The sequence below is a fragment of the Bosea beijingensis genome (genome assembly GCF_030758975.1).
GTDB lineage: Bacteria > Pseudomonadota > Alphaproteobacteria > Rhizobiales > Beijerinckiaceae > Allobosea > Allobosea beijingensis.
Genome location: NZ_CP132359.1, coordinates 1,626,332 through 1,849,688, shown reverse-complemented (window position 1 = coordinate 1,849,688; position 223,357 = coordinate 1,626,332). Strand labels below are relative to the sequence as shown.

Below are 223,357 nucleotides of genomic sequence, written 5' to 3'. Positions count from 1 at the left end.
CCGAGTATTCGCGCCGCTTCGGCATCTATGACGATCTCCAGCCCGTGCTGTCGATGTCGCTGGGCGCCGGCGAGACGACGGTGATGCGGATGACCGCGGCCTATTCGATGTTGGTCAATGGCGGCAAGCGCATCCGGCCGACTCTGATCGACCGCATCCAGGATCGCTCGGGCTCGACGATCTTCCGGCACGACCAGCGGGTCTGCGAGGGCTGCAACGCCGAGAAATGGGCGAACCAGCCGGAGCCGCGCCTGGTAGACAATCGCGAGCAGGTGCTCGACCCGCTGACCGCCTACCAGATGGTCTCGATCCTCGAAGGCGTGGTCAATGCCGGCACGGCGACGGTGGTCAAGTCCGTCGGCAAGCCGCTCGCCGGCAAGACCGGCACGACCAACGACGCCAAGGACGTCTGGTTCGTCGGCTTCTCGCCGGACCTCGCCGTCGGCGTCTATATGGGCTTCGACAAGCCGAAATCGCTCGGCACCTCCGCGACCGCCGGCCAGTACGCTGCGCCGATCTTCCGCGACTTCATGAGCGTCGCGCTGAAGGAGAAGCCGGCGACGCCGTTCCGCGTTCCGGCCGGCATCAAGCTGATCCGCGTCGATCCCCGCACCGGCATGCGCGCCGGCGGCGAGGGCGGCATCCTCGAAGCCTTCAAGCCGGGCACGGCGCCGCCGGACAGCTATTCGGTGATCGGCGCCGCCGGTGACGGCAGCGCGCCGCTCGGTGTCGGAGCGGGCGGCGGGCGCGCCGTCGGTTCGGGCACGGGCGGGCTCTACTGAGCCGATAGCAGGCGATTCCGCGACGCCCGGAGATATTCTCCGGGCGTCGCCTTTTTCGGGCCAGCCAACCCGTGGCCGGCGTCATGGGACGTGATATCGCCTCCGGCGTTTACAGCCGGGCCTTTCGCCCCTATCTCAGCCCTCACGTTTTGCTCACAAGGACGTCCAGACGGAATCATGCGCCCCGAAATCCAGACGCAGCTCGATAACGCCAAGCAGTCGATCGGACTGCTGAGGAGGCATCTTTGACTGGGATCAAGCCCAGCGCCGCCTAGCGGAACTCAACGCCCTCTCCGAGGGACCCGATTTCTGGAACGATGCCGAAGCCGCGCAGAAGCTGATGCGCGAGCGGACCTCGCTGGAAACCCAGATCGAGGGCATCACCAAGCTCGAGCGCGAACTCGACGACGCGCTGACGCTGATCGAACTCGGCGAGATGGAAGGCGACGACGCCACCGTCACCGAGGGCGAGCAGGCGATCAAGGCCGTGCAGGACGAGGCGGCACGCCTCCAGGTCGAGACCCTGCTCTCGGGCGAGGCCGACATGCTCGACACCTATGTCGAGATCCATCCCGGCGCCGGCGGCACCGAAAGCCAGGACTGGGCCGAAATGCTGCTGCGCATGTACAGGCGTTGGGGCGAGCGGCGGAAATTCAAGGTCGAGACGCTCGAATACCAGGACGGCGACACGGCCGGCATCAAGTCGGCGACGCTGCAGTTCAAGGGCCATAACGCCTATGGCTGGCTGAAGACCGAATCGGGCGTGCATCGCCTCGTGCGCATCTCGCCCTTCGACTCGAATGCCAGGCGGCAGACCTCCTTCGCGTCGATCTGGGTCTATCCGGTCGTCGACGATCGCATTGTCATCGACGTCAAGGAATCGGATTGCCGCATCGACACCTACCGCGCCCAGGGCGCCGGCGGGCAGCACATCAACACGACGGATTCGGCTGTGCGCATCACGCATATCCCGTCCGGCATCGCGGTGGCCTGCCAGCAGGAGCGGTCCCAGCACAAGAACCGGGCCAAGGCCTGGGACATGCTGCGCGCCCGCCTTTACGAGGTCGAGCTGAAGAAGCGCGAAGAGAAGGCCAATGCCGAGCAGGCCTCCAAGACCGATATCGGCTGGGGCCACCAGATCCGTTCCTATGTGCTGCAGCCCTACCAGCTCGTGAAGGATCTGCGCACGGGCGTGAGCTCGACGGCGCCCTCAGAGGTGCTCGACGGCGCTCTCGACCCCTTCATGGAAGCGTCGCTGGCGCAGCGGGTCTACGGTACCGAGGTAGAGGTCGAGGATATCGACTGAGCCCAGCCTGGTAGCCGAACAAAAAAGAAGGCCGCGCCCTGGAGCGCGGCCTTCTTCGTTTCTGGACCGGTGCCTCAGAGGGTGGTCGCGAGCAGCTTGACGCCGGCGCGCAGAAAGCGGGTCGGGTCGATCGGCTCGTCGTTCATGCGGGTTTCGTAGTGCAGGTGCGGGCCAGTCGAGCGGCCGGTCGAGCCGACGCGGCCGACAACCGTGCCGGCCTTGACCATCTGGCCGGCAGTGACCGAGATCGCCGACATATGGGCGAAGCGGGTGGTCAGGCCATTGGCATGCTCGACTTCGACCATATTGCCGTAGCCGCCATTGTACTCGGCGATCAAGACCTTGCCCGGCCCCGTCGCCATGATCGGGGAACCGGTCTCTGCCCGGAAGTCGACACCCGTATGCATCGCGAGACCGCGGGTGAACGGATCGGTGCGGTAGCCGAAATTCGAGGTGAAGTCGTGGTCGCCGGCCATCGGCCGCGCGAGCGGCAACTGATCGATCACGCCGCGCAGGCGCATGACTGCCGCCAGGCGCGGCTGGAGGGCGTTGAGGGTCGCCGGGAAGGCGCCTTCCGAGGGGGCGAGCTTCACCGGCACGAACGGCCCGCCCATACCGCCGGCTGCGACGGTCGGAGCGGCGAGGCGCTCGGGATCGAGGCCCGTTTCGGCGAGCGCGCTGCGCAGGCGCTTCTGCGCGGCTGCGACGCGCTCGTCCATGTCCTTCAAGACCGAGAGCTGCGCGTCGGAGGTTCTTGCGATCGCGCCGTCGAGCCTGGTCAGCGCGGCATCGACACGCTTGGCCGGCGGTTCGGGCGGAGTCTCGCCGGATTGCCAGCCGCCCGCTGCGCTGCCATCGGCGCCGCGCAGCGAAGGCGTCTCGGGCGCCGGGGTGGGCTTGTTCGGCAGGATCGGCGCGAAGCTGGTCACGCCAGAGGCGCGGACCGGTTCGCCGGGCTTGATGACCTCAGAGCGCAGCGGCAGCTTCGCGGCCGGGATCAGGCCACTGGACTGCAACGTGTCGGTGAGGGCGGCGACAAGCGACTGGCGCGATTCGAGCTCGGCCTGGCGGCTGGCGAGCTCGTCGACCCGCGACTCGACACCGTCCTGATCGAGGAGGGCGCGGCTGGCATAGCGATCGATATCGGCCCGCAGCGCCGAGATTCGATCCTCATAGGCATATTGGCGCGATGTCTCGCGAGCGATCATCCTGGCGGCGAGATCGTCGCGGCTGAGGATGTACCAGCCGGCGGCGCCGCTGCAGGCCGTGCTCAGGGCCAGCCAGGCCAGTCCTGCGAGCATGGTGGAGCGGCGCACCGTGTAGGTCTTGTGGGAGACCAGGCCGACGGTCGGGAGGGCGGGAGCTGTCTGGGACTGATGATGCATACGCGGAACCGATAATCACGCTGCCGATACCGCCATCAGACATTGTTAGGGTTAATCTTTTGCAAATTCCGGCCCGCGCAACGCCTCTGCAATGAACTAAAGTGTCAAAGTGCCTGTGCTGCCGCCAGAACCTCCTCAGCATGGCCGGCGACCTTCACCTTGCGCCAGATCCGGGCGAGGCGGCCTTCGGCATCGATCAGGAAGGTCGAGCGCTCGACCCCCATATATTTGCGGCCGTACAGACTCTTCTCGACCCAGATGCCGTAGGCATTCGCCAGGGCCTGCGTCTCGTCGGCGAGGAGCGGGAAATCGAGATCGTACTTGCGCTTGAAATTAACGTGCTTCTTCGCGGAATCCGGTGAAACGCCGATGATTTCGGTGCCGCAGGCCGCAAATTCCTTGCGCAGGCGATTGAACGCGATCGCCTCCTCGGTGCAGGCCGGGGTGTTGTCCTTGGGATAGGCGTAGAGCACGATCTTGCGCCCGCGCAGGGCGGTGAGGCTGATATCGCCCGCGCCGTCGCGGGGCAGCGTGAATTCCGGCGCCAGGTCGCCTTCCTGCAAAGTCATGGTCGCTGCCTTCCTTTCGTCGCCTTCCCACGGCATGGAGCCCGCGATCCGGCCTGGCGAGCCGGCTCGCGGCAGGAACCCAGCGAATCGTTGGACGTTTCCGTTTCCGGATTGCCGAATCGCTTTGCCTGACCGCATCGACATGCATGCTGCCTTCCGGGATTGCGGCAAGGGGCGATCGCGCGCACCCTGACACGAGCCGGCGCAGGCACCGAAGAGGACCACGCGGATTTTGGCGGACCAGGAAGCAAAGGCTGCGGCTAAGGGGCGAGACGATGTCCTGCCTGCCGGTGAAGCTTGCGATGGCGAGACGGTGAAGCGGCGGGCCAAGGCCGGGCTCGCTTTCATTTGTATCGCCGTGACGGTCGCCCTCGTGATCCTGGCGGGCGCGGCGGCGACGCTTCTCGTCACCGGCATCGTTCCGCTATCAGGCTTCGAAGGGCGCATCGCCGCCGCCATCGAGGAGCGGCTCGGTCCCGACTGGAAGGTGACAGCCGCCGCGGCCGAGCTCGGCCGCATCGACGGGCGTTCCCAACTCCGGGTGCGGCAGGTCGCTTTCCAGCATGTCAGCGGCGCCGTGATCCGGGCGCCCGAAGCCGTGCTCGGCTATGCGCCGATGGCGCTGCTGACCGGCGATATCAAACTCGTCTCGGTCGATCTGCGCGGCGTCAATGTCCGCCTCGGCGTCACCAAGGACGGTGCGCTGGTCGTCAATGCCGATTCCGCGCCGGCCGAAGCGCCGCCGCAGCCCAGCGTGCCGGACGCGGCACAGTGGAACGCCTTCACCGGCATCATGGGGGCGATCTCGACGCTGGCGCGCGGCGACGGCCTCCTCGGTGCGCTCGAGGAAGCCGGCATGAACGGCGCGAGGCTTTCGCTCGTCGATCCCGACGGGCGCCAGAAGGCCGGGCTGGAGGATGTCGAGATCAAGCTGACCCGAATCGCCGATCGCGGCACGCGGATGACGATGAAGGGGCGAACCGGCCAGCGGTGGAAGGAATTGGCTGTCGATCTCTCGTCAGAGACCGATGGGACTCAGCGCGCCGATATCGACATCATCCGCTTCGAGCCGGCGGAGGCGGTCGCGCTTGCCTTCGGCACGGCCGGTGTTCTGATCGAAGGCCTGCCGATGCAGGGGCGCGCGACCCTGAGGCAATCCCCGGACGGCAAGAAGTCCATCACGGCCAAGATCGGCGTGCGTTCCGGCACGCTGCGTTTTCCGGAAAGCCCGGTCTCGTCGTTCGCGGTGGATTCCGCCGATCTCGAGGTCGCGAGCGGCGCCGATCTGTCCGAGCTCAATATCGTGCGCAGCGAGATCAAGGCCGGAGCCACGCAGTTCGCGGCGACGGGCTCGCTCCGCGAGGACAATGGCGGCTGGCGCATCGCGCTCGACGCCAAAGGCCAGCTTGCCGGGATCGATGCCGATCCGCCGGTCCAGATCGACAGTCTGAAGGCCGGACTCCGGCTCGATCCGGCGAATAATGCCGTGACCATCGATGCGGTTTCGCTGCGTGGGCCGCTGGCCTCCGTCGACATGACGGCCCTGGTCCAGCGCGTGAACAACTCGCCGCTGCAGCGTTTCGCCGTCAAGGCAACGAATTCCGATGCCCGCGCCCTGCTGGCGATCTGGCCCGGGTTCACCTCGCCAGAGGTGCACGGCACGCTGCGGCGCCAACTCGCGGCCGGGCGCCTCAAATCGCTCTCGGTCGATCTCGACCTGGCGCCGGAGGATCACGCCCGCCTGGTCAAGGGCGAGGGCATGCCCGATTCCTCGCTGTCGGTGATGATCGACGCCGACCGGGTCCGTTACCTTCCCGACCCCGGGCTTCCGCCGCTGACCGATGCGACCGTGACCGGGCGCGTCGGCGGACGCACCGTTCAGCTCGCCATCGGCAAGGCCACGGCCGAGCTCGGCGGCGGCCGCCAGCTCCAGTTGAGCGATGGCAGCTTTGCCATGCCCGACTATCACCAGCACCGCGCGCAGGCCCGGATCGGCTTCCGCGCGCTCGGTTCGATGGATGCCCTGGCGGCGCTGTTCGCCTTCCCGTCCCTGAAGGATTTCACGCCCGGCAAGCTCGATCCGGCGGCGATCAAGGGCACGAGCGACCTGAAGGTCGGCATCACCCTGCCGCTCGCCGATGACCTGAAGCCGGACGAGGTCGCGGTCACCGGCACGGGTACGCTTGCGAATGTCGCCTCCGACACGCTGCTGGGCACGGAGAAGCTCGAAGCCGGCACCTTTGCCGTCAATGTCGATGGAAAGGGTCTGTCGTTGCGCGGCGATGCGCGGGTCGGCGGCGACAAGGCGCAGGTCGAGCTCAAGCAGAGCGGCAAGGGGCAAGGCGAGGCGATCCTGCAGCTCGCGCTCGATGCGGCCGCGCGGCAGCGCCGCGGCTTCGGCGCCGATACGGGCATTTCCGGGACATTGCCGGTGAGGGTGGTCAAGCCGCTCGGCAAGGGCGTGGAACAGCCGCCCCGCGTCGAGGTCGACCTCGCCAAGGTTGCCCTCGACGGCGTCGTGCCGGGCTTGAACAAGCCGTCCGGGCGGCCCGGCAAGGTCAGCTTCGCCTATGTCGCCGATCCCGAAGGGCCCGATCTCGAGGATTTCTCGCTGGAGGCCGGCTCCACTCTGATCAAGGGGCGGATCGAGTTGAACAAGCAGAACGGGCTGGACAGCGCGAGCTTCTCGCAGGTGCGCCTTTCGCCCGGCGACAACCTGAAGATCGACGCGAAGCGGGACGGCAATGTCGTCAAGCTGACGGTGCGCGGCGCGGTCGCAGACCTGCGCCCCTTCATCAAGGACCTGCAGAGTCCGGGATCATCGGGCAAGGGCGACAAGGCCGGAGCCAAGGGCGGGGACTACGACGTCGATCTCGACGTGCCGATCCTGACCGGTTTCAACAATGAGGCGATCACCAGCGGCACGCTGAAATTCGCCAAGCGCGGCGGCGAGATCCGCTCGGCCAATTTCCAGGGGCGGATCGGCAAGGCCGATGTCTCGGCCCGGCAGGGCCGCCCGGGCGAGGGCGGGAAGCTGATCGTGCAGTCGGAAAATGGCGGGTCGCTGCTGCGCTTCCTCGACCTCTACAACAAGGCCCATGGCGGCGATCTCGTGCTGACATTGGGATCGGGCGAGACGCAGGGCGGCGAGCTGCTGTTCCGCAATTTCATGGTCCGGGACGAACCCGCACTGCGCCGCGTGGTCGCCTCGCAGCCCGCGAGCGCCTTTACCGGCGAGGGCACGGCCGAGCCGCGCATCGATGTGAGCGAGGTGGCTTTTACCAAGCTCAAGGCGGAGTTCACGCGCTCCGCCAGCCGGCTCGACGTCTCCGAGATGGTGATCTGGGGCCAGCAGATCGGCTTCACCTTGCAGGGCCACGTCGATTACGGCCGCGACCGCGTCGATATCGGCGGCACTTTCGTGCCGGGCTACGCCTTCAACAACGCCTTCGCGCAGGTGCCGGTGGTCGGCGCACTGCTCGGCGGCGGCAGCCAGTATGGCGGGCTCTTCGCGGTGAATTTCCGGATCTCGGGCGCGGCGAGCGCGCCGACCATGTCGATCAACCCGCTATCGGCACTGGCGCCCGGCATCCTGCGCCGCTTCGTCGATCCGCTCGGCGGCGCGCCGGCGCAAAGGCCGCGGCAGACGCCGCCGCGCTGAGCTGGCCGCCTGTCATTGGAAGGGCGACTGTCATCCCGTGCGCGGTGCAGCGCGCAGCGATGCGCCGCAGATACGGGACGGCGACAGCGCTGTCGCTGCGCCCTTACTCCGGCCGCAGCAGGATATGCTTCTTCTTGCCGAAGGAGAGCTTGATCACGCCTTCCGACGTGAGATCGCCGAGGCCGAGCGCGGCGCGCTCGTCCGTCACGACCGCATCGTTGACACGCAGGCCCCCGGCCTTGACCTGACGACGCGCCTCGCCGGTCGAGGGTACGAGCCCTGCCTTCACGAAAGCGGTGAGCACGCCGATGCCCGGCTCGATCTCGGCCCGCGCGATCGCGACGCTCGGCAGGTCGGCGGCAAGACCGCCTTCCTCGAAGGTCTTGCGTGCCGTTTCGGCTGCCGCCTCGGCTGCCTCGCGGCCATGCACGATCGCGGTGATCTCGGTGGCGAGGATCTTCTTCGCCTCGTTCAGTTCCGCTCCGCCGAGCGCGGCGAGCCGGGCGATCTCGTCCAGCGGCAGGCGCGTGAACACCTTGAGGAAGCGGCCGACATCGGCGTCCTCGGTGTTGCGGAAATACTGCCAGAAATCATAGGGGCTGAAGACATCGGCATTGAGCCAGACCGCGCCGTTGGCGGTCTTGCCCATCTTGGCGCCGGACGAGGTCGTCAGCAGCGGGGTCGTCAGGCAGTAGAGCTGCGGGCCGCCCATCCGGTGCGAGAGGTCGACGCCGTTGATGATGTTGCCCCACTGGTCGGAGCCGCCCATCTGCAGGCGGCAGCCATAGCGGCGGTTGAGCTCCGTGAAGTCGTAGCCCTGCATGATCATGTAGTTGAATTCGAGGAAGGACAGCGACTGTTCGCGGTCGAGCCTCAGCTTCACCGAATCGAAGGAGAGCATGCGGTTGACCGAGAAATGCCGGCCGACATCGCGCAGGAACTCGACATAGTTCAGCTTCAGCAGCCAATCGGCGTTGTTGGCCATCATCGCGTCGGTCGGCCCGTCGCCGTAGCGCAGGATGCGGCCGAAGACCCGCTTGATGCTCTCGATATTGGTCGCGATCTCCTCGACGGTCAGCAGCTTGCGCTGGTCGTCGCGGAACGAGGGATCGCCGACCATGGAGGTGCCGCCGCCCATCAGCGTGATCGGGCGATGGCCGGTCTCCTGGAACCAGTAGAGCATCGTCAACGAGATCAGGTTGCCGATATGGATGCTCGTCGCGGTCGCGTCATAGCCGACATAGGCCGTCTGGGTTCCCTGCCGGCACAGAGCATCGAGGCCCTCCGCATCGGAGACCTGATGGATGAGGCCGCGCTCGTCGAGAACGCGCAGGAAATCGGACTTGTAGGTGGTCATGGCGGCTTGCGATCTGATGGAGGTCGTTGTGCCGTCGTCTAGAGCATCGGGCCGAAAAGTGGAAATCGCTTTTGCGGCAAAGGCGCTGCCGGCCTCAGCCGGGAATACGGCCAAGCCAGATATCGGCGGTGTCACGCGGGCGCGGCGGCTCGACGATGTCGCGAACAAGCCCGAGATCGCAGAGCGCGCGTTCATCCAGCGTCGCGAGATGGTGCTGAGTGCGTTCAGTGGCCAGGTGGCGCTGCCAGAGAGCGATCAGGCCGTGCAGAAGGGACGAGCCGCCGGATGTCTCCAACGGCGCCGCGTGGGAGGCGCAGGTCATGGTGGTATCCTCTTGGAGGCGGGCGCTACCGCCCGCTTTGTGAGGATGAATCTGAGCCAGACGGGGCGCGGCGACAAAGCGGAAGATTGTCACCTGTCATAAACAGGGCTTATGCTTCGGCATGCCCTCGCATCCGCCGCCGCCCAAGCTTCCGCCCCTTGCCGCGGTCCGCGTCTTCGAGGCCGCCGCACGTCACCAGAACTTCACCCGCGCCGCCGAGGAGCTCGGCATGACGCAGGCGGCCGTGAGCTATCAGATCCGTTTGCTGGAGGATCGCGTCGGAGCGCCGCTCTTCCTGCGCCAGCCGCGCCAGGTGGTGCTGACGGCGATCGGCCAGCGCTTGGCCGGCCCTGTGAGCAAGGCGCTCGCCGATATCGGGACGGTCTTCCGTGATATCTGCGAGGAGAACCAGACGGTCCTGACGATCTCGTCATTGCAGACGATGGCGATCACCTGGCTGTCGCCGCGACTGGCGCAGTTCCAGATGGAGAACCCGCAATTCGCGGTTCGCGTCCGGACCTCGCAGCATCTGGTCGACTTCACCACCGAGGCCGTCGATCTGGCGGTGCGCTATGGGCCGGGTTCATGGCCGGGCGTCACGGCGGAGAAGCTGTTCGATTGCCACTATGCGCCGCTGTGCTCGCCGGACCTGCGCGAGCGATTGCAATTGCGTGAGCCGGCGGATTTGTTGCGGGCGCCGATGCTCAGCGCAGAAGAGGGGGCGTGGAAGGACTGGTTCGCCGATCTCGGCCTCGACATGCCCCGGCCGGGCGGGCGGACGATGTCGCTGGAAATGCAGGCGATGAGCGTGCAGGCCGCGATGCGCGGCCATGGCGTCGCGATGGCGGTGCCGGAGCTCTTCGCCTACGACATCGCCGCCGGGCGGCTCGTCTATGCGGTCGAGCACGCGGTCCGGGACGAATGGGCCTATTGGATCGTCTACCCGACGGAGCGCCAGCGCGAGCGCAAGATCAGGCTGTTCCGCGACTGGATCCTGGCGGAGGCGCGGGCAGCGCAGATGACGCTGCCCGTCATGGCATCGAGCCGGGGGCTGACCCACCCGTCTCCTTGAGCAGGCAGGTTCAGGCCTGTTCCTGCTCGGTCTTGAGGATCTCGGGGCCGACCTTGGCGTCGAGATAGGCGCCGACCTGGCTCATCAGCACATCGACCTTGCCGTCGAAGAAGTGGTTGGCGCCGTCCACGACCGTATGCTCGATCTGGATGCCCTTCTGGGTCTTCACCTTCTCGATCACCGCCATCACCTCCTTGACCGGGGCGACGCGATCCTCGGAGCCATGGACGAACAGGCCGGAGGACGGGCAGGGCGCCAGGAACGAGAAGTCGTAGCGGTTGGCCATGGCTGCGATCGAGAGGAAGCCCTCGATCTCCGGGCGGCGCATCAGGAGCTGCATGCCGATCCAGGCGCCGAAGGAGACGCCGGAGATCCAGCAGCTCTTGGCCTCGGGGTTCAGCGCCTGCATCCAGTCCAGCGCTGCGGCAGCGTCCGAAAGCTCGCCCGCGCCATGGTCGAAATGGCCCTGGCTGCGGCCGACGCCGCGGAAATTGAAGCGCAGTGCAGAGAAGCCGCGGTTCACGAAGGTATAGAACAGGTTGTAGACGATCTGGTTGTTCATCGTCCCGCCAAATTGCGGGTGCGGGTGCAGGATGATCGCAAGTGGCGCACCGCGCTTCTTCGCGGGCTGGTAGCGACCCTCGATCCGGCCTGCCGGCCCGTTGAAGATAACCTCTGGCATCGTCTCACCGCTTCTTGCGGCAGTGCCGGCGCGGGCGGGCAGAAAGCGGGCGAATGCCCGCTCGAAACCCGGCCACCCTTGACGGCGCCACCATGCGCGCCCTAGATGAAGGGCGCTTAGAATAGTTCTAACAGCCGTGAACAAGTCGAGAACAAAACGGTGGATCGCCCGAGCGAACCGCGTTTCGACCCTTCCGGCCGGTTCGGATGGGCGGCTATAGCACGGCGCACAGGTGCGATTTCAAGCATTTCGTATCGACGTGCGCCAAGAACGAGGATGGAGCAGGCAGGATCGTGACGGCCGAACGCGCCTATCTCGACCATAATGCCACGACCCCGGTGCGGCCGGAGGTGGTGGAAGCGATCGCGCATGCGCTGACGCTGCCGGGCAACCCGTCCTCCGTTCATGGCGAAGGGCGCGCCGCGCGCGCCGCCATGGAGCGGGCGCGCGAGCAGGTCGCGAAGCTCGTCGGCGCCAAGGCCTCTAACGTCGTCTTCACAAGTGGGGGCACCGAGGCGAATGTCGCGGTGCTCTCGCCCGGACTGATGGATTGCGATGGCGGCCGCGACTGCGTACGGACGCGTGCGACACTTCTGTTGCACAGCGCGACCGAGCACGCCTGCGTGCGTGATGGGCATCGTTTCCCGGCTGCCTCCGTCGAGGCAATTCCCGTTGACGAGAATGGGCTGGTCGATCTCGCCTGGCTGGATGCGCGACTGGCGCGCTTCGTCGCCGAGAAGCCCGGCGCGCGGGCGTTGGTCTCGATCCATCTCGCCAATAACGAGACCGGGGTCATCCAGCCGATCGCCGAGGCGGCCGCGATCGCGCATCGCCATGGCGGCCTCATGCACAGCGACGCCGTGCAGGCGGCCGGCAAGATCGCCATCGATATCGCCGCGCTCGGCGTCGATGTGCTGACGCTTTCTGCCCACAAGATCGGCGGGCCGAAGGGCATCGGAGCGATCGTCTTCCGGACCGGCGCGCTCGAACTCTCCGACAAGCCGATGCGCGGCGGCGGTCAGGAGCGCGGCTGGCGCGCCGGAACCGAAAACCTGCCGGGAATCATCGGCTTCGGTGCTGCGGCCGAGATTGCAGGCAAAGTTCTGGCCGAGGAAGCCGGCCGGCTTGCCGGCCTGCGCGATCGCCTGGAGGCGGGGCTTGCGGCGCTGTCGCCTGAGACGGTGATCTTCGCTCAGGCCGCGCCGCGCCTGCCCAATACCAGCGCTTTCGCGACGCCGGGCCTCAAGGCCGAGACCGTGCTGATCAAGCTCGATCTCGCCGGTGCGGCGCTCTCGTCCGGCTCGGCCTGCTCTTCGGGCAAGGTCAAGCGCTCGCATGTGCTCGATGCGATGAAAATCGACCCCGCCATGAGCGCAGGGGCCTTGCGGGCCTCGCTCGGATGGACCACCTCCGAGGCGGATATCGACCTCTTTCTCGCAGCCTACGAAAAGCTCGTGGCTGCGCAATCCGATCGGAGCGCCAAGGCTGCCGCCTGAAGCGCCCCGCAACACGAAGACCAAACCGGCGGGCCTTGAACCCGCACTGGAGACTGAGAAATGGCAGCGGTCCAGGAGACCATCGATCAGGTCAAGTCGATCGACGTGACCGAGTACAAATACGGCTTCGTCACGGAGCTGGAGGTCGAGAAGCCGGCCAAGGGCCTCACCGAGGACACGGTCCGCTATATCTCGGCGCGCAAGAACGAGCCGGAATGGATGCTGGAATGGCGGCTCGACGCCTTCCGCCGCTGGAAGACCATGACCGAGCCGACCTGGTCGCGCGTCAATTATCCGCCGATCGACTACCAGGACCTGTACTATTACGCCGCGCCGAAGAAGGGCGCCTCGCCGCAGTCGCTCGACGAGGTCGATCCGGCCATTCTCGAGACCTACAAGAAGCTTGGTATCCCCCTGCGCGAGCAGGAAATCCTGGCTGGCGTTGCTCCTGAGAACCGCGTCGCGGTCGATGCTGTGTTCGACTCGGTCTCGGTGGTCACGACCTTCAAGAAGGAGCTGGCTGCGGCCGGCGTGATCTTCTGCTCGATCTCGGAGGCCATCCAGGAGCATCCCGAACTGGTGAAGAAGTATCTCGCGACCGTCGTTCCGGTCACGGACAACTATTTCGCGACGCTGAACAGCGCGGTCTTCACAGACGGTTCCTTCGTCTACATTCCCAAGGGCGTGCGCTGCCCGATGGAGCTGTCGACCTATTTCCGCATCAACGAGCAGAATACCGGCCAGTTCGAGCGCACCCTGATCATCGCCGACGAGGGTGCCTATGTCAGCTATCTCGAAGGCTGCACGGCGCCGAAGCGCGACGAGAACCAGCTCCACGCCGCGGTGGTCGAGCTGATCGCGCTCGACGATGCCGAGATCAAGTACTCGACCGTGCAGAACTGGTTCCCCGGCGATGCCGAGGGCAAGGGCGGCATCTACAACTTCGTGACCAAGCGCGGCGACTGCCGCGGCAAGAACTCGAAGATCTCGTGGACGCAGGTCGAGACCGGTTCGGCGATCACCTGGAAGTATCCGTCCTGCATCCTGCGCGGCGACGGCTCGCGCGGCGAGTTCTACTCGATCGCGGTGTCGAACGGCATGCAGCAGGTCGATAGCGGCACCAAGATGCTGCATCTCGGCAAGAACACGACCTCGAAGATCATCGCCAAGGGCATCGCGGCCGGCAAGTCGGACTCGACCTATCGCGGCATCGTCTCGGCCCATCGCAAGGCGACCGGCGCGCGCAACTTCACCAATTGCGACTCGCTGCTGATCGGCGACCAGTGCGGCGCGCACACCATCCCCTATATCGAGGCCAAGACCGCGACCGCGATCTTCGAGCACGAGGCGACGACGTCGAAGATCGGCGAGGACCAGATGTTCTACTGCCAGCAGCGCGGCCTCTCCGAGGAGGAGGCGGTGGCGCTGATCGTCAACGGCTTCGTCAAGGAGGTGCTGCAGCAGCTTCCGATGGAATTCGCTGTCGAGGCGCAGAAGCTGATCACGATCTCGCTCGAAGGCTCCGTGGGGTGAGCAAGCTCGAAAAGCTCAAGGCCGACCACGCAACCGCTCACAGACGGGCGGGATTGTGGCTCTGTGGGGTCTTGGGCTTCGGAGCGCTGGCTGCTTACGTTCAAGCCGAGTTCGGAAGCGCTTATGGAGTGACGCTGGCGATTGCACTGACTCTGGGCTGTTTGCTTGGAGCCATAGTTTGCGCCGCGCGTGAACATGAAGCGTTCAAAAATCTTTGGCTTGAGGCCGGCTTAACGCCGGCTGAAATCGAAAAAAAATGGCACGAACTTCATCCACCAGGTGGTTAAAATGCTCGAAATTCGCAACCTAGTCGTCAAGATCGCCGACGAGGACAAGCAGATCCTCAACGGCCTGAACCTCACCGTGAACGACGGCGAGGTCGCCGCCATCATGGGGCCGAACGGTTCCGGCAAGTCGACGCTGAGCTATGTCATCGCCGGCAAGGAGGACTATGAGGTCCTCGACGGCGAGATCCTGCTCAATGGCGAGAACGTGCTGGAGATGGAGGCCGATGCCCGCGCCGCCGCCGGCATCTTCCTCGCCTTCCAGTACCCGCTGGAGATCCCCGGCGTCGCCACCATGACCTTCCTGAAGGCCGCGATGAACGCGCAGCGCAAGGCGCGCGGACAGGACGAGCTCCTGACCCCGGACTTCATCAAGCAGGTCAACGCTGCCGCCGACAAGCTCGGCATCGCCAAGGACATGCTGCGCCGGCCGCTCAATGTCGGCTTCTCCGGTGGTGAGAAGAAGCGCATGGAAATCCTTCAGATGGCTCTGCTTTCGCCGTCCATGTGCATCCTCGACGAGACCGATTCGGGCCTCGACATCGATGCGCTGCGGATCGTCGCCGAGGGCGTCAACGCGCTGCGTGACAAGAACCGCGGCTTCCTCGTCATCACCCACTATCAGCGCCTGCTCGACCATATCGTGCCGGACACCGTCCACGTCATGTCGAAGGGCCGGATCGTGAAGACCGGCGGCAAGGAGCTGGCGCTCGAGCTCGAGAAGTCGGGCTACGCGGCCTATGGGGAGGCCGCCTGATGGCCATCGTCACCCCGCTGAAGACGGCTGCCGAACAGCAGCTCGTCCAGCAATATGCCGACAGCAAGGCCGAGCTGCCGGGCGGCCCGGCCGTGCGCAAGCTGCGCGAAGACGCCTTCGCCGGTTTCGAGGCCAAGGGCCTGCCGCATCGCCGGCTCGAATCCTGGCGCTATACCGACCTGCGCACGCTGATGCGCGAGGCGCGCCCGCTCGCTGGTGGCACTGCCGTCACGGCGGCGGTCAAGGCTCGCCTTGCGGCGCTGAAGCTCGACGGCCTGCGCCTCGTGCTGGTCGATGGCATCTTTGCGCCGGAACTCTCGACGCTCGACGCGATCCCCGAGGGCGTTTCGGTGCAGTCGCTCGCCGAGGCGCTGGTGTCGCCGCGCGAGGACCTGACCCGCATCCTTGCCGGTCCCTCGGTCGGCCATGACGACATGGGCCTCGCGCTCAACACCGCGCTGATGCGCGACGGCGTCTTTATCGAGATCGCCGAGGGCGTCGAACTCGGCGAAAGGATCGTGATCGTCTCGCTGGCTTCCGGCGAGGAAGAGCGGGCGGTGTTCCATCGCTCGGTCGTGCTCGCCGGCAATGGCACCAAGGGCACGATCGTCGAGGTCAGCGAGGCGGCCGGTAGCGCCGCGCAGCAGATCAACGGCGCCATCGTCTTCGAGGCCGGCGACGAGAGCGAGATCCAGCATGTCCGCATCGTCACCCGCCAGCAGGCGGCGACGGTCGAGGTGCAGAGCCTGCTCGCGACGGTCGGCGCTCACGCGAAGTTCGATTCCTTCGCGCTGATCTGCAATGCCGGCACGGTGCGCCAGCAGCATTTCGTCCGCTATGCGGGCGAGCACACCGAGATCGGCCTGCGCGGCGTCAACCTGATCAACAAGGCGCAGCATTCCGACGTCACGCTGATCGTCGACCATGAGGTGCCGCACGGCACCAGCCGCGAGCTGTTCAAGACGATCGCGGGCGGCGAGGCGACGGGCGTGTTCCAGGGCAAGGTCATCGTGCGGAAATATGCGCAGAAGACCGATGGCGGCATGAAGAGCAACGCGCTGCTGCTCAACGACGGCGCCTCGATGTACAACAAGCCCGAGCTGGAGATTTTCGCCGACGACGTGGTCTGCGGCCATGGCGCGACGGTGGCGCAGATCGACGGCGATCAGCTCTTCTACCTGATGGCGCGCGGCCTGCCGCGTCCGCAGGCCGAGGCACTGGTGCTGCAGGCCTTCGCCGGCGAGGCGGTCGAGTTCATCGCCGATGAGGATGTGCGCGATCTCGTGATCGGCGAAGTCGAGTCGTGGCTGAAGGCCCGCGAGGCCGCTTCCGAGGTGAGCACCGTCTGATGCCCTACATCAATCTCCAGATCACCAAGGGCGCCTCGCGCCAGCAGAAGGCGCAGATCGTGAAGGAGTTCACGGAGACGCTGGTCAAGGTGCTCGGCAAGAACCCGCAGAACACCCATATCGTGATCCAGGAGATCGAGCGCGAGGATTGGGGCCATGGCGGCGAACTCGTCGCCGACAAGGCGCCAGTCACGTCCGGAAAGGCCTGAACCGATGAACGCGCTGGCGAAGCCCTACGACGTCCAGGCGATCCGCAAGGATTTCGCGATCCTGAGCCGGGAAGTCTATGGCAAGCCGCTGGTCTATCTCGACAACGCCGCCTCGGCCCAGAAGCCGGAAGCGGTGATCGAGGCGATGACGCGGCTGATGCGGGAGGACTATGCCAATGTCCATCGCGGCCTGCACTATCTCGCCAACGCGTCGACGGAAGCCTATGAGGCGGCTCGTGAAAGTGCGCGCCGCTTTCTGAATGCCGCGCATCTGGAGGAGATCGTGTTCACGCGCTCCTCCACCGGTGCGCTCAACACGGTAGCGTCCTCGCTCGGGCGTTACCTGAAGATCCAGGAAGGCGACGAGATCATTCTCTCGATCCTGGAGCACCATTCCAACATCGTGCCCTGGCACTACTGGCGCGAGCGCCATGGCGCCGTGATCAAATGGGCGCCGATCGACGAGGACGGCAATTTCCTTGTCGAGGAATTCGAGAAGCTGATCACGCCGCGCACCAAGGTGGTGTCGCTGACCCAGATGTCGAACGCGATCGGCACGATCATCCCCATCGCCGAGGTCGCCGCGATCTGCCGCTCCTATGGTGTTCCACTGGTGGTCGATGGCAGCCAGGGCGCCGTGCATCTGCCGGTCGACGTGCAGGCGCTGGGCTGCGATTTCTACGCCTTCACCGGCCACAAGACCTATGGGCCGACCGGCTCCGGCATTCTCTGGGGCAAGAAGGAATGGCTCGACAAGCTGCCGCCTTACGAGGGTGGCGGCGAGATGATCGTCACCGTCAGCGAAGACAGTGTGACCTATAACGACCCGCCGCACCGCTTCGAATCCGGCACGCCGGCGATCGTCGAAGCGGTGGGCCTGGGCGCCGCGCTCGACTACATGATGGCGCTGGGCCGCGAGAACATCGCGGCCCACGAGGCCAAGCTCGGCGCCTATGCGATGGAGCGGCTCGGCGAGATGAACTCGATCCGCATCTTCGGCAAAGCGCGGGAGAAGGGCGCGATCGTCGCCTTCGAGATGAAGGGTGCCCATGCCCATGACGTCGCGACCGTGATCGACCGTGCCGGTGTCGCAGTGCGCGCCGGTACCCATTGCGCCATGCCGCTTTTGGCACGATATGGGGTTACATCGACCTGCCGCGCTTCCTTCGGGCTCTACAACACGCTCGAAGAGGTGGACAAGCTGGTCGATGCCCTGCGGAAGGCCGAGAGCCTGTTCGCCTGACCGGGATTTGAAGAGATGACCGACAGCGTCGCCGAAGACATCAAGCCGAACGCCCCTGCCATGGGCACGGGCACCGCGCTGCCGCCGGAAGAGATCGACCGGCTGACCGACGATATCGTGGCCGCCCTCAAGACGGTCTACGATCCCGAGATCCCCTCCGACATCTACGAGCTCGGCCTGATCTACCGCGTCGACATCGCCGACGACCGGCAGATCACGATCGACATGACGCTGACCGCGCCGGGCTGCCCGGTGGCCGGCGAGATGCCGGGCTGGGTCGAGAATGCGGTCGGCGCCGTGCCGGGCGTCGCCGGCGTCACCGTCAACATGACCTTCGACCCGCCCTGGGATCAGTCGCGGATGTCCGACGAGGCCCGCGTCGCGCTCGACATGTGGTGAGTGACTGCGATCCCAGTGATGGATCGCATCTCATCGCTTCATTGGTGCTGAGCCCGCCCGGCTGGCAGGAATAGGCGCGTCATCCGTTGCCGGAGCCTTGCCATGTCCAACTTTCCCTACGAGACCGTCGACGTCTTCACCGACCGCCCCTTCGGCGGCAACCAGCTCGCCGTCTTCACCGATGCGCGCGGGCTCTCGGACGCACAGATGCAGTCGCTCGCGGCCGAGATGAACTATAGCGAGACGACCTTCGTCCTGCCGCCGGACGACCCGGCCAATGACGCGCGTGTCCGGATCTTCACGCGAAGCCATGAGATGCCTTTCGCCGGTCACCCCAATGTCGGCACTGCCTTCGTGCTCGCCCGCCATGGCCGCGACCGCGGCGGAGTCCTGCGCTTCGAGGAGATCGCCGGACTGGTCGAGGTCAAGGTCGCGCGCGATGCCGCCGGCACGGTTATCGGTGCGACGATTGCCGCTCCGCAGGCCCTGACAAAGAGCATCGAGTTGCCTGCCGACGCGATTGCGGCCTGCGCCGGCCTTTCCCCCTCCGATATCTTGGTGACGAACCACCGGCCGGTGCGAGCCTCGGTCGGCGTCTTCTTCGTTCTCGCCGAGGTCACACTGGAAGCGTTGTCGCGCGCCACGCCGGACCTGAGCCGTTTCCGGGCCGTGCGCGACAGCACGCCGGGGCTGGAGGGACGTTTCTCACTGTTTCTCTATGCGCGGGACGGCGCCAGCGATATCCGCGCCCGGATGTTCGCGCCGATCAGCGGCACCTGGGAGGATCCGGCGACCGGCAGCGCCAGCGCCACGGTTGCGGCCCTGCTGCTCTCGCTCGGTGACAAGCAGGACGCGAGCTTCACGCTGACGCAAGGCGTCGAGATGGGCCGGCCCAGCCTGCTGCATCTGACCGCGCGGCGCGGCGAGGACGGCATCCGCGCGACGGTCGGCGGCTCCTGCGCCCAGATGTTCCGCGGCGAAGCGCTGCTATAGCCCCAGCTCTGCCCGCCCCCGCTTCGTCAGCCCGGTGGCGACGAGGCGGTGACTCTCGGCAAGGTAATCCTGCAAGGCATCATCCGGCATGCTCTCGCCGGTGAGCCACTGGATCCATTTCATGCCGCGCGAGGCGAGATAGGGCGCGGGCCTGAGACCGGGCTGCTCGCCGAGGATGTCGAAGGCCATCGGCGAGCATTTGAAGGACACGGCCATCTCGCCGTCTTCCTGCTGCCGGCCGATGGCGAAGACCTTGCCGCCGACCTTCCAGACGTCGGCGCCACCCCATTGCACGACATGGGTGGTGGCGGGCAGCGAGGCGCAGAAGGTGTTGTATCCCGCGGGCGACATGGAGCTCAGTAGCTCTCGGCGTCGATGCCGTGCCGCTTGGCGGCTGCGACGATCTGCGACCAGGTCTCGTCGTCGAGCGGAATACCAGCCGCCTGCCGCTCGATCCTGACCTTGCGCTCCTTGTCGCCGGGCGCCAGCACCGGATTGTCAGGGTCCATCGGCTTGGCGGCCCGGACGAAGGCGAGATAGCTCTCGGTGCGGCTGCGGCGCAGCTCGGCGTCCGGCTCCAGCCGGGCGGGGTCGATGAGCACGCCGAAGAGCGAGTTGATGATCCAGCTCTTCTGCGGCTTCTGGTCGATCCGGGCGCCGCCCATCAAGCCGGCCGACAGCAATTCCGCGATCAGCGCGAGGCCGGCCCCCTTGTGATCGCCGAAGGGCAGCAGCGCACCCAACGGGTGGTCGGGGCTGGCGAAGACATGGGTCGGGTCGGTGGTCGGGCGGCCTTCTCCGTCGATGATATAGCCCGGCGGCACCTGTTCGCCCTTGTTGAGCGCAACGCGAGCCTTGCCATGGGCCATGCGGCTGGTAGCGAAGTCGAGGACGAGCGGATCGCCACCAGGGATGGGGATGCCGATCGCATGGGGATTGGTACCGAAGCGGGCTTCCTTTGCCGCATAGGGCGCGACGATCGGCGGCCGGCCGGCGACATTGACCCAGAAGAACGAAATCAGCCCGGCCTCGGCGGCAATCTCTGCATAATGGCCGATGCGGCCGATATGATGGGAATCGAGCAGGTTGAGGATGGCGACGCCGCCGGCCTGCGCCATCGTGATGGCCCGGTCGACCGCGTTACGAGCGCTGGGTTGGCCGAGCGCCACATTGCCGTCGATGATCAGGAAGGGCGCAGTATCCACGCGCGTTTCCGGGCGCGCCCGAGGATCGAGATGACCGTCCTTCAATGACTGGAAGTACAGCGGCACCGCGCCGACACCGTGACTATCGTGGCCGCTGAGATTGGCGAGCACGAGATGCTCGGCGGTCTCTTGCGCCTCGTCCTCGGTCCAGCCGGCCTTCACGAGCATGTCGCGGACGAGAGCGTGCAGCGATTCGGGGCGATGCAGACGATGCGCCATGGGTTTCCTGCCGTTTGGGAGAGGTCTTGTTGGAAGAGGTCTTAAAGCCTCGGGGTTCTCAAGCGCCAGAGTGCATGAGCGGGGCCGTTCCGCAATGCTTAGGGCGGGCAGGGGGCGGATCGCGGGCGCATGGTATGCCGGCGGCATCTCGACGAAAGCCCTGTCGATCCCTATGTTACCGGGAACAATCTTGCTTCACCGGGCCTTGAACCCGGTCGAGGAGGGAAACCGATGTTTTCGATACCGGGCCTCAAGGTCATTTCGCTGACCGACGCCGCGGCGGCCCGCATCCGCGAGATCATGGCGCAGTCCTCCGGTGGGGACGCCCCGGCGCTCGGCCTTCGGGTTGGCGTCAAGAAGGGCGGCTGCGCCGGCATGGAGTATACATTCGAGATTGCGCGCGCGCTCAGCAAGGGCGACGAGGTGGTGACCGACAAGGACGCGACGGTGGTGGTCGATGCCAAGGCCGTGCTGTTTTTGCTCGGCACCGAGCTCGACTTCAAGACGGACCGGTTCTCCTCGACCTTCGTCTTCAACAATCCCAATCAGGTCTCGGCCTGCGGCTGCGGCGAATCCGTCGAGATCAAGCCGCGCAACGAGAGCGCGCTGACGGCGCCCTGAGCCATGCAGGCGGGGGAGCTCGAAGCCTTCTTCGCACCGGTTCTGGCCGTACGTACGCGCCGCATGTTTGGCGGAATCGGCATTTATGACGGCGATGCCATGTTCGGGCTGTCAGCCGCTGGCCGTGTTTATCTGAAGACGGATGATGTGACACGGCCGCTGTTTGCAGAGGCCGGCAGCGAGCCGTTCCGGATCACGATGCGTGGTGCTGTACGCGAGACCAGCTACTGGAGCTTCCCGGAAAGCGCGCAGGACGACACCGAGGCTCGCGCCAAATGGGTGTCGCTCGCACGGGAGGCCAGCGAGCGGGCAGCCGTGCGCAAGTTCAAGCCACGCGGCTCGCCGTCTCCACGACATCCTCGGTGACGGTGCGGTTGCGGCCGTCGCGCTTGGCCTGCATCAGGGCCTGATCGGCCCGGTCGACCAGGGAACCGGCCGTATCGCCGCGGCGGTAGCTGGAAACGCCAAGCGAGATGGTGATGCGGCCGAGATTTTCGTTGGTCGAGCGCTTGATCAATTCGCGGGTCAGCAGCGCCTGACGGACCGTCTCGGCGCCGAACTTGCCGGCGATCAGGTCGGCCTCCGGGAGGATGATGGCGAATTCCTCGCCGCCGAAGCGGGTGATGATCGCCTTGTCCTTGAACTTGTCTTTCATCGTGCGCGCGACAAGGCGCAGCACCTGGTCGCCGGTCAGGTGGCCATGCGCATCGTTGAAGCGTTTGAAGAAATCGATGTCGGCCATGACCAGCGCGAAGGGCTCGCGCCGCAGCGTCGCCTGATCGATCGACTTCTGCAGCATCTCCTCGAAATGACGGCGATTGGCGAGACCGGTCAGCGGGTCGGTGAGGGCCTCGGCGCGGGTCGATTCCAGCGCCTCGCGCAGGTTGCGGATCTCGTTGGAGCTGTTGCGCAATTCCGCCTCGAGCTGCGCCTTGCGCGTGACTTCCTCGCGGGTCGACATCACCAGCGCCTCGACCCATTCGCGCAGCTTGTGCCGGTCCGTCGACGGCGGCACGTCCTCGGACATGGCGCAGAGACGGCCGTGATAGAGCTCGCTGGAGCCTAGCGCCTTGTCGACCAGCCCCATCATGGCGTCGATCTCGCCGAGCACCTGAAGGCTGGTACGCTCGGCCTGGCGCGAGAAGCGCTCGGTCGAGATGAAACGTTCGTAAAGGCTGTCGATATCGGCGGCGGAGACCTTTCCGTCGCTGCCGGCAAGGATCGCGTTCATCGCGACGCTGACAGCCGGAATCTCGCCGCTGAGATGGGCGTACCAGACCTCGAAGGCGCGGGGATAGCTCGGCGAGCCATGCTCTCGCATCGCCGCGACGACGCGCTCGGCGAGATCATCAGTGCGGGCGGGAACCGAAACAAGGTCGTCCATGCCTTCGCCATCCGGTATGAAGCCGGTTCGCGGCCTTCGGCCACGACAGCTTCGATTGACACAATCGAAGCGGGACATCCTGTCCGTATCTACGGCGGCATGCGCCCGTCCGCCGCGACAGTCAGCCCGTCACGACGAAACGAAATCTAGAGCGATGATGTTAAAAACGGGTTGATGCCGTAACGTTATCCGACGCGTGCCGGGCGGAGCAGGAAGGCCGGGACGTGATCGCCCAGCCCCTTCACCTGCGGACCGTCATCATCGTCGCGGCCATGCGAGCCGCGCCCGCGGCGGGGGGCGTCCTGGTTCCGCGCGGCAGGCGCGGGCGCAGCCGTCTCGGAATCCGGCCGGATCGGCACACGGCGCGGCTTGCGCTGCGTGTCGGCGACATTCTCGTCGGCATCCGGCCGCGAGGCACCGGACTCTGCGCGCGCGCCTCGCTCGGGCCGGCCGCGGCCGCCGCGCGAGGAGGAGCGCTTGTCGTCGCGGCGGCCGCCGCGACGCTCGTCGCGCGGCTCGCCCGGAGGCAGGGCGTCGAGGCCGGGGCCTTCGAAGGCGATGGCCTGGCCGGTCAATTTCTCGACGGCCGAGACGAGCTTGTCGTCATGGCGCGTGACGATGGTGAAGGCGGTGCCGAGGCGGCCGGCGCGGCCGGTGCGGCCGATGCGGTGGACATAGTCCTCGGCATGGGTCGGCACGTCGAAATTGAAGACATGGCTGACGGCCGGGATATCGAGGCCGCGCGCCGCGACGTCCGAGGCGACGAGGATCGGGTTCTCGCCGGTGCGGAAGGATTCCAGCGCCGCCATGCGGGCATACTGGTCCATGTCGCCATGGAGAGCGACAGCCGGGAAGCCATGACGCAGCAGCGATTTGTGCAGCGTCGCGACATCACGCTTGCGGTTGCAGAAGACGATGGCGTTCTGGAGATCCGTCGCGCCCTTGATCAGCTTGCGCAGCGTCTCGCGCTTCTCGAAATCCTGGGCGTTCGAGGCGATCAGGCGCTGGGTGATGGTCGCGGCTGCCGTCGCAGGACGGGAGACTTCGACGCGAACCGGATTATGGAGGAACTGCTCGGAGATGCGGGTGATTTCCGGCGGCATCGTCGCGGTGAAGAACAGCGTCTGCCGGGTGAAGGGCACGAGCTTGCAGATGCGCTCGATATCCGGGATGAAGCCCATGTCGAGCATGCGGTCGGCCTCGTCGATGACGAGGAGCTCGACGCCGGTGAGGAGCAGCTTGCCGCGCTCGACATGGTCGAGCAGGCGGCCGGGCGTCGCGATCAGCACGTCGACGCCGCGAGTGATCTTGGCATCCTGGTCGCCGAAGGAGACGCCGCCGATCAGCAGCGCGACCGAGAGCTTCTGGTTGACGCCGTAGCGGACGAAGTTCTCCTCGACCTGCGCCGCGAGTTCGCGCGTCGGCTCCAGGATCAGCGTGCGCGGCATCCGGGCCCGGGCGCGGCCGGTTTCCAGGATGGTCAGCATCGGCAGCGTGAAGGCCGCGGTCTTGCCCGTGCCGGTCTGGGCGATGCCCAGAACGTCCTTGCGGGCGAGGACATGCGGAATGGCCTGGGCCTGGATGGGGGTCGGCGTGCTATAGCCTGCAGCCGTGACGGCCGTCAGAACCTTTTCGCTCAAGCCGAGTTCGGCAAATGACATCGCGTATGCTGCTTCTTCTGGGTCGGTGAAACGCGGCGGGATGACCTGCTCAACCACCACGTTGGCGCGACGACAGTTCCTGCGCGCCTTCGGACCCGTGTGGAATGCAAAGAAAACGCGGCAAAGTCAATCATCTAGCCCTGGAAGGACCGTTATTACCTCATGAAGGAGCCGCTCGTTCTCGTTCCCGGCCTCAGTTGCAATGCCGAACTCTATGCTCCGCAATGGCCAACACTTGCCGATGGACGCCTGATCCTGGTCGCCGATCACGCCCGCGACGACACGCTGTCAGCCATCGCGAAACGCCTGCTGGCCGCCGCTCCGCCGCGTTTCGCGCTGTGCGGCCTGTCGATGGGCGGCTATGTCGCGTTCGAGATATTGCGGCAGGCGCCGGAGCGCGTGACGCGGCTCGCGCTGCTCGATACCAGCGCCAAGCCGGCGACGCCCGAGACCAATGTGCCGCGCGAGCAGATGATCGCGCTGGCGGAGAAGGGCGCCTTCGACAACGTCACCACGCTGCTCTGGCAGAAGCTGGTCGCGCCGGCACGCCTGACCGACGAGCCCTTGCGCCTGCTGGTACGACGTATGGCGGACGAGGTTGGAGCGGATGGTTTCGTGCGCCAGCAGAAGGCGATCATGAAGCGACCGGATTCACGGCCGGTTCTGAAGGGGCTGCCGATCCCGGTGCTGGTGCTGGTCGGGCAGGAAGACGAGATAACCCCCGTCGCGGAGGCGCAGGAAATGGCCGGTCTCGCCGGCGGCGTCGCGCGGCTCGTGGTCGTGCCCAATTGCGGGCATCTCTCAACGCTCGAAGCGCCCGAAGCGGTGACGGCGGAATTGCTGCGCTGGCTTGGCTGATACGATTGTCATTCCGGGGCGCGTCGCAGGCGCGAACCCGGAAGCCACGACCGGGCGAGGGGTCTGGAATCAGCTATTTGAGGTCTCACCCCGTCGTGGGTTCCGGGTTCTTCGCTACGCGAAGCCCCGGAATGACAAGGTGGTTCTGATCAGCGCGGCAGGGCGCAAGGATCGAGCTTGGTCGCGTTCGCCGTCTGGCCGATCGAGCCGGTGACCATCGGATCGACCAACTGGCGCTGCGAGGCGGCGAGGCTGACCGCGGCCATGCGGTCCTTGTCGAGCGGGGCGGTCTGGCTCGACAGGAAGTTCGCGGCGATCACCGACAGGAAGGCGACGGCCGCGCCGGCCTTGGCGATGTCGGCGGCGATGGTGCCGCGATTGTTCTTCCAGAACATCTCGATCAGGCGCATGGCGCACTCTCCACGGCCCGTGACATCACGAGCTTTGCGGCAGCATGCGCCCACAGCAGTAAAAGGATGGTTAGCCAAGTCTTGCGGGATTACCGACGACTTTAACGATCGCCGGTCTGCTCGACGGCCCGGCCTGCCAGGAGAGCCTGGCGTTCCTTGAACAGTTTGCGCAGGGCGGCGAGCACGGCGGCGACGCCGGGCCTGCGGCGCGAGACCTCGTGCGAGACCAGGAAGATGTCATCGCCTGTCGCCTCGGGCGGGGACTGGAGGCGGCGCAGGCCCGGATCGGCATCGCCCATGAAGCAGGGCGCCATCGACAGCGCCCCGGCCGAACGGATGCTTTCGTAGCGGGCAGCGGAATCGCCGACGCGCGCGGCGATCGGCCGTCCTGCCGCATAGGCCATGATGTAGTCGTCGATCCGCGAGGAGGTTTCGCGATTGACCGAGATGATCGGCGCGGTCGCGGGATCGACGTCGCGACGGACATAGAGCGCCTGCATCAGGCGCCCGACCTTCTGGGCGTAGTGGCCGGGCTCACCCGGGACCCTGGTCATGCGCAACGCGATATCGGCCTCGCCGCGGGTCAGGTCGAGTCGGTTGCGCGTGCTGATGATGACGATCTCGACTCCGCCGGCAGCCTGCGAGATCGCGGTCGCATTCATGGTCAGGAGCAGGCTGATCGAGGTTGTGGCTGTGATGCGGACGGGGGCATCGGCCTGCGGGCGGGCTGCATCGGCACGGATCGCGAAGCGTTTGGCGGCCGCCTCGACGAGGGCGGCCTCTGTCGCCAGCTCCATGCCTATGGAAGTCGGCACGAGCCGGTTGGCCTCGCGCATGAAGAGTTGCAGGCCGAGCTCGGTCTCGAAAGCCTTGAGCCGGCGGGCGATGGTCGCTTCGCTGAGGCCTAGCTGCGCCGCCGCCACGGCCATCGACCCGCCGACGGCGATGGCGTTGAAGATCCGGATGTCGTCCCAGGACGCCTGTCCGGCCGGCGATGCCAGTTCACCGTCGCGTCGAGATGGAGGGGAAGCAGGCTCGCCCATGCCGTCAGCGGCCAGTCCCAGGTGGAGCGGTGTCGGCGGTCATGGCGGTCCGGGAGGTGAGGAGGGTTCGACATGCGCGAACCCTGCCGGGAAACGTTGCGCTAGGCAGCCCGCCGGGCGTGAGCCCCAGCCCTGCAAACATGCAGGGCTCGTTCGTCACAGGTCGATCAGTTCGCCGGCAAAGGCGGCGCGTTCCTGGATGAAGACGAAACGCGCCTCCGGCTTGTTGCCCATCAGGCGCTCGACCGTGTCGGAGGTTTCTTCCTTTGCCTCGTGGTCGACCATGACCTTGAGCAGGATGCGCTTGCTCGGGTCCATGGTGGTTTCCTTGAGCTGGGCCGGCATCATTTCGCCGAGGCCCTTGAAGCGCGAGATCTCCGGCTTCTTGCCCTTGAACACGGTCTCGATCAGCTCGTCCTTATGGGCGTCGTTGCGGGCATAGATGCTCTTACCCCCGTGCTGGAGCCGGTAGAGCGGCGGCACGGCGAGATAGAGATGGCCCTTCTCGATCAGGCGCGGCATCTGGCGCCAGAAGAAGGTGACGAGCAGCGAGGCGATATGGGCGCCGTCGACATCGGCGTCGGTCATCACGATGACCTTCTCGTAGCGTAGGTCGTCCTCGCGGAACTGGGTGCCGATGCCGCAGCCGAGCGCCAGGATGAGATCGGCGAGCTGCTGGTTCTGGTTCAGCTTCTCGCGCGTCGCATTGGCGACGTTGAGGATCTTGCCACGCAGGGGGAGGATCGCCTGATTGGCGCGATTCCGCGCCTGCTTGGCCGAGCCGCCGGCCGAGTCGCCCTCGACGATGAAGAGTTCCGAACCGGCCGCGCCCGCATTCGAGCAATCGGCGAGCTTGCCGGGCAGGCGCAGCTTGCGCGTCGCGGTCTTGCGCGAGACTTCCTTTTCGAGACGGCGGCGCAGGCGCTCCTCGGCGCGGTCGACCGACCAGTCGAGCAGGCGCAGCGCCTGCTGCGGGGCGGCTGCAAGCCAATGGTCGAAGGCGTCGCGGATCGCGTTCTCGACGATGCGATGGGCTTCCTGCGTCGCGAGCTTGTCCTTGGTCTGGCCCTGGAATTCCGGCTCGCGGATGAAGACAGAGAGCATGGCGGCGCAGGTCGCCATGACGTCGTCGGAGGTGACCTGCGCCATGCGCTTCGACTGGCCGATGCGCTCGGCATGGTCGCGCAGGCCGCGCAGCAGGGCGATGCGCAGGCCTTGCTCATGGGTGCCGCCCTCGGGCGTCGGGATCGTGTTGCAATAGGACGACGAGAAGCCGTCCTCACCGGTCGCGAGCCAGGCCACCGCCCATTCGAGCGAGCCGTGGCTGCCTTCCCGCGTGATCTTGCCGGAGAAAATCGGCTCGGCGACGAGGTCCTTGCCCTCGATCTCACGGCCGAGATAGTCGCGCAAGCCGCCGGGGAAGCGGAAGACCGCCTCGGCTGCGACGTCGCCCTCGGGCTTCAGCAATGCGGGCGCGCAGGTCCAGCGGATCTCGACGCCGCCGAAGAGATAGGCCTTCGAGCGCGCCATCCTGAACAGGCGGGCCGGGGAGAAATGCGCACCTTCGCCGAAGATCTGCGCGTCGGGATGGAAGCGCACCCGGGTGCCGCGGCGGTTGGCGACCGCACCGACCGTCTCCAGCGGACCCTGCGGCAGGCCGCGCGAGAATATCTGGCGGTAGAGCGTCTTGCCGCGCGCAACCTCGACCTCGAGCCGGTCCGACAGCGCATTGACCACGGAGACGCCGACGCCATGCAGGCCGCCCGAGGTCTCATAGGCCTTGGAGTCGAACTTTCCGCCGGCATGAAGCGTCGTCATGATGACTTCGAGCGCCGACTTGCCAGGGAATTTCGGGTGCGGATCGACGGGGATGCCGCGGCCATTGTCGGTGACAGCAAGCGAGCCGTCCTCGAACAGCTCGACATCGATGAAGGTGGCGTGGCCGGCCACCGCCTCGTCCATGGCGTTGTCGATCACCTCGGCGAAGAGGTGATGCAGGGCGCGCTCGTCGGTGCCGCCGATATACATGCCGGGCCGGCGACGGACCGGCTCCAGCCCTTCGAGGACCTCGATCGCCGAGGCGTCGTAGCCGGCCTCGGACAGCGTGCCGTTGCGGGCAGGGGCAGCCGATGCCGGCGCTGCCTTGGGGCTCGCGGCGGGGACGCGCGCTTCCGGCCGGGGGCTTGCCGCGTCGGGCCGCTCCGGTTCTCCGCCGAAAAGATCGCCGTTATCCGCCATTGCCAACCGATTCTTCCTGATTCGCGACTGTGAACTCTAGCGCATTGCGGGCCGCCATGCCCTGTCAGGGGCAGCTTATAGACACCTCATCCCTGGATCGGAACCGCCTTGCCGAAGGGGTGTGCATTCCCGTCACATCCTTGTCGCCTGCACGCGCAAGAGCGAGCTGGAACAGACCTGTTCAGGCCACGTTAACCATCCATGCCGAGGATGATCAGCACGGTCAGGCCTATGCGTATTTCTGCAATGCGCTATGATCGGTCTACAGGGGGAGAAGGCCGTGGCGTCGCGTCAGTCAGTGCCGGTTGCGGGTATCGCGGGCTTGCAGCGTGCTGCACGCCTCGCCGGTGAATCCTTCGGTCATGAGGATGTCATCGGCAAGCCCCTGGCGATTGCCGATCCGCATGCCTCGCGCTGGCTATGGTGGCTCGCGGCGGTCGCTGCTTCCGCCGGGCTGGCCGTTCTGCATTTCTCCTGAAAACACCGCTCACGCAGCGCGGAAATGTCAACCTTTTTGCCTTAGGCCTGTGGCCGGAGGGCAATGGGATGCGCCGCATCATCTTCAGGAATTCCAGTTCGGCCGCTCGCGGCGCGAGGTTGCGTGCCGCGCCCGCTCGCGCGCTTTGCGTAGCCTGAGCGGAGCATCGCGCCGGTGGGCCAGATCGCCGCTCTCGGAGCCTATGTCTATCAGGCCGCGCTGGCGCTCGGGCTGCTGCTGCTGGTCTCGCGCATCCTGCCGGCGCAGGATTTCACCCATTACTCGCTCTTCGTCACGATCAGCCAGTTCGGCAGCATAGCCGCCTTCGAGTGGCTGCGCTTCTCCTGCAGCCGGTTCTATCCCGGTACGGACGAGACGGCGCAGCGCTCGGTCATCCTGTCCTCCTTCGTCATCTGCGCGCTGCTCTGCCTGCTGGCCGGGGCCGGCGTTCTGGTGTCCGGGCTGGCCTCGGCCGGGATCGCCATGGGCGGAGCGCTCGCCGCGGTCTGCCAGGGCGGCTCGGAGCTGCATCTGACGATGCTGCGCTTCCGGCAGGATTTCCGGCTGTTCTCGCTGCTGCAGGCCGCCCGTGCCTCGCTCCTGGCCGCCGGGACGATTGGAGGGGCCATCCTCGATCCCTCGCTCGGCGGCGCGGTCGCCGGCCTGCTCGCCGGCTATCTCGTCTACGGCATCGTGGCGCGCCTCGCAGGCGGCCCGCTCGCATCCGGCTTGAAGAGGCCGCGGCGCCCGCTGCTGATGAAGCACCTGACCTATGGCGGCGTCTCGGCCGGCGCGTCCGTCGCCGGCATCCTGGCCCCGCTCGGGCTCAAGGCGCTGCTGACCGCAGTGCTGGGCAGCCAGGGAGCGGCCGGCGCCTTGCTCGCGCTCGATCTGTTGCAGCGACCCTTCGTCATGGTGGTTTCCGCGCTTCAGGCGATCCGCTATCCCGAAATCGTCGCCGCCTACGACCGCGAGCCGGGCTCGCCCATCTTCCGCGAGCGCCTCGGCGACTATTACGGTTTGCTGGCGAGCTGCTCGCTCGCGACGGCTGCCGCGATCCTGTGCCTGCTGGCGCCGGCCGCCTTCTGGCTGGTCAAGGCCGAATTGCGCGAGAGCTTCCTGCTCGCGGCCCCGGCGGTGACCATCCTCGCCTTGCTGCGGGCCTGGGTGCAAACGCTGCTGCCGACGCCAGCGCATCTGATGCAGCGGCTGCGACCTATCATCGGGCTCGCCGTTGTCGATGCCGCCCTGCTCAATCTCGGTTCGCTCGCCGGCTGGAGCCTGTCCGGCGGGTCGCTGACCTGGCTGCTCTATGGCGGCGCGGCCGGGGCGGCCGTGGCGGTGATCATCGGTACGCCGCTGTTCCTGTCGATGTCGTTCCGCTGGCGCGGGTTGCCGCTGGCCAGCGCAGCGGCTGCGCTCGCGGTCGCCGTGCTCGCCAATGGCGGCGTGCCGCAGAGCTCGCTGCCGGTGACGGCAGGAGTCTTCCTGCTGTGCCTTCCGCCGGCCATCGCGACCATCGCTTCGCTGCTCCAGCGCCAGGGCGCTGCACCGGAGGCCTCATGAAGATCATCGTCGGGATCGCCACGGCCGGGCGCCGGGAGGTTCTCTCCGATACGCTGGCCCAGATCGCACGGCAGGAGCGCCGGCCCGAGGCGATCCTGATCTGCCCGGCCGTCGAGGCGGATGTGGACTGGGCCTATGCCGCAAGCCTCGGGATGACGGTGCGCCATATCGAGGCCGAGCGCGGACTCTGCGCCCAGCGCAACGCGATCGTCGACGCCGGTGCCGATGCCGATATCGTCGTGTTCTTCGACGACGATTTCCTGCCGGCCCCGTCCTTCCTGGGTGAGGTCGAGCGCCTCTTCTCGGGTGAGCCCGATATCGTGGTCGCGACCGGCCAGGTCCTCGCAGACGGCATTCACGGCCCAGGTCTCGGCGCGGAGGAATCGCTTGCGATCCTGGCGCACGACCAGCCTCCGGCCGAGGCCAGGATCACGCCGGTCGAGAATGCCTATGGCTGCAACATGGTGCTCGGCATGGCGGCGATCCGGCGAGCCGGCGCCCGCTTCGACGAGAACCTGCCGCTCTACGGCTGGCAGGAGGACACCGATTTCTGCCAGCAACTGGCCGGGCAGGGGCGCATCGTTCACAGCACGGCGTTGCGCGGCGTTCACCGCGGGAGCAAGCGCGGGCGGACGCCGGGGGTGCGCCTGGGCTATTCGCAGATGGCGAACCCCTTCTACCTCGTTCGGAAAGGCACGCTGCGGCCGGCCCGGGCCCTGCGGATGGCGGGAGGAAACCTCGCCGCCAATATGCTCGGCAGCCTGAAGCCGCAGGGGCTTGTCGACCGGCGCGGGCGCCTGAAGGGGAACCTGATCGCGTTCGCCGATCTCCTGCGCGGCCGGCTGAACCCGCGGCGGATCCTGTCGTTCGACTAGGCGTGGTCAGCGTCGCGGTGCGGCCATCTCCGACAAGGTCGCGAGCAGCGTCTCGGCGCTCTTGTCCCATGAGAAGCGAGCGAGATTGGCATGGCCCTTCTCGGGCAGGCCCAGCGCAGCGCCATCGGCATCCATGATCTGGCGCAGCGCCGCTTCGAGGCTGTCGCGATCGCGGGGATCGAAATAGAGCGCCGCCTCGCCGCAGGCTTCGCGGACCGCCGGGATATCCGCAGCCAGTACCGGGCAGCCCTGCGTCATCGCCTCGAGCGGCGGGATGCCGAAGCCCTCATAGAGGCTGGGGAAGACGAAGGCACGGGCGCGGCGCTCCAGCGCGACGATCTCGGCATCCGTCAGCCGTCCGGGGAAGACGAGGTTCTCGGCGCTCGCGGGCGCATCGGCCTTGAACACGCCGCTCTTGTCGAGCCCACCCGCGATGACGAGCTTCCAGCCGTGATCGCCGAGGGCGTCGAAGGCGCGGATGGCGAAGTCGATGTTCTTGTTGGGCTTCAGCGTGCCCAGCATGAAGAAGAAATTCGTGCCTTCGAGGCCGAGGCGCTGCAGCACGGATTCGTCCGGAACCAGTCCCGAAAAATGGTCGGTGGCGTTGTAGATCACCGGGACCTTCTCCGGCGCGACGCCGAAGATCGTGCCGAGCTCGCCGCGTGAGAACCGCGAGACGGTCGCGATGCGCGCGGTGCGCGTCAATCCGAAGCCGAGGAGTTTGTGGGTGGCGCGATAGGCGCGGCTGAACGCTTCCGGATGGCGGAAGATGGTGACGTCATGGATCACGACGAGCTGCCGGCGATGGAGCAGGGGGCCGCTGCCGCCGAAGCCGACGAGGATGTCTCCCGCGGCGCGGCGCGCGAGCGCGGTCTGTTCCCAAAGGTGGCCGGAGAATGGGCCGAAGCGTTCCAGCGCGATGTGCCGGAACTCGCCGGTTTCAGGAGTCTCCTGCGGCGCGAGCAATCGCCAGCGCGCGCCCTTCAGCGCTTCGGGAACGGCTCCTGCGCCGATCCTGCGATCCAGCGCCCTGGTCAATTCGAGAGCGAAGCGCTGCACGCCGGTGAGCGGCTGGCCGAGGAAGCGGCCGTTGATCGAGATCACCTGCAAGGCTTGAGCACCGCCATCCGGAAGTCGTGCGCCGACACTGCCGGATGACGGATGAAGGCGAGGTTACCCCGCATCGCGCAAGCCCGGCCAACGAAAAGGCCGGGGCGTCGCCGCCCCGGCCCAATCATATCCTGTCGGACCAGGCCGCTGCCTGCGCAGCCGGCCGGAAATCCCTCAGTACGAGTAGTACATCGCGAATTCGACCGGGTGCGGCGTCATCTCGAAGCGCGCCACGTCCTGCATCTTGAGCTCGATATAGCTCTCGATGAAGTCGTCGGAGAAGACGCCGCCGGCCTTGAGGAAGGCGTTGTCCTTCTTCAGCGCTTCCAGCGCCTCGCGCAGCGAGCCGCAGACGGTCGGGATCTTCTTCAGCTCGCGCGGCGGCAGGTCGTAGAGATCCTTGTCCATCGCCGGGCCGGGATCGATCTTGTTCACGATGCCGTCGAGGCCGGCCATCATCATGGCCGAGAAGGCGAGATAGGGGTTCGCCATCGGATCGGGGAAGCGGACCTCGACGCGCTTGGCCTTCGGCGAGGTCGTCCACGGAATACGGCAGGAGGCCGAGCGGTTGCGCGCCGAATAGGCGAGCAGCACCGGGGCCTCATAGCCCGGGACGAGGCGCTTGTAGGAGTTGGTCGAGGGGTTGGTGAAGGCGTTCAGCGCCTTGGCGTGCTTGATGATGCCGCCGATGTACCAGAGGCACTCCTGCGACAGGTCGGCGTATTTGTTGCCGGCGAAGAGCGGCTTGCCGTTCTTCCAGATGGACTGGTGGACATGCATGCCCGAGCCGTTGTCGCCATAGACCGGCTTCGGCATGAAGGTCGCCGTCTTGCCATAGCTCTGGGCGACGTTGTGGATGCAGTACTTGTAGGTCTGCAGCAGGTCGGCGGTCTTCACCAGCGTGTCGAACTTCATGCCGAGCTCGTGCTGGGCCGAGGCGACCTCATGGTGGTGCTTCTCGACGGCGACGCCCATCGAGGCCATGGCCGCGAGCATCTCGCCGCGCATGTCCTGAGCCATGTCCTGCGGCGGAACCGGGAAGTAGCCGCCCTTGGTGGCGATGCGGTGGCCGAGGTTGCCGCCCTCGTAATCGGTCATGCCGTTGATCGGCAGCTCGGCGGCGTCGAGCTTGAAGCCCGTGTTGTACGGGTCAGCGGCGATCTTGACGTCGTCGAAGATGAAGAACTCGGCCTCAGGGCCGACATAGACGGTGTCGCCGATGCCGGTCGACTTGAGATAAGCCTCGGCCTTCTTGGCGATGCCACGCGGGTCGCGGCTATAGGGTTCGCCGGTGGCGGGCTCGAGCACGTCGCAGTTGATGACCATGGTCGGAGCCGAGAAGAACGGGTCCATCACGGCGGTCGTCGGGTCCGGCATCAGCAGCATGTCGGACTCGTTGATCGCCTTCCAGCCGGCGATCGAGGAGCCGTCGAACATCGTGCCCTCGGCGAAGATGTCCTCGTCGATGATGCTGACGTCGAAGGTCCAGTGCTGCCACTTGCCGCGCGGGTCGGTGAAGCGGAAGTCGACGTATTTGACGTCGTTGTCCTTGATCGCCTTGAGGACATCCTTGGCGCTTTTCATTTCAGCAATTCCTCTTGCCAGCCATGTTCACATTGACGCTGCCGCACCCGGCTCCAATCCGGCCTGCGGCTCGTTATCCGATGATGGGGAGCGGTTCTCAGATCGCGTCCGCGCCGGTCTCGCCCGTGCGGATGCGGATCACCCCCTCGATGCTCGATACAAAAATCTTGCCATCTCCGATGCGGCCGGTCTGGGCGGCCTTCATGATGGCCTCGATGGCGCGATCCAGCATGTCGTCGGCGAGCACGATCTCGATCTTCACCTTCGGCAGGAAGTCGACCACGTATTCGGCGCCGCGATAGAGTTCGGTATGGCCCTTCTGGCGGCCGAAGCCCTTGGCTTCCAGGACGGTGATGCCCTGCAGCCCGACTTCCTGGAGGGCCTCCTTCACCTCGTCCAGCTTGAAGGGCTTGATGATCGCTTCGATCTTCTTCATGCGCCGACCGGCCTCCCTTGGATCTCGAGGTCCGGCCGGGGCCGGACTGTAGCTGACGGCGCCCTCGGGCGCGGGAAATAGCCCCGCGGCGTCGGACGCATGCAACCCTGCCTCTGCTCATAGCATTGGCGCTGGCGCCCCGCCATGCGGCAGCGCCTGCTGAGGCGCCCGACGAAAAGGCAATAAACAGCACAAAAAATTAGCATCTGCGCATCTGTTGATCATAAGCGGCATTCCGCCGCAACTTGCGGCCTGCCGGGCACCGCCTGAAGATGCGGCATGGACGATGCGGATACCGATATGACGGGCAGGGCGGAGCTCGCCTTGCTGACCACGCGGCAGATGGCGATGGCCGATCGCGTCGCGATTGCGGCGGGCACGCCCGGAATCGAGCTGATGGAACGTGCGGGCCGCGCGGTGGCAGATGCCGTGCTCATGCGAGCAGGGGCAGGAAGCACCGTCACTCTGCTCTGCGGGCCCGGCAATAATGGCGGCGACGGCTTCGTCGCGGCGCGGCTTCTGCGCGAGCAGGGGCTGAATGTCCGGGTGCTGCTGCCGGGTGGCGGCGACGGCTTCAAGGGCGATGCCGCGATCGCGCTGCAGCGCTGGGCCGGCCCGGTCGAGGCGCTGGGCTCGCTGCGCGATGCGCAGAGCGACATCTTCGTCGATGCACTGTTCGGCGCCGGCCTGACGCGCCCGCTCTCCGGGGGCTTCGCTGAAGCGGTGACGCTTCTCAACCGGGCGGGGCGCCCCGTGATTGCCGTCGACATGCCGAGCGGCGTGTCCGGCGATACCGGCAAGGCGGACGGCATCGCCGTCAGGGCAAGCGAGACCGTGACCTTCTTCCGCTTGAAGCCGGGGCATCTGCTCCAGCCGGGGCGGTCGCTCTGTGGCCCGGTGACCGTCGCCGATATCGGCATTCCCGTCCGGGCGGCGCTTGAGGCCGTCGAGGCGACGGCTTTCCGTAACGATCCCGCGCTCTGGCGGCGGGCCTGGCCGAAGCAAGAGGTCGATACGCATAAGTTCCGGCGCGGAGCCGTCGCTGTGCTGGCGGGCGGGATCGCGGGCGTCGGGGCGCCGCGGCTCGGCGCCCGCGCCGCGTTGCGGATCGGCGCCGGGCTTGCGACCCTTCTGTGCGAGCCCGACGCCCTGCCGATCCACGCGGCGCGGGGGCCGGATGCGCTGATGCAGCGAGCGGTGGCCGATCGCGCGACGCTGGAGGCCTTCCTCGGCGATCGGCGGGTCTCGGCCGTCCTCGCAGGACCAGCTTTGGGTCTCGACCGACGCGCGCAGGATCTCGTGCGCGCCGTGACCGAGGGCGACCGACCGGCCGCACTCGATGCCGATGCCCTGACCACGCTGGCGGGCTTTTCGGATGGTGGCGCGTGCCTTCTCCGGAATCGTGGCAGCGAGACCGTGCTGACACCCCATGAGGGCGAGTTTCAGCGGTTGTTCGGGCAGAAGCACTCGATCGCCGCGGAGCCGTCCAAGCTCGAGCGAGGCCGGAAGGCTGCGGCGCTGTCCGGGGCGGTCATCGTCTACAAGGGCGCGGATACGGTGATCGCGGCGCCGGACGGGCGTGCCGCCATCAACGCGACGGGATCGGCGGCGCTGGCGACGGCCGGGTCCGGCGATGTACTGGCCGGGATGATCGCTGGCCTGCTCGCCCAGGGCATGCCCGCCTTCGAGGCGGGCTGCGCGGCCGTCTGGCTGCATGGCCTCGCCGGCGAACGGCTTGGAATGGGGCTCATCGCCGACGATCTGCCGGAGGTCGTCCCATCGCTACTGCGGGAGTTGCTCGCGGCCTGACATATGACCATTGAAAAAGGCCCGCCCCGTTTCCACGGAGCGGACCTGTTCAGCTATTGATCCGCTTTGCGCGGTGTCCGTCAGGTGCCGGAATAGGTCACGCTAGGAGCAGACTTGAGCTGATCCTTGGTCATCGTGATCTTGCCGTGATCCGGATACATGGCCGGTGCCTTCGGCGCTGCCGCAGCCGGCGGGGAAGCCATGCCACCGCCACCCGTGCTGCCAGCACTACCGGCCGGAGCAGGCGCCGGAGCCGGCGGCGCGATCGGCTGGTCGCTCCATGTCACCTGGTCGAACGGGACCGCGACATCCTTCGAGCCGATGCCGAGGAAGCCGCCGACGCCGATCGTGACCATCTCGACCTTGCCGGTCTTGTCGACGATCACCTCGGTCACGTCGCCGACCTTCTTGTCGTCGGGACCATAGACGTCGACGCCGATCAGCTTGCTAGTGCGCCACTTGCCCTGGCCAGCGAGATTGGTCTCGGCCGGAGCGCTGGCGCTCGACTGCGTGGCGGTCGGCGCGGCGGGCGCAGAGGAGGGCGGGGTCGGGGCGCTGGTCTGCGCCATTGCGGCTGTAGCGAGCATCGCGACACCAACGGTGGACAACATGAGATGATGATGCCTGATCATATCTTCCTCCAGAATGTTTCCGCATTTTCGGCGGGTCGGATTGACAACAAACGAGAGGCGGATTTGTTCGGATGGTCGCCCGAGTAATTTCGTTCAAGGGCCGAAATCTTGAAGACGATGGTAGTCTGAGCGGCATATAGAGCCGCTCCGGCAGGATTGACTTGATCCTGTCGGGCGTTTGCTTGCCGGCTGGAGCTGTGCTCCAATGCCCTTCTCCTGCAAACGTCGCAGCCGCGGGCGCTGTTCCGCTTGGGCTCTACGAGGTGCTCCGATGTCGGCGGTTCCTGTCACGCTTTCCATCGACGAGCGCACGCTGGCCGTGCTCGACCGTCATATCGAAATTCATCGGCAAGGGCGTGCGCGTGCCGATGTCATTGCGGAGATTCTCGCCGCCTGGGCGGCAAGCCCGGAACGCGCCCTTGAGCCCGACGAGGGCCTGCGCCCCGAAGAGCTCAATGCGAGCAACGATTCCTGAACCTGCTCGGGGCGCGCGTCAGTCGTCGGCGTCGTCGCGCCGCAATTCGAAGGCGAGCATGGCTTCGGCAAGCGCCTGCAGTTCGCGATCCTTCTCGGCGCCGTCCGGCATCGCATTGAGCTCTTTGACGCGCTGCTGCGCGCGATCGTAGTCTTCGTCGGTATGGATCACGATGGGCAGCTTCACGGTCTCGGTCTCCTGATGGCGAGGCTGGCATGGGCCGGAGGACCGGCACGCCGCCCTCTCGTGACGATCGGATGCTGCCGGCGTCGAACCGAACGCCGGCCTGCGCGTCGTGTTCCTCGCATGGCGCATGGCATGGCGAATGAGGTTCGGCGGATCGGCCCGTTTTCGCAAGGCATCCGAGGTTCGGCCGCATGCTGTCATGATGCGGCTTCCACCATGCGCGGGTTCCTCGACTACGCGGCGGGATCGTCGACTTAAGCCTTCGGCAAGGGCCGAGCCGGCATGATGCGCGCTCCCTGGCTGAATGCAAGGAGCCGAGAGAGAGGGCGATGCGTGGTTTTCTGATTCCGGCCTGCCTGGCGGCGGCGATGGCTGCCGCCGCTACGCCGGCCTCCGCCTTCTGGCAGCGCTCGCAGGTCTCGGCCTGCTCCGACGCCACGACCGATGCGGAGCGTCAGCGCCTGCGCTGCTGGGAGCTCAACGCCTATGCCGATCCCGGCTGGCCAGCCCTTGGCGGGGCCGGTGGCGCCTACATGCTGCCTGCGCCGGCGATCCGCTCGGGTCACGGGCACAAGGGCGGCGGCGTCACGCGACGGCTTGGATGAGGTCGATGCGGAAGCGCGGCCGATGCCGACAGGCCCGGCAGGGCGCAGCGCACGGAGCCCGCTTCTGACGAGAGTCGCGAGGCCGCCGGATATGTCGGCCCCAGACGGCATGGAACTTGGGGTGGTCAGCAATCGTTCAGGTCTCGCGGCGGATCATGTGCGCCAGGAGGACCCTCGATGCGTGTCTCAATCCTTGCTCCTGCCTTGCTGCTCGGGTCATTCGCGACCGGCGCCGAGGCCATGCCGATGGCGCAGATTCCGGCAGCGCAGGACGTCCATCGCGTGCAGATGCAATGCACGCCGGCCAGTTGCATCGATCAGCGCACCGGCGTCTACACCCAGTCGACCTGCAATGCCTACGGGTGCCGGCCTATCGGAAGGGCCGTGGGGCGCTTGCCCGGCTATGGCGGCGGTGGTCCAGGCTACGGCTATGGAGGCGGCCAAGGCTATGGCCGTGGGGGTGGCGCAGGCTATGGGGGTGGCGGATATCGCGGATATCGAGGCGGGCCGTATGGTGGGCCGCCTCCAGCGACCTATTACAATCCCCCCACGTGTAGCGAATGCTAAACCCCGCGCTGCTTTCGATCAACGAGCGCGGCTGATGCCGGCTGAACTGCGGGCGAATCCAGGACATGCTCCGAAGCGCTGCGGAGTTTCGGGGTGGTTGCTGCTTGAGAATACCCGCGATCCCGACCAAGCCGACTGCGATTGTGCCGGCGGCATTCTCCGCCGCTTACCCGATGCGCGCGCTGGTTTCTTGGCGGCGAGACTTGCTGTTCCCCGGTCGCCGCCTTGCCTCGTCCCGGGCAGCAAATTGCTGCTGTCGCGAGGGCGACCGCAGCAGGCGGCCGGGTGATCTTGCGGGGAGCGATGGAAGTTAGGCAGAAGCCTGCGTTTCGATCCGAACACAGCCCGAAGTCACTTTAGCGGCTACGGTCCGGATGGTGAGCGGGGAGGGGATCGAACCCTCGACCACATGATTAAAAGTCACGTGCTCTACCACTGAGCTACCCGCCCTCACGCGGCGCTGACATACGGAGCCGAATGGCGGCGGTCAACTCGTTCCGTGCAGGGCGCGCGATTTTGCGGTGGAGTCGCGCCGGTTCCGGCGGGCGCGTTAACTCATCAGAAACCAAGCCGTCCTAGCGTCTGCGTCATGGTTATTCGCCGCGGTCTCCGGTCTATATTCGTGACGCTGGCCCTCTATCTCGTATCGGGGGCGGCCGTGGCCTATTTCATGTTCCACGCCCAGCACGGGGCCCGCGGCCTTGAGGCACGCGGCGCGATCCGGGAGTCGCTGCGCGACTTGGAGAGCGAACTCGCGGTGCTGACGACCGAGCGCAAATCCTGGGAGCAGAAGCTCGCCCTGGTGCGCAGCGACGCCGTCGATCGCGACCTCCTCGAAGAGAATGCCCGCCAGATCCTCGGCCGGACCCATAAGAACGACGTCGTCATCATGGGGCGGTGAGCTCGGCCGAACGGTCGTCTCCGCACAAGCGCAGCGGCAGCCGGCACGGAATTTCGGCGTCGGTTCCATGGACGGGCGAGTTCCAGCTTTCGATCCGGTTGTTCCAAAAGTCGCAGCGCTTAGTTCCGTACGTATCGATTAACTGAAATCAAGTTCATGCTGTCGACTTATTGTTTTTCAATGAGTTAGCTCATGTTGCATTGCGAGATAGCGTGCTCGCCAAGGTTTTTTTGATCCTCTACAACAATAGTCGGATGACCTTGGAGGACCGCCTATGGCTGTTGCTGCGCGTAAGTCGAAAGCTCCCGCTCAACCCAAAGCTGCCGCGAAACCGGCAAAGGCCCGTGCCGGCAAGGACGGCGCCGGCAAGGTCGAAGGAGCCCTCAGCAACACCCCGACCTTCACCAAGGACGAAGACCTTCACGCCTATCGCGAGATGCTGCTGATCCGGCGCTTCGAGGAGAAGGCCGGCCAGATGTACGGCATGGGCCTGATCGGCGGCTTCTGCCACCTCTATATCGGCCAGGAAGCCGTCGTCATCGGCATGCAGATGGCTTCCAAGGATGGCGACCAGGTCATCACCGGCTATCGCGATCACGGCCATATGCTGGCCTGCGGGATGGAATCGCGCGGTGTGATGGCTGAACTGACCGGCCGGCGCGGCGGCTATTCGCGCGGCAAGGGCGGCTCGATGCACATGTTCAGCCGCGAGAAGAACTTCTATGGCGGCCACGGCATCGTCGGCGGGCAGGTCTCGCTCGGGACGGGCCTCGCCTTCGCCGATTGGTATCGCGACGACAAGACAGTCTCGATGACCTATTTCGGCGATGGCGCTGCCAATCAGGGCCAGGTCTACGAGAGCTTCAACATGGCCCAGCTCTGGAAGCTGCCGGTCGTGTTCGTGATCGAGAACAACCGCTACGCCATGGGCACCTCGGTCAACCGCGCTTCGGCGCAGACCGATTTCTCCCGCCGCGGCGTCTCCTTCGGCATCCCGGGCGAGCAGGTCGACGGCATGGATGTCCGCGCGGTGCGCGAGGCCGGGCTGCGCGCCATCGAGCATGCCCGCTCCGGCAAGGGGCCGTATATCCTGGAGATGCAGACCTATCGCTATCGCGGGCATTCGATGTCCGACCCGGCGAAGTATCGGTCAAAGGACGAAGTCCAGCGCATGCGCGAGGAGCACGACCCGATCGAGCAGGTGCGCGCCCGCCTCGTCCGCGACTTCAAGGTCGGCGAGGACGAGCTAAAGGCGATCGACGCCAAGGTGCGCGAGATCGTCAACGACGCCGCCGAGTTCGCGACCCACGATCCCGAGCCGGATCCGTCGGAGCTCTATACCGACATCCTGCTGGAAGCCCCGCGGAGCTGATCGCTCCGCGCGTGCCGGCCTTCATCCTTTTCCCCGCGTCTTAGAATCCGGGTGCGTTCATGCCGATCGACATTCTCATGCCTGCGCTTTCTCCCACCATGGAGGAAGGAAAACTGGCCAAGTGGCTGAAGAAAGAGGGCGATCAGGTCAAGGCCGGCGATATCATCGCCGAGATCGAGACCGACAAGGCGACCATGGAGGTCGAGGCGGTCGATGAGGGCGTGCTCGCCAAGATCCTCGTCGCCGACGGCACCGAGAACGTCGCGGTGAACACGCTGATCGGCGTGATCGCAGCCGAGGGCGAGGATGTTGCAGCTGCGGCCAGCGGCGGCGGCAAGGCGGCCACTCAGGAGGCCAAAGCCGAGCCCAAGGCTGAACCGAAAGCCGAGGCCAAGAGCGAGGACGTGCCCGCCGCCAGCAAGCTGGACAGCGTTCCGGCCCAGGCCAAGTCATATGATTCCTCCTCGGAGTTCCCGGCCGGCGCCGAGCTGGTCAGCACCACGGTGCGCGAAGCTTTGCGCGACGCGATGGCCGAGGAAATGCGCCGCGACAAGGACGTCTTCGTCATGGGCGAGGAGGTCGCCGAGTACCAGGGCGCCTACAAGGTGACCCAGGGCCTGCTGCAGGAATTCGGGGCCAAGCGCGTGATCGACACGCCGATCACCGAGCATGGCTTCGCCGGCATCGGCGTCGGCGCGGCCCTGTCGGGCCTGAAGCCGATCGTCGAGTTCATGACCTTCAACTTCGCCATGCAGGCGATCGACCACCTCATCAACTCCGCCGCCAAGACGCTCTACATGTCCGGCGGCCAGATGGGTTGCCCGATCGTGTTCCGTGGCCCGAACGGCGCGGCCGCCCGCGTCGGCGCCCAGCACAGCCATGACTATGCGGCGTGGTACTCGAACGTGCCGGGCCTGAAGGTGGTGATGCCTTACAGCGCCTCCGACGCGAAGGGCCTGCTGAAGAGCGCGATCCGCGATCCGAACCCCGTGATCTTCCTCGAGAACGAGATCATGTACGGCAAGTCGTTCGACGTGCCGAAGGGCGACGATTTCCTGATCCCGATCGGCAAGGCGAAGGTGGTGCGTCCCGGCACGGACGTGACGATCGTCTCCTTCGGCATCGGCATGACCTATGCGCTCGGCGCCGCCGAGGCGCTGGCCAAGGAAGGCATCGAGGCCGAGGTCATCGATCTCCGGACGATCCGCCCGATGGATATCGAGACCGTCATCGCCTCGGTGCAGAAGACCAACCGCTGCGTCGCGGTCGAGGAAGGCTTCCCGCAGTCCGGCGTCACCGCCGAGATCGGCATGAAGATCATGGAGGCGGCCTTCGACTATCTCGACGCGCCCGTTGCCCGCGTCACCGGCAAGGACGTGCCGATGCCCTACGCGGCGAACCTCGAAAAGCTCGCGCTTCCGAATATCGGCGAGGTCGTCGCGGCGGCCAAGGCCGTCTGCTATCGCTGAGAGGGGGCTGACCGATGCCGACGAACATCCTGATGCCCGCGCTGTCTCCGACGATGGAGAAGGGCAATCTCGCCAAGTGGCTGAAGAAGGAAGGCGACACCATCAAGTCCGGCGACATCATCGCCGAGATCGAGACCGACAAGGCCACGATGGAGGTCGAGGCGGTCGACGAGGGCGTGCTCGCCAAGATCGTGGTGCCGGAAGGCACCGCCGATGTCGCGGTCAACGAGGTGATCGGCGTGATCGCCGGCGAGGGCGAGGATGCCAAGAGCGTCTCCGCTCCGGCGGCGGGCGCCGCTGCACCCGCCAAGGCCGAGTCGCCCAAGAGCGACGCGCCGAAGGCTGAAGCTCCGGCCGCTGCCGCGGCTCCCGCACCGGCTGCGTCCGCCCCCGCGGCGGCCCCGGCGTCCGCCGGGGGCAGCCGTGCCTTCGCGTCGCCACTGGCGCGCCGCATCGCCAAGGACGCCGGGCTCGACCTCAATGCGATCAAGGGCTCCGGCCCGCATGGCCGCATCGTCGAGAAGGATGTCGAGGCCGCCAAGAAGGGCGGCGGTGCCAAGGCTGCCCCGGCTGCCGCGCCCGCCGGGGCTCCGGCTGCCAAGCCTGCGGCTGCGCCGCTCGCGAGCGGTCCCTCGGACGAGCAGGTCAAGAAGCTGTTCGAGCCGGGCTCCTACGAGGAAGTCCCGCATGACGGCATGCGCAAGACGATCGCGCGCCGCCTGACCGAGGCTAAGCAGACGGTCCCGCATTTCTACGTCACCGTTGATTGCGAGCTCGACGCGCTCTTGAAGCTGCGTGGGGAGCTCAATGCCGCGGCGCCAGAGAAGGACGGCAAGCCGGCCTACAAGCTCTCGGTCAACGACATGGTGATCAAGGCGCTGGCGCTGGCGCTCCGGGCGGTGCCGGATGCCAACGTGTCCTGGACCGACAACACCATGCTCAAGCACAAGCATGCCGATGTCGGCGTCGCCGTCTCGATTCCCGGCGGCCTGATCACGCCGATCATCCGCAATGCCTGCCACAAGAGCCTGTCGCAGATCTCCAACGAGATGAAGGACATGGCAGCTCGCGCCAAGGCCCGCAAGCTGAAGCCCGAGGAGTATCAGGGCGGCACGACGGCGGTCTCCAATCTCGGCATGTTCGGGGTCAAGGACTTCGCTGCGATCGTCAATCCGCCGCATGCGACGATCCTGGCGGTCGGCGCCGGCGAGCAGCGCGTCATCGTCAAGGGCGGCCAGCCGGCCGTGGCGACGGTGATGTCGGTGACGCTCTCGACCGATCACCGCGCCGTCGACGGTGCGCTCGGCGCCGAGCTTCTCGCGGCGTTCAAGGGCTATATCGAGAAGCCCATGGCGATGCTGGTCTGAGGCGGCGGGAGAGAGACCATGGCTGACTACGACATCATCGTCATCGGCTCCGGCCCCGGCGGCTATATCGCCGCCATCCGGGCGGCGCAGCTCGGCTTCAAGACCGCGATCGTCGAGCGCGAGCATCTTGCCGGCATCTGCTCGAACTGGGGCTGCATCCCGACCAAGGCGCTGCTGCGCTCGGCCGAGATCCTGCATTACGGCCAGCACGCCAAGGATTACGGGCTGGTTCTGGAGGGCTCGTTCAAGGCAGACCTGGAAGCGATCGTGAAGCGCTCGCGCGGCATCGCCACGCGGATGAACAACGGCGTCCAGTTCCTGATGAAGAAGAACAAGGTCGACGTGATCTGGGGCGAGGCCAAGCTGACCAAGCCCGGCACGATCACCGTCGCGCCGACCAAAAAGCCGGCGATGCAGCCGCAGACGCCGCCACCCAAGAATGCCAAGGGCGAGGGCACCTATACCGCCGACCATATCATCGTAGCGACCGGCGCCCGGCCGCGCGCGCTGCCCGGTCTCGAGCCGGACGGCAAGCTGATCTGGACCTATTTCGAGTCGATGGTGCCGGCGAAGATGCCGAAATCGCTGCTCGTGATGGGTTCCGGCGCCATCGGCATCGAGTTCGCCTCGTTCTACCGGACGATGGGCGTCGAGGTGACCGTGGTCGAGGTGCTGCCGCAGGTCGTTCCCGTGGAGGATGCCGAGATCGGCGCCTTTGCCCGCAAGGCTTTCGAGAAGCAGGGCATGAAGATCCTGACCGGCGCCAAGGTGACGAAGGTCGAGAAGGGTGCCGATTCCGTCACCGCCCATATCGAGGACGAGAAGGGCGGCAAGCAGACGATCACCGCGGACCGGATGATCTCGGCCGTGGGCGTCGTCGGCAATATCGAGAATCTCGGGCTGGAGACGCTCGGCGTGAAGACGGACCGCGGCTGCATCGTCATCGACGATCTCTGCCGGACCAACGTCAAGGGCGTCTATGCGATCGGCGACGTTGCCGGCCCGCCGATGCTGGCGCACAAGGCCGAGCATGAGGCGGTGATCTGCGTCGAGGCGATCAAGGGCCTGCATCCGCATCCGATGGACAAGCTGATGATCCCGGGCTGCACCTATTGCCACCCGCAGATCGCCAGCGTCGGCCTGACCGAGGCGAAGGCCAAGGCCGCCGGCCACGAGGTCAAGGTCGGCCGCTTCAACTTCGTCGCCAACGGCAAGGCCGTGGCGCTCGGCGAAGACAGCGGCCTGGCCAAGACGATCTTCGACGCCAAGACCGGCAAGCTGCTCGGCGCGCATCTCGTCGGCCCGGAAGTGACCGAGCTGATCCAGGGCTTCGTCGTCGCCATGAACCTGGAGACGACCGAGGAGGAACTGATGCACACGATCTTCCCGCATCCGACCCTGTCGGAAGTGATGAAGGAAAGCGTGCTCGACGCTTACGGCAAGGTCCTGAACGCCTGACGTTTCCTCTTCGGGCTTCGGTTCCGCGCACATGATTGTCATTCCGGGTTCTTCGCTCCGGAAAGCCCCGGAATGACAACGGTTGGTGCGCCGATGCTTGGCGCCGGTCCATCCGCGCGCCATATTGCGCTAATGCCGCCACGAACCCGCAAATCCGCCAAACCCGATCGCGTTGTCCGCGACGAGGAGATCGAGATCCTGCCGCCGCGCCGGACGCTGCCGCTCGACTGGAGCGTCATCGTGCCGACCGTCGCTTTCGGCACCGTCACGGGCTTCGCAGCCAGCCTGGTCGTCGGCGGTGGCGGAGTAATCCGCCATGCGGTCGTCGGCGTGCTCGGCATGCTGGTCGGGCAGGGTATCGTGCGCCTGACCGGCTGGCGGCTGAACACCGGCTACAGCTTTCTGGACGATGCCGGCATGGCGGTCATCGGCGCCATCCTCATTATCCTGCTGGCGCGCTTCATCGCCTGAGATACCATTACCCCGTGGAACCGGCGGCAACCGTGGCCGTTGGCTACGCGCGCATTCGCGTTTGGCTAGGGGAACATCTGCGATGGAAAGCTTTGCCGCCACCATGGCCCAGCCGGGCTATGGCTTCTTCATGACGCTCTTCATCGGCGTCATCGCCGGCTGGATCGCCGAGCGCCTGACCTCGTCCGATCACGGGCTCTTCACCAACATGCTCGTCGGCGTCGCCGGCTCCTTCGTCGGTGCCAAGGTCGCGGAACTCCTTGCGATTCCGGTCTTCGGCTTCTGGCGGACGCTGGTTGCGGCGGTAGCTGGCGCTGTCATCGTGATCGTGATCTGGAACGCGGCCCGGGGGCGCAGGTGAAGCTCCGGTGAAGCTCTCTTGCCGGGGCCGGCAGTTGCGGCAGAGCGCTTTGGGGATTAGCTAGAGGGAGCCGGCTTGGCCGGCTCCTGCTGTTGAAGCCCGGACCCTGTTATGGCGCTTGTTCTCGACCTGCTGAACCGCGATCCGCGGCCCAATGCCGGCAACCCGAAGGCGCAAGCCGCGGAAGTCCGCCATCCCGAGAAGCAGAAGCGCCCGGAGAACCCGGTCCTGCGCAAGCCGGACTGGATTCGCGTCAAGGCACCGGGTTCGCCGAAATGGGCCGAGACCAAGGCGATCGTGAAGGCCGAGAAGCTGGTCACGGTCTGCGAGGAGGCCGGCTGCCCCAATATCGGCGAGTGCTGGGAAAAGAAGCACGCCACCTTCATGATCATGGGCGACACCTGCACGCGGGCCTGCGCCTTCTGCAACGTGAAGACCGGCGTGCCGCAACCGCTCGACCTGGAAGAGCCGCGCAAGGTCGCGGAGGCCGTCGCCAAGCTTGGGCTCGAGCATGTCGTGATCACCTCGGTCGATCGCGACGACCTCAAGGATGGCGGCGCCGAGCATTTCGCCAATGTGATCCATGCCATTCGCAAGGCCTCGCCCGGCACCACGATCGAGATCCTGACGCCCGATTTCCTGCGCAAGCCGGGCGCGCTCGAAGTGGTCGTGGCGGCCCGCCCCGACGTCTTCAACCACAATCTCGAAACCGTACCGGGCAGGTACCTCAAGGTTCGTCCCGGCGCGCGCTATTTCCATTCGCTGCGCCTGCTGCAGCGGGTGAAGGAGCTCGACCCGACCATCTTCACCAAGTCCGGCATCATGGTCGGCCTCGGCGAGGAGCGGAACGAGGTGCTCCAGTTGATGGACGACCTGCGCTCGGCCGAGGTCGACTTTATGACGATCGGCCAGTATCTCGCGCCCTCGCGCAAGCACCACGCCGTGATCCGCTTCGTCACGCCCGACGAGTTCAAGAGCTTCGAGACCATCGCCTATGCCAAGGGCTTCCTGATGGTCTCCTCGACGCCGCTGACCCGCTCCTCGCACCATGCCGGCGAGGATTTCGCCCGTTTGCGTGCGGCGCGCGATGCCCAGATCGGTATCGGCCACAATCGTCGCGGCTGAAGGCACGTCTTCGATGCCAATGTTCAACAGCACCCGCCGGGTGAGGCACTCGCCCGAGCAGATGTTCGCGCTCGTCGCCGATGTCGAGACATACCCGCAGTTTCTGCCGCTCTGCGAAGGCCTGGTCGTGCGCCGGCGTACACCACGCGAGGGCGGCGGCGAGGTGCTGCTCGCCGATATGAGCGTCGGCTACAAGGCGATCCGCGAGACCTTCACCAGCCGCGTCACGCTCGATCCGGCCAATCTCAAGATCCTCGTCGAGTATGTCGACGGGCCGTTCCGCTATCTGGAGAACCGCTGGACCTTCAAGCCGCATGAGGCGGGTTGCGAGGTCGGCTTCTTCATCTCCTACGAATTCGCCAGCCGGATGCTCGGCCTGCTGATGGGCGCGATGTTCGACAAGGCCTTCCGGAAGTTTGCCGAAGCCTTCGAGAAGCGCGCCGAGCTGGTCTATGGGCGGAATGCCCCAACGATAGTGACGGGGCCTTAAGCCCTGCATGGCATGGTTCGGCGCTTGGCCGAGGACATGCTCATGGACGCATCCGCAGCTCAGATTGTCGGTCGCCTTCGGGCCCGCCGCATGGCGGCGACGCTCCCGATCTATGTCGCGACGATCTTCGTTTCGGCCTTCCTGCTCTTCGGCATCCAGCCGATGTTCGCCAAGATGGTGCTGCCGAAGCTGGGCGGCTCGCCCGGCGTCTGGTCGGTCGCCATGGTGTTCTTCCAGGCGGTGCTGCTCGCAGGCTACGGCTATGCACACCTGCTCGTCAGCCGCCTCAGCGTGCGCCGCGCCGCGCTCGTCCATCTGGCGCTGATGTTCGCGGTCCTCGCGATCAGTCTGCCGATCCATATCGCCGCCGGGTTCGAGCGGCCGCCGCAGGAAGGAGAAGTGCTCTGGCTGATCGGCCTGTTCACGGCCTCGGTCGGCTTGCCCTTCTTCGCCGTCGCCGCCAACGGGCCGCTGCTGCAGGCCTGGTTCGCACGGACGGGCCACAGCCATGCCGCCGATCCCTATTTCCTCTATGCCGCCTCCAATATCGGCAGTTTTCTCGCCCTGATCGCCTATCCGTTCGTGGTGGAGCCGCTGCTGCCGCTCGCGATGCAGACCAGAGCCTGGGCCTGGGGCTTTGCTGTGCTGCTCGCCGGAATTGCCGGCTGCGCCGGGCTCGCCATCGGCACAGGCCGGATGGATGCTCCCGCACCCACCACCGCAGCGACGCCCGGCTCCGTCACTCACCTGCAACGCTTCGGCTGGGTCGCGCTTGCCTTCGTGCCGTCCGGGTTGCTGGTCGCCGTCACCGCGCATATCTCCGCCGATGTCGCCGCCGTGCCGCTGCTTTGGGTGGTGCCGCTGGCGCTGTTCCTGCTGACCTTCGTCATCGTCTTCCAGCGCCGCCCGATCCTGCCGCATCGCTGGATGCTGCGTTTGCAGATCGTCCTGCTGCTCGGCCTGCTTCTCGCCATTCCGTTCCAGTCGCCGGCCGGCTGGGGCGTCTCGCTGGCGCTGCATCTCGGCCTGTTCTTCGCGACCGCGATGGTGGCGCATGGCGAGCTGGTGAAGCGCCGCCCCGATGCATCGCGCCTGACCGAATTCTATCTGTGGATGTCGTTCGGCGGCGTGCTCGGCGGGCTGTTCAGCGGCCTGCTGGCGCCGATGCTGTTCAATGCGGTCATCGAATATCCCATCCTGATCGTGGCCGGGTTGCTGTGCCGCCCGGAGATTGCCGCAGGCCGCGCTCCACGGCGGCTGAAGCTCGGCCTGATCGCGGCGGCTGCGAGCGTGACGGCTTTGCTGGTTGTCGGCGATCGGCAGCTCACCGATTCGATCCGCTCCTTCTATGGCATCAACCGGATTTCCGAGACGGAAGACGGGCGTTTCCGCAAGCTCGTGCATGGGACCACCGTCCACGGTGTGCAGCGCCTGCGCAACGATGACGGCAGCGTGGTCACCGGCCGGCCCGAGCCGTTGAGCTACTACTTCACGGGCGGCGCCATCGCGGACGGCATCGACGCCCTGCGGCGCGCACGCGGCGGAACGCTGGGCAAGGTCGCTTCCGTCGGCGTCGGCACGGGTTCGCTCGCCTGCCGGATCCGCCCAGGGGAGGATTGGAGCTTCTACGAGATCGACGCCCGCGTGGTTTCTATCGCGACCGATCCGGCACGCTTCTCCTTCGTCAGCGAGTGTGCTCCGCATGTGCCGTTCGTGATCGGCGACGCCCGGCTGACGCTCGCCGATGCGGCGCCCGGCTCGCTCGACCTGATCGTCATCGATGCGTTCTCATCAGACGCGATTCCGGTTCACCTGCTGACGCGGGAGGCGATCGGGCTCTACCTTTCCAGGCTGGCTCCCGGCGGCGCCATGCTGTTCCACATCTCCAACCGGAACATGGATCTCGCCCCCGTGGTCGCCGCGACGGCACGCGAGCATGGGCTCCTCACCTGGATCAGCCAGTATCGCCAGACACCGGAGATGAAGGATCAGCACAAGTTCCTGTCACAGGTGGCGATGGTCGCGCGTGATCCGGCGGATCTCCGCTTTGCCTCGCAAGAGCAGTGGCGGGTGGAGCAAGGGGACGGCGTGCGGCCCTGGCGCGACGACTATGCCGATGTCGTCGGTGCGATCTGGCGGAAGCTCTCGCGCCGAACGACGTCAGCCGGCGGCATCGCGCAGTAATTCGAGCGCGACGACGACGGAAAGCCGCCGGATGCGATCGCGCGACAGCGGGCCGAACCGCATCTCGCGATGCGTCGTGCCGGCCGGCCCCGCACAGGCGAAATGGACCAGGCCGACGGGCTTGCGCTCCGTGCCGCCGCCGGGGCCAGCGACACCCGTAATGGCGACGGCGAGGTCCGCCGAGAGCCGTGAGCGACCGCCCTCGGCCATCGCACGCGCGACCTCCTCGCTGACCGCGCCGTGAGCCTCGATCAGGCCGGCAGGCACGCCGGCCAGAGCCGCCTTGGCCTCGTTGGAATAGGTCACCAGACCGCCATTGACGACATCGGAGGAGCCGGCGATCGCGGTCAGGGCTCCGGAAACGAGCCCTCCCGTGCAGGATTCCACCGTGGCCACCTTGAGGCCGCGCGCGCGGCAGGCCGCCAGAACCGTCTCGGCCAGCGTCGTGATCTCCGCATCGAACATGGCTAGTCCTCCTCGGGCAGGCGGATCGTCGCCGTCCCAAATGCGACGAGACCCTCACGGCGGCCGGTGAAGCCCATGCGCTCGGAGGTCGTCGCCTTGATCGCGACCTTGCCCGGCGAGATGCCCGCGATGGCCGCGATCTCGGCGCGGATGGCTTCGCGATGCGGGCCGATCTTCGGGGCTTCGCAGACGATTGTCAGGTCGAGGAAGTCGATCCGCCCGCCGCGCTCGCGGACGCGGGCCGCAGCGAAGGCGAGGAACTGCGCCGAAGCGGCGCCGCGCCATTGCGGATCGCTGGGCGGGAAATGCGTGCCGATATCGCCGTCGGCCAGCGCGCCGAGCAAGGCGTCCGTCAGGGCATGCAGAGCGACATCGCCATCGGAATGGGCGATCACGCCCTGGTCGTGGCCGATCCGGACGCCGCCGAGCCAGACATGGTCGCCGGGGCCGAAGGCGTGGACGTCGTAGCCGGTGCCGACGCGCGTCACGAGCGCCTTGCCGGCATGGGTCGCTGCCCGCAGGAAATCCGCGGCATGGGTCAGCTTCACATTGGCCGGGTCGCCCTGGAAGGTCGCGACCGGATGGCCGGCCCATTCCATCAGGGCGGCATCGTCGGTGAAGCCGTGGAGCAAGGCCGCCTCCGCAGCCTCGTGGGCGTCGAGCAGCGGCTTGAAGCGGAAGGCCTGCGGCGTCTGGACGGTGACGAGTTGGTCGCGGGGTGGGGTTTCCGCGACATGGCCATCGGCGCTGGTGCGCTTGACGGTATCGGTCACGGGCAAGGCGGGGATCGCGGCGATGCCGCCGGCACCGAGCCGGTGGATCGCCGCGCTGATCTGGGCCCGCGAGACGAAGGGCCGCGCGGCGTCGTGGACCAGCACGATACCGTCGAAACCCTCGCGGGAGAGCGCGAGCAGGCCGCGCCGCACGGAAGCCTGGCGCGTTGCGCCGCCGAGCGTCGGGGCCGCAAGCCGGGCGCTGTCGATGCCGGTCGTGGCATTGGCATAGCGCGCCTCGTCGCCTTCGCCGATCACGACGGCGATGCGTTCGATCGCGGGTTCCGCGAGGAAGGGCGTCAGCGCATGGGCGAGAACGGGGCGGCCTTCGACCAGCCGATACTGCTTCGGCTCGCCGTCGCCAGCCCGCAGGCCGCGGCCGGCCGCGACGAGCAGGGCTGCAACCGGCGGAAGCGCATCGGATGGGCTGAGCACGGTGCTGGGTCCTGTCTGCAAGCGGGTCATGGGCGCATGCCATAGCGGTTTCCGCCGCGATGGGGCAGGGGGTGCGACGCTGCTGCATTGCAGCACATCCGCATAAGCCCTTGCGCTCCTGCAGCATTGTTCAATAAATATGCATATTGAGAAATGCCTTAAAAGCAGGCTGACACTTTGGACATCGCAGGTATCCCGATCGCGTCCCGCGCCTTCCTGGCGCCGATGTCCGGCGTGACCGACATCGTCATGCGCCGGCTCGCGGCCCGCAGCCATGCCGGAGTCGTGGTGTCGGAGATGGTCGCGTCCGACGAATTCGTCCGCGGCAGCGAGGAAGCGAGAATCCGCGCCGAGGGCGAGGGCGTGTCGCCGCATGTCGTGCAACTCGCCGGCTGCGATCCGTACTGGATGGGGGAAGCAGCGCGGCTGGCCGAGGCCAACGGCGCCGATATCGTCGATATCAACATGGGCTGCCCGGCCAAGAAGGTGACGGGTGGCTGGGCCGGCTCCGCCCTGATGCGCGATCTCGACCATGCCGTCGCGCTGGTCGAGGCTGCGGTGGCCGCCACCAATGTGCCGGTGACGGTCAAGATGCGGCTCGGCTGGGACGATGCCTCCCGCAACGCGCCCGAGCTCGCCCGACGGGCAGTCGACGCGGGCGCGCGGATGATCACGGTCCATGGCCGCACGCGCCAGCAATTCTACAAGGGCACAGCCGATTGGCGGGCGATCGCGGCGGTGCGGGCGGTCGGAGATTTCCCCCTGGTGGCCAATGGCGACATCCATGACGTCATGGATGCGCGCGACTGCCTCGACCAATCCGGCGCCGATTTCGTCATGGTGGGACGTGCCGCGCTCGGCCGGCCCTGGCTGGTCGGCGCGATCGGCGCCGCACTCGACGGACGCGCCTTCCGGCCGTTGGCGCTGGCCGAGAAGCTGGCCCTGGCCTGCGAGCATTACGAAGGGCTGCTCGCCCTGATCGGGGTCGCGCATGGCGTGCGCCATGCCCGCAAGCATCTGGCGGCCTATGCGGATGATGCAGTCGCCGATGGCTGCGAGCCCGATGCGGAACTACGCCGCAGCCTTCTGACCTCAGACGAGCCCAAGCAGGTCCTGGCCGCGCTGGCGGGCCTGTTTTCGACCGATCGCAATCGCGAAGCGGCCTGATGCCGCAAGGAGCAGCCGATGACGGCGATGTTTGCCGACAAGGGGCTTGGAAACCGCAGCACCTACCTGCTCGATCCAATCGAGGTCCAGGCGCTGAACGTGCTGCCGATGCCGGTGCTGGTGATCGGCGAGGGCCATGCCGTGCTCTACGCCAACACGGCGGCAGAGGATTTCTTCCAGTCGAGCGCCGCCCTGCTCAAGCGCCAGCGCATCGATGACCTCATCGCCTTCGGCTCGCCCGTTCTGGGCCTGATCGAGGAGGTGCAGCGCCGTGGCGCCAGCGTCAGCGAGTACCGTCTCGATCTCGGCACGCCGCGCCTCGGAACCGATCACATCGTCGACGTCTTTGCCTCTCCCTTGCCCAGCCAGGGCGACGCGGTCGTGCTGATGCTGCAGGAACGGACAATTGCCGAAAAAATGGACAGGCAATTGACGCATCGAGGGGCAGCGCGCTCAATCACCGCGCTCGGCGCCATGCTGGCCCATGAGATCAAGAACCCGCTGTCGGGCATCCGGGGCGCCGCGCAATTGCTCGAAGGCTCGATCTCAGACGACGATCGGATGCTGACGCAATTGATCTGCGACGAGACCGACCGGATCGTGAAGCTGGTCGAGCGCGTCGAATTGTTCGGCGACGAGCGGCCGAGCGAACGCGATGCTGTGAACGTCCATGACGTGCTCGACCATGTGAAGCGCCTGGCCCAGTCGGGCTTCGCCCGGCATATCCGCTTCACCGAGACCTATGATCCGTCGCTGCCGCCCGTCGCCGGCAATCGCGACCAACTCGTCCAGGTGCTGCTCAACCTCGTCAAGAACGCTGCCGAGGCCATCGGCGAGGGGGCTTTGGATGGCGAGATCACGCTGACCACCGCCTATCGCCCGGGCATCCGCCTGCAGGTGCCGGGATCCACGGAGCGCATCGCGCTGCCGCTCGAGATCGCGGTGCGCGACAACGGGCCGGGCGTGCCGCCCGACCTGGTGCAACACCTGTTCGATCCCTTCGTCACCACCAAGGCTCAGGGAAGTGGCCTTGGACTTGCACTTGTCGCCAAGGTGATCGGCGATCACGGCGGAATCGTCGAGTGCGAATCCGTTCCGCGCCGGACGCATTTCAGGATCCTCCTGCCCCTGCACCAGCTCAGGTCGGGACAGGCAACGTAAAGGCCTCAAGCAACACATGCCGACCGGTCACATCCTCGTCGCCGACGACGACGCCGCGATCCGCACCGTCCTGAACCAGGCGCTGGCCCGGGCGGGCTATGAAGTCAGGACCACGGGCCAGGCCGCCACGCTCTGGACCTGGGCGGCCCAGGGGCTGGGCGACCTGATCATCACCGATGTCGTCATGCCGGACGGGAACGCCTTCGACCTGCTGCCGCGCATCAAGCGGGTACGGCCCGAACTGCCGATCATCGTGATGAGCGCGCAGAACACCTTCATGACGGCGATCAAGGCCTCCGAACGCGGCGCCTACGAATATCTGCCCAAGCCCTTCGACCTGAAGGAGCTCGTCGCCATCGTCGGGCGCGCGATGTCGCGACCGCGCGGCGAGACGGCACGCGGCCACGCGGCCGAGCCCGAGGATATCCCGCTCATCGGCCGCTCGCCGGCGATGCAGGACGTCTATCGCGCGCTGGCGCGACTGATGCCGATCGACCTGACCGTGATGATCAACGGCGAATCCGGAACCGGCAAGGAATTGGTGGCGCGCGCGCTGCACGATTACGGCAAGCGCAAGAACGGCCCCTTCGTCGCGATCAACATGGCGGCTATCCCGAAGGACCTGATCGAATCCGAACTGTTCGGCCATGAGAAGGGCGCCTTCACCGGGGCGCTGACGCGCTCGTCCGGCCGCTTCGAGCAGGCGGAGGGCGGCACGCTCTTCCTCGACGAGATCGGCGACATGCCGATGGAGGCCCAGACTCGCCTGCTGCGCGTGCTTCAGCAGGGCGAGTACACCACGGTCGGCGGGCGGACCCCGATCAAGACCAATGTCCGCATCGTCGCCGCCACCAACAAGGACCTGCGCATCTCGATCGCGCAGGGCCTGTTCCGCGAGGACCTGTTTTTCCGACTGAACGTCGTGCCGATCCGCCTGCCGCCCCTGCGCGAGCGCATCGAGGACATTCCCGATCTCGTCCGCCATTTCTTCACGCTGGTCGAGAAGGAGGGGCTGCCGCGCAAGCAGGTCGATTCGGAAGCCATGGACGTGATGCGGCAGTACCGCTGGCCGGGGAACGTCCGCGAACTGGAGAATCTGGTCCGGCGCCTGGCCGCGCTCTATCCGCAGGAGACGATCACCGCTCCGATCATCGAGGCCGAGCTCCAGCCGGCAGCGGTGGGGCCGGGCTTCACCAGCAGCAGCCCTGTAGCGTCCGAACGCGCGGAGACGCTCTCCGGCTCGGTCGAGCGCCATCTCGGCCAGTATTTCGGCGGATTCGGCGACAATATCCCGCCTCCGGGGCTCTATCACCGCATTCTGCGCGAAATCGAGCCGCCCTTGATCGCGGCGGCGCTTGCCGCGACGCGCGGCAACCAGATTCGCGCCGCGGAGCTGCTCGGGCTCAATCGCAACACGCTGCGCAAGAAGATTCGCGAGCTCGACATGCAGGTGGTGCGCTCGCCGCGCTGAAACGAGGCGCTTCTCGCCTTGTGAATGTCATATTTTGACAACACCGTTGCGGCGGCGCATCAGTGGCGCCCTGCAGGCGTGGTCGGTTCGCGATCCCTGCCATATCGGAGTTGTCGGTAAACGTGTCCGCTTCTGTCAACGAAGCCAGAATGATGCCGCGCGGCGAGGAGAAATCCCGCCGCGTATCCGGCTGGGTCGGCGGGATCGTCGTCGCGCTGGCCTTGATCTCAGCGCTGGTTACCTTCCTGGTGCTGTCGGGCGCCACGCCGATCGTGCCCGTACACGAGGTCGTGGTCGGCGTATTCGTGCTGAATGCGCTGCTGATCCTGGTGCTGATCGTCGTCGTGGCGATCGAGGCCGCCGTGCTGATCCGTGCCCGCAAGGCGGGAGCGGCGGCGGCGGGTCTGCATGTCCGCATCGTCGGCCTGTTCAGCATCATCGCCGCCCTGCCGGCCGTGCTCGTCGCCATCATCGCCACCGTCACGATCGAGCGCGGGCTGGAGCCGTGGTTCTCCGACCGGATGCGCGATGCGGTGTTCAAGTCGGTCGAGGTCGCCGATGCCTATGCCGCCAGCCAGTGCCGCTCGCTCGGCCGCGAAATCCGCGTGCTCGCCGATGACCTGAGCCGGGCGAAGCCGGCCTATGACGTCGACCGCAAATGGTTCGAGAACTTCCTGACGACGCGCGCGACGGCGCTCGGCCTGCCCGTCGCCGCGATCATGCAGCCGCCGGACAAGGTGGTCATTCGCGCCAATATCAACGTGCTGCGCGATCCGCCCATGCCGGATCAGGCGGCCTTCGACGATGCCAAGGCGGCGCCTGAGCCGATCTGCGTCATCCCGCGGACGGGAACCGTCTTCGGCGCCGTGGTGAAGCTGCCGGCCTATGACAACAGCTTCCTGCATGTCGCACGCGAGGTCGATCCGCTCGCCGTCGAATTCCCCTCTGTCGCACGCGGCGCCGCCGTCGAGTATCTTTCGATAGACGCCCGCCGGAAGGGCGTGCAGATCGCCTTCGCCTCGATGTACGGGCTGATCGCGCTGATCCTGCTGCTCTCGGCGATCTGGCTGGGCCTGAGTTTCGCCAACGGGCTGGTCGCGCCGATCCGCCGGATGATCGATGCGACCGACCAGGTCTCGAGCGGAAATTTCTACGTCCAGGTGCCGATCCGACGATCGGAGGGCGATCTTGCCCATCTCGGCGAGACCTTCAACAAGATGACGGCGGAGCTGCGTCGCCAGCGCGACAGCCTGGTGACGGCGAGCGAGGTCATCGACCGGCGCCGGCGCTTCACCGAGACGGTCCTGTCCGGCGTCTCCTCCGGCGTGCTCAGCCTCGACGGCGACGGCCATGTCACCACGATCAATCGCTCGGCCGAGAACCTGCTCGGGACCGGCGGGCGCCTGCTCGGCAAGCCGATCGGCGAGATCGCGCCCGAGGTGGCAGGCTTCGTCACGGAAGCCCTGCAGAACCGGCAGCGCCAGAGCTCCGGCCAGGTCGCCTTCACGCGCGCCGGCCAGGACCGCATGGTCAATATCCGCGCGGTCAGGGAAGGCGAGGGGATCGGGGCCGGGCTCGTGGTGACGCTCGACGATATCACCGACCTGGTTTCCGCCCAGCGCACGGCCGCCTGGGCCGACGTCGCCCGCCGCATCGCGCACGAGATCAAGAACCCGCTAACGCCGATCCAGCTTTCGGCCGAGCGCATCAAGCGCCGCTTCGGCCGCGTCATCACCGAGGGCAAGGACGTCTTCGACCAATGCACCGACACGATCGTGCGGCAGGTCGAGGACATCAGGCGCATGGTCGACGAGTTCTCCTCCTTCGCCCGCATGCCGAAGCCCTCGCTCGCCCGCGAGGACATCGTCGAGACTGTCCGCCAGATCGTCTTCCTTTGGCGCGTCGGCAATCCCGAGACGACGATCGCGGAGACGTTGCCGGCCGAGACGGTCCTGGCGCGCTTCGACCGGCGCCTGATCTCGCAGGCGCTGACCAATGTCATCAAGAATGCGACCGAGGCGATCGAGGCCGTGCCGGCCGACGAACGCGGGCAGGGCCGCATCGACGTCCAGATGGCCCGGCTCGACGACGGCCGGATCGTCATCGACGTCATCGACAACGGCAAGGGCCTGCCGGCCGACCAGCGCCAGAAGCTGCTCGAGCCCTATATGACGACGCGCGAGGGCGGGACGGGCCTCGGGCTCGCCATCGTCGGCAAGATCCTGGAGGACCATGGCGGCGGAATCGAACTGCTCGACCGGCCGGACGCCGCTAGCGGCGCACGGGGGGCGCGCATCCGCCTCTGGTTCCCCGAGACGGGGCCGGCGCAGGACTCAGAGGGTGGCGATGCGGCCGCCCAGCCGGAAAACGGCTCGCGCAACATGGATGATGGGAAGAATGGGATACGCCTATGAGCGCTGACATCCTGGTAGTGGACGACGAAGTCGATATCCGCGATCTGGTCGCCGGCCTGCTGGAGGACGAGGGCTACCGCACCCGCAAGGCCGGCTCCGCCGACGAGGCGCTGGCCGCGATCGCATCGCGCCGGCCGAACCTCGTCTTCCTCGATATCTGGCTGCAGGGCAGCCGGCTCGACGGTCTGCAGGTGCTGGAGCTGATCAAGGAGAACCATCCCGATCTTGCGGTCGTTATGATCTCCGGCCACGGCAACATCGAGACCGCCGTCTCGGCGATCAAGAGCGGTGCCTACGACTTCATCGAGAAGCCGTTCAAGGCCGACCGGCTGGTGCTGGTCGCGGAGCGCGCGCTGGAGGCCTCGCGCCTGCGCCGCGAGGTCCGCGAGCTCAAGACCCGCTCGGTCCAGGCCGACCGCATCGTTGGCCGCACCACGGTCGTCAACCAGCTTCGCCAGACGATCGAGCGCGTCGCGCCGACCAATGCGCGCGTGCTGATCACCGGCGAGCCGGGCTGCGGCAAGGAATTGGCAGCGCGCACGCTGCATGGCGCCTCGACCCGGTCGAGCGGCCCCTTCGTCGTCATCAACGCGGCGACGATCACGCCCGAGACGATGGAGGAGGAGCTGTTCGGCGTCGAGGGCGGCGACGGGCGCGGGCGCCGGATCGGCGCGCTCGAAGAGGCCCATGGCGGCTCGCTCTATATCGACGAGATCGGCGACATGCCGCGCGAGACGCAGAACCGCATCCTGCGCGTGCTGGTGGACCAGAATTTCCAGCGCGTCGGCGGCGCGACGCGCGTCCATGTCGATGTCCGCGTCATCTCCTCGTCTAGTCGCGATCTGGCGCAGCTCATCGCCGACGGGCATTTCCGCGAGGACCTCTATCACCGCCTCAGCGTCGTGCCGATCAAGGTGCCGCCGCTGTCGGAGCGGCGCGAGGACGTGCCGGAGCTGATCGAGTTCTTCATGGACCAGATCTCGGTCGCGAGCGGGCTGCCGAAGCGCCAGATCGGCAGCGACGCCATGGCGGTGCTGCAGTCGCATGAATGGCCCGGCAACATCCGCGAGCTGCGCAACAATGTCGAACGGCTGATGATCCTGACCAAGGGCGACCCCACCGCCGAGGTCACGATCGAGATGCTGCCGGCCGAGGTCGGCGCCATGGTGCCGACGACGCCGTCGGGCTCCGGCGGCGAGCGCCTGATGAGCCTGCCGCTGCGCGACGCACGCGAGATATTCGAGCGCGAATACCTGATCGCGCAGATCGCGCGCTTCTCCGGCAACATCTCGCGCACGGCCGAATTCATCGGCATGGAGCGCTCGGCGCTGCACCGGAAATTGAAGTCGCTCGGCGTCGGCTGACGCCGTCAGGCGCCGCACGCATGACCGTTTGCACGCGACGCAGGCGGCATGCATCTAAAGTCGCCATTGCTGCACTTGCGTTGCGGGCGAAGACGACGATCTAATGGAGCATCGGTGTTCCGACGCTGGTGGAATGCGCCGCCGGCCTGAAACGGAACGAATTGGATCGCTGGATTTAATCCGATCGGCGATCCCAACAACAGGGACTACCCATGGCCGCCGAGCGGGCACAGAACCTCCAGGACACCTTCCTCAACCATGTGCGCAAGCAGAAGATCCCGCTGACGATCTTCCTCGTCAACGGCGTCAAGCTGCAGGGCGTCGTCACCTGGTTCGACAATTTCTGCGTGCTGCTGCGCCGCGACGGCCACTCGCAGCTCGTCTACAAGCACGCGATCTCGACCATCATGCCCGGCCATCCGGTGCAATTGTTCGAGCCCGAGGAAACGGACAAGAACTGATTTGGCTGCAAGCCACAAGGACGACAAGGATCGGGCGGCCACGCGCGTCACTGGCGCGAAGCCGCTCGACGAGATCGAACGCGACATCGCGGCGAATACGCGCGCCTTCGTCGTGGGACCCTATCTTCAGAAGCGCGGCATCGCCGTCGATGCCAACCAGCGTTCCTTCGCGGCGCGGCTGGACGAGGCTGTCGGCCTCGCCGCGGCGATCGACCTCACCGTGGTCGAGCCGGTGCAGGTGCTGCTGACCGCGTTGCGCCCCGCGACCTATCTCGGCAAGGGCAAGGTCGAGGAGCTGGCCGAGCGCATCAAGATCGAGGAGATCGGGCTCGTCGTGATGGACTGCGCCCTGTCGCCGGTCCAGCAGCGCAATCTCGAAAAGGCCTTCGGCTGCAAGGTCATCGACCGCACCGGCCTGATCCTCGAGATCTTCGGCCGGCGGGCGCGCACCAAGGAGGGCGCGCTCCAGGTCGAGCTCGCGCATCTCAACTACCAGAAGAGCCGGTTGGTGCGGTCCTGGACCCACCTTGAACGCCAGCGCGGCGGCTTCGGCTTCCTCGGCGGCCCCGGCGAAACCCAGATCGAGGCCGACCGCCGCATCATCCAGGAGCGGATGACCAAGATCGAGCGCGATCTGGAGAGCGTGAAGCGCACCCGCTCGCTGCATCGCGCCAGCCGGAAACGCGTGCCTTATCCGATCGTTGCGCTGGTCGGCTATACCAATGCCGGCAAGTCGACGCTGTTCAACCGGCTGACCTCGGCCGATGTCCTGGCGCAGGACATGCTCTTCGCCACGCTCGACCCGACGGCGCGCGCGATCAAGCTGCCGCATGGCGCGCGGATCATGCTCTCCGACACGGTCGGCTTCATCTCCGACCTGCCGACGCAGCTCGTCGCCGCTTTCCGCGCAACGCTGGAGGATGCGATCGAAGCCGACGTCTTGCTGCATGTCCGCGACGTCGCGCATGAGGACACACAGGCGCAGGCCGCCGACGTGCAGGCTATCCTGCGCGATCTCGGTATCAACCCGGACGACGGCCAGCGCGTCATCGAGGTCTGGAACAAGGCCGACCTGCTCGATCCCGCAGAGCGCGAACGCCAGCTCGGCATTGCGACGCTCAGGCCGGATGGATCGCGCCCGGTGCTGGTCTCGGCATTGACCGGCGAGGGCATCGAGCGCCTGACGCGTTCGATCGAGACGCGGATCGCGCATAGCCGCCCGGTCTACACGCTGGAACTCGCGCCGGGAGACGGCAAGTCGCTCGCCTGGCTGCATGCCAATGGCGAAATCCTTCGGCGCGAGGATGGTGAGGATGGCGGGCTGAAGCTCGTTGTGCGTCTGCCGCCCGAGCGGGAAGGGGCTTTCACGGCGCGGTTTCCGGAGGCTGCGCGGCAGGGATAAGCCCTGCCGCCGCTATCCGGCCGCTTTCTCCCGCTTCTTCACCGCCTGCCAGAGCGCTTCCATCTCGTCGAGGCTCGCGTCCTTCGCCGTCCGGCCCTCGGCTTCCAGCGCCTCCTCAATCGCCTTGAAGCGGCGCTCGAACTTGGCGTTGGCTGCGGCGAGGCAGCCTTCCGGGTCGGCGTCGGCATGGCGCGCGAGATTGGCGACGACGAAGAGCAGATCGCCGATCTCCTCATGGATCGCGGCCTTGTCGCCGCCGGTCAGCGCCTCGTCGATCTCGGCCGTCTCCTCGCGGATCTTGTCGAGCACGAGGCGGGCATCGTTCCAGTCGAAGCCGACGGTGGAGGCGCGGGCCTGCAATTTCCAGGCGCGGGTCAGCGCCGGCAAGGTGTGCGGCACGCCGGCGAGCACCCCGCGCTCCTCCGCCTGCGGCGGCAGGCCAGCCGCCTCGCGTGCGGCCATCCTGGCGGCCTTCTCCTGCGCTTTGATCCGATGCCAGAGCACTTTCACCTCGGCAGGCGAGAGATTGCGCGCGTCGCCGAAGACATGCGGGTGCCGGCGGATCAATTTGCCGGTGATCGCCTCGACCACGTCGGGGAAGGCGAACGAGCCTTCCTCCTCGGCCATGCGGGCATGGAACACGACCTGCAGCAGCAGGTCGCCGAGTTCGTCCCTGAGGTCGAGCTTGTCGCCGCGGGCGATCGCATCGGCGACCTCATAGGCCTCTTCGACGGTGTAGGGCGAGACCGAGGCGAAATCCTGCTCCAGGTCCCAGGGGCAGCCGCTGCCCGGTGTGCGCAGCGCGGCCATGATCGCGATCAGGCCATCGATCTCGCGAGAAGGCTTCAACGCTTTCATGTCTCCGTGATTGCAGGCGGAGCCTTGCGCGAAGAAGCGGGAGCCGGTTTTTCGCTGAGGCAATGCGCAAAACTTTGATAATCCTCCTCCCATGATTCAAGCCACCCCGTCCATCGCGATCGACGAGAGCGAGATCGAGGAAAGCTTCGTGCGCGCCTCCGGTCCGGGCGGCCAGCACGTCAACAAGGTGTCGAGCGCGGTTCAGATCCGCTTCGACGTGCGCCGTTCGCCGTCGCTGCCGAACGATGTTGCGATCCGCCTGATGAAGCTCGCCGGGAGCAAGCTGACGCAGGAGGGCGTGATCGTCATCGTCGCGCAGGCCCATCGCAGCCAGAAGCGCAATCGCGAGGAGGCAGTGGAGCGCCTGCTGGAATTGATCCGGGCCGCCGCCGTGCGTCCACAGGTTCGCCGCGCGACGAAGCCGACCAAGGCCTCGAAGGAACGCCGACTCGCGTCCAAGGAAAAGCGTTCCGGCGTCAAAGCCGGCCGGCAGAAGCCGGCCTCCGACTAGCATGGCGGGTCAAGACGACAGGCGAGGGCAGGGCGCGAGCCCGGCCCGGGCTCCGCGGCGGATCACGCCCGATTATCTCCAGCGCGCGGCGCTGCATTATCTCGAACGCTATTCCGCGCCGGCCGCGCAGCTACGCAGGGTTCTGGCGCGCAAGGTCGCTTTGAGCTGCCGCCATCATGGCGAGGACCCGGCAGCGCATGCGGCCACGCTCGACGAGGTGGTCTCGCGCTGCATCGCATCGGGGCTGGTCGACGACCAGCGTTTCGCCGAGGCGAGGGCTGCGACGCTCCGGCGCCGTGGCCGCTCGGCGCGCGCCGTGGCTGCCACGCTCGCCGCGAAGGGCGTAGGACGCGAACTTGCGGCACGCGCCAGCAATGTCGGGGACGAGGAGGAACTGGCTGCCGCCCGGAAGGCGGCGCGGCGCAAGCGGCTCGGCCCATGGTCGCGCGGTGACCGGGGAGCGAGCCGCCAGAAGGATCTCGCAGCGCTGGTGCGGGCCGGCTTCACGATCACCGTTGCCCGCGCCGTCATCGACGGCAGGGGAGATGAGGACATGGGCGACGGCACGGAGCCTTGACGGTGTGGTTCCGTGCGGCTCAGGTCGGGATGCAGCGCTGCCGGGTCGCGTCCCACGCCCCATCCTGACAGGGCACGGTCGCGAAGTCGGTGAAGATGCCCACCGCCAACAGCGCAGCAAACGCTGCCAGCGCGATCGCCAGGCCGATCACGACCAGCCTCTTCAGCTCCATCCCTTTCACATCAGGCCCCTGCTGCGGGTCGCTTGAGCAAGGGAGGGCGAGGGAACCGCCGGTCTCACTCCAGTTTGACCTGCGCCTCCTTGACGACCTTGCCCCAGCGCTCGACCTCGGCCGTGACGAACTTGCCGAACTCCTCGCCGGTCAGGCTCGGCATCGGCGAGCCGCTTTTCTTCCAGACGGCCTCGATCGCCGGCGTCTTGAGCGATTTCTGCACTTCTTCGCGCATCCGGGTCACGATCTCCGGCGGCGTACCCTTCGGCGCCCAGAGCGCATACCAGGTCGAGACCTCGAAGCCTTCCAGGCCGGCTTCCTTGGCGGTCGGCACATTCGGCACGGCTTCGGAGCGGGTGGGAGCCGCGACGGCCAATGCCCGCAGCGCGCCGCTCTGGATCTGGGCGGCCGAGGAGCCGAGGCCGTCGAACAGCAGGTCGACCTGCCCGGCGACCGTATCCTGCAAGGCGGGACCGGCGCCGCGATAGGGCACATGGGTCATCTTCGTCTTGGTCGAGATCTGGAAGAGCTCGCCGGCGAGATGATGCGTCGTGCCGTTGCCGGCCGAGGCGTAGTTCAGTTTCTCCGGGTTCTTCCTCGCGAACTCGACCAGCTCGGCCACGGTCTTGGCCTGGACCTTGCCGGGATGCACGACGATGACCTGCGGCGGCTGGGCGATGACTGCGATCGGGATGAAATCGGTCTGGATGTTGTAGTCGAGCTTGGGGTAGAGCGCCGGCGCGATGGCGTGATGCGCCGCTCCGACGAAGAATGTGTAGCCGTCGGGCTTGGCTTTCGCTGCGGCCGAGGCGCCGACCGTGCCGCCGGCGCCGCCGCGATTCTCGATGATGATGCGCTGGCTGAGCTGCTGGTCGAGCTGGGCGGCAAGAGGTCTTGCGAAGGTGTCGGTGCCGCCGCCGGCCGGGAAGGGCACGATGAAGGTGATTGGCCGCTGCGGCCAGGTATCGGCCAGTGCCGGCGCAGCCGCCAGCAGCGCAAAGGCGGCGGTCGCGAGGATCAGATCTCGTTTCGTCGTCATTGTGGATGCTTCTCCCTTGATGCGGCGCTTGTCGTCCCCCGCCTTCGTGGCAGGCGGGGTTCAGGAGCACGGGGAGGGAAGCCGATCATGCCGCTGGGCTGAGCGATGCCGGGCGCGGCCGAGGCAACCCAAATGCAGAAAGGCACTCCTCGGCGAAGATTGGGGCCGAGGGCGGATTTCGAACGGAGGCCGGACGATGATCCGGCCTCCGCACGATCGATGGCGATCAGCTCCGATACCAGCTCGCCAGGTTCCAGGTCGTGACCTCCCAGCCGGAGATGTCGGGCGTCAGGCTGTTGGCGGAGGCGCCAACGACCGTGCGCGACAGGATCGGCAGGATGACGTTGGCCTCACAGAAGATGTCGTTGACCTTGATCAGGAGCGCGGCGCGCTTGGCCGGGTCGAGCTCCTTCTGGGCGGCCTTGTAAGCCTCGTCAGCAGCCGGGTCCGAGTAGCGCGAGACGTTGCGTCCCAGCCATTTGTTCTCCTTGTTGGCGATCTCCCAGGAGACGAGCTGGTTGAGGAAGCGCTCCGGATCGGGCTGCGGCTGCGTCGTGGTGTACATCTCCATGTCGCAGTACAGCTTGGTGTAGGTGTCCGGGTTGGCGACGTCCGACGAGAAATACACCGAGGCCGTGACCGACTTCAGCTCGAGATCGATGCCGGCGCGCTGGCAGGCCTGCTTGATGATCGCCTGGGTCTTCTGGCGCGGGGCATTGATCGAGGTCTGGAAGACGTATTTGAGCTTCTTGCCATCCTTCTCGCGGATGCCGTCGGCGCCCTTCTTCCAGCCGGCATCGTCGAGGATCTTGTTGGCCTTGTCGATGTTGAACTCATACTTGAGCTTGGTCGACTTGAACTGCTTGGGCTCGTTGACGAAGCTCGCGGTGGCGACGCCGCCGCGGCCATAGATGAACTTCTCGATCGAATCGCGGTCGATCAGCAGGTTCATCGCCTGTCGCACGGCCGGATCGCTGAGCGAAGGATGCTTGGTCTTGACGCTGGAGCGCTCGCCGTCGACCTCGGTCCAGGGATCGGTCGTGTTCAGGATGATGAACTCGACGTCGCCGCCCTTCACCGCCACGACCTTGCCGCGGCCGCCGGCCTCCATGCGCTTGAGGACCTCGTCCTCGACCTGCAGGTTCCAGGCATAGTCGTATTCGCCGGTCTGCAGGACGGCACGCGCCGCCGAGACCGCGTCACCGCCGCCCTTGACCTCGAGCGTGTCGAACTGCGGCTTGTTCTTGACGTGGTAATTCTCGTTGCGCGCGCCGAGCACGATATCGCCGGGCTTGAAGTCGACGAACTTGTAGGGGCCGGTGCCGACCGGCTTGAGATTGGCCGGGGCCTCGCGCGACTTGGCGCCCTTGTAGTCGCCGAAATGGTGCTTCGGGATGATCATGCCGGCGACGCCGACGAAGGGATCGGCCCAGAACGGCGTCGCTTCCTTGAAGATCACCTTGATGGTGTGGCTGTCGATCTTCTCGACCTTGATGTTGGCATAGGAGCCGGTGGTGTAGGCGGCGGTCGCCGGGTCGGCGGCATATTCCCAGGTGAAGACGGCGTCATCGGCCGTGAACGGCTTGCCGTCATGCCATTGCACGTCCTTCTTCAGCTTCCAGATCACTTCCTTGCCATCGGCGGAAAGGCCGCCATTGGCCTTGCTCGGGATTTCCGCGGCAAGCTGCGGGATCAGGTTGCCGTCCTTGTCCCAGCCGGCCAGCGGCTCGAAGAAGATGCGCGAGGCGATCTGGTCCTTGGTACCCGAAGCGAAATGCGGGTTCAGCAGCGTCGGGGCCTGCCAGAGCAGGATCTTCAGCGGTCCGCCGCCGCCGGCCTTGGTCGGCTTGTAAGGGTCGGCCGGCTGGGCCATCGCAACGTCGTTCCAGGCCAGGATCTGCGTCGCCATCGGCGCCGTGATTCCGACAGCCGCCATCTTCTGGATGAAGGATCGTCGCGACAGCGAACCGTCCTTCACACCCGCGACCAGGCCGCGGATTTCCTCTTCCTTCATGGGTTCCCTCCACCTTTTTCAGCAATTGCTGCCCCCGGCATTCGATGCCGTGTTTTCGTTGGCGCGCCAGCAATGCATGGCCGGGCGCGGCCGTCCAGTCAGCGAATAGGCCTATAATGTCGGTAATGCCGTCGCTTCGCATCGCCGCAGTCCGGACAACGCTGCCGGCGATGGCCTGGAGCCATGCCCCCTCGGCGAGGACAATCGATCCGCAGCAGAAAAAGCCGGATTGAGCACAATTTTACACTCCGGATTGAAGTCAATTTGAGGGTTCCGGCCCGATGCTCTTCTCGCGAACATGCGCTGGGGAGTTCAATGTTCACGCGATACGCTACGTTCATCTTCCTTGTGGGGTTGAGTGCCTTTTTCTTCACCAGCGGGCGCTTGGCCCCGGCAGGCGGCGAGGCTCGGAAAGAGCCGCTCCGCAGCGTCGCGGCGGCAGAGGGCGATCCCACCTTCGATTCCATCGATCCCGGTAAGGTGGGCGGCGCGCCGCCTGGTGGCTCCGGCCGCGATAGCCGCGTGACGAGCCGGTGACGGCTGTATCCCGCCTCCGCTCCGCGGCCGGGCCGCATCGCGATCTTCCGCTTGCAAATCGGCGCTCCGACCGGCAATGAACGCGCACCGGAAGGGTGGCCGAGTGGTTTAAGGCAGCGGTCTTGAAAACCGCCGTGGGTGCAAGCCCACCGTGGGTTCGAATCCCACCCCTTCCGCCAGAAATTCCACCGTTTAATTAATATCTATAAATCAATGGGTTGGATCGGGCCTATTTCAACGTAGACCCAAGAAGTCTCTAAGAATGTACCCAAGCCTACCCCCAAGAATCGGTGCTTCTCGGGGCTCAAAAAAGCGATTCCTAGAACGGCTCGGCGGTCGTTGGGTCGTCATGCCCGCTCCGGTCTTGTTCATGCGAGCAAAAACGATTCACTCCCGCAGCTCGTAAGGAGGCTGCATCAGCAGCTCCTCGCCGCCCGTCCCGTCTAGCCAAACGTCAAGGTCATAGCGTGCTTGGCCAAGATGGGCATCGCCGGTTGACATGCGCGTTCCAGCAGCACCGACTAGGCACACACACTCAGGGCTCTAGATCATCCTCATCGGGGTCTTCTTGAATGAGGACGCTAGCGGCTCTGACGATGCGCCGTTCGTAAGCTCCCGCAGGAAGATCGAACGTTAAGCAAACATCGCCACCCGGCACAGAGCGTAAGGTCATGTTGGCAGGTGCCTGCATCAGATCCGAGATATTGGCGACGGGCCGCCGGACATAGGTCTCAAGGAACACCGCCATAGTTGGACCAGCCCTCTGTTCGAGGTGTGCCCACGCATCCTGGCCAATATAAACTGACCCGCCAGCCGCAACGAAGGCAGCGGACAAGTCGGTCAGCCTCGGGTTTGGTGTCGGGTCCAAGACGACCAATATTGGGTTGAAGCCCGAAGCCCTGCAATCGACCGGGAAGGCCAACTCTTCCGACCACCGCCCCTGGCCGCTTGCGGCGATGGTAACGCGGATTTTGAATTCATAAGCGTCGCAGCCAACGATGCAATCGACTTGGCGGCCGTCGGTCGGGCGCTCGGCACGCTTGATAGGGCTGCGCCTGGGCGAGAATGGAACTCCCCCCAATGCGGCCGAAAGGATCGGTTCGAATAGGTAGCCGGTCTCCTGGCCAGCACGGTTATCCAGATCAAACAACCACTTGCGCCAGGTCAGCCAGGTCGCGAGGGCCGATGAATCGGAGAGGCCGAACTCCAGCAAGGCTCGGGGGGCGATTTGGTCGCTGGTGGGGAAGGCTTGCTTCGAAAGGATCACGTCATACTTGCGACGGCGCTTATGGATTTCGCACAGGCAACGGAAGTAGGTCGCGAAGTCCTCCACCTCTTGTTGGCACCTCAGGAGAACCTCCCAGAAGTCCCTGGCCCCGAACGGCGATACTTCGAAGGAAGCGAGAGGCCGTTGGAAGTAGCTCCCGCCTACCGCTCCGCCGTCTCCCAACTGCTGTGCTAAGGCGTTCTTTCCGAGGTCAGCCAAGATCAGGCCAATCAAGCTGAGCAGCTCTGCGTCAGGAAGATAGAGCGCGGTTCGGCCCGAACCCAGCGTGCGAGCTGCCGTTACCAGCGTTTGGAGTTCCAGTGGTGGTTTAGCCATTGATGACCCCGGCCAGGGGCAATTCGCGATCTTGATTCATCAGGTCAAGGAGGGGCTGCCCCTTGTTGATGGCTCTCGCTAGGGGCAACTCGTGATCCTGGTCCATCAAGGCCTGGAGCGCAGAAGCGGTTTGCGCAAGTGCAGGGCTCATCGCCCCTGCGTCAGTCAGGTGGAAGCCGAAGAGCCCCGGTGAGACACCATGGCGTAAGCCCGAGCCGCCTCCAGCTCGACCGTCCTCTCGCATCAGCATCTCGGCCAAGACGCGACCCGCCAGCGGGGGAATTGCGTTACCGATTTGCCGAGCCACGCTCACCGCTTTTCCGGCAAATGTGAACTCGTCTGGGAAGGATTGCAGCCGTGCGCACTCCCGTAGTGTCAGGGTTCGGTCGTCTGTGGGGTGGATGAACTCCCTCGGAGCTGCGCTCGTGATAGTAAGCGCGTTCAATTCACCTTTAAGCCGCTTGAAGCCAGCAGGAGCCCCTCCACGCTTCTCGGTAGGCGTTCCATCGCTGACGCGGCGGTTGGCGCGCTTGCGCCAACTCTCGTGCTGCAACTCCTCGGGGAGGTCTTTCATCGTCTGCCCCGGTAGCAGGTGGCGGGCAACTGCCGCAGCGTCGGACCGTTTTGGAACGAAGTGCTGCGATACCATGCCACTGGCTGCCCGGAGAGTGGTGGCGAAAGGCGAGGGAGTGCCATCGTCATACGGCAGTGGGCGATCCAGCGTCCCCGGTGCAGGCAAGTCGCGGATGGAATCGAGAAGGGACGGGGCCGACGGCAAGCGGCTGTAGGACTTCGCCTTGCCGCTATCGAATGAGAATTCCGGCGCAGGCAGTTCGAACCGGTGCCCTAGGCGATTCCCGACCACCAAAACTCTCTTCCGAGTCTGAGGCAGCCCGTATCCGGCGAAATTCACCTTCTCTAGCTGAAAGGCGTAGCCCATTGCCCGCAGTTCCGTCGCCAGACGCACGATGTCCCGCCCACCGTTGGATGTGAGGATGCCCTCGACGTTCTCGAAAAGGAACCAGCGAGGTTGCAGCCGACGTAGGATTTCCAGGTAGTTGAAGATCAACCGGTTGCGTGGGTCGGATGCGTTCCGAGGGCCAGCCGTGCTGAAGCCCTGACAGGGCGGGCCGCCGACAATGGCAAATGGCGCAGTAGGTCCAGCACGACCCATGATGCGCGCAACGGCCGCATCGGAAGAAAGGTCAAGCTCATCGCACTCGACCTCGAGGTTCCTACGATAGGTCTCGCACGCATCAGCGTCGATGTCTGCGGCGACCGTAGGCTTCGCCCCCGCAGCCGCAAAGCCGAGGGAGCAGCCGCCTGCCCCCGAAAAAAGAGAGATCACCCGATCCGACGACAACATGCCCATTGCACCGAACATGTAGACGATTCTCTGCAATGCGGCAGCCGGTTCCGGGCGCCATTTGCACTCTGTACACATCTCCAACGACAGGACCATTGTCGTAAAATGCAAATGCAAAGCCGCAGGGCACAACGCGCCGAGCCGGAACGAGGCGCGAACCAAGAGGCGGTGCCGATGGTGGTCAGCACGCGGGCATAGTCGGTGAGATGAAGGACGGCAGAGGCCCCGGTCTTGGCGAGCTGAACGCGCACCAAAGGGTTCCCGCAGGTGTCCCCTGCGAGTTCGATATGGTTCGTGTCTGAGGTCGTTTGTTTGGCCGGCTGAGCCGGACGGTTGACGGAGGCGCCACTCCACGATCGCCAGAAGAAAGATACCCGCTGGCTGACGAGGCGTGCCTTCGCCAAGAGGGAGGGGTAATCGTCGGCGTCTTGGCGAGGGGCAACACGCGCGCACGGCTTTTCGCATCATGTCGGCGCCCGTCCGGACCGTGTCCTGATCGCCACGCTGCACAGAAAAATGCCGGTCGCGATCGTCCTGGCGTTGACATGCACCGCAATTCCAACATTCCTGTGGCCGCCCAACGGCGCAGGGATGGCCCGATTCAGAGATCTGCTTTTCAGCGGATTTTAGCGGCTTAACGATCCCTTAACGGAATTGGCCGAAAACTCGGCTTCGCTGCCTATGGGCGGCGAAGCCGACAGAATGTTTTTGGCGCAGAAAGCGGAATTGGCGGAATGACTCAAGACGCTCGCTTTTCGGCCAAGGGGACCCATTTCGCGATGTCCGGGCCGATGCCAGCGTCTTCTTCCATGCCGACCGTAGTCCGCATGGGCTGTGTCATTCTCGTCGGGCTGCTCGCGGCGAACTGCGCCAGCAACCAGACCGCCGGTCGTCGCTCCAAGGAAATCGGCGCGTTCCCGCAGTCGAAATACGGTGCTGCCAGCCAACGCGTCGTGGCCGAAGGTGAAGAGGTGCCGAAAGGCGGTGGCCGCCAGCTCGTCGGCAAGGCCTATTCCGTAGCCGGCAAGCGCTATACGCCATTCGAGAAGCCGGTCGGCTTCACGCAGGTCGGCATGGCCTCCTGGTATGGCGAAGCCTTCCATGGCCGCCGCACCGCCAATGGCGAGGTCTATGATCGCTTCAGCGTGTCGGCCGCACATCCGACCATGCCGCTGCCGGCCTATGCCCGCGTGACCAACCTGATGAACAGCCGTTCGATCATCGTGCGCGTCAACGATCGCGGGCCGTTCCATGGCGGCCGCATGATGGATCTCTCGCAGACCACCGCCGATGCGCTCGCCTTCCGCCATCTCGGCACGGCGCGGATCAAGATGGAATATCTCGGCCAGGCCTCGCTCGCCGGCTCCGACGACAAGCTGCTTCTTGCTACCCTGCGGACCGACGGATCGCCGGCGCCGATCCCCGGCACGAGCGCCCGGACCATGGTCGCGAGCGCAGAGCCCGTCGCCACCTCGCGCACGCGCAGCGCCGATGTCGACGCGCAGCCGGCCGTCGAGCCAGAACCCGCGCCGCTGGTCACGCCGCCTATCGTGCAGGCCTATGCGCCGCAGCAGCCGCGCGTAATCACGTCGTCGACCCCGGTCGTCGCGACCTTGGCGTCAGCCGCCTCGACGCCGGTCGAAGTGACGTCTGTGCGCGCTGCGCCTCTCCCGCCAAACCGACCGTTCGATCTCGACACCATTGCCAACGCGGCCAAGCCCGTTGCGGTTCCCGCGACGCTGCGGACCACCTTGCCGCCGATGCGTGCCAGCCTGTTCGCCGCGCCGGAGAAAGGCGCGGGCGAGCGCCTTGCCAAGACCCATCCGCTCAACAAGCTCGCGCCGCAGACCCTGCAGCCGCTCGCGCGGAACTGATCTCTGGCTTGACCTGATGGCGGGCGCTCTGCTTCACATCGAGGCATGAGCGCCTTTCGCCGTTTGTCAGGGACTGCCGCGCCGCCGCAGGCGGTTCGTCGGCTGGCGGCCGGTCTCCTTCTTCTCCTCGGGTTGGTCTTCTGCGGCTCTGCGGCCTTCGCCCAGAGCTTCCAGTCGCAGGCGCCCTTTGCCGTGCTGCTCGATTCAGATACCGGGGCGGTGCTTTACGAGAAGGCGGCCGACGAGTTGATGGTGCCGGCGAGCATGGCCAAGCTCGCGACGGTGCTCGTCGCCTTCCAGGACATCAATGCCGGCCGGCTCTCGCTCGACAGCGAGATCGGCATTTCCGAGAATGCCTGGCGCAAGGGCGGCGCGCCCTCAGGCGGCTCGGCGATGTTCGCGATCATCAACAGCCGGATCAAGCTCGTCGACATCCTGCACGGCATCATCGTCCAGTCCGGCAACGACGCCTCGATCGCGCTGGCCGAGGCCATCGCCGGCGACGAGCCGACCTTCGGGCGGATCATGACCGAGCGGGTGAGGGGGCTCGGCCTGACGAAATCCGTCTTCCGCAACGCGACCGGCATGCCCGACCCGCAGCAGCGGGTGACGGCGCGCGAGCTCGCCCTGCTCGCCGACCACATCATCAAGACCTATCCCGAGCTCTACAAGATCTTCGGCCAGCGCGAATTCACCTGGAACAAGATCCGCCAGCAGAACCGCAACCCGCTGCTGACGATGGATATCGGCGCCGATGGTCTCAAGACCGGCAATATCGACGAGTCGGGCTTCGGGCTCGTGGGCTCCGCCGTGCAGAACGGCCAGCGGCTGATCGTGGTGGTGAACGGCCTGAAGACCGGGCGCGACCGGGCCGCGGAAGCCCGCAAGCTGCTCGAGTGGGGTTTTCGCGCCTTCGAGCGCCGTCAGCTCTTCGCCGCCGGCGAGACGGTGGGCGAGGCCAGCGTCTATGGCGGCGAGAAGGGCCGCGTCGCGCTCCGGAGCAAGAGCGCGGTCAGCCTGTTGCTGCCGCGCGGCGGCACCGAGCGGCTGGCGGCGCGGATCATCTACCGCGGCCCGCTCGCGGTGCCCGTCCAGGAGGGCACGGAGGTGGCGCGGCTCGTGGTGACGCGCGGCGACATCAAGACGCTGGACATTCCGCTCTACGCGGCCGAGAGCGTGCAGGCGGGCACCTTGCAGAGCCGGGCGCTGGATGCGCTGTTCGAAGCCACGACAGGCTGGGTTCGCAAGGCGCTGAGCCGGAGCTGAGCAGGTCGGGTGAGCAAGGGACGTTTCATCACGCTCGAAGGCGGGGAGGGCGCCGGCAAGTCGACGCTGGCGCGCGCGCTGAGCGAACGCCTCGACGCCGCCGGCCTCACTGCGCGGACGACGCGCGAGCCCGGCGGCTCGCCCAAGGCCGAGGCGATCCGCGAGATGATCCTGGCCGGGCAGGCGCGGGATTACGGCCCCTTCGCCGAGGCGCTGATGTTCTCGGCTGCCCGGATCGACCATATCGACAGCCTGATCCGCCCGGCGCTCATGCGCGGCGAGTGGGTGATCTGCGACCGCTTCATCGATTCGACGCGGGTCTATCAAGGCGTGCTCGGCAAGCTCGACAAGGTTGTGCTGGCCGAGCTGGAAACCGTGACGATCTCCGGCCTGATGCCGGAATTGACGCTGATCCTCGATCTCGATCCCGAGATCGGCCTTGCTCGCGCCGCCAAACGCCGCCGGCCGGGCGAGGCGGTCGACCGTTTCGAGGGCGAGACGCTGGCCTTCCATCGCAATCTGCGCCAAGCCTATCTGGATATCGCGAGCGACGAACCGCAGCGCTGCGCCGTGCTCGATGCGACGCTGCCTCCCGAGGCGCTCGCCGAAGCCGCGTGGCATATCCTGCGCGAGCGCCTGCCCCTAGATCATCGCGCGTCCTATCGGACGCTATAACGATGATCTATCACATTGTTATCGCATCGGATTTGTCCGAAAAGTGGATTCCACTTTTCGGTCCGATGCTATAGACCCGGACACCTGATGCTAGCGACCAGCGACGAACCCGACCGGCTGCCGAATGCGCCGCATCCGCGCGAGACGCTGGCGCTCGTCGGCCATGCCGAGCGCGAACGGACTTTCCTCGACGCTCTGCGCTCGGGCCGCATGCACCATGCCTGGCTGCTCGGCGGGCCTGAGGGCATCGGCAAGGCAAGCTTCGCCTATCGCGCCGCGCGCTTCCTGCTCGCCGCGGGCGATCCGCAGACGAGGGCGGCTCGCTGCACCGAACTCGCAATGCCCGAGAACGATCCGGCGACGCGGCGGGTGATGGCGCAGTCCCATCCCGACCTGCATGTGCTGCGCCGCATCCCGAAGCCGGACGGCAAGAGCTACACGAGCAACATCCCGGTCGATTCGATCCGGCGCGTGATCGACCGCTTCGGATCGAGCGCGGCGGAGGGTGGCTGGCGTGTCTGCATCGTAGACTCGGCCGAGGACATGGAGCGTTCGGCCGCCAACGCCCTGCTCAAACTGCTGGAGGAGCCGCCGCCGCGGGCGCTGTTCCTGATCGTCGCGCATGCGCCGGGGCGGATGCTGCCGACGATCCGCTCGCGCTGCCGATTGCTGACCTTCGATCCGCTGGCCGAGGCCGATGTCACGGAGGCCGGCCGGTTGGCGCTGGAGCGCATGGAAATGCCCTTCGACGCCTCGGCTTTACGGCGTGCCGCAAGCCTGTCCGAGGGTTCGGTGCGTCGCGCGCTGACCTATGTCGATCCCGAGACGCTGGCGCTGGTCGAGGCGGTAAGGGCGCGGCTCGATGCCCTCCCGCAGATCGACCTCGCCGCCCTGATGGCGCTGGCCGAGGATGTCGCCGGCAAGGCGGGTGAGCGCGATTTCGCAGTGATGATCGAGACCGTCCAGGGCTGGATCTCCGACCATCTCCACGCGCATGCTGCGGCGCAACCGGCGCGCCTTGCACCGCTGGCGGAGGTATGGGAAAAGCTTGGACAGCAGGCGCGCGAGGTCGAAACCTATAATCTCGACCGCCGCCCGCTGGTGATGACCCTGTTTCATGATCTGTCGTCTGCGGTGTCCCGCTCGCGCGCAGCGTGAAGCGAAGCTTTCGGACAGACGATGGCCACGGCCCCGAAATTCTATCTGACGACCGCGATCCACTACACCAACGGGCCGCCGCATATCGGCCACGCCTATGAGATGGTGGCGTCGGACGCGATCGCGCGCTTCAAGCGGCTCGACGGCTACGACGTCTTCGCCATGACCGGCACCGACGAGCACGGCCAGAAGGTGCAGCGAACGGCGGCGCAGAATAGCCTCTCGCCGAAGGATTTCGTCGACAAGATCGCGGCCCGCTTCGCGGAGATGGAGCAGACCCTCGGCTGTTCATTCGACCGCTTCATCCGCACCACCGATGCCGACCACCTGCCCTCGACCCAGGAACTCTGGCGGCGGATGGAGGCCAATGGCGACATCTATCTCGCCAAGTATTCCGGCTGGTACTCGGTGCGCGACGAGGCCTTCTACGGCGAGGAGGAGACCACCCTCCAGCCCGATGGCACGCGCCTGGGCGGGCAGGGCACCCCGGTCGAATGGGTCGAGGAGGAGAGCTATTTCTTCCGCCTCAAATCCTATCAGGACCGGCTGCTCAAGCTCTACGAGGATGTGCCGGACTTCATCTCGCCGGAGACGCGCAAGAACGAGGTCGTCTCCTTCGTGAAGGGCGGGCTCGAGGACCTATCGATCAGCCGCACGACCTTCGACTGGGGCCTGCCCGTGCCGGGCGACCCGAAGCACGTCATGTATGTCTGGGTCGACGCGCTCAACAACTATGTCACCGGAACGGGCTTCCCCGATCCGGAAAGCCCGCGCGCGCATTACTGGCCGGCCGATGTCCATATCATTGGCAAGGACATCGTGCGCTTCCACGCGGTCTACTGGCCGGCCTTCCTGATGTCGGCAGGGCTGCCGCTGCCGAAGCGCGTCTTCGGCCACGGTTTCCTGCTGAACAAGGGCGCCAAGATGTCGAAATCGGTCGGCAATGTCGTCGATCCCTTCGACCTCGCCGCGCTCTATGGCGTCGACCAGTTGCGCTATTTCTTCCTGCGCGAGGTTTCGTTCGGCCAGGACGGCAATTACAGCCACGACGCCATCGTCGGGCGCATCAATGCCGACCTCGCCAATGATCTCGGCAATCTGGCGCAGCGCTCGCTGTCGATGATCGCCAAGAACTGCGAGGGCAGGGTGCCGCCCCGCGGGACGTTGAACGAAGCCGACGAGGCCATGCTCGCCATGGCCGACGCGGCGCTCGCGAAGGCGCGCGAGGCGATGAAGGACTTCGCCCTTCACACCGTGCTGGCCGATCTCTGGGCGCTCATCGCCGAGGCCAACCGCTATTTCGCCAATAACGAGCCCTGGCGCCTGACCAAGACCGATCCCGCCCGCCGTGACACCATCCTGTATGTCACGATCGAGGTGCTGCGCGAGGTCGCGATCCTGGTGCAGCCGGTGATGCCGGTGGCAGCGGGCAAGCTGCTCGATCTGCTGGCCGTCGCTCAGGAAGACCGCAGCTTCGCGGCGCTCGGCGCGGGGCATCGTCTCGTCAGCGGCACTGCTTTGCCGGCGCCGAGCGCGATCTTCCCGCGCTATGTCGAGCCCGAGGACGGTCAGGCGGCGTGATGGTCATCGATACGCATTGCCATCTCGACTTCCCGGATTTCGCCGAGGAACTGCCGGCCTATGTCGCGCGGGCCGAGGAAGCCGGGGTCAGCCGGATGGTGACGATCTCGACGCGGGTCGCGCGCTACGCCGACTATGCCGCGCTGGCGGAGCGTTTTCCGTCGGTGTGGTTCTCGGTCGGCACGCATCCGCACAACGCCCATGAGGAGCTCGACGTCACGGCCGAGCGCCTCGTGGAGCTGTCGCGTCATCCGCGCTGCGTCGCCATCGGCGAAGCCGGGCTCGACTACCACTACGATTCGAGCCCGCGCGCTGCCCAGGCTCAAGGATTGCGCACGCATATCGCCGCGGCGCGGATCACGCAGTTGCCGCTCGTCATCCATTCGCGCGAAGCGGATGACGACATGATCGCGATCCTGCGGGAGGAAATGGGGAAGGGCGCCTTCCCTGCCATCCTGCACTGCTTCACCGCCGGCGAAGCGCTGGCCATGACCGGCGTCGAGCTCGGGCTCTACGTCTCGTTCTCGGGCATCCTGACCTTCAAGACCTCCGAGAACCTGCGCCGGATCGCCCGGATGGTCCCGCGCGAGCGCCTGCTGGTCGAGACGGATGCGCCTTACCTTGCGCCCGTACCGTTCAGGGGCAAGCGCAACCAGCCGGCCTATGTGGTTGAGACAGCGAAGGTTCTCGGCGAGACGATCGGCGTGTCCTTCGACGAGATCGCGGAGATCACGACGGAAAACGCGCGACGCTGCTACTGGAAGATGGACCACGCCGTGCCGGTCGCGCAGGTGGCCTGACGCCGTGCCATGACGCTTACCGTCACCATCCTCGGCTGCGGATCATCCGGCGGCGTGCCGCGGCCGGGCTCCGGCTGGGGCGCCTGCGATCCGAATGAGCCGAAGAACCGGCGCCGACGCTGCTCGATCCTGGTCGAGCGCATGGGGCCAGACGGCCTGACGCGGGTCCTGGTCGACACCTCGCCGGACCTGCGCGAGCAGCTTCTCTCGGCCGAGGTCCCGGCACTCGACGGCGTCCTGCTGACGCATGACCATGCCGACCATACCCATGGCATCGACGACCTGCGCGCGCTCGTCCTGCATATGCAGCGGCGCATCCGTATCTACGCCGACAAGCCGACCGAGGCCTCGCTGCGCTCGCGCTTCGGCTACCTCTTCGAGACGCCGTCCGGCAGCTACTATCCGCCGATCCTCGATCTCGACCAGATCACGGCCGGTCGGCCGCAGACGGTCGATGGCGCCGGCGGGCCGATCACGGCGTTGCCGTTCCGGGTCGAGCACGGCCCGAACTACGAGGCGCTCGGCTTCCGCTTCGGCGATCTCGGTTATCTGCCGGATGTCAGCCTGATCCCGCCGGCTGCCATGGAAGCCATGGTCGATCTCGACGTGCTGATCCTCGACTGCCTGCGCGAGACGCCGCATGTCAGCCATTTCCATCTGGCGCAGTCGCTGGAAGCGATCGCGCATCTGAAGCCGCGCCGCGCGATCCTGACCAATCTCCATGTTGATCTGGATTATGTCAGCCTGAGCAGGCGCTTGGCCGGTATCGCGGATGTGGCGTTCGACGGGATGACGATCTTGGTCCCAGCCTGAAACGTCAGCACTCCAGGCAAGCGGCGTATCAGAATAAGTTCCATAATATACCTTATGCGAACCAAGGCTGGAAGGATTTCAGCCCTCTTCCTTCGTGCTCGACCGGCATCAGGATCGGCAGCCGATGGGACCGGGCTACCGTCCTGCTTGTTCGCTCCGCTGACCTACTGGCCGGCGCGCCCTTTCAGGCTCAAGGCCTGTTCGGGTCGAAATGCTTGGTCAGCTTGTGGCCGTAGCCGCCATAGTCGCGCTGGAGCGAATCCGAGCCGGCGGCGAAGGCCGTGACCTGCTGCGGAAAACGTGTCTCGAACATGAAGGCTAGCGTGCCCTCTAGCTTGTGCGGCTTCAATTCGACATTGCTCGCCTTCTCGAAGGCATCCATGTCCGGGCCATGCGGCAGCATGCTGTTGTGCAGCGAGATGCCGCCGGGCACGAAGCCGCCGCCGGTCTTGGCGTCGTAGACGCCATAAACCAGCCCCATGAACTCGCTCATCACGTTCATATGGTACCAGGGCGGCCGGAAGGTGTTTTCGGCCACCAGCCAGCGATCCGAGAAGATGACGAAGTCGATATTGGCGGTTCCGGGCGTCTCCGAGGGCGAGGTCAGTACCGTGAATATCGATGGGTCGGCATGGTCGTAGAGGACCGGGCCGACCGGCGAAAAGCGCCTGAGATCATACTTGTACGGGGCGTAGTTGCCATGCCAGGCGACGACGTCGAGCGGCGAATGCGCGATATCGGCCGCCCAGAGATTGCCACCCCACTTCACATACATTCTTGAAGGTGCATCACGGTCCTCGAAGGCCGCGACCGGCGTCAGGAAGTCGCGCGGATTGGCAAGGCAGTTGGCGCCGATCGGCCCGCGCTCGGGCAAGGTGAAGGCGCCGCCATAGTTCTCGCAGATATAGCCGCGCGCCGGCCCGTCCCTGAGCTCGACGCGGATCTTCACGCCACGCGGGATCACGGCGATCTCGCCGGGCTCGATGTCGATGATGCCGAACTCAGTCCAGAGCCGTAAGGCGCCCTGCTGCGGCACGAACAGCATCTCGCCATCGGCATTGTAGAAATATTCGTCCACCATCGAGCGCGTGATCAGGTAGACATGCGCGCCCATGCCGCCCTGGCTGCCGGCATCGCCGGCGGTGGTCATGCTGCGGATGCCCTCGACGAAGGAGATCGGCTCCGACGGGATCGGGATCGGGCTCCAGCGCAAGGGCGCGATCGGCATGTCGACCTCGCGGGCCGGTGCGGTCCGCCAGAACCCGGCATCGACCTTCCGGAATTCGTTCCAATGCGCCACGGTCGGGCGGATGCGGTAGAGCCAGGAGCGCTCGTTGGTGGTGCGCGGCGCGGTGAAGGGCGAGCCGGAGAGCTGTTCGGCATAGAGGCCATAGGCGCATTTCTGCGGCGAGTTGCGCCCGAGCGGCAGGGCGCCCGGCAGCGCCTCGGTCTCGAAGCCGTTGCCGAAGCCGGACATGTAGCCCGTCGCGATGGCGCTTGCGGCCTTGGCGGCACCGGCATTGGCTGTACCAGCATGGGCCGGGTTCTGAACGTTCATGGTGGCGCCCTCTCCTCGCGACGGCCTTGGGCCGGCGGCATGCCCTGTACGGGCCATTCATTCGAGATGGTTGCTTTGGTAACTGTCGATTTTGTAACTAACAAGGCATGTCGAAACTCGCGCTCGAACTCTTTCTGCCCTATCGCCTGAACCGCCTGAGTTCGGCGGTCTCGCAGCAATTCCGGGCGGTCTACGGGCCGCATCACGACCTGACGGTGCCGGAATGGCGGGTGCTGGCCACCCTCGCCCAGTTCGGCACGATGACGGCCAAGGCCATCGGCAAGCATTCCTCGATGCACAAGACCAAGGTCAGCCGGGCCGTGCGGGCGCTGGAGGAGCGGCGCTGGCTTGTCCGGCGGGAGAGCGAGCAGGATCGGCGCGAGGAAAGCCTGTCGCTGACGGCGCCCGGCCTGCAGGCCTATGGCGAGATCGTGCCCCGCGCACTGGCTTTCGAGGCTTCCATCCTCTCCGCGCTCGGCCCCCATGCCGAACCCTTGCTCGAAGCGCTCGCGCTGATGGAGGAACGCTTTCCGGTCGATTAGCGCCTCAGCGTCCCACGCGCTGGGGACAGAGGCGAGGTACCGCTTCCGCCTAGGTTCTCAGCCGAACTGACCGAGTCAGAACGGATTGGATGAGCCTATGCAGGGCAGCACTCTCGACGCGCGGGCGGAAAGCCCGATCCGCGGCCCCTCCTCCGCAGCCGCGCTCGATGCCAGCCATGATCCGGCCCTGCGCAGTTGGGTCGAGTCGGCGCGGGACCACGCGGAATTCCCGATCCAGAACCTGCCCTTTGGCGTGTTCTTGCCGGGCGGCGAACCTGCGCGTGGCGGTTTGGCGATCGGTGACGAAATCCTCGATCTGGCTGCGCTCGCGGCGTCCGGCCTTTGCGCTGACATCGCGGAGACCGTCACGGCCGCAGCCGCGCCGAGCCTCAACGGTTTCCTTGGCTTGGGAACGTCGGCGCGGAAGCGCCTGCGAGCGCGGCTCTCGGCCCTGCTGGCGGAAGGCTCGCCTGCGCAGACCATGCTGAAGCCGATGCTGCATCCGGCGCGGAACTGCACGCTCGGCTTGCCCGCCCGGATCGGCGATTACACGGATTTCTATGCCGGCATCCAGCACGCCATGAATATCGGCTCGCTGTTGCGGCCGGACAATCCGCTCTTACCGAACTACAAGCACATCCCGATCGGCTATAACGGCCGTGCCTCTTCGGTCCGGCCATCCGGCGAGCCCTTCCTACGCCCCAACGGCCAGCGCAAGCGGCCGGACGAGGCGGTGCCCAGCTTCGGCCCCTGCCGCAATCTCGACTACGAGCTGGAACTGGGTATCTGGATCGGCCCCGGCAATGCGCAGGGTTCGCCGGTATCGATCGACGAGGCCGATGACCGGATCGCCGGCTTCTGCGTGCTTAACGACTGGTCGGCACGCGATATCCAGGCCTGGGAATACCAGCCGCTCGGGCCCTTCCTCGCCAAGGGCTTTGCCACGACGATCTCGCCCTGGATCGTGACGCCAGAGGCGCTGGCGCCCTTCCGGAGGGCTCAGGCGCCGCGTCCAGAGGGCGATCCGGAGGCCCTGCCCTATCTGAGCCCTGCCGAAGCAGACGTGCCGCATGGGCTCGACGTCACGCTGGAAGTCTTCATCGAGACCGCAGCGATGCGCGCGAACGGTCTGGCGCTGCACCGGCTCTCGCTCGGAAGCACGCGCGACCTTTACTGGACCCCGGCCCAGTTCGTCGCGCATCACAGCTCGAACGGCTGCAATCTCGAACCCGGCGATCTCTTCGGCTCCGGCACAATCTCCGGGCGCGATCCAGGATCCTTCGGCAGCCTGATGGAGATCACGCGCGGTGGTCGCGAGCCGATCACGCTACCCAATGGCGAAAGCCGAACCTATCTCGTCGACGGCGACGCGATCGTCATGAAAGCCAGCGCCAGGCGCAAGGGTTTTGCCTCGATCGGTTTCGGCGAATGCCGCGCCGAGGTGCTGCGGGCGCGCGGCTGAAGTCGCGTCTGCTGTCCCCTGCTCTGGTGACAGCGGACGCGCTATGGCTTCGGCATCATCGGGTTGTCGCTGCCTTCGGGGATCGCATGCAGAAGCGCTTCACACTTGCTGCTTCGGACCAGCCGCCGGGAGACGCCGAGAAGGGCGCGCTTGGACGGCGTCGCTCCGGCGACGCCTATGAAACCCTGCGCAACGCCATCCTCTCCGGCGAGATGCGTCCCAACGAGCCACTGATCGAGGCCGATATCGCCGCCGCCCTTGCCGTCAGCCGCACGCCGGTGCGCGAGGCCTTGCAGCGGCTCGCCGTCGAGCAATTGATCGTGCCGCGCCGGCGAGGCTGGGCCGTGCGCGAGATCACCGCCGTCGAGGCCAGCGAGAATTCCGAGGTCCGTGCCGCGCTGGAGGGCTATGCCGCCCGGCTCGCCGCCGAGCGAGCGACCGATGACGAGATAGCGGCGGTCGCGGCGGTACATGCGCGCCGCATCGCCAGCGATCCTGCCGACGACAAGGTCCGTGTCGAGACCAATCGCGAGTTCCACGGCATCATCGTCGCCGCTGCCCGCAACGAGAAGCTGCGCGACGCGATCCTGCGCTCGGGCCGGTTCTACTTCAACGGCTCGGTGGCGCGGATGACCTCGCCGGCCGAGTTTCGCCTCAGCAACGAGGATCACGAGATCATCCTGCAGGCCTTGCGGGCGCGCGACGGCGACCGGGCCGAGCAGGCGATGCGCAAACACATCATGCGGACCTTCCATATCTTCCGCGAACTCTCCTACCCCGCGCATGACGCGCCCTCGCTGGCGCCGCTGCATGGCTCGAAGGGCTAGAGCCGCGATGTCCCACGCCGCTGTGACAGATGCCCGCTACCGGCCCGCTAAGATCCCCGCAGGATCGGGCCGCCATGAGCCGACGACCTCAACGACAAGACAAACCGACGACCAGGGAGAGAGACGATGAGCGTGAACAAGACCGCAGCCGGCCTGACGCTGGCCGCCAGCCTGCTGATCGGGGTCGCCGCCGGCGCGCAGGAGCCCGGCATCACCGACAAGGCGATCAAGATCGGTATCTTCGGCCCGCTGTCCGGCCCGAACATGGCCTATGGCTTCGACGTCGTGAACGCGGCCAAGATGTACTACGACAAGATCAACAAGGAAGGCGGCATCCACGGCCGCAAGATCGAGTATGTCGTCGAGGACGACCGCTGCAACGCCAATGACTTGGTTGCCGCGGTGAAGAAGCTGGTCGAGCAGGAAAACGTGTTCATGCTCAATGGCGGCTCGTGCTCGGCCGCAGTCGTCGCCGCCAAGGACTATGTCGTCCGCAACAAGGTGCCCTACCTGATGCTGAACGCATCGGGCGACGGCGCGCTGTTCCCGCCGACCGACTACATCTTCGGAGCCTATTCGATCTCGCAATATGCGGTCGGCGGCGCGATGGTGGAATTCGCCGCCAAGCAGTTCGGCGCCAAGAACGTCGCCTATATCAACCACGACGACGCCTATGGCGCCTGGAACCTCGAAGGCTCGAAGAAGGACGCCGAGGTTAACGGCGTGAAGCTCTCGGTCGAGTCGATCAATCCCGGCATCAACGACGTCACCGCGCCGTTCCTGAAGGTGCGCGCCGCCAATCCGGACGCGATCCTGCTGGTCACCTATGCCCGCCCGGCGGCGCTACTGATCAAGAAGGCGGCAGAGATGGGCTTCAACAAGCCGATCATCCTCTCGGTCACCGGCACGGCCAGCCTCAACCAGCTCGCCGAGAATGTCGGCAAGGATGCGCTGAAGAACTTCTACACCCAGGAGGTGATGATCGACTCCCCCGGCGGCGCCAAGCTCAAGCCGATCTACGACATGTACAAGGCGGCCTATCCGGATCTGGCGGCCAAGCCCGACCATCCGCAGACCTACATGCCCTATGGCATTCCCCCGGCGATGTCGCTGGTCAAGGCGCTGCAGGATGCCGGCCCGAACCCGACCCGTGAGAAGGTGCTCGCCGCGCTGAAGACGCAGGATTTCGACTCGGGCGTCATGGCCGGCCGCATGCAGTTCGGCCCGGAGCAGCGCGCCGCGAACCGCTCCACGATCTTCATCAAATATGACGGCACGACGATGGCTCCGCTGCCAGGCGTCTTCACCAGCCGCTGGACCTACCAGGCGAAGTGATCGCCTCAGGCGGGCCGCTCGGCCTGCCCCGTGAGACCGGGCGGCGGCCTTTGCGCCGCCGCCCTTCCCTGACCTGAGCATCGGGCCGGATATGGACCTGCAACTCGCGCTGATCTTCCTGCAGCAAGGCATCGCCTCGGGCCTCGTCTCGGGCAGCGTCTATGCGCTGCTGGCGCTCGCCATCGTGGTGATCTTCAAGACCTCGGACGTGCCGAACTTCGCCCAGGGCGAGGTCTTCATGGCAGCGGGCTATGTCGCGCTCTACCTCTTCGTCTTCCAGAAGATGCCGATCTGGGTCGTGCTGCCGGCGACGCTGGTCGTCGCCTTCCTCGCCATGGCGCTGTTCCGCCGCTTCGTGCTCGATCAGGTGGCGAAATCGGCCAAGGACCTCGTCTATTTGGTCATCGCGACGCTCGGCCTGTCCTATGTGCTGAAGGGCCTCGTGCGCCGCACCGGCTTCGGCGACACGCCGCGTTCCTTCCCGGCGCTGGTGCCGACCGATTCCATCATGATCGGCCAGGCCTCGGTGACGATGCTCGACCTCGCGATCTTCGGCACCGCCGTCACGGTGATGGCCGCCTTCTTCTGGATGTTCAACTACACGAAGACCGGCCGGGCCATGCGCGCCGTCGGTATGAACCCGAAGGCCGCCCAGCTCGTCGGCGTCGACCTGCGCCGTTGCCATATGCTGATCTGGGGCCTCTCGGGCGTGATCTCCGCCATCGCGGCACTGCTGATCTCGCCGAAGATCCTGATGACCGCTGATATGGGCTCAATCGTGATGCTCGCCTTCGCGGCGGCGATCGTCGGCGGCTTCTCCAGCCTGCCCGGCGCCGTGGTCGGCGGTTTCGTCATCGGCATCGTCGAGAACATGGTCGGGCTGTTCATCTCCTCGCGCGCCATCGTGCTCGCCCCCTTCCTCGCCATCCTGATCGTGCTCGTCTTGCGTCCGCAGGGCCTGTTCGGCGGGAAGCTGACGATCAAGAAGGTCTGAAGCCCGTGTCGTCGCCTCCTGTCGCATCTTCGGCGCCAACAAGGCGCGCCCTTTCCGGCCCGGCCCTGATCGGGCTTGTCGCGGCCGTGATCGTCGCCGTCGCCCTGCCCGTCTTCACCTCGGGCTATGTCGTCTACATCGCCAATCTGCTGCTGGTCTTCGTGGTGCTTTGCCTTGGCCTGCACATCGTCATCGGCGAGACCGGCCAGTTCTCGATGGCCCATGCCGCCTTCTACGGCATCGGTATCTATGCGAGCGCGCTCGCCAATCGCGCGGTCGACCTGCCCTACCCCGTCGCGATGCTGTTCGGCGCAATCGTCGCCGGCGCGGTCGGCCTGTTCATCGGGGTCTTGGCACTCAGGATGCGGGACATCTATCTCGCACTCGCCACCTTCGCCTTCGGTGAGGCCATGCAATGGGTCTTCGCCAACTGGGACAGCGTCACCAACGGCCCCAACGGCCTGCGCATCAGCCCGGCCCGCTTCGGCCCGATCGAGATCCTCAGCGACAAGCAAGCCTATCCCTTCGTGCTGTTCTTCTGCCTCGTGATTATCGGGCTCACGGTCGCGATCTCGCGCTCGCGGCTCGGCCGTTCCTTCCGGGCGGTGCGGGAGTCGGAGGTCGCAGCGATGGCGATGGGCATCGACGTGCGCCGCGCCCGCATCGTTTCCTTCGGGCTCTCGGCCGCGATCGCGGGCTTCGCCGGCGGCATGTTCGGCCTGTTCCAGACCTTCATCCATCCGGACAGCCTCGGCTTCCAGACCACAATCCTTGTGCTCACCATGGTCGTGGTCGGCGGGCTCGGCTCGATCGCAGGCGCCATCGGCGGGGCGATCGTCTTCGGGCTGATCTCCGAGGTGCTGCGCCAGGCGCCACAATACCAGGAGATCATCTACGGCGCGATTTTGATCCTGTTCATGATGTATGCGCCGCGCGGCCTCTTCGCCTTCATCGGCGACCGTATCCGGGAGGCGCGTCATGGCCGCTGAGAGCGCCACCCCCTTCCTGAATGTCGAGGGGCTGACCATCCGCTTTGGCGGCCTCACCGCGGTCGGCGGGCTCGACATGGCTGTCGCCAAGGGCTCGATCCATGCGCTGATCGGCCCGAACGGCGCCGGCAAGTCGACGACCTTCAACTGCATCTCGCGCTTCTACACGCCAAGCGCCGGGCGCATCACCTATGACGGGCGCGACATCACCCGCATGCCGGCCCGCGAGATGGCGGGGCTCGGCATCGCCCGCAGTTTCCAGAACCTCGAACTCTTCGGCGAGCTCACCGTCTTCGAGAACGTGCTGATCGGCGCGCATGTCCATGCAGGCCGTTCCTGGCGCGACGCGATCAGCGCCCGCCCGCGCGGCATCGTCGAGCATGTCGATGAGTTGCTGGAGCGCACGGGCCTGACCTCCCACGCGCAGACCAAGGCGCGCAATCTCGATTTCGGCCACCAGAAGATGGTCGAGATCGCCCGCGCGCTTGCCATCCGCCCCAAGCTCCTGCTGCTCGACGAGCCGGCAGCCGGACTGCGCAATCGCGAGATCGCGGCGCTCGACCGTCTGCTCTGCGAATTGCGCGAGCGTGACGGCCTGACGATCCTGCTGGTCGAGCATGTCATGCAGTTGGTCATGTCGATCTCGGACAAGATCACGGTGCTGAGCTTCGGCACCAAGATCGCCGAGGGCACGGCTGCGGAAGTCCGCGCTCATCCTGCCGTGATCGAAGCCTATCTCGGCCGCGAGGCAGCCCAGGAGTCCGCTCATGGCTGATCTCCTCGAAATCGACGGCATCTCCGCCGCCTATGGCCGCATACAGGCGCTGTCAGAGGTCTCGCTCAAGGTGCCGGAGGGGGCGATCGTCGCCCTGCTCGGCTCGAACGGCGCCGGCAAGAGCACGACGCTGAACACCGTCTCACGGCTCGTGCCGGTGACGAAGGGGCGCATCCGCTTCGCCGGCGAGGAGATCCAGTCCTGGTCCTCGCACAAGATCGTCTCCGCTGGCGTGCTGCAGGTGCCGGAGGGGCGTGAGGTCTTCCGGGACATGAGCGTGCGCGAGAACCTCGACATGGGCGCCTATCGCCGCAGCGACGCCGCCGGCATCAAGCGCGATCTCGATCGGGTCTTCGAATACTTCCCCAAGCTCAAGGAACGGCTCCAGCAGAAGGCAGGCACGCTCTCTGGAGGCGAGCAGCAGATGCTGCTGATCGGCCGGGCTTTGATGGCAGGTCCGCGCCTGCTCCTGCTTGACGAACCCTCGCTCGGCCTCTCGCCGGTGCTGGTGCAGCAGATCTTCGCGATCATCGAGCGGCTCAACAAGGACGGCCTGACCATCCTCCTGGTCGAGCAGAACGCGGCGATCGCGCTGGGCTGCTCGACTTATGCCTACATCCTCGAGAACGGCGAAATGGCCCTCGAGGGCGCATCCGCAAAACTGCGGCAGGACGACAGCGTCCGCCGCACCTATCTCGGCGGCTGAGCCGGGACGCAACGATACAGGAACCGGCACATGGCTACGCCGCAGGACAAACCCATCGCCCTCGTCACGGGCGGCGCTCGCGGGATCGGCCGGGCCATCGTCGAGCGCCTCTGCGCCGACGGCTTTGCGGTCGGCATCCTCGATCGCGAGGCCGAGATCGCAAGTACACTGGTGAGGGAGCTGACGGCGCAAGGCCACAGCGTCTTCTTCGAGGCGGTCGATCTCGCCGATCACGCCGGCCTCTCCGCGCTGGCGGAGCGGCTGCCGGTGGCGCGGGCGCTCATCAACAATGCCGGCATCTTCGAGAACAAGCCGTTCTTCGATCTCGCGGCAAACGATTTCGGCCGGATGATGGATGTCAACGTCACTGCCCTCTTCCTCCTCTCGCAGGCGGTGGCGCGGCGGATGGAGAAGGGCGGGCGCATCGTCAACATCGCCTCGCGCACGTTTCTGGGCGCCCGCAATCACGCCCATTACGTCGCTTCGAAAGCAGCTGTCGTCGGCCTGACCCGGGCGATGGCGATGGAGCTTCTGCCGCGCGGCATCGCCGTCAACGCGGTGGCGCCCGGCGGGGTCGCGACCGAGATGGTGGCGAAGCAATCGGAGGAAGCGCGCGCCGCCCTGCTCGCCCAGCAGCCGACCGGGGCGCTGGCGGCGCCGGAGGACATCGCCAACGCGGTCGCCTTCCTCGCCTCACCGCGCACCAATTTCATCTACGGCCAGGTCCTGCTCGTCGACGGCGGCAAGTCGCTCGGCGGCGGCATGGGCGGCTGAGGATATGGCGATGAGCGAGAGCTTCGACGAAATCCGCGACGTCGTCGTGATCGGCTCCGGCGCCGGCGGGATGTCGGCCGCGATCACCGCCGCCAAGGCCGGGCTCGACGTGCTGCTGATCGAGAAGAGCGAATATGTCGGCGGCAGCACCGCCGTCTCGGGCGGCGCCGTGTGGGTGCCGGAAAATCCGCATGCCGCCAAGGCCGGCCATGCCGATACGCGCGAAGCGGCGATGACCTATCTCGAAGCCGTGCTCGGCAACCGTCTGCGGCCGGATCTGATGCGCGCCTTCCTCGACAACGGGCCGGAGATGGTCCGCTTCTTCGAGCGCGAGACGGCACTGAAATTCGAGGCGCGCGCCTATTCGCCGGACTACCAGCCGGAACAGCCCGGCGCCTCCAAGGGCGGCCGCACGATCGACCCCGCGCCGTATGACGGCAATGAACTCGGCGCCGATTTCGCCTTGCTGCGCCCGCCGCTGAAGGAATTCACCGTGCTCGGCGGCATGATGGTCAATCGCAAGGATATCGACGCGCTGGTCGGCCGCTTCCGCAGCCTCGCAAATTTCAGGCACAGCGCGAAGCTCCTGATCCAGTACGGCCTCGACCGCCTGCGCCATCCGCGCGGCGCGCGGCTTCTGATGGGCAATGCACTGGCCGGACGCCTGCTGAAATCGGCGCGACAGGCGGGTGTCGTCATCCGCACGCAGACACCGGCCGGGGCGCTGATCCTCAAGGACGGCACTGTCGTCGGGGTCACCGTCAAGGGGCCGCAGGGTGAGCGGCGCATCGGAGCGCGGCGCGGCGTGGTGCTGGCAAGCGGCGGTTTCCCGGCCAATGCGGCGATGCGCGGCGAGCACATGCCGCATGCCGAGGTCCACCGCTCGATGGCGCCGAAGACCGATACCGGCGACGGCATCGCTCTCGGCCTCGCGGCGGGCGGCGCCCTGCGCGACGACAATATCGGCGCGGCCTTCTGGACACCGGTCTCGGTGCTAAAAAAGTCCGACGGCAGCGAGGTGCAATTCCCGCATCTGATCCTCGATCGCGCCAAGCCCGGCCTGATCGCGGTCGACGGCAAGGGCCATCGCTTCGTCAACGAGGCGACCTCCTATCACGGCTTCGTCGAGGCGATGCACGCCAGCGGTGCCGTGCCCGCCTTCCTTGTCTGCGACAGTGACTTCCTGCGCAAATACGGTCTCGGCCTCGTCCATCCCGGCCTGAAGACGCCGAAGTCCTTCGTCGAAGCCGGCTATCTATTTGAGGGAGAAAGCGTCGCGGCGCTCGCCGGACGGATCGACGTGCCGGCCGGGGCGCTGGCTGAAGCAGTCGCCGGCATGAACGCTGCGGCGCGCTCGGGCACGGATGCCGCCTTCGGCAAGGGCTCGAGTGAGTACAACCGCTACCTCGGCGACCCCAACCACAAGCCCAATGCCTGCCTCGGGCCGATCGAGACCGCGCCCTTCTATGCCGTGAAGGTCTGGCCCGGCGATATCGGCACCGCGACCGGCCTGACTTGCGATCCCCAGGCGCGCGTCCTTAGCCGCGACGAGCGGCCCGTCGCCGGGCTCTATGCCTGCGGCAACGACATGAACTCGATCATGGCTGGCGCCTATCCGGGCGCCGGCATCACGCTCGGCCCCGCGCTCACCTTCGGCTTCATCGCCGGGCGGGCGCTCGCCGCCGAGACCGACCGCCTGCCGCACTGAGAAAGGCATTCCGATGAAACTCTACCAATCCACCACCTCGCCCTTCGTGCTCAAGGTCCGGATCGCCGCCGCCGAGCTCGGCCTTATCGACCGGATCGAGATGCTCGATGTCTCGCAGGAGTACAAGGCCGGCGGCCCGCTGGCGCGCGAGCAGAACATCATCAAGACCAACCCGCTCGGCCAGGTTCCGACACTGCTGCTCGACGACGGCATGACGATCGCCGACAGCCGCGTCATCTGCGAATATCTCGACGGGCTTGGCGGCGGCTCGCTGTTCCCGGACGAGCCCAAGACGCGCTGGAACGCGCTCAGCGAGCAAAGCTATGGCGACGGGCTGCTCGATGCCGCGCTGGCGGCGCGTTACGAGGGCCTCCTGCGCAGCGAGGAGCAGCGCTGGCAGCGCTGGATCGACGGGCAGCTCGCCAAGGTTCATGCCACGCTCGACCTGATCGAGGGCAAGGCCGCCGGCTTCGGCGAGCGCGTCGATATCGGCACGATCACGTTCTACTGCGCTCTGGCCTATCTCGACCTGCGCTTCGCGGACCTGAACTGGCGCGAGGGCCGGCCGCAGGCCGCTGGCTGGTTCGCCAAGATTGGCGAGCGGCCCGCCTTCGGCGGCCAGAAGCTGGGTTGAGGCCAACGCGAGCGGGAGGCGGCGATGGGCGCAAATCTCGGGCTTGCCGGCCGGACCGTCCTGATCACCGGCGGCGCCTCAGGCATCGGGCGGGAATGTGCGCTGGCTCTGGCGCGTGAGGGGGCGGCCGTTGCCATTGCGGATGCGAACGAGCAAGGCGCTGCCGACACGGTTCGCGAGATCGAGGCGCTCGGCGCCCGTGCGCTCGCGGCCAGCTTCGACGTGCGCAATCCGGCCGCCACCGAGACGGCGGTCGAAGCGATCGAGCGCGATCTCGGCCCGCTCGAAGGGCTGATCACGGCGGCCGGCATCTCCCGCCCTGCCCCGGCGACCGAACTCGCCGCGGAAAGCTGGGAAGCGGTGATCGGCGTCAATCTCTCCGGCACCTTCTATTCGTGCCAGGCAGCGGGCCGGCGCATGGTCGCACGCGGGCGCGGCGCCATCGTCACGATCGGCTCGGTCTCCTCGCTCGGCGGCCAGTCCGGCCGCGCGCATTACTGTGCCTCGAAGGCCGGCGTCGTCGGGCTGACGCGCGACCTTGCGGTCGAATGGGGCTCGCATGGCGTCCGGGTGAACTGCATCGGCCCGAGCGCGACCGATACCCCGATGATCCGCCGCGGCATCCCCGAGAGCTTCGTCTCGGGCGTGATGGAGGATCGCACGCCGCTCGGGCGGCTGGCCCAGCCCTCCGAGGTCGCCTCGGTCTGCCTGTTCCTGCTTTCGGATCTCGCCAGCTACGTCAACGGCGCTTTGATCATGGCCGATGGCGGCGTCTCGGCCGGCTTCTTCACGCGCGGCCATGGCCGCGACTTCTCGTCCAAGGCCCTGCTCGCGCAGGGCGTCTACAGCGAATGAACCGGAGACCGACATGAGCAAGCTCGCCCTCGTCACCGGTGCCGGCCGCGGCATCGGCGCGGCCATCGCCCATAAGCTCGCGGCCGATGGCTGGCGCGTCGCCGTCTGCGACCTGACGCAAGAGCCGGCGGCGGTGGTCGCGGGCGCCCTGCCCGGCTCCGGCCATAGCGGCTGGGCGGTCGATGTCTCTAACGAGGCTTCCGTCGAGGCGCTGTTCGATGCGGTCGAGGCGGCGCATGGGCCGGTGACCGGGCTGGTCTGCAATGCCGGCGTGCTGCTGATGGCGGCCGATGGCGAGCGGCCGACCATCTTCGACATGACGCTCGACGACTGGGAGAAGACCCATGCCGTCAACACGCGCGGCGTCTTCCTGAGCATCCGCGCCTATGCGCGCCGGCGCCGCGCGCTGCCGGTCGAAGGCGGGCGCGTCACCACCACGAGCTCGGTCGCGGCGGAGCTCGGCGGCTATCGTGGCTCGGCCAGCTATATCTCGTCGAAATCCGCGATCCTCGGCTTCACCAAGGCGATGGCGCGCGAACTCTCCTCGCTCGGCATCACCGTGAACTGCGTGGCGCCCGGCGTGATCGACGCGCCGATGCTCACTGCGGCGACGCCGCGCTCGGCCGCGCCGGGCTCGATGGATGCGCTGGCGCAGGCCGTCCCGCTCGGCAGGCTCGGCACGCCGGAGGATATCGCCGGGGCCGTGTCCTTCCTGCTCTCGGAGCAGGCCTCCTACGTCACCGGCGCGACGATCGACGTCAATGGCGGCTACCGGATGGCCTGATTGGGGAGACCGATATGATCCTGCACGGCTATTTCCGCTCCTCGGCCGCCTGGCGGACGCGGATTGCCTTCAACCTCAAGGGCGTGGCACCACAGAGCGTGATCCACAACCTGCGCGACGGTGCCCAGAACGAGCCGGCCTATGCCGCGATCAATCCGCAGAAACTGATCCCGGCGCTTGAACTCGACGACGGCACGGTGCTGACGCAATCGCTGGCGATCATCGGTTGGCTCGACCGCGAGGTGCCGCAGCCGCCGCTCTTCCCCGTGGATAACGCGTTGCGCGCCCGCGTCGAGGCTTTTGCGCTGGTCATCGCCTGCGAGACCCACCCCTTCCAGAACCCGAAGATCCAGAAGCGCTTGCGCGGCAAGGGCTTTTCGGAGGCGGACGTGCAGGATTGGCTCGCGGCTGCGATGAGCGAGGGGCTTGGCGCCTGCGAAAAGCTGATCCGGGACCAGCCCGGCCCGTTCTGTTTCGGGGATGCGCCGACCTTGGCGGATATCTGCCTTGTGCCGCAGATCGGCAGCGCCCGACGCTACGGGATCGACCTTGCGCCTTATCCGAAGCTCGTCGCGATCGACGCGCATTGCGCCACCCTGACCGCCTTCATCGCGGCAATGCCCGACCAGCAGCCGGACGCCGTCTGAGCTGGCTCACATCAGGATGCGCATCAACTCGTTCTGCGAGGAGATGCCGAGCCTTGCATAGGCGCGCTTGCGATAGGTCAGCACGGTGTTGATGCCGACGCCGAGTTCCAGCGCGATGCCCTCGGAGGTCAGGCCGGCGGCAACGAGAGCGCAGACATCGCGTTCGCGCTTCGACAGGCCGGGCGCGGTCGTCTCCAACCGAGTGTGGAAATCCTTCGCGACGCCACGGCCGCCCGCCGGTTTCGTCACCTCGTAATGCCGCCAGAGCGCCGCCATCAATAGCGGCGCGCTCTCGACCAGATTGTCGATCTCCGCCTCGCTGAAGCTCTCCTTGCGGCGGCGATAGATGCTGAGCCGCATCGTGCCGGCCTCGCGGCGCTGCAGCAGCGAGAAGCGCTCCGACAGCCCGACCGAGAGATAGCATTCACTGCGATAGGCCGAGCTCTCGATGTCGCCGGCCTTCATCCGCAGGCCCCAGCAATCGGCCTCGTCGCCGTCGTCGAGCGCGATCGCATTGGCCGGATCGGCGCGCCAGTGCCGGGAGACGTAGCGGCGGGCGATGTCGAGCGCGGGCTGCCCGGAATTGTAATGGTTCTCGGCCAGTAGCGTGTGGACCTCGCCATCGGGGGCCGCGACGAAGGCGGTGACGATCTCGGTGCCGGTGAAACGACGGGCGATATCGAACAGGCCGCTGGAAAAATCGGAGCGGCCGACGCTTTCGATCACGCGCGGCATGGTCGCCAGGATACTGCGCGCCGCCAAGGCCTGCTGGATGGCCACAAGCTGCATTCAAACCTCCCGCCGGCCCCTCTTTCGACCCGGCGAACAGCCGGCGGCGGAGGCCGTTTCAGGCTCATAGCGTTAACAGTATCCAACTTCGCATGCAAACTTTCGGATGAGGCACGGCGGGGTTCGGCCGGGGCTTTCAGTCGACGAGGCCACGCTCCAGCGCCATGTCGATGCAGCCATGGATATGGCCGTGCAGCAGGCGTTGCGCCTCTGCGGCGTCGCGATTGAGCGCGCAGTCGAGCAGCGCCTTGTGGTCCTCGGTCGAGGTCGGTCCCCAGAAGATGAAGAACACCATCTGGTAGCGCAGATAGCGGTCATAGATGCCGGCATGGAGGTCGAGCAGCGCCTTCGAGCCGCAGGCCGAGACCAGCGCCTGATGGAACTCGAAATCGTAGCGCTTCCAGGCCGGCGTGCCGGACTCGTCGCCGGCGAGCAGGCGCTGCTCCATCCGGGCGAGCTTGTGATGGGCGGCGACGACGCGCCCTTCCCATTCGACATCGCCGGCCTCGAAGGATTGCGCCAGCGCGTTGCTCTCGATCAGCAGGCGCAGATCCGCGAGTTCCTTCAGATCCGTTGCCGAACAGGGCGCGACCTGGAAGCCGCGCTGCCCTTCCGCGACCACGAGGCCTTGCGGCGCCAACCGGTTCAGGATCTCGCGCAAGGTGCTGATGCCGACGCCATAGACCGACTTCAAGCGATCGAGCGGCAGGCGCTGGCCCGGCTGAAGCACGCCGAACACGATATCGTGCCGGATGCGCTCATAGGCCTGCTCGCCGGTGGAGAGCGCCGGGATGTCTTCGCCGCCGATCTCGAATGCCGCGTCCGTCATGGTGCTCCGTTCCGCCTCGCCCCGTTCCTGCCAGCCGCTGAGACCGACTGCAAGCCAAACGATCATTCCAACCTAAATCAACTGATGATCTATAAATTATCAGTTGATCTCTATTTCATCCTGTATCACGTTCTCTCCATGAAATGCGAGCGAGGCCACGAGAACCTCGCCCTGGGAGAACGTCATGTCGGACAAGGAAGGGCCTGCCCGCGCGCCAGCGGGAGGCGCGGCCGCATCGCGCCGCCTCTACATCCTGAACGGCCCGAACCTGAACCTGCTCGGACAGCGCGAGCCGCATATCTACGGCTCGACCACGCTGGCCGAGATCAAGGAACGCTGCGGGGCGAAGGCGGATTTGCTCGGGTTTTCGGTCGATTTCCGCCAGACCAATTTCGAGGGCGAGCTGGTCGAGAGCGTGCATCAGGCGCGGCTTGAGGCCTGCGGGATCATCATCAACCCGGCCGGCTACACCTTCACCTCGATCGCGCTGCTCGATGCGCTCAAGATGTTCGACGGGCCGAAGATCGAGTTGCACATCTCGAATGTGCATGCGCGCGAGAGCATCTATCACAACTCGCTGGTCTCGCGGACCGCGACCGGCATCATCATCGGTATGGGTGCCGCCGGCTACGAACTCGCCATCCAGGCGATGACCGGCCTCGTCGCGGCGCGGGGCTGAACGGTGCCTCCGCCTGCCCTGCCTCGTCGGACTTCAGGGGCGCAGCATGCGCAGCACGGTATCGATCGCGGCTGCCCGGCGACGGACCAGCGCTTGGGGCGCGCCCATGTCGTGGCCGAAGACCTGGCGGATGCTGGCGCGGTTGGAGACGTTGTAGAAGGCGAGCGCGCTGATCGTCAGGTGGATGTCGAGCGCCTCGATGCCCGGCCGGAACAGCCCTGCCGCGACGCCGCGCTCATAGGCCTCGCGGATCATGTCGATGGCCGAGAGATTGAGCGTCGCGATCCGGTCCGAGGTCGCGAGATGGCGGGCATGGTGGATGTTCTCGACCATGACGAGCCGCACGAAATCCGGGTTCTCGGCATGATAGTCGAAGGTGAAGCCGGCCAGCAGCGTCATCGCCTCCACTGGCGGCAGGCTGGCGAGGTCGAGGCTGCGCTCGAAGCTGCGGATCCGCTCGTACATCTCCTCGAGGACGGCGCGGTAAAGCCCCTCCTTGTCCCCGTAATAATAATAAATCATCCGCTTGCTGGTCGCGGTCCGTGCCGCGATCTCGTCGACGCGCGCGCCGCTCAGGCCGTTCTCGACGAATTCCTCCTTTGCCACAGCCAGGATGTTGCGACGCACGCCCTCCGGGTCCTGCGTCCAGGACGCCGGCTTTCGGCCCGTTGCCTTCGGCACCGACGCTGCCTTGTTCATGCTTCACCCGCGAGAGAACCAGCCCGGAAACTAGGACGACCGCATCGAAATGGACAAGGCGGTACATTGCGCTTGACCAAATGAACTAGATAGTACATTTAACATGTCGCCGGCATAGCGCAAGCCGGCAAGCCTGAAGACCAAGGCATCCGACGAGAGGTGCCGCGACTGCAGACGGAAGCCGGATCGACCCCTTCGAGAAGGTCGGCCGCCAGGGAGCGCCATGAACTACAAGCTCGATTTCACGCCAGTGATCGATGGGCTGCCCGCCCTGCTGATGGGCTGCCTCGGCACCTTCCTGCTCGCCTTGTGCGGTATGGCGCTGGCCATCGTCATCGGCATCGGCGGCGTGATCCTGCGCGACTCGAGGATCGCGCCGTTGCGCTGGCTGGTGAAGGCCTTCGTCGAGCTGATCCGCAACACGCCCTTCCTGGTCCAGATCTTCTTCATTTATTTCGCTCTGCCGCTGATCGGCGTGAAGCTCGACCCGACGCCGACCGCGATCATCGCGCTGGGCATCAATGGCGGCGCCTATGCGATCGAGATCATCCGCGGCGGCGTGCAATCGATCGGCAAGGGCCAGATCGAGGCGGGCCTCGCGCTCGGATTGCACAAGGCTCAGGTCTTCCGGCTGATCGTGCTGAAGCCGGCGCTCCGGGCGATCTTCCCCTCGCTGACCAGCCAGTTCGTGCTGCTGACGCTGACGACCTCCATCGCCTCGGCGATCTCGGCCTATGAGCTGACCTCGGTGGCGCAGCGGATCGAGTCCGACAGTTTCCGCTCCTTCGAGGTCTACGGCACGATCACGCTGTTCTACCTTGTGATCTCCTGGGTGATGATGCGCTTCTTCGACGCGATCTCGACCCGCTACTTCAGCTATCCGGTGAAGTGAGGGCGCGATGGGATCGAACGAATTCCTCTTCCTGCTCACCGGTCTGAAATGGACCGTGCTGCTCTCGCTGGTCGGCTTCATCGGCGGCGGCGTGTTCGGGCTCGCGATCGCGCTGATGCGCGTCTCCGGCCGGCCACTGATGGAGCGGATCACCTCCGGCTATATCGCCGTCTTCCAGGGCACGCCGCTGCTGATGCAGCTCTTCGTGGTCTATTACGGTCTGGCGCTGGTCGGGCTGAAGCTCGATGCCTGGGTCGCGGTCGCGATCGGCTTCACGCTGCATGCTAGCGCCTATCTCGGCGAGATCTGGCGCGGCTCGATCGAGGCCGTGCCGAAGGGCCAGACCGAGGCCGCCAAGGCGCTGAGCCTGTCCTATGCCTCGCGGATGCGCGACGTCATCCTGCCGCAGGCGATCCGCATCTCGCTGCCGGCGACGATCGGGTTCCTCGTCCAGCTCATCAAGGGCACCTCGCTGGCTGCCATCGTCGGCTTCACCGAGCTGACGCGGGCGGGGAACATCGTCTCGAACCAGATCTTCCAGCCGCTCCTCGTCTTCGGAATCGTCGGGATCCTCTACTTCCTGCTGTGCTGGCCGCTCTCGCTTTACGGCTCGCATCTGGAGCGCCGCATGGCCATCGCCGCGCGCTGACCACCCCGTTCACCGCCTGAACCAACCAAACACAAGAGGGAGAGAAACATGACGCAGTCCAAGACCACCCGCCGCAGCGTTCTCATCACCGGAGCCGCCGCCTTGGCGATGCCGGCCGTGCTCGGCACCCCTGCCCTCGCGGTCACTCCGGCCGAGATCAAGGCCAAGGGCAAGATCGTCGTCGGCATCCAGGGCGACAACCCGCCGTGGGGCTTCGTCACCAGCGCGGGCAAGCAGGACGGCCTCGACGCCGATATCGCGACGCTGTTCGCCAAGGAGCTCGGCGTGCAGGTCGAGTTCGTGCCGCTCGAGGTCAATAACCGCATCCCGGCTCTGACCACAGGCCGCGTCGACGTGCTGTTCGCGACCATGGCGATGCTGCCGGAGCGCGCCAAGGCCGTGCAGTTCTCCAAGCCCTATGTCGCCAACACCATCGTGTTCATCGGCCCGAAGAAGGACAAGATCACCACCAACGAGGACATGGGCCGCTACACGATCGGCGTCGCCAAGGGCGCGGCGCAGGACACGCAGGTGACCAAGAACGCGCCGGCCAGCACCACGATCCGCCGCTATGACGGCGATGCGCCCTCGATCCAGGCGCTGGTCTCCGGCCAGGTCCAGGCGATCGGCGGCAACATCTTCTACATGCAGCGCATCGAGCAGGCCCGCCCCGGCGAGTTCGAGAACAAGCTCGAATTCCAGAACCTCTACAATGGCGCCTGCACCCGTCTCGGTGAGAAGGAGATCAACGCCGCGATCAACACCTTCATCGACAAGATCAAGGCCAATGGCGAGCTGCAGAAGGTCTACGACAAGTGGATGAAGGTGCCGGTACACAAGTTCCCGGACAGCCTCGAAGGCATCACCTTCACCGCGAGCTGAGCGCTCAGGAAAACGGGATCAGGGCCATGAACCAGCCAGCCGTCCAGAGCGCCGCTCCAGCGGAATCCATGATCGCCATGACGCATGTCGAGAAATGGTATGGCGAGTTCAAGGCCCTGACCGACATCAACCTTTCGGTCCGTAAGGGCGAGCGTATCGTTCTTTGCGGGCCGTCGGGCTCCGGCAAGTCGACGCTGATCCGCTGCATCAACCATCTGGAGACCTATCAGAAGGGCGAGATCAAAGTCGGCGGCACCAGACTCGGCGACGATGCGAAGACCATCGACGCGGTGCGCCGCGAGGTCGGCATGGTCTTCCAGCATTTCAACCTGTTCCCGCATATGAGCGTGCTTGAGAATTGCATGCTGGCGCCGATGCGCTCGCTCGGCGCCAGCAAGGCGGAGGCGGAGGAAACCGCCCGCAAGTTCCTTGGCCGGGTCAAGATCCTGGAACAGGCGGAGAAATATCCGGCCCAGCTCTCCGGCGGCCAGCAGCAGCGCGTCGCCATTGCCAGGGCGCTCTGCATGAAGCCAAAGGTCATGCTGTTCGACGAGCCGACCTCCGCGCTCGACCCCGAGATGGTCAAGGAGGTGCTCGACACCATGATCGGCCTCGCCGAGGAGGGCATGACCATGATCTGCGTCACCCATGAGATGGGCTTCGCCCGGCAAGTGGCGAACCGCGTCATCTTCATGGCCTCCGGCGCCATCGTCGAGGAAGCGCCGCCGGAGGAGTTCTTCCACAACCCGCGCCACGAGCGGACGCGCAAGTTCCTCGGCGAAATCCTCAGCAAGCACTGAAGCCTTGCGTCCGGCTCGGCCGGGCGCCTCAACGGAATGCGACCGATGTCACGCCTCGTCTATGTCCTGAACGGCCCGAACCTGAACCTGCTCGGCAAGCGCCAGCCACATATTTACGGGCACGAGACCCTCGCCGATGTCGAGCGCGACTGCCGCAAGCTCGCCGAGGAGCTGAAGCTCGAACTGCGCTTCCACCAGTCCAACCGCGAATACGAATTGATCGACTGGATTCACGAGGCGCGCGAGGACGGCGTCGGCATCGTCATCAACCCCGCCGCCTTCACGCATACTTCGGTCGCGCTGCTCGACGCGCTCAACACCTTCGAGGGGCCGGTGATCGAGTGCCATATCTCGCAGGTGCATAAGCGCGAGGCCTTCCGGCACCATTCGTATGTTTCCATGCGTTCCGACGGCGTCATCGCCGGCTTCGGCACGCAAGGCTACCAGCTCGGCTTGCGGCGCATCGCCAAGCTGATCGACGATCAGGCCGCGTGAGGATTGCTGCGATGGCTCCGGTGAAGATCGCGGTGATGGGCGCGGGCTTGATCGGCAAGCGCCATGCCGCCCATGTCAGGGCCGAGCCCAGCGCCGTCCTGTCAGCGATCATCGATCCCGCGCCCGCCGGAAAGGCTTTCGCGGAGGAGATCGGCGTCGCGTGGTATCCGGGTTTTGACGCCCTCCCCGCCTCGGAGAAGCCGGATGGCGTCATCGTCGCGACGCCGAACCAGCTTCACGTCGCCAACGGGCTGGAGCTGGTCGCGGCCGGAATCCCGACGCTGGTCGAGAAGCCGCTGGCTGACAGCGTCGAGAGCGCTCGCAAGCTGGTTAATGCCGCCGAGGCCGCCAATGTGCCGCTGCTGGTCGGCCATCACCGCCGCCACAATCCGATGATCCGGAAGGCGCGCGAGGCGATCGATGCCGGGAGGCTCGGCCGCATTCTGACGCTCAACGGCCAGTTCTGGCTGGTGAAGCCCGATGAGTATTTCGACGTCGACTGGCGCCGGCAGGAGGGCGCCGGCCCGGTCCTGATCAACCTGATCCACGATATCGACCTGTTCCGCTATCTATGCGGCGAGATCGCCGGGGTTCAGGCGCTGAGCTCCAACGCTGTGCGCGGCCATCCGGCCGAGGAGACTGCGGTCGCCATCCTGCGCTTCGCCAATGGCGCGCTCGGCACGGTCAGTGCCTCCGATACGGTCGTCTCGCCCTGGAGCTGGGAGCTGACCACCGGCGAGAACCCCGCCTACCCACAGCAGGATCAGTCCTGCTACCAGATCGGCGGCACGCATGGATCGCTGACGATCCCGTCCGTTGAACTCTGGAGCCATGCCGACAAGCGCGGCTGGTGGGAGCCGCTACGGCGCGAGCGCATTCCCTTCGTCCCCGAGGACCCGTTGCAGGCGCAGGTCCGGCATTTCTGCGCGGTGATCCGTGGCGAGGAAGCGCCGCTCGTCTCCGGTCGCGAAGGCCTGGCGACGCTCGCCGTCATCGAGGCGGTGAAACGGGCGGCGCGCAGCGGCGCGCCGGTCGAGATCGCTCCTGAGCCTGCCTCCGCGAGGGCCGGCGGATGATCAAGGGCACGACGCGATTGATCGGCCATCTCGGTTACCCCACCGAGAGCTTCAAGGCGCCGATGATCTACAATCCCTATTTCCAGCGCGAAAGGATCGATGCCGTCGTCGTGCCGATGGGCTGCCGCAGCGAGGACTATCCCGATTTCCTGAAGCTGTTCTTCCGCCTGTCCAACGCCCACGGCGCGCTGGTGACGATGCCGCACAAGGTCGCCACGACCGGCCTCGTCGATGTGCTCTCGCCGACGGCCGCGATCGCCGGTGCGTGCAATGCCGTGCGCCTCGAAGCGGATGGCCGGCTCGCTGGCGACATGTTCGACGGCGAGGGTTTCGTGCGCGGCGTGCTGCGCAAGGGGCACAAGCTTGAAGGCGCCCGCGCGCTCGTTGTCGGTGCCGGTGGCGTCGGCTCGGCGATCGCCGCTTCGCTGGCCAAGGCCGGCGTGGCGGAGCTCGGCCTGTTCGACAGACAGGCATCCGCAGCCGAGGAACTCGGTCAGCGGCTCGTCGCGCACTACCCAGCCCTCCGCGTCGCAACCGGCTCGAACGACCCCAATGGTTTCGATCTCGTCGTCAACGCGACCCCGCTCGGCATGAAACCGGGCGACCCGCTGCCGGTCGACATCTCCCGCCTGCCTGCCTCCGCCTTCGTCGGCGAGGTCGTGATGGCGCAGGAGATCACGCCCTTCCTCGCCGCTGCCCGCGCACGCGGCTGCGCCGTGCAGGTCGGCACCGACATGCTGTTCGAGCAGATCCCCGCCTATCTGGAATTCTTCGGCCTGCCCACGACCACGGCCGAGGATCTGCGCGCCGTGGCGCAACTGGCTTGAGAGGAGGCACTCCCGTGATTCCATCGATCGCCACCGTATGCGTTTCCGGCACGCTTCAGGAAAAGCTCGAGGCCATAGCGGCGGCCGGCTTCAAGGCCGTCGAGATTTTCGAGAACGACCTGATCGCCTTCCCCGGCTCGCCCACGGAAGTCCGGCGCATCTGCGCCGATCTCGGCCTGACCATCGTGACCTGCCAGCCTTTCCGCGATTTCGAGGGGATGCCGGATGGCCGCCGCCAGCGCGTCTTCGACCGGGCCGAGCGCAAGTTCGATCTCCTGCAGGAACTCGGCACCGATCTGCTCTTCGTCTGCTCCAGCGTCTCGCCGGAAGCTCTCCCGGGCATCGACAGGCTCGCCGCCGATTTCGCCGAACTCGGCGAGCGGGCCGGACGGCGCGGCCTGCGCGTCGGCTACGAGGCGCTGGCCTGGGGACGGCATGTCTTCGACTATCGCGACGCCTGGGAGATCGTCCGCCGCGCCAATCGGCCAGAGGTCGGAATCATCCTCGATTCCTTTCATATCCTGGCGCGCGGGCTCGACCTTTCGGCTATCGGCACGATTCCGCGCGACAAGATCGAAATGGTGCAGATGGCCGACGCGCCGCTGCTGCAGATGGACCCGCTCTCCTGGAGCCGGCATTGGCGCTGCCTGCCGGGACAGGGCGATCTCAATCTCTCCGGCTTCATGCGCGCGCTGGCCGCGACCGGCTATGACGGCGTGCTCTCGCTGGAGATCTTCAACGACCGCTTCCGCGCCGGCTCGGCCCGCTCCGTCGCGCTCGACGGCCACCGCTCCCTGATCTGGCTGCTCGACGAGACCGCTCGGCAGGTCGGCAAGCCGGTGCCGGGCACGGTGCCGATGCCGCCACCGGCCCCGGTCGAGGCCGTCGAGTTCATCGAGTTCACGGTGTCGGAAGCTGAACGACCGGGTTTCGAGCGCCTGCTGCGGGCGCTCGGCTTCGCGCGTTCTGGCGCGCATCGCTCCAAGGATGTCGATCTCTGGCGGCAGGGCGATATCCGCATCGTCCTGAACAGCGAGGCCGACGGTTTCGCGCACAGCTATCAGATCACCCACGGCACCTCGGTCTGCGCGCTGGCCCTGCGCGTGCCGGACGCGCAGGCCGCGATCGCGCGTGCCAAGGCGCTGCTCGACGTGCCTCATGCCGGTGCGATCGGGCCGGACGAACTCGACATACCCGCCGTGCGCGGCCTCGGTGGCAGCCTGCTCTATTTCCTCGATCAGGCGTCCTCGCTCGGCCGCTGGGCGGAAGTCGATTTCGAGGCGACCGGCGAGGCCTCGGACAATGCCGGGCTCACCGGCGTCGACCATGTCTCGCAGAGCATGCAGTACGAGGAGATGCTGACCTGGCTTCTCTTCTATTCCTCGCTGTTCGAGACGCGGAAGACGCCGAGCCAGGCCGTGCTCGACCCCGGCGGCGTAGTCCAGAGCCAGGTCATCGAGAGCGGTCTCGACGGCCGCAACGGTCATGGCCTCCGGCTCATCCTCAACGGCTCGCAGAGCCACCGCACGCTTTCGGCACGCTTCATCACCGACTTCTTCGGCTCGGGCGTGCAGCATATCGCCTTCGCGACAGACGACATCGCCGCGACCGTCAAGCGGCTGGCTGCCAACGGCGTCGCCATGCTACCCATCCCCGAGAACTATTATGACGACCTCGAAGCCCGCTCCGACCTGACGGGCGAGGAGATCGATGCGATGAAGGCGCTGAACATCCTCCATGACAGCGATGCCGGCGGCTCCTTCCGCCAAGCTTATACCCAGACGCTGGATGGCGGGCTGTTCTTCGAGATCGTCCAGCGCGACGGCTATGCCGGCTATGGCGCGGCCAATGCCGGCATCCGCCTGACCGCGCAATCCAGGCTCGCACGCCCGATCAGCGTGCCCGCGCCGAGCCATGGTTGAGAGCCTCTAAGGAGAGATAAGCCGCATGAGCAGCCTGATCCTTCCCTATGCGGGGCTCGATGCCGGGCAGCCGGCCTCGCTTTCCCCGGATTACCGCTCGACCGTGGCGCGCAGCCCGCGCCTGGCTCCGATCGCGATCCCGCAGACCCTGACCGAGGTGACCGGGCCGACCGACTGGTCGCGCCTGATGGGGCTGGCGATGGCCGATCTCACCGCCCAGCACAAGGCCGAGCCGCAAGGCCAGCGCATCGTCGTCACCGGCCGCGTGCTCGACGAGGACGGGCGGCCCGTGCCCAATACCGTCGTCGAGATCTGGCAGGCCAATGCCGCCGGCCGCTATATCCACGCCAAGGACGACTGGCCGGCGCCACTCGATCCGAATTTCACCGGCGTCGGCCGCGTCGTCACCGACGATGAGGGCCGCTATCGCTATGTCACGATCCGGCCCGGTGCCTATCCCTGGGGCAACCACAAGAACGCCTGGCGCCCGGCCCATATCCATCTCTCGCTGCTCGGCCCGGCCTTCGCGACGCGTCTGGTCACGCAGATGTATTTCCCCGACGACCCGCTGATCGAGATCGACCCGATCGCGAATGCCGTGCCGATGCCCTATCGCCAGCGCATGGTCTCGCGCTTCGATATCGGCACCACCGTGCCGAACTGGGCGCTGGGCTATGTCTTCGACATCGTGCTCAAGGGCCGCGACCAGACGCCGTTCGAGGACGACCATGACGACGACCACTGACTCTTCGAGCGGAGACTTGGAAAGCCGCAACGCCGCGCCGCGGCAGGACAGCCAGGATCCGTCGATCTTCGGCCAGACGCCGTGGCAGACGGTCGGCCCCTATTTCCATTACGGCTTGCCCTGGAAGGGCGGCGCCGATCTCGTGGCCGTGTCCGAGATGGGCGCCCGCCCCGACCTGATGCCGCCCGAGCATTTCCTGCTCTCCGGCTCGAATGTCTCGGGTATGCCCGAAGGGGAGGTCATCGCGCTCGCCGGCTGCGTCTACGATGCCGACGGCAAGCCGATCGAGGACGCGATGATCGAGATCTGGCAGGCGAACGCGAACGGCCGCTATGCCAGCCCGGACGATGATCGCGCCGATGTGGCGCTCGACCGGCATTTCGTCGGGTTCGGCCGCGCCTCGACCGACAAGGCAGGCGTCTACCGCTTCCGCACCATCCGCCCCGGACGCGTGCCCGGCCCCGGCAACAGCCTGCAGGCGCCGCACATCGCGCTATCGGTCTTCGGCCGCGGCTTGCTGAAGCGCCTGCCGACCCGGCTCTATTTCGCCGACGGCGAGGGCAACGAGACCGACCCTATCCTTGCACTCGTGCCCGAGCCGCGCCGCCACACCCTTGTCGCCCAGCGCAAGCCGGATGGGGTATGGTGGCTCGACATCAATCTCGCCGGTGAGAACGAGACGGTCTTCTTCGATATGTAAGGTGAACGGCGGCCGTTCAGGCCGCCTTCTTCCGTTCCGCGATCCGCGCGAGATCGGTCAGCAGCCGGCGCGTCGCCTTCAGTCGCTGCTCGACATTGTCGAAATCGTCGATGAAGACGACGCGCATGTCCGGGCGCACCTTGGCCAGCGTGCCCTGCTTGGCGACGAAGCCGACCAACCCTTCCGGGTTGGCGAACTCGTTGTTGCGGAAGGCGACGATGATGCCCTTCGGCCCGGCCTCGACCTTCTCGACATTGGCGCGCTTGCAGAGCGCCTTGATCGCGACGATTTCCAGGAGCTGATTGACCTCCTCCGGCAGCGGGCCGAAGCGGTCGACCAGCTCGGCGCCGAAGGACTGCAATTCGGCATCGTCGTCCATGGTCGAGAGGCGCTTGTAGAGCGTCAGCCTCAGCGTCAGGTCGGCGACATAGTGCTCGGGGATCATGACCGGCGCGCCGACCTGGATCGCCGGCGACCATTGCGTCTCGGTCTCGAACTCGATGCCGGCCTTGAGCGCCGCGACAGCCTCCTCCAGCATCTGCTGGTAGAGTTCGTAGCCGACTTCCTTGATATGGCCGGACTGCTCGTCGCCGAGCAGGTTGCCCGCACCGCGGATGTCGAGATCGTGGCTGGCGAGCTGGAAGCCGGCGCCGAGCGTGTCGAGCGATTGCAGCACCTTGAGCCGCTTGTCGGCCTGCTCGGTCAGCTTGCGGTTGGCGGGCACGGTGAAGAGCGCATAGGCGCGCGTCTTCGAGCGGCCGACGCGGCCCCTGAGCTGATAGAGCTGGGCGAGGCCGAACATGTCGGCGCGATGGACGATCAGCGTGTTCGCGGTCGGGATGTCGAGGCCCGATTCCACGATCGTGGTCGAGAGCAGGATATCGTACTGGCCCTCGTAGAAGGCCGTCATCACGTCCTCCAGCGTGCCCGCCGCCATCTGGCCATGGGCGATGCCGACCTTGCATTCCGGCACCTGCTTGTCGAGGAAGTCCTTGACGTCGGCGATGTCCTCGATGCGCGGCACGACATAGAAGCTGCGCCCGCCGCGATAGCGCTCGCGCAGCAGCGCCTCGCGCACGATCAGCGGGTCGAACGGCGTGACGAAGGTGCGGACTGCCAGGCGGTCGACGGGCGGGGTCGCGATGATCGAGAGCTCGCGCACGCCGGTCATGGCGAGCTGGAGCGTGCGCGGGATCGGCGTCGCCGAGAGGGTGAGCATATGCACCTCGGCGCGCAGCTCCTTCAGCTTCTCCTTATGGGCGACGCCGAAATGCTGCTCCTCGTCGACGATGACGAGGCCGAGATCCTTGAAGTCTACGCCCTTGCCGAGCAGCGCATGGGTGCCGACGACGATGTCCATCGTGCCGTCGCGGGCGCCCTGCTTCACCGCCTTGAGATCGGCCGAACCGACGAAGCGCGAGGCCTGCCCGACATGGACCGGCAAGCCGGCAAAGCGATCGGCGAAGTTGCGGTAATGCTGGCGGGCGAGCAGAGTCGTCGGCACGACGACCGCGACCTGCTTGCCGTTGAGCGCGGCGGCAAAGGCGGCGCGCAGCGCGACCTCCGTCTTGCCGAAGCCGACATCGCCGCAGACGAGGCGATCCATCGGCCGACCGGCGGCGAGATCGTCCAGCACCGCGTCGATCGTGTTCTGCTGGTCCTCGGTCTCCTCATAGGGGAAACGGGCACAGAACTCGTCATAGACGCCAGCCGGCGGAATGAGGCGCGGTGCGTCCTTGAGCGCGCGGGCGGCCGCGATCTGGATGAGCTTGCCGGCCATCTCGCGGATGCGCTGCTTGAGCTTGGCCTTGCGCGCCTGCCAGCCGCCGCCACCGAGCCGGTCGAGCTGGACTTCCGTGTCCTCGGAGCCGTAGCGCGACAGAAGCTCGATATTCTCCACGGGGAGGAAGAGCTTGGAATCGCCGGCATAATGGATTTCGAGGCAGTCATGCGGCGCGCCGGCCGCCGTGATGGTCTGCAGGCCGATGAAGCGGCCGATGCCGTGGTCGACATGGACGACGAGATCGCCCGGCGCGAGCGAGGAGAGCTCGGCGATGAAGTCCTGCGGGCGCTTGGTCTTCCGGCGCGGGCGGACGAGGCGGTCGCCCAGAATGTCCTGCTCGCCGATGACCGCGAGGCGCCCGGCCTCGAAGCCGGTCTCGAAGCCCCAGACCGCGAGCGCGATCGTGCCGGGCTTGAGATCGAAGGCGGCCCGCAGCGAGCCCGTCAATTGCGTGCTCTTCAGGCCATGATCGGCTAGCACATGCGCCAGACGCTCGCGCGAACCCTCCGACCAGGCGGCGAGGATGACGCGCTTGCCGTCGGCTTCCAGTGTCTTCACATGCGCCACGGCGGCATCGAAGACGCCGCCGGCATCGGCTGTGCGCTCGGCCGCGAAGCTGCGGCCCTGCTTGCCGCCGAGATCGAGGATCAGCTTGCCCTCACTCTCGGGCAGTTGGAACGGCGTCAGGCTGGCGACACCGGAGATATCCATCACCCCGCGCCAATCGGCCGGCGAGAGATAGAGCGCATCCGGCGGCAGCGGCTTGTAGGGAATGCCGCCGCCCCCGCCCTGCTCCAGCGCGGCCTTGCGGGCGTCGTAATAATCCTTGATCAGGCTGATGCGTTCGCCGACCGCGTCTTCGGCCTGATGGTCGAGCACCAGCGGCACGTCGGGCAGATAGGTGAAGAGCGTGTCGAGCTTTTCCGCCAGCAGCGGAAGCCAGTGCTCCAGGCCGGCCGGGCGGCGGCCCTCGCTGACCGCTTCGTAGAGCGTGTCGTCGCGGCCGGGCGTGCCGAAGGTGGAGATATAGGACTGGCGGAAGCGGCGGATGCTTTCGCTCGTCATCTGCGCCTCGGACATTGGCACGAGATCGAGCCCGCGCAATTGCCCGGTGGTGCGCTGCGTCTCCGGATCGAAGGTGCGGATCGATTCCAGCGTGTCGCCGAAGAAATCGAGCCGGATCGGCGCCGGCATGCCCGGCGGGAACAGGTCGACGATGCCGCCACGCACGGCGAACTCGCCGGTCTCGCGCACGGTCGAGGTGCGCAGATAGCCGTTGATGTCGAGCCAGCGCGCCAGCTCTTCGGTATCCACCATGTTGCCGGGCGCGGCCGAGAAACTCTCCGTCGCGACCTTGCCGAAAGCCGGCACGCGCTGGAGCGCGGCATTGACGGTGGTGAGCAGCAGGCGCGGCCGGTCACCCGACTTGGTCTTGGCGAGGCGCGACAGCGTCGTCATCCGGTGCGCGACGATGGCCGGCGCCGGCGAGACGCGGTCATAAGGCTGGCAGTCCCAGGCCGGGAAGCTCATCACCTCGAGATCGGGCGCGACGAATTGCAGCGCGTTGTCAAGCACCTGCAGGCGCTGGCCATCACGCGCGATGAAGACGAGCAGTGCCGGCCCCTCGGCCTTCTTGGCGCGGGCGCGGGTCAGGTCGGCGAGAACCACGGCATCGAAGCCATCTGGCACGCCGGCCAGCGTCGGCTTGTCGCCACGGTTCAGTGCATCGAGCAGCCGGTCGAGCTGCGGTTTGGCGATCTGGCTGGGAGGAGGAATGCTCATCGGTACGCTTCAGTTCGAGCTATCGCTTGTCATTCCGGGGCGTGCCGCAGGCGCGAACCCGGAACCCACGACTGGGTGAGCCTGCGGTATTCGGTTGCAAGGGGATCGCCCGGTCGTGGGTTCCGGGTTCTTCGCTGCGCGAAGCCCCGGAATGACAACGGTGGGAGCCGGACAGGCCCTCACACATGAATCGGCTTGTCGTGGGTGTGAAAAGCCTTGAGCTTGCGGAACAGGTCCGTGTCGTAGTTTTCCGGCACGGGAGCCTCCCCGGTCACCCAGCTCAGCAGGTCCCGGTCCAGCACCTCGATCAGGCGCTCGAATTCGTCGAGTTCGGCGTCGCTGAATCCGGCGATGGCGTCATCTGCGAAGCGACCCATGATCAGGTCCATCTCGCGCATGCCACGATGCCAGGCGCGGAACAGGATCTTGCGGCGGCGCGGGTCGAGATCGGCGCTGGAGCGGGTCGAGCCGGACATGGGAACCTCGCAAGAAAACGTAAGGTCCGAAAACCTGGGGGATGGCGCAATGAGTGCGGGGCCGGCCCCGTCGCGGAGCCTGCCTGAGCAGGCTATATAGCGATGCAACCCGGCGAAGTCAGCGGCGAAGCGGCTGCGATCTTCGCGCTCCTGACAATTGCCGAGACGTCTTGCGCCCTTCGATCCTCGATCCGCTCTTCGCTCCCGTCACGACGCTCTCCGGCGTCGGGCCCAAGCTCGGCAAGGTGCTGGACAAGTTTCTCGGCGACGAGATGCGGCCGGCGCGCGTCATCGACCTGATGTTCCAGCTCCCGACGGGCGCCGTCGACCGCCGGCCGAGCCCCTCGATCGCGGATACGCCGATCGGCGATGTCGCGACCTTCACCGCCCGCGTCAGCGAGCATCGCCCGGCGCCGGCCGGCAAGAAGGCGCCCTATCGCATCATCGTCGAGGACGAGACCGGCGACGTCACGCTCGTCTTCTTCCATGCCGATTCCCGGCATCTCGCACAGACCCTGCCCATCGGCGCCTATCGCCTGATCTCGGGCAAGCTCGAGCTCTGGGAGGGCATGCGCCAGATTGTGCATCCCGAGCGCGTCCTCGATCCCAAGCTCGCAGCAACATTGCCGGCCTTCGAGCCGGTCTATCCGCTGACCGAGGGCATCGGCCAGCGCATGATGATGCGGACCGCGCAGGCCGCGGCAGAGCGCTGCCCGGAGATGCCGGAATGGCAAGACCCGGCCTTTCTCGCCAAGGGCGATTTCCCATCGTTCCATGCAGCGATCGAGGCCCTGCACCACCCGGTCGACCGCAAGGCGGCCGAAGGCGACACGGTCGCGCGCCGCCGCATCGGCTATGACGAGTTGCTGGCGAGCCAGATCGCGCTCGCGCTGGTGCGCCGCCAGCAGAAGAAGATCGCCGGCCGCGCCACCACCGGCGATGGCGGCATACGCTTCCGCATTCAATCCGCCCTGCCCTTCGAATTGACCGAGGGCCAGCGCAAGGCCATCGCCGATATCCATTCCGACATGGCCAAGCCGGAGAAGATGCTGCGCCTGCTCCAGGGCGATGTCGGCTCCGGCAAGACAGTGGTCGCGCTGATGTCCATGGCCGCCGCCGCCGAGGCCGGACGGCAATCGGTCCTGATGGCACCGACGGAAATCCTCGCGCGCCAGCACGCGGAGAGACTGGCGCCGTTGGCCGAGAAGGCCGGGCTGAAGCTCGCTTTGCTCACCGGGCGCGAAAAAGGCGCCGGGCGCAAGCAGGTACTCGCCGGGCTGGCCGACGGCTCGATCGACATCGCCGTCGGCACACACGCGCTGTTCCAGGATGGCGTCGCCTTCCATGATCTCGCGCTCGCCGTGGTCGACGAGCAGCATCGCTTCGGCGTCCACCAGCGCCTGCTGCTCGGCTCCAAGGGCGAAGCCGTCGACGTGCTGGTGATGACCGCGACGCCGATCCCGCGCACGCTCTCGCTGACGTGGTTCGGCGACATGGACATCTCGATCCTCTCCGAGAAACCGGCGGGCCGGAAGCCGATCGTCACCCGCGCGATCTCCTCCGAACGCTATGACGAGGTCGTCGGCGCCATAGGCCGGGCGATCGAGACCGGAGCGCAGGCCTACTGGGTCTGCCCGCTCGTGCAGGAATCCGACACGCTCGACGTCGCCGCCGCGCAGGAGCGTTATGACGCCCTGCGCGAAATCTTCGGCGACAAGGTCGGGCTGTTGCACGGCCAGATGCCCGGCCGCGACAAGGACGCCGCCATGGCGGCCTTCGTTGCCGGCGAGACGCGCATTCTCGTCTCGACCACCGTGATCGAGGTCGGCGTCGACGTGCCCAATGCCAGCGTCATGGTGATCGAGCATGCCGAGCGCTTCGGCCTCGCCCAGCTTCATCAATTGCGCGGGCGCATCGGGCGTGGGCAAGCCGCCTCGACCTGCCTGCTGCTCTACAAAGGGCCGCTCGGGCCGGTCGCCGAGGCGCGGCTGACCATCATGCGCGAGACCGAGGATGGCTTCCGCATCGCCGAGGAGGATCTGCGCCTGCGCGGCGAAGGCGAGGTGCTCGGCACCAAGCAATCGGGCTCGCCGGACTGGCGCATCGCCCGCCCCGAGATCGACGGCGACCTGGTGGCGGCGGCGCGCGACGATGCGCGGCTCCTGATCGAGCGCGACCCGGATCTGGAGACGCCGCGCGGCCAGGCGATCCGGGTGCTGCTCTACCTGTTCGAGCGCGACGTCGCGATCCGGCTGCTCAGGGCGGGATAGTCCGGTTCCTGTCACCGCTTCGCCGCCCGGCGCCGAGCAATGACGCCCTGACGCTGCCAGGAGCAATCCCGATCAAGCGAGCCCTCGCCTGCTCGTCCAATGTCGCGCCACTTCGTGGAGAGAACATGGACCCGGTCAAGGCAGCCATCTGGTGCATCGAGAGCCGCTTCACCGCCGAGCTGACGCTCGACGAGATCGCGGAGGTCAGCGGCGTCTCGCGTTTCCATCTCAGCCGCGCCTTCGGCGTGGCGACCGGCCGCTCGGTGATGCGCTATGTGCGCGAGCGCCGGCTGTCGGAGGCGGCGCGGCAGCTCGCGAACGGTGCGCCAGACATCCTCTCGGTCGCGCTCGACTGGGGCTATGGCTCCCACGAAGCCTTCACCCGCGCCTTTCGCGAGCAGTTCGGCATCACGCCGGAAGAGCTGCGCGCCCGGCGCGACCTCTCATCGCTCGCCCTCGTGGAGCCTCTCAACATGCATGACATCACCCCCGCCCCCATCGCCGAGCCCCGCATCGTCACCGGCAAGCCCAGCTGATCGCCGGGTTCAGCGGCCATTTCTCGATGGACAAGACGCAAGGCATCCCGCTGCTCTGGCAGAAGATCGTCCCGCATTTCGGGCATATCCCCGGCCAGCGCGGCTATGTCGCCTATGGCGCGAGCTATAATTGCTACGACACTGGCGCCTTCGACTATATCGCCGGGGCCGAGGTCTCCTCCTTCAGCGACCTCACCGACGAGTTCGCGCGACTGAGCGTGCCCGAGCAGCTCTATGCCGTATTCGAGCATACAGGCCACATCACCGGCATCGCCCAGACCTACAAGGCGATCTGGCAGGACTGGTTCCCGAAATCGGGGCGCGAGCCGGAGATGGGCGTCACGCTGGAGCGCATGGACGAGCGCTTCGACGGCGCGACCGGCAACGGCATCGTCGATATCTGGGTGCCGCTCAAGCGCTGACCGGGGACTTGCCGTCGAGCTTCGGCTTGCCGTTCTGTTCGCCGGGCTGGATCAGCCCGGCCGACATGATGAGCTTGGCGCCATCCTCGACCGAGATCGAGAGTTCGACGACCTCGCGCCGCGGCAGGTAGAAGAAGAAGCCTGTGGTCGGGTTCGGCGTGCAGGGCAGGAAGACGCCGATCTGCTCGTCACCCGGTTCCTGGCCGGCCGGCAGGCGCCCGGCGATCTCGGGCGCCGCCTCCTGCGCGATGAAGACGATCGACCACATGCCCGGCTGCGGGAACTGCACCATCCCGACCGTGCGGAACGAGGTGCCGGACTGCGAGAAGATCGTCTCGAAGACCTGCTTCACGCCCTTGTAGAGGCTGCGCACCACCGGCATGCGGTCGAGAATCGCCTCGCCCGCATTGAGGAGCGAGCGCCCGACGAGATTGGCGGTTAGGAAGCCGAGCAGCGTCAGCCCGACCAGCGCGATGACGAGGCCGAATCCCGGTATCGGATAAGGCAGATAGGAATCGGGCAGATAGGAATTCGGGATGAGCGGCTTCACCAGCCCGTCGATGAAATTGATGAACCACCAGGTCACCGAGGCCGTGATCGCGAGCGGCGCGGCGATGACCAATCCCGTCAGGAAATAGCGGCGCAGACGCGCACCCCAGGTCGGGCGCAGGATTTCCGTGGGCAGGATGAGCCGCGGATCGGGCGGGCCGGCTGTCATCGTTTCTCCCAAAACACCGGCGCGACGTCCCGCTTGCTTGCAGCAGCCGGCGCAGGCCGCGATATGACACGATAAGCGAGGCGGCGCCATCCGCCAGCCCCTATAGCGTCGGCCCGAAAAGTGGATTCCACTTTTCGGAACAATTCGATGCGATACCAATAGGATAGATCATCGCCGCCGCGTGCGTTAAGACGCAGAGACGATGATCCAGGGGCGGATGCAAGCAAGGATGAGGCCGTGACCGAGCCCGATCAGCCGCGACGCCGATGGTCGCGGCCGCTGCTCTTCGCTATGGGCTGGGTGTTCACGGCGCTCGGGGTCATCGGGCTGATCCTGCCCTTGATGCCCGGCACGATCTTCCTGATCGCCGCGGCCTGGAGCTTCTCGCAGTCCTCGCCGCGATTCGAGGCCTGGCTGATCGGCCATCCGCGGCTTGGGCCGCATGTCCTGCGCTGGCGGAAGACCGGCGCGATCGCCCGGCGCGCGAAAATTCTCGCCTGCGGTTCGATGGCGCTGAGCTTTGTCCTTCTGACACAAACGAGCGCGCCGCCGGTCGCTCTCGCGACGGCGGCGCTGTGTCTGGTCGGTGCAGCTCTTTACGTCTCGACCCGGCCCGAGGCCTGAGCCGCCCTCACTCCACCGTGACGGATTTTGCCAAATTGCGCGGCTGGTCGACGTCCTTGCCCATGAAAACCGCCGTCTGATAGGCGATCATCTGGATCGGCAGGGCATAGACGATCGGCGCGAAGGTCGGGTCCATGTCGGGCATGATGATCGTCGCCTCCGGCTCGATGCCGCATTCGGCGGCGCCCTTCGCATCGGTGACGAGGATGATCCGGCCGCCACGCGCCGCGACCTCCTGCATGTTGGAGGCGGTCTTCTCGAACAGTGCGTCATAAGGCGCGACCACGATGACCGGCATATCCTCGTCGATCAGCGCGATCGGCCCGTGCTTCAATTCGCCAGCCGGATAACCTTCGGCATGGATGTAGCTGATTTCCTTGAGCTTCAGCGCGCCTTCGAGCGCGAGCGGGAAGCTCGTTCCACGGCCGAGATAGAGCACGTCCTTGGCGCGCGAGAGCTTGTGCGAGAGCTGCTCGATCTGCGGTTCGAGCTGCAGCGCGCGGGCCATCAGCCCCGGCAGCGAGATCAGATGCTGCACATGGTTGGCCTCGTCCTGCGCCGAGAGCGTGCCGCGGGCGCGAGCCGCGGCGAGTGCGAGCGAGGCGAAGACCGCGAGCTGGCAGACGAAGGCCTTGGTCGAGGCGACGCCGATCTCGGGGCCGGCGAGCGTCTGCGCGACGGCATCGCTCTCCCGGGCGATCGTCGAGGTCGGCACGTTGACGACCGAGAGGATGACCTGCCCGTTCTGGCGGGCATAGCGCAACCCGGCCAGCGTGTCGGCGGTTTCGCCGGACTGCGAGACGAAGAGCGCCAGGCCCTGGTCCGGCAGCGGCGCCTCGCGATAGCGGAACTCGGAGGCGACATCGATCTCGACCGGCAGGCGCGCCAGCTTCTCGAACCAGTATTTCGCGATGAGGCCGGCATAATAGGAGGTGCCGCAGGCGCTGATTGTCAGACGCGACAGGCCCTTCCAATCGATCTGTTCACCGAAGGGCAGGCGCACCTTGCCATTGGCCATGTCGAGATACTGCGTCAGCGTGTGGCCGACGACCTCGGGCTGCTCGTAGATCTCCTTGGCCATGAAGTGGCGGTGATTGCCCTTCTCGACCAGGAAGGCGCCGGCGGCGACGCGCTGGGCGCGGCGTTCCACCTGCTTGTTGGTCTTGTCGTAGAAGGTCGCGCCACGGCGGTGGAGCACGACCCAGTCGCCCTCCTCCAGATAGGCGATGAGATTGGTGAAGGGCGCGAGCGCCAGCGCGTCCGAGCCGAGATACATCTCGCCCTCGCCGACGCCGACTGCCAGGGGCGAGCCCTTGCGGGCGCCGATCAGCAGGTCTTCCTCGCCCTGAAACAGGAAAGCGAGCGCGAAAGCGCCGTGCAGGCGCGGCAGGCTGGCGGCGACCGCATCCGTCGGGGACTTGCCGCGGTCGAGCTCGCGGGTGACGAGATGGGCGACGATCTCGGTATCAGTCTCCGTCTCGAAGACGTAACCGTCGGCCTGAAGCTCGGCGCGCAGGTCGCGGAAATTCTCGATGATGCCGTTATGCACGACCGCGAGCTTCGGCGTCGCGTGCGGATGGGCATTGGTCTCGTTGGGCTTGCCGTGGGTTGCCCAGCGGGTGTGGCCGATGCCGACCAGGCCTTCGAGCGGCTCGTTCGACAGGCGGATCTCGAGATTCTTGAGCTTGCCCTCGGCGCGGCGTCGAGTGAGCTTTCCGGCTTCCAGGGTCGCGACGCCGGCGGAATCGTATCCGCGATATTCAAGCCGCCGCAGCGCCTCGACGACTTGCGTCGCGACTGCTTCCTTGCCCAGAATCCCGACGATGCCGCACATGGGCATACCCCTCAAGCCGTTGCTGTCGGCAAAGCGCATAGCCGCGATCGGCGTGCGTGCCCAATCAATCTACATGACGAACTGTGAACGACGGATTGCCCGATCCGCCGCGATTCCCGGCTATTCGGCCGCCTTCTTGGCGGCTTTCTTGGCCGCGGCGACGGCGCGGAAGGTCGGCGCCCAGCCTTCCTTCTCGACCTGCCGGCCGCGGCCGATGGCGAGCGCGTCCGGCGCGACATCGCTGGTGATGACCGAGCCGGAGCCGACATAGGCGCCCTCGCCGATCGTCACCGGCGCAACCAGCGACGAGTTCGATCCGACGAAGGCATGGGCGCCGATCGTCGTCTTCGCCTTGTTGAAGCCGTCATAGTTGCAGGTGACCGTGCCGGCGCCGATATTCGCGGCCGCGCCGACCGAGGCATCGCCGATATAGGTCAGGTGGTTGATCTTGGCGCCGGGGCCGATATCGGCCGCCTTCACCTCGACGAAATTGCCGACCTTCGCCTTCTCGGCGAGCTTCGCGCCGGGGCGCAGGCGGCCAAAGGGGCCGACGCTGGCGTCAGCGCCGACGGTCGCGCCTTCGAGGTGCGAGAAGGCGTGGATCACCGCTCCGTCATCGACGCGCACGCCGGGCCCGAAGACCACGTTCGGCTCGATCACGACATCGCAGCCGATCTGCGTGTCATAGCTGAAGAAGACCGTATCGGGCGCGACCAGCGTCGCGCCGCCGAGCATGACGGCCAGCCGCTTGCGCCGCTGGAAATCCGCTTCCACGGCGGCGAGCTGGGTGCGGTCGTTGACGCCCTGGACCTCGCTCTCCGGCGCCCGCAGCGCGATGGCGTCGAGCCCGCGCTTGCGCGCCACCTCGACCGCGTCGGTGAGATAGAATTCGCCCTGGGCGTTGTTGCTGCCGATCGCCTCCAGGATCGAGAGCGCATGCTCGCCGGAGAGCGCCATCAGCCCGGCATTGCAGAGCGTGATCGCGCGCTGCTCCGGGGTGGCATCCTTGTGCTCGACGATCGCCTCGAGACGGCCGTCCCTTTCGACGAAGCGTCCGTAGCCAGTCGGGTCCTTGGCCTCGAAGCCGAGCGCGACGACGGCAGCGCCCTCGCTCAAGCCGCGGCGAAGGGCGGCGAAGGTCTCCGGACGCACGAGCGGCGTGTCGCCGAAGGCGATGATGACGTCGTCATGGCCGGCCGCGATGGCGGCTGTCGCTGCGAGCGCCGCATGGGCAGTGCCCCGGCGCTCGTGCTGAATCGCGATCTCAGCATGCGGAAGCTGCTTGCGCGCGGCGTCACCGACCTCCGGACGCTCCGAGGAAATCACGACGGCGACCGCATCCGCACCGGCCTCCGAGACCGCCGCGAGCGCATGCCCGAGCAGCGACCGGCCGGCCACGGCGTGGAGCACTTTCGGTCCCCGCGATTTCATGCGGGTGCCCTCTCCGGCGGCCAGGACGATCGCGAGGCAGGATCGGGCCGGCTGCATTTCGGTCATGTTTCTCGTTTCCCTTGCAGGCATGGTTGAACCACCGCCCACGCATCAGAGTCGACTTCACGCATGCTGGCGTTGCTGGCGCCGTGGATAGCCGATCCGCTCGCCTTTTGCCAAAGTTCAATCGCAGCGAAAGGTGCCTTCCGATGACCGCCATCGTGCCCGGCTCGCCATGGCCCGGTTTCTAAGAAGCCTGACATCCGAAAGGCGTGCATCTTCCCGATCGGAAAGGCTTTTCAGGCGAACTGGAAATGCTCTAGAAGCGCGAGGGGCGAGGGCGTCGCCCGCGTAGTTTGGATCCCATGTCGAAACCCTTGAATCGTAGGCAGTTTCTGGAAGGCGCCGCTGGCGGCGCAGCGCTGCTCTCGCTGGCCGGCCCGGCCGCGGCGCAGGCCCCGACGGGTGCGGCTTCCTTCAATATCCCCTCCCTCGTCGACGGGCAGCGCTTCGACCCGGGTTTGGTGGTCGATGCGGCAAGGGCCCTGGCTCAGCGCCCGCTGATTCCGCTGGCTGCCAACGACCTGCCAGAGGGCTACACCACCCTGCCCGCGGACCAGTATGCGGGCATCCGCATGCAGCAGGGCGGCACGGTCTGGGCCGGCGAGAATCGCGGCTTCACGGTCGAACCGCTTCATCGCGGCTATGTCTTCTCGAATCCGGTGAGCCTGTTCACGATCGAAGAGGGCACGATCCGTCGCATCGGCTTCGACCGCAGCAAGTTCGATTATGGCCGCGTCGCGCCGCCGCCGGCCAATGCCGATCTGCAGTTCTCCGGCATGCGGATCGCGGCCGGGCTGGAGCGCCCCTTCGAGGTCGCGGTCTTCCAGGGCGGCACCTTCTTCCGCGCCCTGGCGCGGGGCCAGAATTTCGGGGCGATGGCGCGTGCGCTGATCCTGCGTCCGGGCGAGACACGCGGCGAGGAACTGCCGTTCTTCCGGGCGTTCTGGATCGAGCGGCCGAGCCCGGCCGTGGGCTCGCTGGTGATTCACGGCTTGCTCGATTCGGAAAGCGTCGCGGGTGCCGTACGGATGACGCTGCGCCCGGGCGACGTCACCTTCGTCGATGTCGAGATGACGCTGTTCGCGCGCCAGGCGCTGGACCATGTCGGCTTCGGCTGCACGAGCGCGACCTTCCTCTCCGGCCCGCAGAGCCGGCGCGTCTTCGACGACATCCGCCCCTCGATCGGCGAGGTCTCGGGCGTCCAGATGCAGTCGGGCGGTGGCGAGTGGATCTACCGGCCTGTCAACAACCCGGCGACCCTGCAGGTCTCGTCCTTCGTCGACGAGAATCCGAAGGGCTTCGGTCTGGTCCAGCGTGAGCGAGACCCCGCCGCCTTCCAGGACGACGACCAGCGCTTCGAACTTAGGCCAAGCGTCTGGATGGAGCCGCTCGGCGATTGGGGGGGCGGCTCGGTCCAGCTCATCGAGATCCCCAACGATCACGAGCCGAACAAGAACATCATCATGTACTGGCGGCCGAAGCAGCCGCTCGCGGCCGGCAGCGAGCTATCGCTGAGCTACCGCCAGGCCTGGTGCTGGCAGCCGCCTGAGCGTCCGCCCCTGGCGCTCGCCACCCGCTCGCGCCAGGGCAAGGGCTCGCAGGGGCGCCGGCGGCGTTTCATCGTCGAGTTCACCGGCGACAGGCTCGCCGATGCGGCGCTGATCGCCTCGACGCGGGCGACGATCACGGCCCAGCCCGGCGCTGTGCAAAATGTCCGCCTGTGGCCCTACCCGGAGCGCAAGCTGATGCGCGTCGGCTTCGAGGTCGACCCCGGCAACGACAATCTGTCAGAGCTCCGGCTCGTCCTGCAATCGGGCGGTCAGCCCGTCTCTGAGACCTGGTTGAATCGATGGACCTGGTAACGGCAGCCCGCCGCGACGCCCTGGAAGCGGAACAGCGCGGCTACAGCGCGGCCCGCGAGCCTGCGACGCCGCCCGAAGAGCCGCTCGTCATGCCGGTGCAGTCGTTCCGGAGCTGGAAGGCGTCGGATCGCCGCGCGCCGGCCGCTCCAGCGAACTGGACCACGCCCTGGCTGAAGCGCCTTTTCGTCTTCGGCGGCGGGCTTGCGCTCACCGCCTTCGGCGCCTGGGAAATGTACAATGTCGTGTCGGTCAGCCGCACGACCTCGCTGCAGTACGCCTTGCTGGTGCTGTTCACGATCAACTTCTCGTGGATCGCGCTCGCCTTCACCAGCGCGCTGCTCGGCTTCTTCGGCGTGCTGTTCGGCGCCGGCCGCGCGGACCGGGCGGAGAGCCTGAAGCACCGCACCGTCGTGGTGATGCCGATCTACAACGAGTCCTCGGCGCGCATCTTCGCGGCGGTGGCGGCGATCCGTGAATCGGTCGAGGCGACGGGGCTCGGCGACCATTTCGACTATTTCATCGTCTCCGACACCACCAACCCGGATGTCTGGGTGGCGGAGGAGCGCGCCTTCCTGGCGCTGCGCGAGCGGCTCGGGCCGAACAGCCGCGTCTATTACCGGCACCGGCCGAAGAACCATCATCGCAAGGCCGGCAATATCGCCGATTTCGTCACGCGCTGGGGCGGGCTCTACGAGCACATGGTGGTGCTCGACGCCGACAGCCTGATGACCGGCACCTGCATCGTGCGCCTCGCCGCCGCGATGGAGAACGATCCCGATGCCGGCATCATCCAGTCGCTGCCGCTGATCATCAACCGCAACACCTTCTTCGCGCGGCTCCAGCAATTCGCAGCGCGAGTCTATGGGCCGGTCATCGCCACCGGGCTGGCCATGTGGTCCGGCCGCGACGGCAATTACTGGGGCCATAACGCGATCATCCGCACCAAGGCCTTCGCCGACCATTGCGGCCTGCCGGACCTGAAGGGCAAGCCGCCTTTCGGCGGCCATGTGCTGAGCCACGATTTCGTAGAGGCCGCGCTGATCCGCCGCGCCGGCTGGTCGGTCTACATGCTGCCGGACCTGACGGGCTCCTATGAGGAAAGCCCGCCCTCACTGATCGACATCTCCGTGCGCGACCGGCGCTGGTGCCAGGGCAATCTCCAGCATTCGCGGATCATGGGCGGCAAGGGCTTCGTCATGCCGACGCGCCAGCATTTCGCCACCGGTATCATGGGCTATCTCGCCTCGCCGCTCTGGCTGATGCAGCTCGTGGTCGGCATCCTGATCGTGCTGCAGGTCAACTACGCGCGGCCCGAATATTTCACGCAGGAGTTCACGCTCTTCCCGGTCTGGCCGCGCTTCGACCCCGAGCGTGCCTTGCGCCTGTTCGCGATCACCATGGGAATCCTCCTGGCGCCGAAGCTGTTCGGCCTGCTGCTGACCCTGTTCAACAGCAGGCTTCGGCAGGCCGGCGGCGGAGCGATCCGCCTCATCGTCTCCGCCCTGATCGAGGTGCTGTTCTCGGCCTTCTTCGCGCCGATCATGATGCTGATCCAGTCCGGCTCGGTCTTCCAGATCCTGCTCGGCCGCGACACCGGCTGGAACCCGCAGCGGCGCGACGACGGCTCGATCCCGTTCAAGGACATCGTGCGCCGGCACCGCACCCATACCGTGCTCGGCGTCGTGACCGGCCTCTCGGCCTTCATGATCGCGACCTCGCTCTTCGCCTGGATGTCGCCGACGATCGTCGGCCTCGTGCTGGCGATCCCGCTGTCATGGGCTTCGGGCCAGCTCGCGATCGGCCTTTGGCTCAAGCGCCACAAGCTCCTGCTGACGCCGGAGGAAGGCGCCCCGCCCGCGATCGCGACCCGCGCCAACGAATTGCAGGCCGAGTTCGAAAAGGCCGGATACGACGATGCCGATGGCATCAAGGCGCTGCATGGCGACGCGGAACTCCGCCACGCCCACGAATTGATGCTGCCCTATGGCCAATCGCGCCGGCGCGGCGAGATCGAACCCGACCGCGCCGTGGCGCAGGCCAAGCTCGTCGATGCCGAGACGGTCGACGACGCCGCGATCTGGCTCAAGCCGAAGGAGCGCATGGTCGTGCTGCACGACCGGGCCTTGATCGGGCTGCTCGCCTCGCTGCCGCCGGTCGAGGCGAAGGGCTGAGGCCGGTCGGTTAGGCCCGGCACAACCGTTGTCATTCCGGGGCTTCGCAAAGCGAAGAACCCCGAACCGACGACCGGATGAGCCGCTCGCAACCGAAGACCTGATGTCTTAGCCGGTCGTGGGTTCCGGGTTCGCGCCTGCGGCGCGCCCCGGAATGACATAGGCGATGCTACTTCACCCCCGCTCGAACGCGACCATGCAGCCGAAGGCCTCCTCGGCCGGCACGAAGAGCCGCTCTTCGCCGCGCTGGAACGACACTTCGTTCTCGGTCAGGCGCTCGGCCACCGCTTCGAGATCGGGCACCGACACGCAGAAGCCGAGGAAGCGGGCCGGCGTCGTATCCGGCTCGACGAGATAGGCGCCCTGCGCGGCCTCGGGATCGAGCACGTCGATGCGCCCTCGCGGCAGGGCGAGCACATAGTCCTCGTTGCCCTCGAGCACCTCGGCGCCGCCGCTGAAAGCCGAGAGGAAGGCGCGGTGGAAAGCAGGCTCCTCAGCCAGCATCACGACCGCCGAGAGCGCGGTGGCCCCGTTCGGATGATGCTGGAACTCCGGGTTCCAGAAATTCTGCGGCTCGAACTGCTGGCAGACGAAGAAACCGCATTCCGGCGCGCGTGGATCGGCGGCGAAGGCGAGTTCGAAGGCGACGCGGACGTCGCTGCCATCCGGGCGTCGGGCACGGCGCTCGAAGAAGAACGGCTCGAAATCGCCGATGCCCTGCTCCTTGAACGCGGCGGCGTCGGCCTTGGCGTCGGTGCTCTCCAGCACCAGCATGGAGAGCCCCTCACCCTGCTCCGCCAGCGCCTCGCGCACGAAGGCGCCGAAGGAGAAGCTGCGCGCGCCATGGGGCGTGATGGCGGCATCGTCGGCGATCGTCACCAGCTCGAGGAAGGAGCCCGGGAACTGCACGATCCGGTTCTCGGTGCCCCAGGGATGGCGGTTGCGGGCGCCGACGCGGAAGCCGAGCTTCTCGTAGAAATGCCAGGCGGCATCGAGATCGCGGACACCGATGACGAGATGGTCGAGACCGCGGGGCGTTGAGGCTGTTGCAGGCATGGCAGGCTCCGTCGACAGGCGTATCGGAGCCCAAGGCTAGCACAGATCACGGCGCGGTCATGTCGTACCGCGTTCAGGGCTCGATATAATGCGGCAGGAAGCGCGAGGTGTTCTTGGTGATCGGCGAGGCATCCTCGCGCAGACAAAGGCCGCAGGCCTGCGAAGCGACGAGCCAGGAGCCGAGCACGGCGTATTTGCCCTCGACGGAGAAAAGGTTGGTCGCGGCATCCTGCAGGACATGGCCCTCGGCGCCATAGGGGCCGTCGTCGCTGTCGAGCACGCGGCCGCGCTCCATCAGCGTGACATTGGCGCCTTCGCGCGAATAGAGCGGCTTGCGCACATGCCGGGCCGAGAGCGAGGCGCAGCGCGGATCGCCCTCGAAGAAGGCCGGCAGCAGGTTGGGATGGCCCGGCTCCATCTCCCAGAGACAGGCGAGCAGGCCCTTGTTGGAGAGCACGGCCTTCCAGGGCGGCTCGACGAACTGGCAGCCCGAGCTCGCGAGCGCCTTGCCGTAGCTCTCGCGGAACATCCACTCCCAGGGATAGAGCTTGAACAGCGTCTCGATCGGCTGGTTGGCGCCGTCGCAGAAGCGCCCGTCGGAGAGCAGGCCGAGCTCATCGATGTAGGTGAAGCGGGCATCGAGCCCGGCCTGCACCGCGCAATCGGCGAGATAATCGACCGTGCCCTTGTCCTCGGGGCTGCCCTGCACACAGGTCAGGTGCAGGCGGTAGGGCGAAGGCTCGCGCAAGCCCTGGAAGGCCGCGATCAGGCGCTCATGCAGCGAATTGAACTGGTCGCAGCCCTTCGGGATCGCGCCGCGCGCCATCGCCTGCTCCAGCCAGTCCCATTGCACGACGCTCGATTCGAACAGGGCGGTCGGGGTATCGGCGTTGTATTCCAGCAGCTTCGCCGGTCCGCGCCCGTCATAGGCGAGGTCGAGCCGGCCGTAGAGATTGCGCTCGCCGCGCTGCCAGCTACTCCGGATATAGTCCCAGTGCTCGGCGGGAATCGCGAGCTTGGTCAGGATCTCTTCGCTGCCCAGCGCCCTCTCGATGAAGGCGAAGCAGAGCTGCTCGATCGCCTCGGTCGGTGCCTCGATATCGCGCTCGACCTCCTCCAGCGTGAAGGCGAAAGCGGCGCTCTCGTCCCAATAGGTCTCGCCGTCGATCGTGTGGAAGGCGAAGCCCAGGCGTTCGACCTGTTCGACCCAGTCCGCGCGTGGCGGCAATGTGACGCGGCGCATCTCAGGACGAGGAATGCGAGGAGAAGGAGCGCGCGATCGAGCCGAAGCCGCCGCGCGAGGACGCGCTGGTCGCAGCCGTGCTGCCGCCGCGGGCACCCGGCGAGAAGGCTGCCGTGATGGCGCGCCCGCTCGTGGTGGAATAGGCACGCGAGCGGCTGCTGCTGCTCCCGCCATAGGAGCCGCCCGACGAACTGGAGGACGAGCGCGCCTGCTGGCATTCGGGCTGCGTCGACCCCGGCGGGCAACTGGCCGTGGTCGGCGGCATCAGAGGCTGGGCCTGCTGCGCCTGCCCGCCGGACAGGCCGCGGGCAAGCATGAAGCCTGCCAGCGCCGGAATGAAATATTGCGCGCCACCGATCGTGGCGGAGCTGCAGCTATTGGCGCCGTATTGGACCTCACAGCCGACCTGGCTCTGGAATTTCGGCGCGTCCTTGAGTCGCGCGGCGGTCGCTTCCGAAAAGGCCGTCTCGCATTGCTGCGCCGAAACCTGCCCGGCCGCCCGGCAATCGCTCAGGCTGTCATAGACGAGGTTCTCCTGTGGCTCCTCGCCGGTCATCGACCAGACGGTGGCGACGAGGAGCACGCCGGCGGCCGCGAGCCCGATCTGCGAGGAGCGCTTCATGGCCGCCTCATTCCGTCATGCTGGCAGCGGCCAGCGTTCCCGACACGACGGCGATGACCGCGAGCATCACCGCCGAAGGCAAGCTGTCCTGCTCGATCTTGCGCGACAATTCCGGGATCAGGAAACGCGCCAGCCCGTAGGCTATGAACTGGATGATCATCGCCGCCAGGGCCCAGAGCACGCAGTCGAGGATGCTGCTGGCCTGCGAGATCGCCTGTTCCAGCGGCAGGGAGAAGCCGACGATATTGCCGCCCATGGCGACGGCCGCCGAGAGGTTGCCGCCACGGATCAGGGCGATCTCGTCATGGGCGGTCATGCGCAGGTAGATCGCCGCGAATGCGGCGATCAGGGCCGCACCAACGACGAAATAGAGAAGGAATGCGGGCAGGCCCGCCATCGAGATCGTCATGCGCCTGCCCCCGTGCCGATGCGAAGACTCTCAGTCAACGATGCCACATAGTCAGGTTAACGCGGAAACTGCACAAGCCGTCATCTAAAAGGAGGATGCGCCCCATGAAGACCCGGGAAGCCCGCTGTGCCTGCGGGCAATTGCGCATCGCCTGCTCGGGCGAGCCCGCGAGCGTCTCGCTCTGCCATTGCCGGGATTGCCAGAGGCGGACGGGCAGCGCCTATGGCGTGGCCGTGTTCTTCGCGCGCGGCGATATCGCCGTGTCCGGGCAGTACAGCGATTACGAACGGCCGGCCGATAGCGGCTATCGGGTGCTGCACCATTTCTGCCCGGCTTGCGGCAGCACGGTGTTCTGGGAGCCGTCGCGCAAGGCGGAGATGGTCGCGGTCGCGATCGGCGCCTTCGCCGACCCGGATTTCCCCGGGCCAAGCAAGGCGGTGTTCGAGCAGCACCGCCTGCCCTGGGCGACGGTGCTGCTCGACAAGTCGTAGATCAGACCAGACGGCTCTGGGCCTTCGCGGCCTCGATGAAGCTGGCGAAGAGCGGGTGCGGCTCGAAGGGCCGCGACTTCAGCTCGGGATGGTACTGCACGCCGATGAACCAGGGATGGTCGGGATATTCGACCGTCTCGGGCAGCAGGCCGTCGGGCGAGAGGCCGGCGAAGCGCAGGCCCTTGGCTTCAAGCTGCTCGCGATAGCCCATGTTCACCTCGTAGCGGTGACGATGGCGCTCGGAGATCTCGGTCGAGCCGTAGATCTCGGCGATCTTCGAGCCAGCCGCCAGCGTCGAGGCATAGGCGCCGAGCCGCATCGTGCCGCCGAGATTGCCGCCGGCCGCGCGCTCTTCCAGCTCGTTGCCGCGCATCCATTCGGTCATCAAGCCGACGACGGGCTCCTGCGTCGGGCCGAACTCGGTCGAATTGGCGTTCTCGATGCCGGCGAGCGAACGCGCCGCCTCGATCACCGCCATCTGCATGCCGAAGCAGATGCCGAAATACGGCACCTTGCGGTTGCGCGCGAAGGTCGCCGCCTTGATCTTGCCCTCGGCGCCGCGATGGCCGAAGCCGCCGGGCACGAGGATGCCATGGACATGCTCGAGGAAGGGCGCCGGGTCCTCCTTCTCGAAGACCTCCGACTCGATCCAGTCGAGATTGACCTTCACATTGTTGGCGATGCCGCCATGGGTCAGCGCCTCGATGAGGGACTTATAGGCGTCCTTCATGCCGGTGTATTTGCCGACGACGGCGATGGTGACCTCGCCCTCGGGGTTCTTCACCCGCTCGGAGATGCGCTTCCAGCCGGTGACGTCCGGCTCGGCCTTGGCATCCATGCCGAAAGCGGCGAGCACCTCGGTGTCGAGCCCCTCGGCGTGGTAGGACAGCGGCACGTCATAGATCGAGGCGACGTCGCGGGCCTCGATCACGGCGGTCTCGCGGACATTGCAGAACAGGGCGAGCTTGCGGCGCTCCTCGCGCGGAATCTCGCGGTCGGTGCGGCAGAGCAGGATGTCGGGCTGGATGCCGATCGAACGCAGTTCGGCGACCGAATGCTGGGTCGGCTTGGTCTTCAATTCGCCGGCGGTCGGGATATAGGGCAGCAGCGTCAGGTGGACGAAGATGCACTGGCCGCGCGGGAGCTGCTGGTTGGTCTGGCGGATGGCTTCCAGGAACGGCAGGCTCTCGATGTCGCCGACCGTGCCGCCGATCTCGACCAGCGTGAAGTCGTAGCCCTCGTTGCCGGTGAGGATGAAGTCCTTGATGGCATTGGTGACATGCGGGACGACCTGGATGGTCGCGCCAAGATAGTCGCCACGGCGCTCCTTGGTCAGGATGTCCATGTAGATGCGGCCGGTGGTGATGTTGTCGCCCTTGTTGCAGGGCCGGCCGGTGAAGCGCTCGTAGTGGCCGAGATCGAGATCGGTCTCGGCGCCGTCGTCGGTGACGAAGACCTCACCGTGCTGATACGGGCTCATCGTGCCCGGATCGACGTTCAGGTAGGGGTCGAGCTTGCGCAGGCGGACCGTATGGCCGCGCGCCTGGAGAAGGGCCGCGAGAGCCGCCGCCGCCAGGCCTTTGCCAAGCGAGGACACCACGCCGCCGGTGATGAAAACATACCGCGTCATGGGAGGTCACCTCTATCGCCACGGGTTCGATTCGCTAAGCGCGTTCTGAGCAGTCCCGCCTTGCCCTGCGCGCTTGTCCACAAAAGAGAAGGCCGGTCGCCCGGCCCCTCCACACTCAAAAGAGAAGGGCCGGTTTCCCGGCCCCTGCCCTATGTCACTGCTGCGGCGCCGCTGGCGGCGTCGGCGGCTGGGCGCCGCCCTGATTCTGGTTCTGCATCTGGCGGAGCTGGTCGAGCACGCCGCCGGCATTCGGGGCGCTCGGAGCCGCCGGCGCGCCGGGCGTGGCCGGGGCCGAGGTCGCAGGCGCTCCGTCGATGATCGAACGCTGCGTGCGGCCGGTATTGGCCATCACCGCGAGCACGATCGAGGTCAGGAAGAACAGGCCGGCGAGAATCGCGGTCGCGCGGGTCAGGGCATTGGCCTGGCCGCGGCCGGTCATGAAGCCGCCGACGCCGCCTCCGCCGCCCGAGCCCATGCCGAGGCCGCCGCCTTCGGAGCGCTGCAGCAGCACGACGCCGACGAGCGCGACCACGATGATCAGATGGATGACGATGAGAACGTTCTGCATGGTCTCACGAAATGGGCATGGCGCGGGTCGCCGCCAAGGGCCATCCGCTCCTCCTCGAAGATCGAGGCGAATTCGGCGGGGCACATAACATGCGTGGGCCGGCAGCGCCACCCCCGCGCGCCGGCCTATTCACGCGAAGAGCGTTCAGCCGGCGCAGGCCCGGGCGATCGCCAGGAATTCCTCGGCCTTGAGACTGGCGCCGCCGACGAGCGCGCCGTCGACATTGGCGACATTCATCAGTTCGGCGGCGTTCGAGGGCTTCACCGAGCCGCCATAGAGCAGACGCACGCCAGCCGCGGCCTGCTTGCCGAGCAGGCGGCCGAGCTCGGCGCGGATGGCCGCATGCATCTCGGCAACGTCGGCAGCCGTCGGCGTCAGGCCGGTGCCGATCGCCCAGACCGGCTCATAGGCGACGACAAGCGTGGCGGCGGTGGCACCATCCGGCACCGAGCCGCGCAATTGCTTCTTGACGACGGCGAGCGCCTTGCCGGCCTCGCGCTCGTCCTTCGTCTCTCCGACGCAGACGATCGGCACCAACAGCGCCTTCTGCGCGGCCTCGGCCTTGGCCTTCACCGTGGCATTGGTCTCGCCATGGAGCGTGCGGCGCTCGGAATGGCCGACGATACAGACGCTCGCACCGGCGTCGGCGAGCATCGCGGCGGAGACCTCGCCGGTGAAAGCGCCGGAGGCTTGCGTGCTGCAATCCTGCCCGCCGGTCGCGATGCGCGAGCCGATCAGCGCGGCCGTGGCGGCGAAGAGCAGGCTGGCGGGCGGGCAGATCGCGAGGTCGACATGCGGCTTCAGCGCCGCGTCGTAACCCTTCGCCACCTCCGCCGCGATGGCGAGGTCGGCCTTCAGCCCGTTCATCTTCCAGTTGCCTGCCACCAGCGGCTTGATGCTGCGCGTCACGTCGATCCTCCTGAAATCAGCTCTTTCGGCTCTAGCAACGCCCGGCCGTCGCCGCAATCGCGTGCGAAGCGGCATCGTGACCGCGACGGCGATTGCGGCTTTCGCCATCGGTTCCTATAAGCAGCGCCGACAAATACGCGCGCGGGCTCTTTTCCGCGCCACGCACAGGTTCAGGAAAGACAGCTTTCATGATGATGCAGGGCATCCGCAAGGCGGGTCAGGGTCTCTTCGGGAAGATCGTGATCGCCATCATGTTCAGCTTCCTCATCATCTCCTTCGCGATCTGGGGCGTGGGCGACATCTTCCGCGGCTATGGCCGCAACGAGGTGGCCAAGGTCGGCAAGAGCGAGATCGGCATCGAGCAGATGCGCACTGCCTATCAGAACGAGATCCAGAACCTGATCCGCCAGCAGCGCCGGCAGATCTCGCCGGAGATGGCGCGCGCGCTCGGGCTCGACCGGCAGGTGCTGTCGCGCCTGCTCACCGAGGCGACGCTCGACCAGACGGCACAGGGCATGCGGCTCGCCGTTTCCGACGAGACGATCCGCAACCTGATCTTCGACGATCAGGTCTTCCGCGACGGCTCGGGCCAGTTCTCCGCGGCGCGCTTCAACGAGCTGCTGCGCACCAACGGCTATACCGAGCAGAGCTATGTGGCGCTCCAGCGCTCGACGGTCCTGCGCCAGCAGCTCTCCGAGATGGTCGTCGGCAGCCTCTCCGCCCCGCTCGCCCTGCAGGAAGTCGGCAACCGCCTGCGCAACGAGAAGCGCGGCATCACCTTCGCCCGGATGCCCGCGAGCGTGGCCGGCGAGATCGCAGCCCCGACGGAAGACCAGCTCAAGAGCTTCTTCAACGACCGCAAGGCCGCCTTCCGCGCTCCCGAGTTCCGTACGGCCGCCATCCTCTCGATCACAGCCGAGACGCTGGCGGACCCGGCCAAGGTCACCGACGAGGAGGCCAAGGCTCGTTACGAGGCGACCAAGGCCCAGCGCTTCACCACCGCCGAGACGCGCACCGTCCAGCAGATCCCATTCCCGAACGCCGAGGAGGCGCAGGCCGCCAAGGCCAAGATCGACGGCGGCGACACCTTCGACGAGATCGCGACCGAGCGGAACGTCGCCTTCAACAACCTGACGCTGGGCACCTTCACCCGCGAGCAGATGATCGACCCCGCCGTGCGCGATGCCGCCTTCGCACTTGAGGAAGGCGCCGTCAGTGCCCCGGTCGCCGGTACCTTCGGCACGGTGCTGCTGCGCGTGACCAAGGTCGACACCGCACATGAGCGGCCCTTCGAGGAGGTCGCCGCCGAGGTGAAGCAGGAGCTGGCGACGAGCCGCGCCGCCAATCTCGTCACCGAGTTGCACGACAAGATCGAGGACCAGCGCGCCTCCGCCAGGCCGCTCGCCGAGATCGCCAAGGAGCTCAACCTCACGCTGCGCATGGCTGGCCCGATCAGTGCCAGCCTCGGCAAGCCCGATGGCGCGCGCGAGGAAGCGCTGCCGGGCGGCGATTCGACGCTGCAGGCGATCTTCCGCTCCGATATCGGCGTCGACAACGAGGCGATCCGCCTGCCCCGCAACACCGGCTATGTCTGGTTCGACGTCACCAAGATCGACCCGGCGCGTGAGCGCAACTTCGACGAGGTCAAGGCCGAGGTCGAGAAGCAGTGGCGCACCGACGAGATCGCGACGAAGCTCTCCGCCAAGGCGCGCGAGCTCACCGAGCGTCTCGACAAGGGCGAGAATTTCGACGCGGTCGCGGCCTCGGCCGGGCTGACCATCGAGACCGCCGCCGATCTCGGCCGGCAGGACCAGCGCCCGGAGCTGCCGGCCACGGTCGTCGCGCAGGTCTTCGGCACCGCCGCCGGCAAGAGCAACTCGGCCTCCGGCGCTGATGGCGGGCGCGTCCTGTTCAAGGTCGATTCGGCGACGGTCGCTCCTTACGTCCGCACGACGCAGGAGGCCGGCAATTTCGAGCGCCTGCTGTCGTCCAGCGTCAGCGAGGACATCATGCTGCAATATGTCGCCAAGCGGCAGGCCGAGCTCGGCGTCAGCATCAACGAGGCTGCCTTCCGCAATGCGACGGGCGGGGCGCAGAACTGACGATGCAGCCGCTCCAGGAGTTCGAGCGTTTCGCGCAGACCTATGAGACCGGCGCCCCGCAATTGCTGCGGCAGGTGCTGGTCGGCGATTGCGAGACGCCGGTCGCCGCCTTCCTGAAGCTGCGCCACGCCACGAGCGGCCCGGCTTTCCTGCTCGAATCGGTCGAGGGCGGCGCCGTGCGCGGCCGCTACTCGATGATCGGGCTGGAGCCGGATCTGATCTGGCGCTGCCATCATGGCCAGGCCTCGCTCTGCCGCACGGCTCTGGGCGAGAGCTTCCTCGACGATCCGCGCCCGGCCTTCGAGAGCCTGCGTGCGCTGCTCGAAGAGAGCGCCATCCCGGAGGCGGAAGGACTGCCGCCGATGGCGTCCGGCGTGTTCGGCTATCTCGGCTACGACATGGTGCGCCTGATGGAGCGCTTGCCCGAGCCGAAGGAGACCGGCACCGGCGTGCCCGACGCCATCCTGACGCGGCCGACATTGATGGTGGTGTTCGACGCAGTGCGCGACGAGATCCATGTCGTCACTCCGGTCCGGCACATGCCCGGCGTCGGCGCGCGCCATGCCTATGAGCGGGCGCAGGAGCGGCTGGAGGCGGTCGTGCGCGCCCTGGAAGGTGCCCTCCCCGCCGAGGCCGAGATCGACATCGCCAACCTGCCGGTTCCGGCGACCACCTCGAACACCAGCGAGGCCGAATATCTGGAGATGGTCGACAAGGCGAAAGAGTACATCCGCGCCGGCGACATCTTCCAGGTCGTGCTGTCGCAGCGTTTCGAGGCGCCCTTCGCGCTGCCGCCCTTCGCGCTCTACCGGGCGCTGCGGCGGGTCAATCCGGCGCCCTTCCTCTGCTATCTCGATTTCGGCGATTTCCAGATCGTCTGCTCGAGCCCCGAGATCCTGGTGCGCCTGCGCGACGACACGGTTACGATTCGGCCGATCGCCGGCACGCGGCGACGTGGCGCCACCCCGGCCGAAGACGATGCCCTGGCCGAAGAGCTGCTGGCCGACCCGAAGGAGCGGGCCGAGCATCTGATGCTGCTCGATCTCGGGCGCAACGATGTCGGCCGCGTCGCCGAGATCGGCACGGTCAAGGTCACCGATTCGTTCTTCATCGAGCGCTACAGCCAGGTGATGCACATCGTCTCGAACGTCGAGGGCAAGATCGACCCGAAGCACGATTCGCTCAGCGCCCTGATCGCCGGCTTCCCGGCCGGAACGGTCTCGGGCGCGCCGAAGGTCCGGGCGATGGAGATCATCGACGAGCTGGAGCGCGATGCGCGCGGCGCCTATGCCGGCTGCATCGGCTATTTCGGCGCCAATGGCGAGATGGATACCTGCATCGTTCTGCGCACCGCAGTGGTCAAGGACGGGCGCATGCATGTCCAGGCCGGCGCCGGCATCGTCTACGATTCGAACCCGGCCTCCGAGCAGGACGAGTGCATCAACAAGGCCAAGGCGCTGTTCCGCGCCGCCGAGGAGGCGATCCGCTTCGCCGCCCGCAGCGGGCGCGGGCAGTAAGGCAACGGCCGGCCGGGAACGCGGCCAGCTTTTCTCGGAAACGGGACGTCATCCCGGGCTTGACCCGGGATCCATCGGAGGCTTCCGGAGCTCTACGATGGATCCCGGATCGGCGCTGCTCCGCAGCTTGTCCGGGATGACGGCACCGTTCTGCCAAGGAACAGCGAGCCCAAAACGCAAAACGCCGCGCCGGATCGGCGGGGCGTTTTCTGTTTCAGAGCGCCTCGATCAGTGCGCCTTGCCGGGCGTTGCCGTCATCTTGTCGACCCAGGCGATGCCGATCGCGGAGAGGATGAAGACGACATGGATCAGCGTCTGCAGCAGCACGCCGGATTCGGTGTAGTTCGCCGTCTTGCCGGCGATGCCGATATTGCCGGCCTCGATGAAGGTCCTCAGCAAATGGATCGACGAGATGCCGATGATTGCCATGGCGAGCTTGATCTTGAGCACGCTGGCATTGACGTGGCTCAGCCATTCCGGCTGGTCGGGATGGCCTTGGAGCCGCAGGCGCGAGACGAAGGTCTCGTAGCCGCCGACGATCACCATGATCAGCAGGTTCGAGATCATCACCACGTCGATCAGCCCGAGCACGACCAGCATGATCTGCTGCTCGCTGAAGTCGAAGGCGTGGGTGACGAGGTGCCAGAGCTCCTTGAGGAACAGGAAGACATAGACGCACTGCGCCACGATGAGGCCGATATAGAGCGGCAATTGCAACCAGCGCGAGCTGAAGATGAGGGCCGGAAGCGGCCTCAGGGGGCCAAGCGCGGCGGGCTGGGCGGACGGGTCGAACGATTGCGCCATGGTCGGCTCGATCCTTTGTGAAATCATGTCGATCTGTGGATGCAACGCTAGATGGCGGGGAAATTCCGTCCGCGCAAGCGGCCCCGCGTTGCTTTCGCGAGCAAAAGCGACGGCAGCGCGACGGCCCATTTATGCCCGGATTGACTGCTAGCTTTCCCTCCGGTCACCGGACCGCTACACTCGAATCCAAACGGGGGAACATGCGGAGTTCCGCTCGCCAGGTATTGCAGAGGAGTTTCGTCATGATCAGGACGCTCGCCGTCGCCGCCGCCCTTGCCGGTGGCACCCTACTTGCCCTGCCGGCCTCGGCTGCCCCGCTCGCGCCCGCCACCGCCGTCGTCGCGATGACGCAACCCGGCAGCGATCTCGTCCAGACCGTGCAGTACTACCGCCGCTACGGCTACGGCCCGCGCTATTACGGCTATCGCCGCGGCCCGGCGATCGGCGCCGGCATCGCGGCCGGCGTTATCGGCGGTGCGCTCGCTGCCGGCGCCCTGGCCGCCCCGCCGCCGGCTGTCTATTACGAGCCCGCCCCGGTCTATGTCGCGCCGCCGGTGGTCTATGCCCCGCCGGTGCCGCGCGCCTATGGCTACAGCCTCGAGGATACCGACGCGGTCGCCTACTGCTCGCGTCGCTTCAAGAGCTACAACCCGGAGACCGGGACCTATATCGCCTCGGGCGGCGTCGTTCGCGCCTGCCCCTGACAGCAGGCGACAGCGCGATCGCAGACAAGGACTCCCCGCAGCGATGCGGGGAGTTTTTCGTTTCGGCCGGAAACGGCTTGTCATCGCGGCGGCCGTCCCGCTTTATCCTGCCGGCAGCCTGAATCGGAGTATCGCGTGCGGATCGCCACCTGGAACGTCAACTCGGTCAGGCAGCGCCTCGGCCATCTCCTCGACTTCCTGAAGGAAGCGGAGCCCGATGCGCTCTGCCTGCAGGAGATCAAGTGCGTGGATGCCGACTTCCCGCGCGCCGAGATTGAAGCCGCCGGCTGGCAGGTCGAGACCCATGGGCAGAAGACCTTCAACGGCGTCGCGATCCTGAGCCGCTCGCGGTTGGAGGATGTCCGCCGCGGCCTGCCGGGCGACGATGGCGACGAGCAGGCGCGCTATCTCGAAGGCGTGCTGCCGTTCGGCAAGGGCGTGGTTCGCGTCGCCTCGATCTACCTGCCCAACGGCAACCCGCCGAACACCGAGAAATATCCCTACAAGCTCGGCTGGATGCAGCGCCTCACCGCTCATGCCCGGATGCTCATGGAACATGAGGAACCGCTGGTTCTGGCCGGCGACTACAATGTCATTCCCGAGCCGCGCGACGCCCGCGATCCGGCTGCCTGGGTCAGCGACGCGCTGTTCCTGCCGCAGACGCGGACCGCCTTCCGTGGTCTCGTCAATCTCGGCCTGACCGAGGCCTTGCGCAGCACCACCGATGCGCCCGGGTTCTATACGTTCTGGGATTATCAGGCCGGCGCCTGGCAGCGGAACAACGGCATCCGCATCGACCACCTGCTGCTCTCGCCGCAGGCGGCGGATCGGCTCGCGGGCGTCAAGATCGCCAAGCATGTCCGCGGCTGGGACAAGCCCTCGGACCATGTGCCGGTGATGATCGATTTGCACTGAGCACAGCCATCCGCCGCCATGCTCGGGCTCGGGCTTGACCCGAGCATCCCGGAAATCAGCGCGCTCCTGTCATGAGATTCTCGGGTCAAGCCCGAGAATGACGGTGCCTCAGTTCTGAGGCGCGCCGCCGTTGCGCGAGCTCACCAGATTCTGGCGCTCGATCAGGGCCAGAGCCGCCGAACGATCGTTGGCCGAGGCGGCCGCGAAGGCCACGTCATGGCGCTCGATGATCCAGGCCTCGCGGGCGGGATCGGCGCCCTCTCGGGCCATTGCGAGCCACATCAGGCCCAGCACCGGCTGGCGCGGCACACCCTCGCCGCCGCGGATCAGCATCTCGCCGAAGGCGGCGCGGGCCGGCGCATGGCCCTTCTCGGCTGCGAGCTTCATCCAGCGGGCCGCCTGGCGCGGATCGCGATTGGCGCCCTGCCCGGTCATGTAGAGACGGGCGAGATTGTACTGGCCGTCCGGGTCGCCGAAATAGGAGGCGGCGTAATGGAACATGTCGAAGGCCCGGTCCGGATTGGGCTTCACATAGCTGCCCCTGATGCCGTCCGAGAAATAATTGCCGAGCGCGACGAAGGCGCTGCCGACGAGGCGCGCATCGGCCGTGCCGGGAATCACATCAGCGTTTTCGTCCGCGATCTTCGAGAAATACTCGAAGGCCTTGAGATCGTTGGTCGGGACGCCCTCGCCACCGGCATACATCCGGCCGAGCTTGTACTGCGCCGTGAGATGGCCCTGCGAGGCCGCGTATTCGAGCGCGCGCACGGCGCCGACCTTATTGCCGGCAGTCGAGTCGCGCATCCAGGCCTTCAGCGCGTCGCGCGCGCTGGTGAAGGGCACGAGCGGCAGCGCCGTATGGGCGGTCGGAGTATCGGGGCCGGGCGCAACGGCAGCCGCGCCATGGCCACCGGGCACGGAATCGTCCGGCTCCGGCAGCGCCGCGCCCGGGATGGCGCGCGGCGGCAGCAGCTTGGTGCCTGAAATCTCCTGCGCCAGCACGGCCTGGTGGCCGCCCAGCAACAGGAACAGGCATGCTATGGTCGAGCTAGATATCCGCATAGCAATGGGTTTCGGCCGCCCCTCCTGGGTGGGTGACGGCGCCGCCTTTGGCGGAGCCGACGGTTTGCGCGTATTTCCACAGCGCGCCGGAATTGTAGTCGGTCTTGCGTGGCTTCCAGTCCTTACGACGCGACTCAAGTTCGGCATCAGAAAGGCGGACTGCGAGCTTTCCTGTGATGGCGTCGAGTTCGATGATGTCGCCGTCGCGGATCAGGCCGATCGGGCCGCCGACGGCGGCTTCAGGCCCGACATGGCCGACGCAGAAGCCGCGGGTCGCGCCCGAGAATCGGCCATCGGTGATGAGCGCGACCTTGTCGCCCATGCCCTGGCCGTAGAGCGCCGCGGTGGTCGCCAGCATCTCGCGCATGCCGGGGCCGCCCTTGGGGCCCTCGTAGCGGATGACAAGCACGTCGCCTTCCTTGTAGGTGCGGTTCTTGACCGCCTCGAAGGCGTCCTCCTCGCGGTCGAAGCAGCGGGCCGGGCCGGTGAAGACGAGCTGGTCCTCGGGCATGCCGGCGATCTTCACGATCGCGCCCTCCGGCGCCAGATTGCCCTGCAGGCCGACGACGCCGCCGGTGACCGTGATCGGCTTGTCGGCGCGATAAACGACGTCCTGCTGGTCGTTCCACTTCACCGAGGCCATGTTCTCGGCGATGGTACGGCCGGTGACGGTCATGCAGTCGCCGTGGAGGTAGCCGGCATCGAGCAGGCTCTTCATCACCAGCGGGATGCCGCCGACCTCGAACATATCCTTGGCGACGTATTTCCCGCCCGGCTTCAGGTCGGCGATATAGGGCGTCTTCTTGAAGATCTCGGCGACCTCGAACAGGTCGAAATCGATGCCGCATTCATGCGCGATCGCCGGCAGGTGCAGCGCGCCATTGGTCGAGCCTCCGGTCGCGGCGACGACCATCGCGGCATTCTCCAGCGCCTTGCGGGTGACGATGTCGCGCGGGCGGATGTTCCGCGCGATCAGCTCCATCACCATCTCGCCGGCGGTGTAGCAGAAGGTGTCGCGGACATCGTAGGGCGCCGGCGCGCCGCAGCTATAGGGCAGTGCCAGGCCGATCGCCTCGGCAACGGTCGCCATGGTGTTGGCGGTGAACTGGGCCCCGCAGGAGCCGGAGGACGGGCAAGCGACCTCCTCTAGCTCCTTCAGGTCCTCGTCCGACATGGCGCCGACCGAATGCTTGCCGACAGCCTCGAACACGTCCTGCACGGTGACCGGGCGGCCCTTGAAATTGCCGGGCAGGATCGAGCCGCCATAGATGAAGATCGAAGGCACGTTGAGGCGCACCATCGCCATCATCATGCCGGGCAGCGACTTGTCGCAGCCGGCGAGGCCGACCAGCGCATCGTAGCAATGGCCGCGCATGGTCAGTTCGACCGAGTCGGCGATGACCTCGCGCGAGGCCAGCGACGACTTCATGCCCTGGTGGCCCATGGCGATGCCGTCGGTGACGGTGATCGTGCAGAACTCGCGTGGCGTGCCGCTGGCGGAGGCGACGCCCTTCTTCACGGCCTGGGCCTGGCGCATCAGCGAGATGTTGCAGGGGGCGGCCTCGTTCCAGCAGGAGGCGACGCCGACGAAGGGCTGCGCGATCTGCTTCGCGGTCATGCCCATCGCGTAATAATAGGAACGGTGCGGGGCCTTGGCCGGGCCGACGCTCACATGGCGGCTCGGCAGCCTCGACTTGTCGTACACACGCCCGTCCATCGCCACTCGTCCTGTCCCCCGATCAGCACGGCGCGAAGATGTGCCACGCCCTGCCTGTCGGGAGCAATCGCGCCCCTGGAACCCCGAAAAATATCCGGAACCTCTGGAGATCCCGCGCGTTACCCCCGATTTCGGTATATCTCAGGCACTTAACGCAGCGTTTTGCTGGGCTTCGTTTGTGGCGGCTTCTTGGCGATTGGGGCGGACGGGCCGGTGCCGGACACCGTTCCCGACGCAGTGTTGCGCCGATGTCACAAAGTTTCAGGCGCCATACTGACCCAGCGGCAGCTCAGAGCACCATCGGCAGCACGAAGAAGCCGCCGACGATGACCAGGACGAGCGCGAGCGCCGTCATCGGCAGATGCTTCTCGATGAAGATGCGGATGTCGTCGCCATAGAAGCGCAGCGCCACCGCGATCATCAGGAAGAAGGTCGCGCGCGAGACCACCATGCCGATGGTGAACTTCCACAGGTCGAAATGCAGGAAGCCGGACATGATCGTGACGATCTTGAACGGGATCGGCGTCAGGCCCTTGGTCACCAGCACCCAGAACCAGTAGTCCTGCGAGGTCGCGATCAGGCTGGCCGCCTTGTCCTGCAGCCCGTAGATGCCGATCAGCCAGGCGCCGACCGATTCATAGAGCAGCGCGCCGATGGCATAGCCGAGATAGCCGCCGAGCACGGCGCCGAGCGAGCAAATGCCGGCATAGAACCAGGCTCGGTCTGGCCGGGCGATGCACATCGGAATCAGCAGCGGAATCGGCGGCAGCGGGCTGAACGAGCTTTCGATGAAGGTGATGCCGAAAAGCAGCCACGGGGCCGCGGGATGGGAGGCGTATGAAACGCACCAGTCATAGGCTCGCTTGAGCATGGGTTCTGAACAGCCGGTCCTTGAGCCGCCACGCATTCTGCATGGCGGGTTTGCATCGGGCGCATCTAAGCGGGGTCCGCGAGAGAATGCGAGTCCTCTCTTGGATCAACGTCAATTTGACGACACAGGCGTGACCGGAATGCGATACCTGGTCAGGCGAGGCGCGCCAGAGCCTCCGCGACCTTGAGCTTGCGGGCCTCGGCGGCGGCCTTGCGCTCGCGGTTCTCCTCGACGATCTCCTCGGGCGCGCGGGCCATGAAATCGGGATTGCCGAGCTTCTTCTCGACGACCGCGATGTCCTGGTCGAGCTTGGCCAGTTCCTTGGTAAGGCGCGAGCGCTCGGCGTCGAGATCGATCAGACCGGCGAGCGGCAGGGCCGCGACCTCGCCACGCACGATGATCTGGGCCGACTGCGCCGGCGCCGCCGTCTCGAATCCGATGTCGGAGACGCGGGCAAGCCGTTCGATCATCGGCCGCCAGCTCTCGATCGTCGCCCGTGTCGCCGCCGAGGCATTGACGAGGACGAGCGGCGCCTGCGTGCCGGCCGGCACGTTCACCTCCGAGCGGACCGAGCGGATGTCCGAGATCAGGTCGACGACGAAACCGATTTCGGCCTCGGCAGCGGCGTCCTTGAGCGCCGAAAGATCCTGCCAGCGGGTCAGGCAGACCAATGAGGCGTCGCCTTCCGCGAGCTTGCGCGGCGCGCCGGCCTCGGCCTTCTGCGCCCAGAGTTCCTCGGTGAGGAACGGCATGAACGGATGCAGGAGCTGGCAGATCAGATCGATGACATAGGCGACCGTCGCCTGCGTCTCGGCGCGCGCGGCGGCATCGACGCCCTCGCCCTGCAGCACGGGCTTGGCCAGTTCGAGATACCAGTCGCAGAACTGGTTCCAGACGAAGCGATAGGCACCGCCCGCCGCCTCGTTGAACCTGAAGCTCGGGATGCCTGCCGCGATCTCTTCGGCGGCCTGCGCCGCCTCGCTCAGGATCCAGCGGTTGAGCGGCTGCTTGACGCTTGCCGGGTCGAAACCTTCGGCGCGGGCGCAGCCATTGAGCTCGGCAAAGCGCGCGGCGTTCCAGATCTTGGTCGCGAAGTTGCGATAGCCCTCGACGCGCTGCGTGCTGAGCTTGATGTCGCGCCCCTGCGCGGCCATGGCCGACAGCGTGAAGCGCAGCGCGTCGGCGCCGTATTTGTCGACGAGCGTCAGCGGATCGATGACGTTGCCCTTCGACTTCGACATCTTCGCGCCCTTCTCGTCGCGAACGATGGCGTGGATATAGACGTCCTTGAACGGCACCTCGTCCATGAAGTTGAGGCCCATCATCATCATCCGGGCGACCCAGAAGAAGATGATGTCGAAGGCGGTGACCAGCGTCGCCGTCGGGTAATAATGCTTCAGCTCGGCTGTCTGCTCGGGCCAGCCCAGGGTCGAGAACGGCCAGAGCGCCGAGGAGAACCAGGTGTCGAGCACGTCCTCGTCGCGCGTCAGCGCGACGGTGTCGCCGTAATGCGCCATGGCGAGCGTCTGCGCCTCGGCCTCCGACTCGGCGACGAAGACCTCGCCGTCCGGCCCGTACCAGGCCGGAATCTGGTGGCCCCACCAGAGCTGGCGCGAGACGCACCAGGGCTCGATATTCTCCAGCCAGTCATAATAGACCTTGGTCCAGTTCTCGGGCGTGAACCTGGTCCGGCCGTCCTGGACCGCCTTGATCGAGCGCTGCGCCAGCGGCTTAACGTCGACATACCACTGATCGGTCAGCCAGGGCTCGATCACGACGTCGGAACGGTCGCCATGCGGGACGGTATGGGTGTTCGGCTCGACCTTCACGAGCAGGCCGCGCGCGGCCATCAGCTCGACGACGCGGCGGCGCGCGACGAAGCGATCGGCGCCGTCGAGCGCCAGCGTCTCGGCCTCCGGCTTGGCGCCGGCAAGGAACTCCTCGTTATCGGCGAGCAGGATGCGCGCCTCGCCGTCGAGGATGTTGACGACATCGAGCTGGTGGCGCTTGCCGACCTCGAAATCGTTGAAGTCATGGGCCGGCGTGATCTTGACCGCGCCAGTGCCCTTCTCGGGATCGGCATAGTCGTCGCCGAAGACCGGGATGACGCGGCCGACCAGCGGCAGCACGGCGTTGCGGCCGATCAGGTGGCCGATCGTCTCGTTTTCGGGATGAACCGCGACGCCGGTATCTCCCAGCATCGTCTCCGGGCGCGTCGTCGCGACCGTGATGAAGGTCGAGGCGTCGTCGGCGTCATAGGTCGCGCCTTCGAGCGGGTAGTTGAAATAGTAGAGATGGCCGTTCGGGTCGCGGCTCAGTGCCTTGTCGAGCTTGGCCGCGTCGAATTCCTCCTCGCCGCCGCGCTGCCATTTGAACGTGCCGGTCTTCTCGACCTGCAACACCTCGAGATCCGAGATCGCGGTCTGGAATTTCGGGTCCCAGTTCACCAGCCGCTTGGCGCGGTAGACCAGCCCCTGCTTGTGCAGGCCGACGAAGACCTTGAGGACGGCGGCGGAGAGCCCCTCGTCCATGGTGAAGCGCTCGCGCGACCAGTCGCAGGATGCGCCGAGGCGGCGGAGCTGGTTGAAGATCGTCCCGCCGGACTCCTCCTTCCACTTCCAGACTTCGGCAAGGAAGGCCTCGCGACCCATCGTGCGACGGTCGGTCTTGTTCTCGGCGGCGAGCCGGCGCTCGACGACCATCTGCGTCGCGATGCCGGCATGGTCGGTGCCGGGCTGCCAAAGCACATCCTTGCCGCGCAGGCGCTCGAAACGGCAGAGCACGTCCTGCAGCGTGTTGTTGAGCGCGTGGCCCATGTGCAGCGAGCCGGTGACATTCGGCGGCGGGATCACGATGCAATAGGGCTCGGCGCCGGGGGCAGCGCCCCTGCCCGCCTTGAAGGCCTGCGCCTCGTCCCAGGCCTTGCTGATCCGGGCCTCGACGGCGGCCGGTTCGAAAGTCTTGTCCATCATCGCATCGCTCGAACGCAGAAAGGCCGGGGAACCTGCCCCGGCCGGAAAAATCACGGGCCAAAAAGGTCTCGGCCCTTAAGAGCCCATGCACAGGCCGCGCGTCAACGTTTTCGATGATGCGCAGCTTCGCGCCACCCTTGTCATTCCGGGGCTTCGCGCAGCGAAGAACCCGGAACCCACGACTGGGTAGCTCGCCGGCAACCGAACATTCCCTGTCTCACCCGGTCGTGGGTTCCGGGTTCGCGCCTGCGGCGCGCCCCGGAATGACAAGACGGTACTCGCGTCAGGCGAGGTTCGACTGGAGGAACCAGAGCGACTTGTCGAGCATCCGGGAATAGGCGGTAAGCAGGTCGGCGGTGTCGGCGTCGCCGGCCTCGTCGCAAGCGTCGATCGCCTCACGCACCTTGTTGGCCGTGTCGGCATAGCGCTCGATCAGCGCGGCCAGATGATCCTGAACCGAGACGATCTCGGTCGGATAGGGCTTGAGCGAAGTGGATTGAGCTGTCGTCTGCGTCGTGCCGAAAGCGATGCCGCCAAGTTGCGCGATCCTTTCCGCTACGGTGTCGACATGGGTATCGAGCTCATCGCGAAAATTGTCGAGCATCAGGTGGATGCCGATGAAGCCCGGCCCCTTCAGGTTCCAATGTGCCTGCTTGGTGACGAGCGAGAGATCGATGCCGTCGGCAAGGCGTTCGTTCAGCAGGCCGATGACCTTGGTCTTGGTGTTCGAGGCCAGGTCGACCCGGCTGGATTTGACCACCTTGGCCGTGGTCGAGCTCTTCGGTGCGCTGCGCGGTGTGGTCTTGGCTACGGTCTTGGCCATGGCAAACCTCGGATCGGAAGGACTGCGGGAGCGATATTGCCGCCAACGCCGGGCAATCCGGCGCATCATTTCTGATACGCACGAATCCGGGCGCGGTTCCGGCTGGACTGCTTTCTCGCGCGGCGGAACCAGCCGGCGTTCATCCCGTTGGAATCACACAACCCATGACAGCCAGCAGGAGAGCGACATGCCTCGGCAAGACGACCAAACACGCGTCTGGGACCTGATCGATTCCATCAAGTTCGCGATGCTCGTGACCCATGACGGCCAGGGTGACGAGTTGCGCGCCCGCCCGATGCATGCCCATGGCGAGCGTGAGGACGATGCGATCTATTTCCTGACCGATCGCCGCCACCACAAGGACGACGAGATCCAGGTCAACGACAATGTCTGCGTCGCCTTCTCCGACACGGGCAGCCAGCGCTATCTTTCGGTGACGGGCACCGCGACAGTCCTCGACGACCGGCAGCGGGTTCACGACCTCTGGGATGCGAGCAACCGCGCTTTCTGGAACGACGAGAACGATCCGAACATCCGCGTACTGCGCGTTCGGCCGAGCATGGCAGAGTTTTGGGACAGCCCCGGCAAGATCGTCACCAGCGTCAAGATGGCCGCGGCCGCCCTCACCGGCGCCAAGCCAGATCTCGGCGAGAACCGCAAGGTCCGCCTCTGACCCCCGAAGCGACGAGCAGGATGCGATGATGAAACTCTTGGTCCACGCCCTCGGGGCCTGGTTCGCAGTCGAAGCGGCGTCTGGTCGCTATCCCCGCCCGGTCGCCGTGGGGCTGACCATGCTGGTCTCGCGGCTCGGTACTCCGGCGACGGCTTTCGCCATGGTGGGTTACGGCCTGATGCGCCTCAGGGAGGCCGGAGCGTTCGAGAGGCAACGCGCGCCTGCGCGACGCCGCCGCGTCGTCAGCTCGAACTAGAGACCGGCTTCGCTGTTGGAAGCGGCCCTGGCGTCGCAGGCCGGGGCCGCCTTAGCTACGGCCGCCGCGCGCGACACGCTCGATCTCGGCGCGCACCAGCCGCTCGACCATGGTCGGCAGATTGTCGTCGAGCCAGGTCTTGAGCATCGGCTTCAGCATGTCCTTGACCAGGTCCTCCAGCGTGCGCGCATTGTTGCTGAGCACGGTGGAGGCGAGCTGGCCGAAGGCATTGGTGACGACAGAACTCGCCTGATCCGACAACAGGCTCGCCATGTCTGGCATAGCGGCGAAAGTCGGCTGTGGCTGAGGCTGAGGCGGTTCGGGCTGAAATGCGACCGGCTGCGGCTCGGGCGGAGGGGCTGGCGGTTCCGGAGGCAGAGCCGCGACGGGCTCTTCCTCGAGGAACGCGACGTCGGATTCGTCGGGGAACGCCTCTGGCGGGGCCGGTGCGGGTTCAGGCGCGGCGACCAGAGCGGCTTCGGCCCCGAGGTCGAGCACGTCGTCGTCGATCGTGGCAGCCGGCTCGGGTTGCGGTTGCGGATCAGGCTCGGCCAGCGGCGCCGCGGCTTCTTCGGCCGGCTTCGCCTCATCGTCCGAGATGATCCGGCGGATGGAGGCGAGGATCTCCTCCATCGACGGTTCGCTGGGCTTGGCTTGCGCGCTCATGAGTCTAACCGTTGGACACCGGGCGCGCCGACGGAATCAACGCTGCTCCAAGAGCGCAGTATTCCACGGCACCGATGCCAGACAAGGCGCCAGGCGGCTCTCCCACAGGAGAAATCCGCGCTGTTGCCCTATGGCATCGCGCCGAAATGCCGCGTGTGCCGTCGGGAAGAGCCGATGCGACGGGAATGGCCGTCAGGTCGTTTGCGCCGGACGCGTGGCGATCCGGCGCGAAACGGCCCGGGCCGATGCTCAGCGGCCGTCGGGAGTCTGGGTGCCCCAGAGCTTGCCCTGGACCTGCTCGTAGTGCTGGCGGGCGTCGTAGATATCGGCCTTGAGCTTGAGCGACTGGGCGGAGAGCTTGCCGACCGCGGAGAGGACCGCATAGGAGGCGACGACGCGATCGCGCTGAGCGACCACGAGGCTCGAGCGGGCGCTCACCAGTTCCTGCTGGGCGTTGAGGACGTCGAGCGTCGTGCGCTGGCCGACCTTCGCCTCTTCACGCACGCCGGAGAGCGCGGTGGACGCGGCTTCGACCTGCGCCTGGGCGGCGATGATCTGGGCCTTGGCGGCTTCCAGCCCGCCCCAGGCGGAGACGACGGCGGCGCGGACGGCGTCGCGCTGGGTGTCGACCTCGATCCGGCGCTGGCCGGCGGTTTCCTTGGCCTGACGGGTGCGGGCATAGACCTGGCCGCCCTCGTAGATCGGGATGGTCAGCGTGCCGACGAGGCTGGCCGAGAAGCGGTTGTCGCCGGAGAACTGGCTGTCATAGCGCTGCTGGACCACGCCGCGGACACCGACGACGGGATAGAGATCGGCCTCGGTGACCTTGACCTGAAGCTCGGCGGCATCGACGCCGTGCAGCGAGGCGATGATCGCCGGGTGGTTCGACAGGGCCTGGGTCAGCGCGGTCGGCAGCGATTTCGGCAGCAGCCCCTCGACCGGCCGGCCCGGTGCGAGCGAACGCGGCTCGGTGCCGACATTCTGGCGGAAGCGGGCGACCGAAGTCTTCAGGTTCGATTCGGCGAGAATCGCCTGGGAGCGGGCCGAGGACAGGCGGGCTTCCGCCTGCGCCACGTCGGTGCGCGTCACTTCGCCGACCTGGAAGCGGTCGCGGGTCTGGCGCAACTGCTCCTCGAGCACCTCGACGTTGTTGCGGTTGAGGTTGAGGATCGCCGTATCGCGCAGCACGTTCATGTAGGACGTCGCGGCGTCGAGCAGCACGTTCTGCTCGGTGTTGCGCAGGGTGGCGCGGGCGCCGAGCACCTGCGATTCGGACTGGCCCACGGCGCTGCGGGTCTTGCCGGAGTCGAAGATGTTCTGATCGACCTGCACGCCGGCGCCGCGCGGCCCCAGGCGGGACACCGTGTTGTTGTGAAAGGGCGAGTTGCTGGCGAAGGCCGGAATGCCCGCTTCGGTGATGCTGGCGCCGATATCGGCCGAGGCCGTGATTCGCGGGCGGTAGCCCGCCTTCGCCTGCGGCACGTTCTCGTCGGTCGCGCGGACCGAGGCGCGCTGCGCATTGAGAGTCGGATTGGCTGAGTAGGCCCGCGCGAGCGCGGCATCCATGGTCTGGGCCGAAACCGGCCCGGCCCAGCCACCCGCCAACGCCAAGGCGAAGACGGCGGAGAGCCCAAACCCGGAAGTCTTTTCGTCGCGTTTATGCACTGGACGCCTCATGTGCGCACTGAAAGTCGCGCCCAGGCATCGCCCCAGCCTCGGCAGAGTTGCAATTCATACCCGCTCCGGCACCATCCGCCAACGCATGGGGCGGCTCCAGAGTGGTTTCGATCGTGCAGTGCCGCAAAAATGCGACACTGCCGATCTCAGAAAACAAACGCCGCCGGGCGGCGGAACTCGGACACGACGGGCGCGGCCGCGTCGAAGACCGGCCGGCCGGAGACGACGTCGCTGGACTTGAGGTAGAGCTTGACCCGCGCGGCGCGACCGATGCCCTCGACCACGATGAGCCGGCCCTCCGGCCGCAGCAGCGGGAAAAGCGATTCGGGCGCGATCTCGCAGGAGCCGCCGATGAGGATTGCGTCGAAGCTGGCAGCGGCCGGCTGCTGGGCGGTGACCGTCACGCCCTGCGCGCCGGCCCGGCCCAGAGCCGCCTCGGCCAGGGGCCGCGCGGCTGCGTCCGGCTCCCAGAGCGTGGCTTTCGCGCCCATGTGGTGCATCAGCGCCGCGCCGTAGCCGGAACCGCCGGCATATTCGAGCACGTCCTCGCCCGGCTGCGGATCGAGCTCCTGAATCATCCGCACCGCGACCATCGGGGTCATCAGCGCGCGCCCGGTGCCCGGCAGCGGGATCGACTGGTCGAGATAGGCGAGATGCGACAGGTTCTCGGGAACGAAGGCTTCGCGCGGCACCGAATCCGCCGCCGCCAGCGCCGCCCGGTCGGTGATGTCATAGGTGCGCAACTGGCAATCGACCATATTGCGCCGCAGCGAGGTGAAATCGTCCATGACCGAACTCTCCGTCCACGACATCGCCGCTGCAGGTTGCGGCCGAGGCTCTGGAGGCCGCGAACCGGTGCAGCGATCGCGCCGTTCTTCGGCAGCTTTCTGTTCGACGCCCACGCAAAAGGCAAGCGCCGCCTGACCGCAGGCATAAACCAGCTATGGTTAATGCAATCTAACGATGTGAGGGGGAAAGCTGGCTCCCGGAGCAGGATTCGAACCTGCGACCAATCGATTAACAGTCGATTGCTCTACCGCTGAGCTATCCGGGAACAACGTGGCGGCGTCTTAGCGGCGCTGTCCGGATAGTGCAAGCCCCTTGCGAGCCGACCAAGCAGATTTGTCGCCGTCGCTGTGGAAGATGCGATCCCGGGTTGCGGCGCGGCGCGGCTTGTGGTTATTGCGCTCTCGCTGAAGCGGCCGCGGCCGTTTTGGCCGGAAGGCCTCGTGGCGGAGTGGTTACGCAGAGGACTGCAAATCCTTGCACCCCGGTTCGATTCCGGGCGAGGCCTCCAAAAATCCCATTGCGCTGATATCGTTGCGCTTTCTCAAAATTCTGTCGAGACCGCGTCCCTGCCGCTTGCCGACAGGACCGGAGGTTCGCATGCGCCTGCGGAACCTGCCGCCTCGTGCGATGTTCTCCCTGCGGATTTTCCAGTGGTGCCAGGCGGGCGGCAGCCGGCCCGGCGAGGGCTCAAGGCCCAGACGAGCCCCATCGGCGCAGCCGGTGGGGCTCTCTCTCTTTCGGCGTCGGCCCTTGGGGCCGGCCCGCATGTCAAAGCGAGTCAACGGGTTGCAGCGCGTGGCTGAAACACCTCCGGCGCGACGCGTTCGGGGAATGTCAGGGACGACACGGCGACAATCACCGTGAGGCCGATGACGGCGAGCCAGAGCCAGAAATCCAGGGGCGGCTTTTTCCGATTTGTCATCCTGAAAAGGACGCCCAAGTCGCCTCGGAGTTCCCATCCGTCAGCCTTCAAGGTTCCGACCCGCGCCGTTTCCGGGTGTATTCAGCCCTTTCGGGCGTCCGCGGCAGTTGGCGCCGGAGCGGCCTGTCGCGCGCCCTCCCCCCTGCCGGGGCCGGCGCCATGCTTGATCGCAAGAGAGAGAATCGTGCGCCCGACCGCCTCGGGCAGATCCGCGTCCAGCATGACGCGCAGACGGCCGGTGCCGGCTTCGATGGCCGAAACCTCGAAGCCTGCGGCCCTGACTCGTTGCGGGGCTCGCGGGCGGCGCACGCTGAACAGATTGTCCAGCTTCCGGCCCATCTCTCCGAGTTCGAGATCGAGGCCTGCTTCCTCCAATGCATCCATCTTTCAACAGCCGCCCATCTGGAGCGATCGTTCAGGCTGTGATTCGCCTTAAGATCTTCGTTTACAAAACGTTAAAATTTTAGTTAGTGACGCTTGCCCGTTCAGGGCGGAGTAGCGTCATGGTCGAAGCCATTCTGATAGCGGTCCTCATGGCCGGGACGGCGGGCGTGTCCTGGCTGATCGCCGATTTTCTGCACGAGCCTCTCGAGATCTGAGCCAGCGATCGCGGATTCGCAAGTGCCGCTGCTGAGCAGGGTCTGACGGCCCGCGTCTTCGGAAAATCTTTTCTCCTGCCGGCGACCGATTCCACCCGGCCGCGTTGATCGGGATTGCGGGCCGCGGGAGCGCGGCTGGGGAGAGACGATGACCGAACGCGCCCTGCACTGGTTTCGCAACGATCTCAGGCTTGCGGACAACCCTGCGCTCGCCGAGGCGGTGGCGGCCGGGCCGAGCTTATGTCTCTACATCCTCGATACGGGTCCCGATCGCCGGCCGATCGGCAGTGCCTCGCGCTGGTGGCTGTCGCGCTCGCTCGACGCGCTGGGGGCGGCGCTCGCGGCCAAGGGCGGGCGGCTCGTGCTGATGCGCGGCGATCCGGCCGTGCTGCTGCCTCGCGTCGTGGCCGAAGCCGGGATCGGGCTCGTCACCTGGAATCGCCGCTATGAGGCAGAGGAGATCGCGCTCGACCGCCAGCTCAAGGAGGAGCTGTCCGGACGTGAAATCACGGTCCGCAGCTTCAACAGCCAGCTTCTCAACGAGCCCTGGCAGCTCACCACGACGACCGGACAGCCGATGAAGGTGTTCACGCCCTATTGGCGTGCGGCGCGGCTGAAGGGCGATCCGGCGGCTCCGATTCCGGCTCCCAAGCGCATCTCCGCGATTCCCCTGCCCGATTCGATCGCGGCATTGGCGCTCACCCTGCCCGATCTCGAGCTTGAGCCCCGGAAGCCGGACTGGGCCGGCGGCATGCGGGCTGCGTGGACACCGGGAGAGGCGGGTGCGGCGGAGCGTCTCGACGATTTTCTGGGCGACGGCCTTCATGGCTATGCCGGGGATCGAGACCGGCCAGACCGGGCCGCGACGTCGCGCCTCTCGCCCCATCTGCATTTCGGCGAGATCGGCCCGCGGCAGGTCTGGCATGCGCTCCAGCATGCCCGCGCCGCCGGAGAAGCCGCCGGATCGGAGCGCGACGCCGAGAAATTCCTCGCCGAGATCGGCTGGCGCGAGTTTTCGCACCATCTGCTCTTCCACAATCCGGAGCTTGCGACCCGCAACTACGATTCGCGATTCGACGCCTTCCCCTGGCGGCCGGACGAAACGGCGCTCAAACGCTGGCAGCGCGGGCAGACCGGAATACCGCTCGTGGATGCCGGAATGCGCGAGCTCTGGACGACCGGCTGGATGCATAATCGCGTGCGGATGGTCGTCGCCTCCTTCCTGATCAAGCACCTCTTGCAGGACTGGCGGGCCGGCGAGGCCTGGTTCTGGGACACGCTGGTCGATGCCGATGCCGCCAACAATGCCGCGAGCTGGCAATGGGTCGCCGGCTCCGGCGCCGATGCCTCGCCCTATTTCCGCATCTTCAACCCGGTGACGCAGGGCGAAACCCACGATCCCACGGGCGCTTACGTCCGCCAATGGGTGCCGGAACTGGCCGGGCTTTCCGACAAGGACATCCACCAGCCTTGGAATGCCCCGGAGAAAGCCTTGCGCGAGGCGGGCGTTCGAATCGGCGAGAGCTACCCTGCCCCATTGGTCGATCTCGCCTTGGGGCGCCAGCGCGCGCTCGACGCCTTCGCCACCATCCGGGGCGGCTGAACCGGCCTCAGCCGCTGCGCTCGGCGAAGCGGGACATCAGCGCGAAATAGACCGGATAAGGCAGAAGGCGCGCGACCTTCAGGATCCAGGCAAGGCGGCGCGGCACGGTGATCTCGAACCCGCCTCGCTCGAACCCGTCGACGATTCGCCGCGCGCCATCCTCAACCGTCAGCAGGAACGGCATCGGGAAGCGGCGGCCTTCCGTCATAGGTGTCTCGATGAAGCCGGGATTGACCAGTTGCAGGCGGATGCCGGCGACCTCGCAGTCGAAACGCATCGATTCGCAGAAATAGATCGCGCCCGCCTTGGCCGCGCCATAGGCGGCTGCGCCGGGCAGGCCGCGATAGCCGACGAGCGAGGCGTTGACCGCGATCTGCCCTGCGCCGCGGGCTGCCATGCGCGATTGCACGGCGAAAAAGCTCTTGGCGACGCCGAGCAGATTGACCCCGACGACCCTCTCGACCGTCTCGACATCGATCGCCCGACCCTGCCCGGAAGCGATGCCCGCATTGAGGAAGGCGAGCGCGACCGGCCCGTGAATGCTTTCGATGGCGTCAGTGACGTCGCGCATGCCCTGCGCGTCGGTGACGTCTCCGGCATGGGCGACGATGCGGCCAGGCAGCTTCTCGGCGCTGCGGGCGAGACGCTCCAGCGCCTCCAGCCGCCGGGCCGTGACCGCAACCGTCCAGCCCCGCGCGGCCAGTTCGAGCGCAACCGCGGCCCCGATGCCGGAGCTGGCCCCGGTGATCCAGGCGACGCCGTCCTGCGGCTTCATGCGGGGCAAGGCCATGGCGGCTCCGGGTTGGCGGTACAGTCATCTAGGCATGAAAGCCCGCGCCCGGAAGCCATGCATCGCAAATCATCCCCGCTATCCCGCCAAGGAGGTGGCACCCCGGCGGCAATCGGTGCAGTCTGCCGGGCGAAGGCGTTCCCGCGCCACCATGAGACACGAGACGATGCCGACCGAACTTCTCTTCCGCCAGGATGCCTATCTCGAGGAAACGCCGGCGACGGTCGAGGCCGTGAACGAGCGCGGCGGCATCATCCTCGACCGCACGAATTTCTACGCGACCGGCGGCGGCCAGCCGGGCGATGCCGGTCATCTGCGCCGCGCCGACGGCAGCGAGATCGCCATCGCCACCACGATCTACGATCCCGAGGACAAGAGCAGGGTCATCCATGTTCCCGCAGAAGGCCAGGCCCTACCCACGCCCGGCGAGGCGGTGACGGCCGTGCTCGACTGGGAGCGCCGCTTCAAGCGCATGCGCATCCATACCGCGCTGCATCTGCTCAGCGTCGTGCTCGCCTTCCCCGTCACTGGCGGCTCGATCGGCGATGGCGACGGTCGACTCGACTTCGACATTCCCGAGGGCGGGCTCGACAAGGCAGAGATCTCCGAGAAGCTCAATGCGCTGGTCGCCCGCAACGCCGATGTCGGCGAGCGCTGGATCACCGACGAGGAGCTCGACGCCAATCCCGGCCTGGTCAAGACGATGTCGGTGAAGCCGCCGCGCGGCTCGGGCCGCGTCCGACTCGTCGCGATCGGCGATATCGACCTGCAGCCCTGCGGCGGCACCCATGTCCGCAACACCGCCGAGATCGGCGCGGTCGCGGTCACCGATATCGAGAAGAAGGGCAAGCAGAACCGGCGCGTCCGGATCGCGCTGGCCTGAGAACACCAGAGTTGATGCCCAGAGGATATGCCTATGGCCCGTGAAGACGTCTTCGTTTCGACCGAGTGGCTGGCCGAGCGCCTGAACGCGCCCGATGTCATCGTCGTCGATGCCTCCTGGTACCTGCCGGCCCATGGCCGCGATCCGCATGCCGAATTCGCCGATCGGCGCATTCCCGGCGCCGTGCATTTCGACATCGACGCGGTGAAGGACACGGGTTCCGACCTGCCGCATATGCTGCCGCGGCCGGATGCCTTTGCCGCCGCCGTCGGTGCCCTGGGCATCGGCGACGGCATGCGAATCGTCGTTTATGACGGGCTCGGCCTGTTCTCCGCGCCGCGCGTGCGCTGGACCTTCCGCACCTTCGGCGCCAAGGACGTCGTCATCCTCGAAGGCGGCTTCCCGAAATGGGAGCGCGAGGGCCGCCCGATCGAGCATGGCCCGCCGCGCGCCCGCGCCAACCGCAGCTTCACCGCCCGGCTCGACCATTCCGCCGTCGCCAGCGCCGACGATGTCGCCAAGGCGCTCTCCGCCGGCAATGCCCAGGTGGTCGATGCCCGCCCGGCCGATCGCTTCCGCGGCGAGGCGGCGGAACCCCGCCCCGGCGTGCGCTCCGGCCATATGCCCGGCGCCCTCAACGTGCCGGCGACCGCGCTCGTCGCCGATGGCAGCCTGAAGGATTCGGCCGCCATCGCCGCCGCCTTCGCCGCGGCGGGCGCCGATCTCGACCGGCCACTGATCACGAGTTGCGGTTCCGGCGTCACCGCCGCGATCCTCGCGACCGCGCTGGAGACGATCGGGAAGCCGGCGCGTGCGCTCTATGACGGGTCTTGGGCCGAATGGGGCGCCAGCGACCGGCCGATCGCGACCGGACCGGCGAAGACGGGCTGAGCCTGCGCAGCAAGCAAGCGAGGAGGACGCCATGAGCCACGATCATTCCCACGATCACGACCATCCGCACGATCACAGCCATGATGGCGAGCCGCGCTGGAAGCATGACGGAGTGCGCGTCATCTCCGGCGAAAAGCTCGACCCCAACACCGCGCAGACGCCGGGCATGTTCCGGCAGGCCGCGATCAACCACGCCCGCGTCGGCGCCCAGAAGATCTGGGCCGGTACGGTCGCGATCGAGCCCAACGCCAAGACCGGCGTGCATCACCATGGCGAGCTCGAAAGCGTGATCTATGTGGTGAGCGGCAAGGCGCGGATGCGCTGGGGCGAGCGGCTTGAATTCGTCGCGGAGGCCGGGCCGGGCGACTTCATCTACGTCCCGCCCTTCGTGCCGCACCAGGAGATCAACGCCGACCCCGACAACCCGCTGCAATGCGTGCTGGTGCGCTCCGACAACGAGGCGGTGGTGGTCAACATCACCGATGTCGACCCGGTCGAGAAGCCGGAAGAGGTCTATTGGGTCGATCCGATCCACAAACACCCGCACGGGTGAGCGTGCTTTGCCTCAGCCTGTCTCGAAATCGCCGGGCTGCGGCGGGGCAATCGGTGTGAACAACGTGCGGTCGGGCTTGATGTCGAGAAGCGGCGTCTCGTCGAGACAGTCGAGCCCGCGCACAAGCAGCACCCGCCCTTCCCGCGCGACCAGCGTCGCGATCGAGGTGCCGATCGGGTTGGGCCGGACCGGCGTGCGCAGGGCGAAGGTGCCGTGGGTCTCGCCATTATTGGCCGGGCTCTGGCGAACGAGATCGCGGCGCGACTGGTGCAGCCAGTAGAGCACCTCCAAGCGCTCGAAGCGCTCGATCCCCTCCAGCGCCTCGTCCCAGGGCGGGAAAAGCTCGATGCGGCAGATCGGGCCGTCCGCCCTGCCCTGGCGCGGGCAGACAAGCCGCGAGGTCCAGGGCGTGCGGATGGTGCCGATGAAGACGAGGCCGGCATCGGTCGCCTGCGGCGGCGCGACGGCGACCTCCTTCTCGCGGATCTCGTTTTCGCGGACCATAGTTGTCAGTCGATCGCGATCATCACGTCGGAGGCCTTCACCACGGCATAGGCCTCCTTGCCGACGGTGAGCCCGAGATCGTCCACCGCCGCATTGGTGATCGAGGAGGTCACGATCGCGCCGCCGATATCGATGCGGACATGGGCCGTCGTCGCGCCCTTGGTGATCTCGACGATCTTACCCTTGAGCTGGTTGCGGGCGCTGATCTTCATGGCTCTGCATCTCCTTGCGACAACACGGCCGCCGCCGCGCCTTGACTTGGGTCCGGGCGCGCGGCAACCATCGTTATATCCGTCGATATACAACGAGAAATTCGAGCGAGGAACAACATGTTGAAGCGCCGCACCCTGCTGGGCATGGGCCTGGCCCTTGCCGTGAGTTTCACGCCTGCCTTCAATGCCGCGCAGGCCCAGACGAAGGATCTCGTCATCTTCGCCGCCGCCAGCATGAAGAACGCGCTGGACGAGGCTGCCGCCAACTGGGTCAAGGAGAGCGGCAAGCCCGCGCCGAAGATCTCCTACGCCGCCAGCAACACGCTGGCGAAGCAGCTCGAGAACGGCGCCCCGGCCGACCTCTTCGTCTCGGCCGATCTCGACTGGATGGACTATGCGGCGAACAAGGGCCTGATCAAGCCGGATACCCGCGTCAGCCTGCTCGCCAACCGCATCGTGCTGGTCGCCGGCAAGGATTCGACCGCCAAGCTCGACCTCAAGCCCGGCGTCGATGTCGCGGGCGCGGTCGGGGCCGGCCGCCTCGCCATGGGCAATGTCGATTCCGTCCCGGCCGGCAAATACGGCAAGGCCGCGCTGGAGAAGCTCGGCGCTTGGGACAAGATCAAGGACAAGATCGCGCAGGCCGACAATGTCCGCGCTGCGCTGCTGCTGGTCTCGCGCGGCGAGGCCCCGCTCGGCATCGTCTATGCGACCGACGCCGCCGCCGACCCGCAGGTCAAGGTCGTCGCGACCTTCCCGGAGGATTCGCATCCACCGATCGTCTATCCGGTCGCTGTCACCAAGGACTCGGCCAATCCCGATGCGCAGGCCTTCCTGACCTATCTGCGCAGCCCGGCCGCCAAGCCGGTCTTCGAGAAGCAGGGATTCACGGTGCTCAACAAGGCTGCCAGCTCTTCGTGATCGCCGCTTCGTGACCGACTGGCTTACGCTTTCGCCTGAAGAATGGACGGCGGTGAGGCTCAGCCTCATCGTCGCAACGACCGCCATGATCGCGAGCCTCCCGCTGGGGCTCGCAGTTGGCTTGCTGCTGGCGCGCGGGCGTTTCTGGGGCAAGTCCCTGCTCGACGCCATCGTCCATATGCCGCTGATCCTGCCGCCGGTGGTGACGGGCTATCTGCTGCTGGTCGGCTTCGGCCGGCGCGGGCCGATCGGCGAATTCCTCTATGACTGGTTCGGGATCGTGCTCTCGTTCCGCTGGACCGGCGCGGCGCTCGCCTGCGCGGTGATGGGCTTCCCCTTGATGGTTCGTGCCATCCGGCTCTCGATCGAGGCGGTCGACCGCAAGCTCGAATCCGCTGCCGGCACGCTGGGTGCAAGCCCGATCTGGGTCTTCCTGACCGTCACCTTGCCGCTATGCCTGCCCGGCATCATCGCCGGCATGATCCTGTGCTTCGCCAAGGCGATGGGCGAATTCGGCGCGACGATCACCTTCGTCTCCAACATCCCCGGTGAGACGCAGACCTTGCCCTCGGCGATCTATACATTCACGCAGGTTCCGGGCGGCGATGCCGGCGCGATGCGCCTGACGCTGATCTCGATCGTGATTTCCGTCGCCGCGCTCTTTCTCTCCGAGTTGATGGCCCGCATCGTCGGCCGCCGGATCGCCGTCGAATGACTGATGTCCTCGACATCGCCGTCCGCCACAGGCTCGGCGAGTTCACGCTCGATTCGAGCTTCACCTCGGACGGACGCCTGACCGCCCTGTTCGGCAGCTCTGGTTCCGGAAAGACCTCGCTGGTCAATGTCATCGGCGGGCTGATCCGCCCCGATTCCGGCCATGTCCGCGTCGATGGCGAAACGCTGGTCGACACCAGACGCGGCGTCTTCCTGCCGAAGCATCGCCGGCGCATCGGCTATGTCTTTCAGGAGGCGCGGCTGTTTCCGCATCTGACCGTGCGGCAGAACCTGCTCTACGGGCACTGGTTCGTGCCGCGCGCGCAGCGCAAGCCGGCCGAGCTCGACAAGGTGCTGGAACTGCTCGGCATCGGCCATCTGCTGCACCGGAGACCGGGCGGCCTTTCCGGCGGCGAGAAGCAGCGCGTCGCCATCGGCCGCGCCCTGCTGGCACAGCCGCGCCTGCTCTTGATGGACGAACCGCTGGCAGCGCTCGACGACGCCCGCAAGGCCGAGATACTCCCGCATATCGAGCGTCTGCGCGACGAGGTGGGCATCCCGATCGTCTATGTCTCGCATGCGCTGGCGGAGGTCGCGCGCCTCGCCACCACCGTCGCCATGGTCGAGAACGGGCGCGTCGCGGCTTGTGGCCCCACCGCGGACATTCTGTCCCGGCCCGATCTGGCGGCCCGCCCCGGAGCGCCGGAAGCGAGTACGCTGCTATCCGCCGAGGTCGCCGGCTTCGAGGAAGCCTTCGGATTGGCGCGGCTCTCGACGCCAGTCGGCCCCCTGACAATTGCACGCGGCACGCTGCGGCAAGGTCAACGCATCAAGATCCGCATACTCGCCAGCGACGTGATGCTCAGCCTCGGCCAGCCAGCGGAGATCAGCGCGCTCAACGTACTCTCGGGAACAGTCTCCGAGATCGGCGAACGCAGCGGTGCCGGCGGCAGCACGGTGCATCTGCTCGTCGCCTGCGGCGAGGCGAAGCTAGCGGCGCGCCTGACGGCAAAATCCGTCGCCCTGCTCGGATTGGCGCCCGGCAAGCCGATCCATGCGGTGATCAAGAGCGTCTCGGTCGAGATGCCCTGAACCGGCCGCTGCACAACCTTCCAAAAAAGTCATAGAGCAAACCTTGACCTTCCCATGATGGGAAACCTTATATCGCCTGTCATCACCATGAAGGAGACGGCGATGACGGTCATCGACAGGAGCAGGAACGACCTCGAAACCCTCGATCTGGGCGTCGAGGGCATGACCTGCGCGAGCTGCGTCGCCCATGTCGAGCGCGCCATCGCGGCGGTGCCGGGCGTCGATGCGGTCTCGGTCAATCTCGCGACCGAGCGGGCGCATGTCAGCTTCGCCAAGGGCGGCACCGACCTCGGCCAGATCGGTGCGGCGGTGCGCCAGAGCGGCTACACTCCGGTCGAGAACACGATCGAGTTGTCGGTCTCGGGCATGACCTGCGCCTCCTGCGTCGGCCATGTCGAGAAGGCGCTTCGCGCCGTGCCGGGCGTGGTCGAGGCGACCGTGAACCTCGCGACCGAGCGCGCCAGTGTGAAGACGCTCGCCGGCAACGAGATCATCCCGGCCCTGACGAAGGCCGTGGCCGGCGCCGGCTACGAAGCGAGCCCGATCGTCGCGGCCGATGGCGAGGCCGACATACGCCGGCAGGCTGCCAAAGACGAGGAGCAGGGCAAGCTGCTGCGCTCGGTGCTCGTCGCCGGCCTGCTGACGCTGCCGCTGCTCGTCGTCGAGATGGGCAGCCACATGTTTCCCTCCCTGCACCACTGGCTCGCCGGCACTTTCGGCGAGTGGAATGTGCGCGTCTTCTCCTTCGCGCTGGCGACCATCGTCCAGTTCGGGCCCGGCCTCGTCTTCCTGCGCAAGGGCTTCCCGGCGCTGCTGCGGCTGGCACCCGACATGAACTCGCTGGTCATGCTCGGCACTGGCGCGGCCTATCTCTATTCGAGCGTCGCGACCTTCCTGCCGGACCTGATGCCGGCGGGCACGGAGGGCACCTATTTCGAATCCGGCGCGGTGATCGTGACGCTGATCCTGCTCGGGCGCTGGTTCGAGACCCGCGCCAAGGGCCGGACCGGCGCCGCCATCCGCAGCCTGATCGCGCTCCAGCCCAAGACCGCCCGCGTGCTGCGTGACGGCACTGAGAGCGACATCGCCGTCGACAGCGTCCGCCCCGGCGACATCGTCATCCTCAGGCCCGGCGAGCGCGTCCCGGTCGATGGCGAGGTCACCGACGGCACCTCCTTCGTCGATGAATCGATGATCACCGGCGAGCCTGCTCCCGTCCGCAAGGAGACCGGCAGCACCGTCACCGGCGGCACCGTCAACGGCTCCGGGGCGCTGCGCTTCACCGCGCGGAAGGTCGGCGCCGACACGCTGCTCGCCCAGATCGTGCGGACCGTGCAGGCCGCCCAAGGCGCCAAGCTGCCGATCCAGGCACTGGTCGACCGCGTCACGCTCTGGTTCGTCCCGGTCGTGATCGTGCTGGCGTTGCTGACCTTCGCCGTCTGGCTGATCTTCGGCCCCAGCCCGGCCCTGTCGCATGCGCTGGTCAATGCCGTCGCGCTGCTGATCATCGCCTGCCCCTGCGCCATGGGCCTGGCCACCCCCACCTCGATCATGGTCGGCACTGGCAGGGGCGCCGAGCTCGGCATCCTGTTCCGTCAGGGCGACGCCTTGCAAGCGCTCAAGGACGTCCAGATCGTCGCGCTCGACAAGACGGGCACGCTGACCAAGGGCAAGCCCGAGCTCACCGATATCGAGCCGGCGAACGGCTTCGCGGCTGACGACGTGCTGCGCCTCGTCGGCTCAGCCGAGAACCGCTCCGAACATCCACTGGCACTGGCGCTGGTCGCGGCCGCCAAGGCGCGGAACCTCGCCCTCGCCGAGCCGGCCGAATTCGCCAGCGATCCCGGCCGCGGCGTCACCGCGACGGTCGATGGGCGCAAGGTCGCGATCGGCGGCCATCGGCTGATGGAAGAAGCGAAGCTCGACATCGCGCCCTTCGCCGCCCGCGCCAGGACGCTGGCCGAGGCCGGAAAGACCCCTCTGTATGCCGCAATCGACGGGAAAATCGCCGCTGTCATCGCTGTCGCCGACGCGGTAAAACAGACCACGCCTGCGGCCATCGCAGCCCTGCACAAGCTCGGCCTCAAGGTCGCGATGGTGACCGGCGACGACCGGCGCACGGCGGAAGCGGTCGCGCGGGGCCTCGGCATCGACGAGGTCTGGGCCGAGGTGCTGCCGACCGACAAGGCCGAGGTGGTGAAGCGCCTGCAGGGCCGCGGCGCCAAGGTCGCCTTCGTCGGCGACGGCATCAACGATGCGCCGGCGCTGGCTCAGGCCGATGTCGGCATCGCCATCGGCACCGGCACGGATATCGCGATCGAAAGCGCCGATGTCGTGCTGATGTCCGGCGATGTGATGGGCGTGCCCCGCGCCATCGCGCTGTCGCAGGCGGTGATCGCCAATATCCGCCAGAATCTCGCCTGGGCCTTCGGCTACAACGCCTTGCTGATCCCGGTGGCGGCCGGCGTGCTCTATCCGACTTTCGGCATCCTGCTCTCGCCGGTCTTCGCCGGGCTCGCCATGGCGCTGTCGAGCGTCAGCGTCGTCAGCAATGCGCTCAGGTTGAAGCGCTTCCAGGTTCCGGCTTCGCATGGACAGGAGGTCTGAGATGAATATCGGCGAAGCCGCAACCCGCTCCGGCGTCAGCGCCAAGATGATCCGCTATTACGAGAGCATCGGCCTGATCACTGCGCCGGCCCGCACGGCCGCGCAATACCGGGTCTATGCCGATGACGACGTGCATACGCTGCGCTTCGTGCGCCGCTCGCGCGATCTCGGCTTCTCCTTGGAGGAAACCCGCGAATTGCTGGCGCTCTGGCGCGACAAGAGCCGGGCCAGCGCCGATGTGAAGAACCTCGCCATGGCGCATGTGCGCGAACTCGAGGAAAAGGCGGCCGAACTCAAGGCCATGGCCGACACGCTGCGGCATCTGGCGACGCATTGCCATGGCGACCACCGGCCGGATTGCCCGATCCTTGCCGATTTCGCCGCTACGCCGACAGCGCGGGCCAAAGCCTGAGACGCTGCTCCGCCATGCGCTGAATGTCTGGACGGGGCCGGCCGAGATTGCTCATATGCCACCGCCCACCAGAGGCGGGTCCGGCCCGGCTGCATCGGCCCTGCCGGAGAATCCGCCTCTCAACAAAAGACGGGGAGCGCCCAGGCGTTCTCCAGGCGGAACGACAATGGACAATCGAAACGATCTCTGGCGGCATGTCGATGCGAACAAGGAGCGCCTGATCGCGCTCTCCGACCGGGTCTGGGGCATGCCGGAGGTGTGCTACACCGAGAAGCGCTCGGTCGCCGAGCATATCGCAGAGCTGAAGCACCAGGGCTTCAAGATCACCGAGAATGTCGCCGATATCCCGACCGCGGTGATCGGCGAGGCCGGCGAAGGCGGCCCGGTCATCGCCTTCCTCGGCGAATATGACGCCCTGCCCGGCCTGTCGCAGGAAGCCGGCGCCTCCGAGCACAAGGAAATCGAGAGCAACGGCCACGGCCATGGCTGCGGCCATAACCTGCTCGGCTCGGCCGCCATGCTCGCTGCGGTGGCGATGAAGGAGTGGCTCGCCGAGAACAAGATTCCCGGTCGCGTGCGCTACTATGGCTGCCCGGCCGAGGAAGGCGGCGCCGCCAAGGCCTTCATGGTCCGCGCCGGCGCCTTCGACGACGCCGATGTCGCGATCTCGTGGCACCCGTCGAGCTTCTGGGAGGTCGCTCCCGCCCTGGCGCTGGCCAATACCCGCGCCGATTTCGTCTTCACCGGCCGCGCCTCGCATGCCGCTGCGGCGCCCCATCTCGGCCGCTCGGCGCTCGATGCCGTCGAATTGATGAATGTCGGCGTCAACTACATGCGCGAGCACATGCCGTCCGACGCGCGCGTCCATTATGCGCTGCTCGATACCGGCGGCATCGCGCCGAACGTCGTACAGGCCCACGCGCGCGTCCGTTATTCCATCCGTGCGCGTGACCTGCGCGGCATGCTGGAACTCGTCCAGCGCGTGAAGAAGATCGCTGAAGGCGCCGCGCTGATGACGGAAACCAAGATGGAGATGCGCATCGTCAGCGCCGTCTCCGATCTCGTCGCCAACACACCGCTCGAAGAGGCCCTGCACAAGGTGATGGCCGAACTCGGCGCGCCGCATTTCGACGATGCCGACAAGGCTTACGCCGAGAAGATCCGCGGCACGCTCTCGCCGCAGGAGATCGCCTCGATCTGGCGCACCATCGGCATGCCCGACACCGGCGCGCCGCTCGCCGACTTCCTCGTGCCGCGCGACGCCAAGCGCAACCCAGCGATCGGCTCGACCGATATCGGCGACGTGAGCTGGGCGGTGCCGACCGTGCAGGCCCATGCGCCGACGGTCGCGATGGGCACGCCGTTCCACACCTGGCAGGTCGTGGCGCAGGGCAAGTCCCCCGCCGCGCACAAGGCGATGGTCCATGTCGCCAAGGCGATGGCCGCGACCGGCGCCGCCGTGCTGAGCGACCCGGCCCTGATGGCGGCCGCCAAGGCCGACCACAAGGCCCGCCTCGGCAAGGAGGGCTACACCTCGCCGCTGCCGCCCGAAGTGAAGCCGCCGCTGACGATGTCGCTGGGCTGAGCGCCCTCGCGCTCCAGAACTGACGCAGACGCATCCCGGGTGGCCAGACGGTCACTCGGGATGTTTCGTTTTCAGCGCTGTATCGCGATTGAACGAACACATATGATCTAGAGTGACATCGCTGCCGCCAGCCGGCAGAATCGCCACCCGGAGCCAGCATGGATCGCGCAGAGGAATCGGAAGACGGGCTCGGCCGGCATCGCCGCACGGCCAGCGGCCAGGCCGATTCCGCGATTCCCGAACCCGTCGACCTCGCCGGCTATGTCCTGGACGAGCAGTTCGGCTTCCTGCTCAGGCAGATGCAGCAGCGCTATGTTGCGATGTTCCTGGAGATGATGGGCGAGGATGGGCCGACGCCGCCGCAATTCGCGGTTCTCTGCCGTCTCGCCGTCGACGGGCGGATTTCGCAGAACCAGCTCGGCCGCATGACGGCAATGGACCCGGCCACGATCCGGGGCGTGGTGACGCGCCTTGCCGAGCGCGGGCTGGTCGAGCGCCTGCACGATCCCGACGACAAGCGCCGCGTGCTGGTGCAGCTCGGCGCGCGCGGCCGCGACATGCTCCCGATCTATGTCGAACGCGCCAAGGCGATCACCGTGGCCGCGCTGGAGCCGATGGCCGACAGGGAGGTCGAGCCGCTGCTCGGGGTGATGCGGCGCCTGCTCTCGGGCTTCAGACCGCCAGATACTGGCTCCGCGCCGCCTCGTCAGCCTTGAGCGCCGCCATCGTATCGTCGAAGCGGATCAGGCCCTTCTCGATGATGACGGCGCGGTCGGCGATGCTGCCGGCGAAATGCAGATTCTGCTCGGAAAGCAGGACCGAAAGCCCCTCGCCTTTCAGCACACGGATCGTCTCGGCCATCGCCTCGACGATGACCGGCGCCAACCCTTCCGAAGGCTCGTCGAGCAGCAACAGGCGCGGATTGCCCATCAGCGTGCGGGCGATCGTGAGCATCTGCTGCTCGCCGCCGGACATGGCGCCGCCCGGCCGGTCGCGCATGCGCCCGAGATTGGGGAAGAGATCGAACAGCCGTTCCGGCGTCCAGTGCGGCGCGCCCGTCCGGGGCGGCTGGCGGCCGACTTCTAGGTTGTCCATCACCGTAAGCTCGGAGAAGACGCGCCGATCCTCCGGGACATAGCCGATGCCAAGCCGTGCGATCTGGAAAGGCTCGCGGCCGGCGATCTCCTTGCCCTCGAAGCGGATCGAGCCTTGCGGCTCAGGCACCAGCCCCATCACCGTCTTCATAGTCGTGGACTTGCCGGCGCCGTTGCGGCCCATCAGCGCGACGACCTCGCCATGCCCGACCGAAAAGCCGACGCCGTGCAGGATCTTGGCGCGGCCATACCAGGCCTCGACGCCCGACGATTCAAGGAGCGCCGTCATCAATGCCCTCCCGAGGTCGCGCCGGAGCCGAGATAGACCGCGCGCACCTGCGGGTCGTTGCGGACCTCGGCGCTGGTACCTGATGCGATCAACCGACCACGGTCGAGCACCAGCACGCGATCGGCATGGGCGAAGACGACATCCATGTCGTGCTCGGTGAAGAGCACGGCGATGCCGCGTTCCCTGGCGATGCGCGCGGTCAATGCCATCAGGGCGATGCGCTCCTGCGGCGCCATGCCGGCGGTGGGCTCGTCCATCAGCAGGAGCTTCGGCTCGTTGGCGAGCGCGATGGCAAGCTCGACGCGCTTCAGGTCGCCATAGGCGAGCACACCGCAAGCGCGCTCGGCCTGCCCGGTCATTCCGACTTGAGCGAGCAGCGCATCTGCCGCCTCCCGATGGCGCGCGTCGGCACGGCCGAACAGGCGCCAAGTCTCCCCTTCATGCGAGATCAGCGCCATCTGGACGTTCTCGCACACGGTCATCGAGGCGAAGGTCGCGGTGATCTGGAAGGTGCGGCCGACGCCGAGGCGCCAGACCTTGCGCGGTTCGAGCCCGGTGATCGGCTTGCCCGCCAGCAGCACCTCGCCGCGATCGGGCTTGAGCTGCCCGTTCAGCATGTTGAAGCAGGTCGTCTTGCCAGCGCCGTTCGGGCCGATCAGGGCGACCAGCTTGCCGGCCTCGACCGAGAAGGAGACGCCATCGACCGCCTTCACGCCGCCGAAGGAGCGGGCGAGGTCGCGGGTTTCCAAGACGGGGGGCATGGGCGCGTTCATGCCGTAGCCGCCGTTTGGGCTGCGCTCTCGCGCCGGGCGCGCCAGTACAGCCAGGTTCCGACGAGGCCGCGCGGGAACAGCACGACCAGCAGCACGATCGAGAGGCCGAGAACGAAGCGCCAATAGACCGTCAGCTTCATGAGTTGCTCGTTGAGGCCCATATAGGCGAAGGCGCCGACGATCGGCCCGGCAACGGTCTGAACGCCGCCGAGCAGCACCATCAGAAGCGCATCGACCGAGCGCGGGATCGCCATATAGGTCGGGAAGACCGAGCCCTTCGAGAAGGCGAAGAGCCCGCCGGCAATGCCGGCCGCGATCGCCGCGATGGTAAATGCCGCCCATTGCAGGCGCCCGACATCGAGGCCGATCGCCTCGGCCCGCAAGGGGCTGTCGCGACCGGCACGCAGGGCATAGCCGAAGGGGGCGAAGATGATGACGCGCAGCGCGACGATGACCAGCACGGCAATGGTGAGCGCGAGATAGTAGAACACCGTCTTGGGCACCGCCCAGGCCGAGGGCCAGACGCCAAGGATGCCGTTATCGCCGCCGGTGAGGTCAACCCATTGGAACGCGGTCGCCCAGGCGATCTGGGCGAAGGCCAGCGTCAGCATGGCCAGGTAGACGCCCGAGAGCCGTACGCAGAACCAGCCGAAGATCGCGCCTGCGATGCCGGCCATCAATGGCGCCAGCATCAGCGCCTCCTCCATCGGGCTGCCCAGCCATTTCACCGCCAGCGCCGCGCCATAGGCACCGAGCCCGAAATAGGCGGCATGGCCGAAGGAGGTGATGCCGCCCGGCCCCATCAGCAGATGCAGCGACGCCGCGAAGACCGCGAAGATGACGAGATCGGTCAGGGTCAGGATGAGATGATCCGGCACGACGAGCGGCGCGAGAGCCAGCAGACCGAGTGCCACGGCCCCGAACAGCTTTGCCGCGCCATCGGCCGGGTTGAGCAGGAAGAGCTGGCCGGCATGGCCGCGCGGCTCGCTCGCCGCCTTGCCGAGCAAGCCATGCGGCCGGACGATCAGCACCGCCGCCATCACCAGGAAGACCAGCACCAGCGTGATCTTGGGCAGGATCAGGATACCGAAGGCATGGAGCACGCCGATCAGCACGGCGGCGAGATAGGCGCCGGTGACGCTGCCGAGCCCGCCGACGACCACGACCACGAAGGCCTCGGCGATCATCGACAGGTCCATGTGGAGGTTGATCGCCTCGCGCGGGAGCTGGAGCGCGCCGCCGAGCCCTGCCAAAGCCGCGCCGAAGGCAAAGACCGAGGTGAAGAGCAGGCGCTGGTTGACGCCGAGCGCGCTGACCATCTCGCGATCCTGCGTCGCGGCGCGGATCAGCACGCCCCAGCGAGTCCGGTGGAACAGCAGCCAGATCACGCCGAGCACGACCGGCCCGACCGCGATCAGGAAGAGTTCGTAGCTCGGGAAACGGTTGTCGAACAGAATGACGAAGCTGCGGAAGCCCGGCGCGCGCGGGCCGAGCTTGTCCTCCGGCCCCCAGGTCGCCAGCGCGATATCCTGCAGCATCAGCACGACGCCGAAGGTCGCGAGCAACTGGAACAGCTCCGGTGCCTGGTAGATCCGCCGGAGGATCAGGACCTCGATGAGCACGCCGGCGAGGCCGGTCAGCAGCACGGCGAGGATGACGCCGCCCCAGAAACCGAGCGGATCGGCCGGGCCGAGCCAGGTCACCAGCGTGAAGGCCAGATAGCCGCCCAGCATATAGAGCGAGCCATGGGCGAAGTTCACGATGCGCGTGACGCCGAAGATGATCGACAGCCCGCACGCCACCAGGAACAGCGACGACGCCGAGGCCAGGCCATTCAGGGTCTGGGTGAGGACGAGATCAAGCATGTCGTCTCGGCCGCAACGCTACAGCCCTCAGGCGGTAGCGCCGCGCTCCATGTCAGGCAAGTTCAGACGGCCGGGCGCAGCTTGCGGACCTCGTCGTCGCTGGGAAGGTACTTCGCACCATCCCGATAGCTCCAGTCGACCATCACGCCCTTGCCGTTCTTCAGCGCGCTCCTGCCGACATAGGCGCCGAGCGTCGACTGGTGATCGATCTTGCGGAACTCGATGGGGCCGAAGGCCGAGCCGAATTTCAGCCCCTCGAAGGCATCGACGAGCTTCTCGTTGTCGGGGGAGCCGGCCTTGGCCAGCGCTGCCGCGATGGCCTGCACCGTCTCGTAGCCGACGACCGAACCCAGCCGGGGATAGTCGTTGTATTTCGCCTTGTAGGCGTCGCGGAACTTGACGTGCTCCGGCGTCTGCAGGTCGGCGTGCGGATAGCCGGTGATGATCCAGCCTTCCGGCGTCTCGGCGCCGAGCGTGTCGAGATATTCCGGCTCGCCCGTCAACATCGAGACGACCTGGCGCCCCTCGAACAGGCCGCGTGTGTTGCCGGCGCGGACGAAATTGGCGAGGTCGACCGCGAAGGTGACGTTGAAGATCGCCTCGGGCTTGGCCGTCTCCAGCGCCTGGACGGTGGCGCCGGCATCGATGCGGCCGAGCGCCGGAAACTGCTCGGCGACGAAGGTCACGTCGGGGCGCGCCTTGACCAGCAGCTCCTTGAACCATTTCACCGCCGACTGCCCGTATTCGTAGTTCGGCGCGACGATCGCCCATTTCTTGGCCGGGAGCTTCGCGGCTTCCTCGACCAGCATCGCGGCCTGCATGTAGGTCGAGGGCCGCAGGCGGAAGGTGTAGCGATTGCCCTTCGACCAGACGAGCGCATCGGCCAGCGGCTCGGAGGCGACATAGAGCCGCTTGTTCTGGTTGGCGTAGTCGGCGAGCGCCAGCCCGACATTGGAGAGGAAACCGCCGGCGATGATGTCGACCTTCTCGGCCGTGGCGAGATCAGCAGCGTGACGCACCGCGTCTTCCGGCTTGCCGGCATCGTCGCGGAAGACGGTCTCGAGCTTGCGGCCGAGCACGCCGCCGGCCGCGTTGATCTGCTCCTGCGCCAGCTCCCAGGCCTGCCGATAGGGTTTCAGGAAGGCCGGCTGGGCGGTATAGGAGTTGATCTCACCGATGCGGATCGGCCCCGCGCCCTGGGCGCGCGCCAACGTGGGAACGCCGAGGGCAAGCGTGCCCGCGACGAAGCTGCGACGATCGATCTGCATGAGGGTTTAAGTCCTTCGCCTCGCTGCGGCTGCAATCCGCGCCGATACCGCTCGCACCGGATCGGGCGACGCGGAATTCATTTGCATGCATATGAATTAGCAAATCCGGACGCTTGTCAATCTGCGATTCTTGCAATGCAGCAGATGCGCGCGGGATTGACGGCAGCTAGCGCGGTTTTACGAAAAGCACCGTAAAGCCTCTGATTTCATTCAAAAAACAAGTCGCCCAAAAATAAGTCAGCGACGCTGCCCTTTTGGCCTTGCAGGCGCGGCTCGGGCTCCCTATCTAGAGTGCAGCGCAGCAGAGATGTTGCGCCGCCCTCCTTGGGCGTTTCCTCCCTAGACTTGGGCTGCGCTTCCGGCGTGGCCCTTTTTTCTTGTCGGGAGTTCGGCGCTCACCAGCGCCGGCCATAGCCCCATGGCCCGCCAAAGGAGGCATCGAAGCGGTCGAAGCGATAGCGCCGCTCGGCCGCCCGATCGAGATCGAGCTGCAGCAGGCAGTTCGAGAAGGCCTCCCCCGGCGCGCGGAACCCGAAGGAGCGGCAGCGCTGCTCGTCCATGGCCCGGTATTCGGCTTCTGTGGTGACGCAGCCGCCCAATGCGAGGGCCAGCATCGCGCCGGCTGCAAGCTTGACGATCGTCATCGCGCTTCTCCTCTCGCAATCCTCTCCGTCCTACGCGCGGACGGCTCTGCGGTTCCGCATTCCGCCGAAGGGAACGGACACTTGACCATCGTGGGACAGAACGACCTGATTGTCATTCCGGGGCTTCGCGCAGCGAAGAACCCGGAACCCACGACTGGGTGAGCGGCTTACAGCGCGGCACAGAATGCTCCACCCAGTCGTGGGTTCCGGGTTCACGCCTTCGGCGCGCCCCGGAATGACAAAGGTGGCGCGACGCCGCCATGGCCGAGTGTCCTCAGCTACCGCGAGAACTTGATCGGCACAGTCAGCGATATCGCGCCGCCGCCCAGACCCTCCGGCGGGGCCGGAACCGGATTGGCACGACGGATCATCGCGACCGCCTCCTCGTCCAGCGACGCATCGCCCGAGCCGCGGACCAGCCGGGCCGAGAGCACGCGGCCGCCGCGATCGATGCTGAAGGCGACCTGGACCGTGCCGGGGCTGGCTCCACCGGGGAAGCGCTTGTAGCGGTTGAGATGCGCCATCAGCGAGCCGCGCCAGCTCGCCGTTGCCGCGGGAGACGGCGAGGACGCTCCCGAATTGGGAGCGGCGGCGCGGGGCGCAACCTGATCCTGCGCCACCGGCGCCGAGGTCTGCTCGGCCTTGGGCTTGTCCGGCCGGATCGGCTTCTTCTTCTCGACGATCTTGGGTTTCGGCTTCGGCTTGGGCTTCTCCGGCGGAGGCGGCTTCGGCTGCTCCTTCGGCGGCGGCGTCAGGATCGCTGCTGCATCCGGCAAGGGCGGCAGTTCGGGAATCCTGATCTCGGGTTCGGGAATCGCAACGGGCTCCGGCTCCGGAGGCGGCGGCTCGATCTCCTTGGGCTGCTCGACCGGCTCGGGCGGCGGCGGTTCGGGCTCGGGCTGCGCCTCGGCCATCTCGGGGCCAGGCGCGACCTCCTGCGGCGGCGCCTCGGGCGCGACGGCCAGCGGCGCGAGCTCGATCATCACGGCTGCGGGCGGCGCGCCCATCGCCGCCTCGGCGCGCTGCCAGTTGGCGATGACCCAGCCGGCCGTGCCGTGGGCACTCGCAATGACGAACGCCGCCAGGCTCCAGCGCAGGGCGGCCGGGGCGAAGCGGGAGAGAGACGGGCGCTCCATGCTCATGGCTTCGGCCCCGCAGGCGCGCCCTGCCCGGTATCCTCCAGACCGACCAGCGCGATCTTGAGGTAGCCGGCATTGCGCAGCAGGTTCATGACGTTCATCAGCTCGCTATAGGCGACGCTGCCATCGGCGCGCAGGAAGACCCGCTGCTCGCGGTCGCGATTCGTCTTCTGGTCGAGCGCCGTCTGCAGGGCCTCGCGCGGCACGGGATCATTGCCGAGCGCGAGCGAGAGATCGCCCTTCACGGTCAGGAACATCGGCGTGTCCGGCCGCGGCTGCGGCTGCGCGTTCGAAACCGGCAGGTCGACGGCGACATCGACGGTCGAGAGCGGCGCCGCGACCATGAAGATGATCAGCAGGACGAGAATGACGTCGATGAACGGCGTCACGTTGATGTCGCTGACCTCGCCGAGGTCGCCGTCCTGCGGGTCCTTGAGGGAGACGCCCATGGTTCACTCCGCCGGGACGAGCGGCGCAGAGGCCACGCTCGCCGCCGAAGCCGAGGACGACGCAGCCGAACGCGGGACAGGCGCGACGGCGCGCTGGCGGCGCTCCAGATCGCGCGAGAGATGGCGCAGGATCTCACCCGAAGCATCGGAGAGCGTGGCCCGGTAGCCGGTGATCGCGCGGGCGAAGACGTTGTAGATGATGACGGCGGGGATGGCGGCGACGAGGCCGATCGCAGTGGCCAGCAGCGCCTCGGCGATACCCGGCGCGACGACGGCGAGATTGGTGGTCTTGGCCTGGCTGATGCCGATGAAGGAATTCATGATGCCCCAGACCGTGCCGAACAGGCCGACGAAGGGCGCAGTCGAGCCGATCGTGGCGAGCAGGCCGGTGCCGCGCGCCATGGAGCGGCCGGCGCGTGCCTCGATCCGCGAGAGCGCAATGGCGACGCGCTCCTTGATGCCATCCTCGCCGAGATCGGCGGAGCGGCGCGTCTCCGCGAGCGCTGCCGAGAGCAACTGACCGACGGCGCCGCGCAGCTTGCCATTCTTGCCGGCGGCGGCGCCAGCCGCCGCGCTCAGGTTGTCGGCGGCTTCGATGCGGCGCAGCGCCCGGCCGGCGGAGCGCTTGGCCGCTGCAAGCTCCATCGCCTTGGCGAGCCAGATCGTCCAGGTCACCAGCGAGGCGAAGGCGAGCCCGAGCATCACGCCCTTCACGACGATATCCGCCGCCATGAACATGCCCCAGGGCGACAGGTCATGCGGCAGGGTCGCCGCCGCGGCCGGTGCCGGAGCCACCACAGGCGTCGCCGGGGTGCCGGACGTCAGCGGCGGATGGGCGGTGCTCGGCGGGTTGATGCCGAGCTGGGGCAGAGCGGGCGGCAGCGGATTGGTCGGCGTCGTCGGCTGGGTCGGAGAAGCCTGCTGACCCGGGGCGGGTTGCTGGATCTGCGGCGCCGGCTGGCTGGGGGCCGCGGGCTGAGCCTGCGCTGCGGGCGGGGCCACATCGACCGGCGCCGGGGACGTCGGCTGCCCCGAGGTCTGGGCCTGGGCCGCCACCACGGACAGGCTCATCGCGACAAGAGCCAGACGGAACGCACGCATCATCACAAATCAGCCTTCTCTGGAGGAGCGCTGCTCCGGCCTTTGCCGGCTTCGCAGCCTTGCCGCCGCGCCCCTGGGGTCGGCAGCTTCCTCATTGGAATCATTACAAAAAAAGACTTGCAGCGCCGATGCTGCATATGCGATACGCCTGTTCGAATCGGGCCGGCATGTCAAGGAAAAGCGGCTCGCCCGCCATGGCCCCGACCGAGCCCTAGCCACGCGAAATCAGGCCTGACCGCGCTCCTGGACGGTCGTCACATATCCGCTATTCGATGAATGCAAGGCGCCGTCGTTGCGACGCGCCTGACGACTCGTCAGCCGCGCTCGGGCCGGTCGATCTCGGCTTGCAAGGCGGCCAGATGGTCGGCAGCGGCTTCGGCAGCGACCTGCTCGACCGCCCGGAAGCGCAGGATCAAAGCTTCGCCCAGTGCGGTCAGTTGCGCGCCGCCGCCATTGCGCCCGCCGACCTGGCGCTCGACCACGGGCTTGCCGAAGAGCACGTTCATCTCCTCGACCAGCTCCCAGGCGCGCCGGTATGACATCTCCATCGCCCGGCCGGCGGCCGAGATCGAGCCATGCCTCGCGATGTTCTCGAGCAGCGCGATCTTGCCGGGGCCGATCCGGCCCTCGGGGTCGAGCTGGATCTTGAGATTCAGCGAGGGCACCGCCGCCTCAGGAGGCTTTGGCGAGGGCCGCCTGCGCGCCTTCGCCGCAGGCGGCGAGCCAGATCGTCGCGATGCGCTCGATGCCAGCCTGATCATCGGCGTCGAATCGCGCCGGCGACGGGCTGTCGAGATCGATCACGCCGATGACGCCGTCGCGACCATGCAGCGGCACCACCAATTCGGAGCGCGAAGCCGCATCGCAGGCGATATGGCCGGGGAAGGCATGGACGTCTTCCACCAGCATCGTTTTTTGCTGGGCGACCGCCGCGCCGCAGACGCCCTTGCCGACGGGAATGCGGACACAGGCCGGCTTGCCCTGGAACGGGCCGAGCACCAGCTCGCCTGACCGCATGATGTAGAAGCCGGCCCAGTTCAGATCCGGCATCATCTGGAACAGCAGGGCGGAGGTGTTGGCGGCGTTGGCGATGGGATCGCTTTCGCCCGCGAGCAGGGCCTCGAGCTGCCCGGCGAGCTCGCGATAGAACTCCGGCTTGTTGCCGGCGGCGATGCTGCGTGCCTCGAACATGATCCTGACGCCTCGCTTGCGTTCGCTCTCGAAATCCAGCGCCGCTTCCTACCACCATCCTCCGGGCCGCGCCATCGAAGTGGCCCCTTCCCCGTCCCCTGCGGATCGTGCCAAACGTCGCGTACGCCTCATTGGATTTGGGTAGGGAATCGATCTTGAGCGAGGTATCCGGCGAATCCAAGCTGACGGAGACATCCCGATGAACGACCTGACTTCGAGCCCGCGCCGCGCCGATGGCAGCGCCGGCGATGCCGATTACGGCCGGATCGGACAGGGCTATGCCTCCTATCGCCAGCCCGAGCCCGCGATCGCCGCGCTGATCGAGACGGCGCTCGGTCCGGCCCGGCGCATCCTCAATGTCGGTGCCGGTGCCGGCTCCTACGAGCCGCGCGGCCGCGACATGACAGCGGTCGAGCCATCCGCCTCGATGCGGGCGCAGCGCCCGGCCGATATCGTCGCGGCGATCGATGCGACGGCGGAGGCCCTGCCCTTTCTGGACGGATATTTCGACGCGAGCATGGCGACCTTCACCGTGCATCAATGGGCAAACCTCGATGCGGGCCTGCGCGAAATGCGTCGTGTGACGCGCGGCCCGGTTGCCATCCTCTCCTGCGATCCCGATCTGGTGCAGGCCTTCTGGCTCAACCATTACGCGCCGGATGTGCTGGCGACCGAGGCGCGGCGCTATCCCTCGCTCGGCCATATCGGCACGGTGCTCGGCGGCGAGGTCGAGATCGTCGCGGTGCCGATCCCCCTCTCCTGCCGTGACGGCTTCAACGAAGCCTATTACGGCCGGCCGGAACTCTTCCTCGATCCGGGCGCGCGATCGGCCTGCTCGGCCTGGAGCTTCGTCGGCGCGGAACAGAACGCCGCCTCGATCGAGAAGCTGCGACAGGACCTGGAAACCGGAGCCTGGGACGCCTGCTACGGCGTCCTGCGCCAGCAGCCAAGCTTCGACGGCTCGTTGAGGCTCGTCATCGCGCGGCCCTGAGTCAAAAACAGCAGGGCCGGCTCCTTGCGAGAACCGGCCCTTCTGAAAACATCGATAGCCATTCCGGCCTGAAGCCGGGCTCAAGCCCTAGAACGGGATGTCGTCGTCGAGATGGCTGGAGGACGAGCGTCCGCCGCCACCGCCGCCGCCCGACATGGCCGGCTGGCGCGAACCGCCGCCGCCACCGCTGCCCATCGCGCTGGAACGGCCGAAGGAGCCGCCACCGCCGCCGCCCGAGCGGTCGTCCATGTAGCCGCCGCTGCTGCCGCCGCCCTCACCATACTCGTCCGAGCCGCCCTGGCGGCTGTCGAGGATGGTAAGTTCGCCGCGGAAGCGCTGCAGCACGATCTCGGTGGTGTATTTCTCGACGCCGGACTGGTCCTGCCACTTCCGGGTCTGAAGCTGGCCCTCGATATAGATCTTCGAGCCCTTCTTCAGGTACTGCTCGGCCACCTTCGCCAGATTCTCGTTGAAGATTACGACCGAGTGCCACTCGGTGCGCTCCTTGCGCTCGCCGCTCTGCTTGTCGCGCCAGGTCTCGGAGGTGGCGATACGCAGATTGACGACAGGCTCGCCGCTGCCGAGGCGGCGCACTTCGGGATCGCGCCCGAGATTGCCGACCAGAATGACCTTGTTGACGCTACCAGCCATGACAGGCTCCATTTCCTGCGCACTTCACACAAACCGGCCTCTTGACCGGAGCCGAACCCTATCGGCCGATTGAGGCATTATCAATGATGTTCCTGTTTTGTTCAAGTGCCTCAAGCCCGGTTTTCCCCCGCTGATTCGGTTGCTGTTCACCGCGGCGGCTGGCGCGCGCCGAGGATCGCCTGCGCCAACCGGTCGAGCAGCACCGCGAGCAGGACGATGCCGAGCCCGCCGACGAAGCCGAGGCCGGGATCGGCCCGTTGCAGGCCGAGCAGGACGACTTCGCCCAATCCCTTGGCACCGATCATCGAGGCGACGACGACCATGGCCAGCGCCATCATGATCGCCTGGTTCAGCCCCTGCAGGATGGTCGGCCGGGCGAGCGGCAATTCGACCAGCCAGAAGGCCTGGCGCGGCTGCAGGCCCAAAGCCCGCGACGCCTCGACCAGTCCGGCATCGACGCCGCGCAGGCCCAGTTCGGTCAGGCGGGCGAAAGGCGGCAGCGCATAGACCAGCGTCGCGACGAGCGCCGGCGCCCGGCCGAGCCCAAGCAGCATCGCGACCGGGATGAGGTAGACGAAGCTCGGGATTGTCTGCATCAGGTCATAGAGCGGCGCGAGCGCCCTCCCCAGCCGCGGCAGGCGCGCTGCGGCAACGCCGAGCGGCAGGCCCAGCAGCACGACGAGCACCACGGCAACAGCGACCAGAGCGAGCGATTGCATCGCCTCGTTCCAGATTCCGAGGCCCGCCAGAGCCAGCGGCAGGGCCGCCATCGCGAGCGTGAAGCCGATCCGCCGCGTCGCGAGCCACGCCGCCGCCGCGACGGCAAGCACGAAGACCGACACCGGAACATGCTGAAGCAGCGTCTCTACAAGGCGCACCGGCGCCGTCAGCACCGCACCCAAGCCGTCGAGCCTGTCGCCATAGCCGGTGACGAGGGCATCGACGGCCCGATTGACGGCGCCTTGCAGCGCCTTGCCGAGATCCGGCACCAAGGCTGTCGTCACAGGCTCGCGGCAACCTTGCCGGCGACGTCAGCGGGCAGCCATTTCTTCCAGGTCTCGCCCTGCGTCTTCAGGAAGACGAGCGCCTGTTGCTCCGGCGTGACGCCCTTCTCGCGCGCCTCGGCCAGCATCTTCGAGGTCACGTCGCTGGTCGTGCCGTAGCTCTTGAAGAAACTCGCGAGTTGCGGCGCCTTCTTCGCGAGATCGACATTGGCGCCGATCACGACCTTGCTGGTCGGATAGGCGGTGGCGCGCTTGGGAGCGTCGCTTGCCTTGAGTTCGGCCCAGACTCCCGCATCGAAGGGCGCCTCCTCCAGCTTGACGAGATCATAGGCGCCGAGCAGCCAGCTCGGCCCCCAGTAGTAGAACACGACCGGGCGCTTGCGCTTGAGCGCGGCCTCGATCGCGGCGACCAGCGCCTCGCCCGAGCCGCCGCGCGTATTGGTGAAATCCTCCGCGAGCCCGTAGACCGCGAGCTTCTTGGTGTTGATGCCCTCGCAGACCCAGCCCGCGACGCAATTGTAGAAGCGCCCCTTCCCCGGCTCCTCTGGATCGGCGAACAGCGCCTTGTAGCGCTTGAGGTCCTCAGGCTTCTTCAGGTCAGGCGCCTTGGCATCCGGTCCGGAGACGAGATAGCGCGGCACGAACCAGCCCTCGCTCGCATCCGGGAACGTGGTGCCGAGCGGCTCGACCTTGCCGGCCTCGGCCGCCTTCACCCAGGCATCGACCGGGTTGGCCATCCAGATCTCCATGACGATGTCGACATCGCCGCGCGCCATGCCATTGACCAGCGGCGCGATCACTCCCGGCACCCGCTCGACCTTGCAGCCGAAGCCGCGCTCGGCGATCGCGCTGGCAAGGGCCGTGTGGAAAGAGGCGGAATCATAGTCGAGCCCGGCCATCTTCAAAGGGCGACTGAGCTCGCAGGCCATGCTCGACGTACCGAGACCAAGGCCGAGCGCGAGGGTTGCTGCTCCAAGAAGGGCTTTCATCATCGTCACTCCCCCGATCGCTCATGGCTGGTGCCGCCGGCCGGTCGTGCGGGCCGCTCGCGCTGAAACGCAGGACCGGGTGAATTGATCCGCCCGGCCTGCTCGTTGGGAACAGCATCGCGCATTCGGGCCAGTGAAGCGATGCCTGCCCCTGTCAGCACCCGTCAGGACCCGACAGCGCCGCGACACCGTCGATCTCACCTGGCGTCAGGGGGCGCGATAAGGCACGCCGCCATCCCAGCGCGACTGCCAGTGCGACAGGAATTTCGCGGCGACCTCCGGCATCTCGCGGATGATGACGACATTCTCCGAGTTTTTCGTCTCCGCCGACGGCGCGTAATTGAAAGATCCTGTCTGGACCGTGCTGCCGTCGACGATGATCGTCTTGTCGTGCTGGAGATGGAAGCGCGCGTTCGTGCGCAAAGAAACGCCGTTACGCACCACGAAATCCATGGCGGCCTTGCTGGTCTTGCCCGCGTTGCGCTCCTTGTCGACGACCACGCGGACCTCGACCCCGCGCTTCCTGGCCGCGACCAGCGCCTCGGCGATGTCGGGCGCCTGGAAGGCATAGGCCAGAACCTGGATGCTGCGCTGCGCCCCGCCGATCACCTTCAGCACCAGCGCCCGTGCCGAACCTTCCGGCGAAAAGCCGACCTCGACACCGGGTGCTGCGTGAGTGGTCGAGGAGACGGCCAGCATCGCCGCCAGGCCGATCATGCGGATCGTGCTCATCAAGGCCTCGCTTTTCGATTGCCCTGCCATGGAAGGCAAAACATATCGGCGATACAAGACAGGTCCGCTCAGACGGGATCAAGTCGCCGACACCGCCAAACAGGACCGACACCGCCGTGACCGCCCAGAACCGCCTCGTCCTCTCCAGCGACCATGCCGCCATCCCGCTCCGGCAGGCGATCGCGAAGCATGTGGCCGCGCTGGGCTGGGACGTGGTCGATATCGGCCCGACGACGCCGGAGAGCACGCCCTATCCGAAGCATGGCGAGGCGGCGGCGCGGCTCGTCGCCTCCGGCGATTGCCGGCTCGGCATCATCCTGTGCGGCACCGGCCAGGGCATCATGATGGCGGCGAACAAGGTCAAGGGCATCCGCTGCGGCGTCTGCTCGGACACGTTCTCGGCCCGGATGATCCGGGAGCATAACGACGCCAACATGCTCTCGCTCGGCGCCCGCGTGGTCGGTGAAGGGCTGGCGCTGGCGATCGTGGACGCGTTCCTCGGCGCCACGTTCGAAGGCGGCCGGCATGCGACGCGGGTGGAGATGATTTCGGCGCTGGAAGAGTAGCGCGGATCGGAGACATGTCGGAGCGAAGGCAGGACAGACCCTAGCTCCTTGGCGCCGACCAAGGCCCCGGATATTCGGCGGCAACCTCCTTCGCGGTGCGGGACCGCGCTTCCTGCGCGATCTCGGCCAGATGCTGCAACGCCTCTTCCAGATCGGCCTTCAACCGCTGCGCCGACTGGATGTCGAAATTGACGAAGCCAGTCTGGCTTCCCTCTCCGCCATAGCTGTAGTCCGGTCGCATCTTCACCCCGATATAGTGCTGCCCGCGACCATCCACCTTGATGCGCAAGGAGAGTTCTCCAACGGATGTACGGCCCCTTATCGGCGCAGTCTCGAACAGGACATCGCCGACGGCGGCCTGCAAGGCCGGAAATCTCGAGAGGAAGCGCTTGATGAAAGCGAACATGTGACCCTCGCTTGGAAAGGCTTCAGGCCGGGCGCCGCGTTCTCGTTATCCCGGTATCTTGCCGCGAACCCGCGCCGCTTCGCTCGTAGGCGCCTCACTTCAACGCCTGCGCTTGGCATCGCGCCGCGCGATTTCAGCGGCCACGTTCAGCCAGAGCTGGGTCGCTTCGGCATCGCCGCGCTGCCTGGCGAGCTCGGCGACCTGCTGCGCCGCCGCAAATGCTTCCGGGCCGGATTGCTCGATCAGGCTGGCAGCCTCCTGCCTGGCGAGGCGCCGTCTCTCGATGCGCGCCAGGATCACATCGGACGCCACCCATTCGATCAGGTCGAACGAAAATCGGGAGAAGGAAAACATGCGCGGCAGCCATGGCGGATGCCCATCTTGGGCATGCCGCTGCCGCTCGGGCAAGCGTAAAGCGGAGATGTCCGGACCAGCCCCCTAGCCGCTTCTGGAATTTGATAATGGAGCTTCCCATGCTGAGACGATGCGCCGCCCTGGCATTCATCCTTCTCGGACCGGTGGGCTGCGTCACGCAGGATAGCGTTCCCCGGGCGCGAGCCGACGGGCCGGCTTATATGCAACCCGGCATCGGCGCCCCGGGCCGCCAGACGGATTCGTTCGGAAGCACGCTTCGCTAGGTGCCTTCCGGCCAACCGAGCATAGAGACCGGAAAGCGCCGGCTCGCGAAGCCCAACAAAAAACCCAGCAGGCCTCGGCCCACCGGGTCATTGATCGCAATTCGCGGATAGCTCAGCCGCGCGGCGCGAAGGCCTTGAGCGTGGCAGCGGCCAGGGCCGACTTCAGGACAGCGCCGAGGATGAAAGGCACTGCGCCCAGCATGATCGCCTTGGACAGGCCGATCAGCACGGCGAGCCAGGCCACGCCGATCATGAGGCAGAGCACATTGCCGGCGAGCATCGAGGCGAAGGCGAGGCCGACGCGGCTGCCGTTCCAGCCCTGCTGCGCCAGCCAGCCGGTCAGGGCCGCGGCGAAAGGGAAGGCCAGCAGGTAGCCGCCGGTCGGGCCGGCGAAATAGGCAGCGCCGCCGACGGCACCGGCGAAGACCGGCAGGCCCATCGCGCCTTGCGCCAGCCAGGCGATGACGGTGACCGCGCCGAGGCGCCAGCCATAGAGCGCGCCGATCAGCGTCACCGCGAAGGTCTGCATGGTCATCGGCACCGGATACATCGGCACCTTGATCTGCGAGGACAGCGCCAGCAGCAGGCTGCCGACGATCACGGCGCCGGCCTGCCAGGCGAGCGAGCGGCTCTCCAGCCGCAGCGGGCTGAACGGGCGGCTGAGGGCAAGATCGGTCATGGTCACTCCTTGGTCGCGATCAAAATTATCTATAATTTCGATCTTTGATCTATGAGGAAGTCCATATCTCGTCGCAAAAGGCAAGTGCGCCCTTTGTGCGAAACCGCCTACGCCTGGGACCAACTATGCTCAGCCGACGATCGCAAAGGCCCCGCGCGTCGCGCCCGATGCGGTGCGGACCGGGCGCTCGCCGATCCACTGGGCATGCCGCGCCAGCGTCGCCACCGCGGTTTCCAGATCGCCATTGCGCAGCGCGTTGAGGATGGCGCGGTGGTCATGGTCGGTGCGGGCCTCCCATTCCGAGCGCCAGGCCGAGAACAGGAAGCGCGCGCTCGCAGCATGCAGATCGTCGATGGTCGCGAGCAGGCGCTTCATGCCGCAAGGCGCGACCAGTGTGCGGTGAAACCGGCGATTCGCCTCCTCCCAGGCGCGGACGTCGGTGGCTGCATCGCAATCGCGCCGCGCCTGCTCGGCCTTGTCGAGGATGGCCGTGGTGAGATGCGGCGCGGCATGGCGCAAGGCCAGCACCTCCAGCGCCGCACGCATCGCCGCGACCTCCTTCACCTCCGAGAGGTCAAAGGAGGCGACGCGGACGCCACGGCGCGGCTCGCTGATCGCCAGCCCCTGCGCCTCCAGCCGGCGGAAGGCCTCGCGCACCGGGACATGGCTGGTCTCGAATTCCTCGGCGATATGATCCTGCCTGAGGCGCGAGCCGGGTTCGATCGCTCCGGCGATGATCCGCTCGGCCAGGGCCCTGGCGATGCGGACGGCGATGGTGTCTTCGGCAGGCTTCGTCATGATTTATAGATAATTCGGGCGCGCAGCGGAGTCGATTGCGATCGGCACGATCATCCCCATATCGGGGCCTCGCCGATCCTGACGCTTCCTGTCAGGAAGACGGCAGCAGCCGGGACGGCTGCGTGCTATTCATGCCGGGCAGATCGCCGCGAGGCTGGAAAGGCCCGGCATTTGCCCTACATCTAGCGCTTCACCGCAACGGACGCCCCGATGGCCCGCAAGACCGAATCCGCCGCTGCCCAGGCCGCTGCGCTGGAAGACATGTTCGACCGCAACCGCGCGGCCGATCCGAATAGCCGCGCCATCACGGTGCGCGGTGCGCGCGAGCACAATCTCAAGAATGTCGACCTCGCGATCCCGCGCGACAAGCTCGTGGTCTTCACCGGGCTGTCCGGCTCGGGCAAGTCCTCGCTCGCCTTCGACACGATCTATGCGGAGGGCCAGCGCCGCTATGTCGAGTCGCTCTCGGCCTATGCCCGCCAGTTCCTCGAGATGATGCAGAAGCCCGATGTCGACCAGATCGACGGGCTCTCGCCGGCGATCTCGATCGAGCAGAAGACGACCTCGAAGAACCCGCGCTCGACCGTCGGCACGGTCACCGAGATCCACGACTACATGCGCCTGTTGTGGGCACGCGCCGGCACCCCCTATTCGCCCGCGACCGGCCTGCCGATCGAGAGCCAGACCGTCCAGCAGATGGTCGACCGCATGGTCGAGCTGCCGGAGAAGACGCGCGGCTACCTGCTCGCGCCGGTGGTGCGCGGCCGCAAGGGCGAGTTCAGGAAGGAGATGGCCGACTGGCTGAAGCGCGGCTTCCAGCGCGTCAAGGTCAATGGCGAGTTCTACGAGATCCCCGACGCCCCGGCGCTGGACAAGAAGTTCAAGCACGACATCGACGTCGTGGTGGACCGCATCGTGATCCGGCCGGATCTCGGCGCGCGCCTTGCCGACTCGCTGGAGCAGGCGCTGGAGCTGACCGACGGCATCGCCGTCTTCGAATATGCCGACGAGAAGGAGGAGAATGGCGAGGCCAGGCGCGTCACCTTCTCGTCCAAGTTCGCCTGCCCGGTCTCCGGCTTCACCATTCCCGAGATCGAGCCCCGGCTGTTCTCGTTCAACAATCCGTTCGGCGCCTGCCCGGTCTGCGACGGCCTCGGCCACGAGATGCGGATCGATCCGGACATGATCGTGCCGGATCACTCCCTCACCTTGAAGAAGGGCGCGATCGCGCCCTGGGCCAAGTCGACCTCGCCCTATTACGGCCAGACGCTGGAAGCGCTCGCCAAGCATTTCGGCTTCTCGATGACCAAGCCGTGGTCGGAATTGCCGGAGAGCGCGCAGAAGGCGATCCTGTTCGGTACGGGCACAGAGCCCGTGCGCATGGCCTATAACGACGGCCTGCGCTCCTGCGAGGTGAAGAAGCCCTTCGAGGGCGTCATCACCAATATGGAGCGGCGCTGGAAGGAGACGGAATCGGACTGGGCGCGCGAGGAGATCGGCCGCTTCATGTCCGAAACGCCCTGCGCCGCCTGCAACGGCTATCGCCTGAAGCCCGAGGCTCTCGCCGTCAAAATCGACATGCGCCATATCGGCGAGGTCTCGAAGCTCTCGGTCAAGGACGCGCTGGACTGGGTCACCGCCCTGCCCGCCCGGCTTTCGAAGAAGCAGAACGAGATCGCCCCGCGCATCCTCAAGGAAATCCGCGACCGCCTGACCTTCCTGCTCGATGTCGGCCTGGAATACCTGACGCTCGCGCGCGCCTCCGGCACGCTCTCGGGCGGCGAGAGCCAGCGCATCCGCCTCGCCAGCCAGATCGGCTCGGGGCTCACCGGCGTGCTCTATGTGCTGGACGAGCCCTCGATCGGCCTGCACCAGCGTGACAACGAGCGCCTGCTCGGCACATTGCGCCGGCTACGCGACCTCGGCAACACGGTGATCGTGGTCGAGCATGACGAGGACGCGATCCTGACGGCGGACTACGTCGTCGATGTCGGCCCCGGCGCCGGCATCCATGGCGGCGAGATCGTCGCCAAGGGCACGCCGCAGGACATTCTCGACGATCCCAATTCGCTCACCGGCAAATACCTCACCGGCGAGATGTCGGTGCCGGTGCCGCCGAAGCGCCGCAAGGCGCAGAAGGGGCGCAGCCTCAAGATCGTCGGCGCGCGCGGCAACAACCTGCGCAATGTCGATGTCGAGATCCCCCTGGGGATGTTCACTTGCATCACCGGCGTCTCCGGCGGCGGCAAGTCGACGCTGGTGATCGACACGCTCTACAAGGCGGTGGCGCGCAAGCTGAACGGCTCGATCGACCATCCGGCCCCGCATGACCGCATCGAGGGCATCGAGCATCTCGACAAGGTCATCGACATCGACCAGTCGCCGATCGGCCGCACGCCGCGCTCGAACCCGGCGACCTATACCGGCGCCTTCACGCCGATCCGCGAATGGTTCGCCGGCCTGCCGGAGGCGAAGGCCCGCGGCTATCAGGCCGGGCGCTTCTCGTTCAACGTCAAGGGCGGGCGCTGCGAGGCCTGCCAGGGCGACGGCCTCATCAAGATCGAGATGCACTTCCTGCCGGATGTCTACGTCACCTGCGACGTCTGCAAGGGCAAGCGCTACGACCGCGAGACGCTCGAAGTGAAATACCGCGACAAGTCGATCGCCGACGTGCTCGACATGTCGGTCGAGGAGGCGAAGGGCCTGTTCAAGGCGGTGCCCTCGATCCGCGACAAGATGGAGACGCTGGCGCGCGTCGGGCTCGACTATGTCAAGGTCGGCCAGCAGGCGACGACGCTCTCGGGCGGCGAGGCGCAGCGCGTCAAGCTCTCCAAGGAACTGTCGAAGCGCGCCACCGGCCGCACCCTCTACATCCTCGACGAGCCGACGACGGGCCTGCATTTCCACGACGTCGCCAAGCTCATGGAGGTGCTGCACGAGCTGGTCGACCAGGGCAATTCGGTGGTGGTGATCGAGCACAATCTCGAGGTGGTGAAGACCGCCGACTGGGTGATCGACATGGGCCCCGAAGGCGGCGACGGCGGCGGCCAGGTGGTGGCCGAGGGCACGCCGGAGGACATCGTCCGCATCGGCAAGGGCCACACCGCGCGCTTCCTGAAGGAGGTGCTGGACCGCCGGCCGATCAAGAAGGGGAAGACGGTCGCGAGGCAGGCGGCGGAGTGAGAGGACGGGACGCATGACACATCCCCTTCCCCGCTTGCGGCGGGGAAGGGCTAAGGATGGGCCGTGAAGCCTGAGCACCGTCCTTTGAGGTCTGAGCGATACGGGCTGATGTTGGGTGAAAATTCAAGTGCGAGCCTAATCAGTCACCCGTTCGATGCTCGAGAAGCCGCATCGCTTCGCGTGTCGTCTGATAATCTCGGATGATCTTACGCGCTTCTTGGATTTCAGCAGCGGCAGCATCTCCACTCTGCTTTTCATCCTCGTCATCAATTTCTGCGATCTCTTCGTCCGGCGGGGAAACGAAATCAAGGTCTCCACCATCCTCGCCAAATTTGAGTAACTTTTCTATGGATTTCTCCAACGCATTCCGAGCATCTCCGGGTGCATTCTTAGGCATTAGCTTCAATAAATCTTTATTTATAGCGGAGATTCCCTCCGATTTTGATGCATTTATTTTTTTATTTAACTCGGCTTCAATAGTTTTATTGGAAAGCTTTTTCTTACGAAGATCTTCAATAGCATTTTGAACATCAATTATATCCATCGCAATACTCTTAGCGTGTTTGGCGATCATTGCTAAAATCTTAGTAACCGTAACTGTCGTAGCTAATATAATTATTATAGAACCTTTAGATGCTCCAACAATCTTAGTGTTCTCCGGCGCCTCTCCCGCAACGAGCGCAACCCCCCTGATAATATGATGCCAATCTTCAGAAGAATCTTTCCAATCCACGATGTTCTCGATTGCAGCTTCATTCTTGAAGCCGACTCGAACGATTATTCTTCCTGAAACACTCGGGGTTTCATGATGATTAATTTCCAAATTTGAGATTGAATTGTAATATTCGTCCATTTTTTGGCGAGCTAAATTCAGTCTCTCAATCGCTTCCTGCACTCTCTTTTCAGTAGAAGCTGGATCATACGAGGCCGTTTTCACCGTTCTTTCAATAAAATCAGCACCTAAAGGGCCTAATAAATGCCCTACTTTCAGGTGATCCAAAACACCTACCTGCTGAAGTGATAATTCACCAAGATCCATTTCTTTTAAGAATTCAACTAATTTATCAAGTTGATCTTCGATGGGTTGCTGTGTCGGCTGAGAAGCATTTTGGCTCAGAATAGAATGAAGTGCGCTATATAGTGAATTTAAGTTCTTGTTATAACGACGATACCACGCTGCCAAATCATATAACTCTAAGACGTCCATTGCCTCCCCCTTTTCCGGTTATTTGTATACTGAGATACAGAATCAGAATTATCTGAATTTTATCGACGTCATAATACAGTCTAGCATGCGGAAATATTTCCAAATTTTGGCGATGCCGTCAAATTTTTGAACTCAAACTTTATCCCCTAGTCGAGCACGAGCAAGCGTCGGAAGTCCTACGTGTCCGAAACCCGAGTGGAGCGCGGCGTCCGCATCGTCCATGGCGATGTCGAACTGCAAGAAAAGCTCGGCCGAAACGATCTCTGCATCTGCGGCTCCGGGGCGCAGATTTGAAGAAATGCTGTATGCTGAGCGGCCGTTTCGACGGCTCCGACCGGGATGACTACTTTCAGGGAGTGATGCAGCAACCTCCTCGTCATGCTCGGGCTTGCCCCGAGCATCCACGTCTTGCGACGCTGGTGGCGAGTGCCGACTAACGGCGAAGCGCTCGCGCCGTCGATCACGCGTGAAGACGTGGATGGCCGCCACAAGGGCGACCATGACGGCGGAGGATAGACGCGAGGGCGGGAGCTTTTAGCCGATCAGGCCAATTCCTTGTAGAGGTCGTTCCAGTTGGGATTGCGGGCCATGATCGTGCGCGTCTTGTAGGCGCGATACCAGCGCTTCATCGAGGTCTCGCGTTGGATCGCGGCTTCGATCTCGTCGTGCCATTCGTACCAGACGAGGCGCTTCAGGCCGTATGCCTTAGTGAAGCCGGCGATCAGGCCCTCGCGATGTTCGTGAACGCGGCGGCCGAGATCGCTGGTCACGCCGATATAGAGCGTGCCGTTGGGCCGGTTCGTCATGATGTAAACCCAGCCGCCCTTCTCTTTCATCCCATGAGAATGCGATCGCGCCGAGGCGGCGGCAAGGGCTCCTTCGTCATGGTCGGGCTTGTCCCGACCATCCACGTCTCGCAGCGCTGATGGCGGGCGCCGGCCAACGATTAATGCACGCCCCGGTCGCTCTCTCGTAAAGACGTGGATGGTCGCCACAAGGGCGACCATGACGGCGGCGGGCGACGGCGCGGGAGTCGCCACCAAACTTATCCCCGCCCCTCATCACCCGCCCTATCCTGCCCTCGCCCATCACCCAAACGGGGCGGCCGTCCGGAGGTATGCTGGAGGTTGGGTGAGGGTCGGCGCCTGCGGGCGGGGGTTACGCCCTGCTCCCGGGAGGCTTCGGGAACCGCCCTGGGGACACTACGGTCCCTGTGCGAGGAGCTCGCTGGGAACGGTCGGCCGTTGACGATGGGTACGGCGACGACACGACGACCCGCTGAGGGGAGCTGGCGTCGAAACCCGCCCATCCTGAACCGCTTAGGCCCGATAAGCGCGGCCCGGAGTCCAAAATCGCCGGAGGCGGAGCGCCACGGGGCGTGCGACGGGTGGCTCAATCCCGCCGCGCCGCAGCCTGGCTCAACGGTTGCGGATGTCCCTCGCGCCTCGCGGCGCTCCGCCAGCCCTGCCCAGCCAGCCTTGCGAACCCGCCGCGCATCCGCGCGGGCGGATGATCCTGCGTGCCTGACCCCAGGGAGACCCGCCATGCCGAAACGCCAGAACACCCAAGCCGAAATCCCGCCGATCACCGATTTCGAGAGCTGCCAGAGGGCGCGGGCCGCCCTGTTTCGCCGGCTGACCGACCAGCTCGAAATCTTCCGCGTCTGCCCGAACAGGACCTGCAAGCGGATGCGCGCCTGCCAGGATGAACGCGGCGCCTGCTTCCGTGCCGTCTTGCGGGCGATGCCGGACGATACCCGCAGGTCGTTCGCCTACGCCATGGAGAACCGCGCCAACGGGCTCGACCCCGACGAGGCGTTCGCGCAGGCCGAGACCCGCGTCGCCAGGGAGAGCGCCCGGAACGGAGCGTGACATCCTCGAGCCCCTCGGAACCGGAGCCGGGAAACGACTGTCCCGGATGGCGAGGAACAGGGGCGGCGCGCTAGCGGCCGAAGGCCTTGCGCAGCACGGCCTCGTTCTCCTCCTGCAGCCGCTTGTCCTCGGCGGCGCGCTGCTTCGCCTCCTCCTGCATGCGCAGGCGCGCGTTCTCCCGGCTGCGGCGCTCCTCGACGGCCTTCGCGCGGGCCGCCCGGGCCTCGCCCTGCCCGTAGAGCTGCCAGAGCCCGGCGACATTGGCCAGGCAGGCCGCGATGCCGAGCGAGAGCGCCACGATCTGGACCTTCTGCCATGGCGACAGTTTTCGGGGATCGTCGCCTGTGGCCGCGACGCCCGCCTCGCGCGTGCGGGACGGTGTGGCAGGGACGGTTTCCACCCCCTGCCCCGTCGCCGACCGGTTGCGGAAAGCGAGCCAGCGGGATTGCACGGCGCGGCGAAGCTGCTGCCTGTCGGCCGCGACGAGGCCGTGGAGCAGCGCCACCTGTACGGCGTGGCTGCCGCGAGGGGTGAAGCTCCCCTTCCAGCCGGGGCCGCGAAGCCAGAACAGCCTGGCACGGAGCGCGCTGTCGTAGAAGCGCTTTGACACCACGACCACGGTGACGTCGTCATGCAGCGAGGAGACGGACAGCCGGGTCGGCGCGGAGGCGAAGATCCAGAACGGGTTCCACATCGTCGTGGCGATGTCGGCGGCCTCGACGGCCAGCACCTCGTGCCAGGGGATGAGCACCCGCCTCACCCAGGGAATCCGGTAGTCGATGCCGGCGGGCGTGAGCGTGAAGAGCGGCTCGTGCGGGTTGTTGCGCGCCCATAGCGCGGCGGCGACGGTGCCGATGCCCAGCGTCACGGCAAAGGCGATGAAGACATAGCGGCCCCAGGACACCGCCTTGTCGGTGGCGTCGGAGAGAATGAAAACGGCGAGCCCGATGAAGATCAGCAGCAGGCCGACTGGCAGCAGCCGGGCGATGCTGGTGCGAGGGCGGTAGTCCAGCACCTCGTGAAGATCGCGGCCTTCGTCGTCCACGGCTCGCCCCCCGGCCTTGACGCTGAGCGCATGCCGCTCCCTGCCGGTGGAGCAGCCTTGCCAAAGTGTCCGAACGCGCCGGCTCCGACAAGGCGGGAGGCGGTCAGAACCGGTCGATGATCGTCACGCCCGTGCCCTCGAAGCGGTCCATCGCCATCAGGGCGGGGATCGATTCGGCGAGGTCGATGCGGCGGCCGACGAGCAGCTGGGGGGTGAGCTTGCCGGCGCTGATCATGTCGAGCATCGCGCCATAGCGATGCGCCTGCATGCCGTGGCTGCCGAGGATTTCGAGCTCGTGGGCGATGACCTGCGCCATCGGGATCGGCGGCGTCGCCTGCTCCGCCAGCAGAAGCCCGACCTGGATATGCTTGCCGCGCTTGCGCAGGTTCGCCACCGAGTTGAAGCAGGTCTGGGGAGAGCCGAGCGCATCGAGCGAGACATGGGCGCCGCCGCCTGTCGCGTCGCGCACGGCGGCGACGACGTCGGGCTGCGTCTTGGCGTTGATCGTCACCGCGGCGCCGACCTCGCGGGCGAGCTTGAGCTTGTCGTCGGAGATGTCGACGGCGACCACGTTCGCGCCGAGCGCATTGGCGATCATGATCGCGGAGAGGCCGACGCCGCCGCAGCCATGGACGGCGACCCATTGCCCGGCGGAGACCTTGCCCTGGTCGACCACGGCGCGGAACGAGGTCACGAAGCGGCAGCCGAGGCTGGCGGCGGTGGCGAAATCGATCTCGTCCGGCAGGCGCACGAGGTTGAAATCGGCCCGGTCGATCCGGACGTACTCCGCGAACGAGCCCCAATGGGTGAAGCCGGGCTGGAACTGGTCGTCGCAGACCTGCTGGTTGCCGGAATGGCATTGCGGGCAGGAGCCGCAGCCCGAGACGAAGGGCACGGTGACGCGGTCGCCCTCGCGGAAGCGCACGACGCTGCGGCCGACCGCGGCGATGACGCCGGCGAGTTCATGGCCCGGCACATGCGGCAGGCGGATATCGGGATCGTGGCCGACCCAGCCATGCCAGTCGCTGCGGCACAGGCCGGTCGCCTCGACCTTGATGATGACGCTGTGCGGCTCAGGCGTCGGGTCCGGCAGGACGCGCAATTCGGGGGCCTGCCCGAAGGCTTCGTAGACGACGGCTTTCATGGGGCGGGCCTCCTTGGTCGAGGCCCGTGTCATGCGGCAGCGCCGCGGGAAGCGTCAACCGCGCGAGCTGGCAGAGGCCCTTGCCTTCAGCTCATGCGAACTGGACGTCGATCTCGCTGCCGGCCTTGCGGGCGATGGCGCAGGTCTTCGAGAAGCCGTCCGCGGCGATGGCGAGCTTGAAGCGCTCGGGAACGCCGGCGGTGCTCAGCACGGCGAGGCTGGCGCCGTCCTCGGAGAGGCGTTTCACCGTGCAATCGATCGCCGAGCGGCCACCGTTGAACACGATCTGCCCGGCCTTGAGCACGCGCCGGCCAACGCTGGCGCTGTCGGTCGCGGGAGCGGCGATGCAGCGGTTCCGTCCCTCGCTCTTGGCGCGGTATAGGGCGGCATCGGCCAGCGCGAGCAGGGAATCGAGATCGGAGACACCCGGCGTGACTGTCGCGACGCCGAAGCTCGCGGAGACCTTGAAAGGGCCCTCGCTGCCGTCAAAGCTCTCGGCCGCGATCCCGGAGCGGAGCTTCTCGGCGACGCCGAGCGCGGCCTGCCGGTCGGTATAGGGCAGCAGCACGGCGAATTCCTCGCCGCCGACGCGCCCGATCAGGTCGGTCTGGCGCAGCAGGCGGCGGCAGGCGGCGACGGTGCCGAACAGCACTGCGTCGCCCGCGGCATGGCCGTGCGTGTCGTTGACCGACTTGAAATGATCGAGATCGAGCGCGATGCAGCTCGCCTCATGGCGATGTCGCTGGGCGAGCGCGAGGGTGCGCGCGCCCTCGTCGCGGAAGGCGCGTCGCGAGAGCGCGCCGGTCAGGCCGTCCGTGGTGGCAAGGAGGCGCAATTCCAGCGCCTCCATCACGATACCGGCAAGATCGGAGAGAATCGCGATCTCCTCGGCACTGATGGCGCGTGGTTCAGGCCCCATCGCGCAGAGCGTGCCGATATTCTGCCCCTCGGCACTGCGCAGCGGGATGCCGGCATAGAAGCGCAGGAAGGGCGGGCCAAGCACAAGCGGATTTCCGGCGAAGCGGCCGTCCTGATGCGTGTCCGTCACGATCAGCGGCTCGCTCTGGCGGATGGTGAGGTTACAGAAGGCCGGACCGCGGTCACCCTCGCAATCGGCGACGCCCTGGCGCGACTTGAACCATTGCCGGTGCGCGTCGAGGAAAGTCACCGTCGCCATCGGCACCGCGAAGATGCGGCAGACGAGGCTGGTGATGCGATCGAAGACGCTTTCGTTCGGCGTATCGAGGATATCGTAGCGCGCAAGCGCGTCGAGGCGGGCCTGTTCGCTCGCGGCGGAAAGGGCTGTCATTCCTGACGCTCCCGGACTTGGCATTCGGATGCGAGAGTTGAGTTCATCCCGCCGAGTATGAAAGACGCGTAAACGGCCGGGGCAGTCGCTGCGGCAGTGGTTAGTACGCCTTAAGATTCCGGGCCTATGCTGTCGCGCGCCCGGACCTTTTTCTGCCGGGCCGATTACGGATGATCGTGTCAGTTTCATGAGCGAGAGCAGCTCGACGATCAGCGACCGCCACCCATCCGCCGCGGCCTTGCGCGCGGATGGTACCAGTCATGCCGGCATGCTCGGCAGCACCCTGGCCGGCTTCGGGCTTTTCATCCTGATGCTGTCGCTGCAGCCCTTCGCCGGCGTGCCGCAGCAGACGGCGCCGGGCGAATCGACCGGCAATATCGTCAACCAGGTCGGCTGGTTCGGGCTCGGCCTCGTCTTCCTCGCCGCCATGCTGGGGCTGGCGCAGCGCGACGTGCTGGCGCGACTCGGGTTCGGGCGCTGGGCCGTCGTGTTCGGCGTCGCCGCGCTCTCGATCGCGCAGTCGCTCGATCCGACAGCTTCGTGGCGCGGTCTGCTGCTCACCGCGATCGTGATGATCGTCGTCGCGGGCGTGCTCGTCCTGCCCCGCGACGAGCGCAGTTTTGCCGTCGCGGCGCTCAATGCCTGCCTCGTGCTGCTGATGCTGGTCTACGCCATGCTGATCGTGGCGCCGCATCTGGTCGTCCACAGTTCGGAAGGCGCCGAGGGCGTGCATGTCGGCGACTGGCGCGGGCATCTCGCGCACAAGAACTTCGCCGCCCCGGTCTTCTCGATCGTGGCGATGATCGGGATCTATGGCTGGCGCAGCGGCCTGCGCTGGCGCGGCGCGCTCGTCGTGGCGCTCGGGCTGATCTTCGTCCTCAACAGCGGCTCGAAGACGACGATGGGCTTCCTGCCACTCGCCATCGGCGTGGTCATGCTGGCGCGCATTACCGGGCGGCCGGGGCTCGCGGTCATGGTCCATGTCGTGCTGGTCGCGCTGATCGCGGCGCTGACGGTCGGCTCGGTGATGTCGCCCGCACTCAACGCCATGCTCAAGGCGGTGATCTCGGACCCGACCTTCACCGGCCGCGACGAGATCTGGAAATTCGCCCTGCAGCGCATCGCCGAGAAGCCCTGGTTCGGCTACGGCTATGCCAGCTTCTGGCAGACGCCGGTCGTGACCGGCTTCGAGGAGAATTACGAGGCGAGCTGGGACATTCGCGGCATCGGCTCCGGCCATAACAGCTATATGGACGCGGCGCTGACCTTCGGCCTGCCCGGCGCGGCGCTGGTGATCTGGCTGCTGATGGGCCGGCCGCTGATCGACTACATGCGCGGCTGGCGGATTCCGGAAAACCGCAATCTCGTCGACCTCTTCGCGATGATCCTGATCCTCATGACCTATGTCGGGATGCTCGAGACTTTTCCGCTCAATCGCGCCGATCCGCTCTGGGTGCTATTCGCCATGGCGGTGATGGGGCTCGGCCTCGCCGCGCGGATGCGGGCAAAAACGTCCTGACGGCTGCGCGCTATTCCGCCGGAGCGAGCGTCGACGCCTTGTCCTTGCGCCATTGCTTCTGGCCGAGCACGTAGGGCTTCACCTTGAGGAATGGCTTCTCGATCCAGAGCCACGACACCAGCGCGAAGGCGATGACGATCGGCGCCGAGACGGCGAAGAGCAGCGGCCCGTTGCCCTGGGCGAAATCGGTCTGGCTGACGATCGCCTGCTGGATCGGGAAGCCGTAGAGATAGATGCCGTAGGAGACGTCGAGCTTCTTGATCCGCGCCGGCAGATGCAGCGGCAACAGGCCGAGATAGACCACGCAATAGGTCAGGAAGGGCGGCACGAAGAAGGCATATTCGCGCGGCGCGGCCATCAGGGCGACCGAAGCCAGGAGCGCCGCAACGAAGAGCAGCCAGTGCATCTTCACATGTTCGCGCCACTGGAAATACAGGCAGCCGACGAGGAAATAGAAGACCACCACCGTCCAGTGGTAGTTGCCCTTGGTGACGCCGAACCCGATCTTGAACGCGGCGACGGTGGCGCCGAGGATCACGGCCAGCGTCAGCGCGGCGAAGAGCAGCCGGCGGTGCAGGATGCCGACCGCGATCATGATCGCCATCAGGATATAGCAGTAGAATTCCGGCTTGAGCGTCCAGAGGTTCTGGTTGACCACGCCGGCGACGGGGTTGCCCTCGAACACACCCGGCAGTTCGAAGCGAATGCGGCCGACGATATTGCCGAAATACTCCCAGAAGCGGATATCGGCGACATAGTCGCGCAATAGCCAGGTCGTCAGCAGCGGGCCGAGCACCAGCGCCGACAACGTGATCTCGACGAAGAGCGCCGGCAAGATGCGGATGGCGCGCAATGTGATGAAGGGCCGGACCGCATCCGTGCGCAGGGCGCTGCCGGTGACCAGGAAGCCGCTGAGCGCGAAGAAGGCCGGCACCAGGCTCATCAGGAAGATGCCGTGCAATCCTTCCCAGTCGCGGCTCGTATCGGCGCCTGCGACCCAGCCGGAATGCACTGCCAGGATGGTCAGCGACAGGATCAGGCGCATCGCATTGAAGCCGGGGCCTTCACCGCCGTTGCGGTTCAGGATATCGGCAGCGCTGGGAAGGGAACGGTAGAGCCGGATCATGCCTCACCTGGATGCGAGACTGCATCATGAGCAGGCGAGGATATGGACCGGCGGCCGCGCCGCTTTCAACACATGCCGGCAGTTAGGATTAATCCGAGACTGACCGGATATTCGAAAGGGTCAGCGCAAGCGGCCCGGTTTCTGAGGAGCGAGGCACCGATGAGCGCAACCCCGATTTCCCTTGGCCTCATCGGGGCCGGCATCATGGGCGAGCGCATGCTGCGCGCCTCGCTCGACCAGCCTGCGACGGCGCTGCGCGTCTCCGGCATCTGGGACCCTTCGGCCGAGGCGATGGAGCGGATCGGTGCTGCATTGCCAGCGGTGACGCATCAGCCGGACGCACCTGCCCTGATCGCGGCGAGCGATTGCGTCTATATCGCTTCGCCGCCCTCCTCTCACCTTGGTCATGCGCGCGCGGCGCTCGCCGCCAGCAAGGCTGTGTTCTGCGAGAAGCCGCTGGCGGTCGATGTCGAGGATGCGCGCGCCTTCGTGAATGAAGCCGGCGCGCGTGGTGCGGTGAACTTCCCCTTCGCTTCCTCGCCCGCCGTCGCGCGGTTGCGCGAGTGGATCGATTCCGGCGTGATCGGCACGCCGCAGCGCGTTACGATCGAGGTCGCCTTCGCGAACTGGCCGCGCTCCTGGCAGGTCGACGCCGCCGGCTGGCTCGACCGCACGACCCAAGGTGGCTTCACGCGTGAGGTGGTCTCGCATTTCCTGTTCCTGACCCGCCGCATCGCCGGTCCTTTCGCCGGGCTTACTGCCAAGGCGACCTATCCCGAGGCCGGCAAGAGCGAGCGCCAGATCGAGGCGGCGCTGACCGCGGGCGCCCTCCCCGTCACGGTGAGCGGCAGCGTAGGCACGACCGCGAAGGATGACCATAACGTCTGGACGCTCGAAGGGGATAAGGGGGCCGTCAGGCTCTGCGACTGGTCGCGCGCGGAGCGCCGCCTCCCCGATGGAAGCTGGGAGGCCGATCCGGAGGCGCTCTCCCAGAACGAGGCGCGCCCGCTGGCGCTGCGACGCCAGCTCGAAGGCGTGGCGAAGCTCACCCGCGGCGAGCCGCACCACCTCGCGACCCTACGCGAAGCGTTCGACGTGCAGGACGTCGTCGAGACGATCCTGAAAAGCGCCTGAGGCGCGGACCTGCACCGGGCAGCGCCTCGCCTATCGGCGCGGAAGCTGCCCGCGGCACAAATTTGCAGCAAATCGGCGAGGAATCCGCTCTCTGGGATAATTCTACTCTGCTGCCGAGATAATTCGAAAAAACCGCCTACCCGATGTGAATTGAGCCATACCCCGCCCATAGCGTAAAACTCCTGTTCGAAAGACCGAACGGGGATGGGCGTTATCGTGGCAGTTCTGAACGTCATCGATCGACAGGGCCGGAGCCATGAACTCGAAGCCGTGGAAGGCTGGCGGGTCATGGAGATCCTGCGCGACTACAAGGTCGGCATCGAGGGCGTCTGCGGAGGTTCCTGCGATTGCGGCACCTGCCATGTCATCGTCGCCCGGGAATGGGCAGAAAAGCTGCCCGAGCCGCGCGACGAGGAAATCGACGCGCTCGACGAACTGCCATTGATCGAGGCGACCTCGCGCCTGTCCTGCCAGATCATCTGGGCTGACGATCTCGACGGGCTCACGCTGACGCTTGCGGAGGCCGCGTGATGGCCGCCCCAGCGAAACGCGTTCCCCTCCCGGCAATCCTCCTCGCCAACGACCTGCTCGACGGCGATGTCGTCTTCGCCTTCGTCGATGGCGCCAGCCCGCTGGCCTGGACGCGCGACCCGGCGCTGGCGCTGGTCGCCGCCGACGATGCGGCGGCCGAACGGCTCGAAGCCTTCGCCGCCACTGAGCTGCGCGGCAACAGGGTCGTCGACGCCTATCTCGTCGATGTCGCCATCGAGAGCGGCAGCCCGGTGCCGCGCCATTTCCGCGAGCGCTTCAAGACGCTCGGCCCCAGCAATCGTCCCGATCTCGGCAAGCAGGCCGGAGACGGTATCGCCTCGGCGCCAAAGGGCTGATTTCATGTATCGTTACGACGAATTCGACGAGCGTTTCGTCCGGGAGCGGGTGGCACAGTTCACCGACCAGGTGGCGCGCCGTCTCGACGGCTCGCTGACTGAGGACGAGTTCAAGCCGCTGCGCCTCAAGAACGGCGTCTATCTCCAGCTCCACGCCTATATGCTGCGCATCGCCGTGCCCTATGGCACGCTGAATTCGCGGCAACTACGCCAGCTCGCGCTGATCGGCGAGCGCTATGACCGCGGCTACGGCCATTTCACCACGCGCCAGAACCTGCAATTCAACTGGCCGAAGCTGCGCGACGTGCCCGCCATCCTCGGCCTGCTCGCCGATGTCGAGATGCATTGCATCCAGACCTCCGGCAACTGCATCCGCAACGTCACGGCCGATCATTTCGCCGGCGTCGCGCAGGACGAGATCGAGGACCCGCGCCCGACCGCCGAATTGATCCGGCAATGGTCCTCGGCCCATCCCGAGTTCAGCTACCTGCCGCGCAAGTTCAAGATCGCGGTGACCGGTGCCGAGGCCGACCGCGCCGTGATCAAGGCCCACGATATCGGCCTGCGCCTGCGCCGCCATCCCGACACGCATGAGACCTGCTACGAGATCAGCGTCGGCGGCGGGCTCGGCCGCACGCCGATGATCGGCAAGGTCGTGCGCGACTACCTGCCGAAGAAGGACCTGCTCGCCTATCTCGAGGCGGTGATGCGGGTCTATAATCTCGAGGGCCGGCGCGACAACAAGTACAAGGCGCGCGTCAAGATCCTCGTCCACGAGATCGGCGCCGAGGAATTCACGCGTCGCGTCGAGGCCGAGTTCGCCCTGCTCGACGGCCCCTCGATCAATGCCGATCCGGAAGAGGTCGCGCGCATCGCCGCCTATTTCGCGCCGCCGCGCTATGACGTGCTGCCGGCCGTCAGCAACACGCTGGAAGCCGCGAAAGCGGCGAACCCGGCCTTCGCCCGCTGGGTCGAGGTCAACACCGTCCCGCACAAGGCGCCGGGCTATACGGCGCTGACGATCTCGCTGAAGCCTGCCGGACAGGCGCCGGGTGACGCGACCAGCGAGCAGATGCGCGCCGTCGCCGATCTGGCCGAGCGCTACTCCTTCGACGAGTTGCGCGTCACCCATGCGCAGAACCTCGTGCTGCCACATGTGCGCCAGCGCGACCTCTACGCGATCTGGCAGGCCCTTGGCGAAGCCGGACTCGCCACCGCCAATGTCGGGCTCGTCACCGACATCATCTCCTGCCCCGGCCTCGATTATTGCGCGCTGGCGACGGCGCGCTCGATCCCGATCGCACAGGCGATCCAGAGCCGCTTCGCCGATGAAGCGCGCCAGCGCGAGATCGGGCCGCTCGGCATCAAGATCTCCGGCTGCATCAATGCCTGCGGCCACCACCATGTCGGCCATATCGGCATTCTCGGCCTGGAGAAGCGCGGCATCGAATCCTACCAGATCACGCTCGGCGGCGACGCCACCGAGAATGCCGCGATCGGCGAGATCCTCGGGCCAGGCCTTGCTGCGGAAGAGGTGCCGGACGCGATCGAGCGGATCGTTTCCGTCTATCTCGCCGCCCGCAGCGAGGGCGAGAGCTTCATCGACAATGTCCGGCGCATCGGGCTTGCGCCCTTCAAGGCCGCTTTTCAGGAGACCGCCCGTGCCGCTGCTTGACCGGAACGGAAGCCGCGAGGATCGCTGGACCCGCAGCGAGGGCGCGGCAATCGGCAATATCCCTGCTGCGCTCGTGCCCTGGGACGTGCTCGTCGAGGCGCTCGATGCACAGGAGCCCGGACAGGTGATCGGCGTGCTGATCCCCAACAGCGTGCCCTTCGCGGAATTCGCGCCTTTCCTGCCGCGATTGGCGCTCGTCGCCGTAACCTTCCCCGCCTATGCGGACGGACGCGGTTTCAGCCTTGCCCGTCAGATCCGGCGCGCCGGCTTCGCGGGCGAAGTCCGCGCCAGCGGACCGCTGATCGCCGACCAGTTCGCCTATGCGCTCTCCTGCGGCTTCGACACGATCGAACTGCCGGAAGCAAGCGCGGCCCGCCAGCCGTTGCCGCAATGGCTTCACGCAAAGGATTCGTTCAGCTCGACCTATCAGCGCGGCTATGGCGAGAGCGGCCGCAACGTCCTCGACCAGCGCCGGGCGGCGAGGGCCGCTGCCCTCATCGCAGCGGAGTGAGCATGACGATCTCGACCGCGACGCATGGTTCCATCGAGCGCTCCCGCCCCTCCGCGGGCATCGATGAAGATGGTCCGGACGCCGCTTTCGAGGTTCCGCCAGCGAGCGAGGCACGCGGACGCTGGTTCGATCTCGGCTTTCGCCTTATCATCCTGGCACTGGCCGCGCTGTGGCTGCTGATGCCGCCGGCCGGCGGCGGGCAAAACGCGGCAGACGAGAAGACCGTAGCGACGACCCGATGACCGACAGACAGCCCGAATCCACCGCGGCCCGCATCGAGCCGCTGGCAACGCTGCCGCTCTTCCACAAGCTGGACGGGCGCAAGGTCGTGCTCGCCGGCGGGACCGAAGGCGCGCTGTGGAAGGCCGAGCTGCTCGCGGCGACCGGAGCCGAGCTGCATGTCTTCGCCGCTGGCGAGGCGGCGCTGTTCGCAGGATTGGCGCAGAGCGAGGTTGGCGGCCGCGTGCATGTGCATGGCCGAGCCTGGCAGGCCGACGACCTGACCGATGCCGCAATCGCCGTCGCCGATCTCGACGATGCCGATGCGGTGAGGGCCTTCGTCGCGGCGGCGCGGCAGGCCGGCGTGCCGGTCAACATCGTCGACAAGCCGGAGCATTGCGATTTCGCCTTCGGCGCGCTGGTCAACCGCTCGCCGCTGATCGTGGCGGTCTCGACCGATGGCGCCGCGCCCGTCTTCGGACAGGCGATCCGCACCAAGATCGAGGCGCTGCTGCCGGCCGGGCTGAAGAACTGGGCACAGGCCGCGGCCGATTGGCGCCCGGCGGTGCAGGCGCGCGAACTGCCCTTCGCGCTCAGGCGCAGCTTCTGGGAGCTCTTTGCCGGCAAGGCCATGGCCGAGCCGGAGCGCACGCCGAATCTCGACGACGAGGCCGAGCTTTTCGCGAAGCTCTCCCGGATCGAGGCCGCCCATGACGGCAAGGGCCGCGTCACGCTGGTCGGTGCCGGCCCCGGCGACCCTGAACTGCTGACGCTGAAGGCGATCCGCGCCCTGCAGAGCGCCGACATCATCCTCTATGACGACCTCGTCTCGCCCGGTGTGCTGGAGCTTGCGCGACGCGAGGCCAAGCGCATGCTGGTCGGCAAGACCGGCTATGGCCCCTCGGTGAAGCAGGGAGATATCAACGCGCTGATCGTCTCGCTGGCTGCCCAGGGCAAGCATGTCGTGCGGCTAAAGGGTGGCGATCCCGGCATCTTCGGCCGCGCCGGCGAGGAGATCGAGGCCTGCCAGGCGGTTGGCGTGCCCGTAGCGATCGTGCCGGGCATCTCGGCGGCGCAGGGAGCTGCAGCCTCACTCGGCCTGTCGCTGACCCACCGCGACCATGCAAGGCGCCTGCAATTCGTCACCGGCCATTCGCGCAAGGGCGAATTGCCCGATGATCTCGACTGGCGCGCCATGGCGGACCCCGCCGCCTCGACCGTGATCTACATGGCTCGGGCGACCCTGCCCGGCTTCCGCGAGCGCGCTATCGCCGCCGGGCTCGACCCGCAGACGCCAGCCGTCGCCGTGCTCGCGGCCACGCGGCCGGACGAGCAGCGCGTCGCCGCGACCATCGCCGATCTGCCGGAACGGCTCGGCGAATTGCCGACGAGCGGCCCGGTTCTGGTGCTGCTTGGCCATGCCTTCGGCCCGGCCCTGTCCGCCGCGAATCCGGCGGAAGACCGCCGCCGGGCCTGAGCACGACCCGGCTTCGTCGCCGGGTGGAACGCGATCACCGGAGATGCGTTTTCTCCTCCGGTGCCCCAATTTGGAAGGCGCGCATTGCGCCAGGTCATTGAGGCAAAGCCGATAATTCAGTACGTTTCGTTTGTTATTCAGAACGGATCGAGGCCTCACCAAGCCTTGCCGTGAACCAACGGAGCCCTGACATGATGCGACCCGTTTACAGCCGCCTCCTTCGGGCCGGACTGGTTCTGGGAGCCTTCAGCCTCTGCTTCGGCGTCGTCGCCGGGGCCCGCGCCCAGACCGAGCTCCTCAACGTCTCCTACGACCCCACGCGCGAGCTCTACCGCGAGATCAACGCGGCCTTCATCGCCGAGTGGAACGCGAAGAATCCGGACAAGAAGATTTCGACGATCCGCCAGTCGCATGGCGGCTCCGGCGCGCAGGCCCGCACCGTAATCGACGGGCTCAATGCCGATGTCGTGACGCTGGCGCTGGCCGGCGACATCGACGCGGTGGCCGAGCGCTCGAAGAAGCTGCCGCTCGACTGGCAGAAGCGCCTGCCGCACAATTCCTCGCCCTATACCTCGACGATCGTCTTCCTCGTCCGCAAGGGCAATCCCAAGGCGATCAAGGACTGGGGCGACCTCGTGAAACCGGGCGTCCAGATCATCACGCCGAACCCGAAGACCTCGGGCGGGGCGCGCTGGAACTATCTCGCCGCCTGGGCCTATGCCGAGAAGGCCTTCAACAAGGACGAGGCGAAGGTCCGCGACTATATCGGCAAGCTGCTCGCCAATGTCCCGGTGCTCGACACCGGCGCACGCGGCGCGACCACGACCTTCACCCAGCGCGGCATCGGCGACGTCTTCCTGTCCTGGGAGAACGAGGCCTTCCTCGCGCTGAAGGAGTTCGGCGCCGACAAGTTCGACATCGTCGTGCCGAGCCTGTCGATCCTGGCCGAGCCGCCGGTCGCGCTGGTCGATGGCAATGTCGATGCCAAGAAGACCCGCGAGCAGGCGCAAGCCTATCTCGAGTTCCTCTACACGCCGAAGGGACAGGCGATCATCGCCAGAAACTTCTACCGCCCGCGCAATCCGGAAGCGGCCGAAGCCAAGGACATCGCCAATTTCCCGAAGGTCGAACTGGTGACGATCGACGACGTCTTCGGCGGCTGGAAGAAGGCGCAGCCGACCCATTTCGGCGATGGCGGCACCTTCGACCAGCTCTACAAGCCGGCACGCTGAGGGCCTGTCCATGACGGCGGCGACGACGACCTTCCGCTGGCGCGAGCCGAGCATCCTGCCCGGCTTCGGGCTGTCGCTTGGCATCACCGTGACGGCGTTGTCGCTGATCGTGCTGATCCCGCTGGCGGCTCTCTTCCTGAAGGCAGCCAGTGCCGGCCCCGCCGATATCTGGGCGGTGGCGACCTCGCCGCGCACCTTGGCCGCGCTGAAGCTCTCCTTCACCGCCGCCTTGTTCGCTGCACTGGTCAACGCCGTGTTCGGCCTGATCCTGGCCTGGGTGCTGGTGCGCTACGAGTTTCCCGGTCGACGCCTGATCGATGCCGCCGTCGACCTGCCTTTCGCCTTGCCGACGGCGGTCGCCGGCATCTCGCTCGCGGCGATCTATGCGCCGAACGGCTGGGTCGGCTCCCTGCTGGCGCCGCTCGCATTCAAGCTGACCATCCCCTTCACCGGTCTCTCCTTCGGCTTCGACGGCAAGGTCGCCTATACCCCGCTCGGCGTGATGGTGGCGCTGATCTTCATCGGCCTGCCCTTCGTGGTGCGCACCGTCCAGCCTGTGCTCGAAGAGTTGCAGAGCGATGTCGAGGAAGCCGCAGCGCTGCTCGGCGCCAGCCGCCTGCGGACGATCTTCCGGGTGATCCTGCCGCCGGTCCTGCCGGCGCTGATGACCGGCTTCGTGCTCGCCTTCGCAAGGGCCGTCGGCGAATACGGCTCGGTGATCTTCATCGCCGGCAATGTGCCGATGATCTCCGAGATCGCCCCGCTGCTGATCGTGATTCGACTCGAGCAGTTCGACTATGCCGGCGCTGCCGTGGTCGCGACGATGATGCTGTTGATCTCCTTTGCCCTGATCCTCGCCGGCAACCTCATCCAGGCCCGCGCCCGCCGGAGGTTCGGCGATGTCTGACGCGATCCTGACTTCCGCTGTCGCAACCGCGCCGACACGCAGCCCCGGACGGACGCGCGGCGAGAGCCCCGTCGTTCAATTCGTGCTGATCGCAGTCTCGCTCGCCTTCCTGCTGCTCTTCCTGCTGCTGCCGCTCGTCACCGTCTTCGTCGAGGCCGCCGCCAAGGGCTGGGAGGCCTATCGCGCCGCGATCACCGAGCCCGATGCGCTGGCGGCGATCCGCTTGACTCTGCTGGTTGCGGCGATCGCGGTGCCTTTCAACGTCGTCGTCGGCATCGCCGCGGCCTGGGCGGTCGCCAAGTTCGAATTCCGCGGCAAGAACCTGCTGATCAGCCTGATCGACCTGCCCTTCTCGGTCTCGCCGGTGATCTCGGGCCTCGTCTTCGTGCTGCTCTTCGGCGCGCAGGGCTATTTCGGGCCATGGCTGCAGGCCAACGACCTGAAGATCGTCTTCGCCCTGCCCGGCCTGATCCTCGCCACGGTCTTCGTCACCTTCCCCTTCGTGGCGCGCGAACTGATCCCGCATATGCAGTCGCTGGGATCATCCGACGAGGAAGCGGCGCTGACGCTCGGCGCCTCGCCCTGGCGCGTCTTCTTCTGCGTGACGCTGCCGAACGTGAAATGGAGCCTGTTCTACGGCGTGCTGCTCTGCAACGCCCGCGCGATGGGCGAGTTCGGCGCGGTCGCCGTGGTCTCGGGCAAGATCCGCGGCCTGACCAACACCATGCCGCTGCATATCGAGATTCTCTACAACGAGTACATGGGTGCGGCCGCCTTCGCGGTGGCCTCGCTGCTGGCGGGGCTGGCGCTGGTTACCCTCGTGCTCAAGACCCTGCTCGAATGGCACTACGGCGATGTGATCGCCGCCAGCCGCCGTCACTGACCCACAGACGAAGGATTGCTCGCCATGTCGGTCGCCGTCACCATCGAGACCATCGAAAAGCGCTTCGACAACTTCCCGGCGCTGCGCGGCGTCTCGCTCGATATCCAGCCGGGCGAACTCGTCGCCCTGCTCGGACCGTCGGGCTCGGGCAAGACCACGCTGCTGCGCCTGATCGCCGGGCTGGAAGAGGCCGATCGCGGCCGTGTGCTGTTCGGCGAGACCGATACGCGCAACCTCTCGTTGCGCGACCGGCGCATCGGCTTCGTCTTCCAGCAATACGCGCTGTTCAAGACCATGAACGTCGCCGAGAATATCGGCTTCGGGCTCAAATCCCGGCCGCGCCACGAGCGTCCGAGCCAGGACGAAATCCGCAAGCGTGTCAGCGACTTGCTGGAGCTCGTTCAGTTGCCGGGGCTGGAGAAGCGCTATCCGAGCCAGCTCTCCGGCGGCCAGCGCCAGCGCGTCGCGCTCGCCCGCGCGCTTGCCATCGAGCCGCGCGTGCTGCTGCTCGACGAGCCCTTCGGCGCGCTCGACGCCAAGGTCCGCAAGGACCTGCGGGCGTGGCTGCGCGAACTGCACGGACGGACCGGCCACACCACCGTCTTCGTCACGCATGACCAGGAAGAGGCGCTGGAGCTGGCCGACAGGGTCGCCATCCTCAACGAAGGCCGCATCGAGCAGGTCGGCTCGGCCGACGATGTCTACGACCATCCGGCGACGCCCTTCATCTGCGAATTCCTGGGCGAGGTGAACAAGCTGCCGGTCAAGGTCGTCGGCAGCCAGGCCTTCTTCGGCGACCGGCCAGTGCTGGGCGGATTGTCGCAGAACCAGGGCGGCCCGGCCTCGCTCTATGTCCGGCCGCAGCATCTGCGCATCGTCGACGAGACGCCGCTGGGCCTGCCCGGCACAGTCGAGCACCTGCGCCGCAACGGCCCGATCCGCCGGGCAGAGGTCGCGGTCGAGGGGCTGAAGAAGCGGCTCGAGGTCGATCTCGCCAGCCAGGTCGCCCCGGCGATCGGCGAGCGGATCAGGCTGCGCATCGCCCATGGCAACCTGTTCGCTGCCGCCTGATCCTCCATTTCGCGCATCGGGCGACCGCGAAAACCGGATTCCCCTTTTCGGCCCGATGCCATAGCCTCCCAGGCGAATCCGGCAGCCATCTCGGCCCCGGCTCTCGGTCTGGACAGGAGATCGCGATGAAAGCACGCGCGAAATGGGTTGATGGCATGGCCTTCATGGGCGAGTCCGGCAGCGGGCACGCCATGATCATGGACGGCGCGCCGGAATATGGCGGGCGCAATCTCGGCATCCGGCCGATGGAAATGCTGCTGATCGGGCTCGCCGGCTGCACGGCCTTCGATGTCGTCGGGATGATCAAGAAGGGCCGCGAGAACATCACCGGCTGCGAGGTCGATGTCGAGGCCGAGCGCGCCACGACCGATCCCAAGGTCTTCACCAAGATCCACCTCGCCTATCGGATCACCGGCAAGGGCCTGTCGCAGGCCAAGGCTGAGCGGGCCGTCACATTGTCGAAGGAAAAATACTGTTCGGCTTCGATCATGCTCGGGGCGACCGCCGAGATGAGCTACAGCCTCGAAGTGATCGACGAATTGCACAAGGAGGCCGCTGAATGAGCAGGGCTGAATTCGCAGGGCTGATTACGCCCGACGCGCTGGCCGCGCGTCTCGGCGACGAGAACCTCGTCATCATCGATATTCGCACCGCCGCCGATGGTTCGCGGGAGGCGTTCGAGGCCGGGCATATTCCCGGTGCCGTTCATTCCGACTATGCCGTCGATGGCTGGCGCGCCAAGATCGGCAATGCGCCGGGCATGCTGCCGCCGCTGGGCGATCTCGCGGCGCTCGCGGGCAAGCTCGGGATCAAGCCGCATGACGACGTGGTCATCGTGCCCGCTGGCACCGCAGCCACGGATTTCGCCGCGGCGGCGCGTGTCTACTGGACGCTGAAATTCATAGGCCATGGCCAGCAGGCGATCCTCGATGGCGGCTTCAAGGCCTGGACGGCCGATGCGAAGCGTCCGGTCGCGACCGGCGCCTCCGCTCCGAAAAGCACGGCAGCCTATCCCGTCGTCGCAAAGCAGAGCCTGCGCAGCACGGCGGATTCCACGCTCGTCGCCTCCAGAAGCAAGCAGGCGAATCTCGTCGATGCCCGCGGCCCGAGCTATTTCGAGGGTCGCGAGAAATCGGCCGAGGCCGCGCGAGCCGGGCATATCCCCGGCGCGATCCAGCGCGACTATGCCGGCGCCTTTGACGGCGGCAAGCTCAAGGCGCAGGGAGAATTGCAGCAACTCTTCTCTGCGGTGCCGCAGGGGCCGGTGATCTCCTACTGCAATACCGGCCATTCCGCCGCGGCGAACTGGTTCGTGCTGTCCGAGGTTCTGGGTCGTGACGAGGTCGCGCTCTACGATGGCTCGATGACCGACTGGACGCAGGACCCGGACCGTCCGGTCGCGACCGGCAAGGCGGCCTGATCGCGCTTTCGATTGCAAATCAGGTTGAAAAGGTTCAAAGGAAGCGCCGATCGCGTGCCGTGACGCGCGGCGCTTCCTGACATTCTGAACCGAGCCATCAGCCGATGAACGCCGTCGCGCCGAAAATCTCCTTCGTCTCGCTGGGCTGCCCCAAGGCACTGGTCGATTCCGAGCGGATCATCACCTCGCTGCGCTCCGAGGGCTACGAGCTCTCGAAGAGCCATGCCGGGGCCGACCTCGTCATCGTCAATACCTGCGGCTTCCTCGACAGCGCCAAGGCGGAGTCGCTGGAGGCGATCGGCTCGGCCATGGCCGAGAACGGCAAGGTCATCGTTACCGGCTGCATGGGCGCCGAGCCCGAGCAGATCCGCGACGTCTTCCCGAACGTGCTCGCGATCACCGGCCCGCAGGCCTACGAGAGCGTCGTCTCGGCCGTGCATCAGGCGGTGCCGCCGAAGCACGACCCGTTCGTCGATCTCGTGCCCGATCAGGGCGTGAAGCTGACGCCGCGGCACTACGCCTATCTCAAGATTTCAGAGGGCTGCAACAATCGCTGCACCTTCTGCATCATCCCGAAGCTGCGCGGCGACCTGGTCTCGCGGCCGATCGGCGACGTGCTGCGCGAGGCCGAGAAGCTGGCCAAGGCCGGCGTCAAGGAGCTGCTGGTGATCTCGCAGGACACCAGCGCCTATGGGCTCGACATCAAGTACGCGCCCTCGATGTTCAAGGATCGCGAGATCCGCACCCGGTTCTTCGAACTCGCCCGCGAGCTCGGCCAGATGGGGATGTGGGTGCGCCTGCACTATGTCTACCCCTATCCGCATGTCGACGAGGTGATCCCGCTGATGCAGGAAGGGCTGGTGCTGCCCTATCTCGACATCCCGTTCCAGCACGCCTCGCCGAACGTCCTGAAAGCGATGAAGCGCCCGGCCCACCAGGACCGGACGCTCGACCGCATCCGGAAATGGCGCGATATCTGCCCGGACCTCGCCATCCGCTCGACCTTCATCGTCGGCTTCCCCGGCGAGACCGAGGAGGACATGGACATCCTCGTCGACTGGTTGAAGGAAGCGAAGCTGGAGCGCGTCGGCGCCTTCAAATACGAGCCGGTCAAGGGCGCGACCGCCAATGATCTCGGGCTCGACCTCATCCCCGAAGAGGTCAAGGAGGCCCGCTGGCACCGCTTCATGAAGGCGCAGGCCGAGATTTCGACCCGCCTCGTCAAGCGCCGCGTCGGCAAGCGCATCCAGGTCATCATCGACGAGGCTGGGCCGACCGTCGCCAAAGGCCGCTCGAAATGGGATGCGCCGGAGATCGACGGCAATGTCTATGTGGCGAGCCGCCGCCCCTTGCGGGCCGGCGATATCGTCACCGTGAAGATCGAGCGCGCCGACGCCTACGATCTTCACGGCATCGCGGTCTGAGCGAGACGCCCGTCAGTTCCTGAACTCGCAGATCCGGCGGATGATGCGGCCGTTGCGGTCGCGTACGCTCTGGAAACTGTCGCCGCAGTTTTCGGCGGTCACGACCGGCGGGGGCGGCTCCCGGCGAGGCGGTTCGTTGCAGGCGTAGGTGAGGCAGTTGGCTCCAGCAGCCCGCGTCTTCACTGCACCAGGAACCCGCAAGCGCTCGTGATCCTGCTGGCGGATGGCGAAGATGGAGTTGTCGTTCTGCCCACCGGAGCTGTCGCTGCCCCCGCCACCGCCGTTGCCTCCGCCCTGCTGAGCCAGAGCGACGCCTGAGATGGTAAGTGTCGCGAAGAGAAAACCGACGATCTGAAACCTGCTGGCCATGACGTCACCTTGAAGGGTTGTCAGCACCGCGTGCTGATACCGATTCGTCGCGGCGCCTGCCCTGCGGGTTCATGGCTCACGAAAAAAATGCGCCCGGTTGCCCGGGCGCACTGCAGGATTCGCATCGTTTCCAAGCTGGATCAGGGGATCAGGACGGTCGAGCCCGTGGTGCCGCGCGATTCCAGCAGACGGTGCGCGTCGGCTGCATCCTTCAACGGGAAGGTCGCGTTGACCGGCACCTTGACCTTGCCGCTGGCCACGGCTCCGAACAGGTTCTTCGCCATCGCGATCATGGTCTCGCGCTTGGCCGTGTGGGTGTTCAGCGTCGGGCGCGTGACATAGAGCGAGCCCTTGGCCGCGAGAATGCCGAGATTGAAGGCTTCGACCGCGCCCGAGGCATTGCCGAAGCTCGCCAGCAGGCCGAAGGGCTTCAGCGTGTCCAGCGACTTCATGAAGGTGTCCTTGCCGACGCCGTCATAGACCACGTCGCAAAGCGCGCCGCCGGTGATCTCCTTCACCCGCGCCGCGAAATCCTCCTCGCGGTAATTGATGACATGGTCGGCGCCATGCGCCTTCGCCAGCTCGGCCTTCTCCTTCGAGCCGACGGTGCCGATCACGGTCGCGCCCAAAGCCTTGCCCCATTGGCAGAGGATGAGGCCGGTGGCGCCGGCCGCGGCATGGACGAGGATCGTGTCGCCCGGCTTCACCTTGTAGGTCCGGTGCAGCAGGTATTCGGCCGTCAGCCCCTTGAGCAGCATGCTGGCGGCGGCCTCGTAGGAAATGGCCTCGGGCAGCGCCACGACCGACGCCGCCGGCACGATGCGCTCCTCGGCATAGGCGCCGAGTCCCGCGACCACAGCGACGCGGTCGCCCGGCTTGAATTCGGTGACGTTGGGACCGACGGCGAGCACGTCGCCGGCGCTCTCGTTGCCAAGCGTGAAGGGCATCTGCGGCGCCGGGTAGAGGCCCGAGCGAAAATAGGTGTCGATGAAATTCAGGCCGATCGCCCGGTTGCGGATCAGGATTTCGCCGGGGCCGGGCTGCGGCAGGGTGACGTCCTCGAACTGCAAGACCTCGGGGCCGCCGGTCTTGTGGGCGCGAATGGCTTTGACCATGAAAGGCATCTCCTACGGATGGATGCCCGACCATAGTTCATCGGGCGGGAAAGGCATCCGTGCCCGACGCAGAACGCACCTTGCGACTTTGCGGCCCGTGGCCAAGACGCGATGCATCGGCTAGCCAAGAGCGATGAGCACGCAGACTGCCGATCAGGTCGATATCGCCATCGTGGGCGCCGGCGCCGTCGGCCTCGCGGCCGCGTTGGCGCTGAGCCGCGAGGGGCGCAGCGTCGCCCTGCTCGGCCCCGTCGCGACGCCGCGCGACGGGCGCACCGTCGCCCTGCTCGATGGATCCTGGCGGATGCTGGCCGAACTCGGCGTGCAGGATGCCTTGCTGGAGAAGGCTGCGCCGCTCGAGGTGATGCGCCTCGTCGATGACAGCGGCAGCCTGTTCCGCCAGCCGCCCGTCGAGTTCCGGGCCTCCGAGATCGGGCTGGAGGCCTTCGGCTGGAATATCGAGAATGCCGACCTGACCGGGATTCTGGCCGAGAAAGCGGGTGCATTGTCCGGCCTGCGCATGATACCCGGATTCGTCCGGGCCATCGAGCCGGAGGCGGACGGCGTGCGCCTTTCCGGCGAGGGTTTTGCACCGCTGAAGGCCCGCCTCGTCGTCGGCGCGGATGGACGCAATTCGCAGGTGCGTGCGGCGGCGGGCATCGAAAGCCGCGACTGGCGCTATCCGCAGGTCGCGCTCACTGCGATCTTCGAGCACCGCCGCGACCATCAGGAAACCTCGACCGAGTTCCATACGCGCCAAGGCCCCTGCACGATCGTGCCCCTGCCCGGCCGGCGCTCCTCGCTGGTCTGGCTCGTCGATCCGGAGGAGGCGCCGGCGCTGACCGCGCTCGACGACGCCGCCTTCGCCCTGCGCGTCGAGCGGCAGGTGCAGTCGCTGCTCGGCGCGATGACCGTCTCGGGGCCGCGCGGCAAGGTGCCGATGGGCGGGCTCTCGGTCGAGCGCTTCGGTGCCGGCCGAATGGCGCTGATCGGCGAGGCTGCGCATGTCTTCCCGCCGATCGGCGCGCAAGGGCTCAATCTCGGCCTGCGCGATGTCGCGGCGCTTAGCGAGGCGCTTGCGGGCGCCGCGGATCCCGGCGTGCCAAGCGTCATCGCCGATTACGACCGGGCGCGGCAGGCCGATGTCCGCCTGCGCACGGGCGCGGTCGACATGCTCAACCGCACGCTGCTGACCGATCTGCTGCCGGCCGATCTGATGCGTGGTGCCGGGCTGCTCGCGCTGTCGCGGATCGGGCCGCTGCGGCGGCTGGTGATGCGGCAGGGTCTGGCCGGCGGCGCTCGCGCCTGAGCGAGTTACTCGCCTAGCACCTTGCGGGTATCCGCCCCGCTCGCCACGACCTTTCGCAAGCCAGCCGCCTGCTCACGAAACACCGGCGCCAGCGGCAGAGGCGTCGAGACGAGGCGTCGACCCCCAGGTTCCTCGACCTGCGCATCGAGCAGGCCGCGTGCCGACATCTGCGGATCGGAGACCGCCTCCTCCAGCGTTCGCACCACCGTGCAGCAGCAATCCAGCGGTTCGACCAGCGCGCGCCAATAGGCGGCGCTCTCGCTGGCGATGATCGCGGCAATCCCCGCTCGTGTCGCTTCCGGGTCGCGACGGTCGTCGCGCAGCCGCTCGTCAAGGCCGATGCCCTCGCAGAAACTCTCCCAGAACTTGGGTTCGATCGCGCCAACCGCGAGGAACCAGCCATCGGCGGTGGCATAGAGCCCGTAGCGCGGGCTCAGCCCCGTCAGGAGGCCTTCGCCGCCATCGGGAAAGGAGCCGGTCACCTGCCCCTGCGCCAACCCGTACCAGGCGAAGGTCGGCATCGCATCGGCCATGGCGATGTCGAGATGGCAGCCCTGCCCGGTCCGATCGCGCTGTCGCAAGGCCAGCAGGATGTTGAGCACGGCCGGCATCGTGCCGCCGGCGATATCGGCGACGAGCGGCGGCGGCAGAGGCGGCGCCTCGCCGCGCTTCAGGGACTGGCCGAGCAGGCCGCCGAGCGCCTGGTAATTGATGTCGTGCCCGGCCTCCTGCGCGCGCGGGCCGTGCTGGCCATAGCCGCTGATCGAGCAATAGATCAAGCGCGGATTGAGCGCTTTCAGCGCCTCATGGCCGAAGCCGAGCCGTTCCATCACGCCCGGCCGGAACTGCTCGATCAGGATATCGGCCTTCGCAATCAGCGGGGTCAGGCGGGCCAGCGCGTCCGGCGCTTTCAAGTCGAGCTCGACCGAATCCTTACCCCGGTTGAGCACCGCGAAGGGCGCCGCCGTCTCGCCGAAGCGTGGCGGGAAGCCGCGCATGTCCTCGCCGCCCGGCCGCTCGATCTTGATGACGCGCGCGCCGGCCTCCGACAGAAAGAGGCTCGCCAGCGGCCCGGGCAGGAGCGTCGAGAAATCGAGGACCAGCAGGTCGTCCAGCGGCAGCATCCGGCACCTTATTGCGCGGGGCGTGTTTGGAAAGTTCCTCAGCCCTCATCCTGAGGAGCCATGTCGCGAGACATGGCGTCTCGAAGGATGATCCAGGAGGCTCCGGAATCGTCTGGAGCATCCTTCGAGACGGCCCTTCGGGCCTCCTCAGGATGAGGGCTTGCTTTTCCAAACAGGCTCTCAGTGAAACAGATCGGCCGCTATCCTGCCCGTCTTCACCAGCCACAGGAAGCCCGACAGCGTGACCATCGAGACGATGGTCCCGACGAGGATGCAGGCTGAGGCGCGCTCGACGCCGACCTTGTACTGCGTCGAGATGACGAAGATGTTCAGGGCCGGCGGCAGTGCCGCCATGATGATCGCGGCATAGATCCAGTTGGTCGGGATGCCGCCGAGCGCCGAGAGCAGCACCCAGACCAGGAGCGGATGCAGCAGGAGCTTGATGAAGACCAGCGCCGGCACACCAGCGGGCATCGTCTTCATCGGCCTCAGCGCTACGGTGACGCCGAGCAGGAAGAGTGCGCAGGGAGCGGCCGCCTGCGACAGCCACAAAACCATCCGATCGAGCGCCACGGGCAATTCGAACTTGAGATAGCTCGCCAGCACGCCCGCCAGCGTCGCGACGTTGAACGGATGGGTGACGACCCGCCAGGCCACCTCGCCGGCGGTCGCCAGCAGGCTCTTCTTCTCGACGCCGGCGACCGCCATCAGCAGCGGGACGAGCGAGAACAGCAGCACGCTGTCGAAGACGAAAATCAGCACGACCGGCGCGCTCGCCTCCGGGCCGAGCGCCGCCAGGATCAAGGGCGGACCCATATAGCCGATATTGGAATAGGCCCCGGCGACGCCCTGCATCACCGCCTGCGGCAGGTCGCCCTTGGCAGCCTTGAGCCCGATCGCCAGCGACAGGCTGAAGGCGCAGAAGGTGGCGAAGGTCGTGCCGGCGATGAACTTCCAGTTGGCGAGTTCGCTCAGCGGCTTGTCGGCGATCAGGCGGTAGAACAGCGGCGGCAGCGCGACATAGATCAGGAAGAACTGCAGCCAGGCCAGCCCCTCCTCCGGCAACTGCTTGTAGCGGCCGATGGCGAAGCCGAGCAGGATCAGCCCGAAGAACGGCGCGACCAGATTGAAGATGCTGAGAAGGTCGGCCATCGGGAAGCGAGCGATCCTGGCGTCAGGGCGGCCCTTTGAGGCCATGCGATCCGCGAACGGCCAGATTTCCGTAGCAAGAAACAATCCAACCGATCGGCCCGAGCCTAAATCCCGATCGCGATCAGTTGGCAATCCCTTCCTTCCGCCTTGCGCCATGCCCTGACAGCAAGGCGAGCGGGCGGATCAGGAGCGACGTCAGCGCCGCTTTCGTCCAGCTCTGCGCCGCGCGCTCGAAGAAGCGCCAGATCAGCCAGGAGAGGGCGATCAGCCCCAGCGTCACGAGGATGACCAGCGCCAGCGGCTGCAACGCCTGTCCGGCATGATTGAAGGCGACGTAGCCGATATGCTGGTGGAGCAGGTAGAGCGGATAGGTCAGGCCGCCGATCGCCAGCATCAGCCCAGAGGGCAAGGGCAGGCGCGGAAAGCGGATGGCGGCGGCAACGGTCGCGATGATCGCGATGCAGGAGGCCGCCACGACGAGATCGCTATAGGCGACGTGATAATTCTCGCGGTTCCACTGGGCGAGCTGCAGCGACTGGACAATCGCCACCGCCGCGCAGAGAGCGAGCAATACAAGCGTCTTGCGATCGTAACCATCGCGGAAGGCGGCATAGAGCACGAGCCCAACGCAGAAGAAGGCGCTCTGGTCGGTCAGGAGCAGATAGCGCATCACGCCACTGGAGATCGTGGCGCGGTCGATGACCGAGATCAGCAGCCAGCCGATGACGATCGCGGGGTAGTTCGCGCGCTTGAACCAGCCCGCCGCCATGAAGGCGAAGACCCAGGCATAGAAGACGACCTCGTAGAAGATCGACCAGTAGGAGCCGTCGAGCGACGGCTTTCCGATCAGCTCGGGCTTGATCAGGAGGTTCGCGGCCCATTGGCCGGGCGTCGCTTGCAGGCGCGGAGCGCCGAAGGTCACCACGACGAGGAAGGTGATCGTCATGCACAGCACGAAGGTCGGATAGATCCGCGCGAAGCGGGCTATGCCGAATTGCAGTGGCGTGCGGCCCTCGGCCGAATAGGCGATGACGAAGCCGCTGATCACGAAGAACAATTGCACGCCGAGATAGCCGTATTTCAGCACGGGCTCATAGGCCGGCAGCGAAACGTCGGTCAGGCCGAGCGTCAGGCCGCGGAAACCGAAATGGAAGAGCACCACGGTCAAAGCCGCCAGCAGGCGCAGCGCATCGAGGGTTTCGAGCCGCAGGCTGGGGGCGGCGGTTTCCGGCTTGGTCATGAAACCCGCGTGTCGCTCGTGACTGAGGCGGCGCCGGGCTCCTCCGGCGTCGAGCTCCCGGCACTATAGCGGATCAGCACCATCCCCGCGGGACAATGGCCGGCGATGGTTACTCATCTCAGGTGTTTCCCGGCCTTCGCGGTATTGATCCGGCTCGTCGCAAAGCCCCAAAGCAAGACGAGACAGAATTCCTGGGAATTTTAACCCATACAAGCGCAGAGGAATAATAACCTAGGTACATTATCCCGCCCGCCTTCAAAAGCATCATGGACGGGCCGCTGCGATCTGGTTCACAATGCTGCAACGCAATACGGAGCCGCCGATGACGACCAGGACGCCGCGCCAGTTCTTCCGCCCGCTCGCGATCGGCGCGCCGGAGCCCTTCCGCGAATTGCCGATGCGGCTCGAACGGATGATCCATTTCGTGCCGCCGCATCTGGAGAAGGTCCGCGCCAAGGTCGGCGAACTCGCGCCCCAAGTCGATATCGTGCTCGGCAATCTTGAGGATGCCATCCCGGTCGAGGCCAAGCAGGCAGCGCGCGACGGCTTCATCACCATGGGCAAGGCGGTCGATTTCGGCAGGACCGGCCTGTGGACCCGCGTCAATGCGTTGAATTCGCCGTGGTTCCTCGACGACATCACCGCGATCATGGGCGAGATCGGCGGCAAGCTCGACGTCGTGATGGTGCCGAAAGTCGAGGGCCCCTGGGACATCCATTATGTCGACCAGTTGTTGGCACAGTTCGAGGCGCGCCATCTGCTGCGCAAGCCGATCATGATCCACGCCATCCTGGAGACGGCGGAGAGCGTGAAGAATGTCGAGGCGATCGCCACCGCTTCGCCACGCATGCACGGGATGAGCCTCGGCCCCGCCGACCTCGCAGCGTCGCGCGCCATGAAGACGACGCGTGTCGGCGGCGGCCACCCCGAATACAAGGTGATCGCGGACCCCTGCCCCGATGGCGGCGTTCGTGCCGTTGCGCAGCAGGATCTCTGGCACTATACGCTCGCCAAGATGGTCGATGCGTGCGCCTCGGCCGGGATCAAGCCATTCTACGGCCCGTTCGGCGATTTCAGTGACGAAGCCGCCTGCGAGGCGCAGTTCCGCAATGCCTTCCTGCTCGGCTGCGCCGGCGCCTGGACGCTGCATCCTTCGCAGATCGCCATCGCCAAGCGGGTCTTCAGCCCCGACCCGGCGGAGGTCGCCTTTGCGAGGCGGATTCTGGAGGCGATGCCAGATGGGTCCGGCGCCGTGATGATCGACGGCAAGATGCAGGACGACGCCACCTGGAAACAGGCTAAGGTGATCGTCGACCTCGCCGTTCAGGTGGCCGCGCGCGACCCCGATCTCGCCGAGCGCTACGGAATGTGATGGGACAGCCGATCCCGATCGATTGATTTCGACGCATTTACGACGCATTGCTTGAGCAAGGCGGCAAGAACGTAAGCTGGCGGCGTATCAGCCAGCGCAAGATGGATCTGTCATGGAAGCGCGTTCGGCCAAGTTCAGGATCGGGCAGGTGGTCAAGCACCGCATCTACCCGTTCCGCGGCGTGATCTTCGACGTCGACCCGGTCTTCTCGAATACCGAGGAGTGGTGGATGGCGATCCCGGAAGCCATGCGGCCGTCAAAGGACCAGCCCTTCTACCACCTCTTCGCCGAGAACGAGGAGGCGGAGTACGTCGCCTATGTCTCCGAGCAGAACCTCGTCGACGACGATTCCGGCGAGCCCGTGCGCCATCCGCGCGCCAAGGAATTCTTCCGGCGCGACCGCAAGGGCCGCTACAAGCTCGACCGCGCCGATCTCAACTGAGGTTTATAGTTCTCAGTATCCTGTCGGCTGGCCGCCGATCCAGAAAGCCCGGACATCTCTCAAAATCTCGCCGTCATCCCGGGCTTGCCCCGGGATCCATCGGAGGCTCCAGCGCTCTACGATGGATCCCGGATCGGCGCTGCTTCGCAGCTTGTCCGGGATGACGCCGTGGTTCATCAGGAAATCGACATACGAACTAAAAAGGCCGGTCCCGAGAGGGACCGGCCTTTTTCGTATCAGGTGAAAGCCGCGCCGCTCAGGGCTTCGGCGGAGTCGCAGGAGCGGCAGGAGCGGCCGGCGCGGCGCCGGGGGCCGGAGCGGCAGCACCGCCGGCACCGAGGCGCTGGCGCAGCTCTTCCTGGCGCTTGGCGAGCTCGTCCTGAAGCTGCTTCTGCTGGTCCTCGAGCACCTTCGGGTCGATCGCGGCGCCATCGAAGCCCTTGGCGAAATCGGCCAGCGGGATGGTGAAGGTCAATTCGCGAGCGCCCTGGTTCTGGACGCTGACGTTCAGGTTGGTGCCCTTCTTCATCGAATTGATGAAGTCGTCCTTGACCTGCGCCTCGGCAAAGCAGCCGTTCGGGAAGCAGATCGCATAGCGGCCGCCGGTGGGCTGCGCATTGTCGACGGCGAAGCGGATGCCGGGCTGCAGCAGCAGGCCGAGCGGCATCAGGAAGCGCACGATCTTGTTGGCGTCACCCTTGACGTCATAGACCGCGACGGCGAGCACCGGCTGGCCCTGGTCCGAGACGAAGTCACGGGTGGTGTAGCAGATTTCCTTGTTGGCACCCTGGTCCTTGCCGCAGACCTTGGTCCAGCTCGTCTGCGAGGGCTCGGGCTTGACCTGCACGACGGTCGGGCCCGTGGCAGCGGCAGCGCCGGGCTGCGCGGGAGCCGCGGGCTGCTGGGCGGGGGCGGCCGGACGGGCCGGGGCCGGGCGCTGCGCCGGAGCCTGGGCGAAGGCCGCAACCGGCGCGAACCCGATGGCCGTGCTGAGCACGAGGCCGAGCGCACGAGATGACAGGCGATACGAAGCGGACATTCCTTGTCTTTCCTTATCAAGCGAATTCGGGATCACGACTTCGCAAGCCGCGCGCGTCACCGCTGATGGCCCAATCGCATGGGGCGCAGGCCATCGCAAGCCGTGCACATCAAGGCTGATTGAGGCGTTTGAATGACACCCTGCCCTCGCCTTTAGCGAGTTCGCAGCGAGGATTCCAGCCCGAATAGCTGCGTGACCATGCTGCACCCATGCTATTCTTGCGCAGGGAATCAGGTCGTACGATGGAATTTCTTCGATTGCCCCAGGCGGTCAGCCGCCGCAGGGTCAACCTCTTGCTGGCTTTGGCCCCGTTCGCCGTTCTGGCGCGCGGCCGTTCCGCATTGGCTGATTCGGCCCCGCTGCGGCATGCCATCGCGATGCATGGCCAGCCGGTGCTGCCGCCCGGTTTTCCGCATCTGCCCTATGCCGACCCCAAGGCGCCCAAGGGCGGACGCATCGTCATGGGCATCCAGGGCACGTTCGACAGCCTCAATCCCCTCGTCGTGCTCGGCGTCGCGCCCGATGCCGTGCCGAAATACGTGCAGCAGAGCCTGCTCTACCGCTCGGCGGACGAGCCGTTCACGGCCTACGGCCTGCTCGCCTCCGGAATCTCGCTCGATGCCGACCGCAAGCAGCTCGCCTTCGAGATCGACGAGCGTGCAAAATTCTCGGACGGCAGGCCGGTGACGGCCGAGGACGTGATCTTCACCTTCGAGATGCTGAAGGCGAAGGGCAAGCCGTTCCATCGCTCCAGCCTGGGCCGTGTCACCAAGGTTGCGGCGCCCTCGCCCCGGCGCGTCGAATTCGAGCTCGGCGACGGCTCCAACCGCGAATTGCCGCTGGTGATCGGGGCGATGCCGATCTTCGCGAAGCATGCGACCAATGCGGAGACCTTCGGCGAGACCAGCTTCAAGCCGGCGCTCGGTTCCGGCCCCTATGCCGTCGAGGAGGTCCGTCCGGGCGAATCGCTCACGCTGAAGCGGCGGAAGGATTTCTGGGCCGATGACCATCCGCTGACGCGCGGGCTCTATAACGCCGACGAGATCCGCTACGATTTCTACCGGGATTCGAACGCGCTGTTCGAAGCGTTCAAGGCCGGGCTCTACGATGTCCGCATCGAGGGCGACCCGACACGCTGGATGACCGGCTACGACGTGCCAGCCGTTCAGGATGGGCGCATCCGGCAGGAAACCCTGCATTTCAACACGCCCAAGGGCATGACCGGCCTCGTCTTCAACACGCGACGGCCGATCTTCGCCGATGTCCGGGTCCGCGAGGCGCTTGGGCTGCTGTTCGATTTCGAATGGGTCAACCGCAACCTGTTCCACGGCGTCTACCGCCGGGCCGGCAGCTTCTTCTCAGATTCGGACCTTTCGGCGCTCGGCGCTCCGGCCGACGCCCGCGAGAAGACCCTGCTCTCCGGTTTTCCAGGCGCCGTGCGCGAGGACATCCTCTCCGGCAGTTGGCGACCATCCGAGACCGACGGCTCGGGCCGCGACCGTGAGCAGGCGCGGCGGGCGCTCGATCTGCTCAAGTCGGCCGGCTACATGCTGCGCGAGGGCGTGCTCCGCAACGGCAAGGACGAGCCCTTCGCCTTCGAGATCACCGTGACCAGCCGGCCGCAGGAGCGGCTCGCGCTCAACTATTCCCAGTCGCTGTCCCGGCTCGGCATTGCCGTGTCGGTGCGCCTGATCGACGACGTGCAGTACTGGCGGAGGCTCTCCGCCTTCGATTTCGACATGATCCAGTGGACCTGGCCGGCCTCGGCCTCGCCCGGCAACGAGCAGATCGGGCGCTGGGGCTCGGCCAATGCCGCCCGCAACGGCGCGCTGAACTATGCCGGCGTGAAATCTCCGGCCGTGGACGCCGTATTGCAGGCCCTGCTCGGCGCCCGCGAGCGCGAGGATTTCGTTGCGGCGGTGCGTGCGCTCGACCGCTTGCTGATCTCCGGATTCTACGTCGTGCCGCTGTATTACCTGCCCGATACCTGGATCGCGCTGGCGCGCGGCGTGGTTCTGGCGGGGCGGCAGCCGGCCTATTTCCTCTCCAACGAACTGCTGGCACGCCTCCCGGCGACAGCGCCGGCCAACTAGGGTCTGTCGATGCGGGCAGAACAGGACGAAGCCTCAGCCTTGCTCGACGGTCTCGATCTCGACACGCTGCTCGCGGCGCTGACCCGCAACCGCGGGTATGACGCGGCCTTGCGCGACCCGCCGGGCCGGCGCGGCTGGAGCGATGTCACGCCGGGTTCGGTCAATTTCCTCGACCTCGACGAGCGTATCGACCGGCTGGCCCGTCTGCTCGCCATCAACAAGGGCACGCCGGGCGCAAGCGTCGCGATCCTGGCGCCGCTCGGGCCGGAGGCGATCGTCTCGATTCTGGCCAGCCTGCGCGCGGGCCTGTCACCGCTGATGCTGCCGCTGCACGGCAACGAGCTTGAACTGCTCAGGCTGATCGAGGCGTCCGGCGCGGTGATGGCGCTCGGTGTGAGCCGCGTCGGGCCATTGCGGCCGCTCCTGACGCTGCGCAATCTGGCGATGCGGGCCTTCGGGACGCGCTTCGTCGGCGGCTTCGGGCCGGATGTGCCGGATGGCGTCGCCCCGCTCGACACGCTGATGGCCAATCCGACGCTGCATCCGCTGCCGCAGCTCACGGAGCGGCCGGTGTTGCAGATCGCCGACGGCGTGTCGCTGCAGGGGCCGATCGCGCTGCCGGAGCGGGAACTGCTCGGCAAGGCGCTCGATATCTCGCGAGCGCTGAAGCCAACGATCTCCTCGCGCATCGTGACGACGCTGGTCGGCGGCGATCTCGCCGCGCTGGCCACCGGGCCGGGCGTGGCGATGCTGAGCGGGCTCGAACTCCTGCCGCTCGGCCTGTTCAATCTCGGTGATCTCCAGGCCTGCATCGAAGGCGGGCGCAGCGTCCATCTGGTCATGCCAGGCGCGATGGAGCCGGCCCTGGCGCATTCGCGGCTGGCCGGGAATCCGGCCCTCGCGAGCCTCGTCTTCGTGCATAGGGCCAGCGAGGCACGCAGCCTCCCGGCGATCGACCGGCCGGATGTGGCTATCGTCGACATCGAGGCGCACTCAGCCGCGGAGATCACCGTCAGCAAGCGCCAGGGGCCTGCGGCCGTCTGACGGGGCTCTCACCCGGAACCTTCGGAGCCGCCCGGCGTTCAGAGACGGGGCGTCTTCCTTGGAGTGGCAGCCATGCTTGCCGCCGGTCTCGTTCTTCTGTCTCTCTCCTCCGCTCCCGTCTCTCAATCCGTCATACATGTCGCGGATTCGCCGCCGCGCTTCGATATCGCCGCGTCATGTCGCGATGTCGGCAAATCAGGCATCGACATCGGCCGTCCGGCGAGTGCATGCCAGGGCGACGAGGAGCGCGCCCGTGACACGCTGACCGCACGTTGGGCCCAATTCCAGCCGGGCGCCCGGACAGCTTGCGTCGAAGGTGCGACCTATGGTGGGCCACCGAGCTATGTCGAAGTGCTTACCTGCCTGGAGATGAAGAAGCCGTGACGGCCGGGCGCTCGCCGGTCGCGGCAGCGCGCAGGAGCAGGTAGAGCACCAGAGCATTGAGCACATGCCAGAACCAATGCGTGCCGAGCTGCAGGCTGCCGCAGAGCGCGTTGTCGACGCTGCGCATCGTCAGGGAAATGGCGAAGGTGCCTGCGGCAAGCGCCAATAGCCGACTCTGACTTCGCAGCGCCGGCATCCGCGACATCGCGAGCGCGACGCCGATCAGCCCGAGCAGGAACGCGGCATAGCCGGCCGAGCCCGCCATTCCAGCGGGCAGGGCCGCGCGCCCGGCCGCAGACAGCCCCAGCGCGAGGCCGAAGAAGACCAGCGTGCCAATAGCCGTGAACATCCCGGACAAGCCGAGGAAGCGCTTCAGCGCGAAGGCGAAATAGCCGAAGGCAAAGAGCTGGATCGGCACGACATCGGCCAGAAGCGTCCAGCGATTCGGGATGGTATGGAACAGGAACGAGCCAATGCCGATGGCGAAGACCAGCCCTGTCAGGACGAGCGTGACGAATTCTCTGCCGGTTTGGCGGCGCCACAGCCAGAACGCAGCCACGGCCGCCGCGAGAAATGCGGCATTGGTCACCGCATTCAGCGGCTCGGCCCAGAAGCTGCCATCCAGTCTTTCGCAATAGCCGAACTGCATCGCCCTCCCCATCAGCCTTCCGCTTAAGCGAAGCCGCCTGTTGCGACGGCATCATGTCCTTGGTGTTGCCTTCGCTGGCCCGGTCCGCAAAGCTTCAGACTCGCTAGCAGGAGATATCCCGATGCGCAGCCTTTGCCTTCCGCTTCTTGCGGCCGTCCTGCTTGCCGGCGGCGTGGCGACGCCTGCTTTCGCCAACCCGCAGGCTTGCGCCGATCTCTGGACCCAGCGCAACGAGATCTACAAGGCGCAGGGCTATTGCTTCCGGACGAAGCGCGCGATCGCAGCCTTCGGCAATGCCGGCTGCCAGTACGACAATGTCGAGGACCTGCCGCTTTCCGCCAATGACCACCGGGTGATCGCCGACATCCTGCGGCAGGAGCGCGCCCTGCGCTGCCCGCGCTGATCCCGATTGCCTGTGGAAGGCAGGGCTTCCTCACGTCCAGCGAGGGGAAGGCCGTGCTAGAAGCGCCGGCCGCAATTCCGCGCCTGATCCAACCCGACGATTCATCGCCCGCATGACCACCGCAATCGAGATGGGAACGACGAGGACCGGCGAGCCCGGTCTGATCGATCTCGCCGAATTGCTGGCGACGCGCCTGCTCGTCCAGGGCAATTCCGGCTCGGGCAAGTCGCATCTGCTGCGCCGCCTGCTGGAGCAGAGCGCCCCCCTGGTGCAGCAAGCCATCATCGACCCCGAGGGCGATTTCGTCTCGCTCGCCGACCAGTTCGGGCATGTCGTGGTCGATGCCGAATGCGGCGAGGCCGAACTGCAGCGCGTCGCGCTGCGCGTGCGCCAGCACCGCGTCTCGGTGGTGCTCAACCTCGAAAACCTCGAAGCCGACGAGCAGTTGCGTGCCACTGCCGCGTTCCTCGGCGGGCTCTTCGATGTCGACCGCTCGCTCTGGTTCCCGATGCTGATCGTGGTCGACGAAGCCCAGCTCTTCGCGCCGGTGATGGCGGGCGAGGCCTCCGACGAAGCGCGTCGCCTTTCATTGGGCGCCATGACCAACCTGATGTGCCGCGGCCGCAAGCGTGGGCTTGCCGGCGTGATCGCGACGCAGCGCCTCGCCAAGCTCGCCAAGAACGTCGCGGCGGAAGCCTCGAACTTCCTGATGGGCCGCACCTTCCTCGATATCGACATGCAGCGCGCCGCCGACCTGCTCGGCATGGACCGGCGCCAGGCCGAGATGTTCCGCGATCTCGAACGCGGCCAGTTCGTCGCGCTCGGCCCCGCCCTGTCGAAGCGCCCGCTGCCGATCCGGATCGGCACCGTCTCCTCGGTAGACCGCGGCAGCGCGCCGGGATTGATGCCGCTGCCGGAACAGGCGCCTGAAGAAGCCGGAAAGCTGATCTTCACGCGCGGCGAGGACGAGCCGCTGCCGATGGCCCGGCCGGTGCGCCCGGCGCCGCGTCCCAAGCCCGATCCGACGGAGGTGCTGCGCCGGATCGAGAACTACCGCCCTGCCCCGCAGCCGGAGCCTGAGCCCGAGATCGAGCTGGAACCGGCCGAGCGCGAGGCGATCATGGTCGAGATCCTCCGCGAACTGATGAGCGATCCCGAGGCCCGTTCGCGGCAGGTCGCCGTGCTCTACCAGGACTTCACCGTGCGCTGCCGGATGCGCCGGCTCGGCCGTACCCATTTGAGCCTGGAGGAGTTCCGGCGCCGGCTTGCGGTGGCGCGCGCCGGTGTCAGCGACAGCATCGCGACGAGCGAGGGCTGGCAGGCGGCCGTCGAAGCCTCCGGCTCGCTGCCGGAGGATCTGCAGAGCCTCTTCCTCTACATCGCCCGCACCGCGATCGAAGGCCGCCCCTGCCCCAGCGATGCCGAGCTCGCCGAAGTCTATGGCAGCGCCTCGCCGAGCCGAGCGCGGCGCGTGCTCAGCTACATCGAAGAACGCGGGCTGATCGTCTGCCATATCGATTTCCGGGGACAGCGCACGCTCGCGCTCCCGACGCTCGGCGTCGAGACCGCGCCGGGACTGGCCCAGCCGCGCACGGCCGGCATGCCGCGCAGCGCGCGGGGGTGAGCGCCGGTCGCCGCGCGAGGCCGCCATTCGCCAGCGAAACTTGACCACCCCGCCCCCGAACGTGCATGACCTCAAGCCGCATTCACGGGTTCGGCCATGCGCGTTCTGTTGATCGACAACTACGACAGCTTCACCTGGAACCTCGTCCATCTCATCGGTGGGCTGGGCGCCGAGGTCGATGTCTGGCGTAACGATGCGCTCACCGTCGACGAGGCACTCGCCGGCGATCACGACGCGATCGTGCTCTCGCCCGGCCCCTGCACGCCCAACGAGGCCGGAATCTGCCTGAACCTGATCCGCGAAGGCGCGGGCAAGAAGCCGATCTTCGGCGTCTGCCTCGGCCTGCAGGCGATGGGCCAGGCCTTCGGCGGCCAAGTCGTGCGCGCGCCATTGCCGATGCATGGCAAGGTCTCGCCGATCCGCCACCGGGCGCGCGGCCTGTTCCGCGGCATCAACGGCCCGCTGCAGGCGACGCGCTATCACTCGCTCGTGGTCGAGCGCGCCTCCTGCCCCGATGTCTTCGAGATCGAGGCGGAGAGTGATGACGGCCTGATCATGGCGCTCTCGCACCGGGAGCTGCCGGTCCACGGCGTCCAGTTCCATCCGGAGAGCATCGCCTCCGAGCATGGCGCGACGATCCTGCGGAATTTCCTCGACCTCGCGGAGCGATGGCAGAGCGAACGCGAAGCCTCCGCCCTGACCCTTTCAGCCTGATTCCGCAGAGTTCCCATGGACGATTTCAAACCCTTCATCGCCAAGGTCGCGACCGGCGCGACGCTCTCCCGCGAGGAAGCGCGCGACGCCTTCGATACGATCCTCTCCGGCGAGGTCACCAATGCACAGTCGGCCGCCTTCCTGATGGCGCTGCGCGTGCGCGGCGAGACGATCGACGAGATCGCCGGTGCCGTCGGCGCCATGCGCGGCAAGATGCTGCCCGTGAAGGCGCCGCCCGAGGCGATCGACATCGTCGGCACCGGCGGCGATTCGTCGGGCTCCTACAATGTCTCGACGCTGGCTTCGATCATCACCGCCGCCTGCGGCGTGCCGGTCGCCAAGCATGGCAACCGCGCGGCGTCCTCGCGCTCGGGTGCTGCCGACGTTTTGACCGCGCTCGGCGTCAAGGTCGGGCTCGATCCGGCCGCGACCGAGCATTGCATCCGCGAGGCCGGCGTCGGCTTCATGTTCGCGCCGACGCACCACGCCTCGATGCGCCATGTCGCGCCGGTGCGCACCGAGCTCGGCACGCGCACGATCTTCAACCTGCTCGGCCCGCTCTCCAACCCGGCCGGCGCCAAGCGCCAGCTCATCGGCGCCTTCTCCGAGACCTGGCTGGAGCCGATGGTCAAGGTGCTGGCCTCGCTCGGCTCGACCCGTGTCTGGGCCGTGCACGGCTCGGACGGGCTCGACGAGATCACCACGACCGGCCCGACCCGCGTCGTCTCGCTGGAGAACGGCAAGATCGAGAGCTTCTCGATCAGCCCGGCCGATGTCGGCCTCGAACCGGCCAAACCCGAGGTGCTGCGCGGCGGCACGCCCGAGGAGAACGCGGCGGCGCTCAATGCCGTGCTCGCCGGTGACAAGACCGGTTTCCGCGATATCGCCGCCTTCAATGCGGCCGCCGCGCTGCTCGTCGCCGGCAAGGCCGGGGATTTGAAGGACGGCTTCGCCCAGGCGACGGCCGCGCTCGATTCCGGCAAGGCCAAGGCCGTGCTCGCAGCGCTCATCAAAGCCTCGAACGCGTGAGGCCGGCATGACCGATATCCTCGCGAAGATCGAAGCCTATAAGCGCCAGGAAATCGCGGCTGCCAAAGCGGCCGTTCCGCAGGCCGAGATCGAGCGCCGCGCCCGTGCGGCCTCGAAGCCGCGCGGCTTTGCCGATGCATTGGCCGGCAAGCTCGCGCAGGGTACGCCGGCCTTGATCGCCGAGATCAAGAAGGCGAGCCCGTCCAAGGGCTTGATCCGCGCCGATTTCGACCCGCCCTCGCTCGCCCGCGCCTATGCGGCTGGCGGGGCGGCCTGCCTCTCGGTGCTGACCGATTCCCCTTCTTTCCAGGGCCAGCCTGAATTCCTGACCGAAGCGCGCGAGGCTGCCGGCCTGCCGGCTCTGCGCAAGGATTTCCTCTACGAGCCCTATCAGGTCTACGAGGCCCGCGCCTGGGGCGCCGATTGCATCCTGATCATCATGGCCGGCGTCGACGACGCCACCGCCAGGGCCTTGAACAAGACCGCGCGCGAACTCGGCATGGACGTTCTCGTCGAGGTCCATGACGATGCCGAGCTCGACCGGGCGCTGAAGCTCGAAAGCAGGATGCTCGGCATCAACAACCGCGACCTGCGCAGCTTCAATGTCGATCTCGCGGCAACCGAACGTCTGGCGCCGCGTGTCCCGGCTGACCGGATCGTGATCAGCGAGAGCGGCATCTTCACCCATGCCGACATCGCCCGGCTCAACCGCAGCGGCGTCAACAGCTTCCTCGTCGGCGAGAGCCTGATGCGGCAGGCCGACGTCACCGCCGCGACGCAGGCGCTGCTCACCGGCAAGGCCGTCGCGGCGTGAGCCGGCTCAGCCATCTCGACGCGCAAGGTCAGGCGCATATGGTCGATGTCGGCGGCAAGGCCGAGACGACCCGCATGGCGATCGCCGAAGGCCAGATCGTCATGGCGCCGGAGACGATCGCGATCGTGCGCGACGGCAACGCCAAGAAGGGCGATGTGCTCGGGACCGCGCGCCTCGCCGGCATCATGGCGGCGAAGCGCACCCATGAACTGATCCCGCTCTGCCACCCGCTGCTCCTGAGCAAGATCGCCGTCGATCTCGATATCGACGAGGCTTTGCCGGGCGTGCGCGTGCGTGCAGAGGTCAAGATGAAGGGCCAGACCGGCGTCGAGATGGAGGCGCTGACCGCCGTCTCCGTCGCCTGTCTCACCGTCTACGACATGGTCAAGGCCGTCGACCGGGCGATGCGGATCGAGAATATCCGCCTGCTGCACAAATCCGGCGGCCAGTCCGGCGACTACGAGGCGAAGCAAGGCTAATGGCACTCACCCCGGTCCCCGTCGCACGCAAGGCACTGCTCGACAGCATTCCGGGGCCGACCGGTGCGGAAACCCTGCCGCTCGCGCAATGCGCCTGGCGGGTGCTGGCGGGCGAGGTCAAGGCGCTGAGGACGCAACCGCCCTTCGCCAATTCGGCCATGGACGGCTACGCCGTGCGCGGCGACGAGATGTCGGAAGGCGTCTCGCTCTCGGTCATCGGCGAATCCGCCGCCGGACGGGCCTATGAGGGCGCCGTCGGGCCAGGTCAGACCGTGCGCATCTTCACCGGCGCGCCGGTGCCTGAGGGCGCGGACACCATCCTGATGCAGGAAGACGCCGATGGCGTCGGCAGCCCGGTGATCCGTGTCCGGATACCACCGGCGAAAGGGAAATTCCTGCGCGCCGCCGGGCTCGATTTCCACGAAGGCGACGTGCTGCTGCAGGCCGGGCGCGTGCTCGACAGCGCCGCGCTCGGGCTTGCCGCCGCGATGGCGCATCCGACTCTGCCCGTTCGGCGCAAGCCACGGGTCGCGATTCTCGCTACGGGCGACGAGCTGGTCGCTCCGGGCGAGCCGGTCGGCCGCGCCCAGATCGTCGCCTCGAACTCGTTCTCGCTGGCCGCTCTGGTTGAAAAGGCCGGCGGGACCGTGCTCGATCTCGGCATCGCCCGCGACGACCATGCCGATCTCGCTGCGAAGATCGCAAGGGCGAGCGAGGCCGATGCCGATGCGCTGATCACGCTGGGCGGTGCCTCGGTCGGGGCGCACGATCTCGTACAGGAGGCGTTGACACGCGCCGGCATGGCTCTCGGCTTCTGGAAGATCGCGATGCGGCCGGGCAAGCCGATGATGACCGGGCGGCTTGGCCGGATGGTCGTGGTCGGCCTGCCGGGCAATCCCGTCTCCTCGATCGTCTGCGGCCACCTCTTCGTGCTGCCCTTGATCGAGGCGTTGCTCGGCATCGCCGATGTCGATCGCGACCGCAGCATTCCTGCCATTCTCGGCCGCGACATGCCCGGCAATGACGAGCGCGAGGACTACCTGCGCTCGGAGCTTGCGCTGACGTCTGAGGGCTGGGTCGCGACGCCTTTCGACCGGCAGGATTCCTCGATGCTCGGCACGCTGGCGCGGGCGCAGGCCCTGACGATCCGACCGGCCCATGCCGCTCCGGCGAAGAAGGGCGATGTCTGCCGGATCCTGCCCTTGCGGTAGCGGCTTGCGGAACACAAGCAGAACGCGTATAGTGTTCGTGCTTTGTTTCGATTCTGCGCTTTGAGGGGCTGGCGGCGACCATGCTGACACGCAAGCAACATGAACTCCTGCGCTTCATCCAGGAACGCTTGCGCGAAAGTGGCGTGCCGCCCTCCTTCGACGAGATGAAGGACGCACTCGACCTGCGCTCGAAATCCGGCATCCACCGCCTGATCATGGCGCTGGAGGAGCGTGGCTTCATCCGCCGCCTGCCGAACCGGGCGCGCGCGCTCGAAGTCATCAAGATGCCGGACGGGCTCGGCGCCCCGCAGCCGCGGCCCCGCTTCAGCCCCGCCGTCGTGCAAGGCGGCCTCGGTGCTCAGCCGAGCGTCGCCAAGCCTCGGCCCGCCGAGGACGATAGCCGGCATTCCATCGCCATTCCCGTCATGGGACGAATTGCGGCCGGCACGCCGATCTCCGCGATCCAGAGCCGCAGCCACACCGTCTCGCTGCCGCCGGACATGCTCGGCTCCGGCGAGCATTACGCGCTGGAAGTGCGCGGCGATTCGATGGTCGAGGCCGGCATTCTCGACGGCGACACCGTCGTCATCCGCCGGCAGGACACCGCCAATACCGGCGACATCGTCGTGGCGCTGATCGACGATGAGGAAGCAACGCTGAAGCGCTTGCGCAAGCGCGGCTCCTCGATCGCGCTCGAAGCCGCGAACCCGGCCTACGAGACCCGCGTACTCGGCCCCGACCGGGTCAAGATCCAGGGCCGCCTCGTCAACCTGATGCGGCGCTACTGAAGGCGCTCGGTATCGACCTCGGCTTCGGTGTCGGAGGCTGATGCAGGCTGCGCCGTTGCGGGTTGACTGGTCGGCGGGCTTGCCGACACAGCCGGACGCGGCTCGCGCCGGCGGGACCACGGACGATCGGCCGTGGTCGGTTCCGAAGTTCGGCTGCTCCATCCCGATGCCGTCCGGTAGAGCGAGGTCGCGCCATCGCGCGTGAGTGCCATACGTTCGACGAGCCTGGCCTTGCAGGCCCCGTTCCAGGGGATGGCGGTAACGACGAGATCGGCGCGCAGGCAGTCCTCGATGATGGCGAGGCGCTCGCGCGTGTAGGAGACGGTGCGCTTCTCGGCCGTCTGCGCGATGCAGGCCAGACGATCGCAGGCGATGCCGGCGCGCAAGCTGGGATCGTCGGGTGAACGGCTGTCGCCATCGGCGGCGAGCCATTGCTGCAGGACGAAGCGGCTGGGTTTGCCCGCTATCGCGAGGCGCCCGTCCGGGCCGCGCACGGCCAACCCGGAGCCGTCACGCTCGATCAGGATCTCCGGCCGCTCCGGCTTGCCGGCAATGGCCACGCCGAAGACCAGCGGCAGAGCCGCGAGCCAGCGCCAGGGCGTGGTCCAGAGCGTCAGCCAAAGCAG

General features: G+C 66.6%; 217 protein-coding genes and 4 tRNA genes (2 of these 221 cut by a window edge). 134 read left to right on the top strand and 87 right to left on the bottom strand.

Translation table 11 applies throughout. From position 1 onward, the window contains the following. Nucleotides 1–782 carry the end of a penicillin-binding protein 1A gene (locus tag Q9235_RS08980; protein ID WP_306226480.1) on the top strand. It extends 1,666 nt beyond the left edge of the window, so the window shows 782 of its 2,448 coding nt (coding positions 1,667–2,448); its start codon lies off the left edge, out of view; it ends in the stop codon at nt 780–782. A gap of 177 nt (nt 783–959) precedes the next feature. Next, nucleotides 960–2,088, top strand: a protein-coding gene (gene prfB / locus Q9235_RS08975; RefSeq protein WP_257734804.1) for a peptide chain release factor 2 whose coding sequence is annotated in 2 segments (ribosomal slippage) — nt 960–1,028 and nt 1,030–2,088 — 1,128 coding nt in all. Because the reading frame shifts where the segments join, the coding sequence is not laid out codon by codon here. Between the two features lie 74 nt (nt 2,089–2,162). Here the strand turns inward: prfB and Q9235_RS08970 are convergent. Together Q9235_RS08970 and Q9235_RS08965 are read right to left on the bottom strand one after the other, a co-directional pair. Next, nucleotides 2,163–3,473, bottom strand: coding sequence for a M23 family metallopeptidase (locus Q9235_RS08970; RefSeq protein WP_306226479.1), 1,311 nt, complete (start codon nt 3,471–3,473; stop codon nt 2,163–2,165). Nucleotides 3,474–3,577: 104 nt separating this feature from the next. After that, nucleotides 3,578–4,042, bottom strand: a complete 465-nt coding sequence (locus Q9235_RS08965) for a peroxiredoxin (protein WP_306226478.1) — start codon at nt 4,040–4,042, stop codon at nt 3,578–3,580. A gap of 232 nt (nt 4,043–4,274) precedes the next feature. Between Q9235_RS08965 and Q9235_RS08960 the strand changes: the two genes are divergently transcribed. Next, nucleotides 4,275–7,703 (top strand): YhdP family protein, encoded by a 3,429-nt coding sequence (locus Q9235_RS08960; protein ID WP_306226477.1) that lies wholly within the window; start codon nt 4,275–4,277, stop codon nt 7,701–7,703. 103 nt (nt 7,704–7,806) lie between these two features. Here Q9235_RS08960 and tyrS read toward each other — a convergent pair whose 3' ends face one another. Next, nucleotides 7,807–9,060 (bottom strand): tyrosine--tRNA ligase, encoded by a 1,254-nt coding sequence (gene tyrS / locus Q9235_RS08955; RefSeq protein WP_306226476.1) that lies wholly within the window; start codon nt 9,058–9,060, stop codon nt 7,807–7,809. Nucleotides 9,061–9,154: 94 nt separating this feature from the next. After that, nucleotides 9,155–9,382 carry a YjiS-like domain-containing protein gene (locus Q9235_RS08950; RefSeq protein ID WP_306226475.1) on the bottom strand — a complete coding sequence of 76 codons (228 nt, stop codon included), beginning with the start codon at nt 9,380–9,382 and terminating at the stop codon, nt 9,155–9,157. A gap of 121 nt (nt 9,383–9,503) precedes the next feature. Between Q9235_RS08950 and gcvA the strand changes: the two genes are divergently transcribed. After that, a complete protein-coding gene (gcvA, locus tag Q9235_RS08945; RefSeq protein ID WP_306226474.1) occupies nt 9,504–10,454 on the top strand; it encodes a transcriptional regulator GcvA in 951 nt (316 codons plus the stop codon). 10 nt (nt 10,455–10,464) lie between these two features. Here gcvA and Q9235_RS08940 read toward each other — a convergent pair whose 3' ends face one another. Next, a complete protein-coding gene (locus Q9235_RS08940; protein WP_047577045.1) occupies nt 10,465–11,136 on the bottom strand; it encodes an alpha/beta hydrolase in 672 nt (223 codons plus the stop codon). Nucleotides 11,137–11,426: 290 nt separating this feature from the next. On the opposite strand from Q9235_RS08940, the gene Q9235_RS08935 reads away from it, so the two are divergent. The 9 genes from Q9235_RS08935 to Q9235_RS08895 all read left to right on the top strand — a co-directional run bounded on the left by Q9235_RS08935 (nt 11,427) and on the right by Q9235_RS08895 (nt 19,399). Then, a complete protein-coding gene (locus Q9235_RS08935) occupies nt 11,427–12,632 on the top strand; it encodes a cysteine desulfurase family protein (protein ID WP_306228174.1) in 1,206 nt (401 codons plus the stop codon). A 60-nt stretch (nt 12,633–12,692) separates the two neighbouring features. Next, complete coding sequence (gene sufB, locus Q9235_RS08930; RefSeq protein WP_306226473.1) at nt 12,693–14,165, top strand: Fe-S cluster assembly protein SufB; 1,473 nt, start codon at nt 12,693–12,695, stop codon at nt 14,163–14,165. Continuing rightward, the gene (locus Q9235_RS08925) at nt 14,162–14,452 is read left to right on the top strand and encodes a hypothetical protein (protein ID WP_306226472.1); all 291 of its coding nucleotides are present in this window, start codon (nt 14,162–14,164) and stop codon (nt 14,450–14,452) included. Before sufB ends, Q9235_RS08925 begins: the two co-directional genes overlap by 4 nt. Before the next feature lies 1 nt (nt 14,453). Then, nucleotides 14,454–15,206: a Fe-S cluster assembly ATPase SufC gene (sufC, locus tag Q9235_RS08920; protein ID WP_061967769.1), complete on the top strand. Its 753-nt coding sequence runs from the start codon at nt 14,454–14,456 to the stop codon at nt 15,204–15,206. Beyond that, nucleotides 15,206–16,555 (top strand): Fe-S cluster assembly protein SufD, encoded by a 1,350-nt coding sequence (gene sufD, locus Q9235_RS08915; protein ID WP_306226470.1) that lies wholly within the window; start codon nt 15,206–15,208, stop codon nt 16,553–16,555. The genes sufC and sufD overlap by 1 nt, the downstream gene beginning before the upstream one ends. Further along, complete coding sequence (locus Q9235_RS08910) at nt 16,555–16,764, top strand: tautomerase family protein (protein WP_306226468.1); 210 nt, start codon at nt 16,555–16,557, stop codon at nt 16,762–16,764. The genes sufD and Q9235_RS08910 overlap by 1 nt, the downstream gene beginning before the upstream one ends. A 4-nt stretch (nt 16,765–16,768) precedes the next feature. Next, on the top strand, nt 16,769–18,007 hold the full coding sequence (locus Q9235_RS08905) for a cysteine desulfurase (protein ID WP_306226467.1): 1,239 nt from the start codon (nt 16,769–16,771) through the stop codon (nt 18,005–18,007). 15 nt (nt 18,008–18,022) lie between these two features. Further along, nucleotides 18,023–18,406 carry an SUF system Fe-S cluster assembly protein gene (locus Q9235_RS08900; RefSeq protein ID WP_257734816.1) on the top strand — a complete coding sequence of 128 codons (384 nt, stop codon included), beginning with the start codon at nt 18,023–18,025 and terminating at the stop codon, nt 18,404–18,406. Nucleotides 18,407–18,508: 102 nt separating this feature from the next. Then, a complete protein-coding gene (locus tag Q9235_RS08895; RefSeq protein ID WP_306226466.1) occupies nt 18,509–19,399 on the top strand; it encodes a PhzF family phenazine biosynthesis protein in 891 nt (296 codons plus the stop codon). Here the strand turns inward: Q9235_RS08895 and Q9235_RS08890 are convergent. Both Q9235_RS08890 and Q9235_RS08885 read right to left on the bottom strand, forming a co-directional pair. After that, nucleotides 19,394–19,750, bottom strand: a complete 357-nt coding sequence (locus tag Q9235_RS08890) for an MmcQ/YjbR family DNA-binding protein (RefSeq protein WP_306226464.1) — start codon at nt 19,748–19,750, stop codon at nt 19,394–19,396. The two genes, Q9235_RS08895 and Q9235_RS08890, sit on opposite strands and share 6 nt — an antisense overlap. Nucleotides 19,751–19,755: 5 nt before the next feature. After that, nucleotides 19,756–20,823, bottom strand: a complete 1,068-nt coding sequence (locus tag Q9235_RS08885) for a malate/lactate/ureidoglycolate dehydrogenase (RefSeq protein ID WP_306226463.1) — start codon at nt 20,821–20,823, stop codon at nt 19,756–19,758. Between the two features lie 231 nt (nt 20,824–21,054). Here Q9235_RS08885 and Q9235_RS08880 point away from each other — a divergent pair, with 231 nt between their 5' ends. Together Q9235_RS08880 and Q9235_RS08875 are read left to right on the top strand one after the other, a co-directional pair. Next, the gene (locus tag Q9235_RS08880; RefSeq protein ID WP_306226462.1) at nt 21,055–21,444 is read left to right on the top strand and encodes a HesB/IscA family protein; all 390 of its coding nucleotides are present in this window, start codon (nt 21,055–21,057) and stop codon (nt 21,442–21,444) included. A 3-nt stretch (nt 21,445–21,447) separates the two neighbouring features. Further along, nucleotides 21,448–21,810: a TfoX/Sxy family protein gene (locus Q9235_RS08875; RefSeq protein ID WP_306226461.1), complete on the top strand. Its 363-nt coding sequence runs from the start codon at nt 21,448–21,450 to the stop codon at nt 21,808–21,810. Here Q9235_RS08875 and Q9235_RS08870 read toward each other — a convergent pair. Further along, nucleotides 21,770–22,828, bottom strand: coding sequence for a GGDEF domain-containing protein (locus Q9235_RS08870; RefSeq protein ID WP_306226460.1), 1,059 nt, complete (start codon nt 22,826–22,828; stop codon nt 21,770–21,772). The two genes, Q9235_RS08875 and Q9235_RS08870, sit on opposite strands and share 41 nt — an antisense overlap. Before the next feature lie 185 nt (nt 22,829–23,013). Continuing rightward, nucleotides 23,014–24,489, bottom strand: a complete 1,476-nt coding sequence (locus tag Q9235_RS08865; RefSeq protein WP_306226459.1) for a DEAD/DEAH box helicase — start codon at nt 24,487–24,489, stop codon at nt 23,014–23,016. Between the two features lie 162 nt (nt 24,490–24,651). Between Q9235_RS08865 and Q9235_RS08860 the strand changes: the two genes are divergently transcribed. Continuing rightward, nucleotides 24,652–25,347, top strand: coding sequence for an alpha/beta fold hydrolase (locus Q9235_RS08860; RefSeq protein WP_306226458.1), 696 nt, complete (start codon nt 24,652–24,654; stop codon nt 25,345–25,347). A 149-nt stretch (nt 25,348–25,496) separates the two neighbouring features. Here Q9235_RS08860 and Q9235_RS08855 read toward each other — a convergent pair whose 3' ends face one another. The 3 genes from Q9235_RS08855 to parE all read right to left on the bottom strand — a co-directional run bounded on the left by Q9235_RS08855 (nt 25,497) and on the right by parE (nt 29,038). Further along, nucleotides 25,497–25,757 (bottom strand): hypothetical protein, encoded by a 261-nt coding sequence (locus tag Q9235_RS08855; protein ID WP_306226457.1) that lies wholly within the window; start codon nt 25,755–25,757, stop codon nt 25,497–25,499. Nucleotides 25,758–25,858: 101 nt separating this feature from the next. After that, nucleotides 25,859–26,800 carry a LysR family transcriptional regulator gene (locus tag Q9235_RS08850; RefSeq protein ID WP_306226456.1) on the bottom strand — a complete coding sequence of 314 codons (942 nt, stop codon included), beginning with the start codon at nt 26,798–26,800 and terminating at the stop codon, nt 25,859–25,861. Nucleotides 26,801–26,956: 156 nt separating this feature from the next. Beyond that, nucleotides 26,957–29,038 carry a DNA topoisomerase IV subunit B gene (gene parE, locus Q9235_RS08845; RefSeq protein WP_306228172.1) on the bottom strand — a complete coding sequence of 694 codons (2,082 nt, stop codon included), beginning with the start codon at nt 29,036–29,038 and terminating at the stop codon, nt 26,957–26,959. Nucleotides 29,039–29,318: 280 nt separating this feature from the next. Here parE and Q9235_RS08840 point away from each other — a divergent pair, with 280 nt between their 5' ends. The 3 genes from Q9235_RS08840 (at nt 29,319) to Q9235_RS08830 (ending at nt 31,957) form a co-directional block, all read left to right on the top strand. Next, complete coding sequence (locus Q9235_RS08840; RefSeq protein ID WP_306226455.1) at nt 29,319–29,516, top strand: hypothetical protein; 198 nt, start codon at nt 29,319–29,321, stop codon at nt 29,514–29,516. 174 nt (nt 29,517–29,690) lie between these two features. Continuing rightward, complete coding sequence (locus tag Q9235_RS08835) at nt 29,691–31,082, top strand: polysaccharide biosynthesis protein (RefSeq protein ID WP_306226454.1); 1,392 nt, start codon at nt 29,691–29,693, stop codon at nt 31,080–31,082. After that, complete coding sequence (locus Q9235_RS08830; RefSeq protein WP_306226453.1) at nt 31,079–31,957, top strand: glycosyltransferase family 2 protein; 879 nt, start codon at nt 31,079–31,081, stop codon at nt 31,955–31,957. The genes Q9235_RS08835 and Q9235_RS08830 overlap by 4 nt, the downstream gene beginning before the upstream one ends. A 6-nt stretch (nt 31,958–31,963) precedes the next feature. Here Q9235_RS08830 and Q9235_RS08825 read toward each other — a convergent pair whose 3' ends face one another. The 3 genes from Q9235_RS08825 to Q9235_RS08815 form a co-directional block, all read right to left on the bottom strand. Beyond that, entirely contained in the window at nt 31,964–33,061 is a 1,098-nt protein-coding gene (locus tag Q9235_RS08825; protein ID WP_306228170.1) for a glycosyltransferase family 4 protein, read from the bottom strand. A gap of 180 nt (nt 33,062–33,241) precedes the next feature. Then, the gene (glnA, locus tag Q9235_RS08820; RefSeq protein ID WP_306226451.1) at nt 33,242–34,651 is read right to left on the bottom strand and encodes a type I glutamate--ammonia ligase; all 1,410 of its coding nucleotides are present in this window, start codon (nt 34,649–34,651) and stop codon (nt 33,242–33,244) included. Nucleotides 34,652–34,748: 97 nt separating this feature from the next. Continuing rightward, on the bottom strand, nt 34,749–35,087 hold the full coding sequence (locus Q9235_RS08815) for a P-II family nitrogen regulator (RefSeq protein WP_047578144.1): 339 nt from the start codon (nt 35,085–35,087) through the stop codon (nt 34,749–34,751). A gap of 300 nt (nt 35,088–35,387) precedes the next feature. Between Q9235_RS08815 and Q9235_RS08810 the strand changes: the two genes are divergently transcribed. Further along, the gene (locus tag Q9235_RS08810; RefSeq protein WP_306226450.1) at nt 35,388–36,896 is read left to right on the top strand and encodes an NAD(P)H-hydrate dehydratase; all 1,509 of its coding nucleotides are present in this window, start codon (nt 35,388–35,390) and stop codon (nt 36,894–36,896) included. An 80-nt stretch (nt 36,897–36,976) separates the two neighbouring features. On the opposite strand, the gene Q9235_RS08805 is transcribed toward Q9235_RS08810, so the two are convergent. Further along, on the bottom strand, nt 36,977–37,507 hold the full coding sequence (locus Q9235_RS08805; RefSeq protein ID WP_306226449.1) for a PRC-barrel domain-containing protein: 531 nt from the start codon (nt 37,505–37,507) through the stop codon (nt 36,977–36,979). A 292-nt stretch (nt 37,508–37,799) separates the two neighbouring features. Here Q9235_RS08805 and Q9235_RS08800 point away from each other — a divergent pair, with 292 nt between their 5' ends. Beyond that, the gene (locus Q9235_RS08800) at nt 37,800–38,003 is read left to right on the top strand and encodes a hypothetical protein (protein ID WP_306226447.1); all 204 of its coding nucleotides are present in this window, start codon (nt 37,800–37,802) and stop codon (nt 38,001–38,003) included. Between the two features lie 18 nt (nt 38,004–38,021). On the opposite strand, the gene Q9235_RS08795 is transcribed toward Q9235_RS08800, so the two are convergent. Continuing rightward, nucleotides 38,022–38,189: a hypothetical protein gene (locus tag Q9235_RS08795; protein WP_306226446.1), complete on the bottom strand. Its 168-nt coding sequence runs from the start codon at nt 38,187–38,189 to the stop codon at nt 38,022–38,024. 329 nt (nt 38,190–38,518) lie between these two features. Between Q9235_RS08795 and Q9235_RS08790 the strand changes: the two genes are divergently transcribed. Further along, nucleotides 38,519–38,794: a hypothetical protein gene (locus Q9235_RS08790; RefSeq protein ID WP_306226444.1), complete on the top strand. Its 276-nt coding sequence runs from the start codon at nt 38,519–38,521 to the stop codon at nt 38,792–38,794. 942 nt (nt 38,795–39,736) lie between these two features. On the opposite strand, the gene Q9235_RS08785 is transcribed toward Q9235_RS08790, so the two are convergent. After that, a tRNA-Lys gene (locus tag Q9235_RS08785) sits at nt 39,737–39,811 on the bottom strand. A 172-nt stretch (nt 39,812–39,983) separates the two neighbouring features. Between Q9235_RS08785 and Q9235_RS08780 the strand changes: the two genes are divergently transcribed. The 10 genes from Q9235_RS08780 to Q9235_RS08735 all read left to right on the top strand — a co-directional run bounded on the left by Q9235_RS08780 (nt 39,984) and on the right by Q9235_RS08735 (nt 50,559). Continuing rightward, nucleotides 39,984–40,262, top strand: coding sequence for an FtsB family cell division protein (locus tag Q9235_RS08780; protein WP_306226443.1), 279 nt, complete (start codon nt 39,984–39,986; stop codon nt 40,260–40,262). Nucleotides 40,263–40,536: 274 nt separating this feature from the next. After that, a complete protein-coding gene (pdhA, locus tag Q9235_RS08775; RefSeq protein WP_306226442.1) occupies nt 40,537–41,634 on the top strand; it encodes a pyruvate dehydrogenase (acetyl-transferring) E1 component subunit alpha in 1,098 nt (365 codons plus the stop codon). 59 nt (nt 41,635–41,693) lie between these two features. Beyond that, nucleotides 41,694–43,103 (top strand): pyruvate dehydrogenase complex E1 component subunit beta, encoded by a 1,410-nt coding sequence (locus Q9235_RS08770; RefSeq protein WP_306226440.1) that lies wholly within the window; start codon nt 41,694–41,696, stop codon nt 43,101–43,103. A gap of 14 nt (nt 43,104–43,117) precedes the next feature. Next, the gene (locus Q9235_RS08765) at nt 43,118–44,470 is read left to right on the top strand and encodes a pyruvate dehydrogenase complex dihydrolipoamide acetyltransferase (protein WP_306226438.1); all 1,353 of its coding nucleotides are present in this window, start codon (nt 43,118–43,120) and stop codon (nt 44,468–44,470) included. 18 nt (nt 44,471–44,488) lie between these two features. Continuing rightward, nucleotides 44,489–45,928: a dihydrolipoyl dehydrogenase gene (gene lpdA, locus Q9235_RS08760; protein WP_306226436.1), complete on the top strand. Its 1,440-nt coding sequence runs from the start codon at nt 44,489–44,491 to the stop codon at nt 45,926–45,928. 72 nt (nt 45,929–46,000) lie between these two features. Then, nucleotides 46,001–46,399 carry a GlsB/YeaQ/YmgE family stress response membrane protein gene (locus Q9235_RS08755; RefSeq protein WP_306226434.1) on the top strand — a complete coding sequence of 133 codons (399 nt, stop codon included), beginning with the start codon at nt 46,001–46,003 and terminating at the stop codon, nt 46,397–46,399. A gap of 82 nt (nt 46,400–46,481) precedes the next feature. Continuing rightward, a complete protein-coding gene (locus tag Q9235_RS08750) occupies nt 46,482–46,760 on the top strand; it encodes a GlsB/YeaQ/YmgE family stress response membrane protein (protein WP_306226433.1) in 279 nt (92 codons plus the stop codon). A gap of 111 nt (nt 46,761–46,871) precedes the next feature. Then, a complete protein-coding gene (gene lipA, locus Q9235_RS08745) occupies nt 46,872–47,885 on the top strand; it encodes a lipoyl synthase (RefSeq protein ID WP_306226432.1) in 1,014 nt (337 codons plus the stop codon). Between the two features lie 13 nt (nt 47,886–47,898). Further along, the gene (locus Q9235_RS08740; RefSeq protein ID WP_306226431.1) at nt 47,899–48,375 is read left to right on the top strand and encodes a type II toxin-antitoxin system RatA family toxin; all 477 of its coding nucleotides are present in this window, start codon (nt 47,899–47,901) and stop codon (nt 48,373–48,375) included. 90 nt (nt 48,376–48,465) lie between these two features. Next, nucleotides 48,466–50,559, top strand: coding sequence for a fused MFS/spermidine synthase (locus Q9235_RS08735; protein ID WP_306226429.1), 2,094 nt, complete (start codon nt 48,466–48,468; stop codon nt 50,557–50,559). Here the strand turns inward: Q9235_RS08735 and Q9235_RS08730 are convergent. Together Q9235_RS08730 and Q9235_RS08725 are read right to left on the bottom strand one after the other, a co-directional pair. After that, nucleotides 50,536–51,024 (bottom strand): CinA family protein, encoded by a 489-nt coding sequence (locus Q9235_RS08730; RefSeq protein ID WP_306226428.1) that lies wholly within the window; start codon nt 51,022–51,024, stop codon nt 50,536–50,538. The genes Q9235_RS08735 and Q9235_RS08730 overlap by 24 nt on opposite strands. 2 nt (nt 51,025–51,026) lie before the next feature. Further along, complete coding sequence (locus Q9235_RS08725; RefSeq protein WP_306226427.1) at nt 51,027–52,232, bottom strand: bifunctional 2-C-methyl-D-erythritol 4-phosphate cytidylyltransferase/2-C-methyl-D-erythritol 2,4-cyclodiphosphate synthase; 1,206 nt, start codon at nt 52,230–52,232, stop codon at nt 51,027–51,029. Nucleotides 52,233–52,457: 225 nt separating this feature from the next. Here Q9235_RS08725 and dusB point away from each other — a divergent pair, with 225 nt between their 5' ends. The 7 genes from dusB (at nt 52,458) to hflX (ending at nt 61,672) form a co-directional block, all read left to right on the top strand. Beyond that, complete coding sequence (gene dusB, locus Q9235_RS08720) at nt 52,458–53,399, top strand: tRNA dihydrouridine synthase DusB (protein ID WP_306228167.1); 942 nt, start codon at nt 52,458–52,460, stop codon at nt 53,397–53,399. Between the two features lie 108 nt (nt 53,400–53,507). Further along, entirely contained in the window at nt 53,508–54,560 is a 1,053-nt protein-coding gene (locus Q9235_RS08715; protein WP_306228166.1) for a two-component system sensor histidine kinase NtrB, read from the top strand. Between the two features lie 16 nt (nt 54,561–54,576). Continuing rightward, a complete protein-coding gene (gene ntrC / locus Q9235_RS08710) occupies nt 54,577–56,031 on the top strand; it encodes a nitrogen regulation protein NR(I) (RefSeq protein WP_306226426.1) in 1,455 nt (484 codons plus the stop codon). A gap of 149 nt (nt 56,032–56,180) precedes the next feature. Further along, the gene (locus Q9235_RS08705; RefSeq protein WP_306226425.1) at nt 56,181–58,445 is read left to right on the top strand and encodes a sensor histidine kinase NtrY-like; all 2,265 of its coding nucleotides are present in this window, start codon (nt 56,181–56,183) and stop codon (nt 58,443–58,445) included. Continuing rightward, the gene (gene ntrX / locus Q9235_RS08700) at nt 58,442–59,809 is read left to right on the top strand and encodes a nitrogen assimilation response regulator NtrX (protein ID WP_306226423.1); all 1,368 of its coding nucleotides are present in this window, start codon (nt 58,442–58,444) and stop codon (nt 59,807–59,809) included. The genes Q9235_RS08705 and ntrX overlap by 4 nt, the downstream gene beginning before the upstream one ends. 212 nt (nt 59,810–60,021) lie before the next feature. After that, a complete protein-coding gene (gene hfq / locus Q9235_RS08695; RefSeq protein ID WP_038365847.1) occupies nt 60,022–60,270 on the top strand; it encodes an RNA chaperone Hfq in 249 nt (82 codons plus the stop codon). Nucleotides 60,271–60,343: 73 nt separating this feature from the next. Continuing rightward, the gene (hflX, locus tag Q9235_RS08690) at nt 60,344–61,672 is read left to right on the top strand and encodes a GTPase HflX (protein ID WP_306228165.1); all 1,329 of its coding nucleotides are present in this window, start codon (nt 60,344–60,346) and stop codon (nt 61,670–61,672) included. A 12-nt stretch (nt 61,673–61,684) separates the two neighbouring features. Here hflX and mazG read toward each other — a convergent pair whose 3' ends face one another. After that, nucleotides 61,685–62,521, bottom strand: coding sequence for a nucleoside triphosphate pyrophosphohydrolase (mazG, locus tag Q9235_RS08685; RefSeq protein ID WP_306226420.1), 837 nt, complete (start codon nt 62,519–62,521; stop codon nt 61,685–61,687). Between the two features lie 100 nt (nt 62,522–62,621). On the opposite strand from mazG, the gene arfB reads away from it, so the two are divergent. Further along, a complete protein-coding gene (gene arfB / locus Q9235_RS08680) occupies nt 62,622–63,041 on the top strand; it encodes an alternative ribosome rescue aminoacyl-tRNA hydrolase ArfB (RefSeq protein WP_306226419.1) in 420 nt (139 codons plus the stop codon). A 1-nt stretch (nt 63,042) separates the two neighbouring features. Further along, entirely contained in the window at nt 63,043–63,618 is a 576-nt protein-coding gene (locus Q9235_RS08675; RefSeq protein WP_306226418.1) for a regulatory protein RecX, read from the top strand. A 19-nt stretch (nt 63,619–63,637) separates the two neighbouring features. Here the strand turns inward: Q9235_RS08675 and Q9235_RS08670 are convergent, their stop codons facing one another. The 3 genes from Q9235_RS08670 to Q9235_RS08660 all read right to left on the bottom strand — a co-directional run bounded on the left by Q9235_RS08670 (nt 63,638) and on the right by Q9235_RS08660 (nt 66,843). Beyond that, nucleotides 63,638–63,790 (bottom strand): hypothetical protein, encoded by a 153-nt coding sequence (locus Q9235_RS08670; protein ID WP_306226417.1) that lies wholly within the window; start codon nt 63,788–63,790, stop codon nt 63,638–63,640. Between the two features lie 64 nt (nt 63,791–63,854). Then, the gene (locus Q9235_RS08665; protein ID WP_306226416.1) at nt 63,855–64,829 is read right to left on the bottom strand and encodes a Bug family tripartite tricarboxylate transporter substrate binding protein; all 975 of its coding nucleotides are present in this window, start codon (nt 64,827–64,829) and stop codon (nt 63,855–63,857) included. Between the two features lie 226 nt (nt 64,830–65,055). Beyond that, nucleotides 65,056–66,843: a peptide ABC transporter substrate-binding protein gene (locus tag Q9235_RS08660; RefSeq protein WP_306226415.1), complete on the bottom strand. Its 1,788-nt coding sequence runs from the start codon at nt 66,841–66,843 to the stop codon at nt 65,056–65,058. A gap of 626 nt (nt 66,844–67,469) precedes the next feature. Between Q9235_RS08660 and Q9235_RS08655 the strand changes: the two genes are divergently transcribed. Continuing rightward, a tRNA-Ser gene (locus Q9235_RS08655) sits at nt 67,470–67,559 on the top strand. Between the two features lie 356 nt (nt 67,560–67,915). Here Q9235_RS08655 and Q9235_RS08650 read toward each other — a convergent pair. Together Q9235_RS08650 and Q9235_RS08645 are read right to left on the bottom strand one after the other, a co-directional pair. Next, nucleotides 67,916–68,983: a hypothetical protein gene (locus Q9235_RS08650; RefSeq protein WP_306226414.1), complete on the bottom strand. Its 1,068-nt coding sequence runs from the start codon at nt 68,981–68,983 to the stop codon at nt 67,916–67,918. Continuing rightward, complete coding sequence (locus Q9235_RS08645; RefSeq protein WP_306226413.1) at nt 68,976–70,460, bottom strand: DNA cytosine methyltransferase; 1,485 nt, start codon at nt 70,458–70,460, stop codon at nt 68,976–68,978. The genes Q9235_RS08650 and Q9235_RS08645 overlap by 8 nt, the downstream gene beginning before the upstream one ends. A gap of 698 nt (nt 70,461–71,158) precedes the next feature. On the opposite strand from Q9235_RS08645, the gene Q9235_RS08640 reads away from it, so the two are divergent. The 7 genes from Q9235_RS08640 to Q9235_RS08610 all read left to right on the top strand — a co-directional run bounded on the left by Q9235_RS08640 (nt 71,159) and on the right by Q9235_RS08610 (nt 78,516). Continuing rightward, nucleotides 71,159–72,223 (top strand): septal ring lytic transglycosylase RlpA family protein, encoded by a 1,065-nt coding sequence (locus Q9235_RS08640; protein ID WP_306226412.1) that lies wholly within the window; start codon nt 71,159–71,161, stop codon nt 72,221–72,223. A gap of 45 nt (nt 72,224–72,268) precedes the next feature. Next, nucleotides 72,269–73,489: a D-alanyl-D-alanine carboxypeptidase family protein gene (locus Q9235_RS08635; protein WP_306226411.1), complete on the top strand. Its 1,221-nt coding sequence runs from the start codon at nt 72,269–72,271 to the stop codon at nt 73,487–73,489. A 9-nt stretch (nt 73,490–73,498) separates the two neighbouring features. Beyond that, a complete protein-coding gene (tmk, locus tag Q9235_RS08630) occupies nt 73,499–74,164 on the top strand; it encodes a dTMP kinase (RefSeq protein ID WP_306226409.1) in 666 nt (221 codons plus the stop codon). A gap of 87 nt (nt 74,165–74,251) precedes the next feature. After that, a complete protein-coding gene (locus tag Q9235_RS08625) occupies nt 74,252–75,322 on the top strand; it encodes a DNA polymerase III subunit delta' (RefSeq protein WP_306226407.1) in 1,071 nt (356 codons plus the stop codon). Between the two features lie 21 nt (nt 75,323–75,343). Beyond that, a complete protein-coding gene (gene metG / locus Q9235_RS08620; protein WP_306226405.1) occupies nt 75,344–76,903 on the top strand; it encodes a methionine--tRNA ligase in 1,560 nt (519 codons plus the stop codon). After that, nucleotides 76,903–77,703, top strand: coding sequence for a TatD family hydrolase (locus Q9235_RS08615; protein WP_306226403.1), 801 nt, complete (start codon nt 76,903–76,905; stop codon nt 77,701–77,703). Before metG ends, Q9235_RS08615 begins: the two co-directional genes overlap by 1 nt. A 9-nt stretch (nt 77,704–77,712) precedes the next feature. Next, nucleotides 77,713–78,516, top strand: coding sequence for an MBL fold metallo-hydrolase (locus tag Q9235_RS08610; protein WP_306226402.1), 804 nt, complete (start codon nt 77,713–77,715; stop codon nt 78,514–78,516). Nucleotides 78,517–78,706: 190 nt separating this feature from the next. On the opposite strand, the gene hmgA is transcribed toward Q9235_RS08610, so the two are convergent. Beyond that, complete coding sequence (hmgA, locus tag Q9235_RS08605; RefSeq protein WP_306226400.1) at nt 78,707–80,074, bottom strand: homogentisate 1,2-dioxygenase; 1,368 nt, start codon at nt 80,072–80,074, stop codon at nt 78,707–78,709. Nucleotides 80,075–80,181: 107 nt separating this feature from the next. Between hmgA and Q9235_RS08600 the strand changes: the two genes are divergently transcribed. The 14 genes from Q9235_RS08600 (at nt 80,182) to maiA (ending at nt 93,106) form a co-directional block, all read left to right on the top strand. Further along, on the top strand, nt 80,182–80,616 hold the full coding sequence (locus tag Q9235_RS08600) for a MarR family winged helix-turn-helix transcriptional regulator (protein ID WP_306226399.1): 435 nt from the start codon (nt 80,182–80,184) through the stop codon (nt 80,614–80,616). Nucleotides 80,617–80,713: 97 nt separating this feature from the next. Further along, nucleotides 80,714–82,078, top strand: a complete 1,365-nt coding sequence (fahA, locus tag Q9235_RS08595) for a fumarylacetoacetase (RefSeq protein WP_306226398.1) — start codon at nt 80,714–80,716, stop codon at nt 82,076–82,078. Nucleotides 82,079–82,164: 86 nt separating this feature from the next. Then, the gene (locus tag Q9235_RS08590) at nt 82,165–82,905 is read left to right on the top strand and encodes a GntR family transcriptional regulator (protein ID WP_306226397.1); all 741 of its coding nucleotides are present in this window, start codon (nt 82,165–82,167) and stop codon (nt 82,903–82,905) included. Between the two features lie 126 nt (nt 82,906–83,031). Further along, on the top strand, nt 83,032–84,240 hold the full coding sequence (locus tag Q9235_RS08585) for an ABC transporter substrate-binding protein (RefSeq protein ID WP_306226396.1): 1,209 nt from the start codon (nt 83,032–83,034) through the stop codon (nt 84,238–84,240). Between the two features lie 91 nt (nt 84,241–84,331). After that, the gene (locus Q9235_RS08580; protein WP_257732842.1) at nt 84,332–85,234 is read left to right on the top strand and encodes a branched-chain amino acid ABC transporter permease; all 903 of its coding nucleotides are present in this window, start codon (nt 84,332–84,334) and stop codon (nt 85,232–85,234) included. A 5-nt stretch (nt 85,235–85,239) separates the two neighbouring features. Beyond that, the gene (locus Q9235_RS08575) at nt 85,240–86,223 is read left to right on the top strand and encodes a branched-chain amino acid ABC transporter permease (protein ID WP_306226395.1); all 984 of its coding nucleotides are present in this window, start codon (nt 85,240–85,242) and stop codon (nt 86,221–86,223) included. Beyond that, entirely contained in the window at nt 86,213–86,998 is a 786-nt protein-coding gene (locus Q9235_RS08570) for an ABC transporter ATP-binding protein (RefSeq protein WP_306226393.1), read from the top strand. Before Q9235_RS08575 ends, Q9235_RS08570 begins: the two co-directional genes overlap by 11 nt. Next, nucleotides 86,991–87,704: an ABC transporter ATP-binding protein gene (locus tag Q9235_RS08565; protein ID WP_306226391.1), complete on the top strand. Its 714-nt coding sequence runs from the start codon at nt 86,991–86,993 to the stop codon at nt 87,702–87,704. The genes Q9235_RS08570 and Q9235_RS08565 overlap by 8 nt, the downstream gene beginning before the upstream one ends. A 30-nt stretch (nt 87,705–87,734) precedes the next feature. Then, complete coding sequence (locus Q9235_RS08560) at nt 87,735–88,478, top strand: SDR family NAD(P)-dependent oxidoreductase (RefSeq protein ID WP_306226389.1); 744 nt, start codon at nt 87,735–87,737, stop codon at nt 88,476–88,478. Between the two features lie 10 nt (nt 88,479–88,488). Beyond that, nucleotides 88,489–90,186, top strand: a complete 1,698-nt coding sequence (locus Q9235_RS08555) for an FAD-dependent oxidoreductase (protein WP_306226387.1) — start codon at nt 88,489–88,491, stop codon at nt 90,184–90,186. 13 nt (nt 90,187–90,199) lie between these two features. Next, entirely contained in the window at nt 90,200–90,820 is a 621-nt protein-coding gene (locus Q9235_RS08550; RefSeq protein WP_306226386.1) for a glutathione S-transferase family protein, read from the top strand. A gap of 24 nt (nt 90,821–90,844) precedes the next feature. Continuing rightward, a complete protein-coding gene (locus Q9235_RS08545) occupies nt 90,845–91,675 on the top strand; it encodes an SDR family NAD(P)-dependent oxidoreductase (RefSeq protein ID WP_306226385.1) in 831 nt (276 codons plus the stop codon). 13 nt (nt 91,676–91,688) lie between these two features. After that, entirely contained in the window at nt 91,689–92,459 is a 771-nt protein-coding gene (locus Q9235_RS08540; RefSeq protein ID WP_306226384.1) for an SDR family NAD(P)-dependent oxidoreductase, read from the top strand. 14 nt (nt 92,460–92,473) lie between these two features. Next, the gene (gene maiA / locus Q9235_RS08535) at nt 92,474–93,106 is read left to right on the top strand and encodes a maleylacetoacetate isomerase (protein WP_306226383.1); all 633 of its coding nucleotides are present in this window, start codon (nt 92,474–92,476) and stop codon (nt 93,104–93,106) included. 6 nt (nt 93,107–93,112) lie between these two features. On the opposite strand, the gene Q9235_RS08530 is transcribed toward maiA, so the two are convergent. Together Q9235_RS08530 and Q9235_RS08525 are read right to left on the bottom strand one after the other, a co-directional pair. After that, the gene (locus Q9235_RS08530; RefSeq protein WP_306226381.1) at nt 93,113–93,895 is read right to left on the bottom strand and encodes a helix-turn-helix transcriptional regulator; all 783 of its coding nucleotides are present in this window, start codon (nt 93,893–93,895) and stop codon (nt 93,113–93,115) included. 136 nt (nt 93,896–94,031) lie between these two features. After that, the gene (locus Q9235_RS08525; protein ID WP_306226380.1) at nt 94,032–94,724 is read right to left on the bottom strand and encodes a GntR family transcriptional regulator; all 693 of its coding nucleotides are present in this window, start codon (nt 94,722–94,724) and stop codon (nt 94,032–94,034) included. A gap of 184 nt (nt 94,725–94,908) precedes the next feature. On the opposite strand from Q9235_RS08525, the gene Q9235_RS08520 reads away from it, so the two are divergent. Next, nucleotides 94,909–95,403: a type II 3-dehydroquinate dehydratase gene (locus Q9235_RS08520; RefSeq protein ID WP_306226379.1), complete on the top strand. Its 495-nt coding sequence runs from the start codon at nt 94,909–94,911 to the stop codon at nt 95,401–95,403. 33 nt (nt 95,404–95,436) lie between these two features. Here the strand turns inward: Q9235_RS08520 and Q9235_RS08515 are convergent, their stop codons facing one another. Continuing rightward, complete coding sequence (locus Q9235_RS08515; protein ID WP_306226378.1) at nt 95,437–96,102, bottom strand: TetR/AcrR family transcriptional regulator; 666 nt, start codon at nt 96,100–96,102, stop codon at nt 95,437–95,439. Between the two features lie 223 nt (nt 96,103–96,325). Here Q9235_RS08515 and Q9235_RS08510 point away from each other — a divergent pair, with 223 nt between their 5' ends. From Q9235_RS08510 to pcaG, 10 genes are all read left to right on the top strand, one after another. Continuing rightward, nucleotides 96,326–96,994: an amino acid ABC transporter permease gene (locus Q9235_RS08510; RefSeq protein WP_306226376.1), complete on the top strand. Its 669-nt coding sequence runs from the start codon at nt 96,326–96,328 to the stop codon at nt 96,992–96,994. 7 nt (nt 96,995–97,001) lie between these two features. Continuing rightward, nucleotides 97,002–97,643 carry an amino acid ABC transporter permease gene (locus Q9235_RS08505; protein WP_306226374.1) on the top strand — a complete coding sequence of 214 codons (642 nt, stop codon included), beginning with the start codon at nt 97,002–97,004 and terminating at the stop codon, nt 97,641–97,643. Nucleotides 97,644–97,691: 48 nt separating this feature from the next. Then, nucleotides 97,692–98,525 (top strand): transporter substrate-binding domain-containing protein, encoded by an 834-nt coding sequence (locus tag Q9235_RS08500; RefSeq protein ID WP_306226373.1) that lies wholly within the window; start codon nt 97,692–97,694, stop codon nt 98,523–98,525. 68 nt (nt 98,526–98,593) lie between these two features. Then, nucleotides 98,594–99,325: an amino acid ABC transporter ATP-binding protein gene (locus Q9235_RS08495; protein ID WP_306228163.1), complete on the top strand. Its 732-nt coding sequence runs from the start codon at nt 98,594–98,596 to the stop codon at nt 99,323–99,325. A 45-nt stretch (nt 99,326–99,370) separates the two neighbouring features. Further along, nucleotides 99,371–99,820 (top strand): type II 3-dehydroquinate dehydratase, encoded by a 450-nt coding sequence (gene aroQ, locus Q9235_RS08490; RefSeq protein ID WP_306226372.1) that lies wholly within the window; start codon nt 99,371–99,373, stop codon nt 99,818–99,820. Between the two features lie 11 nt (nt 99,821–99,831). After that, nucleotides 99,832–100,896 (top strand): Gfo/Idh/MocA family protein, encoded by a 1,065-nt coding sequence (locus Q9235_RS08485; RefSeq protein WP_306226370.1) that lies wholly within the window; start codon nt 99,832–99,834, stop codon nt 100,894–100,896. Further along, nucleotides 100,893–101,723, top strand: a complete 831-nt coding sequence (locus Q9235_RS08480; RefSeq protein WP_306226369.1) for a shikimate dehydrogenase family protein — start codon at nt 100,893–100,895, stop codon at nt 101,721–101,723. The genes Q9235_RS08485 and Q9235_RS08480 overlap by 4 nt, the downstream gene beginning before the upstream one ends. A 14-nt stretch (nt 101,724–101,737) precedes the next feature. Beyond that, nucleotides 101,738–103,645 carry a bifunctional sugar phosphate isomerase/epimerase/4-hydroxyphenylpyruvate dioxygenase family protein gene (locus Q9235_RS08475; RefSeq protein WP_306226368.1) on the top strand — a complete coding sequence of 636 codons (1,908 nt, stop codon included), beginning with the start codon at nt 101,738–101,740 and terminating at the stop codon, nt 103,643–103,645. A gap of 25 nt (nt 103,646–103,670) precedes the next feature. Beyond that, entirely contained in the window at nt 103,671–104,390 is a 720-nt protein-coding gene (gene pcaH / locus Q9235_RS08470) for a protocatechuate 3,4-dioxygenase subunit beta (protein WP_306226366.1), read from the top strand. Further along, on the top strand, nt 104,374–105,090 hold the full coding sequence (gene pcaG, locus Q9235_RS08465) for a protocatechuate 3,4-dioxygenase subunit alpha (protein ID WP_306226365.1): 717 nt from the start codon (nt 104,374–104,376) through the stop codon (nt 105,088–105,090). Before pcaH ends, pcaG begins: the two co-directional genes overlap by 17 nt. A 16-nt stretch (nt 105,091–105,106) precedes the next feature. On the opposite strand, the gene mfd is transcribed toward pcaG, so the two are convergent. Then, entirely contained in the window at nt 105,107–108,655 is a 3,549-nt protein-coding gene (gene mfd, locus Q9235_RS08460) for a transcription-repair coupling factor (protein WP_306226364.1), read from the bottom strand. A gap of 179 nt (nt 108,656–108,834) precedes the next feature. After that, nucleotides 108,835–109,131: an FAD assembly factor SdhE gene (locus Q9235_RS08455; RefSeq protein ID WP_306226363.1), complete on the bottom strand. Its 297-nt coding sequence runs from the start codon at nt 109,129–109,131 to the stop codon at nt 108,835–108,837. A 170-nt stretch (nt 109,132–109,301) separates the two neighbouring features. On the opposite strand from Q9235_RS08455, the gene recG reads away from it, so the two are divergent. The 3 genes from recG (at nt 109,302) to Q9235_RS08440 (ending at nt 112,359) form a co-directional block, all read left to right on the top strand. Next, nucleotides 109,302–111,401, top strand: a complete 2,100-nt coding sequence (gene recG / locus Q9235_RS08450; RefSeq protein WP_306226362.1) for an ATP-dependent DNA helicase RecG — start codon at nt 109,302–109,304, stop codon at nt 111,399–111,401. Between the two features lie 125 nt (nt 111,402–111,526). Beyond that, nucleotides 111,527–111,937 (top strand): helix-turn-helix transcriptional regulator, encoded by a 411-nt coding sequence (locus Q9235_RS08445; protein WP_306226359.1) that lies wholly within the window; start codon nt 111,527–111,529, stop codon nt 111,935–111,937. 26 nt (nt 111,938–111,963) lie between these two features. Beyond that, nucleotides 111,964–112,359 carry a GyrI-like domain-containing protein gene (locus tag Q9235_RS08440; RefSeq protein ID WP_306226358.1) on the top strand — a complete coding sequence of 132 codons (396 nt, stop codon included), beginning with the start codon at nt 111,964–111,966 and terminating at the stop codon, nt 112,357–112,359. On the opposite strand, the gene Q9235_RS08435 is transcribed toward Q9235_RS08440, so the two are convergent. Beyond that, entirely contained in the window at nt 112,349–113,077 is a 729-nt protein-coding gene (locus Q9235_RS08435; RefSeq protein WP_306226357.1) for a DUF502 domain-containing protein, read from the bottom strand. The genes Q9235_RS08440 and Q9235_RS08435 overlap by 11 nt on opposite strands. A 237-nt stretch (nt 113,078–113,314) precedes the next feature. On the opposite strand from Q9235_RS08435, the gene Q9235_RS08430 reads away from it, so the two are divergent. Further along, entirely contained in the window at nt 113,315–113,701 is a 387-nt protein-coding gene (locus tag Q9235_RS08430) for a YbaN family protein (protein WP_306226356.1), read from the top strand. 7 nt (nt 113,702–113,708) lie between these two features. On the opposite strand, the gene glmS is transcribed toward Q9235_RS08430, so the two are convergent. Together glmS and glmU are read right to left on the bottom strand one after the other, a co-directional pair. Beyond that, complete coding sequence (gene glmS, locus Q9235_RS08425; RefSeq protein WP_306226355.1) at nt 113,709–115,535, bottom strand: glutamine--fructose-6-phosphate transaminase (isomerizing); 1,827 nt, start codon at nt 115,533–115,535, stop codon at nt 113,709–113,711. Between the two features lie 120 nt (nt 115,536–115,655). Further along, the gene (glmU, locus tag Q9235_RS08420; protein ID WP_306228161.1) at nt 115,656–117,023 is read right to left on the bottom strand and encodes a bifunctional UDP-N-acetylglucosamine diphosphorylase/glucosamine-1-phosphate N-acetyltransferase GlmU; all 1,368 of its coding nucleotides are present in this window, start codon (nt 117,021–117,023) and stop codon (nt 115,656–115,658) included. A 308-nt stretch (nt 117,024–117,331) separates the two neighbouring features. On the opposite strand from glmU, the gene Q9235_RS08415 reads away from it, so the two are divergent. Beyond that, the gene (locus tag Q9235_RS08415; protein ID WP_306226354.1) at nt 117,332–118,891 is read left to right on the top strand and encodes an OpgD/OpgG family glucan biosynthesis protein; all 1,560 of its coding nucleotides are present in this window, start codon (nt 117,332–117,334) and stop codon (nt 118,889–118,891) included. Next, nucleotides 118,879–121,062, top strand: a complete 2,184-nt coding sequence (gene mdoH, locus Q9235_RS08410) for a glucans biosynthesis glucosyltransferase MdoH (RefSeq protein WP_306226353.1) — start codon at nt 118,879–118,881, stop codon at nt 121,060–121,062. The genes Q9235_RS08415 and mdoH overlap by 13 nt, the downstream gene beginning before the upstream one ends. A 174-nt stretch (nt 121,063–121,236) precedes the next feature. Here mdoH and Q9235_RS08405 read toward each other — a convergent pair whose 3' ends face one another. From Q9235_RS08405 to Q9235_RS08390, 4 genes are all read right to left on the bottom strand, one after another. Beyond that, nucleotides 121,237–122,118 (bottom strand): VOC family protein, encoded by an 882-nt coding sequence (locus Q9235_RS08405; protein ID WP_306226352.1) that lies wholly within the window; start codon nt 122,116–122,118, stop codon nt 121,237–121,239. Between the two features lie 73 nt (nt 122,119–122,191). Next, nucleotides 122,192–123,361, bottom strand: a complete 1,170-nt coding sequence (locus Q9235_RS08400) for a glutathionylspermidine synthase family protein (RefSeq protein ID WP_306226351.1) — start codon at nt 123,359–123,361, stop codon at nt 122,192–122,194. Between the two features lies 1 nt (nt 123,362). Then, a complete protein-coding gene (locus Q9235_RS08395; RefSeq protein WP_306226350.1) occupies nt 123,363–123,983 on the bottom strand; it encodes a DUF1190 domain-containing protein in 621 nt (206 codons plus the stop codon). 7 nt (nt 123,984–123,990) lie between these two features. Continuing rightward, the gene (locus Q9235_RS08390; protein ID WP_306226349.1) at nt 123,991–124,392 is read right to left on the bottom strand and encodes a DUF350 domain-containing protein; all 402 of its coding nucleotides are present in this window, start codon (nt 124,390–124,392) and stop codon (nt 123,991–123,993) included. Between the two features lie 104 nt (nt 124,393–124,496). On the opposite strand from Q9235_RS08390, the gene Q9235_RS08385 reads away from it, so the two are divergent. Next, nucleotides 124,497–124,883: a GFA family protein gene (locus tag Q9235_RS08385; protein WP_306226348.1), complete on the top strand. Its 387-nt coding sequence runs from the start codon at nt 124,497–124,499 to the stop codon at nt 124,881–124,883. A gap of 1 nt (nt 124,884) precedes the next feature. Here Q9235_RS08385 and Q9235_RS08380 read toward each other — a convergent pair whose 3' ends face one another. The 3 genes from Q9235_RS08380 to tpiA form a co-directional block, all read right to left on the bottom strand. Further along, entirely contained in the window at nt 124,885–126,513 is a 1,629-nt protein-coding gene (locus Q9235_RS08380; protein ID WP_306226347.1) for a CTP synthase, read from the bottom strand. A 154-nt stretch (nt 126,514–126,667) separates the two neighbouring features. Further along, a complete protein-coding gene (secG, locus tag Q9235_RS08375; protein WP_306226346.1) occupies nt 126,668–127,081 on the bottom strand; it encodes a preprotein translocase subunit SecG in 414 nt (137 codons plus the stop codon). 144 nt (nt 127,082–127,225) lie between these two features. Then, complete coding sequence (gene tpiA, locus Q9235_RS08370) at nt 127,226–127,990, bottom strand: triose-phosphate isomerase (RefSeq protein WP_306226345.1); 765 nt, start codon at nt 127,988–127,990, stop codon at nt 127,226–127,228. Nucleotides 127,991–128,178: 188 nt separating this feature from the next. Between tpiA and Q9235_RS08365 the strand changes: the two genes are divergently transcribed. Next, nucleotides 128,179–130,092: a peptidylprolyl isomerase gene (locus Q9235_RS08365; protein ID WP_306226344.1), complete on the top strand. Its 1,914-nt coding sequence runs from the start codon at nt 128,179–128,181 to the stop codon at nt 130,090–130,092. Nucleotides 130,093–130,094: 2 nt separating this feature from the next. Further along, entirely contained in the window at nt 130,095–131,609 is a 1,515-nt protein-coding gene (gene trpE / locus Q9235_RS08360; protein ID WP_306226343.1) for an anthranilate synthase component I, read from the top strand. A gap of 228 nt (nt 131,610–131,837) precedes the next feature. Here trpE and Q9235_RS08355 read toward each other — a convergent pair whose 3' ends face one another. After that, nucleotides 131,838–132,413 carry a TIGR00645 family protein gene (locus Q9235_RS08355; protein ID WP_306226342.1) on the bottom strand — a complete coding sequence of 192 codons (576 nt, stop codon included), beginning with the start codon at nt 132,411–132,413 and terminating at the stop codon, nt 131,838–131,840. A 242-nt stretch (nt 132,414–132,655) separates the two neighbouring features. On the opposite strand from Q9235_RS08355, the gene Q9235_RS08350 reads away from it, so the two are divergent. Then, on the top strand, nt 132,656–133,117 hold the full coding sequence (locus Q9235_RS08350; RefSeq protein ID WP_306226341.1) for a BA14K family protein: 462 nt from the start codon (nt 132,656–132,658) through the stop codon (nt 133,115–133,117). 135 nt (nt 133,118–133,252) lie between these two features. Next, nucleotides 133,253–134,032, top strand: coding sequence for an exodeoxyribonuclease III (gene xth, locus Q9235_RS08345; protein WP_306226340.1), 780 nt, complete (start codon nt 133,253–133,255; stop codon nt 134,030–134,032). Nucleotides 134,033–134,140: 108 nt separating this feature from the next. Here the strand turns inward: xth and Q9235_RS08340 are convergent, their stop codons facing one another. From Q9235_RS08340 to dps, 5 genes are all read right to left on the bottom strand, one after another. After that, nucleotides 134,141–135,055 (bottom strand): tetratricopeptide repeat protein, encoded by a 915-nt coding sequence (locus tag Q9235_RS08340; protein ID WP_306226339.1) that lies wholly within the window; start codon nt 135,053–135,055, stop codon nt 134,141–134,143. 25 nt (nt 135,056–135,080) lie between these two features. Further along, complete coding sequence (gene ilvD / locus Q9235_RS08335; protein WP_306226338.1) at nt 135,081–136,811, bottom strand: dihydroxy-acid dehydratase; 1,731 nt, start codon at nt 136,809–136,811, stop codon at nt 135,081–135,083. Nucleotides 136,812–137,100: 289 nt separating this feature from the next. Next, nucleotides 137,101–137,682: a YqaA family protein gene (locus Q9235_RS08330; RefSeq protein WP_306226337.1), complete on the bottom strand. Its 582-nt coding sequence runs from the start codon at nt 137,680–137,682 to the stop codon at nt 137,101–137,103. Nucleotides 137,683–137,834: 152 nt separating this feature from the next. Next, nucleotides 137,835–140,654: a valine--tRNA ligase gene (locus Q9235_RS08325; RefSeq protein WP_306226336.1), complete on the bottom strand. Its 2,820-nt coding sequence runs from the start codon at nt 140,652–140,654 to the stop codon at nt 137,835–137,837. A 283-nt stretch (nt 140,655–140,937) separates the two neighbouring features. Next, entirely contained in the window at nt 140,938–141,477 is a 540-nt protein-coding gene (dps, locus tag Q9235_RS08320; protein ID WP_306226335.1) for a DNA starvation/stationary phase protection protein Dps, read from the bottom strand. Nucleotides 141,478–141,664: 187 nt separating this feature from the next. Between dps and Q9235_RS08315 the strand changes: the two genes are divergently transcribed. Beyond that, nucleotides 141,665–142,150, top strand: a complete 486-nt coding sequence (locus tag Q9235_RS08315) for a pyridoxamine 5'-phosphate oxidase family protein (RefSeq protein ID WP_306226334.1) — start codon at nt 141,665–141,667, stop codon at nt 142,148–142,150. A 25-nt stretch (nt 142,151–142,175) separates the two neighbouring features. After that, the gene (locus Q9235_RS08310) at nt 142,176–142,406 is read left to right on the top strand and encodes a hypothetical protein (protein ID WP_306226333.1); all 231 of its coding nucleotides are present in this window, start codon (nt 142,176–142,178) and stop codon (nt 142,404–142,406) included. Nucleotides 142,407–142,457: 51 nt separating this feature from the next. Here Q9235_RS08310 and Q9235_RS08305 read toward each other — a convergent pair whose 3' ends face one another. From Q9235_RS08305 to Q9235_RS08290, 4 genes are all read right to left on the bottom strand, one after another. Further along, nucleotides 142,458–143,072, bottom strand: a complete 615-nt coding sequence (locus Q9235_RS08305) for a PopZ family protein (protein ID WP_306226332.1) — start codon at nt 143,070–143,072, stop codon at nt 142,458–142,460. A 249-nt stretch (nt 143,073–143,321) separates the two neighbouring features. Continuing rightward, complete coding sequence (locus tag Q9235_RS08300) at nt 143,322–144,737, bottom strand: TolC family outer membrane protein (protein WP_306226331.1); 1,416 nt, start codon at nt 144,735–144,737, stop codon at nt 143,322–143,324. A gap of 158 nt (nt 144,738–144,895) precedes the next feature. Then, entirely contained in the window at nt 144,896–145,537 is a 642-nt protein-coding gene (locus Q9235_RS08295; RefSeq protein ID WP_306226330.1) for a protein-L-isoaspartate O-methyltransferase family protein, read from the bottom strand. A 191-nt stretch (nt 145,538–145,728) separates the two neighbouring features. Next, nucleotides 145,729–145,803, bottom strand: a tRNA-Asn gene (locus Q9235_RS08290). Between the two features lie 169 nt (nt 145,804–145,972). On the opposite strand from Q9235_RS08290, the gene Q9235_RS08285 reads away from it, so the two are divergent. From Q9235_RS08285 to Q9235_RS08275, 3 genes are all read left to right on the top strand, one after another. Then, nucleotides 145,973–146,046, top strand: a tRNA-Cys gene (locus Q9235_RS08285). Nucleotides 146,047–146,619: 573 nt separating this feature from the next. Next, complete coding sequence (locus tag Q9235_RS08280) at nt 146,620–146,886, top strand: hypothetical protein (protein ID WP_306226329.1); 267 nt, start codon at nt 146,620–146,622, stop codon at nt 146,884–146,886. A 321-nt stretch (nt 146,887–147,207) separates the two neighbouring features. Further along, a complete protein-coding gene (locus tag Q9235_RS08275) occupies nt 147,208–148,662 on the top strand; it encodes a cryptochrome/photolyase family protein (protein WP_306226328.1) in 1,455 nt (484 codons plus the stop codon). A 7-nt stretch (nt 148,663–148,669) separates the two neighbouring features. Here Q9235_RS08275 and Q9235_RS08270 read toward each other — a convergent pair whose 3' ends face one another. Further along, on the bottom strand, nt 148,670–149,452 hold the full coding sequence (locus Q9235_RS08270) for an SDR family NAD(P)-dependent oxidoreductase (RefSeq protein ID WP_306226327.1): 783 nt from the start codon (nt 149,450–149,452) through the stop codon (nt 148,670–148,672). A gap of 166 nt (nt 149,453–149,618) precedes the next feature. Here Q9235_RS08270 and Q9235_RS08265 point away from each other — a divergent pair, with 166 nt between their 5' ends. The 3 genes from Q9235_RS08265 to Q9235_RS08255 are packed head-to-tail and all read left to right on the top strand — an operon-like array spanning nt 149,619 to nt 151,779. Next, complete coding sequence (locus Q9235_RS08265; protein ID WP_306226326.1) at nt 149,619–150,335, top strand: alanyl-tRNA editing protein; 717 nt, start codon at nt 149,619–149,621, stop codon at nt 150,333–150,335. 33 nt (nt 150,336–150,368) lie between these two features. After that, a complete protein-coding gene (gene sseA / locus Q9235_RS08260; protein WP_306226325.1) occupies nt 150,369–151,226 on the top strand; it encodes a 3-mercaptopyruvate sulfurtransferase in 858 nt (285 codons plus the stop codon). A 31-nt stretch (nt 151,227–151,257) separates the two neighbouring features. Then, the gene (locus Q9235_RS08255; protein WP_306226324.1) at nt 151,258–151,779 is read left to right on the top strand and encodes a cupin domain-containing protein; all 522 of its coding nucleotides are present in this window, start codon (nt 151,258–151,260) and stop codon (nt 151,777–151,779) included. 12 nt (nt 151,780–151,791) lie between these two features. On the opposite strand, the gene tsaA is transcribed toward Q9235_RS08255, so the two are convergent. Both tsaA and Q9235_RS08245 read right to left on the bottom strand, forming a co-directional pair. Continuing rightward, nucleotides 151,792–152,283 (bottom strand): tRNA (N6-threonylcarbamoyladenosine(37)-N6)-methyltransferase TrmO, encoded by a 492-nt coding sequence (gene tsaA, locus Q9235_RS08250; protein WP_306226323.1) that lies wholly within the window; start codon nt 152,281–152,283, stop codon nt 151,792–151,794. Between the two features lie 5 nt (nt 152,284–152,288). Next, a complete protein-coding gene (locus tag Q9235_RS08245) occupies nt 152,289–152,495 on the bottom strand; it encodes a TOBE domain-containing protein (protein ID WP_265059377.1) in 207 nt (68 codons plus the stop codon). Nucleotides 152,496–152,612: 117 nt separating this feature from the next. Between Q9235_RS08245 and modA the strand changes: the two genes are divergently transcribed. From modA to Q9235_RS08210, 7 genes are all read left to right on the top strand, one after another. Continuing rightward, nucleotides 152,613–153,416 (top strand): molybdate ABC transporter substrate-binding protein, encoded by an 804-nt coding sequence (modA, locus tag Q9235_RS08240; protein WP_306226322.1) that lies wholly within the window; start codon nt 152,613–152,615, stop codon nt 153,414–153,416. A 10-nt stretch (nt 153,417–153,426) separates the two neighbouring features. Beyond that, nucleotides 153,427–154,131, top strand: coding sequence for a molybdate ABC transporter permease subunit (modB, locus tag Q9235_RS08235; RefSeq protein WP_306226321.1), 705 nt, complete (start codon nt 153,427–153,429; stop codon nt 154,129–154,131). Next, nucleotides 154,128–155,222: a molybdenum ABC transporter ATP-binding protein gene (gene modC, locus Q9235_RS08230; RefSeq protein WP_306226320.1), complete on the top strand. Its 1,095-nt coding sequence runs from the start codon at nt 154,128–154,130 to the stop codon at nt 155,220–155,222. The genes modB and modC overlap by 4 nt, the downstream gene beginning before the upstream one ends. A gap of 102 nt (nt 155,223–155,324) precedes the next feature. Further along, complete coding sequence (locus Q9235_RS08225) at nt 155,325–157,829, top strand: heavy metal translocating P-type ATPase (RefSeq protein ID WP_306226319.1); 2,505 nt, start codon at nt 155,325–155,327, stop codon at nt 157,827–157,829. Nucleotide 157,830: 1 nt separating this feature from the next. Continuing rightward, entirely contained in the window at nt 157,831–158,241 is a 411-nt protein-coding gene (cueR, locus tag Q9235_RS08220; protein WP_306226318.1) for a Cu(I)-responsive transcriptional regulator, read from the top strand. A gap of 166 nt (nt 158,242–158,407) precedes the next feature. After that, nucleotides 158,408–159,826 carry a M20 family metallopeptidase gene (locus Q9235_RS08215; RefSeq protein WP_306226317.1) on the top strand — a complete coding sequence of 473 codons (1,419 nt, stop codon included), beginning with the start codon at nt 158,408–158,410 and terminating at the stop codon, nt 159,824–159,826. A gap of 158 nt (nt 159,827–159,984) precedes the next feature. Next, complete coding sequence (locus Q9235_RS08210) at nt 159,985–160,542, top strand: MarR family winged helix-turn-helix transcriptional regulator (protein WP_306226316.1); 558 nt, start codon at nt 159,985–159,987, stop codon at nt 160,540–160,542. On the opposite strand, the gene Q9235_RS08205 is transcribed toward Q9235_RS08210, so the two are convergent. From Q9235_RS08205 to Q9235_RS08160, 10 genes are all read right to left on the bottom strand, one after another. After that, nucleotides 160,499–161,209: an ABC transporter ATP-binding protein gene (locus tag Q9235_RS08205; protein WP_306226315.1), complete on the bottom strand. Its 711-nt coding sequence runs from the start codon at nt 161,207–161,209 to the stop codon at nt 160,499–160,501. The genes Q9235_RS08210 and Q9235_RS08205 overlap by 44 nt on opposite strands. Then, a complete protein-coding gene (locus tag Q9235_RS08200) occupies nt 161,209–161,970 on the bottom strand; it encodes an ABC transporter ATP-binding protein (protein WP_306226314.1) in 762 nt (253 codons plus the stop codon). The genes Q9235_RS08205 and Q9235_RS08200 overlap by 1 nt, the downstream gene beginning before the upstream one ends. An 8-nt stretch (nt 161,971–161,978) precedes the next feature. Further along, nucleotides 161,979–163,847 (bottom strand): ABC transporter permease, encoded by a 1,869-nt coding sequence (locus Q9235_RS08195; protein WP_306226313.1) that lies wholly within the window; start codon nt 163,845–163,847, stop codon nt 161,979–161,981. A 62-nt stretch (nt 163,848–163,909) separates the two neighbouring features. Next, nucleotides 163,910–165,115 carry an ABC transporter substrate-binding protein gene (locus Q9235_RS08190; protein WP_306226312.1) on the bottom strand — a complete coding sequence of 402 codons (1,206 nt, stop codon included), beginning with the start codon at nt 165,113–165,115 and terminating at the stop codon, nt 163,910–163,912. Nucleotides 165,116–165,510: 395 nt separating this feature from the next. Next, nucleotides 165,511–165,759, bottom strand: a complete 249-nt coding sequence (locus Q9235_RS08185; protein ID WP_306226311.1) for a hypothetical protein — start codon at nt 165,757–165,759, stop codon at nt 165,511–165,513. 278 nt (nt 165,760–166,037) lie between these two features. After that, the gene (locus Q9235_RS08180; protein ID WP_306226310.1) at nt 166,038–166,901 is read right to left on the bottom strand and encodes an energy transducer TonB family protein; all 864 of its coding nucleotides are present in this window, start codon (nt 166,899–166,901) and stop codon (nt 166,038–166,040) included. After that, complete coding sequence (gene exbD, locus Q9235_RS08175) at nt 166,898–167,347, bottom strand: TonB system transport protein ExbD (protein ID WP_306226309.1); 450 nt, start codon at nt 167,345–167,347, stop codon at nt 166,898–166,900. Before exbD ends, Q9235_RS08180 begins: the two co-directional genes overlap by 4 nt. Nucleotides 167,348–167,350: 3 nt before the next feature. Continuing rightward, the gene (exbB, locus tag Q9235_RS08170) at nt 167,351–168,451 is read right to left on the bottom strand and encodes a tonB-system energizer ExbB (protein ID WP_306226308.1); all 1,101 of its coding nucleotides are present in this window, start codon (nt 168,449–168,451) and stop codon (nt 167,351–167,353) included. 311 nt (nt 168,452–168,762) lie between these two features. Next, on the bottom strand, nt 168,763–169,113 hold the full coding sequence (locus tag Q9235_RS08165; protein ID WP_306226307.1) for a winged helix-turn-helix domain-containing protein: 351 nt from the start codon (nt 169,111–169,113) through the stop codon (nt 168,763–168,765). A 7-nt stretch (nt 169,114–169,120) separates the two neighbouring features. Beyond that, complete coding sequence (locus tag Q9235_RS08160) at nt 169,121–169,639, bottom strand: GAF domain-containing protein (protein WP_306226306.1); 519 nt, start codon at nt 169,637–169,639, stop codon at nt 169,121–169,123. A gap of 199 nt (nt 169,640–169,838) precedes the next feature. Between Q9235_RS08160 and Q9235_RS08155 the strand changes: the two genes are divergently transcribed. After that, nucleotides 169,839–170,630 (top strand): class I SAM-dependent methyltransferase, encoded by a 792-nt coding sequence (locus Q9235_RS08155; RefSeq protein WP_306226305.1) that lies wholly within the window; start codon nt 169,839–169,841, stop codon nt 170,628–170,630. Between the two features lie 87 nt (nt 170,631–170,717). Here the strand turns inward: Q9235_RS08155 and ssb are convergent, their stop codons facing one another. From ssb to Q9235_RS08135, 4 genes are all read right to left on the bottom strand, one after another. Next, nucleotides 170,718–171,281: a single-stranded DNA-binding protein gene (gene ssb, locus Q9235_RS08150; RefSeq protein WP_306226304.1), complete on the bottom strand. Its 564-nt coding sequence runs from the start codon at nt 171,279–171,281 to the stop codon at nt 170,718–170,720. A gap of 146 nt (nt 171,282–171,427) precedes the next feature. Then, nucleotides 171,428–172,285, bottom strand: a complete 858-nt coding sequence (locus Q9235_RS08145) for an ABC transporter permease (RefSeq protein ID WP_306226303.1) — start codon at nt 172,283–172,285, stop codon at nt 171,428–171,430. Next, nucleotides 172,282–173,277 (bottom strand): ABC transporter substrate-binding protein, encoded by a 996-nt coding sequence (locus Q9235_RS08140; protein WP_306226302.1) that lies wholly within the window; start codon nt 173,275–173,277, stop codon nt 172,282–172,284. Before Q9235_RS08140 ends, Q9235_RS08145 begins: the two co-directional genes overlap by 4 nt. A 204-nt stretch (nt 173,278–173,481) precedes the next feature. Beyond that, nucleotides 173,482–174,006, bottom strand: a complete 525-nt coding sequence (locus Q9235_RS08135) for a phospholipase D family nuclease (protein ID WP_306226301.1) — start codon at nt 174,004–174,006, stop codon at nt 173,482–173,484. Between the two features lie 116 nt (nt 174,007–174,122). Between Q9235_RS08135 and rpiB the strand changes: the two genes are divergently transcribed. Beyond that, complete coding sequence (rpiB, locus tag Q9235_RS08130) at nt 174,123–174,572, top strand: ribose 5-phosphate isomerase B (protein ID WP_306226300.1); 450 nt, start codon at nt 174,123–174,125, stop codon at nt 174,570–174,572. A 40-nt stretch (nt 174,573–174,612) separates the two neighbouring features. On the opposite strand, the gene Q9235_RS08125 is transcribed toward rpiB, so the two are convergent. The 4 genes from Q9235_RS08125 to Q9235_RS08110 all read right to left on the bottom strand — a co-directional run bounded on the left by Q9235_RS08125 (nt 174,613) and on the right by Q9235_RS08110 (nt 177,093). Beyond that, nucleotides 174,613–174,861 carry a hypothetical protein gene (locus Q9235_RS08125; protein WP_306226299.1) on the bottom strand — a complete coding sequence of 83 codons (249 nt, stop codon included), beginning with the start codon at nt 174,859–174,861 and terminating at the stop codon, nt 174,613–174,615. Between the two features lie 216 nt (nt 174,862–175,077). Next, on the bottom strand, nt 175,078–175,386 hold the full coding sequence (locus Q9235_RS08120) for a hypothetical protein (protein ID WP_306226298.1): 309 nt from the start codon (nt 175,384–175,386) through the stop codon (nt 175,078–175,080). Between the two features lie 342 nt (nt 175,387–175,728). Continuing rightward, complete coding sequence (locus Q9235_RS08115) at nt 175,729–176,295, bottom strand: biotin transporter BioY (RefSeq protein ID WP_306226297.1); 567 nt, start codon at nt 176,293–176,295, stop codon at nt 175,729–175,731. Between the two features lie 129 nt (nt 176,296–176,424). After that, a complete protein-coding gene (locus tag Q9235_RS08110) occupies nt 176,425–177,093 on the bottom strand; it encodes a GntR family transcriptional regulator (protein WP_306226296.1) in 669 nt (222 codons plus the stop codon). Between the two features lie 210 nt (nt 177,094–177,303). On the opposite strand from Q9235_RS08110, the gene uvrA reads away from it, so the two are divergent. Further along, the gene (uvrA, locus tag Q9235_RS08105; RefSeq protein WP_422678293.1) at nt 177,304–180,276 is read left to right on the top strand and encodes an excinuclease ABC subunit UvrA; all 2,973 of its coding nucleotides are present in this window, start codon (nt 177,304–177,306) and stop codon (nt 180,274–180,276) included. A gap of 139 nt (nt 180,277–180,415) precedes the next feature. On the opposite strand, the gene Q9235_RS08100 is transcribed toward uvrA, so the two are convergent. Then, nucleotides 180,416–181,483: a hypothetical protein gene (locus Q9235_RS08100; RefSeq protein WP_306226295.1), complete on the bottom strand. Its 1,068-nt coding sequence runs from the start codon at nt 181,481–181,483 to the stop codon at nt 180,416–180,418. A gap of 180 nt (nt 181,484–181,663) precedes the next feature. Here Q9235_RS08100 and Q9235_RS08095 point away from each other — a divergent pair, with 180 nt between their 5' ends. Continuing rightward, nucleotides 181,664–181,777, top strand: coding sequence for an SEC-C metal-binding domain-containing protein (locus Q9235_RS08095; RefSeq protein ID WP_306226294.1), 114 nt, complete (start codon nt 181,664–181,666; stop codon nt 181,775–181,777). A 248-nt stretch (nt 181,778–182,025) separates the two neighbouring features. Here the strand turns inward: Q9235_RS08095 and Q9235_RS08090 are convergent, their stop codons facing one another. After that, the gene (locus tag Q9235_RS08090) at nt 182,026–182,289 is read right to left on the bottom strand and encodes a GIY-YIG nuclease family protein (RefSeq protein ID WP_422678292.1); all 264 of its coding nucleotides are present in this window, start codon (nt 182,287–182,289) and stop codon (nt 182,026–182,028) included. A gap of 738 nt (nt 182,290–183,027) precedes the next feature. Between Q9235_RS08090 and Q9235_RS08085 the strand changes: the two genes are divergently transcribed. Next, on the top strand, nt 183,028–183,354 hold the full coding sequence (locus Q9235_RS08085) for a hypothetical protein (protein WP_306226292.1): 327 nt from the start codon (nt 183,028–183,030) through the stop codon (nt 183,352–183,354). A gap of 70 nt (nt 183,355–183,424) precedes the next feature. Here the strand turns inward: Q9235_RS08085 and Q9235_RS08080 are convergent, their stop codons facing one another. From Q9235_RS08080 to Q9235_RS08070, 3 genes are all read right to left on the bottom strand, one after another. Beyond that, on the bottom strand, nt 183,425–184,399 hold the full coding sequence (locus Q9235_RS08080; RefSeq protein WP_306226291.1) for a hypothetical protein: 975 nt from the start codon (nt 184,397–184,399) through the stop codon (nt 183,425–183,427). Between the two features lie 103 nt (nt 184,400–184,502). Next, nucleotides 184,503–185,543 (bottom strand): zinc-dependent alcohol dehydrogenase family protein, encoded by a 1,041-nt coding sequence (locus Q9235_RS08075; RefSeq protein WP_306226290.1) that lies wholly within the window; start codon nt 185,541–185,543, stop codon nt 184,503–184,505. Between the two features lie 91 nt (nt 185,544–185,634). Further along, nucleotides 185,635–186,852, bottom strand: coding sequence for a sensor domain-containing diguanylate cyclase (locus Q9235_RS08070; protein WP_306226289.1), 1,218 nt, complete (start codon nt 186,850–186,852; stop codon nt 185,635–185,637). A 187-nt stretch (nt 186,853–187,039) separates the two neighbouring features. Here Q9235_RS08070 and Q9235_RS08065 point away from each other — a divergent pair, with 187 nt between their 5' ends. Next, entirely contained in the window at nt 187,040–188,371 is a 1,332-nt protein-coding gene (locus Q9235_RS08065; protein WP_306226288.1) for an O-antigen ligase family protein, read from the top strand. 10 nt (nt 188,372–188,381) lie between these two features. On the opposite strand, the gene Q9235_RS08060 is transcribed toward Q9235_RS08065, so the two are convergent. Then, the gene (locus tag Q9235_RS08060; protein ID WP_306226287.1) at nt 188,382–189,497 is read right to left on the bottom strand and encodes an acyltransferase family protein; all 1,116 of its coding nucleotides are present in this window, start codon (nt 189,495–189,497) and stop codon (nt 188,382–188,384) included. Between the two features lie 159 nt (nt 189,498–189,656). Here Q9235_RS08060 and Q9235_RS08055 point away from each other — a divergent pair, with 159 nt between their 5' ends. From Q9235_RS08055 to rimO, 14 genes are all read left to right on the top strand, one after another. After that, on the top strand, nt 189,657–190,631 hold the full coding sequence (locus Q9235_RS08055; RefSeq protein WP_306226286.1) for a Gfo/Idh/MocA family protein: 975 nt from the start codon (nt 189,657–189,659) through the stop codon (nt 190,629–190,631). Nucleotides 190,632–190,847: 216 nt separating this feature from the next. Next, nucleotides 190,848–191,162: a 2Fe-2S iron-sulfur cluster-binding protein gene (locus Q9235_RS08050; protein WP_306226285.1), complete on the top strand. Its 315-nt coding sequence runs from the start codon at nt 190,848–190,850 to the stop codon at nt 191,160–191,162. Next, on the top strand, nt 191,162–191,518 hold the full coding sequence (locus Q9235_RS08045; protein ID WP_306226284.1) for a DUF2849 domain-containing protein: 357 nt from the start codon (nt 191,162–191,164) through the stop codon (nt 191,516–191,518). The genes Q9235_RS08050 and Q9235_RS08045 overlap by 1 nt, the downstream gene beginning before the upstream one ends. Nucleotides 191,519–191,522: 4 nt before the next feature. Next, entirely contained in the window at nt 191,523–193,193 is a 1,671-nt protein-coding gene (locus tag Q9235_RS08040; RefSeq protein ID WP_306226283.1) for a nitrite/sulfite reductase, read from the top strand. Further along, nucleotides 193,180–193,704, top strand: a complete 525-nt coding sequence (locus Q9235_RS08035) for a DUF934 domain-containing protein (RefSeq protein WP_306226282.1) — start codon at nt 193,180–193,182, stop codon at nt 193,702–193,704. Before Q9235_RS08040 ends, Q9235_RS08035 begins: the two co-directional genes overlap by 14 nt. 2 nt (nt 193,705–193,706) lie before the next feature. Further along, nucleotides 193,707–193,946: a hypothetical protein gene (locus Q9235_RS08030; RefSeq protein WP_306226281.1), complete on the top strand. Its 240-nt coding sequence runs from the start codon at nt 193,707–193,709 to the stop codon at nt 193,944–193,946. Continuing rightward, on the top strand, nt 193,943–195,400 hold the full coding sequence (gene cysG / locus Q9235_RS08025; RefSeq protein WP_306226280.1) for a siroheme synthase CysG: 1,458 nt from the start codon (nt 193,943–193,945) through the stop codon (nt 195,398–195,400). Before Q9235_RS08030 ends, cysG begins: the two co-directional genes overlap by 4 nt. A 191-nt stretch (nt 195,401–195,591) precedes the next feature. Further along, nucleotides 195,592–196,632 (top strand): sulfate ABC transporter substrate-binding protein, encoded by a 1,041-nt coding sequence (locus tag Q9235_RS08020; RefSeq protein ID WP_306226279.1) that lies wholly within the window; start codon nt 195,592–195,594, stop codon nt 196,630–196,632. A 10-nt stretch (nt 196,633–196,642) separates the two neighbouring features. Beyond that, nucleotides 196,643–197,539, top strand: a complete 897-nt coding sequence (cysT, locus tag Q9235_RS08015; protein ID WP_306226278.1) for a sulfate ABC transporter permease subunit CysT — start codon at nt 196,643–196,645, stop codon at nt 197,537–197,539. Beyond that, nucleotides 197,532–198,422 (top strand): sulfate ABC transporter permease subunit CysW, encoded by an 891-nt coding sequence (gene cysW, locus Q9235_RS08010; RefSeq protein ID WP_306226277.1) that lies wholly within the window; start codon nt 197,532–197,534, stop codon nt 198,420–198,422. Before cysT ends, cysW begins: the two co-directional genes overlap by 8 nt. Nucleotides 198,423–198,446: 24 nt before the next feature. Next, nucleotides 198,447–199,493: a sulfate/molybdate ABC transporter ATP-binding protein gene (locus Q9235_RS08005; RefSeq protein WP_306226276.1), complete on the top strand. Its 1,047-nt coding sequence runs from the start codon at nt 198,447–198,449 to the stop codon at nt 199,491–199,493. A 125-nt stretch (nt 199,494–199,618) separates the two neighbouring features. Next, on the top strand, nt 199,619–200,056 hold the full coding sequence (locus tag Q9235_RS08000) for an OsmC family protein (protein WP_061968013.1): 438 nt from the start codon (nt 199,619–199,621) through the stop codon (nt 200,054–200,056). Beyond that, nucleotides 200,053–200,913: a sulfurtransferase gene (locus Q9235_RS07995; RefSeq protein ID WP_306226275.1), complete on the top strand. Its 861-nt coding sequence runs from the start codon at nt 200,053–200,055 to the stop codon at nt 200,911–200,913. The genes Q9235_RS08000 and Q9235_RS07995 overlap by 4 nt, the downstream gene beginning before the upstream one ends. 104 nt (nt 200,914–201,017) lie before the next feature. Then, nucleotides 201,018–202,337 (top strand): 30S ribosomal protein S12 methylthiotransferase RimO, encoded by a 1,320-nt coding sequence (rimO, locus tag Q9235_RS07990; RefSeq protein ID WP_306226274.1) that lies wholly within the window; start codon nt 201,018–201,020, stop codon nt 202,335–202,337. A 12-nt stretch (nt 202,338–202,349) separates the two neighbouring features. On the opposite strand, the gene Q9235_RS07985 is transcribed toward rimO, so the two are convergent. Next, nucleotides 202,350–202,706, bottom strand: coding sequence for a hypothetical protein (locus Q9235_RS07985; RefSeq protein WP_306226273.1), 357 nt, complete (start codon nt 202,704–202,706; stop codon nt 202,350–202,352). 140 nt (nt 202,707–202,846) lie between these two features. Beyond that, complete coding sequence (locus tag Q9235_RS07980; protein ID WP_306226272.1) at nt 202,847–203,821, bottom strand: quinone oxidoreductase family protein; 975 nt, start codon at nt 203,819–203,821, stop codon at nt 202,847–202,849. Nucleotides 203,822–203,954: 133 nt separating this feature from the next. Between Q9235_RS07980 and Q9235_RS07975 the strand changes: the two genes are divergently transcribed. Then, nucleotides 203,955–205,130 (top strand): UbiH/UbiF family hydroxylase, encoded by a 1,176-nt coding sequence (locus Q9235_RS07975; protein WP_306226271.1) that lies wholly within the window; start codon nt 203,955–203,957, stop codon nt 205,128–205,130. 5 nt (nt 205,131–205,135) lie between these two features. Here the strand turns inward: Q9235_RS07975 and Q9235_RS07970 are convergent, their stop codons facing one another. The 3 genes from Q9235_RS07970 to Q9235_RS07960 form a co-directional block, all read right to left on the bottom strand. Beyond that, nucleotides 205,136–206,254 (bottom strand): CaiB/BaiF CoA transferase family protein, encoded by a 1,119-nt coding sequence (locus Q9235_RS07970; protein WP_306226270.1) that lies wholly within the window; start codon nt 206,252–206,254, stop codon nt 205,136–205,138. A gap of 180 nt (nt 206,255–206,434) precedes the next feature. Continuing rightward, nucleotides 206,435–207,406 (bottom strand): AEC family transporter, encoded by a 972-nt coding sequence (locus Q9235_RS07965; protein ID WP_306226269.1) that lies wholly within the window; start codon nt 207,404–207,406, stop codon nt 206,435–206,437. Nucleotides 207,407–207,527: 121 nt separating this feature from the next. Continuing rightward, nucleotides 207,528–208,646, bottom strand: coding sequence for an acyltransferase family protein (locus tag Q9235_RS07960; protein WP_306226268.1), 1,119 nt, complete (start codon nt 208,644–208,646; stop codon nt 207,528–207,530). Between the two features lie 322 nt (nt 208,647–208,968). Here Q9235_RS07960 and Q9235_RS07955 point away from each other — a divergent pair, with 322 nt between their 5' ends. Next, entirely contained in the window at nt 208,969–210,018 is a 1,050-nt protein-coding gene (locus tag Q9235_RS07955) for an HpcH/HpaI aldolase/citrate lyase family protein (protein WP_306226267.1), read from the top strand. A gap of 112 nt (nt 210,019–210,130) precedes the next feature. Next, the gene (gene hspQ, locus Q9235_RS07950; protein ID WP_047578680.1) at nt 210,131–210,460 is read left to right on the top strand and encodes a heat shock protein HspQ; all 330 of its coding nucleotides are present in this window, start codon (nt 210,131–210,133) and stop codon (nt 210,458–210,460) included. 256 nt (nt 210,461–210,716) lie between these two features. Here hspQ and Q9235_RS07945 read toward each other — a convergent pair whose 3' ends face one another. Further along, nucleotides 210,717–211,499 (bottom strand): invasion associated locus B family protein, encoded by a 783-nt coding sequence (locus Q9235_RS07945; RefSeq protein WP_306226266.1) that lies wholly within the window; start codon nt 211,497–211,499, stop codon nt 210,717–210,719. A 242-nt stretch (nt 211,500–211,741) separates the two neighbouring features. Between Q9235_RS07945 and Q9235_RS07940 the strand changes: the two genes are divergently transcribed. The 3 genes from Q9235_RS07940 (at nt 211,742) to Q9235_RS07930 (ending at nt 215,020) form a co-directional block, all read left to right on the top strand. Then, nucleotides 211,742–213,592, top strand: a complete 1,851-nt coding sequence (locus tag Q9235_RS07940; protein ID WP_306226265.1) for an extracellular solute-binding protein — start codon at nt 211,742–211,744, stop codon at nt 213,590–213,592. Between the two features lie 9 nt (nt 213,593–213,601). After that, nucleotides 213,602–214,636: an AMP-binding protein gene (locus tag Q9235_RS07935; protein WP_306226264.1), complete on the top strand. Its 1,035-nt coding sequence runs from the start codon at nt 213,602–213,604 to the stop codon at nt 214,634–214,636. A 72-nt stretch (nt 214,637–214,708) separates the two neighbouring features. Further along, entirely contained in the window at nt 214,709–215,020 is a 312-nt protein-coding gene (locus Q9235_RS07930) for a hypothetical protein (protein ID WP_306226263.1), read from the top strand. On the opposite strand, the gene Q9235_RS07925 is transcribed toward Q9235_RS07930, so the two are convergent. Next, nucleotides 214,992–215,681 carry a ceramidase domain-containing protein gene (locus tag Q9235_RS07925; RefSeq protein ID WP_306226262.1) on the bottom strand — a complete coding sequence of 230 codons (690 nt, stop codon included), beginning with the start codon at nt 215,679–215,681 and terminating at the stop codon, nt 214,992–214,994. The two genes, Q9235_RS07930 and Q9235_RS07925, sit on opposite strands and share 29 nt — an antisense overlap. Before the next feature lie 109 nt (nt 215,682–215,790). Here Q9235_RS07925 and Q9235_RS07920 point away from each other — a divergent pair, with 109 nt between their 5' ends. The 8 genes from Q9235_RS07920 (at nt 215,791) to lexA (ending at nt 222,731) form a co-directional block, all read left to right on the top strand. Then, a complete protein-coding gene (locus Q9235_RS07920) occupies nt 215,791–216,072 on the top strand; it encodes a YARHG domain-containing protein (protein WP_306226261.1) in 282 nt (93 codons plus the stop codon). Nucleotides 216,073–216,184: 112 nt separating this feature from the next. Continuing rightward, nucleotides 216,185–217,696, top strand: a complete 1,512-nt coding sequence (locus Q9235_RS07915; RefSeq protein WP_306226260.1) for a helicase HerA domain-containing protein — start codon at nt 216,185–216,187, stop codon at nt 217,694–217,696. A gap of 96 nt (nt 217,697–217,792) precedes the next feature. Then, on the top strand, nt 217,793–218,410 hold the full coding sequence (locus tag Q9235_RS07910; RefSeq protein WP_047580577.1) for an anthranilate synthase component II: 618 nt from the start codon (nt 217,793–217,795) through the stop codon (nt 218,408–218,410). A gap of 15 nt (nt 218,411–218,425) precedes the next feature. Continuing rightward, nucleotides 218,426–219,439, top strand: a complete 1,014-nt coding sequence (gene trpD, locus Q9235_RS07905) for an anthranilate phosphoribosyltransferase (protein WP_306226259.1) — start codon at nt 218,426–218,428, stop codon at nt 219,437–219,439. A 7-nt stretch (nt 219,440–219,446) separates the two neighbouring features. Then, entirely contained in the window at nt 219,447–220,253 is an 807-nt protein-coding gene (gene trpC, locus Q9235_RS07900; protein WP_306226258.1) for an indole-3-glycerol phosphate synthase TrpC, read from the top strand. Further along, nucleotides 220,250–220,732: a cyclic pyranopterin monophosphate synthase MoaC gene (moaC, locus tag Q9235_RS07895; protein WP_306226257.1), complete on the top strand. Its 483-nt coding sequence runs from the start codon at nt 220,250–220,252 to the stop codon at nt 220,730–220,732. The genes trpC and moaC overlap by 4 nt, the downstream gene beginning before the upstream one ends. After that, nucleotides 220,732–221,943: a molybdopterin molybdotransferase MoeA gene (locus Q9235_RS07890; protein ID WP_306226256.1), complete on the top strand. Its 1,212-nt coding sequence runs from the start codon at nt 220,732–220,734 to the stop codon at nt 221,941–221,943. Before moaC ends, Q9235_RS07890 begins: the two co-directional genes overlap by 1 nt. A gap of 80 nt (nt 221,944–222,023) precedes the next feature. Further along, the gene (gene lexA / locus Q9235_RS07885) at nt 222,024–222,731 is read left to right on the top strand and encodes a transcriptional repressor LexA (RefSeq protein ID WP_306226255.1); all 708 of its coding nucleotides are present in this window, start codon (nt 222,024–222,026) and stop codon (nt 222,729–222,731) included. Here lexA and Q9235_RS07880 read toward each other — a convergent pair. After that, on the bottom strand, nt 222,725–223,357 hold the final stretch of the coding sequence (locus tag Q9235_RS07880; protein ID WP_306226254.1) for a ComEC/Rec2 family competence protein. Its footprint extends 1,659 nt past the window's final position; 633 of the gene's 2,292 nt are visible here — the last part of the coding sequence; its start codon lies beyond the right edge, outside the window — the gene reads right to left on this strand; the stop codon is at nt 222,725–222,727. The genes lexA and Q9235_RS07880 overlap by 7 nt on opposite strands.

What these genes read in the sequence shown, in the direction of transcription:
- Q9235_RS08970 (WP_306226479.1), bottom strand. Translation starts at nt 3,473, where the DNA reads ATGCATCATCAGTCCCAGACAGCTCCCGCCCTCCCGACCGTCGGCCTG.
- Q9235_RS08965 (WP_306226478.1), bottom strand. Translation starts at nt 4,042, where the DNA reads ATGACTTTGCAGGAAGGCGACCTGGCGCCGGAATTCACGCTGCCCCGC.
- tyrS (WP_306226476.1), bottom strand. Translation starts at nt 9,060, where the DNA reads ATGACCACCTACAAGTCCGATTTCCTGCGCGTTCTCGACGAGCGCGGC.
- Q9235_RS08950 (WP_306226475.1), bottom strand. Translation starts at nt 9,382, where the DNA reads ATGACCTGCGCCTCCCACGCGGCGCCGTTGGAGACATCCGGCGGCTCG.
- gcvA (WP_306226474.1), top strand. Translation starts at nt 9,504, where the DNA reads ATGCCCTCGCATCCGCCGCCGCCCAAGCTTCCGCCCCTTGCCGCGGTC.
- Q9235_RS08940 (WP_047577045.1), bottom strand. Translation starts at nt 11,136, where the DNA reads ATGCCAGAGGTTATCTTCAACGGGCCGGCAGGCCGGATCGAGGGTCGC.
- sufB (WP_306226473.1), top strand. Translation starts at nt 12,693, where the DNA reads ATGGCAGCGGTCCAGGAGACCATCGATCAGGTCAAGTCGATCGACGTG.
- sufC (WP_061967769.1), top strand. Translation starts at nt 14,454, where the DNA reads ATGCTCGAAATTCGCAACCTAGTCGTCAAGATCGCCGACGAGGACAAG.
- sufD (WP_306226470.1), top strand. Translation starts at nt 15,206, where the DNA reads ATGGCCATCGTCACCCCGCTGAAGACGGCTGCCGAACAGCAGCTCGTC.
- Q9235_RS08910 (WP_306226468.1), top strand. Translation starts at nt 16,555, where the DNA reads ATGCCCTACATCAATCTCCAGATCACCAAGGGCGCCTCGCGCCAGCAG.
- Q9235_RS08905 (WP_306226467.1), top strand. Translation starts at nt 16,769, where the DNA reads ATGAACGCGCTGGCGAAGCCCTACGACGTCCAGGCGATCCGCAAGGAT.
- Q9235_RS08900 (WP_257734816.1), top strand. Translation starts at nt 18,023, where the DNA reads ATGACCGACAGCGTCGCCGAAGACATCAAGCCGAACGCCCCTGCCATG.
- Q9235_RS08895 (WP_306226466.1), top strand. Translation starts at nt 18,509, where the DNA reads ATGTCCAACTTTCCCTACGAGACCGTCGACGTCTTCACCGACCGCCCC.
- Q9235_RS08890 (WP_306226464.1), bottom strand. Translation starts at nt 19,750, where the DNA reads ATGTCGCCCGCGGGATACAACACCTTCTGCGCCTCGCTGCCCGCCACC.
- Q9235_RS08885 (WP_306226463.1), bottom strand. Translation starts at nt 20,823, where the DNA reads ATGGCGCATCGTCTGCATCGCCCCGAATCGCTGCACGCTCTCGTCCGC.
- Q9235_RS08880 (WP_306226462.1), top strand. Translation starts at nt 21,055, where the DNA reads ATGTTTTCGATACCGGGCCTCAAGGTCATTTCGCTGACCGACGCCGCG.
- Q9235_RS08875 (WP_306226461.1), top strand. Translation starts at nt 21,448, where the DNA reads ATGCAGGCGGGGGAGCTCGAAGCCTTCTTCGCACCGGTTCTGGCCGTA.
- Q9235_RS08870 (WP_306226460.1), bottom strand. Translation starts at nt 22,828, where the DNA reads ATGGACGACCTTGTTTCGGTTCCCGCCCGCACTGATGATCTCGCCGAG.
- Q9235_RS08865 (WP_306226459.1), bottom strand. Translation starts at nt 24,489, where the DNA reads ATGTCATTTGCCGAACTCGGCTTGAGCGAAAAGGTTCTGACGGCCGTC.
- Q9235_RS08860 (WP_306226458.1), top strand. Translation starts at nt 24,652, where the DNA reads ATGAAGGAGCCGCTCGTTCTCGTTCCCGGCCTCAGTTGCAATGCCGAA.
- Q9235_RS08855 (WP_306226457.1), bottom strand. Translation starts at nt 25,757, where the DNA reads ATGCGCCTGATCGAGATGTTCTGGAAGAACAATCGCGGCACCATCGCC.
- Q9235_RS08850 (WP_306226456.1), bottom strand. Translation starts at nt 26,800, where the DNA reads ATGGGCGAGCCTGCTTCCCCTCCATCTCGACGCGACGGTGAACTGGCA.
- parE (WP_306228172.1), bottom strand. Translation starts at nt 29,038, where the DNA reads ATGGCGGATAACGGCGATCTTTTCGGCGGAGAACCGGAGCGGCCCGAC.
- Q9235_RS08830 (WP_306226453.1), top strand. Translation starts at nt 31,079, where the DNA reads ATGAAGATCATCGTCGGGATCGCCACGGCCGGGCGCCGGGAGGTTCTC.
- glnA (WP_306226451.1), bottom strand. Translation starts at nt 34,651, where the DNA reads ATGAAAAGCGCCAAGGATGTCCTCAAGGCGATCAAGGACAACGACGTC.
- Q9235_RS08815 (WP_047578144.1), bottom strand. Translation starts at nt 35,087, where the DNA reads ATGAAGAAGATCGAAGCGATCATCAAGCCCTTCAAGCTGGACGAGGTG.
- Q9235_RS08810 (WP_306226450.1), top strand. Translation starts at nt 35,388, where the DNA reads ATGACGGGCAGGGCGGAGCTCGCCTTGCTGACCACGCGGCAGATGGCG.
- Q9235_RS08805 (WP_306226449.1), bottom strand. Translation starts at nt 37,507, where the DNA reads ATGTTGTCCACCGTTGGTGTCGCGATGCTCGCTACAGCCGCAATGGCG.
- Q9235_RS08800 (WP_306226447.1), top strand. Translation starts at nt 37,800, where the DNA reads ATGTCGGCGGTTCCTGTCACGCTTTCCATCGACGAGCGCACGCTGGCC.
- Q9235_RS08790 (WP_306226444.1), top strand. Translation starts at nt 38,519, where the DNA reads ATGCGTGGTTTTCTGATTCCGGCCTGCCTGGCGGCGGCGATGGCTGCC.
- pdhA (WP_306226442.1), top strand. Translation starts at nt 40,537, where the DNA reads ATGGCTGTTGCTGCGCGTAAGTCGAAAGCTCCCGCTCAACCCAAAGCT.
- Q9235_RS08770 (WP_306226440.1), top strand. Translation starts at nt 41,694, where the DNA reads ATGCCGATCGACATTCTCATGCCTGCGCTTTCTCCCACCATGGAGGAA.
- Q9235_RS08765 (WP_306226438.1), top strand. Translation starts at nt 43,118, where the DNA reads ATGCCGACGAACATCCTGATGCCCGCGCTGTCTCCGACGATGGAGAAG.
- lpdA (WP_306226436.1), top strand. Translation starts at nt 44,489, where the DNA reads ATGGCTGACTACGACATCATCGTCATCGGCTCCGGCCCCGGCGGCTAT.
- Q9235_RS08755 (WP_306226434.1), top strand. Translation starts at nt 46,001, where the DNA reads ATGACAACGGTTGGTGCGCCGATGCTTGGCGCCGGTCCATCCGCGCGC.
- Q9235_RS08750 (WP_306226433.1), top strand. Translation starts at nt 46,482, where the DNA reads ATGGAAAGCTTTGCCGCCACCATGGCCCAGCCGGGCTATGGCTTCTTC.
- lipA (WP_306226432.1), top strand. Translation starts at nt 46,872, where the DNA reads ATGGCGCTTGTTCTCGACCTGCTGAACCGCGATCCGCGGCCCAATGCC.
- Q9235_RS08740 (WP_306226431.1), top strand. Translation starts at nt 47,899, where the DNA reads ATGCCAATGTTCAACAGCACCCGCCGGGTGAGGCACTCGCCCGAGCAG.
- Q9235_RS08735 (WP_306226429.1), top strand. Translation starts at nt 48,466, where the DNA reads ATGGCGGCGACGCTCCCGATCTATGTCGCGACGATCTTCGTTTCGGCC.
- Q9235_RS08730 (WP_306226428.1), bottom strand. Translation starts at nt 51,024, where the DNA reads ATGTTCGATGCGGAGATCACGACGCTGGCCGAGACGGTTCTGGCGGCC.
- dusB (WP_306228167.1), top strand. Translation starts at nt 52,458, where the DNA reads ATGTCCGGCGTGACCGACATCGTCATGCGCCGGCTCGCGGCCCGCAGC.
- Q9235_RS08715 (WP_306228166.1), top strand. Translation starts at nt 53,508, where the DNA reads ATGCCGGTGCTGGTGATCGGCGAGGGCCATGCCGTGCTCTACGCCAAC.
- ntrC (WP_306226426.1), top strand. Translation starts at nt 54,577, where the DNA reads ATGCCGACCGGTCACATCCTCGTCGCCGACGACGACGCCGCGATCCGC.
- Q9235_RS08705 (WP_306226425.1), top strand. Translation starts at nt 56,181, where the DNA reads ATGATGCCGCGCGGCGAGGAGAAATCCCGCCGCGTATCCGGCTGGGTC.
- ntrX (WP_306226423.1), top strand. Translation starts at nt 58,442, where the DNA reads ATGAGCGCTGACATCCTGGTAGTGGACGACGAAGTCGATATCCGCGAT.
- hfq (WP_038365847.1), top strand. Translation starts at nt 60,022, where the DNA reads ATGGCCGCCGAGCGGGCACAGAACCTCCAGGACACCTTCCTCAACCAT.
- arfB (WP_306226419.1), top strand. Translation starts at nt 62,622, where the DNA reads ATGATTCAAGCCACCCCGTCCATCGCGATCGACGAGAGCGAGATCGAG.
- Q9235_RS08675 (WP_306226418.1), top strand. Translation starts at nt 63,043, where the DNA reads ATGGCGGGTCAAGACGACAGGCGAGGGCAGGGCGCGAGCCCGGCCCGG.
- Q9235_RS08670 (WP_306226417.1), bottom strand. Translation starts at nt 63,790, where the DNA reads ATGGAGCTGAAGAGGCTGGTCGTGATCGGCCTGGCGATCGCGCTGGCA.
- Q9235_RS08665 (WP_306226416.1), bottom strand. Translation starts at nt 64,829, where the DNA reads ATGACGACGAAACGAGATCTGATCCTCGCGACCGCCGCCTTTGCGCTG.
- Q9235_RS08660 (WP_306226415.1), bottom strand. Translation starts at nt 66,843, where the DNA reads ATGAAGGAAGAGGAAATCCGCGGCCTGGTCGCGGGTGTGAAGGACGGT.
- Q9235_RS08650 (WP_306226414.1), bottom strand. Translation starts at nt 68,983, where the DNA reads ATGGCTAAACCACCACTGGAACTCCAAACGCTGGTAACGGCAGCTCGC.
- Q9235_RS08640 (WP_306226412.1), top strand. Translation starts at nt 71,159, where the DNA reads ATGCCGACCGTAGTCCGCATGGGCTGTGTCATTCTCGTCGGGCTGCTC.
- Q9235_RS08635 (WP_306226411.1), top strand. Translation starts at nt 72,269, where the DNA reads ATGAGCGCCTTTCGCCGTTTGTCAGGGACTGCCGCGCCGCCGCAGGCG.
- Q9235_RS08625 (WP_306226407.1), top strand. Translation starts at nt 74,252, where the DNA reads ATGCTAGCGACCAGCGACGAACCCGACCGGCTGCCGAATGCGCCGCAT.
- metG (WP_306226405.1), top strand. Translation starts at nt 75,344, where the DNA reads ATGGCCACGGCCCCGAAATTCTATCTGACGACCGCGATCCACTACACC.
- Q9235_RS08615 (WP_306226403.1), top strand. Translation starts at nt 76,903, where the DNA reads ATGGTCATCGATACGCATTGCCATCTCGACTTCCCGGATTTCGCCGAG.
- Q9235_RS08610 (WP_306226402.1), top strand. Translation starts at nt 77,713, where the DNA reads ATGACGCTTACCGTCACCATCCTCGGCTGCGGATCATCCGGCGGCGTG.
- hmgA (WP_306226400.1), bottom strand. Translation starts at nt 80,074, where the DNA reads ATGAACGTTCAGAACCCGGCCCATGCTGGTACAGCCAATGCCGGTGCC.
- Q9235_RS08600 (WP_306226399.1), top strand. Translation starts at nt 80,182, where the DNA reads ATGTCGAAACTCGCGCTCGAACTCTTTCTGCCCTATCGCCTGAACCGC.
- fahA (WP_306226398.1), top strand. Translation starts at nt 80,714, where the DNA reads ATGCAGGGCAGCACTCTCGACGCGCGGGCGGAAAGCCCGATCCGCGGC.
- Q9235_RS08590 (WP_306226397.1), top strand. Translation starts at nt 82,165, where the DNA reads ATGCAGAAGCGCTTCACACTTGCTGCTTCGGACCAGCCGCCGGGAGAC.
- Q9235_RS08585 (WP_306226396.1), top strand. Translation starts at nt 83,032, where the DNA reads ATGAGCGTGAACAAGACCGCAGCCGGCCTGACGCTGGCCGCCAGCCTG.
- Q9235_RS08580 (WP_257732842.1), top strand. Translation starts at nt 84,332, where the DNA reads ATGGACCTGCAACTCGCGCTGATCTTCCTGCAGCAAGGCATCGCCTCG.
- Q9235_RS08570 (WP_306226393.1), top strand. Translation starts at nt 86,213, where the DNA reads ATGGCCGCTGAGAGCGCCACCCCCTTCCTGAATGTCGAGGGGCTGACC.
- Q9235_RS08565 (WP_306226391.1), top strand. Translation starts at nt 86,991, where the DNA reads ATGGCTGATCTCCTCGAAATCGACGGCATCTCCGCCGCCTATGGCCGC.
- Q9235_RS08560 (WP_306226389.1), top strand. Translation starts at nt 87,735, where the DNA reads ATGGCTACGCCGCAGGACAAACCCATCGCCCTCGTCACGGGCGGCGCT.
- Q9235_RS08555 (WP_306226387.1), top strand. Translation starts at nt 88,489, where the DNA reads ATGAGCGAGAGCTTCGACGAAATCCGCGACGTCGTCGTGATCGGCTCC.
- Q9235_RS08550 (WP_306226386.1), top strand. Translation starts at nt 90,200, where the DNA reads ATGAAACTCTACCAATCCACCACCTCGCCCTTCGTGCTCAAGGTCCGG.
- Q9235_RS08545 (WP_306226385.1), top strand. Translation starts at nt 90,845, where the DNA reads ATGGGCGCAAATCTCGGGCTTGCCGGCCGGACCGTCCTGATCACCGGC.
- Q9235_RS08540 (WP_306226384.1), top strand. Translation starts at nt 91,689, where the DNA reads ATGAGCAAGCTCGCCCTCGTCACCGGTGCCGGCCGCGGCATCGGCGCG.
- maiA (WP_306226383.1), top strand. Translation starts at nt 92,474, where the DNA reads ATGATCCTGCACGGCTATTTCCGCTCCTCGGCCGCCTGGCGGACGCGG.
- Q9235_RS08530 (WP_306226381.1), bottom strand. Translation starts at nt 93,895, where the DNA reads ATGCAGCTTGTGGCCATCCAGCAGGCCTTGGCGGCGCGCAGTATCCTG.
- Q9235_RS08525 (WP_306226380.1), bottom strand. Translation starts at nt 94,724, where the DNA reads ATGACGGACGCGGCATTCGAGATCGGCGGCGAAGACATCCCGGCGCTC.
- Q9235_RS08520 (WP_306226379.1), top strand. Translation starts at nt 94,909, where the DNA reads ATGTCGGACAAGGAAGGGCCTGCCCGCGCGCCAGCGGGAGGCGCGGCC.
- Q9235_RS08515 (WP_306226378.1), bottom strand. Translation starts at nt 96,102, where the DNA reads ATGAACAAGGCAGCGTCGGTGCCGAAGGCAACGGGCCGAAAGCCGGCG.
- Q9235_RS08510 (WP_306226376.1), top strand. Translation starts at nt 96,326, where the DNA reads ATGAACTACAAGCTCGATTTCACGCCAGTGATCGATGGGCTGCCCGCC.
- Q9235_RS08505 (WP_306226374.1), top strand. Translation starts at nt 97,002, where the DNA reads ATGGGATCGAACGAATTCCTCTTCCTGCTCACCGGTCTGAAATGGACC.
- Q9235_RS08500 (WP_306226373.1), top strand. Translation starts at nt 97,692, where the DNA reads ATGACGCAGTCCAAGACCACCCGCCGCAGCGTTCTCATCACCGGAGCC.
- Q9235_RS08495 (WP_306228163.1), top strand. Translation starts at nt 98,594, where the DNA reads ATGATCGCCATGACGCATGTCGAGAAATGGTATGGCGAGTTCAAGGCC.
- aroQ (WP_306226372.1), top strand. Translation starts at nt 99,371, where the DNA reads ATGTCACGCCTCGTCTATGTCCTGAACGGCCCGAACCTGAACCTGCTC.
- Q9235_RS08485 (WP_306226370.1), top strand. Translation starts at nt 99,832, where the DNA reads ATGGCTCCGGTGAAGATCGCGGTGATGGGCGCGGGCTTGATCGGCAAG.
- Q9235_RS08480 (WP_306226369.1), top strand. Translation starts at nt 100,893, where the DNA reads ATGATCAAGGGCACGACGCGATTGATCGGCCATCTCGGTTACCCCACC.
- pcaH (WP_306226366.1), top strand. Translation starts at nt 103,671, where the DNA reads ATGAGCAGCCTGATCCTTCCCTATGCGGGGCTCGATGCCGGGCAGCCG.
- pcaG (WP_306226365.1), top strand. Translation starts at nt 104,374, where the DNA reads ATGACGACGACCACTGACTCTTCGAGCGGAGACTTGGAAAGCCGCAAC.
- mfd (WP_306226364.1), bottom strand. Translation starts at nt 108,655, where the DNA reads ATGAGCATTCCTCCTCCCAGCCAGATCGCCAAACCGCAGCTCGACCGG.
- Q9235_RS08455 (WP_306226363.1), bottom strand. Translation starts at nt 109,131, where the DNA reads ATGTCCGGCTCGACCCGCTCCAGCGCCGATCTCGACCCGCGCCGCCGC.
- Q9235_RS08445 (WP_306226359.1), top strand. Translation starts at nt 111,527, where the DNA reads ATGGACCCGGTCAAGGCAGCCATCTGGTGCATCGAGAGCCGCTTCACC.
- Q9235_RS08440 (WP_306226358.1), top strand. Translation starts at nt 111,964, where the DNA reads ATGGACAAGACGCAAGGCATCCCGCTGCTCTGGCAGAAGATCGTCCCG.
- Q9235_RS08435 (WP_306226357.1), bottom strand. Translation starts at nt 113,077, where the DNA reads ATGACAGCCGGCCCGCCCGATCCGCGGCTCATCCTGCCCACGGAAATC.
- glmS (WP_306226355.1), bottom strand. Translation starts at nt 115,535, where the DNA reads ATGTGCGGCATCGTCGGGATTCTGGGCAAGGAAGCAGTCGCGACGCAA.
- glmU (WP_306228161.1), bottom strand. Translation starts at nt 117,023, where the DNA reads ATGCAGCCGGCCCGATCCTGCCTCGCGATCGTCCTGGCCGCCGGAGAG.
- Q9235_RS08415 (WP_306226354.1), top strand. Translation starts at nt 117,332, where the DNA reads ATGTCGAAACCCTTGAATCGTAGGCAGTTTCTGGAAGGCGCCGCTGGC.
- mdoH (WP_306226353.1), top strand. Translation starts at nt 118,879, where the DNA reads ATGGACCTGGTAACGGCAGCCCGCCGCGACGCCCTGGAAGCGGAACAG.
- Q9235_RS08405 (WP_306226352.1), bottom strand. Translation starts at nt 122,118, where the DNA reads ATGCCTGCAACAGCCTCAACGCCCCGCGGTCTCGACCATCTCGTCATC.
- Q9235_RS08400 (WP_306226351.1), bottom strand. Translation starts at nt 123,361, where the DNA reads ATGCGCCGCGTCACATTGCCGCCACGCGCGGACTGGGTCGAACAGGTC.
- Q9235_RS08395 (WP_306226350.1), bottom strand. Translation starts at nt 123,983, where the DNA reads ATGAAGCGCTCCTCGCAGATCGGGCTCGCGGCCGCCGGCGTGCTCCTC.
- Q9235_RS08390 (WP_306226349.1), bottom strand. Translation starts at nt 124,392, where the DNA reads ATGACGATCTCGATGGCGGGCCTGCCCGCATTCCTTCTCTATTTCGTC.
- Q9235_RS08385 (WP_306226348.1), top strand. Translation starts at nt 124,497, where the DNA reads ATGAAGACCCGGGAAGCCCGCTGTGCCTGCGGGCAATTGCGCATCGCC.
- Q9235_RS08380 (WP_306226347.1), bottom strand. Translation starts at nt 126,513, where the DNA reads ATGACGCGGTATGTTTTCATCACCGGCGGCGTGGTGTCCTCGCTTGGC.
- secG (WP_306226346.1), bottom strand. Translation starts at nt 127,081, where the DNA reads ATGCAGAACGTTCTCATCGTCATCCATCTGATCATCGTGGTCGCGCTC.
- Q9235_RS08365 (WP_306226344.1), top strand. Translation starts at nt 128,179, where the DNA reads ATGATGATGCAGGGCATCCGCAAGGCGGGTCAGGGTCTCTTCGGGAAG.
- trpE (WP_306226343.1), top strand. Translation starts at nt 130,095, where the DNA reads ATGCAGCCGCTCCAGGAGTTCGAGCGTTTCGCGCAGACCTATGAGACC.
- Q9235_RS08355 (WP_306226342.1), bottom strand. Translation starts at nt 132,413, where the DNA reads ATGGCGCAATCGTTCGACCCGTCCGCCCAGCCCGCCGCGCTTGGCCCC.
- Q9235_RS08350 (WP_306226341.1), top strand. Translation starts at nt 132,656, where the DNA reads ATGATCAGGACGCTCGCCGTCGCCGCCGCCCTTGCCGGTGGCACCCTA.
- ilvD (WP_306226338.1), bottom strand. Translation starts at nt 136,811, where the DNA reads ATGGACGGGCGTGTGTACGACAAGTCGAGGCTGCCGAGCCGCCATGTG.
- Q9235_RS08330 (WP_306226337.1), bottom strand. Translation starts at nt 137,682, where the DNA reads ATGCTCAAGCGAGCCTATGACTGGTGCGTTTCATACGCCTCCCATCCC.
- Q9235_RS08325 (WP_306226336.1), bottom strand. Translation starts at nt 140,654, where the DNA reads ATGATGGACAAGACTTTCGAACCGGCCGCCGTCGAGGCCCGGATCAGC.
- dps (WP_306226335.1), bottom strand. Translation starts at nt 141,477, where the DNA reads ATGGCCAAGACCGTAGCCAAGACCACACCGCGCAGCGCACCGAAGAGC.
- Q9235_RS08315 (WP_306226334.1), top strand. Translation starts at nt 141,665, where the DNA reads ATGCCTCGGCAAGACGACCAAACACGCGTCTGGGACCTGATCGATTCC.
- Q9235_RS08310 (WP_306226333.1), top strand. Translation starts at nt 142,176, where the DNA reads ATGATGAAACTCTTGGTCCACGCCCTCGGGGCCTGGTTCGCAGTCGAA.
- Q9235_RS08305 (WP_306226332.1), bottom strand. Translation starts at nt 143,072, where the DNA reads ATGAGCGCGCAAGCCAAGCCCAGCGAACCGTCGATGGAGGAGATCCTC.
- Q9235_RS08295 (WP_306226330.1), bottom strand. Translation starts at nt 145,537, where the DNA reads ATGGACGATTTCACCTCGCTGCGGCGCAATATGGTCGATTGCCAGTTG.
- Q9235_RS08280 (WP_306226329.1), top strand. Translation starts at nt 146,620, where the DNA reads ATGCTTGATCGCAAGAGAGAGAATCGTGCGCCCGACCGCCTCGGGCAG.
- Q9235_RS08275 (WP_306226328.1), top strand. Translation starts at nt 147,208, where the DNA reads ATGACCGAACGCGCCCTGCACTGGTTTCGCAACGATCTCAGGCTTGCG.
- Q9235_RS08270 (WP_306226327.1), bottom strand. Translation starts at nt 149,452, where the DNA reads ATGGCCTTGCCCCGCATGAAGCCGCAGGACGGCGTCGCCTGGATCACC.
- Q9235_RS08265 (WP_306226326.1), top strand. Translation starts at nt 149,619, where the DNA reads ATGCCGACCGAACTTCTCTTCCGCCAGGATGCCTATCTCGAGGAAACG.
- sseA (WP_306226325.1), top strand. Translation starts at nt 150,369, where the DNA reads ATGGCCCGTGAAGACGTCTTCGTTTCGACCGAGTGGCTGGCCGAGCGC.
- Q9235_RS08255 (WP_306226324.1), top strand. Translation starts at nt 151,258, where the DNA reads ATGAGCCACGATCATTCCCACGATCACGACCATCCGCACGATCACAGC.
- tsaA (WP_306226323.1), bottom strand. Translation starts at nt 152,283, where the DNA reads ATGGTCCGCGAAAACGAGATCCGCGAGAAGGAGGTCGCCGTCGCGCCG.
- Q9235_RS08245 (WP_265059377.1), bottom strand. Translation starts at nt 152,495, where the DNA reads ATGAAGATCAGCGCCCGCAACCAGCTCAAGGGTAAGATCGTCGAGATC.
- modA (WP_306226322.1), top strand. Translation starts at nt 152,613, where the DNA reads ATGTTGAAGCGCCGCACCCTGCTGGGCATGGGCCTGGCCCTTGCCGTG.
- modC (WP_306226320.1), top strand. Translation starts at nt 154,128, where the DNA reads ATGACTGATGTCCTCGACATCGCCGTCCGCCACAGGCTCGGCGAGTTC.
- Q9235_RS08225 (WP_306226319.1), top strand. Translation starts at nt 155,325, where the DNA reads ATGACGGTCATCGACAGGAGCAGGAACGACCTCGAAACCCTCGATCTG.
- cueR (WP_306226318.1), top strand. Translation starts at nt 157,831, where the DNA reads ATGAATATCGGCGAAGCCGCAACCCGCTCCGGCGTCAGCGCCAAGATG.
- Q9235_RS08215 (WP_306226317.1), top strand. Translation starts at nt 158,408, where the DNA reads ATGGACAATCGAAACGATCTCTGGCGGCATGTCGATGCGAACAAGGAG.
- Q9235_RS08210 (WP_306226316.1), top strand. Translation starts at nt 159,985, where the DNA reads ATGGATCGCGCAGAGGAATCGGAAGACGGGCTCGGCCGGCATCGCCGC.
- Q9235_RS08205 (WP_306226315.1), bottom strand. Translation starts at nt 161,209, where the DNA reads ATGACGGCGCTCCTTGAATCGTCGGGCGTCGAGGCCTGGTATGGCCGC.
- Q9235_RS08200 (WP_306226314.1), bottom strand. Translation starts at nt 161,970, where the DNA reads ATGCCCCCCGTCTTGGAAACCCGCGACCTCGCCCGCTCCTTCGGCGGC.
- Q9235_RS08195 (WP_306226313.1), bottom strand. Translation starts at nt 163,847, where the DNA reads ATGCTTGATCTCGTCCTCACCCAGACCCTGAATGGCCTGGCCTCGGCG.
- Q9235_RS08190 (WP_306226312.1), bottom strand. Translation starts at nt 165,115, where the DNA reads ATGCAGATCGATCGTCGCAGCTTCGTCGCGGGCACGCTTGCCCTCGGC.
- Q9235_RS08185 (WP_306226311.1), bottom strand. Translation starts at nt 165,759, where the DNA reads ATGACGATCGTCAAGCTTGCAGCCGGCGCGATGCTGGCCCTCGCATTG.
- Q9235_RS08180 (WP_306226310.1), bottom strand. Translation starts at nt 166,901, where the DNA reads ATGAGCATGGAGCGCCCGTCTCTCTCCCGCTTCGCCCCGGCCGCCCTG.
- exbD (WP_306226309.1), bottom strand. Translation starts at nt 167,347, where the DNA reads ATGGGCGTCTCCCTCAAGGACCCGCAGGACGGCGACCTCGGCGAGGTC.
- exbB (WP_306226308.1), bottom strand. Translation starts at nt 168,451, where the DNA reads ATGATGCGTGCGTTCCGTCTGGCTCTTGTCGCGATGAGCCTGTCCGTG.
- Q9235_RS08160 (WP_306226306.1), bottom strand. Translation starts at nt 169,639, where the DNA reads ATGTTCGAGGCACGCAGCATCGCCGCCGGCAACAAGCCGGAGTTCTAT.
- Q9235_RS08155 (WP_306226305.1), top strand. Translation starts at nt 169,839, where the DNA reads ATGAACGACCTGACTTCGAGCCCGCGCCGCGCCGATGGCAGCGCCGGC.
- ssb (WP_306226304.1), bottom strand. Translation starts at nt 171,281, where the DNA reads ATGGCTGGTAGCGTCAACAAGGTCATTCTGGTCGGCAATCTCGGGCGC.
- Q9235_RS08140 (WP_306226302.1), bottom strand. Translation starts at nt 173,277, where the DNA reads ATGATGAAAGCCCTTCTTGGAGCAGCAACCCTCGCGCTCGGCCTTGGT.
- Q9235_RS08135 (WP_306226301.1), bottom strand. Translation starts at nt 174,006, where the DNA reads ATGAGCACGATCCGCATGATCGGCCTGGCGGCGATGCTGGCCGTCTCC.
- Q9235_RS08115 (WP_306226297.1), bottom strand. Translation starts at nt 176,295, where the DNA reads ATGACCGATCTTGCCCTCAGCCGCCCGTTCAGCCCGCTGCGGCTGGAG.
- Q9235_RS08110 (WP_306226296.1), bottom strand. Translation starts at nt 177,093, where the DNA reads ATGACGAAGCCTGCCGAAGACACCATCGCCGTCCGCATCGCCAGGGCC.
- uvrA (WP_422678293.1), top strand. Translation starts at nt 177,304, where the DNA reads ATGGCCCGCAAGACCGAATCCGCCGCTGCCCAGGCCGCTGCGCTGGAA.
- Q9235_RS08100 (WP_306226295.1), bottom strand. Translation starts at nt 181,483, where the DNA reads ATGGACGTCTTAGAGTTATATGATTTGGCAGCGTGGTATCGTCGTTAT.
- Q9235_RS08090 (WP_422678292.1), bottom strand. Translation starts at nt 182,289, where the DNA reads ATGACGAACCGGCCCAACGGCACGCTCTATATCGGCGTGACCAGCGAT.
- Q9235_RS08085 (WP_306226292.1), top strand. Translation starts at nt 183,028, where the DNA reads ATGCCGAAACGCCAGAACACCCAAGCCGAAATCCCGCCGATCACCGAT.
- Q9235_RS08075 (WP_306226290.1), bottom strand. Translation starts at nt 185,543, where the DNA reads ATGAAAGCCGTCGTCTACGAAGCCTTCGGGCAGGCCCCCGAATTGCGC.
- Q9235_RS08070 (WP_306226289.1), bottom strand. Translation starts at nt 186,852, where the DNA reads ATGACAGCCCTTTCCGCCGCGAGCGAACAGGCCCGCCTCGACGCGCTT.
- Q9235_RS08065 (WP_306226288.1), top strand. Translation starts at nt 187,040, where the DNA reads ATGAGCGAGAGCAGCTCGACGATCAGCGACCGCCACCCATCCGCCGCG.
- Q9235_RS08060 (WP_306226287.1), bottom strand. Translation starts at nt 189,497, where the DNA reads ATGATCCGGCTCTACCGTTCCCTTCCCAGCGCTGCCGATATCCTGAAC.
- Q9235_RS08055 (WP_306226286.1), top strand. Translation starts at nt 189,657, where the DNA reads ATGAGCGCAACCCCGATTTCCCTTGGCCTCATCGGGGCCGGCATCATG.
- Q9235_RS08045 (WP_306226284.1), top strand. Translation starts at nt 191,162, where the DNA reads ATGGCCGCCCCAGCGAAACGCGTTCCCCTCCCGGCAATCCTCCTCGCC.
- Q9235_RS08040 (WP_306226283.1), top strand. Translation starts at nt 191,523, where the DNA reads ATGTATCGTTACGACGAATTCGACGAGCGTTTCGTCCGGGAGCGGGTG.
- Q9235_RS08030 (WP_306226281.1), top strand. Translation starts at nt 193,707, where the DNA reads ATGACGATCTCGACCGCGACGCATGGTTCCATCGAGCGCTCCCGCCCC.
- cysG (WP_306226280.1), top strand. Translation starts at nt 193,943, where the DNA reads ATGACCGACAGACAGCCCGAATCCACCGCGGCCCGCATCGAGCCGCTG.
- Q9235_RS08020 (WP_306226279.1), top strand. Translation starts at nt 195,592, where the DNA reads ATGATGCGACCCGTTTACAGCCGCCTCCTTCGGGCCGGACTGGTTCTG.
- cysT (WP_306226278.1), top strand. Translation starts at nt 196,643, where the DNA reads ATGACGGCGGCGACGACGACCTTCCGCTGGCGCGAGCCGAGCATCCTG.
- cysW (WP_306226277.1), top strand. Translation starts at nt 197,532, where the DNA reads ATGTCTGACGCGATCCTGACTTCCGCTGTCGCAACCGCGCCGACACGC.
- Q9235_RS08005 (WP_306226276.1), top strand. Translation starts at nt 198,447, where the DNA reads ATGTCGGTCGCCGTCACCATCGAGACCATCGAAAAGCGCTTCGACAAC.
- Q9235_RS08000 (WP_061968013.1), top strand. Translation starts at nt 199,619, where the DNA reads ATGAAAGCACGCGCGAAATGGGTTGATGGCATGGCCTTCATGGGCGAG.
- Q9235_RS07995 (WP_306226275.1), top strand. Translation starts at nt 200,053, where the DNA reads ATGAGCAGGGCTGAATTCGCAGGGCTGATTACGCCCGACGCGCTGGCC.
- rimO (WP_306226274.1), top strand. Translation starts at nt 201,018, where the DNA reads ATGAACGCCGTCGCGCCGAAAATCTCCTTCGTCTCGCTGGGCTGCCCC.
- Q9235_RS07985 (WP_306226273.1), bottom strand. Translation starts at nt 202,706, where the DNA reads ATGGCCAGCAGGTTTCAGATCGTCGGTTTTCTCTTCGCGACACTTACC.
- Q9235_RS07980 (WP_306226272.1), bottom strand. Translation starts at nt 203,821, where the DNA reads ATGGTCAAAGCCATTCGCGCCCACAAGACCGGCGGCCCCGAGGTCTTG.
- Q9235_RS07975 (WP_306226271.1), top strand. Translation starts at nt 203,955, where the DNA reads ATGAGCACGCAGACTGCCGATCAGGTCGATATCGCCATCGTGGGCGCC.
- Q9235_RS07970 (WP_306226270.1), bottom strand. Translation starts at nt 206,254, where the DNA reads ATGCTGCCGCTGGACGACCTGCTGGTCCTCGATTTCTCGACGCTCCTG.
- Q9235_RS07965 (WP_306226269.1), bottom strand. Translation starts at nt 207,406, where the DNA reads ATGGCCGACCTTCTCAGCATCTTCAATCTGGTCGCGCCGTTCTTCGGG.
- Q9235_RS07960 (WP_306226268.1), bottom strand. Translation starts at nt 208,646, where the DNA reads ATGACCAAGCCGGAAACCGCCGCCCCCAGCCTGCGGCTCGAAACCCTC.
- Q9235_RS07955 (WP_306226267.1), top strand. Translation starts at nt 208,969, where the DNA reads ATGACGACCAGGACGCCGCGCCAGTTCTTCCGCCCGCTCGCGATCGGC.
- hspQ (WP_047578680.1), top strand. Translation starts at nt 210,131, where the DNA reads ATGGAAGCGCGTTCGGCCAAGTTCAGGATCGGGCAGGTGGTCAAGCAC.
- Q9235_RS07945 (WP_306226266.1), bottom strand. Translation starts at nt 211,499, where the DNA reads ATGTCCGCTTCGTATCGCCTGTCATCTCGTGCGCTCGGCCTCGTGCTC.
- Q9235_RS07940 (WP_306226265.1), top strand. Translation starts at nt 211,742, where the DNA reads ATGGAATTTCTTCGATTGCCCCAGGCGGTCAGCCGCCGCAGGGTCAAC.
- Q9235_RS07935 (WP_306226264.1), top strand. Translation starts at nt 213,602, where the DNA reads ATGCGGGCAGAACAGGACGAAGCCTCAGCCTTGCTCGACGGTCTCGAT.
- Q9235_RS07930 (WP_306226263.1), top strand. Translation starts at nt 214,709, where the DNA reads ATGCTTGCCGCCGGTCTCGTTCTTCTGTCTCTCTCCTCCGCTCCCGTC.
- Q9235_RS07925 (WP_306226262.1), bottom strand. Translation starts at nt 215,681, where the DNA reads ATGGGGAGGGCGATGCAGTTCGGCTATTGCGAAAGACTGGATGGCAGC.
- Q9235_RS07920 (WP_306226261.1), top strand. Translation starts at nt 215,791, where the DNA reads ATGCGCAGCCTTTGCCTTCCGCTTCTTGCGGCCGTCCTGCTTGCCGGC.
- Q9235_RS07915 (WP_306226260.1), top strand. Translation starts at nt 216,185, where the DNA reads ATGACCACCGCAATCGAGATGGGAACGACGAGGACCGGCGAGCCCGGT.
- Q9235_RS07910 (WP_047580577.1), top strand. Translation starts at nt 217,793, where the DNA reads ATGCGCGTTCTGTTGATCGACAACTACGACAGCTTCACCTGGAACCTC.
- trpD (WP_306226259.1), top strand. Translation starts at nt 218,426, where the DNA reads ATGGACGATTTCAAACCCTTCATCGCCAAGGTCGCGACCGGCGCGACG.
- trpC (WP_306226258.1), top strand. Translation starts at nt 219,447, where the DNA reads ATGACCGATATCCTCGCGAAGATCGAAGCCTATAAGCGCCAGGAAATC.
- Q9235_RS07890 (WP_306226256.1), top strand. Translation starts at nt 220,732, where the DNA reads ATGGCACTCACCCCGGTCCCCGTCGCACGCAAGGCACTGCTCGACAGC.
- lexA (WP_306226255.1), top strand. Translation starts at nt 222,024, where the DNA reads ATGCTGACACGCAAGCAACATGAACTCCTGCGCTTCATCCAGGAACGC.